Source organism: Azospirillum brasilense (assembly GCF_005222205.1).
Classification (GTDB): Bacteria; Pseudomonadota; Alphaproteobacteria; order Azospirillales; family Azospirillaceae; genus Azospirillum; species Azospirillum brasilense_G.
On sequence record NZ_CP032345.1, the window covers coordinates 2657593 to 2882192 of the forward strand.

Here is a 224600-nt window from a genome sequence, read left to right on the forward strand (position 1 = left end):
TCGTTGGCGGTCAGGCCGCGGCGGGGGCGGCGCCAGTCGCCCATGGTGCTGATCGGCTCGCGCAGGATGAACAGACCGCCGGGGGCGGTGACGCGGGCGAACTCGGCCAGCAGGGCGCCGGCGTTCGGGATGTGATGCAGCGTGTGCAGGCAGACGGTCAGGTCGTTGGCCCCGTCCGCGCAGTCGATCCGCCCGCCCAGCGTGGGCCGGCGGTACTCGACGGGCGTGCCGGCGATGTCGCTCTTCCAGAAGCGCTCGATGGGCTCCACGGCCAGGAATCGCTCCACCTGCCCGGCGATCGGCGCCACGTCGTCCCCGGCGGCGCAGCCGAAGGCCAGCGCCTGCCGGAAGCGCCGCCCGGCCAGGAAGCGGAAGGCGTGGCGGTGATTCAGCGCGTGGTATTCGTAGCGGTAGCCGGGCCGGTCGGGCGCGGTGCGCGCGAATTCCTCTTCCAGGTTCCGCGCCGCGACGCCGTACCAGCCGGCGATCCGGGCCGCGTCGAAGTCGTCGCCGTAGAGGGCGGCGCCGGAGAAATACCGATCCTCGAAACTGGTCGTCTCGAGGCTGGCGGACTCGAAGGTGGCGGATTCGGAACTTGCGGTCATGGGGGCTGACGCTCCGCTGGATGGTCCGCGCGACGATAGCGCGCCGGTTCCGGCGGAAACATTCAGCTTGCCCGCCTAGGACGGAGGGGGAGTCCTATGGCGGAGCGCGATCGCTGGGCGTGAAGGGAGGGCCTCCGGTTGGTGGGTCCCTATCCTTATGAGGGCGCTACAGCCGGATGTCGCTCTGGAACAGGCCGAGGTCGAGATGCTCCATCGGCACGCGGCGGGCGCGGCGGCGGCTGAAGCGCTGGACGGCGTGGCGGGCGCGACCGATGAGGGCGGCGTAGCTCTTCAACGTCTTGGGCATGTCCGTTCTTCCCAATCTGTGTAAGGGGTGAACGGATCACAGCTATGACGGGTCCATGTGACAAATTCTATCGCACCGCACACCGGTCCGAGGAACGCCGCGCCGCGCCACCTGTTCGAGAAGGAATACCCCAAAAACACGCGCGTAGCATGGTGAGGAGGCGGCGATGAGCGGCGTTCTGAAGGCCGTCATTTTCGATGTGGACGGCACCCTGGTCGACTCGGTGGACCTTCACGCCCACGCCTGGGTGGAGGCGATCCGGCATTTCGGCTACCACGCGGAGTTCGACGCGGTGCGCTCCCAGATCGGCAAGGGCGGCGACCAGCTCATGCCGGTCTTCGTGCCGGAGAAGGATCTGGCCCGCATCGAGGACGAGCTGGACCATTTCCGGCACGAGCTGTTCGCGCGCAAATACATGCCGAAGGTCCGCGGCTTCCGCAGGGTGCGCGGCCTGTTCCAGCACCTCCACGCCGAAGGGCTGCGCATCGCGCTCGCCTCCTCCGCCAAGGGGGACGAGCTGGAACGCTACAAGAGCGCCGCGGACATCACGGACCTGGTGGACGTGGAAACCTCGTCCGACGACGCGGAGCGCTCGAAGCCGCACCCGGACATCTTCGAGGCGGCTCTGGAGAGGCTGGGCCTGCCGGCGGAGGAGGCGGTGGTGGTCGGCGACAGCCCCTGGGACGCCAAGGCGGCGGGGCGGGCCGGGCTGACCGTGGTGGGGGTTCTGTGCGGCGGCTTCGCGGAGCAGGATCTGCGCAAAGCCGGCTGCGCGGAGATCTTCCGCGATCCGGAAGACCTCCAGCGCCGCTTCGCCACCAGCCTCATCGGGAAACGCAGCCCACGCGCGATGGGTCTTCTTCAGCCCGGTGGGGCTCAGCCGGGCCGGCCGTCGGCCCGCGGGGCGAGCAGGATGGGCGCGTAGACGTACAGGTAACAGGCGAAGGCCGCGATCCAGGCCGCACCGGCGCCCTCCAGGGCGGTCCAGTAGAGGCCGCCCGGCAGCTCGGGCGCCAGCACCCGCAGCAGGGCGGCGGCGGTCAGCAGGATGTAGGCGGCCACGGTCGGGCGGGTCACCACCAGCATCCGCCCGGTGTGGCCGAGCGAGGCCCGCGTCATTACCGCCACGATCATCGTGGCGAAGGCCCCCGCGGTCAGGGCATGGATCCAGGCGGAGCTTTCCACGCCGGCCCCCAGCAGATGCGCGGCCTTCAGCGCCAGCGCCGCCGGCACCCAGGCGTAGCCGAGATGCAGCACCCACAGGATCGGCTGGTCGAGCGTCTTCGCCGGCTGCCAACCGGCCAGCCGCAGGGCGTGGGCGAGCGCCGCGACGAGCGCCAGCAGGCCGGCGACGGCGGTGCCCGGCAGGGCGAGATCGGCGGGGATCATCAGCAGGGTCGAGGCGAGCGTCGCCTTCTCCACCCAGGGGCGGGAGACGACGCTGCCGTCCAGCCCGCGCACCCGCAGGGCGTTGCGGGTGAAGGCCGGGACGATGCGCCCTCCGATCACCGCGATCATCATCAGCACGACACCGATGGCCAGCGTCTCGCCCTGCGCCGTGCCGCCCGGCAGCGCGCCCAGCCAGTCGAGATGGAACAGCAGGTTGGCGGCGGTCAGCAGGCCCAGCAGAACGAGGAAGGCGGTGTTGCGGATCTTGCCCGCCGCCACCAGCGGCCCGGCCAGCGCGACGCCGAGCGCCGGCAGGAAGGCGAGGTCGAGGACGGCGGCAACCGGTAGCGGCACGCCGATGAAGGGCAGCAGCGCCACCCGCCCGGCCAGCCACAGCGCCGTCAGCCCGGCGAGCGGCAGGCCGGACAGCGCCTTGGTCCCCGTCCAACTCGGCACCGCGGTCAGCAGGAAGCCGGCCACCGCGGCGACCACGAAGGCGAACAGCATCTCGTGCGCGTGCCAGGAGGCCGCCGGGACGGCGCCGTCCGGCCAGGTCCCGGTCGCCAGAACAGCGATCCAGGCGGCCAGCAGAACGGGCGCGGCGAGGCCGGAGAGCAGGAAGAAGGGCCGGAACCCATAGGCGAAGATCAGGGGCACCGGAGGGCGGTCCGGCTGGTCGGCAACGGAACTGGTCATGGCGTTCCCCGCGCGTTGGAGGCATCGGTCATGCCGTCACACTGCGCCGGGGGCGGTCACCCTTCTTTGACCGCCGTCAAACAGAATCCGTCAGGTGGGAGAAAAAGCGCCGTCAGAGCGTGATGCCGTTCTCGGCCATCAGGCGCTTCAGCGCGTCGCGGGCGGGCGCATCCAGCACGGGAAGCCCGTCGCGGGCGGTCAGGACGAAGGCGCCGGGATCGGCCAGGGTGCGCAGCGCGAAACCGGCTACGCGCGGCGGGCCGCTGCTCAGCGGCGCATCCTCGTAGATCGGCGAGAAGCTGCAGCCCAGGAGCATGGCGCGGGCGATCAGCGCCTCGTCCGACGACCCGCCCGACGCCGGGCTGTTGATGCCGAACAGCAGCCGCTCGGCCTCGCCGCTGGTGACGAGCCCGCGTTCCTGCAGGATGTCCACCATGGCGGAGGTGGTCATCACCGGGGCGGCGCGGCCCTTCCAGCAGAAGCGCCCGTCGTCCCACCCGATGTCCAGGCAGCGGTAGATCATGTGCGGATCGGCGCCGCCGGGCGACCCGGCGACGATGTAGTTGACCCGAAGCAACCCGTTCCACGCCCCGGCTGGAGCGACGATGCAGGAAACACCGCGCCGGGTCAGGCGCAGATAGGTGTCGTTGATGCCCGAAGGCTCGAAATCGAACAGCATGGCTGGCTCACCTTGATCGGGGACCCCGCTCCCCTCGAACGAAAAAGGTGAGCACGGGTTCCCGCAAGGCAACATGGCCATGCGTATGGTATTCCTCTCCGCACGCGCAAAAAGGGTATAGGCAAAAGCTCAGGACTTCGGGCGGAATGCCTTGCAGACCAATGGATCAGTGTCGATGCGCGCCGCGCCGATCAGATCGAGGCAGTACGGAATTGCCGGGAAGACCGCCATCAGGCAGTCGTGAATGGCCGAAGGCTTGCCCGGAAGGTTCACGATCAGGCTGCCGCCGCGGATTCCCGCGGTCTGGCGCGACAGGATGGCGGTCGGCACCACGGTCAGGCTGACCGTCCGCATCAGCTCCCCGAAGCCGGGCATCATCTTTTCGCAGACCTGCTCCGTCGCTTCCGGCGTCACGTCGCGCGGGGCGGGGCCGGTGCCGCCGGTGGTGACGATGAGGTTGCAACCCTCGCGGTCGGCCAGTTCGATCAGGGTGGCGGCGATGCCCTCGCGGTCGTCGGGGATGACGCGGGCCACCGGTTCCCAGGGGGAGGCGACGATGCGCTCAAGCTCCGCCCGGATGGCCGGGCCGCCCTTGTCCTCGTAGATGCCCGCGCTGGCCCGATCGGACACGGTGACGATGCCGATGCGGGCGGGCTTCGCGGAGGTCATGGGCGGCTCCCTGAGCAATGATCGGCGGGCTTACTTGCCGCCCGGCCCGAGGAACACGCTGTTGTAGCTGTCCCGGTCGCCGTTGTTGGTGTCGGTCAGCTGGAAGGTGACCGGGGTGGAGGCCTCCGGCACGGACTCGCGCGGCACCGTGACGTAGACGCGGTAGGTCGCCACGCTGTCCGGCGAGGCGGAGATGTGGCTGACCGCGCTGCCGCTGTCCTCGTCGCGCTCGCCCACCACCTTCACCTCGGCACCGGCGATGCCGGCGGCGGCCAGCGTGTAGGAACGGTCCTGGCGGGTCTTGTTGGAGACCTTGAAGGTGTAGGCGTTGCGGATGGTGCCGTCCTGGAGCGTGACGAACAGCGGGGCGCGGTCGCGCTGCACGGCGATGTCCAGCCGCGGGCGCAGCGCGTAGCTCCAGGCCATGGCGCCGGTGATCACCAGCATCAGCAGGCCGTAGACGATGGTGCGCGGGCGGATCAATCGCCACTGATAGGGCTTGCCCTGGGCGCGGGTGTCCTGGGCGGCCAGGCTGTCGAAGCGGATCAGGCCCTTCGGCAGGTCCTGCGACACCATGATGCTGTCGCAGGCGTCGGCGCACAGGCCGCAATTGATGCAGTCCGCCTGCTCGCCGGTGCGGATGTCCACGCCGACCGGGCAGACCTGAACGCACTGGCCGCAGTCGATGCAGTCGCCGAAGCCCTTCGAGCGACGCTCGTCCCAGCTCTGCGACTTGCGCTTCGGGCCGCGGGTGTCGCCGCGCAGCGTGTCGTATGTGACGACGAGGCTGTGCTCGTCCAGCATGGCGGTCTGGATGCGCGGCCACGGGCACATGTAGTAGCACATCTGCTCGCGCGTCCAGCCGGCCATCACGTAGGTCATGCCCGCGAACAGCGCGAAGAAGCCCGCCGCCTCGTAGGACGCGTTGAAGGTCAGCAGATCGACGGCGAGCCGCGGCGCGTCGGTGAAGTAGGCGACGAAGCCGAAGCCGGTCACCACGGAGAGCGCCAGCCAGCCGGCGTGCTTCCCGGTCTTGCGCAGAACCTTCCTCGCGGTCCAGGGGGCCTTGTCGAGGCGGATGCGCTCCGCCCGGTCGCCCTCGCAGGCGCGCTCGATCCAGACGAACAGGTCGGTCCACACCGTCTGCGGGCAGGTGAAGCCGCACCACACGCGCCCGGCCAGGGCGGTGGCCAGGAACAGGCCCAGCGCCGCCACGATCAGGACGCCGGTGAGGTAGTAGATCTCCTGCGGCCAGATCTCGATCCAGAAGACGAAGAAACGCGGCGTCGTCATGTCGAGCAACACCGCCTGGGCCGGCGCGTCGGGGCCGCGTTCCCAGCGAATCCACGGGGCGATGAAGAAGACCGCCAGAAGAACCCAGGTCAGGATGGTCTTCCAGCGCCGGTAGCGCCCGGAGACGGCCTTCGGGTGGATCTTCTTGTGGCTCTCGAAGAACTGGACTTTCGCCGGCGTGACAGCGCTTCCGTCTGGCATATCGTCTGCCTTGGCTCCGGATAGGGACGCAAGACCGGACAATAGCGGACAGGACCCGAGCGCCTCTTGATCAGGATCAAGACGAGAACGGATTTGAAAAATCCCTATAGATTATAAGGATTTTTCAGCGGCGCTGGTGACCGGCCGGGATTACGGGCTGTAATACGTCCATCGGCCGATCGGCTCAAGCTTCGTTTCGCAATGCGGAAACGTTTCCGCCCTCCGCCGCCACCCCGTCGGACGCCGCGTCTTGCGGCTCCGGCCGGGACGGCGCAGGGCGGGTGACGATGTAGACGGCCACCGCCGCCATGCAGGTGCCGGCCAGGACGGGAACCAGCGGACGGCTGGCGGTCAGCGCCACGATCGCCCAACTCACGCCCATGCCGATCAGCGCCGCCGCCTTGGCCTTGCGGGGGATCGCCCCTTCGGCCTGCCAGTCGCGCAGCAGCGGGCCGAAGCGCGGGTCGCGGTACAATCGGTCGCGGAGCGCCGGGCTGCTCTTGGCGAAGGCCCCGGCGGCCAGCAGCAGGAACGGGGTGGTCGGCAGGAGCGGCAGCACGGTGCCCGCGATGCCCAGCCCGACCGCGGCGTAGCCCAGCGCCAGCCACAGCCGGCGCCGCAGGGGAGAGGCGCAGACGGAGGCGTCCTCAGGAAGGGCGGTCGGGTCATCCATGGGGTGAAGATAGGACGCTCACACGGCCAGAACCAGCACCGCGTAGCGGGCGGCCTTGCCCGCCGTGACCAGAAGCAGGAACAGCCGGATGTCCACCCGCAGGATGCCGGCGACCAGCGTCAGCGGATCGCCGACGACGGGCATCCAGGCCAGCAGCAGCGACCACACCCCGAAGCGCTGGTACCAGCGGGTGGCCCGCGCCACCATCGTGGCGGGAACCGGGAACCAGCGGCGGTCCTGGAAATGCATCAGGTAGCGCCCCAGCGCCCAGTTGACCACGGACCCGAGCACGTTGCCCGCGGTGGCGAACAGCAGAAGCGCCAGATGGTCGTAGTTGCCGGTGGCGTGCATGCCGACCAGCAGGATCTCCGACTGGGCCGGAAAGATGGTCGCGGCCAGGAACGCGGTGAGGAACAGCCCGCCGTAAGCGGCAAACTCGGACATGCGGCGGTCGGTCCTTCCGGGCCTGGGGGTGGCGGAGGCTAGAACATGGGTGCGCATACAGGAATGCGGGAGGCGCCATGGTGCAGCTGCGATAAACTGGTGTAGATTCATTTTGTATGAATTCGCAGGGGATGGACTTGGAACGCCCGACCGGTCTCATCCGACGGGCGTCATCTTGTGGAATGAAGGGGAGTGTTCGCGGATGGCCGCTGCCGGCCTTGCCCGCTTCGATGCCGACGGGCGCCTGATCTGGGCCAACACCGTGTTCCGGACGTCGCTGGGCGGTTGTCCCGGGGACAGCCTCGACGCCCTTCTGGCCAGGGTTGCGGTGTGTGGGGGCGGTGCCGGGGCGGCGGAACGGCTGCGCGCCGGACAACCGGTGGCCCTCGCGCCCCCCGCCGGCGGCGGGCATCCGACGCTGATTCCCGCCGAGGGCGAGGGCGGCGAGCTGGTGCTGACGCTCACCGACGCGGCCGGCGCCCTGGCGGGGCCGCCGGACGAGACCGGTTTCGTCGGCCTGGAGGGTCTGCTGGGCGACCGGGCCGGGGAAGCGGAGCGGGCGATCATGCAGGCCATCGCCGTTCCCCTGGTGGTGACGCGGCTGTCCGACGGCCTGGTGATGGCGGTCAACCAGCCCGCCGGCCTGCTGTTCGGGGTCCCGCTCGACGATGTGGTCGGACGCAGCTTCGCCAAGGCCTACTACACCGATCCGGAGGAGCGGGAGCGGCTGCTCGCCGCGCTGCGCGACGGGGCCGGCGGCGTGGACGGCTTCGAGACTCGGTTGTGCCGGCCCGACGGCAGCGATCTCTGGGCGATGGTCTCCGCCCGGCGGTTCCGCTTCCGGGGCGAGGACGCCATGCTCGCCTGCGTCAGCGACATCTCCGCCCGCAAGCGCACCGAACAGGCACTCGAAGCCCAGTGGGACCAGACGCGGGCGGTCCTCAACGGGCTGGGCCAGGGGGTGATGGCCTTCGACCGGGGGCTCCGCCTGGTCGCCTGGAATGGGCGCGTCACGGAGCTGCTGGGGGTGGAACTGGAATTCCTGAGCTATCACAGGCCCTACGCCGCCATCGCCCGGCGGGTCGGGCAGGGGCTGGCCTTCGGGTCGGGGAGCGTGTGCCCCGACCCCCTGACCGGGACCGGGACCGGGACCGGCCCGTCCGCGGCCCTCGGGGCGCCGCTGCCCACCCGGCCCGCCCCGGACGAGCGGTCCTGGGAGTGCACCCGTTCCGACGGTCACGTGCTGGAATGCCTGATCCGGCCTCTGCCCGACGGCGGATTCGTCGTCACCTACACCGACGTGACCGAGCGGCGGAACGCCGAGCGCGAGATCATCGCCAGCCGGGAGCTGTTCGAGCTGGCGATCCGGGCGGCGCGCGAGGGGATCTGGCAATGGGACGTGCGCACGGGGGAGTTGTGGCTGTCGCCCTACTGGTGGGGAATGCTCGGCTACGGCGAGGACGAGATGGTCAACACCGCTGCCCGTTGGACCGAGCTGATCCTGCCCGAGGATCGCGAGCTGTCGGCCCGGATGGCCCGCGACCTTATCAACGGCGCGATGGGCGAATGCCAGTTCATCCTGCGCTTCCGCCACAAGCGCGGCACCGTGGTTCATATGCTGAGCCGCGCCATCCGCGTTCTTGGTCCGGACGGCGAGCTGTTCCGCATCGTCGGTTCGCACACCGACGTATCCGACCGCGTCCATGCGGAGGAGCGTGCCCACGCCGCGCGGGAGGAGGCCGAACGCGCGCTCCATGACCTGAAGGAGGCGCAGGCCCATCTGATCCAGTCCGAGAAGATGGCGGCGCTGGGGTCGCTGGTGGCGGGGGTGGCGCACGAAATCAACACGCCCATCGGCATCGCGCTGACCGGCGCCTCGCTGATGGCGGAGCGCATCCGCCTCATCCGGCGCGATTTCGAGGCGGGAACGCTGCGCCGGCCCGATTTCGCCGACTTCCTCGAGATGGCGGGGGAGGCGTCGCAGCTGATGCTGCTGAACATCGACCGCGCCGCCCAGCTGATCCAGAGCTTCAAGCAGATCGCCGTGGACCAGGCGAGCGAGGAGCGCCGCGTCTTCGATCTGCGCGACTACATCGACGAGGTTCTGCGCAGCCTGGGCGTCCGCATCAAGCGGGCCGCCCACGGCGTGGAGGTGGATTGCCCGGCGGATCTGCTGATCGACGGCTATCCGGGGGCGCTCAGCCAGGTTCTGACCAACTTCGTGATGAACTCGATCATCCACGGCTATGCGCCGGAGCAGCACGGCACCCTCCGGGTCACCGCGCGCGCGGTGGGCGTCGATGAGGTGGAACTGGTCTACGCCGACGACGGGCGTGGCATCCCGCCCGAACTGCACGGCAAGGTGTTCGAACCCTTCTTCACCACCAGCCGTGGCGCCGGGGGCAGCGGGTTGGGACTGAACATCGTCTACAACATCGCCACCCGCCGGCTGAGGGGCCGCATCGCGCTGGACAGCGCGCCGGGCCGCGGCACCGTCTTCACCCTGCGCTTCCCCCGCGTCGCGCCGAAGGAGCGTGCCCCGGCCTGAGGGCGCCTCGACTCTTTGTTTGAGCGACTCCTTACTGGGCGTCCACCCAGGCGATGCGCAGGATGTTGGTGTTGCCGGGGGTGCCGAAGGGCACGCCGGCGGTGATGACCAGCCGCTGCCCCTCCACCGCCACCCCATCCTCGTAGGCGCAGCGGGCGGCCTTCTGGACCATCTCGTTGAAGTCGGCCACATCGGCGGAATGCACGCTGTGCACCCCGTAGGCGAGTTGGAGCCGCCGCGCCGTCTCCAGGCTGGAGGTCAGGCACATGATCGGCACCTCCGGCCGTTCGCGGGCGGCGCGCAGCGTGGTCGAGCCGCTGGTGGTGTAGGTGACGATGGCCGCCGCCTGGATGGTGTGGGCGACCTGCCGCGCCGCCGCGGTCACGGCGTCGGTGGAGGTCTGCTGGGGGTCGGGATGCTGGGCGTCGGTGATGGTGCGGTAGAGCGGGTCCTGTTCGACCCGGCGGGCGATGCGGTCCATCATCGACACCGCCTCAATGGGGTAGGTGCCCGCCGCCGTCTCGGCCGAGAGCATCACGGCGTCCGCCCCGTCATAGACCGCGGTCGCCACGTCCGACGCCTCGGCGCGGGTCGGGGCGGGGGAGCCGATCATCGACTCGAGCATCTGCGTGGCGACGATCACCGGCTTTCCGGCCTTGCGCGATTCGCGGATGATGCGCTTCTGGATGCTCGGCACGTCCTCCGCCGGCATCTCGACGCCGAGGTCGCCGCGGGCGACCATGACGCCGTCCGACAGCTCGACGATGCGTTCCAGGTGTTGGATGGCCTGCGGCTTCTCCATCTTCGACAGCAGGGCGGCGCGCCCGGCGACCAGCTTGCGCGCCTCCGCCACATCCTCCGGCCGCTGCACGAAGGACAGGGCCACCCAGTCCACCCCCTGGTCGAGCGCGAAGGCCAGATCCTCGTGATCCTTCGGGGTCAGCGGCGTCAGCGGCAGGACGACGCCGGGAACGTTCACGCCCTTGCGGTCGGACAGGCGGCTGCCGGACAGCACGACGCAGTCGGCGTGGTCCGGGCTGCAATCGACGACGCGCAGGCGGACCTTCCCGTCATCCACCAGCAGCTCCGCCTCCGGCTCCAGAGCCGCGAAGATCTCCGGGTGGGGCAGGCCGACGCGGGTCGCGTCGCCCGGCTCGTCGGAGAGGTCGAGGCGGATGCGGTGCCCCGGCCCGACGGTGACCGGGCCGTCGGCGAAGGTGCCCAGCCGCAGCTTCGGCCCCTGCAGGTCGGCCATGACCGCGATGGGGTGGTCGAGTTCCGCCTCCAGCGCGCGCAGCGTGGCGAGGCGCTGGCCATGGTCCTCGTGCGTGCCGTGGCTGAAGTTCAGGCGGAAGACATCCACGCCCGCCTCGAACAGCGCGCGGATCTTCTCCGGCGTGGCGGTGGCCGGCCCCAGCGTGGCGACGATCTTGGTCAGGCGGAAGCGCCGGAAGGGGATGCCTTTGCGGGTCATGGGTCTGCCTTCTGATGTGCGCCGTTCGGGTTGTTCCGTTCGGGGCGGGCCGTTCATCTCAAGTTCTGCCGTCCGGCTTGTCAACCGCGGGCATCCTCCCCACAATGGTGGGGCACCGGGAAAAGCACGGTAACGCCGCAGAACGGCCTTGACAGATTTCCGGCTTTTTCTATAGTCGCACCCTCCCGCGGCCCAACCGGCCCGGCGGGAGACATTGTGCGTCCCGTATCCGTGTTTTGCCGTCCGGCCTTCGGGCCTCGGCGCCCGGATCGGGGATCAATCGGTGTGTAGGCGGCCCATGAGGGCTGCCGTTGAGATATCGAGGAGAGCAGGCGTGGCGCGTATCGCTGGCGTCAACATCCCCGCGCAGAAGCGCGTGGAGATCGCGTTGACCTACATTCATGGCATCGGCCCCTTCAAGGCCAAGGAAATCTGCACGAAGCTGGAGATCCCGGCGGAGCGCCGTGTGAATCAGCTCACGGACGACGAGATCCTCAAGATCCGCGAGACCATCGACGCCGACTACCGCGTCGAGGGCGACCTGCGCCGTTCGGTCGCCATGAACATCAAGCGTCTGATGGACATGGCCTGCTACCGTGGCCTGCGTCACCGCAAGGGCCTACCGGTCCGCGGCCAGCGCACCCACACGAACGCCCGCACCCGCAAGGGTCCGGCCAAGCCGATCGCCGGCAAGAAGAAGTAAGAGGACGCACGGACCATGGCCAAGCCCTCAGCCGCTTCGCAGCGTCTTCGTCGTCGCGAGCGCAAGAACATCACCGCCGGCGTCGCTCACGTGAACGCCTCCTTCAACAACACGATGATCACCATCACCGACGCGCAGGGCAACACCATCGCCTGGTCGTCGTCGGGCACGATGGGCTTCAAGGGCTCGCGCAAGTCGACCCCCTACGCCGCCCAGGTCGCCGCCGAGGACGCGGGCCGCAAGGCCCAGGAGCACGGCATGAAGACCCTCGAGGTCGAGGTGAAGGGTCCGGGTTCGGGGCGTGAGTCGGCGCTGCGCGCCCTGCAGTCGATCGGCTTCCAGATCACCTCGATCCGCGACGTCACGCCGATTCCGCACAACGGCGTCCGTCCGCCGAAGAAGCGTCGCGTCTAAGAAGCATCGCTACTCCGCACCCGCGGGGATCCGCCGTTCCGGGACAGGCGCCGCAGCCATCGCGGCGCCATCGGATGGGAATGGCCGGTCCCCGCGGACGTGTGTCCACTCCGATGGCATGAGGTAATACCGTGGCTCTTCAGAAGAACTGGCAGGAACTGATCAAGCCGAACAAGCTGGACATCCAGCCCGGTGACGACGCCGACCGCACGGCGACCGTCGTGGCCGAGCCGCTGGAGCGTGGCTTCGGTCTGACGCTCGGCAACGCGCTGCGCCGCGTGCTGCTCTCCTCGCTGCAGGGTGCGGCCGTCACGGCGATCCACATCGACGGCGTGCTGCACGAGTTCTCGTCGATCCCCGGCGTGCGCGAGGACGTGACCGACATCGTCCTCAACATCAAGTCGATGGGTCTGCGCATGGGCGGTGACGGCCCGAAGCGCATGCGCCTGCGCGCCGAAGGCCCCGGCGAGGTGAAGGCCGGCATGATCGAGACCGGCGCGGACATCCAGGTGATGGACCCGGACCTCGTGATCTGCACGCTGGACAACGGCGCCCGCCTGAACATGGAACTGACGGTCGAGACCGGCAAGGGCTACGTCCCGGCCAGCCAGAACCGTCCGGAAGACGCCCCGATCGGCCTGATCCCGGTCGACGCGCTGTTCTCGCCAGTCCGCAAGATCTCCTACAAGGTCGACAACGCCCGCGTCGGGCAGGTCACCGACTATGACCGCCTGTCGATGGTCGTCGAGACCAACGGCGCCGTGAAGCCGGACGACGCGGTGGCTCTGGCCGCCCGCATCCTCCAGGACCAGCTGCAGCTGTTCATCAACTTCGAGGAGCCGACCCACGCGGTCGCCGAGGAGAAGCACGAGGAGGTTCCGTTCAACAAGAACCTGCTCCGCAAGGTGGACGAGCTGGAACTGTCGGTCCGTTCGGCCAACTGCCTCAAGAACGACAACATCGTCTACATCGGCGATCTGGTGCAGAAGACGGAGGCGGAGATGCTCCGCACGCCGAACTTCGGCCGCAAGTCGCTGAACGAGATCAAGGAAGTGCTGGCCCAGATGGGTCTGCACCTCGGTATGGAAATCCCGAACTGGCCGCCCGAGAACATCGAAGAGCTGGCCAAGCGTCTGGAAGAGCCGTACTAAGTCTCGCAGGTTCCATTGCCCCCTCCCTGACCCTCCCCCGCTTCGCAAGGGAGGGGATGATCTCCCTCCCTCGCCGAAGGCGGGGGAGGGCGCCGGGGAGGGGCCAAGTTCCCAGGGCCACCAACCGGCCCGCCCCGCACCGTACCAGCCGAAAACTGGGCGGTCGGGTTCACCACCGGCTCCCCGAGGGGGGCCACGCCATGAAGGAGGACCGTCATGCGTCACGGCGTTTCCGGACGTAAGTTCAGCAAGACCACCAGCCACCGCAAGGCCATGTTCTCGAACATGGCGAATGCGCTGATCAAGCACGAGCAGATCAAGACGACCCTGCCGAAGGCCAAGGATCTGCGCCCGATCGTCGAGCGTCTGATCACGCTCGGCAAGAAGGGTGGCCTCGCCAACCGCCGTCTCGCCTTCGCGCAGCTGCGCGACGACGCGATGGTGACCAAGCTGTTCACCGTCCTGGCCGACCGCTACAAGGACCGCCAGGGTGGCTACAGCCGCGTCCTGAAGGCCGGCTTCCGCTACGGCGACGCCGCCGCCATGGGCGTGATCGAGCTGGTCGACCGCGACGTCGCCGCCAAGGGCCAGGATTCGGGCCCGGTGGAGATCAAGGACGAGGTCGAGGCCGAGGGCTGAGCCCACGGTTGAGCTTTCGTGAAATCTTGTCGCCGCCGTTGCCCACCGGGTTTCGGACGACGATATAGGTGACCGACCGGCCCTCCCTTCGGGTTCACCCCCGGAGGGAGGGTTTCCGGTTTTCGGGTTCCGCCACTTCGGGAGGGCGCCGCGCGCGCGGTATGCTGAAACCTCTCTACAACCGGATTCTCAAGCTCTCCGCCCGCAAGGACGCCGTCTGGTGGATGTCCGCCGTCTCCTTCGCGGAAAGCTCCTTCTTCCCCCTCCCGCCCGACGTCATGCTGGTGCCGATGTGTCTGGCGGAGCCCAAGAAGCTCTGGCGCTACACCAACATCTGCGCACTGGCCTCGCTGATCGGCGGGCTGTTCGGCTACGCGGTCGGGTTCTATCTGTTCGAGAGCATCGGACGGCTGATCATCGACCTCTACAACGCGCAGGAGTCGTTCCAGCGCTTCCAGGACATGTTCGCCGAATTCGGCCCCTGGTTCCTGATTCTCAAGGGCATCACGCCCATACCCTACAAATTGCTGACGATCACCGCGGGATTCGCGCACCTCGACCTGACGGTGTTCATCCTGTGCTCGATCGTCGCACGATTCTCGCGATTCTACATGATCGCGATCCTGCTGCATTTCTACGGGCCGCAGGTGCGCGACATCATCGAGAAGCGGCTGATGCTGGTGACGACCGTTCTGCTGGTCATCATCATCGGCGGACTGCTGAGCTTCAAGTTCGTGTGAGCGGCGCGGGGCTCGGCCCCGCGCGTCACCCGCATTCATCCGGTCAACATCAAATCCGGCCAGATCAATCCGGCCAGATCAATCCGGCATCCCGCGGTCCTGGCGGTTGCGCTCCGACGGGGGCAGGGCGTTGCGCTCGCGGCGGTCGCGCATGACCATCACGCCGATGGCCAGCGCCATGCCGATGCCGGCCAGCAGGGGCAGGACGATCTCGCCGGCGCTGACGGTGGGCATGGCGAGCATGCGCACGACGAGCAGCAGCAGGCCGCCGATCAGCAACGCCACGAAGACGGTGGTCGAGGTCCGGCGGCGCGGCGACGGGCCGGGGTTGTTGGGACTCATTTGAGGCATTCCCTTATCGCTTGCGTTCCCGGCATAGTGGGCGCCGAGCCCGCGGCATGGTCCATGCGGGGGACCATCCGCCAACGTCCGGGGTCACGCAAGAACAATGGGAGTCAAAGCCGAGATGTTCCGTCCGAAACTCATTCTGGGGCCGGTGCTGGCCCTCGCCATGGTTGCGCTCGCCGCCTGCGCGGACGCGCCGGGGCGTTCATCCGGCGCCGCCGTGGGCGGTGCTCCGGCGGCCTCCACCACGCCGTCCACCGGCGCGCCATCCACGCCGCGCCCGGCCCGTGGGGTCGAGGACCCGTCGCTCCGCCTCGACGGCGGCGTCGGCAGCGACGATTCCTGTCGCGCCCAGTGCGAGCGCAGCAACAACTCCTGCATGGACTCGGTGGCCGCGCGCACGCAGAGCGGGCTTGACCGTCCGGACCGTGGCGGCATCTTCTCGCCGACCGACAACTGCCAGCATTCGCTGCGCATGTGCTACCAGCGCTGCGGCGCGCCCACCAACCAGTGACCGGTCCGGTGCGATCGGTGGATCAACGATGAGCAAGCGCGGCGACTCCGGAGCCACCGGCGGCCTGTTCGAGGCGGGCGCGCCCCGCCCGCTGGCCGACCGGCTGCGCCCGCGCAGCCTGGGCGAGGTCGTCGGGCAGGAGCATCTGCTGAAGCCCGACGGCCCGCTGGGCCGCATGGTCGCTGCGCGTCGGCTGGCCTCCATGATCCTGTGGGGGCCGCCCGGCTGCGGCAAGACGACCATCGCGCGCCTGCTCGCCCTATCCACCGACCTGCATTTCGAGCCGCTGTCGGCGGTCTTCTCCGGCGTGGCCGACCTGCGCAAGGTGTTCGACGCCGCGCGGGCGCGGCGCGCGGCCGGGCAGGGCACGCTGCTGTTCATCGACGAGATCCACCGCTTTAACCGCTCCCAGCAGGACGGCTTCCTGCCCTACGTGGAGGACGGCACCGTCACGCTGGTCGGTGCCACCACCGAGAATCCGTCCTTCGAGCTGAACGCGGCGCTTCTGTCCCGGGCGCAGGTCTTCGTGCTGAATCGGCTCGACGACGCGGCCCTGGAAAAGCTGCTGTCGCGGGCGGAGGCGGAGATGGGCCGCCCGCTGCCGCTGACGCCGGACGCGCGGGCCGCGTTGAAGGCGATGGCCGACGGCGACGGGCGCTTCTGCCTGAATCTCTGCGAGGAGCTGTTCGCCCTGCCGGTGCCGGAGGACGGCGCGCTTCTCGACAACAACGCGCTCACCACCGCCATCCAGCGCCGCGCCCCGCTCTACGACAAGGCGCAGGAGGGCCACTACAACCTCATCAGCGCGCTGCACAAGTCGTTGCGCGGGTCGGACACCGACGCGGCGCTCTACTGGTACGCCCGGATGCTGGAGGGTGGGGAGGACCCGCGCTACATCGCCCGCCGGCTGACTCGCTTCGCGGTGGAGGACATCGGCATGGCCGATCCCAACGCGCTGGCGCAGGCCACCGCCGCCTGGGAGGCCTACGAACGGCTGGGCAGCCCGGAGGGCGAACTCGCCATCGCCCAGCTCGTCATCTATCTGGGGACGGCGCCGAAATCGAACGCCGGCTACACCGCCTACAAGAGCGCGGTGCGCGCCGCCAAGGAAACCGGCAGCCTGATGCCGCCCAAGCACATCCTGAACGCCCCGACCAAGCTGATGAAGCAGATCGGCTACGGCAAGGGCTACGAGTACGACCACGACACGGCGGACGGCTTCTCCGGCCAGAACTACTTCCCGGAGGGGATGGCGCGGCGCGCCTTCTACCAGCCGGTCGAAAGGGGCTTCGAGCGCGAGATCAAGAAGCGCCAGGACTACTGGGCGCGCCTGCGCGACCGCAAGGCGGCCGAGGGCGAGGAGTAGGAGCGTCTCACGGCTTCGGATAGGCGACCCCGAGGATCCACACGGGGGCTTCCGGCGGCCCGATCCGTTCGAACACGTAGGTCACGGTTTCACTGGTGAAGGGCCGCGCGCGAACGCAGCGCCCCGCCCCGTCGGTTTCTTCGCACCGCATCGAGGGGACATGAACGCTCAGCGTCTTGCCGTACTGGATGCTGCCGATCTCGTCGCCGCACAGCAGTTGTCCCGGATGGCTGGTCAAGGCCTGCCATGCCGCGTCCCAGGACCGGCGGTCGGCGAACATCGGCGTGCCGACGCTCTGCCCGGCTTTGGGCGGTGGCTCCGCGCCCAGGATGTGCCGCGCGAGACGCCCGCCCTCCGCCATGTTGCGTTCGGGATCGGCGGAAAGCTGGACGCTTTGGATTTCCAGGCAGGGAGCGCTCCATGCCGGGGCGGTGGACAAGAGCAAGCCGGCGATGAGCAGTCCGGCAATGCTGAGGGTGGGCATGGGGATACTCCGGTGCAATGATCCTGCGCTGACTGTCGGACGTTCCGTTTTCAGCATCGTGAAATTGGATTGGGGCGATCCGGAATGACGACGAGGGCCGCGATGCCGGACTTGGGGCGCTTCATCGCCATCGACTGGTCGGGCGCCGCGGGCAAGCGCTACGCCGGCATCGCCGTGGCCGAATGCGGTGCGGAGGGGCCGCCCCGGATTGTCGTGCCCACGGAGCGGCAATGGTCGCGCACCGCCGTGTTCGAGTGGCTGCTGGATGGGCTGGAGCGCGGTCCGGCGCTGGTCGGGATCGACTGCGCCTTCTCGCTGCCCTTCGACGTGGCCGGACGCTACTTCCCGGACCCCGACGCGGCGACGGCCTTCGACCTGTGGGACCGGGTGGAGGCGGTGGCCGGGGGTGAGCCGGACTTCGCCGGGGGCGGCTTCGCGGCGCACCCCGACTATGGCGCCGATTTCTGGCGGGCCGGGACCCAGCCGGACTGGTACCGCGACCCGCACCGGCTGACCGAGCGGGTGTGCCGCGCCGACGGCTATGGCAGCCCGCAGAGCCCCTACAAGCTCATCGGCGCCAAGCAGGTGGGCAAGGGCGGTCTGGCCGGGATGCGCATGCTGCGCGCGCTGAAGCAAGCGGCCCCGGAGCGGGTGGCGGTGTGGCCCTTCGATCCGTCGGGGCCGGGCCGCACGGTCTTCTGCGAGATCTACCCACGCCTGTTCCTCATCCGCGCCGGCTTCGGCCTGCGCAAGATCCGCGACGGGGCGGCGGTTGATGCCGCGCTGGCCGCCCTCGGCGCGCCGCCCGCCGGCCTGTCCGGGGCGCTCACCGACCACGACGCGGACGCGCTGGTCTCCGCGGCGGGGCTGCGCTGGCTGGCCGGGCGGGAGACGGTGTGGAGCCCGCCGGCGATGGACGCGCGGGCGCGGCGGCAGGAGGGCTGGATCTTCGGCGTGGGCGACCGGAATGCGGGGCTTCCTGCGCCCGGCGCGTGACAAGCCGCCGCAATTCTGGCTCTAATCCGCGCGGGATGTCCGTCGTCCCGTCCGTTCCGGAGGCTTCGTGATCGCATCACCGTCCACGCTCGCCGCGGTCGCCGTCGGTGGCGCCGTCGGCTCCATGGCGCGCTATCTGCTGATGACGGCGGTCGGCCAATGGCTGGGCACGCAGTTTCCCTACGGGACGCTGATCGTGAACGCCGTGGGCTGCTTCACCATGGGCGCGCTGGCGGAGCTGGCCGCGCTGGTGTGGTCGCCCTCGCCGGAGCTGCGCGCGTTGCTGATGGTCGGGGTGCTGGGGGGATTCACCACCTTCTCCTCCTTTACGCTCGATGTCGGGCTGCTGGTGGAGCGGAACGCCCTGCCGGCGGCGGCGGGTTACATCCTGGCCTCGATGGTGCTGACCATCGCGGGTTTCTTTGCCGGCCTCGCGGTCGTGCGTTCTCTTGTTTCGGTGCCCGTTTGATGAGTGAGAACAAGTCCCCCAGCGTTGAAACCCGGACCGTGACGTCCGACGAGGCCGATGTGCGCCTCGACCGCTGGTTCAAGCGCCATTTCCCCGACGTGGGGCACGGCTATCTGCAGAAGCTGCTGCGCACCGGCCAGATCCGCGTGGACGGCAAGCGGGCGGAGACCTCGACCCGGCTCGCCGCCGGCCAGTCCATCCGCATCCCGCCGCTGGCCGACTGGGCCAAGCCGGAGGGCGCCGCGCCGGCCCCGGCTCCGAAGAAGCCGGCCATGTCCGACAAGGACATTGCGGCGCTCCAGGCGCTGGTCCTCTTCAAGGACGGCGACGTCATCGCGCTGAACAAGCCGGCCGGGCTCGCCGTTCAGGGCGGCACCAACACCACCAAGCATCTCGACGCCATGCTGGACGCCCTGCGCTTCGACGCGAAGGAGCGGCCCAAGCTGGTCCACCGGCTGGACAAGGACACCTCGGGCGTCCTGCTGCTGGCGCGCAACACCTTCGCGGCGTCCAAGCTGACGGAGCAGTTCCGCGGCCGCGACGTGCGCAAGATCTACTGGGCCGCCACGGTCGGCGTGCCGAAGCCCTACCAGGGCAAGATCGACCTCGCGCTGGCCAAGGAGGGCGGGCCGCAGGGCGAGCGGGTGGCCGGCGACGAGGACGACGGCAAGCGCGCCGTCACCTACTACACGGTGCTGGAGAATCTGGGCAAGCAGGCGGCCTTCGTCGCCATGTGGCCGCGCACGGGGCGCACCCACCAGCTTCGCGTCCACATGAACGCCATCGGCACGCCGATCCTGGGCGACGGCAAGTACGCCGGGCAGGGGGCCTATCTTCCGGGCGCCGAGGTCCAGAAGAAGCTGCACCTGCACGCCCGGCGGCTGATCCTGCCGCACCCGCGCGGCGGCAACCGGATGATCGACGTGACGGCGCCGCTGCCGGACCACATGCTGACGACCTGGAAGTATCTGGGCTTCAGCGCCAGCCTGAAGGGCGATCCGTTCGAGGGGGTCGAGTAAGGCGGGGGCCTCACCCCGCCTCGCGGCCCTCCAGAAACGCCGTCAGCTGCTCCGACGCCTGCCCGACATGCTCGGTGACCAGCCGGCAGGCCGCGTCCGCATCCCCCGCGCGGCAGGCCGCCAGCAGCGCGCGGTGCTCGTCCTGCGACCGCGGTAGATAGCCCAGCGCCGCGAACTGGAAACGCAGATAGCGGTCGGCGGCCAGCAAATGCTGCTCCGTCAGCGCCAGCAGCCGGGGCCGCCCGGCCCGCGCGTAAAGCGTCATGTGGAAGCGCCGGTTCAGCTCCCCCATGCGGCCCGGATCGGCCTCCCCGTCCATCTCCGCGATCAGTTCCTCCGCCTGATCGAGGTCCGCCGCCGTCAGGGCGGGCAGCGACAGGCGCAGCGCCATCGGCTCCAACGCTATGCGGATCGCCCCGATGTCGGCGCCGTCCGCCGCCGAGATTTCCGCGACGACGGCACCGCGGTGTGGGTGGAACTCGGCCAGCGCCCGCGCCTCCAGCTGGCGCAGCGCCTCGCGCACCGGCATGCGGCTGACCCCGAAGGTTTCTGCCAACTCCTCCTGCCGCAGGGGCGTGCCCGGCGCGATGACCCCGCTCAGGATCGCCTCGCGCAGCGTCGCCTCCACGAACTCCGTGGTGGTGCGGTGGCGCGGCTGCGCCCGCGCCACGAGGCGCGACAGCCCGTCGTTGACCGCCATGCGTGATCTCCCCTTGCCAGGATATTGGATCCAATCTATCACCCTTCTCATCGTCCCGCATCCCCGATGGAGGGTTTCGCGCCATGTCCTCTTCCGACACCGTCCCGGCGACGGGCCTTTCGACGGGGCTTTCCCTGCGCGCGGTCGGCGCCGGCCTGCTGGCGGCCCTGGTCGGCTACGCCAGTTCGGTGGCGGTGGTCATCCATGGCCTGACCGCCGTGGGCGCCGGCACGGAGCAGGTGGTGTCGGGCCTCGTCCTCGTCGGCCTCGCCATGGGGGTGACGGCGATGGGGCTCAGCCTGCACCGGCGCAAGCCGATCAGCATCGCCTGGACGACGCCGGGCATGGCCCTGCTGGCCGCCACCGGGGCGGTGGAGGGCGGATTCGCGGCCGCGGTGGGTGCCTTCGTGGTGACCGGGGTGCTGATTGTCCTGGCCGGGCTGTGGGCGCCGCTCGGCCGCTGGATCGCCGCGATCCCCAAGCCGCTGGCCAACGGCATGCTGGCGGGCATCCTGCTGAAGCTGTGCCTCGCCCCCTTCCTGGCGGTGTCGCAGGCGCCGGGGATGGCGCTGCTGGTGCTGGCGACCTGGGCGCTGGTCGGGCGGGTGGCGCGGCTCTACGCCGTGCCCGCCGCGGTGGCGGTCGCGCTGGGGGCGATGGCGCTGGACTCTTCCGGCGGTTTGGCCGGCGGTTTGGCCGGCGGGGCGGCGCTGTCCGGCGCGCTGTGGCCGAGCGTGACCTTCGTCCAGCCGGTCTTCACCTGGGAGGCGATGGTCGGCATCGCCCTGCCGCTGTTCGTCGTCACCATGGCGTCGCAGAACATCCCCGGCCTCGCCGTGCTGGCGACCTACAACTACGCGCCGCCGACCCGTCCGATCTTCCTGGCGACGGGGGCGGCCTCCGCCCTGACGGCGCTGGGCGGTGCGCCGACCGTCAACCTCGCGGCGATCACCGCGGCGCTCTGCGCCAGCCCGGACGCCGACCCGAACCCGGCGCGGCGCTGGCAGGCCGCCTTCGTCGGCGGCATCGGCTACATCCTGTTCGCAGGGCTGGCCGGGGTGACGGCGGTGATGGTCACCCGCTCCCCGCCGATCCTGATCGAGGCGGTGGCCGGGCTGGCCCTGGTCGGCGCCTTCGGCTCCGCCCTGATGGGCGCGGTGCAGGTGGAGGCGAACCGCACCGCCGCCCTGGTCACCATGCTGGTCACCGCCTCCGGCCTGTCCTTCGCCGGGGTGGGTTCGGCCTTCTGGGGCCTGCTGCTGGGCGGGGCGGTCCATCTGCTTTACTGGCGTCCCTCGGTGTCGCAGCCGGCAAAGTGAGTTGCGCTTTCCCGACGCGGCCCGCATAAGTCCGGTACGACCCGCGTCCCGGAGGCGATGCCCGTGAGCAGTTCAGAGAATGCCCGTCCCCTGCGGCTGGCCCTGTTCGATTGCGACGGCACGCTGGTGGACAGCCAGTTCGCCATCATCGACGCCATGACCACCGCCTGGGCGGCCCACGGGCTGGGCGAGCCGGACCCGCTGGAGGTGCGCCGCATGGTCGGGCTGCCGCTGGTGCAGGCGGTGTCGCAACTGCTGCCGAACCTCGACACCGAGCGCCATGTGGCCGTCGCGGAAAGTTACAAGGACGCCTTCGCGGCGCTGCGCCACCGCGGCGACCTGCACGAGCCGCTGTTCCCCGGCCTGCGCGACACGCTGGACGCGCTGGAGGCGGAGGGCGTGCTGCTCGGCGTGGCGACCGGCAAGTCGCGGCGCGGGCTGGACGCCGTGCTCGCCCATCACGGGCTGACCGAGCGCTTCGTCACGCTCCAGACCAGCGACATCGGCCCCGGCAAGCCGCACCCCGACATGGTCTACCGCGCCCTGGCCGAAACCGGGGTGGAGGCGGCGCGGACGGTTGTGATCGGCGACACCACCTACGACATTCAGATGGCCCGCAACGCGCGGGTCGCGTCGGTCGGCGTCTCCTGGGGCTATCACGCGGTGGCCGAGCTGGAGGCCGCCGGGGCCGACCGCATCGTCCATCGCGGGCGTGCGGTGGCCGGCGCCGTGCTGGACCTGTTGCACCGTTAAGAGAGCATTCGAAGGACCCTGATGAAGCGCTTCTACAAGACCGCCTCCGTCGACGAGGCCGCCGGCGGCGGCTTCGAGGTGCGCCTGGACAACCGCCCGATCCGCAGCCCGGCCAAGGCGCCGCTGGTCTTCGCGAGCTGGCCGCTGGCCCAGGCCGTCGCCGCCGAATGGGACGCGCAGCCCGAGGACATCGCCCCGGACAGCATGCCGCTGATGCAGCTCGCCAGCACGGCGGTGGACCTGATCGGCAAGGGCCGCGCCGCCATCGTGGACGGCGTGGCCGCCTATGCGGAGACGGACCTGCTCTGCTACCGCGCGGAGCATCCCCGGAATCTGGTGGAGTTGCAGGCGCAGCGCTGGCAGCCGCTGCTCGACTGGGCGACGCTGCGCTACGACGCGCCGCTGCACGTCAACGCCGGGCTGATGCCCAAGCCGCAGCCGCCCGAGGCGCTGCGCGCCCTGCGCAACGCGGTCGAGGCCTACGACGACTGGACGCTGTCGGCGCTCCAGACCGCGACCGGCTCCTGCGGCTCGCTGATCGTCGCGCTGGCGCTGGTCGAGGGGCACATCGACGCGGAGGAGGCTTTCGCGGTGTCGCAGCTCGACGAGACCTTCCAGATCGAAGCCTGGGGCGAGGACCCCGAGACGACCAAGCGCCGTGCCGCCCTGCGCGTGGACATCGCCGCCTGCCGCCGCTTCGTCGATTTGCTGCGGGCCTGATCATCCGTCGGATGGCAACGGAATAAAGCGCCACGGCGGGCGTCCTGTCAGTGAGGGCCGGGTCCGATCGCCCGACCCATCACGACAGGGAGGTTCCGTCCATGCACCGCTTCACCCGTTTCACCGCCGCCGCGGCGATCGCGCTGGCGCTCGGCCTCGTGGCGCCGTCCGCCTTCGCGCCGTCCGCCTTCGCACAGGGCGCCATGCCCGCCAAGACCGGCCAGTCGGCCGGCGGCCCTGTGCTGACCGACAGCAAGGGCATGACGCTCTATGTCTTCGACCGCGATTCGGGCGGCAAGTCCGCCTGCAACGGGCAGTGCGCCACCAACTGGCCGCCGCTGATGGCCCCGGCGGGCGCCAAGGCGATGGGCGACTATACGGTCGTCACCCGCGACGACGGCACCATGCAGTGGGCCTACAAGGGCAAGCCGCTCTACGGCTGGGCGAAGGACGGCAAGCCGGGCGACACCACCGGTGACGGGGTGAACAACGTCTGGCACGTCGCCCGCCCGTAAAGGCAGCCCTGAACAGGGAAAAGCCCCCGCGGCGCTTGGCCGCGGGGGCTTTTCGTGTCCGGACCGGTGGTTACTGGCCGGTGCCCGACGGGGCGGCCGGCGGGGTGCCGGTGGCGCCGCCCGGGGCGGTCATGGTGCCGGAGGTGCCGGTGGAGGAGCGGCTCGCCGCGCCGTTCACCGTGTCGCCGGCCTTGTCCTTGTTGCGGTTCAGCGAGGTGGTGGTGTCGGAGTACTCGAACTCCGCCATCTCCTTCACCTGGTCGCGGGTCATGCCCGAAAGCTGGACGCGCTCCTGCTGGGCGTCCCAGGTGGCGTTGCCGATGTCCACGGCGATCTGCTTCTCGCCGATGCCGAGGAAGCCGCCCGAGGAGATCACGAGCTGGCGGGCCTGGCCGTTGCTGTCGAGGATCACGTCCTCGACCTCGCCGACCTTCTCGTTGTCGGAGCCGTAGACGTTCTTGCCCATCATGTTCTCGGCGCTGGCCATCTGGCCGCCGGTCAGGCCCGCGGCGCTGCCGGTCGCGGCGCTACCCGGGGTGCTGCCGCTCTTGTTCATCTCGGTCGCGGTCGGGGCGCCGGTGGTGGGGCTGCCGGTGGTCGGTGACGTGGTCTGCGCCATCGCCGTGCCGGTCATCAGCGCCAGGACGGACGCAGCCGCGATGATTTCCCTACGCATAACTCACTCCTCTCCGTGTTTCGGCGTTTCTGTCGAGTGCCTTGGTTTGTCTCGGTAAGGCAATTCGACAACAGGGCCTCGGCGGGAATGGTCACGCGGAAAATCGAAAAAATCTTTCGGCTAGTCCGTGCAAGTTTCGGGAATAAAAGTCACGAAGAACTCAAAAGCTTGCCCAGACTGGCTTTGTCGGCGTGACTGTGGCCTCTCCGGCTGTCAAGACCAGTCCGTCTTGCCCCGCTCGGGTGAGGTCTTCCAGTCGCAACAAGGCCAGGGCGGAGGAGCCCTGACCGCTGCGGATCTCGCCGACCTCCTTGCCCTCCAGCGTCACAGGCGTGCCGGGGGCGGGCAGGGGACCGTTCAGCGTCACCGGGAACAGCTTCTTCTTGATCAGGGCGCGGTACTTGGTGCGGGCGGTCAACTCCTGCCCCATGTAGCAGCCCTTGTCCCAGGAGATGGCGTTGAGGTCGTCCAGATCGTTCTCCAGCGGCAGCGCCTTGTCGGGCGTGAGGTCGCGGCTGCCCTCCGGAACGCCGAGCGACAGGCGCAGCCGGTCGTAGTCCTCCGCGCTGCGCGGAGCGAAGCCCGCGGCCTCCAGCGCCGCCGCGGCGCCGTCGCGCGGCAGGAAGGCCCGGGCGCCCAGCGCCGGCAGGCGGGGGTCGGTGAAGGCGACGCCGCCCGCGAAGGGAACCGCTGCACCGGCCTCCTCCGGCAGGCCCAGCCGGGCGAGCGTATCGCCGCCGAACAGGACGACGGCCAGCAGGGTGCCGGCGCGGTCCTCCAGCGTGATCTTGGAGCGCAGCTTGTACATCTTCAGGCGGCGCAGGAATTCCTCGCGCCGGTCCGTCTCGGGGTCGAGCAGAAGGGCGCCGTCCGATTCGGCGATGCGGAAGTCGTGCAGGAACTTGCCCTGGGGGGTCAGGAACAGGGCGTAGACGGCGCGGTCCGCTGCGACGCGGCGGACGTCGTTGGACACCAGCCCTTGCAGGAAGGCCGCCCGGTCCTCGCCCGCGACCGCGATGACGCCCCGATCCTCCAGGATCGCGTAGCCCGCCTGTTCCGCCGTCATGCCCGTGCTCCGATTGTCCCGTTCAAGTCCCCGATAGTTGGGCGAAGGGGGCAGGGGAGGCAAGGGTGGCGAGGTCTGTGCCCTTGCATGGCGCGTCCGCCTTTTCCGCGGACGCGCCACGGTGCAAGCCGTGGTCGATGGACCGTCAGACGGTCCTTCAGGCGGGCCGTCAGGCCGCCGGAGGTTCGATCCGCAGGACCTGCACCGATTTGGTGCGGCCGTCGAGCGTGCCGTAGGCGATGGATTGCCCCTCGGACAGGCCGAGCAGGGCGGCGCCCACCGGGGTCAGGATCGAGATGCCGTCCTGGCGCCGGGCCGCTTCGTCCGGTGTGATGAGTGTGGCGGTGTGCCGCGTGCCCCGGTCGTCCGCGAAGGTGACCCGGCTGCCGAGCCGGACGAAGGGCGTGCCGCCGCCGTCGGGGGAATCCGCGACATCGGCGCGGTCGACCTCGCGCTGGAGGAAGTCGATGACGCCGGCGGGCTGGCTGAGATGGGCGAGAAGGACGTCGAGACGCCCAAGGTCATGGGGGGTGATTCGGATCGGCGGCGGATCGCCGAGCATCGACTTGCGGTTCATTCCAAAAGCTCCATAAGCAAAGGCCGCCGGAAATGGCGGCCCTTTCCATAGCTGATGACGACGGCGGCCTCTTGTCAACCGTGCGGCGGCATGGCATCTGTCCGTGTGCGAAGCAACTGCTGATTTGTTGGGTCATCTGCCGCTTTGTTGGGCTGCGACAGGCGCCCGAAACGGGGCGAATGACCGCAGGCTGGGCAACCGCTTCCCCTGTTGACGGCGAACAGCCTTGACGGGCAAGACTCTCCGAAAGTGGCATGGCTTTGGCAATGCCCTGCCGACTTCACCCCTACCCGGTCCGCCTCCTTGGATTCCCCATCCGTGTCATCCCCTCCGCACCGGCTCGAACTGCGCGGCATCACCAAGCGCTTTCCGGGCTGCTTGGCGAACGATCAGGTCGATCTCGTCCTCCGGCCGGGCGAGATCCACGCGCTGCTGGGCGAGAACGGCGCCGGCAAGTCGACGCTGGTGAAAATCATCTACGGCGTCCTGCACGCCGACGCCGGCCGGATCCTGTGGAACGGGCAGGACACCCGCATTCCCGACCCGGCGGGCGCCCGCCGGCTGGGCATCGGCATGGTGTTCCAGCATTTCTCGCTGTTCGACACGCTGACCGTTGCCGAGAACATCTCGCTCGGCCTCGACCAGCCCGGCCCGATGGACGCGCTGTCGGCGCGCATCGCCGAGGTGTCGGAACGCTACGGCCTGTCGCTGGACCCGCGCCGCCACGTCCACAACCTGTCGGTCGGCGAGCGGCAGCGGGTGGAGATCGTGCGCTGCCTGCTCCAGGACCCCAAGCTGCTGATCATGGACGAGCCGACCTCGGTCCTGACGCCGCAGGAGGCGACCCGCCTGTTCGAGACCCTGCGCCGGCTGGCGGCGGAGGGCTGCACGATCCTCTACATCAGCCACAAGCTGGAGGAGATCCGCGCGCTCTGCGACACCGCCACGGTGCTGCGCGGCGGGCGCGTCGTGGGGAGCTGCGACCCGCGCAAGGAAACCGCGCGCAGCCTCGCCGAGATGATGATCGGCACCGAGCTGTCGACCCCGGAACGGCTGCCGCAGGGCGAGGCCGGGGCGGCGAAGCTGCAGGTCCGGCATCTCTCCACCACCTCGGACAACCCCTTCGCCACCAACCTGAAGGACGTGTCCTTCGAGGTGCGGGCCGGCGAGATCCTCGGCATTGCCGGGGTGGCCGGCAACGGGCAGGCGGAGCTGATGGCCGCGCTGAGCGGCGAGGCTCTGGTGCCGGACCCGGCGTCGGTCGCCATCGAGGGGCGACCCGCCGGCCATCTCGGCCCGCGCGAGCGGCGCCTGCTCGGCCTCGCCTTCGTGCCGGAGGAGCGGCTGGGCCGCGGCGCCGTGCCGGAGCTGAGCCTGTCGGAGAACGCGCTGCTCTCCGGCTACGCCCGCGAGCCGCTGGTGCGCAGCGGGCTGGTGCATTTCGGGCGGGCGCGCTCCTACGCCGAGCGGATCATCGGCGCCTTCAACGTGGTCACCCACGGCCACCGGGCGGAGGCGCGGTCGCTGTCGGGCGGCAACCTCCAGAAATTCATCATCGGCCGCGAAATCCTGCAGAAGCCGCGCCTGCTGGTGGTCGGCCAGCCGACCTGGGGCGTGGACGCGGGTGCCGCGGCGGCGATCCACCGGGCGCTGATCGACCTCGCGCGCTCCGGCGCCGCCGTCCTGGTGATCAGCCAGGATCTGGACGAGCTGTTCGTGCTGAGCGACCGCATCGCCGTGCTGTTCCACGGCCATTTGTCGGAAAGCCGCCCCACCCACCACACCAGCGTGGAGGAGATCGGCCTGCTGATGGGCGGCCTGTTCAACCACCCGCCCGACGAGGATGAGGTGGACCGTGCAGTTTGAACGCGACTTGCCCCCTCTCCCGCCCCGGGAGAGGGAAGGGGCCCGCGCCGCGCGCGGGAAGGGTGAGGGTCCAGCGTGGAAAAAGCGCCTGATCCTTGCGTCACCCTCACCCGGCCGCCTGCGGCGGCCACCCTCTCCCGGGGCGGGAGAGGGGACGACGTGCGCCGGAGCCTTTTCATGACCCTCCTCCGTCTCGAACCCCGCGGCGAGGCGTCGCGCGCGATGGTCTACGCGACGCCGCTGCTGGCGGTCGCGCTCACGCTCGTCAGCGGCTTCCTGCTGTTCTGGGCCATGGGCTTCGACCCGGTGAAGGCGCTGCACGCCTTCTTCATCGCGCCGCTGCTGTCGCTGCGCGGCCTGGGTGAACTGGCGGTCAAGGCGACCCCGCTGGTGCTCTGCGCGATCGGGCTGGCCATCGGATTCCGCGCCAACGTCTGGAACATCGGGGCCGAGGGGCAGCTCACCCTCGGCGCCATCACCGGCGGCGGGCTGGCGCTGGCCTTCTACGGCGAGGGCGGCTGGTGGCTGCTGCCGCTGATGATCGTCGCGGGCATGGCCGGCGGCGCCCTGTGGGCGGCGATCCCCGCCTTCCTGCGGGTGCGCTTCAACGCCAGCGAGATCCTGACCAGCCTGATGCTGAACTACGTGGCGCTGCATCTGCTGAACTACCTGATGCACGGCCCCTACCGCGACCCCGACGGCTTCGCCTTCCCGGAATCCCGCCTGTTCGAGGCCGACGCGGTGCTGCCGCTGCTCGTCGCCGGGACGCGCGTGCATCTGGGATCGCTGTTCGCCCTGCTGGCGGTGGCGGCGGGCTGGTTCCTGATGGCGCGGACCTTCATCGGCTTCCAGATCAAGGTCATCGGCCTGACTCCGACGGCGGCGGGCTACGCCGGCTTCAATCAGAAGAAGATCATCTGGCTGACGCTGCTGCTGTCCGGCGCGCTGGCCGGCTTGGCCGGGCTGGGCGAGGTCGCCGGGCCGATCGGCCAGATGAACCCGACCATCTCTCCCGGCTACGGCTACACCGCCATCATCGTCGCCTTCCTGGGGCGGCTGCACCCGGTGGGCATCCTGCTCGCCGGCTTCCTGATGGCGCTGTCCTTCATCGGCGGCGAGGCGGCGCAGATCGCGCTCGGCCTGCCCAAGGCCATCACCGGCGTGTTCCAGGGCATGCTGCTGTTCTTTCTGCTGGCGACCGACGTGTTGATCCGTTACCGCGTGCGCTTCGGCGCGAAAGGCGCTGCCGGGACTGGGGTGGGGAGGGCCGCGGCATGAGCGCCGAACTGGCCCTTCTCGGCCCGATCCTCGCGGCCATGCTGGCCGCCGCCACGCCGCTGCTGTTCGCAGCCCTCGGCGAGCTGGTGGTGGAGAAGTCCGGCGTCCTGAATCTGGGCGTCGAGGGCATGATGCTGGTGGGCGCCGTCTGCGGCTTCGCCGTGGCGGTGCAGACCGGCAGTTCCACCGCTGGATTCGTCGCGGGGGCCGCGGCGGGGGCGGGCATGGCGGCGCTGTTCGGGGTGCTGACCCTGCTCCTGCTCGCCAACCAGGTGGCGACCGGCCTCGCGCTGACGCTGTTCGGCGTCGGCCTGTCGGCGCTGATCGGGCAGGGATTCGTCGGCATCCCCATCGCCGACGTGCCGGAACTCTACATCCCCGGCTTGACCGACCTGCCGGTGATCGGCAAGGCGCTGTTCGGGCAAGACGCGCTGGTCTATCTGGCGCTGGCGGCGGTGCCGGCGGTGCACTGGTTCCTCTACGCCACGCGCAAGGGGCTGATCCTGCGCGCGGTGGGCGAGAACCACGCGGCGGCCCACGCGCTCGGCTACAAGGTCATCCGCATCCGCTTCCTCGCCGTTCTGTTCGGCGGCGCCATGAGCGGCATGGCCGGGGCCTACCTGTCGCTCGACTACACCCCGATGTGGGCGGAGGGCATCTCCGCCGGGCGCGGCTGGATCGCGCTGGCGCTGGTCGTCTTCGCCACCTGGAAGCCGGGCCGCGTGCTGCTCGGCGCCTGGCTGTTCGGCGGGGTGACCATCGCGCAGCTCCACGTCCAGGGGCTGGGAATCGACATTCCGTCACAACTCTTGTCGATGCTGCCTTATCTGGCTACCGTCATCGTCCTGGTGGTGATTTCACGCGATGTCGCCCGAATCCGGCTGAACGCGCCGGCCAGCCTCGGGAAGGTCTTCCATCCCGATGCCTGATGGGCCGATGCCTGACAGGCCCCGGGATGTTTGCAAGTCTTACGTTCGTGCTCAATCAATTGGATCAGGGAGCAAACACGTGAACAGAAGGACCATGGGCAAGGCCCTGATGGGTCTGGCCACCGGCGCCGCCATGCTGGCGCTGGGCGTCGGCGCGGCCGACGCGCAGGAGAAGATGAAGGTCGGCTTCGTCTATGTCGGTCCGATCAGCGACCACGGCTACAGCTACCAGCACGACCAGGGCCGTCTGGCCGTGGAGAAGGAGCTGGGCGACAAGGTCACCACCACCTTCGTCGAGAACGTGCCCGAGGGCGCCGACGCCGAGCGCGTGATCGAGCAGCTGGCCTCCTCCGGCCACAAGCTGATCTTCACGACCTCCTTCGGCTTCATGAACCCGACGCTGAAGGTCGCGCAGCGCCACCCCGACGTGAAGTTCGAGCACGCCACCGGCTACAAGCGCTCGGCCAACGTCGCCACCTACTCGGCGCGCTTCTACGAGGCCCGCACGGTCATCGGCCAGATCGCCGGCAAGATGACCAAGTCGAACATCATCGGCTACATCGGCTCCTTCCCGATCCCCGAGGTCGTCAGCGGCATCAACGCCTTCACCATCGCCATGCGCGAAGTGAACCCGAAGGCCGAGGTGCGCGTCGTCTGGGTGAACAGCTGGTACGACCCCGGCAAGGAAGCCGAGGCCGCCAAGGCGCTGATCGACCAGGGCGCCGACGTGATTTCCCTGCACACCGACAGCCCGGCGGCCATCCAGGTCGCGCAGGAGCGCGGCCTGTGGGTGTTCGGCCAGTCGTCGGACATGACCCGCTTCGGCCCGAAGGCGCACCTGACCGCCATCGTGGATGACTGGCGCGAGTATTACGTGAACCGCGTCAAGGCGGCTCTGGACGGCTCCTGGAAGTCGCAGGACACCTGGGGCGGCTTCAAGGACCACATGCTGTTCCTGGCCCCCTACAACCCGGCGCTCCCGGCGGACGTCGTCGCGGCGGCCGAGAAGACCCGCACCGACATCATGGAAGGCAAGCGCCACTCCTTCCAGGGCCCGGTGAAGGACCAGTCCGGCAAGGTCGTGATCGCCGAGGGCAAGCAGGCCACGGACGAGCAGATCCTGAAGATGGACTGGTACGTCGAGGGCGTGCAGGGCAAGGTTCCGAAGTAAGCCGGAACCGGTTGCCAAGAAGGAAAAGGGGAGGCTCCGGCCTCCCCTTTTTTGTTGCCCGCTTTTTTATGGGCCGCCGCTCAGCCCGGCTGGCGGCCCAGCGCGGCCCAGCCGGCGGGGGCGAGGCGCATCACCTCCGGCCCGCTGCCGGCTGGGTTGGGCTCCATCGTCACCAGCTCCCGGTTCTCGAACCAGACCCAGCGGGGAACCTCCGCCGCGGTGGGGACCCAGCCCCCGGCCATCCGCTCCAGCACCGCCAGATCGGCGGCGGCGATCGGGAATTTCGGCTTCGCCGGGGCACGGTTGGGCGCGGCGGGGGCGGGCGGGGGCGCCGACGGGGCGTCCTGCCCGGCGCGGGCGTGTATCCAGGCCGTCTGGAAGGCGGTCAGGGCCTCGTTCAGTTCCCCGCGCAGCGGCTCGGACGGGCAGCGCAGGTAGCGGTCGAGCAGGGCGTGCAGGGACTCGGCGGAGGGGGGCGGGGTCTCGGGCATGGGGCGGTTCCGTGGTCGGCGTGGTCCGGCACCGCAGCCATAAACGCAAGGGGCAGGAAAAGGAAGGCTCCGCCGCTTCAGGGAGCGCGGCGGAGCCTGTCGAGGAGGCACAATCCCCTGTGCTGCCTGACTCCAAACACACCCACCGGCCCGCCGGTTCCACCTTCCCTTCCGGGGTGACCCGCAAGGCTGCGGTCCGAACGCCGGGTCGACGCGTTGTCAGCCGCAGGACAGGCTCTCGCGTCGGAAAGGGAAGCGCATCGTGGGGAACGGATTTCAGAAGGCGTCGCGGGTCATGTATTTCCTGGCGACCGGCGTGTTGATGCTGTTCGCCCTGGTGTTCATCGGCGTGGCCGCCTATTCGGTGTTTCACAGCCTTCTGCTCCTCGACATCGAGGCGACGACCCACGGGCTGCTGAACGGCGTCGGCATGATCGTGCTGGCCATCGCCGTCTTCGAGATCGCCAAGTATCTCTATGAGGAGGAGTTGGAGCACGACCGCGAGCTGCGCCATGCGGACGAGGCGCGGCGCACCCTGACCAAGTTCCTGACCACCATCATCATCGCCGCCAGCCTGGAAGGGCTGGTGCTGGTGTTCGAGGCGCGGACCTCGGACATGAGCGACATGGTCTACCCGGCCATCCTCCTGATGGTCATCGTCTTCATGGTGCTCGGGCTGGGGCTCTACCAGCTGATCAGCCGACGGGCGGAGACCATCGACCCGAAGGAGGGGGATTCCTGACCGCCCCTCGCGTTCCAACATAGCTGGAAGGAGTTGTTGATCCCTCCCAGCCAGAGCGGAGCGCCCCCCATGTTCGATCCCGCCCAGATCGGCCGCATCTCTCCCGTGGAGCAGGCCGATGCCCTGCGCACCCTGATCGCCGTCTTCGCCACCGCGGTGGTGCGGCCCGGCGAGGCGGCGCCGCGCAACGCCGTCAGCGCCGAGATCGTCGACATCCTCGACGAGGTGCCGGCGGAGCGGGTGGAGGCGGTGGCCCAGCTCTTCACCATGATGGCTCTGCGCCTGCGGCGGAAGGGACGGCCGCGCCGCACCGCCTTCCGCCTGACCCTGGAGACGGCGCTGCTCGCCCGCTCCTACGTCGGGGAGCCGGCGCCGCGCAACGAGACCAGCTACCTGTCGTCCGACCGGCCCGGCCTGGGAGAGATCGACCACGCCTGCAACGCGATGCTGGAGCGCATGGCCGGGGTGCCGGACGAGGAGCAGCGGGCGTGGCTGACCGCGCAGGTGATCGCCACCGGCCTGATCGACGCCGACCGCCGCCACCGGCTGGGCGGCCCCGACCGCGACCTGGGCGACATGGCGGTGGCGGAGTTCCTGCTGCGCACGGCCGCCCAGTATCTCGCCGCCACCGCCGTCCGCACCCCGCCCGGCGAGAGCAAGGACTGAGGCTGGTGGGGCGGGCTCACTGCAGGGCGATGATCGCGGCCATGGTCGCGTAGCGCTCGATCGACTGGGAGGAGGGCGAGCGCATCGCCTGCCGGGTGATGGCGAGCTGGTTTTCGTGCGAGACCGGCTGCCGCACCCCCAGATGCGCGACCACCTTGGCGAGCGGCACGACATGGGCGGAGGACAGCTCCCAATTCACGATGGCGCCGCCCGCCGGGCGCCCGGGCGTGACGGCGGACGGCGCGACCCGCAGCGTGATCGAGGAGGCCAGCGACTCCAGTCCGGTCACCGGGACGAAATACAGCGTGAAGCTTCGTGAGGTCGGGCGCCAGGGTTCCGCCGCCCGCCCGTCGGGGAAGGCGAGGCCGGTCTGTTCGTGGAACAGGCGCTGGAGCGCTGCGAGCGGGCTGATGACGCTTTCGAAGCCGCCGCCGGGCAACGCCCATTGGCCCGCGGCGTCGACGACCCGCGGCTCCGCCGGGCCGCGCCCCCACCAAGTGCTGACCTCGCGCCGCCGGACGATCAGGACCTTCGTCCCCTCCAGAAACGCCACATGGACATGGCGCATCGCCTGTTCCCCCGCATCCCGTTGGCTTCGCTGCCGGAGACGGGTGGGCGGGGCAGTGTGTGAACGGTCTAGGGAGAGGGGACCACGCGGTTTCGCCCTTCGGCCTTCGCCCGATACAGCGCGGCGTCGGCCACCCGGAGCGCGTCGTCGAGGCCGCCTGGGGCGTCCGGTGCAACGGGCGCGACGCCGAAGCTGGCGGTCATGCGGAACGGATCGCCGTTCAGACCCATTTCCTGGGCGGCGACGCGCCGGCGCAAGCGCTCCGCCACGACCGAGGCATCCGCCAGAGCGGTGTTGGGGAGCAGAACCACGAATTCCTCTCCGCCGTAGCGCCCGATCAGGTCGCCGGGGCGCAGGGCGTCGCCCAGCGTCCGGACGAATCGCTGCAACGCCTCGTCCCCGGCGGCGTGGCCGCGGCTGTCGTTGATGCGCTTGAAATGATCGATGTCGGCGATCAGCAGGGACAGGGGCTGCCGCGACCGCAGCGATCGCCGGATCTCCTCGTCCGCACGGTCGAGAAGGGCGCGCCGGTTGGCGACTCCGGTCAGCGGATCGGTCCGCGCCTGCGCGACCAGCAGCCGGTGCATGTCGGTGATGCGGCCGCCCGCCTTCAGCCGCGCCTTGAGGTGGGCGCGGTTGACCGGCTTGTGGATGAAGTCGTCGGCTCCGGCGTCCAGCGCCTTCATCTCGTAGAAGGGCTCGTCGTGGGACGTCATCAGGATCAGGTAGCTGTAGGCGGTGCGCGGATCGGCCTTCAGAAGCCAGCACACCTCCAGCCCCGACAGCCGCGGCATCTCCCAATCGATGATGGCGATGTCGAAGGATTCGGCCTGGGCAAGGTTCAGCGCTTCCCGGCCATCCCTGGCCAGGATCACGTCATGGCCGTAGGACGCCACCTGCTCCGAGAGCATGGAGCGCATCAGGACCGTATCGTCGGCGATGAGCACGCGCATGGCGGGAAACTGCCTCATACCTTCGTCATCGGTCAATGAATGGAAGGCCGCTGCAGCATCATTTCTGGGCGTCCTCCCCTGCCGTCCTATCGCCTTCACGGTAACGTTGCGCCTAAGGTCATGGTCGCCGCGCCGCGCCCCTTGCGGCATAGTACGGGCCGTACGGGGCGCCCAAATCCGGGCGCGCAACGCGAGAGGGGACAGCATGGCCCGCTACACGGGCGTCTACGGATTTCCGGAATCGGCCGACGGCGCGCGGCGTCTGGCCGAAGCCCTGAAGGTTCCCTGCCACATCGCCGAGCTGCACCGCTTTCCGGACGGCGAAAGCCTCGTCCGCCTGCCCGAAGCCGTCGAGCGGGCGGTGGTCTACCGCTCGCTCGACCGGCCGAACGACAAGCTCGTGGAACTGACGCTGGCCGCCTCCGTGCTGCGCCGGCAGGGCGCCACGGAGCTGTGCCTCGTCGCGCCCTACATGGCCTACATGCGCCAGGACGCCGTGTTCCGCCCCGGCGAGCCGGTCAGTCAGACGGTGGTGGGGGACTGGCTGGGCCGGCTGTTCGACCGCTTCGTCTGCGTGGAGCCGCACCTGCACCGCACCCACACGCTGGACGAGGTGTTCGTCGGGCGGCCCTCCGTCTGCCTCAGCGGCGCCGGTGCCATCGCCGAGCGGCTGCGCAGCGACGGGGTCGCGCCCGACACCGTGATCGTCGGCCCGGACGAGGAGGCGGCCCCTCTGGTCGAGGCGGTGGCCGGGCCGCTCGGCCTCACCGCCCTGGTCGGGCGCAAGGAGCGGCGCGGCGACCGCGACGTGACGGTCTCCCTGCCCGACGGCGCGCCGCTGGCCGGGCGGCCGGTGGTGATCGTCGACGACGTCATCAGCTCCGGCGAGACCATCTTCTCCTGCGCGCGGGCCGCGCGGGCCGCGGGGGCGGCGTCGGTCCGGGTGTTCGGCGTCCATGCCCTGTTCGACGCCGCGGTGGCCGCCCGCTTCGAGACGGAAGGGCTGGGCACGCCGTTGTCCTGCGACGGGGTTCCGCACCCCAGCAACGCCCTGCCGCTCGCCCGGCTGATCGCCGACGCGCTGGCAATCCCCCGTTGACGGCTCCCCGTTGACGGGCCGGTAACCCTTCGTCGGGCAGGATAGGGGGACAGGGCACACCAAGGCGGGGTTTCGCCATGACACTGTCCCTCATCTTCCACGGCGCCGCCGGCACGGTCACCGGCTCCTGCTTCCGCATCCGGACCGGCGACGGCGACCTGCTGATCGACTGCGGCCTGTTCCAGGGCACCAAGACGGTCAGGGAGCTGAACTACCGGCCCTTCCCCTTCAAGCCGTCCGCCGTGAAGGCGGTGCTGCTGACCCACGCGCACATCGACCATTCGGGCCTGCTGCCCAAGCTGGTCCGCCAGGGCTTCAAGGGGCGGGTGCACGCCACCGCCGGCACTGCCGACCTGCTGGCCTACATGCTGCCCGACAGCGGCTACATCCAGGAGACGGAGGTGGAGCGGCTGAACCGCCGCAACCGCCAGCGCGGGCGCCCGGCGGTCGAGCCGATCTACACACAGGGGGACGCCCAGGCGGCCATCCGCCATCTGCACGCGGTCGATTACGGGGAATGGGTGACGGTGCTGCGCGGAATCCGCGCCCGCTTCTGGCCGGCCGGGCACATCCTCGGTTCGGCGTCGGTGGAACTGGAGGTGACGCGCGGCGGGACGGCCGAGACGATCCTGTTCTCCGGGGACCTCGGCCCCGGCGGCAAGTCCTTCCACGCCGACGCCGAGGGACCGCCGCGCCCCGACTGGATGGTGCTGGAGACCACCTACGGCAACCGCGAGCGGGTCGAGGTGGGCGAGGCCGAGCGGCAGGCCCTGCTGCGCGACGAGGTGCGGGCGGCGCTCGCCGCGGGCGGCCCGCTGCTGATCCCGGCCTTCGCGGTGGAGCGCACGCAGGAGCTGCTCTACGACCTGAGCCGCCTGTCCGACCGCGGCGAGATCCCGCTGGTCGATGTCTTTCTCGACTCGCCGCTCGCCGACTCCGTCACCGGGGTGTTCCGCCGCCATCTGGCTGATCTCGGCACCGGCGGCGATCCCTTCGCCCGGCCCAACCTGCACCGCGTGCGCTCCGCCGCGGAGAGCCAGAAGCTCAACGCCCTCAAGGGCGGCGCCATCATCATGGCGGCCAGCGGCATGTGCGACGCCGGCCGCATCCGCCATCACCTGAAGAACCATCTGTGGCGCCCGGAAGCCACCGTCCTGCTGGTCGGCTACCAGGCGCCGGGCACGCTGGGTCACCTGTTGCAGCAGGGGGCCGGGAACGTCCGCATCCATGGCGAGGAAATCGCGGTGCGCGCCCGCATCCGATCGCTGGACGTCTATTCCGGCCACGCCGACCGCAGCGGCCTGCTGGCCTGGGTGGCGGCGCGGCAGGGGGTGGGGCGCGGCCTGTTCCTAGTGCATGGCGAGGAGGATGCCCGCGCCGGCCTGCGCGACGCCCTGGTCCGCCGTGGCTGGGACCCGGCGCTGATCCGCCTGCCCGAACTGGACGAGGTGGCCGATCTGACCGCGGCCGCGCCGGCCCAGGCGCCGGCAGCCGAGGCCGGCCCGCCACGGTTGGAGCCGCAGGCCGTCTCCGCCGGGCGGGACTGGCACAACCGCTACGCCGCGTTCCTGCTGGATCTGCACCGGGCGCTGGACGCGGCACCCGACGACGCGGCGCGCGAGGAGCTGCTGCGCGGGATGGGCGACCGCCTGACGCAGGCGGCGGGGCGGACGGCGGAGTGAAGGTTCTGCCCTCGGCCGGGCGGTGCATGCTATAGATCGATGACAGCAGATCGATGACGGGCGCGAAACAAAGGGATGACGGTGCGATGGGGAAGGTGGCGAACATCGTGATCCAGATGGCGCGCAAGCTGACCGACGACAACGCCCGGCTGGGCCGTGTCCGCAACGCCGGCAAGCCCAAGACCTTTCCCCATTTCCGCGAGATCCGGAACGCCTATCTGGACATCCAGGGGCTGGTCTTCTCCATCCAGGAACGCCTGCCGGAGACCGGGAACGACCTGCCGCCGAACTTTCCGCAATGGGTGATCCGGCAGAAGCTGACGGCGATCGCCCATTTCACCGACATCAGCTACGCCTTCGTCAGCGACCCGCCCTTGGCGCTGACCAGCTCACTCGGCGCCTTCGACGTGCTCCAGGCGGAGCAGAAGGCCTTTTCGGAGACGCTGAACGCCTTCGACATGATGCTGATGGAGGCGGGGATCGACGACAAGACCGCCGACGAACTGGACGCCACCCGCACCAAGATCGAGCAGATCCTCGGCATGATCGAGACGCTTTTGCAGAACAGCCCCAAGGTGTTGCAGGAGTTTTGAGCACCGCCGCACGCTTTGGGCGACCCCGCCAATATTTATACGCTTCTCGCACGGGCACAATCTGGTTAAGGTCTACCGGTGCGCGTCGTCCCCCATGGAAGGAATCCGGGCGGGCGGCGTCACCGTCAGCTTCGGTGCGGCCCCATGCAGAGGTCTTCCAACCCCGATCCGATCGACCGTGCGCCGGGCGAGCCCTCGACCGATCCGATGGCTGATTCCATGAGCGATGCGACTGCGAGCGATTCGGCTGCCATTCCCAGACGCCTCCCTCTGTTGGCCCTGCTGGCCGCGCTTGTGTTGACGGTGCTGGTCTGGAACGACACCCGCCAGCGTGTCGCCGCGGATGCCGAGGGCCGGTTCGCCCTGCGGGTGGAGGAGCTGCACCGCCGTTTCGAGAGCCAGATCCAGGTCCATGTGCAGGTGACGCGCTCCGCCGCCGCCCTGTTCACCGCCTATCCCGAGGTGAAGCGTGCGGAATGGAACCGGTTCGTGGACGGGCTGCACCTTGCCGAGCGCTTTCCGGCGATCACCGCCGTCGTCTTCGCGCGGGTCGCCGATCAATGGACCGGCCCGGAACTGGTCACCGAAGCCCGGATGGACGGGCTGCGCGGCTTCCGGATCTGGCCGGAAGCGACCGGTCCGATGCGGCTCGTCACGCTGTACGCCGCCCCGGTCAACGAACGCACCCTGCGCACGCTCGGCTACGACCTGCTGGCGGAGCCGGTGCGCCGTGCCGCCGCGGAGCAGGCGCGGGACAGCGGTGAGCCGACGGTCATCCGCGCCGCCGTCCTGGGGCACGACGAGGGCGAGCCCTCGCCGCCGGCCGTCATGGTCTTTCAGGCTGTCTATCGCGACGGGCAGAGCCCCGCCACGCAGGAGCAGCGGCGGGTCGCCTTCGCCGGCCTGGTGATGACCCCCATACAGATCGCGCCCCTGGCCGAGTCCGTGTTCGGCCGGATGGGCGACGTCGCGGCGACGGTGTTCGAAGGGAGCCGAGAATTCCCGCTCTACCGCAGCCGCCCGGAGGCGTCGGACCGGCCGTTGCTGAGCGCGAGCCGGGACATCGTCCTGGGCAACCGCGTCCTGTCGATCCGGTACGAGAGCCGGTCGAGCTTCGAGGAGGGGGTCGACCGCTGGAAGCCGGCGCTGGTCTTGGTGACCGGGCTGTCGCTCAGCCTGCTTCTGTCGGTCCTGCTGTGGGCGCTGGCGGCGACGCGCCACCGGGCGCTGGTGATCGCCGGGCGCATCACCGCGTCGCTGCGCCGGCGCGAGACGGAGCTGGACCTGCTGTTCAACCAGGCGCCTCTCGGCATCGCCCTCATCGGGGCGGACGCCAGGATCACCGACTGCAATCCCGCCTTCGCCCGCGCCGTCGGGGTGGGGCGCGACGGCTTGGTCGGAAACGACGCCAGGCTGCGCGCGTCGGACCCGGCGGTGAGTGCCGCCATCGACTCCGCCATCGCTGGGGAGAGCGTGCGGCTGGAGGTCGACCATCTGCTGCTGGCCGGTGGGCGGCACAGCCACTTCTCCCTCCATCTCCAGCCGGTGTCCACCCCCGGCGACCCGCCCTTCGTCATGGCCTTCGTCGAGGACATCGGCGACAAACGGCGGGCCGAGCAGCACGTCCATTATCTGGCCCATTACGATCCGCTGACCGGCCTGCCCAACCGCGTCCTGCTGTTCGACCGCATCGCCCAGGCGGTCCGCGAAGCCCGGCGCGACGGCGCGCGGGTGGCCGTCCTGTTCATCGACCTCGACCGCTTCAAGGTCATCAACGACAGCCTTGGGCACTCCTTCGGCGACGAGGTGCTGCGGTCGGTGGCGCGGCGGCTGCACGGAGCGATGCGTCCGTCGGACACGGTGGGTCGGCTGGGCGGCGACGAATTCCTGATCGTCGTGCCGAACATCGGGACGCCGAGCGTGGCCGCCGCGGTGGCGGAACGGGTCATGGCGCAGCTCGCCACGCCCTTCGCCATCGGCGGGCGGAACTTCGTGGTGTCGCCCAGCATCGGCATCAGCCTGTTCCCCGATGACGCGGAGGACGCCGAAGGGCTGATCCGCTGCGCCGACATCGCCATGTACAACGCCAAGGACGCCGGGCGGAACGCCTACCGCTTCGTGACGCGCGAGATGGGCGCGCGGTCCCGCGAACGCCTCGATCTGGAGGCCGCGCTGCGCCGTGCCCTGCTGAACCGGGAACTGTTCCTCGTCTATCAGCCGCAGCTGCGCATTTCCGACGACCTCGTGGTCGGGGTTGAGGCCCTGCTGCGCTGGCGCCACCCGGACGCCGGTCTCATCATGCCCAACCGCTTCCTGCCCGTGGCCGAGGAAACCGGCCTGATCCAGGGCATCGGCGATTGGGTGCTGGACGAGGTGTGCGCCCAGATCCGCCGCTGGCGCGACCAGATCGGCCTGGCGGTGCCGGTCGCCGTCAACGTCTCCGCCCAGCAGTTCCGCGACGGGCAGCTTCCCGCCAAGGTGGCCGCCGCGTTGGATCGCAACGGCCTCCAGGGCTGGGAGCTGGAGATCGAGGTGACCGAGGGCACGCTGATCGACGACATTCCGTCGGCCATCGCGACGCTGCGCGCGCTGAAACAGCGCGGGTGCCTGATCGCGCTGGACGATTTCGGCACCGGTTACTCCTCGCTCAACTATCTGCACCGCTTCCCGATCGACAAGCTGAAGATCGACCGTTCCTTCATCCACGATCTGGAGCAGGATGGGACGGGCGATTCCATCCCGCGTGCCATCGTCGGGCTGGGCCGCAGCCTGGGCCTGTCGGTGGTCGCCGAAGGGGTGGAGACGGAGGCGCAGCTCCAGCTTCTGCGCAGCCTGAAATGCGAGAGTTTCCAGGGGTACCTGTTCAGCCGCCCGGTCCTGGCGGAGGAGCTGGAGCCGATCCTGGCGCTGCGTGCCGCCCGTGGCCACCGCGTTTCGACGGTGGAGCCGATGGCCAGGGAGCCGGTGTAGCGGCGGTCAGCGGGGAAAGGTCACCACGCCTTCCTCCGCGGCCTGCCAAGCGGGCTTGGCGTTGTGGCCGATGGTGCGCCGTTCCTCGTCCATCCGATCGCGATGCCGCTGCATTGACCGGCGGTGGCGGTTCAGCCCGGAGGCGCCGTGGTCGTCACGGACCCAGCCGCGCGCCATCGCCGCCCCGGCCAGTACGCCGAAGCCGGCGACCACCGCGGCGGTGATCCAGGGATGCATCCGGGCCTCGGTGTAGAGGCTGGTTTCACGCACGAAGCGGTGCCGGCCGGCGCGCTCCCGCCCGTCGTCGCCGTGGCTGTGCAGGGCGTCGTTGCGCGGGCGGAGCGGTCCGCCGGAGCGGATGATGCGCGGCAGGGTCCGCTCCATGATCCGGTCCGTGAGTCGCGGCGCGAAGGTCTCCGCCAGAGCGAACAGCTTGGCGCCGCCGCCGACATAGAGGTCGCGCATCGGCCGCCGGGCGCAATGCAGGATGGCCTTCGCCACGACCTCCGGCGCGTAGACCGGGGGCGGGTTGCTCGGCTCCGCGTCCAGCAGGTTCAGGGCGTGGTCCTCGTACAGGCTGTCGACGGCCGCCGGCTTGATCAGGCTGACGGAGATGGGCGCGCCCTCGGCCTCCAGCTCCATGCGCAGCGCGTCGGTGAAGCCCTTCACGGCGTGCTTGGTGGCGACATAGGCGCCCTGGAGCGGGATGGCGCGGTCCGACAGCACGCTGCCGATGTTGATCAGCGCCCCGCCGTTCTGCCGCAGGTGGGGAATGGCCGCCAGCGAGCCGTTGACCACGCCCCAGTAGTTCGTCTCGAACAGGCGGCGGTGGTCGTCCGGGGCGGTGTCCACGAGCTTGCCGATGATCGCCACGCCGGCGTTGTTCACCCAGCTGTCGATCCGGCCGTAGCTGCGGACCGCCGAGTCGGCCACCCGCCGCAGGGCGTCGGGGTCGGCCACGTCGGCGACGCAGTGGATCGCGTCCCCGCCGTCGGCCCGGATCGCCTCCGCCGCCTGGGCGAGCGCGTCGCGGTCGCGGGCGGCCAGGACGACCTTCGCGCCTTGCCGGGCGGCCATGCGGGCGGTGACCAGCCCGATGCCGCTCGACGCACCGGTGATGACGATCACCTGCTCGTCAATGGGTTTGAGCCGCGGTTGCATGGGTGCCGTTCCTCCATCGTTCGATCGTTGGAATCCGTGGGTCATCCGCTGTGAACAGGCGGTCCGGCGGAGCGTTGCCGCCGGGCGGTGCGTCCGGGCCACTCCGAAAGGAGGGTTGGCGGGCCAGCGAAGCGGCACAGCTTTACCGGGACCTGTCAGGCGGGGAGGACACAGCGCCCATGCTCAAAACAGCCGCCAAAGCCGGCGGACTCGCCGACCGATTCCGCCGGGTGCGCGCCACCTCGGCGGAACTGGCCGTCGGGCTGTCGCCGGAGGATCAGGTGGTGCAGTCCATGCCGGACGCCAGCCCGGTCAAATGGCATCTGGCCCACACGACGTGGTTCTTCGAAACCTTTCTGCTGATCCCGAATCTGCCGGGCTACCGGCCCTTTGATCCGGCCTTCGGCTATCTCTTCAACTCCTATTACGAGGCCGTCGGCGCCCGCCATCCGCGGCCCCGGCGCGGTCTGGTGACGCGGCCCGGCGTGGCCGAGGTGGCGGCCTACCGCGACCATGTGGATGCCGCCATGCTGACTTTGCTGGAGCGTGGCGACTCCGAGCGGCTGGCCCCGCTGGTGACGCTCGGCCTCGCCCACGAAGAGCAGCATCAGGAGCTGATCCTGATGGACCTGCTGCATCTGTTCTCCTGCAACCCGGTCGCGCCGGCCTACCGTCCCTATCGCCCCGCCTTGCGCGGCCCCGCCCATGAGGGGCGCTGGATCGCGGTGGATGGTGGGATCGTCGCGGTGGGGCACGATGGCGAGGGCTTCGCCTTCGACAACGAGGGACCGCGGCACGAGGTGCTGCTGCGCCCCTTCCGCCTGTTCTCCCGGGCGGTGACCAACGGGGAGTGGTTGGCCTTCGTCGAGGACGGCGGCTACCGCAACCCGGCGCTCTGGCTGTCCGACGGCTGGGCCACGGTCAATGCCGAGGGGTGGGAGGCGCCGGCCTACTGGCGGCGGGGCGAGGACGGCGGTTGGCGGGAATTCACCCTGCTCGGCGAGCATCCTCTGGACGAGGACGCCCCGGTCAGCCACGTCGGCTTCTACGAGGCGGATGCCTTCGCCCGCTGGGCCGGCAAGCGCCTTCCGACGGAGGCCGAGTGGGAAACCGCTGCCGCCGGGATGTCCGCCACCGGCAACACGCTGGGCAGCGGGCTGCTGCGCCCGGTCGCCGCCACGGAGGGCGAGGGGCTCGTCCAGATGTTCGGCGATGTCTGGGAATGGACGGCCAGCGCCTACAGCGGCTATCCGGGCTTCCGCCCCGCCGCCGGGGCGGTCGGCGAATACAACGGCAAGTTCATGGCCAACCAGTATGTGCTGCGCGGCGGATGCTGCGCCACGCCGGACGGCCATGTCCGCGCCACCTACCGGAATTTCTTCTATCCGCACCAACGCTGGATGTTCAGCGGCGTGCGCCTCGCGGAGGACGCCTGATGACCGCAATTTCCGCCGCCCGCGCCCATCCGGCGCGGGGACCGGCGCCGGACGACCTGTTCCTGTCCGACGTGCTGGAGGGCCTGTCCCGACCGGAGAAGAGCCTGCCCTGCAAGTACTTCTACGACGCCGAGGGCTCGGCCCTGTTCGACGCCATCTGCACGCTCGACGAATATTACCCGACGCGGACCGAGACCGCGCTGCTGCACGACCGCGCGGACGAGATCGCCGCTCTCGCCGGGCGCGGCGCCACGCTGGTGGAGCTGGGCAGCGGATCGAGCGTCAAGGTGCGAATCCTGCTCGACGCGCTGGACGCGCCGGCCATGTATGTGCCGGTGGACATCAGCCGCGACCATCTGATCGCCGCCGCGGCGCGGCTGGCCGGCGACTACCCGGCGGTGACGGTGGTGCCGGTGGCCGCCGACTATGTGCGGGGCTTCGCGCTGCCGCGGGGCGTTGCGCCGGAACGGACGATGGCCTTCTTCCCCGGCAGCACCATCGGCAATTTCCGGCCCGCCGAGGCGATGACCTTCCTGGACACGCTCGGACGGCGGCTCGGGGCCGGGGCGCGTCTGCTGATCGGCGTGGACCTGCGCAAGGACCCGGCGGTGCTGGAGGCCGCCTACGACGACGCGCGCGGCGTGACCGCCGCTTTCAACATGAACCTGCTCGCCCGCATCAACCGCGAGCTGGACGGCACCTTCGACCTGGAGCGCTTCGCCCATGTCGCCCGCTACGACACCGCGCGTGGGCGGATCGAGATGCATTTGCGCAGCCTGGACGACCAGACCGTCCGCATCGCCGGCCATCCCATCCGCTTCGCCCGCGGCGAGACGATCCACACCGAGAACTCCTACAAATACTCGGTGCCCGGCTTCCGCCGCCTTGCCGCCCGCGCCGGCTGGCGCACCGAGCGGAGCTGGACCGACGAGAACCAGCTGTTCAGCCTGCACTGGATGGTTCGGCATGGCTGACCCCGTTTGGCACCGGGAACACCATATCCGGGCCAGGGTTGAGTCCCGTCGAGACACCGCAACAACGGGACAGGACCCATGACCAGCATCTTCGACCGGATCAAGCAGGACCACGACACCATCCGCCGCCTGCTCGACGCGGCCGAGAAGTCGGACGGCGACGGGCGCGCCGCCTACGAGGATCTGCAGCGCGAGCTGTGGGCGCACGGAAAGATCGAGGAGGCCGTCTTCTACCAGTCGCTGTCCAAGGCGAAGAACACCAAGCAGGAGACCACCGAGGGCCTGAACGAGCACCACATCATCAACGGCTTTCTCGACGAGCTGAACGCCATGCCCGCCGACAGCACCGCCTGGAAGGCCAAGCTCCAGGTGCTGGGTGAAGTCACCCGCCACCACCTCGACGAGGAGGAGGAGGAACTGTTCGAGGAGGCCAAGAAGGCGCTCGACGACAAGCGCGCCGAGGAACTCGGCAACATCTACGGGGAGCGCAAGAAGCAGATGCTGGCCGCCCTGGCCCCTCTGCCCAAGAGCGCGTAACAAGCCCGCAACGCCAAGCGCGCTGTTTTTAAAGCGGAACGGAGGACCGCAGTCTCTTGCGCCGGGGCTTCCCGGCGTGACAGGCTGCGGTCTTCCGTTCCGCTGCACGAACCATCGCCATGCCCCCGATCGCCAAGACTCCGATCGCCAAGCCCGCCCCGAAGTCAGCCGCCGGCTCGCTCGCCTCCTTCGCGCCCTGGGCGGGGGAGGGCGGCATCCGCGTCTATCTGAGGCCGGTCGGGCTGCTGCCCATCGCCGCCTGGAGCGCCGGCGCGGCGGTGCCGCTCGCTGGCGGGCGCTTCTCCTTCGCCACCGCCCAGGTGATCGTCCGGCAGGGCGCGCGGATCGAGCGGGCCTTCGCGCCGCTGACCGAGATCATGGCCTGGGGGTGGGAGCGCGGCCCCGCCGTGGCGCAGAGCCTGGACAAGCGGCTGGGTGCGCTGACCCGCGGTCGGGCGCCGTTCGCCGGGCTTGACCTCGGGCGCCCGCGCATCATGGCCATCGTCAACGTGACGCCGGACAGCTTTTCCGACGGCGGCGACTTCTTCGACGCCGGGACGGCCATCGCCCATGGCGAGGCGATGCTGGAGGCCGGGGCCGACCTGCTGGACGTCGGCGGCGAATCCACCCGTCCCGGTTCCGCCCCGGTGTCGCCCGAGGAGGAGGAGGCCCGCGTCCTGCCGGTGGTCCGCCACTTCGCGGCCAAGGGCGCGGTGGTGTCGGTGGACACGCGGCACGCGCGGGTGATGCGCGCCGCGCTCGACGCCGGTGCGGCCCTGATCAACGACGTGGCCGGGCTGCGCGACCCCGGCGCGCTGCCGCTGGTGGCGGAGAAGGCGGCGCCCGTCGTGGTCATGCACATGCGGGGCGAGCCCGGCACCATGCAGCAGAACCCGACCTATGAGGACGCGGCGCTCGACGTCTTCGACTGGCTGGAGGAGCGGGTGGAAGCCTGCCTTGCCGCCGGGGTGCCGCTGGAGCGCATCGCCGTCGATCCCGGCATCGGCTTCGGCAAGACGGTGGAGCACAATCTCGACATCCTGCGCCACACCGCCCTGTACCATGGGCTCGGCTGTGCCCTGCTGATCGGGCTGTCGCGAAAGACCCTGATCGGCAAGCTGTCGCGGAGCGAGCCGCCGAAGGAGCGGCTGCCCGGATCGCTGGCCGGCGGCTTGGAAACGCTGAACCAGGGCGCGCATCTCCTGCGTGTCCACGACGTGCCCCAAACGGTCCAGGCGCGCGCCGTCTGGGAGGGGCTTCATCCCGCACGGGTGCCGTGATCGCATGGCGCATGTAACCCTTTGGCGTCTGCGCGGAAGGGTTCTTGACCCTGCCCCCCAGGGCAAGCGATGACATTTTCACACATCCGCGATTGCGGTACAGTGACTGGGCCATTCCCGAGGGTTTTCATGACGCGACACCTGTTCGGCACCGACGGCATCCGTGGCACCGCCAACATCGATCCGATGACGGCGGAAACCGCCCTGCGCGTCGCGATGGCGTCCGCTTTGCAGTTCCGCCGGGGCGACCACCGGCACCGCGTGGTGATCGGCAAGGACACCCGCCTGTCCGGCTATCTGCTGGAGCCGGCGCTGACCGCGGGCTTCATTTCCATGGGCATGGACGTGGTGCTGCTCGGCCCGCTGCCGACGCCCGCCGTCGCCATGCTGACGCGCTCGCTGCGCGCCGACCTCGGCGTGATGATCTCCGCCTCGCACAACCCGTACCAGGACAACGGCATCAAGCTGTTCGGGCCGGACGGCTACAAGCTGTCGGACGCAGTGGAGATCGCCATCGAGACGCGCATGGGCCAGCCCTTCGCACCGGACCTCGCCGGTTCCGCCGATCTCGGCCGCGCCTCCCGCCTGGAGGACTCGACGGGCCGCTACATCGAGTATGTGAAGAACACCTTCCCGCGCGGTCTGCGGCTGGACGGGCTGAGGATCGTCGTGGATTGCGCCAACGGCGCCGCCTACCGCGTCGCCCCGAAGGTGCTGTACGAGCTGGGGGCCGACGTGATCCCGGTCGGGGTCAGCCCGGACGGCCTGAACATCAACAAGGATTGCGGCGCCACCGCCACCCGGACCCTGCAGGAGCAGGTGGTGGCCCACGGCGCTCATCTGGGCATCGCGCTGGACGGCGACGCCGACCGCCTGATCATGGTCGACGAGGCCGGGCGCGTCGTCGACGGCGACCAGGTGATGGCGCTGATCGCCTCCTCCTGGGCGCAGGCGCAGACGCTGAAGGGCGGCGGCGTGGTCGCCACGGTGATGTCCAACCTGGGCATGGAGCGGCATCTCCAGGGGCTGGGCATCGCGCTGGTCCGCACGCCGGTCGGCGACCGCTATGTGGTGGAACATATGCGCGAGCACGGCTACAACGTCGGTGGGGAGCAGTCGGGGCACGTCGTGCTGTCCGACTATTCCACGACCGGCGACGGGCTGATCGCCGCACTCCAGGTTCTGGCGGTGCTGATCCAGTCCGGCGGCCGGGCGGCCAGCGAGGTCTGCCAGGTCTTCGCCCCGGTGCCGCAGAAGCTGACCAACGTCCGCTTCGCCGCCGGGTCGAAGCCGCTGGAGATGTCCTCCGTCCAGGCGGCGATCCGCGATGGCGAGGCGCGGCTGAACGGGTCGGGACGCATCCTGATCCGCAAGTCGGGGACCGAGCCGGTGATCCGCGTCATGGCGGAAGGCGACGACGAAGGGCTGGTGCACGCGGTGGTGGCCGATATTGCCGGCGCCATCACGGACGCCGCCCGGCTGGAGACCGCCTCCTAAGGCCAACCCTCCAACCAGACGACCAGACGAAAGCAATCCCGATGCAGGCCCACCCGATCAACGGCCGTGTTCTCATCGTCGCCGGATCCGATTCCGGCGGCGGTGCCGGCATCCAGGCGGACATCAAGGCGGTCAGCGCGCTGAACGCCTTCGCCATGACCGCCATCGCGGCGCTGACCGCGCAGAACACGACCGGGGTCTATGGCGTGCTGCCCGTGGATCCGGCCTTCGTCGCCCTGCAGATGAAGGTGGTGCTGGAGGACCTCGGGGCCGACAGCATCAAGATCGGCATGCTCGCCAACGCCGCCGTCATCGAGGCGGTGGCCGGCGAGTATGAGGCGCGGGCGATCAACGTTCCGCTGGTCGTCGATCCGGTGATGGTGTCGAAGAGCGGCCATTTCCTGCTGGAGCCGGACGCCGTGCAGACCCTGCGCAAGCGCCTGCTGCCCCATGCGGAGCTGGTCACTCCCAACCTGCCGGAGGCCGAGGCGCTGACCAACATCCCGGTGCGCAACCTGGACGACATGCGTCGCGCCGCCGAGATGATCCGCACCTTCGGGCCGAAGGCCGTTCTGCTGAAGGGCGGCCATCTGGAGGACGAGCGGCTGTGCGACCTGCTGCTCACCGAGGACGGCGAGGAGGTGTTCGAGGGGCGGCGCATCCACACCCCGCACACCCACGGCACCGGCTGCACCCTCGCCTCGGCCATCGCCGCCGGCATCGCCCAGGGGTTGGGCGTGCGCGATTCGGTGGCCCGCGCCCGCGCCTATGTGGACGAGGCCATCCGCTCCGCCCCCGGGTTCGGGCATGGCCACGGCCCGCTGAACCATCTGCACACGGTCCGGCCGTTCCCCTAAAGCGAACTTCCGTTCGCTTTAGACTCACATCGCCTCACTTGCCGGCGGGCTTCGGCCGCATGTGCGGCCGGGACCGCCGTCGCGGTCCAAAGCGGATTGCAATCCGCTTTAAGGGCGCGGCCGTTCCGCCTTCTCACACGATCGACAGCATCGCGGTCTGCGGGTTGTCCAGCAGGTCGGCCAGCGTGCGCAGGCCGCGCGCCAGTTCGTCCCGGCTGTGCGGGTGGCAGAGGCCAAGCCGCACGGCGTGGGGGGCGCTGGCCCGGCCCACGGCGAACACGTCGCCCCCGGTCACCTTCACGCCGCGGCGCAGCGCCTCGGCGATGAAGTCGTCGCGCCGCCAGGGCTCGGGCAGGACCATCCAGAGATGCTGCGCCGACGCGTGCCCGCAGACGGCGCTGGCAGGCAGGATGGAGCGGGCGATCTGCTGGCGCGCCATGGCTTCCCCGCGCTGGGCCTCGGCGATGCGGTCGGCGCTGCCGTCGGTGATCCAGCGCGTCGCGACCTCCGGCGGCAGGGGCGGGGAGGAGTATTGCAGGGCGCGGATGACCGCCTCCACCCGCGGCACCAGGGCCGGCGGCGCGACCACATAGCCGACGCGCAGCCCGGCCGACACGCTCTTGGACAGGCTGTTGACGTAGAGCGTGACGTCCGGGGCGATGGCCTGGATGGGCTTCGCATCATGGACCAGGAAGCCGAAGACGTCGTCCTCCACCAGCACCACCCCGTAGCGGCGGGCGATGGCCGCGATCTCGACCCGCCGGGCCTGCGGCATGACGGAGGCGGTGGGGTTGTGCAGGGTCGGCACCAGATAGAGTGCCTTGGGGGCCAGACGGCGGCAGGCGCTGTCGAAACTGTCCGGGACCACGCCATGCTCGTCGATGGCGATCCCCTCCAGATGGTAGCCCTCGACCGCGCTCAGGGTCTTCATGCCGTAGTTGGTCAGCCGCTCCGTCAGCACGACGTCGCCGGGGCGCGCCACCGCGGCCATCGCCACCGCCATGGCGTTCTGCGCGCCGGTGGTCAGCAGGGTCGTGTCCGGCGTCGCCGCCGCCCGGTGCTGGCGGGTGAGCCATTGCGCCCCGGCGGCGCGGTGCGCGGGCAGGCCGGCGTGCGGCGCATATTCCAGCAGCGCCCCGAGGTTCGGCGACGCGCCGATGGCGGCCAGGGTGGCGCCCATCATCGGCACCGACATCGGGTGCTCCGGCGTCACGACGGTCATGTTGACGACGGAGGGTTCGGGCCGGGGAGCCCAGGAGAAGGGGTCGGAAGGGGGCATGTGGCGCTGCCCCTGCACGAAGGTGCCGCGCCCGACCTCGCCGCCGATCAGCCCGCGCTTCTCCGCCTCCGTGTAGGCGCGGGTGATGGTGCCGACGGTGACGCCGAGGCGGTAGGCGAGGTCGCGGTGGGTGGGAAGGCGCGTGCCGGGAGCGAGCCGTCCGCCGGCGATGTCGTCGGACAGGGCGTCGGCGATGGCGCGGTAACGGGGGCCTTGCCGGCCCTCCAGATCAGGAACCCACTGTGTCATGGGGACAATGATGACATTGTACCGATCCTTCGGCAAGTGTCACCGCATTGTCGCGATTGTCCGTATCCGAACGCGCGGCGCGCTCGGGAACCCGGACGGCCGGGCGGGCGTTGCAGTCAGGAACGCCCGGCGCCGCTTCGGCATCCCCTTTGCGCCGGGCACAGCCGGGAGACTTCAGGCATGAGCGCCGAAAACGCCATCCGACACACCTACGACCGCTTCTTTGGAGGCGCGCGGAACCTCGGGCCGCTGGAACGCGCCGTGTCCACCGGCCTCGGCCTCGTCATGGCGGCGGGCGGCGTGCGCCGCGGCGCCGACGTGCGGGGCGCCATCATGGGGCTGGCCGGCGCCGCCCTGGTGGCCCGCGGCATGAGCGGCCATTGCCCGCTGAAGGCGATGGTGGCGGACGAGGACCACGACCGTCTGTCCGGTCCGCGCTCGGAGCGCTACAGCCCCGGCGAAGGGCCCCTGGAGCGCACGCCGGCCCGCACCGGGTCCTATTCCTGACGCAGCGGGACGGTCGGGAGGACGATGGTCACGAGGATGAGGAAGCGGCGCGGCGCCGCCGCTTCCACTCCTTCCAGCGCCGCTCGCCGCGCACCAGCGCGCGGTTGATCGGCGGGCGAAGGAACGGAACGTCGTAGGCGAGCAGAACGAGGCCGAGGGGCAGCATCCAGATGCCCAGAACGGGCAGGAAGCTGAACAGGCCGCCGAGAATCAGAAGCAGCCCGGCGGGGACGCGCACCCAGGTCGCCCGCGGCTCGCGGAGCCAAGCCAGCACCCGCGCCATGGAGTCGGGAAGCTTCTCCTGGATGCGATCCACCCGCCGTTCGAGGCGTCTGTGGTGCTGGTCGCTCAACGCGGCACTCTCCATCTTGTTGATCCGGCTCTGAAGGTTGTTGACGGAAAACGCGGCGCCCCGGCCTGTCGGAACGTGCGCTCCAGCCGCCATATGGGAACAGGCGCGCGTGTTCCAAGCTCCCGTTCGTGTGGAACCTGTGACCGGGCGGGCATCTTGAAAGGCGCCGGCCACACGGCCAACTATTAGGGCAATCAGGGTCCGGGCCCCTCTGGCAGCTGAGTCGTCGGCCGCGATGTCGGACCTCTTCATCTGCTTTTGCGCCGACGGGCGTGACCGCATCTGGAGGGTTTCTTCGATGGACAGCGCAGCCACACCGTCCCGCCGCCGCTTTGCCGCGGCCGATCCGCTGCCATGTGCCCGCCGCCGGTCCGAGGCTTGCCGGTCAAAGGCCCGCCGGTCAAAGGCTTGAACGAGGGAGTTTTCGCAATGTTCGACCAGTATCCCAACCAGAGTCGTTGGGGCGCCGGCGCCGCGGGCGTGGACCGTGCGGCGTTCGACGAGGGCCTGCGCAAGCACATGCTGCGGGTCTACAACTTCATGATGCTCGGCCTTGGCGTGACGGGGCTTGTGGCGCTGTTCGTGGCGAGCACGCCGGCGCTGTACGTTCCGATCTTCACGACCCCGCTGAAGTGGGTGGTGATGCTGGCGCCGCTGGCCTTCATCATGGTGCTGTCCTTCCGCTTCCACGCGATGTCGGCGAGCGCGCTGCAGGGGCTGTTCTGGGCCTTCTGCGCGGTGATGGGCGTCTCCATGGCGTCGATCTTCCTGGTCTTCACCGGGGCCAGCGTGGCGCGGGTGTTCTTCATCACCGCGGCAATGTTCGCGGCGATGAGCCTGTGGGGCTACACCACCAAGGCCGACCTGTCGAAGATGGGCTCGTTCCTGATGATGGGCCTGATCGGCATCGTCATCGCCAGCCTGGTCAACATCTTCATCGGCTCCAGCGCGCTGCAGTTCGCCGTCTCGGTCATCGGCGTGGTCATCTTCACCGGCCTGACCGCCTACGACACCCAGCGCATCAAGGAGGAGTACGCCGAGGGCTACGGGCACGAGGCCAACACCAAGCTCGCCGTCATGGGCGCCCTTTCCCTCTACCTCAACTTCATCAACCTCTTCCAGATGCTCCTCCAGCTCATGGGCAACCGCGAGTAACGGGACTGCATCCGGCGCCAGTCGAGGCGCTCTACCGGGCCGGCCGCATTCCGCGGCCGGCCTTTTTCATGCCCGGATGGTGAGGATCCTGGGGGCGGAACTCGTCCAAAGGACTGTGTGGCCAACGGGTGTTGCTGTCGGGATACATCCGATATCGGAAATGTAATGGTGACAATAACGACATTGACCGGCGCGATTGTGTCGACATAATTGCCATTGTCTCGATTGTTCGGGGCTGAATGTTTTGACGAAGGAGGCACATCATGCGCACCACAGAAGCGACCCGGTCGTCCGGATCGTCCTCGTTCACGACCGTCTTCAAGGTCATCGCGCGCGCCATCTCCGTCGGCATCCGCCCCGTCTGGTTCGTGATGGAGGCCGGCCTGAACGGCTACGAGCGGTGGCGGCAGCGGCAGGCGCTGATGCGGCTGGACGATCATTTGCTGAAGGACATCGGCGTGTCCCGCGCCGACGTGGACAGCGAGGTCAGCAAGCCCTTCTGGCGGGGGTGAGGCGATGAGCGCCGATGCGATCCTCTACGCCGTCGAGCCCGACCTGACCGTCGACGCCTTCATCGACGTGCTCCACCGCTCCGGGCTGGCCGAACGCCGGCCCGTGGCGGACCGCCCGCGGGTGGAGGCGATGCTGCGCAACGCCGGCCTGATCGTCACCGCCCGCGACGCGGACGGGGCGTTGGTCGGCGTCGCCCGGTCCATCACCGATTTCGCCTTCTGCTGCTATCTGTCCGACCTCGCCGTCGACCGCGCCTGTCAGGGGCGCGGCATCGGCAAGGAGTTGATGCGCCGCACCCGCGCCGCGATGGGGGAGGGCGTCACCTGCCTTCTTCTGTCCGCACCCAAGGCGGTCACCTTCTACGAGGCGGCGGGGATGGAGCGGCACGCCCAGGCGTTCCTGTTCACCGAGAAACCTTAAGGAGGCACCGTGCGCCTTCCCCTGTATCAGGTCGATGCCTTCGCGGACGCGGTGTTCGCGGGCAACCCGGCGGCGGTCGTGCCGCTGGAGGACTGGCTTCCCGACGCGACGCTCCAGGCCATCGCGGCGGAAAACAATCTGGCGGAGACCGCCTTCCTCGTCCGCCGCGGCGACGGTTACGAGATCCGCTGGTTCACCCCGACGGTGGAGGTGGATCTGTGCGGCCACGCCACGCTGGCCTCGGCCTTCGTCATCGCGACGATGCTGGAGTGGGGCTGCCCGCGCATCGACTTCACCACCCGGGAAGCCGGAACCCTCAGCGTCACCCGCAACGGCGACCTCTACACGCTGGATTTCCCCAGCCGCCCGCCGGAACCGCTGGCCGGGCCGCCGGCCGGCTTGCTCGACGCGCTGGGCGGACCGTCGCCGACGGCGGTGCTGAAGGCGCGCGACCTCGTGGTCGTCTATGACGACGAGGCGACGGTGCGCGGCCTGACTCCAGACATGAGCGCCCTGGCCCGGCTGGAGGATTTCTACGCGGTCATCGTGACGGCGCCGGGCAGCGGCGGCGTGGATTTCGTCTCCCGCTTCTTCGCGCCGGCCCAGGGGATTCCCGAAGACCCGGTGACCGGCTCCGCCCATTGCACGCTCATCCCCTACTGGGCGCGGCGGCTGGGCAAGGAGCGGCTGAAGGCCCGTCAGGTCTCGGCCCGCGGCGGTGCCCTGTCCTGCGATCTGGCGGGGGACCGCGTGAAGATCGCCGGGAAAGCGGTTCTCTATATGGATGGCGCCATCTACATTTAGCGCTGTCCATACGAGGACCAATGGAACGGGAGGGCAGCGGGCATGGCGGGGCGTTACTTCGAGGATTTCCGCGTCGGCGATGTGATCGAGACCGAAGGGGCGACGGTCACCGACAGCCAGATCATGGATTTCGCCCAGCGCTTCGACCCGCAGCCCTTCCATATCGACGCGGTTGCCGCCGCGGAAGGGCCGTTCGGCGGGCTGATCGCCAGCGGCTTCCACACCCTGTCCCTGACCTTCCGGCTGTTCCGCGACACCGGGGCTATCACCGGCACCAGCCTGGGCGGCTCGGGCGGCGACGAGCTGCGCTGGCTGCGCCCGGTGCGGCCCGGCGACACGTTGCGCGCCCGGGTGGAGGTGGTGGAGGCCATCCCGTCCCGCCGCGGCGACCGCGGCACGGTCCGGCTGGCCTACACCACGCTGAACCAGCATGGCGAGGCGGTGATGACCATCACCTTGAACCACATCGTGGCGACCCGCAGCCTTCCGGCGGAGTAGCAAACACGGACGGCCTGTCCCGTCGCGCGTCTTGATCCGCAGGCCCGGCCCCTGTATAGCCTCGCCCCTTCCATCACGGCGGGGGTTCCCATGACGGCTTGCGGCCTCGATTTCGGCACGTCCAACACGACGCTTGGCGTGCGGACGGCGTCCGCGGGCGCCGGCACGGGGGAGGGTGGGTACGGCCTGCTTCCCCTCGACGGCGCGAGGACGACCCTGCCCAGCGCCGTCTTCTTCGATTTCGAGGCTGATGCGGTGACGGTCGGGCAGGCGGCCGTCGATGCCTATGCGTCGGGCGTCGAGGGGCGCCTGATGCGCTCCATCAAGTCGATGCTGGGCACCGACCTGATCGACGCCGACACCGCGCTCCGCAAGGGCCGCATCACCTTCCGCGCGGTCATCGCCACCTTCCTGGCCGCGGTGAAGGAGCGCGCGGAGACGGCGCTGGGCGGCGAGCTGACCGACGTGGTCCTCGGCCGCCCGGTGCATTTCGTGGACGGCGACCCGGCGGGCGACGCCGCGGCGGAGGAGGTTCTGGGCGAGATCGCCCGCTCCGTCGGCTTCCGCGGCATCTCTTTTCAGTATGAGCCCATCGCCGCCGCGCTCGACTACGAACAGCAGGTGGAGCGGGAGGAGCTGGCCCTGATCGCCGACATCGGCGGCGGCACGTCGGACTTCTCCATCGTCCGCATTGGGCCGGAGCGGCGCGGGCGGGCCGACCGCAGCGCCGACATCCTGGCCAACGACGGCATCCGCGTCGGCGGCACCGACTTCGACCGCGACCTGTCCCTGGCGACGGCCATGCCGCTGCTCGGCCATGGCAGCGCCATGAAGCGCCCCGGCCTGCTCGCCCCCAAGCATCTGTTCTTCGATCTGGCGACCTGGTCGAAGATCAACTTCCTCTACACCGCCAAGGCGATGGCCGACCTGGAGCGCCTGAAGCGTGATTCCGCGACCCCGGACCGCATCGAGCGGCTGATCGGCGTGGTCGAGCACCGGCTGGGCCACGCGCTGGCCATGGCGGTGGAGCGCACCAAGATCGCCCTGTCCGACGGGCCGGAAGCGGGCCTCCTGCTGGATTGGGGCGGTGGCGGCATGACCCGCCCGGTGTCGGTGGAGGAGCTGAACCAGGCGACGGCGATCCTGGCCGGCCGCATCGGCGGGCGGGTGCGCGCCTGTCTGGCCGAGGCCGGCACGCTGCCGGCGGAGATCGACGCGGTGTTCCTGACCGGCGGCTCCACGCTGCTGCCGCAGGTGCGGGCGGCCATCCTGGCCGAACTGCCCGGCGCCCGCGTGGTGGAAGGCAACATCTTCGGCTCGGTCGGCACCGGCCTGACCATCGAGGCGGCGCGGCGTTTCGGCGGCACCGCCTGACGCCTGTTCAAAGTCCCGGAAACGAAAAAGCCCACCGACGCTGCCGCCGGTGGGCTTTTTCGTGCTCTGTTCCAGGGTTCGATCCGCCGGCGGTGCCCGCCGCGCCGCGAGGGCAGGGCGGACACCGGGAACCAGCGGACCGAGGTCCGTTGGATCAGACCGAGTAGTACATCTTGTACTCGATCGGGTGCGGCATGGTCTCGAAGGCCAGCAGCTCCTCGGTGCGCAGCTCGATGTAGGACTCGATCATGTCCTTGGTGAACACGTCGCCCTTCTGCAGGAAGGCGCTGTCGGCCTTCAGGCTGTCAAGGGCCTCGCGCAGCGAGCCGCAAACCGTCGGAACCTTGGCCAGCTCTTCGGCCGGCAGGTCGTACAGGTTCTTGTCCATCGCCTCGCCCGGATGGATCTTGTTCTGGATGCCGTCCAGGCCGGCCATCAGCATGGCGGCGAAGGCCAGGTACGGGTTGGCCGACGGATCCGGGAAGCGGACCTCGACGCGCTTGCCCTTCGGCGAGGCGACGTACGGGATGCGGCAGGAGGCCGAGCGGTTGCGGGCCGAGTAGGCCAGCAGCACCGGAGCCTCATAGCCCGGGACCAGACGCTTGTAGGAGTTGGTCGACGGGTTGGTGAAGGCGTTCAGCGCCTTGGCGTGCTTGATGATGCCGCCGATGTAGTACAGCGCCATCTCCGACAGGTCGGCGTACTGGTTGCCGGCGAACAGCGGCTGGCCTTCCTTCCAGATCGACTGGTGGCAGTGCATGCCCGAGCCGTTGTCGCCGAAGACCGGCTTCGGCATGAAGGTCGCGGTCTTGCCGTAGGCATGGGCGACGTTGTGCACGACGTACTTGTAGTACTGCATGTTGTCGCCGGTGCGGACCAGCGTGTCGAACTTGATGCCCAGCTCGTGCTGCGAGGCGGCCACCTCGTGGTGGTGCTTCTCGACCGGCACGCCCATCTCGGCGAGGACGCTCAGCATCTCGGCGCGCAGGTCCGAGCCGCTGTCGACCGGAGCGACCGGGAAGTAGCCGCCCTTGACGCCCGGACGGTGGGCGAGGTTGCCGTCCTCATAGTCCTTGTCGGAGGTGTACGGGCCTTCCTCCGAGTCGAACTCGTAGGACACCTTGTTCATCTCGACCTTGAACTTCACGTCGTCGAACACGAAGAACTCGGCTTCCGGACCGAAGAAGGCGGTGTCGCCGATGCCGGCCGACGCCATGTACTTCTCGGCGGCCTTCGCGATGCCGCGCGGGCAGCGGGCGTAGGGCTGGCCGGTCGACGGCTCGTAGACGTCGCAGAGGATGTTCAGCGTCGGCTGGGCCGAGAACGGGTCCATGACGGCGGTGGTCGGGTCGAGCTGGAGGATCATGTCCGACTCGTTGATCGCCTTCCAGCCGGCGATCGAGGAACCGTCGAACATGATGCCGTCCTCGAACACGTCCTCGTCGATGGTCGAGACGTGCTGGGCGGTGTGGTGCAGCTTGCCGCGCGGGTCGGTGAAGCGGAGGTCCACGTACTTGACGTCGTGTTCCTTGATCAGGTCGAAGACCTTGCTGATGTCGGACATATCTCTTTTTCCACGCTTAAGAGGTTTGGGTCCCGCTGCGTCAAACCGACCGTTCTTCGAGGGGCGGGTGACGGCGCTCGCGGCGGACGTTATGTCATGCCTTTCCCGTGCACACAATGTGGCAGCACAAAAAGACGCGCCCGGATGGGCACCCGCGCACGGATCGTTCCGCGCGCCGCGCGCCGGCCCGCGTTGGTCCGGTTTGCGTCAATCCGACCCGGGTCGGTTCGGTCTGCATCGGTTGTGGGCAGGGCTGGTTCATGGTGGCCGGTGGTCGGGTTCGTGGGACGCGATCAGATCGCGTCGCCTCCCTTCTCGCCGGTCCGGATGCGGACAACTTCTTCCACGGGGGTGACGAAGATCTTGCCGTCGCCGATGCGGCCGGTGTGGGCGGCCTGCTGGATCGCCTCGATCGCCCGCTCCACCAGGGAGTCCTCCATCACCACCTCGATCTTCACCTTCGGCAGGAAGTCGACCACATACTCCGCGCCGCGGTACAGCTCGGTGTGCCCCTTCTGACGGCCGAAGCCCTTGGCCTCGGTGACGGTGATGCCCTTGATGCCGACCTCGTGAAGGGCTTCCTTCACTTCGTCGAGTTTGAACGGCTTAATGATGGCTTCGATCTTCTTCATGGGTCTCTCGTGTACGAGGTGCCAACGCCGGCAGGCACCGTCCACGGCTCTGCCGACGGTCCGATGTAAAGCACGTTGCGTGCCAATCGGAGCGGTTGCGATCCGGCTGCGTGGGATGCCGGGCCGCCGCGGGACGATGCCACCGTGGGCGGCACGCGACTGCCAACGGATAGGGCGAAGTGAACAATATTTGTGCACAAGCTGCAAGCAATCCGCGCAGCCATACCCGTTCGGATGGGGTAACGCGGACTTTTCGCCCGGCTTTTCACATTGATGAACATGGTGGAAAATAGAGCTTGACCCAACCCGTCCCTTGGGGCAAATAGGCGGCCCCGGTGGCGGTGGTAGCTCAGTTGGTAGAGCTCTCGGTTGTGGTCCGAGCGGTCGTGGGTTCGAGTCCCATCCATCGCCCCAGTCCCCCTTGACGGTGGATGCGCCTTCCTCGTGAGGAGTTCACGCGGGCGTTGCATCGATCGAGGCGGCGGGTGGGGTGTTTGCGGACGGTTCATTCCGTCCCCCGGTGGCGGTGGTAGCTCAGTTGGTAGAGCTCTCGGTTGTGGTCCGAGCGGTCGTGGGTTCGAGTCCCATCCATCGCCCCAGTTCTTCCTTCCAATTCCTGTGCCAAACAGGCCATTCCTTTCATTCCTCCTGTGCCCGGCTATGCTGCGGCCGTCGCGGTGCTTATTGTGCCGGGTGACGGTGATGCGGGATTGCGGCGGGTGGAGGCGATGGACGAACTGCTTTCCGTGGCGGAGATGTACCGCGCCGACGCGCTGACCATGGCGGGCGGCGTGCCGGGGCCTGTGCTGATGGAGGCGGCGGGCGCCGCGGTGGTGCGCGCGGTCTGCGAGCGCTGGGCGCCGCACCCGACCGTGGTCCTGTGCGGGCCGGGCAACAACGGCGGCGACGGGTTCGTCATCGCCCGCCTTCTTCTTGAAGCGGGCTGGCCGGTGCGGCTGGCTCTGCTGGGGTCGCGCTCCGCCCTGCGCGGCGACGCGGCGGTGGCGGCCGGACGCTGGACCGGCCCGGTGGAGGCCGCCGATCCCTGGCTGCTGGACGGCAACCCCCTGGTCATCGACGCGCTGTTCGGGGCCGGGCTCGCCCGCCCGCTCGACGGCATGGCGAAGGAGGTCGTCGAGGCGATGGCGGGGCGCACCGTCGTCGCCGTGGACGTGCCGAGCGGCCTTCACGGCGACAGCGGCCAGGTGATGGGGGTGGCCCCGCGGGCGGCGCTGACCGTCACCTTCTTCCGCCGCAAGCCCGGCCATCTGCTGCTGCCGGGCCGCGCCCTGTGCGGCGAGGTGGTGGTCGCCGACATCGGCATCCCCGACACCGTGCTGGACGCCATTGCGCCGCAAACCCTGGTGAACGGCCCCGACCTGTGGCGCCAGCGCTATCCCTGGCCGCGGCTCGACGCCCACAAATACGCGCGGGGGCACGCGCTGGTGCTCGGCGGGGCGCGGATGACCGGCGCGGCGCGGCTGTCGGCGCGGGGGGCCCTGCGCGCCGGAGCGGGGCTGGTCACGGTGGCCTGTCCGCCCGACTCGGTGCCGATCTACGCCGCCGGTTCGCCCAGCCTGATCGTGACCGACGTGGCGGACGAGACCGCCTTTGCGGCCCTGCTGGCGGACCCACGCAGGAACGCGGTGCTGCTGGGGCCGGGCGCCGGCGTCGGGCAGGGCACGCGGAGCCATGTCCTCGCCGCGCTGGGTGCCGGAAAGGCCTGCGTGCTGGACGCCGACGCGCTGACCAGCTTCGCCGAGTCGCCCGCCGACCTGCTTGACCGGCTGAACGAACGCTGCCTGCTGACCCCGCACGAGGGCGAGTTCGCCCGGATCTTTCCGGACCTCGCGGCGACGGAGGGCGGCAAATTGACCCGCGCCCGCGCCGCGGCGGCGCGCTGCGGCGCGGTTGTCCTTTTGAAAGGCGCCGACACGGTGGTCGCGGCGCCGGACGGGCGGGCGGTCGTCAACGCCAACGCTCCGGCCGATCTTGCGACCGCCGGCTCGGGGGACGTGCTGGCGGGCATCGCGCTCGGGCTGATCGCCCAGGGGATGGACGCGTTCGACGCCGCCTGCGCCGCGGTCTGGCTGCACGGCGAGGCGGCGAACGCGTTCGGACCGGGTCTGATCGCCGAGGATCTGCCGGATGCGCTGCCGGGGGTGCTGAAGCGCTTGAAGGCGGGGGCGCGCTGATCCGGGAGCCCGCCGGGCATACATACGCCCGGGCAGGGGGCTTACCCTTAAGGCCGGGCTCAAGCTATGGCTTGCCGAGAGCCTGTCCGCACGCCAGACTCTGGGTATGAGCGAGACGCCCGAGATCAAATCCGCCGAGCCCGTTCCGTCCCAAGCCCCAACACCTGGGGTGGGAACACCGCCGGGCTTGCTCGACCGCACCCTGGACACGCTGCGCGCGGGCTGGCGCGAGATCGCCGCCTCCGCCCGCGGGGTGGTCGGCGCGGCGCCGCGCGCCAATCTGCCCAAGGAAGACGCGGAGCGGCTGAAGGAGCAGATCGAAGCCTGCCTGGAGGGCCGCGGCGGCGAGGTGTCGGCGCGGGCCCGGGCGGCGCAGCTTGGCCGCACCTATCTGGCGCTGGACGGGCAGGGGCGGCGCAATTTCCTGATGATGCTCGCGCGCGACTTCGATGTGGACCGCGCCGCCGTCGACCAGGCGATGGCCACCTTCCAGACGGCGGGCGATCCGGTGTCGCGCGGCCACGCCGAGCGCGCCCTGCGCCGCGCGCTGGAACCGCCGCGGCTGCGGCTGCTGACCCAATTCAACGGCCTGCCGGAAGGGGTGAAGTTCCTGGTCGACCTGCGCGCCGAACTGATGGAGATGGCCCGTGGGGAGCCGCTGCTCCAGGCGCTGGAGGACGATATCAAGAGCCTGCTGCGCAACTGGTTCGACGTCGGCTTCCTGGAGATGCGTCGGATCACCTGGGACAGCCCGGCCTCGCTCCTGGAGAAGCTCATCAAGTACGAGGCGGTGCACGAGATCAGCGGTTGGCGGGACCTGAAGGACCGCCTCGACTCCGACCGCCGCTGCTTCGCCTTCTTCCACCCGCGCATGCCGAACGAGCCGCTGATCTTCGTGGAGGTCGCCCTGGTCCAGGGCATGTCGGACAACGTGCAGGCGCTCCTCGACCCCTCCGCCCCGGTCTGCGACCCGAAGAGCGCCGACAGCGCCATCTTCTATTCCATCTCCAACGCCCAGGTCGGCTTGGCGGGAATCAGCTTCGGCAACTTCCTCATCAAGCGGGTGGTTGACGGGCTGACCGGCGAGTTCCCCAACATCAAATGCTTCGCCACCCTGTCGCCGATTCCCGGCTTCCGCCGCTGGCTGGACCGCGAGCTGGCCGAGCGCGGCGATTCGCTGCTCAGCCCGCCCGAGGCGGAGCGCATCGCCGAGGCCATGACCGCCCTGCAGGACGGCGACGAATCGGACGGGGAGGGCGACGCGGCGGAGCGTCCGGTGCTGGCCGGCGCCTTGGCTCTGCCCTCCTGGCACACCGACGACGAGCTTCAGAAGCAACTGCGCGGCCCGCTGATGCGGCTGTGCGCGCTTTACCTGACGACGGCGCGTGCGTCCGACCGCCGCAGCGAACGGTCGGGCACCGCGCCGGCGCGGGCGCTGGACCCGGTCGCGCATTTCCATCTCAGCAACGGTGCCCGCATGGAGCGGCTGAACTGGCTGGGCGACCGCTCGTCCAAGGGGTTGCGGCAGTCCTGCGGGATGATGATCAACTACCGCTACAAGCTGGGGGAAATCGACGCCAACCACGAAGCGTACCGGGGCGAGGGCAAGGTCAACGCCTCCTCCTCCATCCGGTCTCTGGGGAAGGGGGGCGGATGAGCCGGCTCGCCGCCCGCCGAGGCGCTTCCGTCGGCGCTTCCCGGAGCACCCACCAATGGCGTGCGGAACGGCGCCCATTTTGCCTGTTTGCGGCGCGAACCCTGTGCTATAGAGCGGACTTCGCCGGCAGTCCGTCGGGTGTTCCGCACCCGTCGCGGGCTGTCTATGCCATTGCGGGCGTGGCGGAACTGGTAGACGCGCCGGATTTAGGTTCCGGTGACTTCGGTCGTGGGGGTTCGAGTCCCTTCGCCCGCACCATGGCAACAGCTTGGACCGCATGGGAACACACGGTCTCGGGCCGCCCGGACGGGCGCCGCCGGGCCGGACAACGAGATAGGCTTTCGTTCCGATGAACATCACCGAGACCAGCGCCGACGGCCTGAAGCGCGAGTACAAGGTCGTCATTTCCGCCCAGGATATCGAACAGAAGGTGCAGGGCCGGCTCGAAGAGCTGCGCCGGACGGTGCAGCTCCCCGGCTTCCGTCCGGGCAAGGTGCCGGTTGCCGTGATCAAGCAGCGCTACGGCGGCAGCGTGCTGGCCGAGGCTCTGGAGGATGCGATCGCCGACAGCTCGCGCCAGGCGCTGAACGAGCGCGGCCTGCGCATCGCCATGCAGCCGAAGATCAACGTCGAGAAGTACGAGGACGGCGGCGACCTGTCCTACACCATGGGCGTCGAGCTTCTGCCGGACATCGAGCCGGGCGACCTCAGCGGCCTGGAGCTTGAGAAGCCGGTCGCCACGGTCGAGGACTCGGCCGTCGACGAGGCGCTGACCCGTCTGGCCTCCGCCCATTCGGTGCAGGCCCCGGTCACCGAGGACCGCGCGGCCGAGAAGGGCGACATCGCCGTGATCGACTTCGCCGGTTCGGTCGATGGCGAGGCCCTGCCGGGCATGGACGGCAAGGACTACCCGCTGGAGCTGGGCGCCAACCAGTTCGTTCCGGGCTTCGAGGACCAGCTGGTCGGCGCCAAGGCCGGCGAGCACCGCACGGTGAAGGTCACCTTCCCGGCCGACTACCCGCACGACCGCCTGAAGGGCGCGGACACCGTGTTCGAGGTGGACGTCAAGGAGCTCCGCAAGAACGTCCCGGCCGAGGTCAACGACGACCTCGCCAAGGAGTTCGGCATGGAGAGCCTGGAGAAGCTGCGCGAGGCCGTCGGCGACCGCATCAAGAGCGAGTACGCCAACGTGTCGCGCCTGCGCGTCAAGCGCCAGCTCCTCGACAAGCTGGCCGAGGCGCACTCCTTCGAGGTCCCGCCGGGCATGGTGGACGTCGAGTTCGAGGGCATCTGGCAGCGCCTCCAGCAGGAGCTGAAGAACGGCACCGCCGGTGAGGACGCCGGCAAGCCGGAGGATGAGCTGAAGACCGAGTACCGCGGCATCGCCGAGCGCCGCGTGCGCCTGGGCCTGCTGCTGTCGGAAATCGGCCGCCGCAACGACATCCAGGTGACCCAGGACGAGATCAACCGCGCCCTGATCGCGGAAGCCCGCCGCTTCCCCGGCCAGGAGCGTCAGGTGTTCGAGTTCTTCAAGCAGAACCGGGAAGCGCTGGAAAACCTCCGCGCCCCGATCTTCGAGGACAAGGTCGTCGACTACATCCTGGACCAGGCCAAGGTGAGCGAGAAGCCGGTGTCCGCCGAAGAGCTGATGAAGGACCCCGACGAGGAGGCCGAGGCGGCCTGACGTCAGAAAGGTTGAGGGGCGGCCTACCGGTCGCCCCTTTCCATTCCTATATGTAGACTGCTCAGACGACTAACCGAGCTGCGGGAGCAGGGAAGACCACCATGTACGACTTCGAACCGAAGATGAATGCTCTGGTCCCGATGGTCATCGAGCAGACCAACCGGGGCGAACGAGCGTACGATATTTACTCGCGCCTGCTGAAGGAACGGATCATTTTCTTGATCGGTGGCGTGAACGACGCCGTCGCCAGCCTGATCTGCTCGCAGCTGCTGTTCCTGGAATCGGAAAACCCGAGCAAGGACATCGCGCTCTACATCAATTCGCCGGGCGGCTATGTTTCGGCCGGCCTCGCCATCTACGACACCATGCAGTACATCCGTCCGCAGGTGTCGACGGTGTGCATGGGACAGGCGGCCTCGATGGGCTCGCTCCTGCTCGCCGCCGGCGCGCCGGGCAAGCGCTTCTCGCTGCCGAACAGCCGGATCATGATCCACCAGCCGTCGGGCGGCGCCCAGGGCCAGGCCTCGGACATCGAGATCCAGGCCCAGGAGATCCTGAAGCTGCGTTCGCGCCTCAACGACATCTATGTCAAGCACACCGGCCAGTCTCTCGACACCATCGAGGCGGCCATGGAGCGCGACAAGTTCATGTCGCCGGAGGAGGCCAAGGCCTTCGGGCTGATCGACGAGGTCGTGGAAAAGCGCCCCGGCTCGATCGGCGACGGCAACGCGGCCTGAGGGGGCGCGCGAACTAATGATTGATTGCGCCGGTTCCCTGTTGTTGAATGATGGGGAACCGGTCCGATGGATCGGGTTCGAAGGATGAGCGGATGCGTTAACCTTGTCACGGGCCTTGCCCGGGACAACCTTTGAAAGGACCGGCGTCGGGGGACGCCGCAGGCGGTTGACAGGTTATACGGATCAGTCCCCCGCGAGATGACGGAGTACCGATGAGCAAGTCCAGCAGCGGCGATTCGAAGAACACGCTCTACTGCTCCTTTTGCGGCAAGAGCCAGCACGAGGTCCGCAAGCTGATTGCCGGTCCGACGGTGTTCATCTGCGATGAATGCGTCGAGCTGTGCATGGACATCATTCGCGAGGAGAACAAGACGACCCTCGTGAAGTCCCGCGACGGCGTGCCGACCCCGCGCGACATCCATGCGGTACTGGACGATTACGTGATCGGCCAGCATCACGCGAAACGGGTCCTTTCTGTTGCAGTGCACAACCACTACAAGCGGTTGGCGCATGGCACGAAGCACAACGACGTCGAACTGGCGAAGTCCAACATCCTGCTGGTCGGCCCCACGGGCTGCGGCAAGACGCTGCTCGCCCAGACGCTCGCCCGGATCATCGACGTTCCCTTCACGATGGCCGACGCCACGACCCTGACCGAGGCGGGCTATGTCGGTGAGGACGTCGAGAACATCATCCTCAAGCTGCTCCAGGCCGCCGACTACAACGTCGAGCGGGCGCAGCGCGGCATCGTCTACATCGACGAGGTCGACAAGATCAGCCGCAAGTCCGACAACCCGTCGATCACGCGCGACGTGTCGGGCGAGGGCGTGCAGCAGGCCCTGCTGAAGATCATGGAGGGCACCGTCGCCTCCGTGCCTCCGCAGGGTGGCCGCAAGCACCCGCAGCAGGAGTTCCTGCAGGTCGACACCAGCAACATCCTGTTCATCTGCGGCGGCGCCTTCGCCGGGCTGGACAAGATCATCGCGCAGCGCGGCAAGGGCACGTCGATCGGTTTCGGCGCCGATGTGCGCGGGCCGGACGAGCGCTCGACCGGTGACATCCTGCGCGAGGTCGAGCCCGAGGATCTGCTGAAGTTCGGCCTGATCCCGGAATTCATCGGCCGTCTGCCGGTGGTCGCCACCCTGGCCGACCTCGACGAGTCGGCTCTGGTGGAGATCCTCACCAAGCCGAAGAACGCCCTGGTCAAGCAGTACCAGCGTCTGTTCGAGATGGAGGACGTCCGTCTGGAATTCTCCGACGATGCCCTGCGCAACATCGCCCACAAGGCGATCCAGCGGAAGACCGGCGCGCGCGGCCTGCGGTCGATCATGGAGTCGATCCTGCTCGACCCGATGTTCGATCTGCCCGGCCTGTCTGGGGTGGAGAGCATTCTGGTCAACAAGGAGGTGGTCGAGGGGCGCGCCAAGCCGCTCTACGTCCACGCCGAACGCCGCGGGGAGCAGCAGGCACCGGGTGCCTGAGTTCGTCACGGCCGATCAGTACCGGATACGGGGAAGGGCGCCTTCGGGCGCCCTTCGTCGTTTTCGGCTTTTGGAGACATCGAGGGTCTCAGCCGGGCGGCGGAACGGCCGGACCGGCATGCCGCACCGCCATACGGAATTGGGGTTCTGGCCCTTGAAGGGGGGCTATGGCTGTGCCACGTTAGAAAAAGTGCCGGTTTCCGATCCCTGTGCTCATCCCCCGAGGCGGGGGTCCTCCCAGGCCCATCCCGGGCTGACGGCGTCCCAATGAAAGAGGCCCAATCAATGTTCGAAATCCCTCGTGGTGCCCTCTATCCGGTCCTGCCGCTCCGCGACATCGTGGTTTTCCCCCACATGATCGTGCCTCTTTTCGTCGGCCGCGAGAAATCCGTGCGCGCCCTGGAAGACGTGATGAAGGACGACAAGCAGATCCTTCTCGTCACCCAGAAGAACGCCGCGCAGGACGATCCGACGCCGGCCGATATCTACAGCGTCGGCACCGTTGGGACCGTGTTGCAGCTGCTGAAGCTGCCCGACGGAACGGTGAAGGTGCTCGTGGAGGGCGGCCAGCGCGCGTCCATCACCAAGTTCGCCGAGAACGAGGATTTCTTCCAGGCCCACGCCGACCTCGTCGAGGAGAAGGTCGGGGAAAGCCAGGAGCTTGAGGCGCTGGGCCGGGCCGTCGTCTCGCAGTTCGAGCAGTACATCAAGCTCAACAAGAAGATCCCGCCGGAGGTTCTGGTCTCGATCAACCAGATCGAGGAGCCGGGCAAGCTGGCGGACACCGTCGCCTCCCACCTCGCGCTGAAGATTCCGGAGAAGCAGCAGCTCCTGGAATGCGCCACGGTGTCGGAGCGGCTGGAGCGGGTCTACGCCTTCATGGAAGGCGAGATCGGCGTCCTGCAGGTGGAGAAGCGCATCCGCAACCGCGTCAAGCGGCAGATGGAGAAGACCCAGCGCGAGTACTACCTCAACGAACAGCTCAAGGCGATCCAGAAGGAACTCGGCGAGACCGAGGACGGCCGCGACGAGTCGGCCGAGCTGGAAGAGAAGATCAACAAGACCCGCTTCTCCAAGGAAGCCCGCGACAAGGCCCTGGCCGAGCTGAAGAAGCTGCGCTCGATGAGCCCGATGTCGGCCGAAGCGACGGTGGTGCGCAACTACCTGGACTGGATGCTGTCCATTCCGTGGAAGAAGCGCACCAAGGTGAAGAAAGACCTGAAGCTCGCGCAGAAGATCCTCGACGCCGACCATTACGGCCTGGAGAAGGTCAAGGAACGCATCCTCGAGTATCTCGCGGTCCAGAACCGCATGAACAAGGTGAAGGGGCCGATCCTCTGCCTCGTTGGGCCGCCCGGCGTCGGCAAGACCTCGCTCGGCAAGTCGATCGCCAAGTCCACGGGGCGCAACTTCGTGCGCATGTCGCTGGGCGGCGTGCGGGACGAGGCCGAGGTCCGCGGCCACCGGCGCACCTACATCGGCTCGATGCCCGGCAAGGTCATCCAGGGCATGAAGAAGGCGAAGTCGTCCAACCCGCTCTTCCTGCTGGACGAGATCGACAAGCTCGGCGCCGACTGGCGCGGCGACCCGTCGTCCGCCCTGCTGGAGGTCCTCGACCCCGAGCAGAACGGCACCTTCAACGACCATTACCTGGAGGTCGACTACGACCTGTCGGACGTGATGTTCGTCTGTACGGCCAACACGATGCGCATGCCGCAGCCGCTGCTGGACCGCATGGAGATCATCCGCGTCGCCGGCTACACCGAGGATGAGAAGGTCGAGATCTCCAAGCGCCACCTCATCGAGAAGCAGGTGGAGGCCAACGGTCTGAAGAAGGGCGAGTTCGCCATCTCCGACGACGCGCTGCGCGACCTGATCCGCTACTACACGCGGGAGGCCGGCGTCCGCAGCTTGGAGCGCGAGATCGCCAACCTCTGCCGCAAGGCCGTGAAGGAGATCCTGATGAAGGGCTCCGCCGGCGCCAAGGTCTCGGTCACCCGCCGGAACCTCGACAAGTACGCCGGCGTCCGCCGCTTCCACTTTGGCGAGGCGGAACTGGAGGATCTGGTGGGCGTCACCACCGGGCTGGCCTGGACGGAAGTCGGCGGCGAACTGCTGTCGATCGAGGCGGTCAGCCTCCCCGGCAAGGGGCGGGTGACCACCACCGGCAAGCTGGGCGACGTCATGAAGGAGTCGGTCCAGGCGGCCGAAAGCTACGTCAAGTCGCGGGCCACCGCCTTCGGCATCAAGCCGACACTCTTCGAGAAGCGGGACATCCACGTCCACGTGCCCGAGGGCGCCACCCCGAAGGACGGCCCGTCGGCGGGTGTGGCGATGATCACGTCGATCGTGTCGGTCCTCACCGGCATCGCCGTCCGCAAGGACGTGGCGATGACCGGCGAGATCACCCTGCGCGGCCGGGTGCTGCCGATCGGCGGTCTGAAGGAGAAGCTGCTGGCCGCCCTGCGCGGTGGCCTCAAGCATGTGCTGATCCCCAAGGACAACGAGAAGGATCTCGCCGACATTCCGGACAACGTGAAGCGCGGCCTGGAGATCATCCCGGTCAGCACGGTCGACGATGTCCTGAAGCACGCCCTGGTCCGCGAGCTTGAGCCCATCGAATGGAAGGAGCCGGAAGCGGTCGAACCGGCGGTCGCCAAGCCGCAGCCCGACGGCGGCGGCGAGGTGCTGCGCCACTGATCGCGCCCGGCGTTTAAAGCGACGTTAAAGCGCTGCCCCGCCTCGCATCGCCCGCCCGTCTGCAATTGACGGGCGGGCGATGTCGTGTTTATCGTTTGAATGCGTGATGTTATTGGGCGGCTTTTCTTCCATTTTCTTTGCCTGACTGAGAAGGGGGGAAGTAAGTGAACAAGAACGATCTGGTGGCGCACGTCGCCGACGCCGTGGGGTTGTCCAAAACCGATGCGACCAAGGCGGTCGACGCTGTGTTCGACGGCATCGCCGACTCGCTGAAGAACGGCGAGGAGGTTCGTCTGGTCGGCTTCGGCACCTTCGCGGTCTCCGAACGCGCCGCCAGCGAGGGCCGCAACCCGCGCACCGGCGAGAAGATCGCCATTCCCGCGTCGAAACAGCCGAAGTTCAAGCCGGGCAAGACCTTGAAGGACGGGCTTAAGTGATGACGTCTTGAACGGATAAGGCATTCCGGGCATAGTGCGCGCCGGTCGGCTCAGGCTGGCCGGCTTTGCGTTGTCTGGAACGCCATCCCGGTCAACGACGCGGCGCGGGCGATTAGCTCAGCGGTTAGAGCATCTCGTTTACACCGAGAGGGTCGGGGGTTCGAAACCCTCATCGCCCACCATCGCGCCCGACTCTTCCGGCACCTCCCTTTCAAATTCGTGATTGACAGGTCAGGCGTCGGGCGGCTAGAAACCGCCCATCGGCGACGGGGCAGGGCCCTGGAAACTGCGCTGCGATCCTATGACACGGACGCCTGTTTTGCGCATTTCAAATCGCCGCGTTGCGCGGGTGTAGCTCAGTTGGTTAGAGCGCCGGCCTGTCACGCCGGAGGCCGCGGGTTCAAGTCCCGTCACTCGCGCCATTCTCTCCACCTCCCATTCTCTTTTTTGCAATGAAAACGAAGCCTTCACGGCTTTACCGGCAGGTTCGCGATCCCCATATCCGAATAGCTCGACCCGCATATCCGATAAGCCGGATAGAGAGAAGGGTCATTTAAAAAGTTTGGTAATACCAAGGACATCCGCTCATTTCCGCAGAGTGGATTCGTTGGCTGAAAGCGATTCAAAGCGCTTTCCTTGATCACGCTCTCGTCATATATTCCGCCCCGTCTGATGGGCTAATCCAAGGCATTCCAGCCACGACACCGCGCGTCGGCCGATTACGGGCCGTACCGGCGATCGTGGCGTGGGCTTATGGGAGGACCGCGGTGACCAACCCGCTGATCATTGAGTACCTTCCGATCCTGGTGTTCCTGCTGATCGGTATCGCGCTGGCCGTGGTGATGGTTGGCGCGTCTTACGTCATCAGCCCGAAGAATCCGGATTCGGAAAAGCTCTCCCCCTACGAGTGCGGCTTCGAGCCGTTCGAGGACGCCCGCACGAAGTTCGACGTGCGGTTTTACCTGGTCTCCATCCTGTTCATCATCTTCGACCTCGAGGTCGCCTTCCTGTTCCCGTGGGCCGTGGCGCTCGGGGACATCGGTCTCTTCGGTTTCTGGTCGATGATCGTGTTCCTTGGGATCCTGACCATCGGCTTCATCTATGAGTGGAAGAAAGGAGCTCTGGAATGGGAGTAGAGGCTGCCAAGCTGGCGCCGATTCCGCCCGGACCGGAACAGGACGCCTATCTCCGCGCGGTCACCGAGGAGATCCAGGAAAAGGGTTTCATCACGGCGAAGTACGAGGACGTGCTCGCCTGGGCCCGCACCGGTTCCCTGTGGCCGATGACCTTCGGTCTGGCCTGCTGCGCGGTGGAGATGATCCACGCCTACATGAGCCGGTATGACCTGGACCGTTTCGGCGTCATTCCGCGCCCCAGCCCGCGCCAGTCCGACTGCATGATCGTGGCCGGCACGCTGACCAACAAGATGGCCCCCGCGCTGCGCAAGGTCTATGACCAGATGCCGGAACCGCGCTGGGTGATCTCGATGGGCTCCTGCGCCAACGGCGGCGGGTACTATCACTATTCCTACTCGGTGGTGCGCGGCTGCGACCGGATCGTTCCGGTCGATATTTACGTGCCGGGCTGTCCTCCGACCGCGGAAGCGCTGGTCTACGGCATTCTGCAACTCCAGAAGAAGATCCGGCGCGGCAACCGCATCGCTCGCTGAATAAGAAAAAGGCAGGTCCTGGCCATGTCCGAACAGGCGTTGAAGGAACTTGGGGACCATATCGCCGCGACGCTCGGCGATGACGTCCTGAAGGTCGAGCTGAAGCTTGGCGAGCTGATGGTGACCGTTCGTCGGCCCTCGCTCATCAAGTCGCTCACCTTCCTGCGCGACGATCCGACCTGCTCGTTCGAGCAGCTGCTGGACGTCACCGCTGTGGATTGGCCGGAGCGGGAGGAACGCTTCGAAGTCGTCTACATCCTTTTGAGCTACAAGCACAATCGGCGCCTCCGCGTGAAGGTGACGACCGACGAGGATACGCCCGTGGCCTCCGCCGTGCCGGTCTACAGCGCGGCCAGCTGGTTCGAGCGTGAAACCTGGGACATGTTCGGGATCTTCTTCGCCGACCATCCGGACCTGCGCCGCATCCTGACCGACTACGGTTTCGAAGGTCACCCGTTGCGCAAAGACTTCCCGATGACGGGCTATGTCGAGTGCCGCTACGACGAGGACCAGAAGCGAGTCGTCTACGAACCCGTCCGCCTGACGCAGGATTTCCGCAGCTTCGACTTCCTGTCGCCCTGGGAAGGCATGACGAACGTGATGCTGCCCGGCGACGAGAAGGCCCAGGCCCCTGACACCGGGAGCAAGCCGTGACCATCGCCACGTCCGCACACCCCGCCGCCGGCCAGTCCGGCGGCAAGACCCAGATCAAGCCCTACACCATGAACTTCGGGCCGCAGCACCCTGCGGCCCACGGCGTGTTGCGTCTGGTGATGGAGCTGAACGGCGAAGTCGTCGAGCGCTGCGACCCGCACATCGGCCTGCTGCACCGCGGCACCGAGAAGCTGATCGAGTACAAGACCTACCTGCAGGCCGTTCCGTATTTTGATCGCCTGGACTACGTCAGCCCGATGTGCATGGAGCACGCCTATGTGCTCGGCATCGAGAACCTGCTGCAGATCAAGGCGCCGCTGCGCGCCCAGTACATCCGCGTTCTCTTCTCCGAGATCACGCGCATCCTGAACCACATCCTGTCGATCACCACCGGCGCGCTCGACGTCGGCGCGATCACCCCGGCGCTGTGGGGCTTCGAGGAACGCGAGATCCTCATGGAGTTCTACGAGCGGGTGTGCGGCGCGCGCCTGCATGCGAACTACTTCCGTCCCGGCGGCGTCGCCTGGGATCTGCCCGCTGGCCTGACCGACGACATCTGGGAGTTCACGGAGCGCTTCCCGAAGTTTGTTGACGACATTGACAATCTGCTGACGAACAATCGCATTTTCAAGCAGCGGACCGTCGACATCGGCGTCGTCACCAAGGAAGAGGCCTTCAACTGGGGCTTCACCGGCCCGATGCTGCGCGGTTCGGGCGTCGCCTGGGACCTGCGCAAGTCGCAGCCCTACGAAGTCTACGACCGCATGGACTTCGACGTGCCGGTCGGCCTGACCGGCGACTGCTGGGCGCGCTACCTCGTCCGCATGGAGGAGATGCGCCAGTCCAACCGCATGATCCGTCAGTGCCTGAAGGAGCTTCCCGACGGCCCGGTGCGCGCGGAGGAGCGCAAGGTCTCCCCGCCGCCGCGCGGCGAGATGAAGCGGTCGATGGAAGCGCTGATCCATCACTTCAAGCTCTTCACCGAGGGCTTCCACGTCCCGGCGGGCGAAACCTACACCGCCATCGAGGCGCCGAAGGGCGAGTTCGGCGTGTATCTGGTGTCGGACGGCACGAACAAGCCGTACCGCTGCAAGATCCGCGCGCCGGGCTTCGCCCACCTGCAGGGCCTCGACTTCATGTCGAAGGGCCACATGCTGGCCGACGCGGTGGCCAACATCGCGTCCATGGACATCGTGTTCGGAGAAATTGACCGATGAGCGCCCCGGCTCACGACCCGGCCAAGGAGCCGGCCTCCTTCGCCTTCACTCCGGAAAATCTGGAACGGGCGAAGGCCATCATCGCGAAGTACCCGGCGGGCAAGCAGGCCAGCGCCTGCATGCCGCTGCTCGATCTGGCCCAGCGCCAGAGCGACGGCTGGCTGCCGCGCGTCGCCATGGACGCTATCGCCGACCTGCTCGGCATGCCGCGCATCCGCGTGTACGAGGTCGCGACCTTCTACACGATGTACAACAAGACCCCGGTCGGGAAGCACGTCATCCAGGTCTGCACGACCACGCCGTGCTGGCTGCGCGGGTCCGACGACATCGTCCACACCTGCGAGCGCAAGCTGGGCATCGGCGTTGGCGAGACCACCGCGGACGGCCAGTTCACGCTGCGCGAGGTCGAGTGTTCGGGCGCCTGCGTCAACGCGCCGGTGGTCCAGATCGGCGACGACTACTATGAAGACGTCAGCCCGGAACACATGGAAAAGATCATCGACGCCCTCAAGGGCGGCGAGATCCCCAAGCACGGCTCGCAGATCGGCCGGCAGTCCTCCGAACCGGTGGGCGGCCCGACGACTCTGAAGGCCTTCACCACCACGGCCGATTGAGGGGGATGCGATGCTTCGCGACGAGGACCGCATTTTCACCAACCTGTACGGCTACCAGAGCTTCGGCCTGGACGCCGCCCGGAAGCGTGGTGACTGGGACAACACCAAGGCCCTGATCGCCCAGGGCAAGGAATGGATCATCGAGCAGGTCAAGGAATCCGGCCTGCGCGGGCGCGGTGGCGCCGGCTTCTCCACCGGCATGAAGTGGTCCTTCATGCCGAAGAACGTCACGGACAAGCCGGTCTACCTCGTCATCAACGCCGACGAGGGCGAGCCGGGCACCTGCAAGGACCGCGACATCCTGCGCCACGATCCGCACAAGCTGATCGAAGGCTGCCTGCTCGCCGGTTTCGCCATCGGCGCGTCGGCCTGCTACATCTACATCCGCGGCGAGTTCTACAACGAGGGCTCCAACGTCCAGCGCGCCATCGACGAGGCGTACGAGGCGGGGCTGATCGGCAAGAACGCCTGCGGCACCGGCTACGACTACGACATCTACATCCACCGCGGCGCGGGTGCGTACATCTGCGGCGAGGAGACGGCGCTCATCGAGTCCATCGAGGGCAAGAAGGGCCAGCCGCGCAACAAGCCGCCGTTCCCCGCCCAGGCCGGTCTCTATTCCTGCCCGACCACGGTGAACAACGTCGAATCCATCGCGGTGGTTCCGACCATCCTGCGCCGCGGCGCGGCGTGGTTCGCCGGTCTCGGCCGTCCGAAGAACACCGGCACCAAGCTCTTCTGCATCTCCGGGCACGTCAACAAGCCGTGCAACGTGGAAGAGGAGATGGGCATCCCGCTGAAGGAGCTGATCGAGAAGCACGCCGGCGGCGTGCGCGGCGGGTGGGACAACCTGCTGGCGATCATCCCCGGCGGCTCGTCGGTGCCGCTGCTGCCGAAGTCGATCTGCGACACGGTCCTGATGGACTTCGACAGCCTGCGCGACGTGCGATCGGGCCTGGGCACCGCGGCGGTGATCGTGATGGACAAGTCCACCGACGTGGTGAAGGCCATCGCCCGCCTGTCCCAGTTCTACGCCCATGAGAGCTGCGGCCAGTGCACGCCGTGCCGCGAGGGCACCGGCTGGATGAACCGCATCATGCAGCGCATGGTGACCGGCAACGCGCGCGTCGAGGAAATCGACATGCTGCTGGAGGTCACCAAGCAGATCGAGGGGCACACCATCTGCGCGCTCGGCGATGCCGCGGCCTGGCCGATCCAGGGCCTGTTCCGGCATTTCCGGCCGGAGGTCGAGCGCCGCATCCTCGACTACCGCAACGCCGCCAAGTCCTTGGCGGCCGAGTAAGGAGCCCGGTTTCCAATGCCGAAACTCACCATCGACGGGATCGAGATCGAAGTCGAGCCGGGCACCTCGATCCTGCAGGCCTGCGAACAGCTGGGCATCGAGATCCCGCGCTTCTGCTACCACGAGCGTCTGAGCGTGCCGGCGAACTGCCGCATGTGCCTCGTGGAGATGGAGCGCGCACCGAAGCCGGTGGCCGCCTGCGCCATGCCCTGCGGCGACGGGATGGTCGTCAAGACCAACACCGAGCTCGTGCACAAGGCCCGCAAGGGCGTCATGGAATTCCTGCTGATCAACCACCCGCTGGACTGTCCGATCTGCGACCAGGGCGGCGAGTGTGATCTCCAGGACCAGGCGATGGCCTACGGTTTCGACCGTGGCCGCTACGGCGAGAACAAGCGCGCCGTCCAGGACAAGTACATGGGGCCGCTGATCCGGACCGAGATGACGCGCTGCATCCACTGCACGCGCTGCATCCGCTTCGTGAACGAGATCGCCGGCGTTCCCGACCTCGGCGCGGTGAACCGCGGCGAGCATATGGAGATCACCACCTTCGTCGAGAAGGCCATCGGGTCGGAGCTGTCGGGCAACCTCGCCGACGTCTGTCCGGTGGGCGCTCTGCTGTCCAAGCCCTACGCCTTCACGGCCCGTCCGTGGGAGCTGCGCAAGACCGAGACGGTCGACGTGCTGGACGCGGTCGGTTCGAACATCCGCGTCGACACCCGCGGCCCCGAGGTGATGCGCGTCCTGCCGCGCGTCAACGAGGACGTCAACGAGGAGTGGATCGCCGACAAGACCCGCTTCGCCTATGACGGGCTGAAGCGCCAGCGTCTCGACCGCCCCTACGTCCGCAAGGACGGCAAGCTCCAGCCGGCGACCTGGGCCGAGGCCTTCCAGGCCATCGCCGCCAAGGTCAAGGGCGTTCCGGGCAACCGCATCGCCGCCATCGCGGGCGATCTGGCCGACACCGAGTCCATGCTGGCGCTCAAGGAGCTGATGGCCGGCCTCGGCTCGGCCAACATCGACTGCCGCCAGGACGGCGCCCTGTTCGACACGTCGTCGCGCGCGGGCTACCTGTTCAACAGCGGCATCGCCGGGATCGAACGGGCCGACGTCATCCTGCTGGTCGGCACCAACCCGCGTTGGGAAGCCACCATCGTCAACGCCCGCATCCGCAAGCGCTACCTGATGGGTGGCCTGAAGGTCGCGGTGATCGGCGAGGCCCGCGAGCTGACCTATCCGTACAGCCATCTCGGCACGGGAGCCGGCGCCCTGCAGCAGCTCGTCGACGGCACGCACGCCTTCGCCGACGTGCTGCGCGGCGCCAAGAACCCGATGATCATCCTCGGCGCCGGCGCCTTCCGCCGCAAGGACGGCGCTGCCGTCCAGGCCGCGGTGCGCAAGCTGGCCGAGACCTTCAACGTGGTTCAGGACGGCTGGAACGGCTTCAACGTGCTGCACACGGCGGCGTCCCGCGTCGGCGGCCTCGACATCGGCTTCCTGCCGGGCGAGGGCGGTCGCGGCACCGCCGGCATCGTCGAGGGGGCAGGGAAGGGCGAGATCGACGTGGTGTACCTGCTGGGCGCCGACGAGATCGACACCGCCGCCCTCGGCAACGCCTTCGTGGTCTACCAGGGCCATCACGGGGACAAGGGCGCCCATCGCGCCGACGTCATCCTGCCGGGCGCCGCCTACACCGAGAAGAACGCCCTCTACGTCAACACCGAGGGCCGTCCGCAGCAGGCGCGTCTCGCCACCTTCCCGCCCGGCGAGGCGCGGGAGGACTGGAAGATCCTGCGCGCCCTGTCGGAACAGCTCGGCCACAAGCTGCCCTACGACAGCCTGACGCAGATCCGTCGCCGTCTGGCCGAGGTCAACCCGGTCTTCGCGGCGGTCGGCACGGTCACGCCGGCCCCCTGGGCGCCGTTCGGCGTGGAAGGGCTGGTCGATGACTCCCCCTTCTTCTCGTCGGTCGCGAACTACTACATGACCGACCCGATCAGCCGCGCCTCGGTGACCATGGCTCGTTGCGCCGAGACGTTCGTGAAGCCCGCCGAGAGCGCTCAGGAGAGGACCGGTACCCATGGCTGAGTTCTGGAGCGGCTTCCTGCTGCCGCTGATCATCATCGTCCTCAAGATCCTGGCGATCGTCGTGCCGCTCCTGGTGGCCGTGGCCTTCATGACCTACGCCGAGCGTAAGATCATGGGCGCCATGCAGCTCCGCCAGGGTCCGAACATCGTCGGCCCGTTCGGGCTTCTGCAACCTTTCGCGGACGGCCTGAAGCTGTTCGCGAAGGAGCAGATCCTGCCGGTCGGGGCGAACCGCTTCGTCTTCTATCTGGCGCCGATGCTGACCTTCTTCCTGGCGCTGGTCGCCTGGGCGGTCATTCCCTTCGACTACGGCATGGTGCTGGCCGACATCAACGTCGGCATCCTGTACCTGTTCGCGATCTCGTCGCTGGGCGTGTACGGCATCGTGATGGCCGGCTGGGCGTCGAACTCGCGCTACGCCTTCCTCGGCGCGCTGCGCTCGGCGGCGCAGATGGTGTCCTACGAGGTCTCGATGGGCCTCGTGATCATCTCCGTGCTGCTCTGCGTCGGCTCGCTGAACCTGACGAAGATCGTCGAGGCGCAGGAGACGATCTGGTTCGCCATCCCGCTGCTGCCGATGTTCGTCATCTTCTTCATCTCGGCGCTGGCGGAAACCAACCGGTCGCCCTTCGACCTGCCGGAAGGCGAGTCGGAGCTGGTGGCCGGCTTCATGGTGGAATACAGCTCGGCCCCCTTCGCGCTCTTCTTCCTTGGCGAATACGCCAACATGATCCTGATGAGCGCGATGACCAGCATCCTGTTCCTGGGAGGCTGGCTGCCGCCGCTGCCGTTCGCGCCCTTCACCTGGATCCCCGGCCCGATCTGGTTCGCCCTGAAGATCGCCTTCTGCCTGTTCGTCTACGTGTGGGTCCGCGCGACCATGCCGCGCTACCGCTACGACCAGCTGATGCGTCTGGGGTGGAAGGTGTTCCTGCCGTTCTCGCTGCTGTGGGTCGTGCTGACGGCCGGCGTGCTGGTGACGTTCGGCTGGCTGCCGAAGTGACCGGCGCCTGAACGGACCATCGGATCGAGTTTCAAAGAGAAAGCGCGGGCGTCACCCGGAACGGGGCGCCCGCTAGGAAGGAGACGAAGAGGCCATGGCGTTCCTCGATCGTGCGGCGCGCAGCCTGTTCCTGACCGAACTGTTGGGCGGCCTCGGGCTCACCCTGCGCTACATGTTCAAGCCCAAGGTGACCCTGAACTACCCGTTCGAAAAGGGCCCCATCAGCCCCCGCTTCCGCGGCGAGCACGTCCTGCGCCGGTATCCCGGCGGCGAGGAGCGCTGCATCGCCTGCAAGCTGTGCGAGGCGGTGTGTCCGGCCCTGGCCATCACCATCGAGGCCGAACCGCGTGAGGACGGCAGCCGCCGCACCACGCGCTACGACATCGACATGACGAAGTGTATCTACTGCGGCTATTGCCAGGAGGCTTGCCCGGTGGACGCCATCGTCATGGGTCCGAACTTCGAGTTCTCCACCGAGAACCGTGAAGAGCTTTTCTACAACAAGCAGAAGCTGCTGGCGAACGGCGACCGCTGGGAAGCGGAAATCGCCCAGAACCTCGCGGCCGAGGCGCCGTACCGGTAAGTCGTTGCAGTGCGGTAAGCGGAAACGGGGATAACGATGATTGTTCAAGGCATCGCCTTCTACGTCTTTGCCGCGCTGCTGGTGGCCTCCGGTGTGATGGTCATCTCGGCGCGGAATCCGGTTCATTCGGTCCTTTATCTGGTCCTGGCCTTTTTCCAGGCCGCCGGCCTGTGCGTGCTGCTCGGGGCCGAGTTCATCGCGATGATCCTGGTGATCGTCTATGTGGGCGCGGTCGCGGTCCTGTTCCTGTTCGTGGTGATGATGCTCGACATCAACTTCCGCGAGCTGCGGGCGGGCGCGCTCCAGTATCTGCCGATCGGCGGGCTGATTGGTCTCATCCTGCTGGCCGAACTGGCCGCCGTGCTCGGCGGCTGGATCATCGCGCCGGCTGCGGAGAAGGCCGCTTCGGCGCCGGTCGCGGCGATGCCCGGTGCGACCAACACCGAGCAGCTCGGCCAGCTGATCTACACCCACTACGTCTATCTGTTCCAGGCGTCGGGCCTCGTGCTGCTGATCGCCATGATCGGCGCCATCGTCCTGACCCTGCGTCAGCGCGAGGGTGTCCGGAAGCAGAACATCGGCTCCCAGCTCGCCCGTCGGCGCGAGGACGTGGTCGCCATCCGCAAGGTGCCGACCGGGGAGGGCGTGTGATCATGGAAATCGGTCTCGGGCATTATCTGACGGTCTCGGCCATCATCTTCACGCTCGGCGTCCTCGGCATCTTCCTCAACCGGAAGAACGTCATCATCATCCTGATGTCGATCGAGATGATGCTGCTCGCCGTGAACCTGAATCTGGTGTCGTTCTCGGTCTTCCTGAACGATCTGGTCGGGCAGGTCTTCTCCATGATCATCCTGACCGTCGCCGCCGCCGAGGCGGCCATCGGTCTCGCCATCCTGGTGGTGTACTTCCGCAACCGCGGCTCCATCCGGGTCGAAGACATCAATCTGATGAGGGGCTAAGGCAGCGCCATGGAAGTCCTTGTCGTATTCCTCCCGCTCCTGGCGTTCCTCGTCGCGGGTTCCATCGCCCTGTTCGGCGGACCGAAGGCGGAGCCGGCGCACGCCGGCCACCACGATCATCATGGGCATGACCACGGTCATGGCCATGACGCCCATGCTCATGATGCCCATGGGCACGACGCGCACGCTCACGACGAGCATCACGATGACGGCCATGACGACCATCACGTCGTCGCCGGCCCGCCCACCGTGGGCGACCGCGCCGCGCAGTTCGTCACCACCGGTGCCGTCCTGCTCTCCGCGATCCTGTCCTGGGTGCTGTTCTTCGACGTCGCCGTCGGCGGCCATCCCCGCACCATCGAGCTGATGAGCTGGATGCGCAGCGGTGGCCTCGATGTGACCTGGGCGCTGCGCGTCGACCAGCTCACCGCGGTCATGCTGGTGGTGGTCAACACCGTGTCGTCGATGGTCCACCTCTACTCCATCGGCTACATGGCCGAGGACCCGCAAAAGCCGCGCTTCATGGGCTATCTGTCGCTGTTCACCTTCGCCATGCTGATGCTGGTGACGGCCGACAACCTCGTGCAGCTCTTCTTCGGCTGGGAAGGCGTGGGTCTCGCCTCCTATCTGCTCATCAACTTCTGGTACGAGAAGCCCTCGGCCAACAACGCGGCGATCAAGGCCTTCCTGGTCAACCGCGTCGGCGACTTCGGCTTCGTGCTCGGCATCTTCGCGATCTTCGTGCTGACGGGCTCCGTCCAGTTCGACGCGATCTTCGCCAAGGCGCCGGAGCTGGCCGGCCAGACGCTGCATTTCCTCAGCTGGAACTTCGACGCGCTGACCGTCACCTGCCTGCTGCTGTTCATCGGCGCCATGGGCAAGTCGGCGCAGCTCGGCCTGCACACCTGGCTGCCGGACGCCATGGAAGGCCCGACCCCGGTGTCGGCGCTCATCCACGCGGCCACCATGGTGACCGCCGGCGTGTTCATGGTCTGCCGCCTGTCCCCGGTCTTCGAATACGCCCCGACGGCGCTGGAGATCGTGGCCGTGGTCGGCGCCCTGACGGCCTTCGTCGCGGCGACCATCGGTTTCACCCAGTTCGACATCAAGCGCGTCATCGCCTATTCGACCATGAGCCAGCTCGGCTACATGTTCTTCGCCGCGGGCGTCTCCGCCTACGGCGCCGCGATGTTCCACCTGTTCACGCACGCCTTCTTCAAGGCCCTGCTGTTCCTCGGCGCCGGTTCGGTGATCCATGCCCTGCACCATGAGCAGGACATGCGCAACATGGGCGGCGTCTGGCGGAAGATCCCCTTCACCTACGCGGTGATGTGGATCGGCAACCTCGCGCTGGCTGGTCTGCCCTTCTTCGCCGGCTACTACTCCAAGGACATGATCCTGGAGGCGGCCTTCGCCTCTGCCAGCCCGGTCGGCAAGTTCGCCTTCGCGCTCGGCATCGCCGCGGCCCTGCTGACCGCTTTCTACTCCTGGCGCCTGCTGTTCATGACCTTCCACGGCAAGCCGCGGATGGAGAAGTCGGTCTTCGACCATGCCCATGAATCGCCGATCGTCATGCTGATCCCGCTGGCCGTCCTGGCGGTGGGCGCCCTGTTCGCGGGCTTCGGCTTCCACGAGCTGTTCATCGGCCACAGCATGGAGCATTTCTGGGGCAAGACCATCCTGGTGCTGGCGGACAACAACAGCATCGAGGCGGCCCACCACCACACCCCGGGCTGGGTCAAGCTGGCTCCGCTGGTCGTCGGCCTGATCGGCATCGCGCTCGCCTACATCATGTACATGGCGATCCCGGGCCTGCCCGAGAAGGTCGCCACCACGTTCCGTGGCGTGCACCAGTTCCTGTACAACAAGTGGTACTTCGACGAGCTGTACGACCGTCTGTTCGTGCGCTCGGCCAAGTATCTGGGCTACGGCCTGTGGAAATCCGGCGACGGCGCCGTGATCGACGGTGTCGGTCCGGACGGTATCGCCGCCGCCACCCGCGACGTCGCGGCGCGCGCCAGCCGCCTCCAGTCCGGCTACGTCTATCACTACGCCTTTGCGATGGTGATCGGCGTGGTGCTGCTGGTCGCCTGGCTCTCGGTGTTCGGTTGAGCGGTTTGAAGGGGAACAAGAACAATGGCTAGCTGGCCGCTCCTGTCGTTCACGACCTTCCTGCCGCTGGCCGGTGTGGCGCTGATCCTGCTCTTCTGCAGGGGCAACACGCCGGATGTGGTTCGGAACGTCCGTTACGTCGCGCTCTGGACGACGGTCATCACCTTCGTCCTGTCGCTGTTCATCTGGTTCAACTTCGACCCGCGCAACCCGGGCTACCAGCTCGTGGAGAAGGCGGCGTGGATCCCCGAGTTCGGGATCTCCTACCACATGGGTGTGGACGGCATTTCGATGCTGTTCGTCATCCTCTCCACCTTCCTGATGCCGCTCTGCATCCTCTCCTCCTGGGAGGCGGTGCAGAACCGGGTGAAGGAGTACATGATCGCCTTCCTCGTGCTGGAAACCCTCATGGTGGGGATGTTCTGCGCGCTGGATTTCGTCCTCTTCTACATGTTCTTCGAGGGCGTGCTGATCCCGATGTTCCTGATCATCGGTGTCTGGGGCGGCGCGCGGCGCGTCTACGCGGCGTTCAAGTTCTTCCTCTACACGCTGCTCGGCTCGGTCCTGATGCTGCTGGCCATCCTGGCCATGTACTTCGCGGCCGGCACGACGGACATCCCGACGATCACGGCGACCCATTTCCCGCGCAACATGCAGCTCTGGCTGTGGCTGGCCTTCTTCGCCTCCTTCGCGGTGAAGGTGCCGATGTGGCCGGTGCACACCTGGCTCCCCGACGCCCACGTCGAGGCGCCGACCGCCGGGTCGGTCATCCTGGCCGGCGTGCTGCTGAAGATGGGCGGTTACGGCTTCCTGCGCTTCAACATCCCGATGCTGCCCGAGGCGACCGAGTATTTCGCCCCGATGGTCTACGCGCTGTCGATCGTCGCGGTGATCTACACCTCCCTCGTCGCCCTGGCGCAGGAGGACATGAAGAAGCTGATCGCCTACTCCTCCGTCGCCCACATGGGCTTCGTCACCATCGGCATGTTCGCGCTGAACCAGCAGGGCATCGAGGGCTCGATCTTCACGATGCTGTCGCACGGCATCGTCTCGGGCGCGCTCTTCCTCTGCGTCGGCGTCGTCTATGACCGGCTGCACACCCGCGAGATCGCCCGCTACGGCGGCCTCGTGAAGAACATGCCGAAATACGCGGTGATCTTCCTGTTCATGACCATGGCCTCGGTCGGCCTGCCGGGCACCTCCGGCTTTGTCGGCGAGTTCCTGGTCCTGCTCGGCGCCTTCCGCGACAACACCTGGGTCGCCTTCCTGGCCGCCACCGGCCTGATCCTGGGCCCGGCCTACGCGCTGTGGCTGTTCCGCCGCGTCGTGTACGGCAAGCTGGTCAAGGCGGACGTCCGTGCGATGTTCGACCTGAACACCCGCGAGGTTGCCATCTTCCTGCCGCTGATCGCCGTGGTGCTGTGGATGGGCGTCTATCCGAACACCTTCCTGAACGTCACTTCGGCGTCGGTCGGGCAGCTGATCCAGACCTACCAGACCAAGCTGGCCGCCGCTCAGGGCGGGGCCGACGTCTCCGTCGCCGCGCGCTAGAGGTTCCGACATGACCGCTGTGTTTCCCGACATCTGGCCGGCCCTGCCGGAAATCTTCCTCGCCTGCGCCGGCATGGCCCTGCTGCTGATCGGCGTGTTCCGCGGCGACGGCTTCACGCGCCCCATCGGCTACATGACGATGGTGGCGCTGCTGCTGGCCGCCATATTGACCATGGGCTACGGCACCGGCCGGGTCGTCACCTTCAACGGCCTGTTCGTCATGGACGCCTTCGGCGTCTTCATGAAGGTGCTGATCCTCGTTGCCGCCTCGCTGTCGGTCCTCCTCGCGCTCGGCTTCAACGAGCGCGAGAAGATGGCCCGCTTCGAGTTCCCGGTGCTGATGCTCTTCGCCACGCTCGGCATGCTGATGATGGTGTCGGCCAACGACCTCATCTCGCTCTATGTCGGGCTGGAGACGCAGAGCCTCGCGCTCTACGTCATCGCCGCCTTCCGCCGCGACAGCGCCAAGTCCTCGGAAGCGGGCCTGAAGTACTTCGTGCTCGGCTCGCTCTCCTCGGGCATGCTGCTGTACGGCGCCTCGATGGTCTACGGCTTCGCCGGCACGACCTCCTTCGACAAGATCGCCGCCCTGTTCGCCGGCGGCGCGCACCCGTCGGTGGGCGTCATCATCGGTCTGGTCTTCGTGGCCGCCGGCCTGGCCTTCAAGATTTCCGCCGTTCCGTTCCACATGTGGACGCCGGACGTCTACGAGGGCGCGCCGACCCCGGTCACGGCCTTCTTCGCCGCCGCCCCGAAGGTCGCCGCCATCGCGCTGTTCACCCGCCTGCTGATCGAGCCGTTCGGTCATCTGGCCCACCAGTGGCAGCAGATCATCATCGTCAGCTCGATCCTCTCGATGTCGCTCGGCGCCTTCGCGGCGATCACCCAGAGCAACATCAAGCGGCTGATGGCCTACAGCTCCATCGGCCACGTCGGCTACGCCCTGGTCGGTCTCGCCTCCGGCACCCAGGAAGGCGTGCGCGGCGTGCTGATCTACATGGCGGTCTACATCGTCATGAACATCGGCACCTTCGCGGTCATCCTGTGCATGAAGCAGCAGGGCCGCATGGTCGAGGAGATCAAGGACCTCGCCGGCCTGTCGCGCACCAACCCGCTGCTGGCGGGCGCGATGGCGGTGTTCATGTTCTCCATGGCGGGCATCCCGCCGATGGCCGGCTTCTTCAGCAAGCTCTACGTCTTCCTCGCCGCCATCGAGGCGCAGCTCTACACGCTGGCCGTGATCGGCGTGCTGACCAGCGTCGTGGGCGCCTACTACTACCTGCGCATCATCAAGATCATGTACTTCGATGAGCCGGTGGAGGCGTTCGACAAGATCGGCGACGACGGGATGACCGGCATCCTGATCGCGACCGGCCTGTTCACGCTGCTGTTCTTCGTGGTTCCGGCCCCGATCCTGAACTACGCGGCGGCGGCGGCGGCCTCGCTGTTCGCCGGATGACGGCAGGCAACGAAGCGGAGGCGGCGCGCTTGCGCCTGCCTCCGGGCTTCCGGGTGATGGCCTTCGACTCCGTCGGCAGCACGAACGACGAGGCGAAGGCCTTCGCGCGTTCGGGGGCTGCCGAGGGCACCATCGTCTGGGCGAAGCGGCAGGAGTCGGGCCGCGGCCGCCGCGGCCGGGCCTGGACGTCGCCGGAAGGCAATCTCTACAGTTCGACCATTCTGCGTCCCTCGCGCCCGCCGGCCGAGGCGGCGCAGATTTCGTTCGTGGCGGCGCTCGCCATCGCCGACACCGCCGCCGCCGTCCTCCCCGATCCCGACGGCGTGCGTTGCAAATGGCCGAACGACGTGCTGGTGCATGGCCGCAAGCTGTCCGGCATCCTGCTCGAGTCGGAGGCCGCGGCCGGGGGAGGGATCTCCTGGCTGGTCCTCGGCGTCGGCATCAACCTGCGGCATTTTCCCGAGGGCACGGATTACGCGGCGACCTCGCTGGCGGCGGAAGGTGCGCCGGCGCTCCAGCCCGCGGCTCTGCTGGAAATCTATGCGGAGCAGTTGGCGCGCTGGTATGGGCTGTGGACGGAGCATGGCTTCGGCCCGGTGCGCGCCGCTTGGTTGAAGCGGGCGCGGGGTCTGGGCGAGCCCATTGTCGTCCGTCTGCCGGACCGCACGCTGACCGGCACCTTCGCCGATCTGGACAGCGACGGCGTTCTGTTGCTTGATCGGGATGACGGGGCGGGGCGCCAGCGCATCGCCGCCGGAGACGTGTTTTTCCCACCCGCGGTGGAGACCTGAGAGATGCTGCTCGCCATCGACGCCGGAAACACCAACGTGGTGTTCGCGATCTATGAGGGCGACCAACAGCGCGGCCTGTGGCGCACGGCGACCGACAAGAAGCGCACCGCCGACGAATACATGGTGTGGGTGACCCACCTGATGGCGCTGAAGGGGCTGGGCCCGGCGGACATCGACAGCGCCATCATCGCCAGCGTGGTGCCCGGCGCCACCTTCAACCTGAAGCGCCTGTGCAAGGATCATTTCGGCTGCGAGCCGCTGGTGGTCGGCCAGCCCGGGGTCGATCTCGGCACCCGCGCGCTGGTGGACCGGCCCGACGAGGTCGGCGCCGACCGGCTGGTCAACACGGTGGCGGCGGCCGCCACCTACAAGACGCCGCTGATCGTCATCGACTTCGGCACGGCGACGACCTTCGACGTGGTCGACCGCGACGGCAACTACCGCGGCGGCGTCATCGCGCCGGGCCTGAACCTGTCGCTGGAGGCGCTGCAGATGGCGGCGAGCAAGCTGCCCCGCGTCGAGATCCAGCAACCGGGCCACGTCATCGGCACAAACACCGTCGAATGCATGCAGTCCGGCGTCTTCTGGGGCTATGTCGGCCTGATCGAAGGGCTGGTCAACCGCATCCGGGCGGAGTACGGCGAGCCGATGACGGTCGTCGCGACCGGAGGGCTGGGTGTGCTTTTCGCCAAGGCAACCCATGTAATCGAACACACCGACGGCGAACTCACGCTGCGCGGCCTCCTCCTGATCCACAAGCGCAACACGGCCCAATGACCCATCCCGACTCCGCTCCCTCCGTCCACCCGGTCGAGGGAGACGGCGACCTGTTCGCTCCCGAGGACGACGCGCTCTACTTCCTGCCGCTGGGCGGTTCGGGCGAGATCGGCATGAACCTCAACCTCTACGGCCATCGCGGCAAGTGGTTGATGGTGGATCTCGGCATCTCCTTCGCGGACGACACGATGCCGGGGCTGGACGTCATCATGCCGGACCCCGCCTTCATCGCGGAGCGTCGGCACGACCTTGTGGGCATCGTGGTGACGCACGCGCACGAGGATCACCTGGGGGCCATCCAGTATCTGTGGCCGCAACTCCGCGTGCCCGTCTACTGCACGCCTTTCACCGCCGCCGTCCTGCGCGCCAAGCTGCACGAGCGCGGGCTGGCCGGGGTGGTGCCGGTGCACGAGGTGGCGCTGGGCAGCACCATCGAGGTCGGCCCCTTCTCCGTCGAGTATGTGACGGTCACCCATTCCATTCCCGAGCCGAACGCCCTGGCGATCCGCACCGCCGCCGGCACTGTGCTGCACACCGGCGACTGGAAGCTCGATCCCGAACCGCTGGTGGGGGAGGCGGCCGACGAGGAGCGGCTGCGCGCCATCGGCGACGAGGGCGTGCTGGCACTGATCGGGGACAGCACGAACGCTCTGGTGCCAGGCAGTTCCGGGTCGGAAGGGAGCGTGCGCAAGACGCTGACTGAGCTGATCGGGCAGTTTCCCGATGTGCGCGTCGCGGTGAGCTGCTTCGCCACCAACGTCGCGCGGCTGGAGAGCATCGCCCACGCCGCGGCGGCGCACGGGCGCCACGTCGCTCTGGTCGGGCGGTCGATGTGGCGGATCAACGAGGCCGCGCGCTCCAACGGCTACCTCGCCGACCTGCCGGCCTTTCTGACCGAGCATGACGCCAACTACGTGCCGCGCGACAAGCTGGTGCTGGTGTGCACCGGCAGCCAGGGGGAGCCGCGCTCCGCGCTCGCCCGCATCGCGTCGGACGACCATCCCCAGGTGTCGCTGCAGCGCGGCGATGTGGTGGTCTTCTCCTCCCGCGAGATCCCAGGCAACGAGCGGGCCATCGGCCGCATGCAGAACCTGCTGGTCAGTCAGGGCATCCGCATCGTCACCGCCGACGAGGCGCCGGTCCACGTCTCCGGCCACCCGGCGCAGGATGAGCTGGTCCGCATGTACCAGTGGGTGCGCCCGCGCATCGCCATGCCGGTCCACGGCGAGCAGCGCCACCAGCTGGAGCACGCCAAGCTGGCCCGCGCCTGCCAAGTGCCCGAGGCGCTGGTCCCCTGCAACGGCGACCTGATCCGGCTGGCGCCCGACGCGCCGCCGCGGGTGGTGGCCCAGGTCCGGGCGGGCCGCATGGCGCTGGACGGAAAGCGGCTGATCCCGCTCGACACCGGGCTGATGCGGGCGCGCCACCGGATGGTCCACAATGGCGCCGCCGTGGTCACGCTGGTGATGAACGGGAAGGGCGAGCTGGTGACCGCGCCACAGATCGCGGTGATGGGGCTGCTCGACGACTCGGCTGACCGCGACATGCTGCTCGACGTGGTGGACGCGGTGCGCGAGGCCGTCGCCGAGATGCCGAAATCGGCCCGCGCCGACGACGAGCAGGTGCGCGCCGCCGCCCGCATCGCCGTCCGCCGCTGCTTCAACGCGACGCACGGCAAGAAGCCGGTGACGGACGTTCATCTGGTCCGTGTATAAGCGAATCCGACTTTACGCCTTTCGGGAGGACCCATGATCGGGAAGCTGAACCACGTCGCCATCGTGGTGCCGGATCTGACGGCGGCGACGGCGCTCTACCGCGACACGCTGGGCGCGGCGGTGTCCCAACCGATGGACCTGCCGCCGCACGGCGTCACCGTCGTCTTCGTCACGCTGCCCAACACGAAGATCGAGTTGCTCCACCCCTTCGGCGAAAAGTCGCCGATCGCCGGCTTCCTGGAAAAGAACCCGTCGGGCGGCATCCACCACATCTGCTACGAGGTGGACGACATCCTGGCCGCCCGCGACCGGATGAAGGCGCAGGGCGCCCGCGTTCTGGGCGACGGCGAGCCGAAGATCGGCGCCCACGACAAGCCGGTTCTGTTCCTGCATCCCAAGGACTTCTGCGGAACCTTGGTCGAGCTGGAGCAGGCCTGAGACGGAGGGAGGCTGCGATGGGCTGGGTGACGGGCATCAGCGTCTATGTGGTCGTCTGGTGGGTGGTGCTGTTCGCGGTGCTGCCCTGGGGCGTGCGCACCCCGGCCCAGCCCGAGCCGGGCATGGCGAGCAGCGCCCCGGAACGCCCGCGCATCCTCCTGAAATTCGCCGCCACGACCCTGGTCGCGGCGGTGGTGTGGCTGGTCATCTTCGGCATCGTGCAGTCGGACCTGATTTCCTTCCGCGAGATGGCCAAGCCGCACTGATCCCCCTCCTGGATGGAGCCTTCGCGTGAGCCTGACCTATTGCGACGCGGCACCCGGCCACGCGCATCACGGCCCCTACCATGACACCGAGTACGGATTCCCCAGCGCCGACGACCGGGTGTTGTTCGAGCGGCTGATTCTGGAAATCAATCAGGCGGGCCTGTCCTGGTTGACCATTCTGAAGAAGCGCGAGGCCTTTCGCGCCGCTTTCGACGGTTTCGACATCGACCGCGTCGCCGCCTACGGCGAGGCGGAGCGGGAACGGCTCCTCGCCGATCCGGGGATCATCCGCAACCGGCTGAAGATCGACGCCGCCATCGAGAACGCCCGGCGGATCGTGGCCTTGCGAGTCTCGCACGGGTCCTTCGACGGCTGGCTGCGCGCCCATCACCCCCTGGGCAAGGCGGATTGGGTCCGGCTGTTCAAGCGCAGCTTCCGCTTCACCGGCGGCGAAATCACCGGCGAATTCCTGATGAGTCTCGGCTACCTGCCGGGCGCGCATCAGCCCCATTGCCCGGTCTGGTCCCAAATCGCCACGCTCGATCCGCCTTGGATGGCCGCCGTTCGGCAGGGGTTCACAGGATACGACGCTCAAAGAACGGGCGTAACGCAGCCCACGACGTAATCAACCGCCCATGTCTTGGGCGAAATCCGCGAATTCTTCGCCGACGACTTGGAATGGTCAAAAATCAGTCTTGTCATCAGGTGGGGTCGGGTTCAATGTACTTGGTGTGACGAGAGGGGTTCTTCCCTCTTTTCCGACGCCTGGTGGCGATTCCTCCCTAAACCTCGGGCCGCGCCGCGATCGCCGCGCGGTCCTTTTTTCGTCCGGGGCCGCTCACGATGCCCGCGCCGGCGTTCGTCCGTAGGCAGACGGAACGTTGTGCTTCGGTACAGAATGAATTAACCCTTTGCGGGTATAGCTCATCCAACTGTGCAGGAGGCGGGCGAGCGTCCGTTCCGGCTTTGGATTCACATGCGGCGGCGTTCGCAGCCGGAATTTGCGGCCGTCAGCGGGGAGAACGATGCCGAGGCGCCGATGACCGCGGGTGATAACGAGAAGTTCGAGCAGTTCGCGGCCATTCTGACCACCGAGCTGCTTGACCGCACCCGCAAAAGTCTTGAATTGCTGACCCCCGAAGAGCAGCCGGCGGCCAAGCTCCCCTTTGCCCTGACCCCGTCCTTTCAAGAAATCTACGCCGAGCTGGTGCGCGTCGGGATCTTCCCGGTCCTGCTCAGCCGCCGTCCTGTGCGGGCCATCGTCGGCGACGTGGATTGGCCGCGGGACGGGCGCGACTATCTGCTCACTGTGCTCGACGACCGCTCCAACGCCGTCTTCACCGCCTGGGACTACGCCTGGGACGCGTTGTGGGACGAGCGGAAGGTGGGGGCCGACAGCGGCTCGTCGGCGCCGGCCAAGAAGAAGGGATTCTTCGCCTCGCTGTTCGGTCGCAAGGCGGACAAGCCGGAACGGAAGGCCAGCGAGCAGGGCGCGGAGGGCGATGTCATGGCCGGCCTTTACACCATGCTGAACGAGCAGGCCGAGCGTCGCGGCTACCTGCCGCTGTTCCACGACGACATCAAGGTGTTGAAGGGGCTGATCCGCGTCAAGCCGGCGCGCATCTTCCAGGCTTGGAAGGAGATCAACCAGTACCATCACCAGGAATTCTATCTGTCGGGCCAGGACCAAGCCAAGCCGGGGGTGACCTCGGACTGCCTGCAGAAATGGCATTACAACCTGCCGGACCGGATCGGCGAGTTCCTGGTGCTGAAGGCGGCCGTCGACATGGAATTCGTGAACAAGCCCTTCCTCGGCAAGTACATCCGCCAGTCGGCCCGCACCCAGGAGGAGGCCGAGAAGGGCATGCCCTATCTCGCCACCTACTGGAAGTCCATGAAGCAATCCGCCGCCGCCCAAGGCTGAGGTCCGCCATGATCCGCCGTTCCGCCTTGTCCCTCGCCGCTCTGCTGGCGCTGTCCGGTGAGGCGGCGGCGCAGCCGGTCGACCTGTCCGCCTGCCAGTTCCTGACCGCCCACCGGCCGGCGGCCGGGGTGGAGTACACCCCGGGCGTGGACGTGACCGGCAAGGCGGTGGCCCCCGCCGATCTGCCGGGCTCCGCCGGCGCCGCGCCGCCGCTGGAGCGCTTCGACATCCCTGTGACCGTGGATTTCGCCCGCCGCATGGGCTTCCCGGTGCCGCAGGGAGCGGCGGCGCCGGGCGTCGAGGTCGGCTATCTGACCTGGTACGCCAACCGGCTCTACTTCAACGGCCAGCCGATCGGCGCGCCGAGCGAGGCCGAGGTCTACGCCTATTGCCGCACCGTCCGATAGGGCGGTCCGCCCGTCGATGCACGCCGTGACGATGGACAAGCGCGCGGTGGCTTCCTAAAGTCCCTGTCCCTGTTGCGGCCCGGCGCACCGCCGGACGAATCCCCTCGAAACCGAGAGCAGAGCCATGCGGCTGTCCACCTTCTTCCTGCCGACCCTCAAGGAGACCCCGACCGAGGCGCAGATCGTCTCGCACCGCCTGATGCTGCGGGCCGGGATGATCCGCCAGACCAGCGCCGGCATCTACGCCTGGCTGCCGCTGGGCCACCGGGTCCTGAAGAAGATCGAGCAGATCGTCCGCGAGGAGCAGGACGCCGCCGGCGCCCAGGAGCTGCTGATGCCGACCATCCAGTCGGCGGAGCTGTGGAAGGAAAGCGGTCGCTACGACGACTACGGCAAGGAGATGCTGCGCATCACCGACCGTCACGACCGCGAGATGCTGTTCGGTCCCACGAACGAGGAGATGATCACCGACATCTTCCGCGCCTTCGTGAAGAGCTACCGCCAGCTTCCGCTGAACCTCTACCACATCCAGTGGAAGTTCCGGGACGAGATCCGTCCGCGCTTCGGCGTGATGCGCGGGCGCGAGTTCCTGATGAAGGACGCCTACAGCTTCGACATCGACGCGGCCAGCGCCCGGCGCTCCTACCAGAAGATGTTCCTGGCCTATCTGCGCACCTTCGCCCGCATGGGGCTCAAGGCGATCCCGATGCGCGCCGACACCGGCCCCATCGGCGGCGACCTCAGCCACGAGTTCATCATCCTGGCCGAGACCGGCGAGAGCGGCGTCTTCTGCCACAAGGATTGGCTGACCCTGGACGTGCTGCAGAACGCCCCGGGCTTCGACGAGGACCTGCAGCCCTTCTTCGACACCTACACCTCGATCTACGCGGCGACCGACGAAAAGCACGAGCCCGGCAACTGCCCGGTCGCGGAGTCGGATCTGGTGTCGGCCCGCGGCATCGAGGTCGGCCACATCTTCAACTTCGGCACCAAATACTCCAAGCCGATGAACGCCGTCGTCGCCGGTCCGGGCGGCGAGCCGGTCCCGGTGGAGATGGGTTCCTACGGCATCGGCGTGTCGCGCCTGATGGGCGCCATCATCGAGGCCAGCCACGACGACAACGGCATCATCTGGCCGGACGCCGTGGCGCCCTTCAACGTCGGGCTCGTCAACCTGAAGGTCGGCGACGCCGAGACCGACCGCGTCTGCCAGGAACTGTACTACAAGCTCCGCGCCAACGGGCTGGACGTGCTGTACGACGACCGCGACGAGCGTCCGGGCGTGAAGTTCGCTGACATGGACCTGATCGGCCTGCCGTGGCAGCTCGTCGTCGGACCGCGCGGCCTGAAGAACGGCGTGGTCGAGCTGAAGCGCCGCGCCACCGGCGAGAAGCAGGAGCTGTCGGTGGACAGCGCTCTGGAGAAGCTCTCGGCGTAACACCGTGGGGCGGGGGAGCGGGCGCCTTGGAAGGTCGCTGGAAGGTCGCCCTTTTCCTGCCACGGTTAAGCACTTATGTTGCGGGGCGGCGGACTGGTTGCGGTCCGCCGCCTTTTGCTTTTGCCGGGCCTTTGTCGCCCGCCCTTCGCTCATCGGGAGCCGCATGATCTTCTCCGCCTTCGAACGCATGGTCGCGATGCGCTATCTGCGGGCGCGCCGCCAGGAAGGGTTCATCTCGGTCATCGCGGGATTCTCGCTGCTGGGCATCGCGCTCGGCGTGGCGACGCTGATCATCGTGATGTCGGTGATGAACGGCTTCCGGGCGGAGCTTCTGGGCCGCGTGCTCGGCTTGAACGGCCACCTCAACGTCTACAGCAGCCGCGGCGGCCCGCTGCCCGATTACGACCCGCTGGTGCAGCGCCTCCAGGGCGTGCCCGGCGTCGTCGGCGTGACCCCGACGGTCGAGGGGCAGGCGCTGGTGTCGGTGCGCGGCGTCGCCTCCGGCGCGGTGGTGCGCGGCGTGCGGCCGGAGGATTTCCGGGTGCGCCCGACGCTGTCGCGCAACATCGTGCGCGGCACGGCGGAGGCCTTCGGCGAGGACAACATCGCCATCGGCATCCGCATGGCGCAGCGGCTGGGTCTGGCGGTCGGCGACCAGCTCACCCTGATCGCGCCGCAGGGCAACGTCACCGCCTTCGGCACCGTGCCGCGGATGCGCAGCTTCACCATCGGCGCCGTGTTCGACGTCGGCATGTTCGAGTACGACAACAGCTTCATCTTCCTGCCCCTGCCGGAGGCGCAGGCCTTCTTCCGCACGGGCGAGGCGGTGACCTCGCTGGAGGTCTTCGTCAGCGACCCGACCCAGATCCGGGCGGCGCGCGACGCCATCCAGTCGGCGGTGGCCGGGGTGGGGCGCGTGGTCGACTGGCAGCAGTCGAACGCCAGCTTCTTCACCGCGCTCCAGGTCGAGCGCAACGTGATGTTCCTGATCCTCTCGCTGATCATCACGGTGGCCGCCTTCAACATCATCTCCAGCCTGATCATGCTGGTGAAGGACAAGGGGCGGGACATCGCCATCCTGCGCACCATGGGCGCCACCCGCGGCATGATCATGCGCATCTTCTTCCTGTCCGGCGCCTCGGTGGGGGTGGCTGGGACGCTGGTGGGGGTGGCGCTGGGCGTGTCCTTCGCGCTGAACATCGAGACGATCCGCCAGGGCATCCAGGCGCTGACCGGCACCAACCTGTTCAACGCCGAGATCTATTTCCTGTCGCAACTGCCGGCAAAGATCGACTGGTCGGAGGTGGTCCAGGTCACCCTGATGGCGCTGGGCCTGTCCTTCGCCGCGACCATCTACCCGTCCTGGCGGGCGGCGCGTCTCGATCCGGTGGAGGCCCTGCGCTATGAGTGAGCCGATGCTGGAACTGTCGGGGATCGTCCGCACCTTTGAGCAGGCGGGGACCGAGCTTCAGGTGCTGCGCGGGGCGGAATTGACCGTCCACGCCGGCGAACTGGTCGCCCTGGTCGGCCCGTCGGGCGCCGGCAAATCGACCTTGCTGCACATCGCCGGCCTGCTGGAGCGGCCGACTGCCGGCACCGTGCGGATCGCCGGGACCGACGTGTCCGCCCTGGACGACGGCAAGCGGACGGAGGTGCGCCGCCGCTCGGTCGGCTTCGTCTACCAGTTCCACCACCTGCTGCCGGAATTCTCCGCGCTGGAGAACATCGTGCTGCCGCAGATGATCAACGGCGTTCCGAAGCGCACCGCCCGCGAGCGCGCCCTGGAACTGCTGTGCATGGTCGGGCTGGAGCCGCGCGCCGGCCACCGCCCGGCCCGCCTGTCGGGCGGCGAGCAGCAGCGGGTCGCCATCGCCCGCGCGCTGGCCAACGGGCCGGGCCTGCTGATCGCCGACGAGCCGACGGGCAACCTCGACCCGCACACGGCGGAGGGGGTCTTCGCCATGCTGACCACCATCGTCCGGCAGGCGAGGGTCGGCGCCCTGATCGCCACCCACAACCTGGAACTGGCGAACCGCATGGACCGGGTGTTCGAGATGAGCGACGGTCTTCTCGTGGAGCACGCCAGGGTTTGATCGGCGTCACGTCCCGCGCCGCGTGATCGGCCAAACCGCGTAAGAGTGGCATCGCCGTTCGGTGGATTGGTGATCGGTGCGTCCTGGGGCAGACTTCGCGCAACCCAACAAGGAGGGACCGGAGTCCATGGATCAGAAGATCATCGATCTGTACGACGAGTACACCCACCGGCCGCTGCCGCGCCGCGTCTTCCTGGAGCGGCTGGCGGTTCTGGCGGGCAGCGCGGCGGCCATTCCGGCGATCCTCTCCCAGATCGAGCCGAACTACGCCCTCGCCGCCGAGATTCCGGAGGACGACAGCCGGATCGCCACGGACCGGGTCACCTTCCAGGGCGCGACCGGCGACGTTCAGGCCTACCGGGCCCGGCCGAAGCTGGCGGAGCAGGCGCCGTCTGTGGTGGTGGTCCACGAGAACCGTGGCCTGAACCCCTACATCGAGGACGTGACGCGGCGGCTGGCGGTGGCCGGCTTCGTCGCCATGGCCCCGGATCTGCTGTCCCCGCTCGGCGGCACCCCGCAGGACCCCGACCGTGCCCGCGAGATGATCGGCCAGCTCGACCCCGACAAGACGGTGAACAACCTGATCGCGTCGATGAGCGACCTGATGGCCTACCGCTACTCCAACGCCAAGGTGGGGGCCATCGGCTTCTGCTGGGGCGGCGGCATGACCAACCGGCTGGCCATCAAGGCGCCGGACCTCAAGGCGGGCGTCGTCTTCTACGGCCCGTCGCCCGATCCGGCGCTCGTCACCACGATCAAGGCGCCGCTCCAGCTCCACTACGCCGGGCTGGACAACAATGTGAACGCCAAGGTCCCGGCCTATGAGGAGGCCCTGAAGAAGGGCGGCAAGTCCTACGAACTCTTCATGTACGACAACGTCAACCACGCCTTCCACAACGACACGTCGGCGGAGCGCTTCAACAAGGAGGCGGCGGACCTCGCCTGGGGCCGGTCCGTGGAGTTCCTGAAGAAGAAACTGACCTGAGCGGTCATGAGCGGTGGGTGGCGGGCCGTGCGGAGGGCAGCTTCAGCACGGCCACCGCCAGCCCGGCGAGGACGAGAAGCGCGCCCCCCATTTTCAGCGGGGTGAAGCTCTCCCCCAGGAACAGCGCGCTGGAGCTCATGCCGAAGACCGGCACCAGCAGCGAGAAGGGCGCCACGAGGCTCGCCGGGTAATGGCGCAGCAGGAAGCCCCAGGCGGCGAATCCGAACAGCGTCGCCCCGAAGGCGATGTAGGCCACCGCCCCGACGCCCAGCGGAGTCAGATGGGTCAGGGCCTGCCACGCCCGGTCCGGCCCCTCCATCCCGAGCGACAGCAGCAGCAGCGGGATCGGCGGCACCACGCTGACCCACAGCATCATGCGGAACAGGTCCGGCGCCTTGGCCTGCTTCATCAGCAGGTTCGCCACGCCCCAGGTGGCCGCAGCGGCCATGACCAGCCCCAGACCGAGCAGCGAATCGCCCGCCGGCATCTCCAGCGCGATCAGGCCGATCCCGGTGAAAGCCACCGCCATGCCCAGCACTTGTTTCGGGCCGGGCCGCTCCCCCAGCACCAGGGCGGCGAACAGGGCGGTGAAGAAGGCCTGAGATTGCAGCACCAGCGACGACAGCCCCGCCGGCATGCCGATGTCCATCCCGACGAACAGCAGCGAGAACTTCACCACGCCCAGCACCATCCCGATGCCCAGGATGAAGCGCCAGGGCACCGGCGGACCACCGCGAACCCCCAGCACGAGAAGCGGCAGCGCCGCCAGCGCGAAGCGCAGGGCGCAGAACAGGATCGGCGGAAAGTCGGCGAGGCCGACCTTGATGGCGACGAAGTTGAAGCCCCAGATCGCCGCGACGGCGACGGCAAGGCCGATGTGGGCGGTGCGCATGGGGCGGAGGCTAGAGGCGGGCAACCCGTCGGTCAATGTGGTGTCCGATGCACCCACTGCGGGTCAGACCCCCGAATCTCCTCACTTATCCGTATGCAGGATGCGGCACTCGTCCAGGGCGGCCAGCGCCCAGGAGGAACCGCCCAAATTGACGTCGCCGATCTCCGTCCCGCCGCCGTCCCGTTGCAGGGTCACCGCGCGCGACCGCATGAAGGGTTCGAACAGGTCCTCGTATTTCGGCAGCTCGACCGGGACGACCACGCCGCCGTCGGGCAGGGGGCTGGCCTCCAGCGCCATGGTCTCGCCGTCGGGGAAGATGGCGGTCAGGCGGCTTTCCGTGTCCTTGCCGGCCTGGGCGTGCTGGTCGGCGTTGACCAGCATGGCCGCTCCCTTCGCCGTCGCCCGGAAGGAGAGGGGGGAGGAGTCGTCGGTCCGCGTGGCGTAGCAATAGGCCGAGCCGGTCTTGGTGGCCGGATGCGCCCGCACGACCCAGCCCTTGTTCTGCGCGACGACGCGCCCCGGCGCGTCGGACAGGGGGGAGGCGGGCGTAACGGTCGGCGGCGGCCGGTGGGTCTGCTCCGCGGACGGCGCGGGGGCGCCGGTGGTCTGGCAAGCCGTGAGGAGCGTGGCCGCCAGCACCGCCAGGACGGCGCTGGAGCGGATGCGGCGCATGGAACGGGTCATTCTCGGGTCGTGGCTCTGCCTCTTTCGATAGCACGAACACGCATGATCGGGGAATCTTCCCTTGCCCCCGATCGGGTTGGCGCATCGCCGCATGGCCGGGCCCGCGCTTGGTCCCTTGCAGTGCGGGACGGGATGCGCGACGACTAAGGGGAGACGTCCCCCTTCGCTGGAACCGGTGCCCATCCCCGCCATGCCCCACGCCGACTTCATCCACCTGCGCGTCCATTCCGCCTATTCCCTGTCCGAGGGCGCCATCAAGGTGAAGGAGCTGGTCAAGCTCTGCCAGAAGAAGGAGATGCCGGCGGTCGCCGTGACCGACACCGGCAACCTGTTCGGCGCGCTGGAGTTCGCGCTGGCCGCCGCGGATTCGGGCGTGCAGCCGATCATCGGCACGGTCCTGGGCATCACCCGAGTCGGTCCCGCCAACGGCAAGCCGGGCCTGCCGGGCAAGGCGGCGTCGGCCCCCGACCAGCTCGTCCTGCTCTGCCAGACCGACGAGGGCTACCGGAACCTGATGAAGCTGGTCTCCAAGGCCTTCCTGGAATCCGACCCGATGGCCGGGCCGCAGATCCCGCTGGACGCGCTGGAGGGCCATTCCGCCGGGCTGATCGCGCTGACCGGCGGCCCCGCCGGCTCGGTCGGGCGGCTGCTGGGCGAGGGGCAGAAGGATTTGGCGCTCGACGTTCTGGAGCGGCTGAAGCGGCTGTTCCCCGGCCGCCTCTACGTCGAGCTTCAGCGCCACCGCGACCATTTCGCGGTGATCGAGGACGCCATCGAGCCGGCGCTGATCGACCTCGCCTATGCTCACGATCTGCCGCTGGTCGCCACCAACGACTGCTATTTCGCGACCGAGGACATGTACGAGGCGCACGACGCGCTGCTCTGCATCGCCGAGGGCGCCTACATCAGCCAGACCGAGCGCCGCCGCCTCACCCCCGACCACCGCTTCAAGTCGGCCGAGGAGATGCGGGAGCTGTTCAAGGACCTGCCGGAGGCGGTGGACAACACGGTCGCCATCGCCAAACGCTGCTCCTTCCTGCTGAAGCCGATCAAGCCCATCCTGCCGCCCTTCCCCTGCGAGGGCGGCCGCGACGAGGGGGAGGAGTTGCGCGCCCAGTCCCGCGAGGGTCTGGAGATGCGGCTGAACAGCGTCGTCTACACCCCGGACATGACGCCGGAGCAGCGCGAAGAGACCCGCAAGACCTACTTCGAGCGGCTGGAGTTCGAGCTGGACGTCATCGTGTCGATGAAGTTCCCCGGCTACTTCCTGATCGTGTCGGACTTCATCAAGTGGGCCAAGTCGCACGACATCCCGGTGGGGCCGGGCCGTGGTTCGGGCGCCGGCTCGGTCGTCGCCTGGGCGCTGACCATCACCGACCTGGACCCGCTGCGTTTCGGCCTGCTGTTCGAGCGATTCCTGAATCCCGAACGCGTGTCGATGCCCGACTTCGACGTGGACTTCTGCCAGGACCGCCGCGAAGAGGTGATCCGCTACGTCCAGGACAAGTACGGCTACGACCGCGTCGCCCAGATCATCACCTTCGGTAAGCTGCAGGCCCGCGCCGTGCTGCGCGACGTCGGGCGCGTGCTCCAGATGCCCTACGGGCAGGTGGACAAGATCTGCAAGCTGGTGCCGAACAACCCGGCCAACCCGGTGACGCTCCAGCAGGCGCTCGACAGCGAGGAGATGCTGCGCCAGGCCCGCGACGGCGACGAGACGGTGGCGCGCCTCGTCAACATCGCGCTGAAGCTGGAGGGTCTGTACCGCCACGCCTCGACCCACGCGGCGGGCGTGGTGATCGGCGACCGGCCGCTGCACGATCTGGTGCCGCTGTACCGAGACCCGCGCTCGGACATGCCGGTCACCCAGTTCAACATGAAGTTCGTCGAGCAGGCCGGGCTGGTGAAGTTCGACTTCCTCGGCCTGAAGACGCTGACCGTGCTGAAGACGGCGGTGGACCTGATCCCCGAAAAGCCGGACCTGACCACCGTCACGCTGGACGACGTGAAGAGCTACGAGCTTCTGGGCCGCGCCGAATCGACCGGCGTGTTCCAGCTGGAAAGCTCGGGCATGCGCGACGTGCTGCGCCGGCTGAAGCCGAACCGGCTGGAGGACATCATCGCGCTGGTGTCGCTCTACCGCCCCGGCCCGATGGACAACATCCCCAAATACATCAAGGTGAAGAACGGCGAGGAGCCCGCCGACTACATGAATCCCACCCTGGAGCCGATTCTGAAGGAGACCTTCGGGATCATGATCTACCAGGAGCAGGTCATGCAGATCGCCCAGGTGCTGTCCGGCTATTCGCTGGGCGGCGCCGACCTTCTGCGCCGCGCCATGGGCAAGAAGATCAAGGAGGAGATGGACGCCCAGCGGAAGATCTTCTGCGACGGCGCCGCCGGCCGCGGGGTGGACCCCGACCAAGCCAGCATGATCTTCGACCAAGTGATGAAGTTCGCCGGCTACGGCTTCAACAAGAGCCACGCCGCCGCCTACGCCCTGGTCGCCTACCACACCGCCTATCTGAAGGCGAACCACCCAGTGGAGTTCATGGCGGCGTCGATGACGCTCGACCTCGGCAACACCGACAAGCTGAACGTCTTCCGGCAGGAACTGGTGCGGCTGAAGATCAAGCTGCTGACTCCGGACATCAACAAATCCGACAGCATCTTCGGGGTGGAGGCGCTGCCCGACGGCACTAAGGCGGTGCGCTACGCGCTGGCCGCGGTCAAGGGCGTCGGCCTCCCCGCCATGAGGGCGGTGGTGGAGGAGCGGCGCAGGAACGGTCCCTACAAGAGCCTGTTCGACTTCGCCCGCCGCCTCGACCTGAAGACCATCAACAAGCGCCAGTTGGAGAACCTGACCTGCGCCGGGGCCTTCGACGGCATCAACCCGAACCGCGCCCAAGTCCACGCGGCGCTGGAGACTCTGATCCGCTACGCCCAGGCCGAGGCGGCGGAGCGCGACAGCGGCATCGGCAACCTGTTCGGCGGCGCCGGGGGCGGGCTGAAGGAGCCGGACCTGCCCAAGGTGAAGGAATGGGAGCCGCTGGAGAAGCTGAAGCACGAGTTCGGCGCCATCGGCTTCTACCTGTCCGCCCACCCGCTGGACGCCTTTGCCGGCCCGCTGGCCCGCATGAGGGTGGTGCGGTCGGCGGACCTCGCCACGGCGGTGACCGGCGGCGGCTCGACCCGGCGCAGCGTTGCCGGCATCGTGGTCAGCCGCAAGGAGAAGACCGCGAAGTCGGGCAACCGCTTCGCCTTCGTGGAGCTGTCCGACAGCAGCGGCGGCTATGAGGTGACGGTCTTCTCCGAGGTGCTGGCGACCAACCGCGACCTGCTGGAGGCCGGGCGCCCGGTGCTGATGACCGTGGACGTCCAGATGAACGGCGAGGACATCCGCCTGACCTGCCAGGAAGTCAAGCCGCTGGAGGACGCCGTCGCCCAGGTCTCGGACGGCTTGAAGGTGGTGGTGCGCGACGGTGGGCCAGTGGAGAGCATCCGCGGCATGCTGGAGCGGCTGGCCCGCGGCAAGGGCAAGATCCACCTGCTGGTCGAGATCGACCCGCTGAAGGAGGTGGAGATCCAGCTTCCCGGTTCCTTCAACATCACCAACCAGAGCCGCGCCGCGCTGAAGGCCGTGCCCGGCGTCGTCGAGGTGGTGGAGCTGTAGCAGAAAAGAAATATTTCAGAATTTCAATAAGACTGCGCCCGCGATTTCGTGGTGTTGCGCAGCGATCCCGGTTGGCGCAATGAATTTGCGATGACGGGGTGCGGTTGTCGTGCTATTTTTTGTTTGGGAAGGTGGGTGGTTTCGGGGATTTGGTGACCGTTTTTCTCAGGCAAATGTAAATACATACTGCCGTATGCGGGGCGAGGTCTGGTGCGGAGGCATGGCATGACTGAGCAATGCGTCATCAATGTCGATCTTGCGGACGTGTTTCTGAATCCGGATCGCCGTAAGCGTCTGCACACGCTGGCCTGGGGCGACTATGTCGAGGTGGTGGAGCGCAAGCCGGACCACCTCCGCATCAAGACGGTCACCTATCAAGAGCGGGGCGACGGCAGCATCCTGCCAATCGAAACCGAAGCATTCATTTGCCCAAAGGCGTCGTCGCGGATCGCCGCGGCCGACGTCGTGGCGCCCCGCGCTTCGAGCAAAGTGTTGAAGGTCAATTTCGTCGATGTCCAGCAGGGCGACGGGGCCGTCATCGAATCACCGGACGGCAAGATCATCCTGGTGGACGGCGGCGACAACCAGATGTTCGCCCGTTATCTGGCGGCGCGTTACCGGGGGTCGAGCCGGGACCAACCCAAGCGCATCGACTGCATCCTGGTCACGCACGGCGACGCCGATCACTTCGCCGGTCTTACCGAAATCCACAAGTCGGAAGGCAATCCGGAACCCAGAAAGCGCCTCTTCATCGCGCCGCAGCGGGTCTATCACAACGGTCTGGTCAAGCGCCCCAGCAAGGACGCCGGGGGCGGACCATTCCGGAAAGGGACATGCTGGGGCGCACCGAGGAGGTTGACGGCGTGACGATCGTCACCGGCCTCCAAGAGAATCTGCTGGAGGTTTCCGACGCGGACATGAACAAACCGTTTCGGGCTTGGAAAGCGGCGCTTTCGGCGTGGGCGGCCCGTTCCCCCATCGCGTTCCGCAGGCTGCGCTCCGGTCACGACGACGCCTTCGCATTCTTCGAAGGCGAGGATCTCAAAATTTCCGTCCTCGGGCCGGTTCCGACGATGGCGAGGGGCGTCGAAGGATTGGCGTTCCTCGGCAACCCTCCGAAAGGGCCACGGGTCGGGCACGAGTCCCTCGATCTCGGCGATCATGGGTTCAAGGGACTCTCCGCGTCGCACACCATCAATGGCCATTCCATCGTCTTTCGCCTGCGATACGGCGGATTCAGCTACCTGTTCACCGGCGACCTGAACGACGAGGCCAGTCGCCTGTTGGCCCGCCGACAGGAGAGCGGCGAGATCGATCTGCGGTCCGAGGTGTTCAAGGCGCCCCACCATGGTTCCGCCGACTTTTCCGGTGCCTTTCTCAAGCAGGTGTCCCCCGTGGTGAGCGTCGTCTCCAGCGGGGACGAATCGGAGAGGAAGGAATACATCCATCCGCGCGCCACGTTGCTGGGCGCCTTGGGGCGCCATTCGCGGGTGGAGGAGCCCTTGATCTTCGTCACCGAACTGGTGGCCTTTTTCAACCGTGAGGGCTGGTCGCGCCTGAGCGACGAGACGGACCACGCGAAGCGGGGTGAGTTTTACGGGTTCAGCCGCAAAGCCTATGGGATCGTCAAGACCCGCACCGACGGGCGGAGGCTGCTGGTCTACACCGACAGCGGCAAGGCCGAGATGAAGGAGGCCTACTGCTACCGGCTCGGCGCGGATCGGGTGCCGGAGCCGGCGCCCGTCGTTCGGGTGTAGCGGCCCGGGTGTGGCGGCCCCATCCACAATCGCCGCCTTTCCAGTTTCCGTCATTCATGTCAGGAGGGGAGGGAAGCAAATGGCGAATTATGGCGTCTTGAAGGGCAAAGCCGTCGCATTCAAACGCGACGACGACGACGATCCCCATTCGGAAGTCCTGATGAACGTTGACGGCGCGAGCTTTCGGATCGCCATCAACGTGCGGTCAAGCCGGGGGCCCACCCATCAGAGGCTGGTCGAGTACCTCATCAAGCACGACCTCAAGCATCCCATCGTGGATCATGCGCGCAAACTCGGCACCGGGTGGCATGATTTGACGGACGGGCGTGAGGACGGGGCGGCCATCGACTACATCCGCAGCAACCTCTTTCGCGCGACCGAGATGAAGCCGATGCCGCATTTCGTGAGCGGTCCGGACAACGACCTGTTCGAGTATGTCGAGGACCTCCTGCAGCGTGCGATCGACGACAGCGACGCCATCATCTACGCCTTCGGCGAGCGTTGGGGGCCGGAGCCTGGAAAAAGGGATCAGTATTTCGACTTTACCCCCGGTGCCGGCGTCCACCTGATCCACATGAACCAAGGCGGCCGGGGGGATCAGAAGAAGCCTTATCGCGACGGCGCCCTCCTGTTCGAGTTTCCCCGCTCCGGCACGGTATCCGGCTTGTTCATCAAGTTCCAGAACCAGGTCTGGCACACCGACGAACGCGACGCGACGCCGCTCGAAGGGGCGCCCGCGGTGCCGGTTCAGCCCATCCCACCGGCGGGAACGGCCAAGCCCTGGCCGGTGGTCGCCGCGGACTCCCCGTATTTCATGGCGCGCATCGTCGCCGCGATGGTGAGCCCCAACGCGGGGGCTCCCGAATTCGTGACGATCCTCAACAGTTCAGGCGATCGTCTGGAATTCGATGACTGGCAGATCCTCGACCGGCAGGATCGTTCGGACCGCATCGCCGGCGCCATCGATCCGGGACACGCGGCGACCTTCCCTCTCAGCGGCCAGGGGGCGATGATGTCGGGAAAGGGTGGAACGATCACGTTGCTCGATTCCCGCGGCCTCAAGGTCGACGGCGTCGCTTACACGGAAAGGGATGCCAAGACGAAAGGTCGGCCGGTCGTGTTCCTGTAATTCACGGGATCAGCTATGTCCTTCGGCCCGGTGAGCGATCCGAACGCTCACCGGCTGCTGCATGCCTGTTGCCAAAGCGGTTGCGGCGGGCTATGTAAGCGCCGTCGTCAAAACCTCACGCGGGCTGGCGGTCCCTCGGCTTTACCCCGATGGCCCGATCCGGTGTCCTGTCAAACGGACAGTGCCCGCGGCGGAGCAACCGGAAAAGGACTTTTCCAAATGGCTATTCCGTCTTTCACCATGCGCCAGCTGCTCGAAGCCGGCGTCCACTTCGGTCACCACACCCGCCGCTGGAACCCGAAGATGGGTCCGTACATCTTCGGCGTGCGCAACGGCGTGCACATCATCGACCTGGAGCAGACCGTCCCGGCGCTGCACCGCGCCCTGCAGGCCGTGCGTGACGTCGTCGCCGGCGGCGGCCGCGTCCTGTTCGTCGGCACCAAGCGCCAGGCCCAGGAGAAGGTGGCCGAGGCCGCGTCGAAGTGCGGCCAGTACTACGTCAACCACCGCTGGCTCGGCGGCATGCTGACCAACTGGAAGACCATCTCCCAGTCGATCAAGCGCCTGCGCGAGATGGAAGAGCGTCTGGCCGGCGACACCTCGGGCCTGACCAAGCGCGAAATCCTCGAGCTGACCCGCGAGCGCGACAAGCTGGAGCGCGCGCTGGGCGGCATCAAGGAGATGGGCGGCCTGCCGGACGTCCTCTTCATCATCGACACCAACAAGGAGTCGATCGCCGTCAAGGAAGCCAACAAGCTGGGCATTCCGGTCATCGCGGTGATCGACAGCAACTCCGATCCGGACGGCGTGGCCTTCCCGATCCCCGGCAACGACGACGCCCTGCGCGCCATCGACCTGTACTGCGAGCTGGTGAACGGCGCCGTGCTCGACGGTCTGCAGGCTGAGATGAGCGCCGCCGGCATCGACGTCGGTTCCTCCGAGGAGGCTCCGGCCGAGCAGCTGCCGGAAGAGGAAGGGGCCGAGGCCGAACAGGCCCAGGCCTGATCCCGGTGATACGGGGCAGCCGGGCCTTATGACCTATGGCCCGGCTGCCTTTTTTATGAGTTGTTTGGATCAACCCGATCCGCTTGGATCTGTTCGGAAGGAAGAGGGCGAAACCATGGCCGAGATTACCGCCGCGCTCGTCAAGGAACTGCGCGAGAAGACCGGCGCGGGCATGATGGACTGCAAGAAGGCGCTGGCCGAGACCCAGGGCGACCTCGAGGGCGCCGTTGACTGGCTGCGCAAGAAGGGCCTTGCCGCCGCCGCCAAGAAGTCCGGCCGCGTCGCCGCCGAGGGTCTGGTCGCCGTCGCCACCGCCGGCACCGCGGGCGCCGTCGTCGAGGTGAACGCCGAGACCGACTTCGTCGCGCGCAACGACAGGTTCCAGGCTTTCTCCCTGAAGGCGGCCGAACTGGCTCTGACCGGTTCGGGCGACGTCGAGGGCCTGAAGGCCGCCGCCTATCCCGACGCCGGCCGCACGGTCCAGGAAGAGCTGACCAACCTGATCGCCACCATCGGCGAGAACATGAACATCCGCCGCTCGGCCAAGCTGTCGGTTCCGGCGGGCGTCGTCGTGTCCTACGTCCACTCGGCCATCGCGCCGGGCCTCGGCAAGATCGGCGTTCTGGTCGCCCTGGAGTCGACCGGCGACGCCGCCAAGCTGAACGATCTGGGCAAGCAGATCGCCATGCACATCGCCGCCGCCCGTCCGGACGCCCTGGACATCGCCGACGTCGACACCTCCGCCCTGGAGCGTGAGCGCAACGTGCTCGCCGAGCAGGCCCGCGCCTCGGGCAAGCCGGAGAACATCGTCGAGAAGATGCTCGAAGGCCGCATCCGCAAGTACTACGAGGAAGTGGTGCTGCTGGAGCAGACCTACGTGATCGACGGCGAGACCAAGGTCCGCAAGGTGGTCGAGAACGCCGCCAAGGACGTCGGCGCCCCGGTCAAGGTGACGGGCTTCGTCCGCTTCGCGCTGGGCGAGGGCATCGAAAAGGCGGAGAGCGATTTCGCCGCCGAAGTCGCCGCCGCCGCCGGCCAGAAGTAAGGACCCGGCGACCCGCCGCACGCACTCTTCACACCAACCGGGAGAAAGCCCCCCATGGCCCAGACCACCGGGACCACCGAGCCGGCTGACGGCATCCGCTTCAAACGAGTCCTGCTGAAGGTGTCGGGCGAGGCGTTGATGGGTCAGCGCGACTACGGCCTCGACCCGGAGGTGGTCAACCGCGTCGCCAACGAGGTGAAGGCGGTGATCCAGCTGGGCGTCCAGGTGAGCCTGGTCATCGGCGGGGGCAACATCTTCCGCGGCGTGAAGGGTGCGGCGAGCGGCATGGAGCGCGCCTCGGCCGACTACATCGGGATGCTCGCCACCGTCATGAACGCCCTGTCGATGCAGAGCGCTCTGGAGCGGATGGGTGTGGCGACCCGCGTGCAGTCGGCCATTCCCATGTCCTCGGTGTGCGAGCCGTACATCCGGCGCCGCGCCATTCGGCACATGGAAAAGGGCCGCGTGGTGATCTTCGCCGCCGGCACCGGCAACCCCTTCTTCACCACCGACACCGCCGCCGCTCTGCGCGCGTCGGAGATGGGCTGCGACGCTCTGCTGAAGGGCACGCAGGTGGACGGCGTCTACACCGCCGACCCGAAGAAGGTGAAGGACGCGGAGCGTTACGAGCGCCTGGGCTATCTCGAAGTCCTGGCGAACGATCTGCAGGTGATGGACGCCTCCGCGATCTCCTTGGCGCGCGAGAGCCACATCCCCATACTTGTGTTCTCGATCCACACCCCCGGCGCCTTCGCCGAGGTGATGCAGGGCCGGGGCAAGTTTACGATCATCAACGAAGAAACGGAGTGAGCCCGTGGCTGCGCCCGACGCATCGGATCTCAAGCGCCGCATGGAAGGAGCGCTTGAGGCGTTTCGCAAGGAGTTGAGCGGTCTGCGCACCGGCCGCGCCTCCGCCAGCCTGCTTGAGCCCGTGACCGTCGAGGCCTACGGCGCCAAGATGCACCTCAAGGAGGTCGGCACCGTCAGCGTGCCGGAGCCGCGCCTGATCGTCGTGCAGGTGTGGGACCGCGGCATGGTCAAGGCCGTGGAGAAGGGCATCCGCGATTCGGGTCTCGGCCTGAACCCGCAGACGGAAGGCCAGTCGATCCGCGTGCCGCTGCCCGACCTGACGCAGGAGCGCCGCAAGGAACTCGCCAAGGTCGCCCACAAATACGCCGAGCAGGCCCGCGTCGCCGTGCGCAACGTGCGCCGCGACGGCATGGACGGCCTGAAGAAGGCCGAGAAGGCCGGCGACATCTCGCAGGACGAGCACAAGGGGCTCGGCGAGAAGGTCCAGGCGCTCACCGACCAGTACATCAAGCTGGTCGACGATGCGCTTGCGGCGAAAGAAAAGGACATCATGCAGGTCTGACGGCATGCGCGACGCGGAAGACAGCCGCCCCCTGCGCCCGCCCGCGCACGTGGCCGTGATCATGGACGGCAACGGGCGCTGGGCGAAGTCCAGAGGGCTGCCCCGCACCGCCGGCCATAAAAAGGGCGTGGACGCCGTCCGCCGGACGGTCGAGGCCGCGGGCGAGCTGGGGATCGGCTATCTGACGATCTTCAGCTTCTCGTCCGAGAACTGGCGTCGGCCGGAGGAGGAGGTGTCCGACCTCATGCAGCTCCTGCGCTTCTACCTGCGCAGCGAGATTGCCGACCTCCACCGCAACGGCGTGCGACTGCGCGTCATCGGCGACCGGGCCCGCCTGTCCAAGGACATCGTCGGCCTGATCGACAACGCCGAGAACCTGACCCGCGACAACCGCAAGCTGACCCTCGTGGTGGCGTTGAGCTACGGCTCCCGCCAGGAGATCACGCTGGCGGCGCGGCGTCTGGCTGAGGAGGTGAAGGCGGGGACGCTCGATCCCGCGGACATCACCGAGGACCGGCTGTCCGAACGCCTGTTCACCGCCGACATCCCGGACCCCGACCTGATCGTCCGCACCAGCGGCGAGAAGCGCATCAGCAATTTCCTGCTCTGGCAGGCGGCGTATGCCGAGCTGGTCTTCGTGGACACGCTCTGGCCTGACTTTTCCAAGCGTGACCTGGAGGCGGCGATTGAAGAGTTCCACCGACGGGAACGTCGCTTCGGCGCAACCACCGGCACCCGCTAAATCCGGCGACCTGAAGACGCGCGCCATCTCGGCGCTCGTTCTGGCTCCGCTCGTTCTGGCGGCCGTCTGGGCCGGCGGCTGGGTGTTCCACCTCCTGATCGCGCTCGGCGCCGTGGCCTCCGCCGTGGAGTGGGGCAACCTCGTTCCCTGCCACCGCAAGGCTGCCGCCATCGCGTTATCGGTGGCCGGCGTCCTGCTGGCGCTGGCGGCGCAGATCGCCGCTGGCCCGTGGGCGGCCGTCGTCGTCGCCATCCTGGCCTCCGCCGGCGTCGCGCTGGCGTCGGGCGGACCGGACCGCGGACTGTCCGGTGGCGGAGTCCTCTACATCGTCGCCGGCCTGGCCGGTCTGATGTGGCTGCGCGACGATCCGGAGTCCGGCCTCGCGCTGTTCCTTTTCACCATGCTGGGCGTCTGGGCGACCGACATCGGCGCCTACGCCGCCGGACGGACCATCGGCGGACCGAAGCTGGCCCCGCGCATCAGCCCGAAGAAGACCTGGGCCGGCCTGATCGGCGGCATGGCTTCCTCCGCCCTGGTGGGGTGGGGGGTGGCTCTGGCGGCCGGCGCGCAACGGCCGCTGCTGGCTCTTGCGGTGGGCGCCGTTCTGGCCGTGGTGGCGCAAGCGGGCGACCTCTTCGAATCCGCGGTCAAGCGCCGTTACAACGTGAAGGACAGCGGCCATCTCATTCCTGGTCACGGGGGAATCCTGGACCGCATCGACGGGCTGCTCGCCGCCGCCCCGGTGCTGGCCCTGTTCCACGCGACCATCGGCACGGCAATCGCATGGTGGTGACGAGGTCATGGTTTTGAAGGCTGAAGGGGCGGGGGACGCGCCGCGCCGCGTGACGATCTTCGGGTCGACCGGATCGGTCGGCACGCAGACGGTGGACCTCGTCGCCCGCGATCCGGAGCGTTTCGCGGTGGAGGCGCTGACCGCCAACCGCAATGTCGCCCTCCTCGCCGAGCAGGCGCGGCAGCTCCGCCCGAGGTTGGCCGTGGTCGCCGACCCTGCCGCCTACGCCGATCTCAAGGAGGCGCTGGCCGGAACCGGCGTGGAGGCCGCCGCCGGTCCGCAGGCGGTGGCCGAGGCCGCGGAGCGTCCCGCCGACTGGGTGATGGCCGCCATCGTCGGCGCCGCCGGGCTGGAGCCCACGCTGGCCGCCGTGCGCCGCGGCGCCTGCGTCGCCTTCGCCAACAAGGAGGTGCTGGTCTGCGCCGGCGCCCTGATGATGGAGGAGGTGCGCCGCCACGGCGCGAACCTGCTGCCGGTCGACAGCGAGCATTCGGCGATCTACCAGGTCTTCGACTTCGACCGGCTGGACAGCGTCCAGCGCCTGATCCTGACGGCTTCCGGCGGCCCCTTCCGGACGAAGGACCGCGCCTTCATGGCCGCGGCGACGCGCGAGCAGGCGGTCGCCCACCCGACCTGGGAGATGGGCGCCAAGATCTCCATCGACAGCGCCACCATGATGAACAAGGGGCTGGAGATCATCGAGGCGCATTTCCTCTTCGGTGTTCCCGAGGAGAAGATCGACGTGCTGGTCCACCCGCAATCGGTCGTGCATTCGCTGGTCGAGTATGTGGACGGCTCGGTCCTGGCGCAGCTCGGCACGCCGGACATGCGCACGCCGATCGCCTACGCGCTCGGCTGGCCGGCGCGCATCCCGACGCCCGCCGAGCGGCTCGACCTCGTCAAGGCCGCAACCTTGACCTTCGAGGCGCCGGACCCCGAGCGTTTCCCGGCCCTGAGGCTCGCCCGGGCCGCCTTGCAAAGCGGTGGGGGCGCTCCTACTATTCTCAGTGCCGCCAACGAGGTGGCCGTGCAGGCGTTTCTCGACCGCCGGATCGGCTTTCTCGACATCGAACGGATCGTCGAGGGGGTGTTGGGCACGCTGCCGCACCGGCCGCTCCGCGACCTGGGTGCGGTCCGCAACACCGACGCCGAGGCGCGCCGCGTGGCGGCGGACCGGGTCGCGGCCCTGGCACGCTGAGTCTTTTTCCGGGCGCGGACCGCGAAGGAGCCGCTCCGGGATGCAAAGGATGTGATGGACGTCATGGGCGGCTTCGGGACCACGCTTCTGTCTTTTCTGCTGGTCCTCACCGTGCTCGTGTTTGTGCACGAACTCGGCCATTACCTCGTGGCGCGCCGCAACGGCGTGCGGATCGAGGTCTTCTCCATCGGCTTCGGCCCTGAGCTGTTCGGCTGGACCGACCGCTCCGGAACCCGCTGGAAGTTCAGCGCCATCCCGCTCGGCGGCTATGTGAAGATGTTCGGCGACGCCGACCCGGCGAGCACGCCCGGCGCCCACACGCAGAGCATGAGCGCCGAGGAGCGGGCGGTGTCCTTCCACCACAAGCGGCTCGGCCAGCGGGCGGCCATCGTGGCGGCGGGGCCGATCGCGAATTTCCTGTTCGCCATCGTCGTCCTGACCGTCCTCTTCGCCACCGCCGGCCAGTCCTTCACCCCGCCGGACGTCGGCGGCGTGCAGCCGGGCAGCGCCGCGGAGCGCGCCGGGCTGCAGCCGGGCGATCTGATCGTCTCGATCAATGGCAGCGGCATCCAGCGATTCGAGGAGATCCGGCAGATCGTCTCCATGCAGCCGGGGGCGCCGCTGGAGATGGTGGTGCAGCGCGACGGGCGTTCGGTGAATCTGACGGCGACTCCGGACGTGCGCGAGGTCACCGACCGACTCGGCAACACCCACCGGATCGGCCAGCTCGGCATCATGCGCGGCGGGGCGGAGACGAAGCGTCACGACCCACTCACCGCCCTGTGGCAGGCGGGCAGGGAGGTCGTCGGTATGGTGTCCGGCACCTTCGTGGCGCTCGGTCAAATGATCGAGGGGTCGCGCGGCACCGAGGAGCTCGGCGGGCCGCTGCGCATCGCCCAGATGTCCGGCGAGGTCGCCCAATCCGGCTGGTATCCGCTGATCTGGTTCATGACCTTCCTGTCCGTGAACCTCGGCATGATCAATTTGTTTCCGGTTCCGCTGCTTGACGGCGGCCATCTGATGTTTTACGCCCTTGAAGGACTCCGTGGGCGTCCTCTCGGACCTAAAGCGCAAGAATACGGTTTCCGCATCGGGCTTGCTTTGGTATTAACGCTCATGGTTTTCGCCACGTGGAACGATCTCGTTCAGCTTCGCGTGGTGGATTTCTTTAGGGGGCTCATTTCCTGAGGGATGCCCCCAAAGCCAGGGAGCGAGCTTTGCGGGTGTCGAGCAGGGTTCTGGCGTTCGGCCTGATGGCCGGTTGCGCCATGACGACGGTTTCTCTTGCCCTTTCCCACGCAGCCTGGGCCCAGGCGGGCGCGCCCAATCCGGGAGCGGCGAAATCCGCCGCCTTCGGTGACGGGACGCTGGTGGCGCAGATGTTCTCGGGCGGCACCATCCGGGACATCCGGGTGGAGGGCGTCCAGCGCATCGAGCCGACGACCGTCCGCTCCTACCTCGCTGTGGCGCCCGGCGACCCCTTCGATCCCGACCGCATCGACCAGTCGCTGAAGGCCCTGTTCAACACGGGCCTGTTCGCCGACGTCGTGCTGAAGCGCGACGGCGACGCGCTGGTGGTCCAGGTGGCGGAAAACCCGATCATCAACCGCATCGCCTTCGAGGGGAATCGGCGCATCGAGAAGGAGAATCTGGAAAAGGAAATCCAGCTTCGTCCCCGCGTCGTCTACACCCGCACCCGCGTCCAGAGCGACGTGCAGCGCATCCTGGACATCTACCGCCGCCAGGGTCGCTTCGCCGCGACCGTCGAGCCGAAGATCATCCAGCTTGACCAGAACCGCGTCGATCTGGTGTTCGAGATCAACGAGGGTGTGCGCACCGGCGTGCGCAGCATCACCTTCATCGGCAACGAGAAGTTCTCCGACGGGACGCTGCGCGAGGCGATCCAGACGCGGGAGAGCGCCTGGTGGCGCTTCATGACGTCGGACGACAACTACGATCCGGACCGCCTGAACTACGACCGCGACCTGCTGCGCCGCTACTACCTCAAGGAAGGCTACGCCGACTTCCGCGTGGTGTCCGCCGTGGCGGAGCTGACGCCGGACCGCGAGGACTTCGTCATCACCTTCACGGTGGACGAGGGCGAGCGCTACAAGTTCGGCAAGATGGATATCAGCACCTCGCTGAAGGCGTTGGACCCGGAGCAGCTGCGCAGCGTGCTGACCACGCGCGAGGGCGACTGGTACAACGCGCAGGAGGTGGAGAACACCATCACCAGGCTGTCCAACGCGGTCGGCGACCTGCAATACGCCTTCGTGGACGTCCGGCCGCGCATCTCGCGCAACCGCGAAAACCAGACCATCGACATCGTCTATGACATCGTCGAGGGGCCGCGCGTCTTCGTGGAGCGCATCGACGTGACCGGCAACGTCCGCACGCTGGACAAGGTGGTCCGGCGCGAGATGCTGCTGTCCGAAGGCGACCCGTTCAGCACGACCAAGCTGCGCCGCTCCGAGCAGCGCATCAAGGATCTGGGCTATTTCGAGCGCGTCAACATCACCACCGCGGAAGGCACGGCGCCCGACCGCACGGTGATGAACGTCGAGGTGACTGAGCAGTCGACCGGTGAAATCTCCATCGGCGCCGGCTACTCGACCTCGGACGGTCCGCTGGCCGACTTCTCGATCCGCGAGCGCAACCTGCTGGGCCGCGGCCAGGACCTGCGCTTCGGCGCCACCGTGTCGGGCAGCCGCCAGGAATACGACGTCTCCTTCACGGAGCCTTATTTCCTCGACCGCGACCTGTCCGCCGGTTTCGACCTGTTCCGCATCACCCGCGACTACCAGGACGAAAGCTCCTTCGACGAGAAGAGCACCGGCATGGCCCTGCGCATGGGCTATCCGCTGACGGAGAACCTGCGCCAGCGCGTCTACTACCAGCTTCAGAACACCGACATCACCAGCGTTCCCAGCTCGGCCTCCCGGTACATTCAGGACCAGAAGGGCTCGCGCCTGACTTCGCTGATCGGGCAGGAGTTGACGTACGACCGCCGCAACAGCCGCCTGAACCCGACCGAAGGCTATTACATCCGGTTGACGAACGATCTCGCGGGTCTGGGTGGCGACGCCCGCTTCCTGCGCAATCGTCTCGGCGCCGGCTATTACCTGCCGCTGTTCGACGACAACTGGGTCGTCAGCGCCACCGGCGAGATCGGCTACATTGTCGGCATCGGTGACGACGGCATTGCCCTGTCCGATCGCTTCTTCATCGGCGGTGACACGCTGCGTGGTTTCAACACCGCCGGCATCGGCCCGCGCGACCTGCGCACCGGCGACGCCCTGGGCGGCACCCGCTATTACCGCGGGTCTGTCGAGATGACCTTCCCGGTCGGCCTGCCCGAGGAATTCGGCCTGAAGGGTCATGCCTTCACCGACGTCGGCACGCTGGGCAAGGTCGACATCAACGATCCGCTCGTCCCCGACGACGAATCGGTCCGCCTGTCGGTCGGCACCGGCTTGTCCTGGCGCTCGCCCTTCGGGCCGATCCGCCTTGACTTTGCGGTCCCGATTCTCAAGGAAGATTACGACAAGAAAGAGATCTTCCGCTTCAGCTTTGGAACCAGGTTCTAACATGCAGTTCAGCAAGCTCAGGGCGCTGGTCGCCGCCGGTGCGGTGATGGCGGGCGTCGCGATGGCGACGCCGTCCTTCGCCCAGGACAAGCCGACCGACAACCTCAAGGCGCCGGTCATCGCGGTGGTCGACGTCCAGAAGATCATGCAGGAGTCGAACGCCTCCAAGGGCGTCTCGAAGTCCTTCGAATCGCTGCGCGAGACCTACCAGAAGGAAATCGCCTCGCTGGAGGACAAGCTGCGCAAGTCCGAGGAGGAACTGCGCAAGCAGCAGACCGTGCTGGCGCCGGACGCGCTGGCCAACAAGCGCCGCGACTTCGAGAAGCAGGTCGGCGAGGTCCAGAAGACGGTGCAGAGCCGTAAGCGCGCCCTGGAAAACGCGCTGAACGAGGCGATGGCCGTGGTCCACAAGAACATGGTGGAGATCGTGGCCGACGTCGCGCGCGAGCGCGGCGCCAACCTGGTCCTCGCCCGCCAGCAGTTCGTCCTGGTCGACACCCAGCTCGACGTCACCGACGTGGTGCTGGAGCGGGTGAACAAGAAGCTGCCCCAGGTTGCGCTGACCGTTCCCAAGCAGTAAGGCGCACCAAAAAGAGCCGCCACGCTTCCGCAGGGAGGCGTGGCGGCTTTTTCTTTGCGCAAAGAGCGGCGCCGGAAAGCGGGCGGCGTCGGCATTGCCAAATTCCCGGAAATGGGGCACAAGGGGCTGCGTCCCGTGCCGCCGCAGGCGCGGCGCGGGGCGTTTTCGTGGATTTTGAAAGGCGGGCGGCCGGACCATGGATGTGACGGCGGACAACAAGAAGATAGCCGACCTCGACATCATGCGGATCATGGAAATGATCCCGCATCGCTATCCGATTCTGATGATCGACCGGGTGATCGACATCACCCTGGGCGAAAGCGCCACCGGCGTGAAGAACGTCACCATCAACGAGCCGTTCTTCCAGGGGCACTTCCCGTCGCGGCCGGTGATGCCGGGCGTGATGATCATCGAGGCGATGGCGCAGACCTCCGCCGTGCTGGTGGTCGCCACGCTGGGCAAGGAGTCCGAGGGCAAGCTGGTCTATTTCATGACCGTGGACGAGGCGCGCTTCCGCCGCCCGGTCACGCCCGGCGACACCATCCACATCCATGTGAGCAAGCAGCGCCAGCGCGCCAACGTGTGGAAGTTCAAGGGCGAGGCCAAGGTCAACGGTGTCCTGGTCGCCGAAGCCGTCTATTCCGCCATGATCCTGGACGAGAAATGAGCGTTTCCATTCACCCGACGGCGGTCGTCGATCCGGCCGCCAGGCTGGGCGAAGACGTTTCCATCGGTCCCTTCTGTGTGGTCGGGCCGGATGTCCAACTCGGCGACCGCGTGCGGCTGACCTCCCACGTGGTGGTCGAGGGCCGCACGCGCATCGGCGAGGACTCGGTCATCTACCCCTTTGCGTCCATCGGCCATCGCCCGCAGGATCTGAAGTTCAAGGGCGAGCCGTCCGAACTGATCATCGGACGCAACAACCAGATCCGCGAGCACGTCACCATGAGCCCCGGCACCGAGGGCGGCGGCATGGTCACGCGGGTCGGCGACAACGGCCTGTTCATGGTCGGCGTCCACGTCGCCCACGACTGCATCGTCGGCAACAACGCGGTTCTGGCGAACAACGCCACGTTGGCCGGCCATGTGGAACTCGGCGATTTCGTGACCATCGGTGGTCTGTCGGCGGTCCGCCAGTTCGTCCGCATCGGCTCGCACGCCATGATCGGCGGCATGTCCGGCGTGGAGAAGGACGTGATCCCCTACGGCCTCGTCATGGGCGACCGCGCCCGTCTGGCCGGCCTGAACCTCGTCGGGCTGGAGCGCCGCGGCTTCCAGAAGGACGAGATCCACGCCCTGCGCGCCGCCTACCGCCTGCTGTTCGGCAACGAGGGCACCTTCGCCGAGCGCATGGACGAGGTCGGGCGCGACATGGGGCAGCAGACGCTGGTCGCCGACGTGCTGACCTTCGCGCGCGCCTCGCGGTCGCTCTGCCAGCCGCGCGAGGGCTGAGGAGCGGTCGCGCTCCGTCTTCTTTACGTTCTGTCTCTGGGAGAGTCCCGGCCATGTCGCAGCCTCTTCCCAAGCTCGGCATCCTGGCGGGCGGCGGCACCTTGCCGGCCCGCATCGCCGCCGCGGTGCGCGGCCAGGGGCGCGAGGTCTTCGTCGTCGCCTTCGACGGCCATACCGACCCCGCCACCGTCGACGGCCTTCCCCATCTGTGGAGCCGCTTCGGCGCCGCCGGCAGCATCATCGACCGGCTGAAGAAGGAAAAGGTCGCGGAGCTGGTCTTTGCCGGACCGGTGCGGCGGCCATCCTTCACCGAGCTTCTTCCCGACTGGTACACCACCAAGTTCCTCGCCAAGGTCGGCACCCGCGCGCTCGGCGACGATGGGCTGCTGCGCTCGGTCGCGCGCGAACTCGAAGGGGAGGGGTTCCGCGTCGTCGGTCTGCACGACCTGCTGGGCGAGCTTCTGACCCCGGCCGGGCCGGTGGGCCGCTTGCGGCCGGACGGCGAGGCGGAGCGCGACATCGCCCGCGCCGTCGAGGTCGCCCGCACGCTCGGCGCCCTGGACGTCGGGCAGGGCGCGGTGGTGCAGCAGGGGATCGTGCTCGCCGTCGAGGCCATCGAGGGCACCGATGCCATGCTGGCCCGCTGCGCCGGGCTGGCGCGCCCCGGTTCGGGCGGCGTGCTGGTCAAGGTGAAGAAGCCGCAGCAGGACCGCCGCCTCGACCTGCCCACCATGGGCGTGACGACGGTGGAGAACGCCGCCCGTGCCGGTCTGCGCGGCATCGCCGTCGAGGCCGGCGGCAGCCTGCTGGTGGACCGCGCCGCGGTGGCCGAAGCCGCCGACCGGCTGGGCCTCTTCGTCGTCGGCATCACCGTTTCGTCGGAGCGTCAGCCTTGAGCGATCCGTTGATTTTCCTGATCGCCGGGGAACCCTCCGGCGACGCGCTGGGCGCGCGGCTGATGGCCGCCTGCAAGCGGCTGACCGGCGGGCGGGTGCGCTTCGCCGGCATCGGCGGCGAGAAGATGATCGCCGAAGGGTTGGACAGCCTGTTCCCGATGGGCGAGCTGACCCTGTTCGGGGTGTTCGAACTGCTGCCCCATCTGCCGAACCTGCTGCGTCGCATCGACCAGACGGTTGCGGAGATCCTGCGGCTGCGGCCCGACGCGGTGGTGGGCATCGATTCGCCGGGCTTCACGGTGCGGGTGTCCAAGCGGGTCAAGGCTCAGGCGCCGGACATCCCGCTGATCCATTACGTGGCGCCCACCGTCTGGGCGTGGAAGCCGAAGCGCGCCGCCAAATACGCCGCGGTCTACGATCATCTGCTGGCCATCCTGCCCTTCGAGCCGCCCTATTTCGAGAAGGAAGGGCTTCCCTGCACCTTCGTCGGCCATTCGGTGGTGGAGAGCGGCGCCGGGCATGGCGACGCGCAGCGCTTCCGGGAGACTCATGGGCTGGCAGCGGATGCGCGGATCGTCGCCGTCCTGCCGGGCAGCCGGAAGGGCGAGGTGTCGCGCCTGCTCCCCGACTTCCGCGCCACGCTCGAACGCCTGCTGCCGGCCCATCCGGGGCTGGTCGCCGTGGTGCCGACCGTGGCGACGGTGCGCGACCGCGTCGCGGCGGAGGTCGCGGGTTGGCCGATGCCCACCATCCTCGTCGAGGGCGACGGCCCGAAATACGACGCCTTCGCGGCGGCGGAGGCCGCGCTGGCGGCGTCCGGGACGGTGGCGCTGGAACTGGCGTTGGCCCGTCTGCCGACGGTGATCGCCTACCGCCTAAACCCGGTGACGGTGGCCTTGTACCGGCGGCTGATCCGGGTCAAATACGTCAATCTGGTCAATCTGATGCTCGACCGCATGCTGGTGCCGGAACTGCTTCAGGAGGACTGCCGGCCCGACCGGCTGGCCACCGAACTGGGCCGGCTGCTCGACGATCCCGCCGCCCGCGCCACGCAGATCGACGGGGTGGCCGAGGTGGCGCGCTGGCTGGGGCAGGGCGGAACGCCGCCCAGCGAACGCGCCGCCCAGGTCGTGCTGGAGGTTGCCGCCGGCCAGCCAGATAGGACGAGGCCGGATAAGACGAGAGCGCAAGAATCCGCTTGGGAGAAGAGACCATGAGCCAATTCCGCCTGCTGCACACGATGCTCCGGGTCTATGATCTGGAGAAGTCGCTGGACTTCTACACCCGCCTGCTCGGCATGAAGCTGCTGCGCCGCAACGATTATGAAGGCGGGCGCTTCACGCTGGCCTTCGTCGGCTACGGCGACGAGAAGGACACCGCCGTCCTGGAACTGACCCACAACTGGGATCAGGCGGAGCCCTATGAGATTGGCACCGCCTACGGCCACATCGCGCTGGGCGTGCCGGACATCTACGCCACCTGCGAGCAGCTCGCCAAGGAAGGCGTCAAGATTCCGCGTCCGCCCGGCCCGATGAAGCATGGCACCACCGTGATCGCCTTCATCGAGGACCCGGACGGCTACAAGGTCGAGCTGATCGAGACGAAGTAAGCGTCGTCACAGCGTTTTGTAGAAGAGGACGGTGTCGTGAAAGGCGCCGTCCGCTTCCACCGTGTAGCCGGGGATCAGCCCGGCCCTCCGCCAGCCCGTCGCCTCGTAGAAGGGCTCGCCGCGGTCGCCCTTCAGCGTGTCGAGCACCAGCAGTGACCGCCCCAGACCGCGGGCCGTGTCCTCCACAGCCGCCATCAGCCGTCGCGCGATGCCGTTCCGGCGATGGCGGGTGAAGACGAGCAGCTTCTGCACCTCGGCGCGGTGCGCGCCGTTGGGCTTGGTGCAGAGCGCCAACTGCACGCTTCCCAGCAACTCTCCCTCCGGCCCGCGGGCGATCAGCAGCCGGTGGGCGCCACCCGACAGCAGCCCGGCCACGCCGTCCCAGAAGGCCCGCTTCCAGTGAGGGGCCAGCGGGGCGTGATAGCCGACCGAAGCGCCGCTGTTCACGGCGTCCTCCAGAAGGGCTTCCAGTTCCACGCGCAGGCGGCCGTCATCGAGAGTGGAAATGTCGGTGATGGACAAGGTCATCGTCATGGGAGGTGCCGGGATGGTTCGGTTTCTGCGCCCAAGCCTGCCCGCCGCTCCCCCGGTCCACAATTGACTTCGCAGGGCAGGGGTGTGAGGAATCCTCACATCGTCCTTCAGACACGCCGCCGATGCCACGCCTTCCCTTCACCGCCCTGGCTGCTTTCGAAGCGGCGTCCCGCCACGGCAGCATGACGCGCGCCGCCGACGAGCTTGGCCTGACCCATGGGGCGGTCAGCCGTCAGGTGGGCGATTTGGAGAAGCGGCTGAAGGTCCGCCTGTTCGATCGCACCCCGCAGGGGCTTCACCTGACCGACGCCGGGCGCGACCTCGCGCAGGCCTGCACCGCCGGGCTTGGGCGCGTTCAGGAAAGCTGGGACCGCATCGCTGGCAGCGGGCCGGAACGGCTGCGCATCGCCGCGCCGCGCACCTGGGCGGCCCTGTGGCTGGTGCCGCGGCTGGGGCGTTTCCTGGACGGTCGGCCGGGCCTGCGGCTGGACATTGAGGGGGGCAACACCGATCGCGTGTCGGAGGCCGAGGCGGGCTGGGCGGTCATCCGCTACGTGCGCGGCGGCGATCCTGGCCCCGCGGGGGCGCTTCTGTCGGATGAGCCGCTGCTTCCGGTCTGCGCGCCGGCGCTGGCCGAACGGCTGTCCGGCCCGGCTGACCTGTCCCGCCAGACGCTGCTGCATTATCAGGCATCCCCGGACTGGAGCCTGTGGCGCGCGGGCAGCGGGGTGGAACTGGATGGGGCGGGCAGCCTGAGCTTCTCGGAATCGGTGATGGTGGTCCAGGCGGCCATGGCCGGGCAGGGGATCGCGCTCGGGCGCCCGTCGCTGGTGCTGGAGGCGCTGGAAGCGGGACGGCTCGTCTGCCCCTTCGGACCGGCGGTGGCCTGCGGCGATCGCTACGTGCTGACCGCCCCGGCCGAAGGGCGCGGGCGCGGCGTGCTCCGCGCCTTCCGGCACTGGCTGCTGGCGGAGGCCGCGGCTGATCGGGCGCGGCTGGAGCGGCTCGGCATACCGCTTCCGCAGGGCCGCGCTGGCGCCTGACTCCGTTTCGTGGTTATATCCGCCATCGGATGGATTTGGAGCGGAGACACGCCCCCATGCTGCGCCTTTACGACAACCTGTCTTCCGGAAACGGCTACAAGTGCCGGCTGCTGCTGCACAAGCTCGGCATCCCCTACGAGCGGATCGAACTGGACATCGACCGGGCGGAAACCCGCACCCCGGAGTTTCTTGCCAGGAACCCGAACGGGCGTATCCCGACGCTGCAGCTGGAGGACGGCAGCCATCTGCCGGAATCCAACGCGATCCTCTGGTATCTGGCGGAAGGCACGCCCTATCTGCCCGACGATCGGGAGGGACGCGCGCGGGTCCTGCAATGGATGTTCTTCGAGCAGTACAGCCACGAACCGAACGTCGCGACCGTTCGCTTCTGGATCACCCACCATGTGGAGATGACGGAGGAGCGCAAGCTGGGGCTGGTGACCAAGCGCCGGCTCGGCTACGACGCGCTGGGCGTCATGGATGGGCATTTGGCGGAGCGTCGCTTCTTCGTGGGCGACCGCTTCAGCATCGCCGACATCGCGCTCTACGCCTACACGCATGTGGCGGAGGAGGGTGGTTTCGACCTGTCCGGCTATCCGGCGGTCCGCGCATGGATGGAGCGTGTGGCGGCGGAAGGGCCGCACATCCCGATCACCCAGGGCTGAGAGGTCAGATCAGCACCACCGCGGCGATCATCGCCACGATCACCGCATAGAAGACGATGCGGCGAAGCCGCCGCGAGAGCGGCGGCTTGTTGTCGTTCGCGGCCGGCTGGCCCTGACGGACCCGCCGTGCCGGAACGATGAACGCAGCCGGGCTGCGGGTGGCCCCGTCGGAGCCACCCGTCCCGATGTGTGCTGTCGGCCGGTTAGCCACGCTCGGCCAGCGGGATGAAGTCCCGCTTGGTCGCGCCGGTGTAGAGCTGACGCGGACGGCCGATCTTCTGGACCGGATCCTCGATCATCTCCTTCCACTGGGAGATCCAGCCGACGGTGCGCGCCACGGCGAACAGCACGGTGAACATGCTGGTCGGGAAGCCCATCGCCTTCAGGATGATGCCCGAGTAGAAATCGACGTTCGGGTACAGCTTCTTCTCGACGAAGTACGGGTCCTCGAGGGCGATCTTCTCCAGCTCCATCGCGATGTCGAGGAGCGGCTCGTCCTTGATGCCCAGCTCGGCCAGGACCTCATGGCAGGTCTTGCGCATGACCTGGGCGCGCGGATCGTAGTTCTTGTAGACCCGGTGGCCGAAGCCCATCAGGCGGAAGTTGTCGTTCTTGTCCTTGGCGCGGCGGACGATCTCCGGGATGCGATCGACGGAGCCGATCTCCTCCAGCATCTTCAGCACGGCCTCGTTGGCGCCGCCATGGGCCGGACCCCACAGCGAGGCGATGCCGGCGGCGATGCAGGCGAACGGGTTGGCGCCCGACGAGCCGGCCAGACGGACGGTCGAGGTCGAGGCGTTCTGCTCGTGGTCGGCGTGCAGGATGAAGATCTTGTCCATCGCCTTGGACAGGACCGGGTTGACCTTGTACGGCTCGCACGGCGTGCCGAAGGTCATGTAGAGGAAGTTCTCGGCATACGACAGGTCGTTGCGCGGGTACATGAACGGCTGGCCGACCGAGTACTTGTAGGCCATCGCGGCGATCGCCGGGATCTTGGCGATCAGGCGGTGCGCGGCGATCTTGCGCTGCACCGGGTCCTCGATGTCGGTCGAGTCGTGGTAGAAGGCCGAGAGGGCGCCGGTCACGCCGCAGAGAACCGCCATCGGGTGGGCGTCGCGGCGGAAGCCGCTGTAGAAGCGGGTCAGCTGCTCATGCACCATCGAGTGGCTGCGCAGGATGCCCTCGAACTCTTCCTTCTCGGCGGCGTTCGGCAGGTGGTTGTTGAGGAGGAGGAAGCAGACCTCCGGGAAGGTCGCGTGCTCGGCAAGGTCGTCGATGGCGTAACCGCGGTGCAGCAGAACACCCTCATCACCGTCGATGTAGGTGATCTTGGACTCGCAGCTGCCCGTCGAAGTGAAACCCGGATCGTAGGTGAAACAACCGGTCTCGGCGTAGAGCTTGCGGATGTCGATCACGTCCGGACCCGTGCTTCCCTTCATCACGGGCAGGCTGACCTGCTTTCCAGTCCGGTTGTCGATCAGGGTGAAGGTATCGGCCTTGTCCGCGGTTTGGGTCATCTCGGCACGTCCTTATCTTTAGGGTTGGGGCTTAACGCCCTTTTCGAATGCGCGCAGCATAGTTCTATGCCGGGCGGATATCAACGCACGGAAGTTATCCCCGTGCTGCAGTTGCGGCATCCTTCATCCGGGCCAGCGTTTCCGCCCGGCCGAGAAGCTCCGCCACCTCGAAGATCGGCGGCGACACGGTGGAACCGGTGAGCGCGGCGCGCAGCGGCTGGGCGATCTTGCCCAGCTTCTCGCCCCGTTCCTCGGCGAAGGCGCGCACCAGCGCCTCAAGCGCGGCGGCGGTGAAATCCGCCTCCGCCTCGAAACGGGCGGCGAGGTCGGTCAGGACGCCGCGGCCCTTCTCGTCCAACAGCGCGGCGGCCTTCTCGTCCATCGCCAGCGGACGGGCGGCGAGGTAGAAGCGGGCGCTCTGGGCGAGATCGACGACGGTGCGGGCGCGCTGCTTCAGCCCGTTCATGGCGCGGGTCAGCAGATCGCGCTCCGACTCGGTCAGCGCGCGGCCAAGCTCGGCTTCAAGCCGCGGCGCGGCCAGACCCACGAGGCGGGCGTCGTCGGCCTGCCGCATGTAGTGGGCGTTCAGGTTCTCCAGCTTGGCGAAGTCGAAGCGCGAGGGGGAGCGCCCGATGCCCTCCAGGTTGAACCACTCCACGGCCTGTTCGGTCGAGATGATCTCGTCGTCGCCGTGCGCCCAGCCGAGCCGCAGCAGGTAGTTGCGGATCGCCTCCGGCAGGTAGCCCATGTCGCGGTAGGCGTCGACGCCCAGCGCGCCGTGGCGCTTCGACAGCTTGGCGCCGTCCGGACCGTGGATCAGCGGGATGTGGCCGAACTCCGGCAGGTCCCAGCCCATGGCGTTGTAGATCTGGATCTGGCGGAAGGTGTTGGTCAGATGGTCGTCGCCGCGGATGACGTGGGTGACGCCCATGTCGTGGTCGTCCACCACCACCGCCAGCAGATAGGTCGGGGTGCCGTCGGCGCGCAGCAGGATCAGGTCGTCGAGCTGGGCGTTCTGCACCGTCACCTCGCCCTGGACGCGGTCCTTCAGAACCGTCTCGCCCTCCTGCGGCGCCTTCAGGCGGATCACCGGCTTCACGCCGGCCGGCGCCTCCGACGGGTCGCGGTCGCGCCAGCGCCCGTCGTAGCGCACCGGCTGGCCGGCGGCCTTCTGGGCGGCGCGCATCTCCTCCAACTCCTCGGGGCTCGCGTAGCAGTAATAGGCGCGGCCGGCGGCCAGCATCTGCTGCGCCACCTCGGCGTGGCGGTCCTTGCGGGCGAACTGGCTGACCGCGTCGCCGTCCCAGTCGAGGCCGAGCCAGGTCAGGCCGTCGAGAATGGCGTCCACCGCGGCGTCCGTCGAGCGCTGGCGGTCGGTGTCCTCGATGCGCAACAGGTACGTGCCACCGTTGCGGCGGGCGTACAGCCAGTTGAACAGCGCGGTGCGGGCACCGCCGATGTGGAGAAAGCCGGTGGGCGACGGGGCGAAACGGGTGACGACGGTCATGGGTGGCTCAATTCCGGGTTCGGCGCTGCTACAGTGCTGCGGCGGCCGCGCTGTGGCTGCTGCGGTGCGACTGCGGTGGTGCGGTGGTGTAACACATTAACGGCGCCGGAGGCATTTGCCTTGCGCGCATAGGCGACAGTATGGCCCACGGGGTTGAAGAGGGCATAGCCGGGGGTATGGCGGCGGAGGAGGGCGATGCCGCTCCGGTCCGTCGCGGCGTCGCCACGCGCCTTGCCGCGGCGGCTCTGGGATGCCTCGCCGCGGAGCGGGAGCGCTGGGCGCTTTGGCTGCCGGTGGGAACCGGGGCGGGCGTGGCGCTGTATTTCGGCCTGTCCGCCGAGCCGCCGCCCTGGCTGGGGCCGGGCGCTGCGGCTGGCTGTCTGGTTCTGCTGTGGCTGGCGCGGCGGCGTCTGGCGCCGGTCGTCCTGCTGTTGGGGTTGTTGAGCGTCGCTCTGGGCTTCGCCGCGGCGCAACTGCACAGCCTGGCGGCGGCGGCGCCGATGCTGACGCGCGAGCTTGGCCCGGTGCAGGTCACCGGGCGGGTGCTGGCGGTCGAACGGCAGCCCACCGGCGCGCGGCTGATGATCGGGGAGCCGACGGTGGAGCGGCTGGCCCCGGAAGCGACGCCGGAGCGGGTGCGCCTGCATCTGCCGGCCAAGGTGACCCCGCCGGAGGCCGGGACGGTGGTCCGGCTGCGCGCCATGCTCCACCCGCCGGCCGCCCCGGCGGAGCCGGGGGCGTTCGACCTGCAGCGGCGCGCCTATTTCGAAGGCTTTGGCGCGGTCGGCTTCGTCATGGGGGCCCCCGTCGTGCAGGAGGCGCCGCCGCCCGGCGGCTGGCGCCGGGTGACCGTGGCCTTCGAGCGGGCGCGCGCCGCCATCGCCGAGCGGGTGCGCGCCGCCGTGACCGACCCCGCGGAGGCCAGCGTCACCGCCGCCCTGCTGAACGGCGACGCGGCGGCGATTCCCGAGCCGATGATGGACGCCTTCCGCGACAGCGGTCTGGCGCACCTCCTGTCCATTTCCGGCCTGCATGTCGGCATCGCCGCCGGGATCGTCTTCTGGGTGGTGCGGGCGCTGCTGGCGCTGGCTCCCTGGATCGCGCTGCGCTGGCCGATCAAGAAGATCGCGGCGCTGGCCGGCATCCTGTCGGCGATCCTTTACACGCTGCTGGTGGGGGCGCCCTTGCCGACGCTGCGGTCGGTGCTGATGACCGGCCTCGTCATGGGTGCGGTCATCGCCGACCGGTCGCCGATCAGCATGCGGCTGGTCGCCTTCGCCGGCATCGTCACCGTCCTCTACGACCCGGAGGGGATGCTGGGGCCGAGCTTCCAGATGTCCTTCGCGGCGGTCGTCGCCCTGATCGCCGCCTTCGAGCGTTTCACGCCCTGGGCGGTGAGCCGGCGGCGCGAGATGGGCTGGCTCGGCAAGGGCGCCATGACGCTGGGCGGCATCGCCTTTTCCAGCGTGGTGGCGACGGTCGCAACGACGCCCTACGGGCTCTATCATTTCCAGCAGGTCGCCTTTTACGGCGTGCTGTCCAACATGGTGGCGATCCCCATCACGACGGTGTGGATCATGCCCTTGAGCCTGCTCTCCTACCTGCTGTTGCCCTTCGGGCTGGAGGGGCCGGCGGTGACGGCGATGAGTTGGGGCGTCCGGCTGGTCATCGAAACGGCGGAGCGGACCGCGGCGCTGCCCGGAGCGACGGCGTTCCTGCCGGCCATGCCGGACGCCGCCATCGCGGCGGTCACGCTGGGCGGGCTGTGGCTGGCCATCTGGACGGGGCGCTGGCGCTGGCTGGGGCTGGTGGCCTTGGCTGGCGGTATGGTCGCCCCGGCCTTTGCGCCGCGGCCCGACATTCTGGTGTCGGAGGACGGAAAATTGATGGCCGTGCGCAGCGCGGAGGGGATTCTCAGCCTCTCCACCGCCAGCGACGGGCGGGTCGCCAACAGCTGGAGGCGGCGCGACGGCATGGAGAAGCCGGAGGACAAGGCCGGTCAGGATGTCTGGCCGCTCGCCGGTGTCAGCCTCGACGGGCGGCTGCGCTGCGACGCCCTGGGCTGCCTCTACCGCGCGCAGGGAAAGACCGTGGCGCTGCTGCGCCAGCCGGACGCCTTGCCGGAGGATTGCGCGGTGGCCGATGCGGTGGTGACCGCGGTTCCGTCGCGCGGGTGCCGGGCGCCGCTGGTCATCGACCATTGGCGCTTGCGGCGGGAGGGCGCACACGCGCTCACCCTGTCGGACCAGGGTATCGGGGTGGAAAGCGTGCGTGGGCGGCGCGGCGACCGCCCCTGGACGATGGGCGGGATGCGGCCCGACAGAAAGACCGGGGCGCGCTGAAGCGCCGCCCCGGATCGTCCTGCCGTCAGTACTTCCGCACCAGACCGACGAGGCGGCCCTGCACCCGGACGCGGTCGGCGCCGAAGATGCGGGTCTCGTAGGCGGCGTTGGCCGGTTCGAGCGCCACGGTGTTGCCCTTGCGGCGCAGGCGCTTCAGCGTGACCTCGGCGTCATCGACCAGGGCGACGACGATCGAGCCGTTCTCCGCGCTGTCGCAGCGCTGGATGACCACCGTGTCATGGTCGAGGATGCCGGCCTCCACCATGGAATCGCCGGCGACCTCCAGCGCGTAGTGGTCGCCCATGCCGAGCATGGCGGCCGGAATGTCCACGAAGGCGGAGCTGTCGCGCAGCGCCTCGATGGGCGTGCCGGCGGCGATCCGGCCGTAGAGCGGAAGCTGAACCGATTCGGACGCCGGATTCGCTTCCCGCCCTGCGAAGCTGAAGTCGCCCTTGATGACGTTGGGCTGGAACTTGGCGCGCGGCGGCCGGGGGCGGGCGGTCTCCAGCCCCTCCGGCAGGCGCAGCACCTCCAGCGCGCGGGCGCGGTGGGGCAGGCGGCGGATGAAGCCGCGCTCCTCCAGCCCGGTGATCAGGCGGTGGATGCCCGACTTGGACTTCAGGTTGAGAGCGTCCTTCATTTCGTCGAAGGAAGGGGACACACCGCCCTGCCCGAGCCGCTCGTTGATGAAAAGCAGCAATTCATGCTGCTTGCGCGTGAGCATTTGTGCCTCCCGGCCGGTTCCGCACTAGATATGGAACAAAAGCAAAACGTTCCATCTTGTTCTAGTTTGGTTCTTAACCCCCGTCAAGCCCTACGGATGAAATCAATCGCAAATCGACGGACAGGACTCCCAAAGCGATTGCCAAAGGGATCGGGGGTGCAGAACGGATTAAAGCGACAGGACACCGCCGCTCAACGGGATCACCGTCACGCGGTCGCCCACGGCGGCGGCGGTTGCCTGCGGCTCGCGGACGATCAGGGCGTCGGCCCGGGCCAGCCGGGACATCATCGCGCTGTCCTGGCGCGGGAAGGGGGTGGCGACGGGCTCGCCGTCCGCTCCGGTGGACAGGGTGGCGCGCAGGAAATCCGTGCGGTCGTCGTTGGCCTTCAGCGGCGCGCCGAGCCGGGCCGCGAGCGTGGCGTTCTCGGCGGGCAGCCCCTGGAGACGGCGGAGGACGGGCACCAGGAACAGCACGGCGGCGACCCCGGTGGAGACCGGGTTGCCGGGCAGGCCGAGCAGCGGCACGCCGTTCGCCGTGCCGAAGATCAACGGTTTGCCGGGCTTCATGGCGACCCGGTAGAAGTCCAGCGACAGCCCGCCCAGCACGTCGCGCACATGGTCGTGTTCGCCTTGCGAGGCGCCGCCCGTGGTCACCAGCACGTCGCAGCCGGCCGCCCCGGCGGCCATGGCGGCGAGATGCTCCGGATCGTCCCTGGCCACGCCGAGGTTGTGGGCGAGCCCGCCCTGGCTGGTGACCAGCGCGCACAGGCCGAGCGCGTTGGAGCTGACGATCTGGCTCGGACCCAGCGGATCGCCGGGCAGGGCGATCTCGTCCCCGGTGGCGAGCACGGCGACCCGCGGGCGACGGTGGACGCGCAGCCAGGGCAGGTTGGCCGCGGCGGCCAGGGCGACGTCACGGGCGGTGAGCAGCCGTCCCTTGGGAAGCAACTCCTCTCCCGCGGTGAAGTCCAGACCGGCGGGGCGGATGAAGCGGCCCGCGGGCACGGCGCGCCCGACGCGCACGCGATCCCCGGCGTCCTCGCAATCCTCCTGCATCACCACGGCGTCGGCCCCGGCGGGCAGGGGGGCGCCGGTGAAGATGCGCACGGCCTCGCCCGCGCCGAGCGATCCGGCGAAGGCGTGGCCGGCCGCCGACTCGCCGATCCGGCGCAGGGTGACGGGCGCAGTCTCCGACGCCTGGACGATGTCGGCGGCGCGGACGGCCCAGCCGTCCATGGCGGCGGCGGCGAAGGGCGGCTGGGTCAGCCGGGCGACGGCGGGCTCCGCCAGGACGCGCCCCAGCGCGTCGGGCAGCGGCACCGTCTCCGCCGGCAGGGCGGTGAAGGCGGCGAGGATGCGGGCGCGGGCTTCACCGACCTGCAGCATCAGGCCGCGCTCCCCCATTCGCCGCTCTTGCCGCCGGCCTTGTGGAGCAGCGTCACCTCGGTGATGGTCATGCCGCGGTCCACCGCCTTGCACATGTCGTAGACGGTGAGTGCGGCGATCGACACGGCGGTCAGCGCCTCCATCTCCACCCCGGTCTGCCCCCTCAGCTTGCAGGTGGCGGTGATGTCCACGGCGTTGCGCTCGGGGTCGCAGGTCAGGTCCACCTTGACCGAGGTCAGCATCAGCGGGTGGCACAGCGGGATCAGGTCCGGCGTGCGCTTGGCCCCCATGATGCCGGCCAGCCGGGCCACCGACAGGACGTCGCCCTTCTTGACGCCGCCTTGCAGGATGAGCGCCAGCGTTTCCGGCTGCATCAGGACGGAGCCGCGGGCGGTCGCCGTTCGTTCCGTGTCGGCCTTGCCGGACACGTCCACCATCACCGCGCGGCCCTCGGCGTCGAAATGGGTGAAGCCGCTCGCGGGCTGGTCGGTCATAGGGGTTTCTCCATGAACAGGCTCAGCGGGTCCGGGCCGTAGGGGCCGAAGGGGCCGCGGTCGGCGAAGCCCTGCTTGCGGTATAGCGCGATGGCCTCGTCCTGATAGACGCCGGTTTCCAGCCGCAGCAGCGACAGGCCGGCGCCGCGCGCCTCGTCCTCGATGCGTTCCAGAAGGCGGCGTCCGATCTGGCCGCCGCGTGCGGTCGGCTGGACGAACATCCGCTTGACCTCGCCATAGCCGCCCTCGGTGTCGATGCGCACGGCCCCGCAGCCGACCACGGTTCCCGACCGCCGGGCGACCAGGAAGCGGATGTCCGGCTTGGCCAGCGACTGCAGGTCGAGCAGATGGTTGCTCTCGGCCGGGTAAAGGTCGCCCAGATAGCGGTCCAGCTCCTCGATGAGCTGAACCACCTCGTCCTGGAGCGGACTTTCAAGGGCAATGCTCACGTTCGGCACGTCGTCGCTCCTCCCCATTGCTTTATTCTTTGGTGTCAGGCGAGCAGGGCGCGGGTGGCCGCGGTCACATCCTTCTGCCGCATCAGCGATTCACCGACCAGGAAGCAGCGCGCGCCGACCGCCGCCATGCGCGACAGGTCCGCCGGGCTGTAGAGGCCGCTTTCGGCGACCAGCATCCGGTCGGCGGGCACGTGGGCCGCCAGTTCCTCCGTCGTGGCGATGTCCACCGCCAGAGTCTTCAGGTTCCGGTTGTTCACCCCCAGAAGCGGAGTCTTCAGCGCCAGCGCGCGGTCCAGCTCCTCGCGGTTGTGCACCTCGACCAGCACGTCGAGGCCCCAGGCGAGGGCGGCGTCCTCGATCTCGGCGGCCTGCGCGTCGCTCAGCGCCGCCATGATGATCAGGATGCAGTCAGCGCCCAGCGCGCGGGATTCGGCGATCTGGTAGGGATCGACCATGAAGTCCTTGCGCAGCACCGGCAGGTCCACCGCGGCGCGGGCGGACAGCAGATAGTCGTCGCAGCCCTGGAAATAGGGCTCGTCGGTCAGCACCGACAGGCAGGTGGCGCCGCCCTCGCGGTAGGCGCGGGCCAGCGACGGCGGGTCGAAGTCCGGACGGATCAGGCCCTTCGACGGGCTGGCCTTCTTGATCTCGGCGATCAGGCCGTAGCGGCCCCCGTCCACCGTGCGGCGCAGGGCGCGGATGAAGCCGCGCGCCGGGTCGGCGGCGCGGGCGGCGTCCTCCACCGCGGACAGCGGGCGGGCGGACTTGCGGGCTTGGACCAGCGCGCGCTTGTCGTCGCAGATGCGGGTCAGGACGTCGCTCATGGCGCGGCAACCGGTTCGTTGGTGGCGGACGAGTTGGTGATGGAAACAAGGTGCTGGAGCACGGCGCGGGCCGCCCCGCTGTCGATGGCGTCGCGGGCCCGCTCGACGCCCTCCTTCAGGTCGCCGGCCTTGCCCGCGACGTGCAGCGCGGCGGCGGCGTTCAGCAGAACGATGTCGCGGTAGGCGCCCTGGGCGCCGTCGAACAGCGCGCGGATGGCCTCGGCGTTCACATGGGCGTCGCCGCCCTTCAGAAGCTCTGGCCGGGCGCGGAAGATGCCGGCCTGCTCCGGCTCGATCTCGAAGACCGTGACCTCGCCGTCCTTCAACTGGGCGACGGTGGTCGGGCCGGTGGTGGTGATCTCGTCCAGCCCGTCGGAGCCATGGACGACCCAGGCGGCCTCCGACCCCAGCCGCTTCAGCACATGGGCCAGAGGCTCCACCCATTGCCTGGCGTAGACGCCGAGAAGCTGGCGCTTGGCGCTGGCCGGGTTGGACAGCGGTCCCAGCAGGTTGAAGATGGTGCGGGTGCCCAGCTCGACGCGGGTCGGGCCGACGTTGCGCATGGCGAGGTGGTGGCGCGGCGCCATCAGGAAGCCGATGCGCGCGTCCCACAGAGCCTTGCGCACCAGACCCATGTCGCAGTCGAGGTTGACGCCCAGGGCACCCAGCACGTCGGCGGCGCCCGACTTGGACGACATGGCGCGGTTGCCGTGCTTGGCCACCGGCACGCCGCAGGCGGCGATGACGACCGCGGCGGCGGTGGAGATGTTGTAGGTGCCCGAGCCGTCGCCGCCGGTGCCGCAGGTGTCGATGGTGCCGTCCGGGGCCTCCACCGGGATCGCCTTGGCGCGCATGACGCGGGCGGCCCCGGTGATCTCGTCCACCGTCTCGCCGCGCACCCGCAGCGCCATCAGGAAGCCGCCCATCTGCGACGGGGTGGCGTTGCCCGACATGATGATGTCGAAGGCCAGCGCGGCCTCCGGCTCGTTCAGGGCGTTGCCGGCGGCGACCTTGGCGAGGATCGCCTTCATGTCGGTCAGGTCGCCGTGCGGCGCGGACGGCGTGCTCATGCGGCGGTCTCCAGCCGGCGGGTCGTGTTCAGGAAGTTCTCCAGGATCTTGTGCCCGTGCTCGCTCTCGATGCTTTCCGGGTGGAACTGCACACCGTGGATCGGCAGCTCGCGGTGGGACAGCGCCATGATCAGGCCGTCCTCCGTCTCGCCGGTCACCTCCAGGCAGGCGGGCAGGGTGGCGCGCTCGACGATCAGCGAATGGTAGCGGGTGGCCCGGAAGGGCGAGGGCAGGTCCTTCAGGACGCCGCGCCCCTGGTGGAACATGCGGTCGACCTTGCCGTGCATCGGCACCGGCGCGCGCAGCACCGTGCCGCCGAAGGCCTGCCCGATGGCCTGATGGCCCAGGCACACGCCCATCAGCGGAACGCCCGCCTTGGCGGCGGCGTCGATCAGCGGCAGGCAGATGCCCGCCTTGTCCGGGTCGCAGGGGCCGGGCGACAGCACGATCCCCTCGGGGCGGAGCGCCATGGCCTCCTCCACCGTCAGGCTGTCGTTGCGGCGGACGTCCAGTTCGGCGCCCAGTTCGCCCAGGTAATGGACGAGGTTGTAGGTGAAGCTGTCGTAATTATCGATGAGCAGCAGCATGGGGCGCCCCGGCATCCTTCCGGCCTGTCTTTTCCGGTCCGTCGGTCACGGCCCGATCGTCCCGGAATAGCGTTCCGGCCTTGTTCCAAGGCGGGTACCCTAGCGGCTGGAGCGGTGGATTTCCAGCCCGTCCGAACCTCGACTTGGCGGAGAATCAGTGGCAGAGGAACTGCGGCGCTGTCGCCGGCTTGTCGAGGACCATGCCGCGCGCGTCGGTCTCCTCGGTGATCTGGCAGCGCCGCACGGTGCGCGGCAGGTCGATGGCCAGCGTGGCCTGCGTTCCGTTGTAACGGCAGATCAGGAAGACGCTGTCGCGCCGGGCGGCGGGGAAGTCCCATTGCCGGACCTCCGAGCGGCCCCGCCGCAGGCTGCGGTCCGGCTCCAGCGCCGCCGGGGAGGGAGACGTCATCTGCGCCGTCCGGTCGCCCTCCACCAGCGCGACGCCCGCAAAGGCGTGCTGGTCCTTCGCCGGGTAGGGCGACCAGCCGCCGGGCGCCTCCGGCTGAGCCTGCACGGTCAGGCTGGGCGGGCAGCGGACCTCGTTGGCGACGGCGGGGCCGGTGGTGGCGACGGCGAGGACCGCCAGGAGGGGGAGGGTGCGGAGCATGGCGGTCACAGCATAGTCCCAGCCGGCGGAGGCCTCCACCCCGCTCCGCTGTTGCAGGGACGGTGCGGGGGTGCCACCTTGCGCGCAAACCGGAAACCAGGGTTCGAGATTTCTTCCCATGGTCAGAAAATCGCCGCGCAAACCCCAGAAGGCCGCGGCACGGAAGCCATCGCCGAAAGTGCCGGCCGCCGCGTCCGGACGGGCGGTGCCGGGGCGCGCCGTATCGCCGGTTCTGCTGGCGCTGGCCGGTGTGATCGCGGTCTTCGCTGTGGCGCTCGGCGCCCGTTTCATCCTCGGGCGCGGCGCGCCGGAGACGGAGACCGTCGTGGAGCGGGAGGCGCCGGTCATCGCTCCCGCGGCTCCGATCAAGGCTCCGCCGCCCAAGGTCGCCGAGGCACCGCCCCCACCGCCGCCGCCGCCGGTTCGCGAGGCCGAACCCGCTCCGGCGCCCGTTCCCGCGCCACCGCCCCAGGTGACCGAGGCCCCGTCGCCCGTTCCGGTGCCCGCACCGCCCCCGCCGCCGGCACTGACGCCGAAGCCGGTGGTGGCGATGCTGCCGCCCCCCGTCGCCCCGCTGGAACCGCCCAAGGTGGCGCCAGGATCGCCGCTGTGGAAGAAGAACGCGCTGCCCTTCCGCGCCCCGCCGGGCAAGCCGGCCATCGCCATTGTCATCGACGACATGGGCGTGGACCGCAAACGTTCGAACCGCACGGTGTCGTTGCCGGCGCCGCTGACGCTGGCCTGGCTGCCCTACGCCCACGAATTGCCCGCCCAGGCCCGCGCCGCCCGCGCCGCCGGGCACGAGCTGATGCTGCATCTTCCCATGGAGCCCAGCGGCTCGGCCGATCCGGGGCCGCAGGCGCTGCGCGTGTCGCTCGACAAGGGGGAGATCCTGCGCCGGACCAAGGCGGCGCTCGACAGCTTCGACGGCTATGTCGGGGTGAACAACCACATGGGCAGCCGCTTCACCGCCGATTCCGCGGCCATGGCGCCCGTGCTGGGAGAGATCGCGCGGCGCGGCCTGTTGTGGCTGGACAGCCGGACCACCGCGAAGAGCGCCGGCCTGACCCTCGCGCGGGAGCTTCAGATGCCCTTCGCCGGGCGCGACATCTTCCTCGACAACGAGATGACCGTGCCGGCGGTGCGCGCCCAGCTCGCCAAGACGGAGCAGGTGGCGCGCCGCCAAGGCTACGCCATCGCCATCGGCCACCCGCACGATGCGACAATCGACGCACTGGCCTCCTGGATGCCGGAGGTGCAGAAACGCGGCTTCGTCCTGGTTCCGGTCAGCGCCGTCGTGCGCGCCCATCACGCCGGCGGGTGACCGCCGGTCCCGCTTGAGGAGAGTTCCATGGCTGACACCTACAAGGTCGGCGGCATGACCTGCGGCGGCTGCGCCCGCTCCGTCACCAACGCCATCGGCAAGCTGGCGCCGGGCGCCGCCGTGACGGTGGACCTGGAGGCCGGCACCGTGGCCGTCGAGGGCGGAGTCGCGCCGGAGACGGTGAGGAAGGCCGTGGAAGGCGCCGGCTTCGACTTCGGCGGCCAAGCCTGAGAAGGGCTTCAGGCCTGAGAAAGCCCTAAAGCGGATTGCAATCCGCTTTGGACCGCGACGGCGGCCCCGGCCGCACATGCGGCCGAAGCCCGCCGGCAAGTGAGGCGATGTGAGTCTAAAGCGAACGGAAGTTCGTTTTAAGCCGCCTGAGGACGGCGCAGCCGCCACACCAGCAGGCCGCCGGCCCAGGACAGCGAGACCGCCAGCGCGGCGCCGAGCGCCACGAACCGTCCGGCGGGCTCGGCCAGCAGATGGGCGGTGGTCAGCGCCAGGGCGAGGCCGGGGTTGGTCAGCAGCGCGCTGCGCATCGCCGCGGCGACCACGCCGCCGCCCAGGCGGCCGTGCAGGATCGCCGTCAGGCTGGTCAGAGCGATGGGGAACACGGCGGCGATCCCGGTGGCTGCCGGCCCGATGCTGTGGCTGAGCGTGGTCACGGTGGCGACCAGCAGGCCGACGAGTCCGGCGCGGGCCGGGATGTCGTACCAGCGCGACCGCGCGGTCCGGACCAGCTTGTCCGCCGGAATCGGCGCCGACACCGCCCAGGCGGCGATCCCATAGCAGGCCAGCGTGAGCAGAAGCGCCAGCGGCAGAGTCCATTCGACGGCGGAGCGCAGGCTGGCCGCCGTGGCGATCCAGAAGACGGAGCTGGTGATGACCGTCGCCGGCATGCTCCAGCGCGGGGCGATCCGCACCAGAAGCGCCAGATAGAGGACGATCGTCGCGTTCCCGACCATCCCTGACAGGGCGGCATCGGCGACGAAGCCGTCGCCATGCTCCATCGCGAGCAGCACGAAGGCCGGGCCGGTCGAGACGGGCAGGGCGGTGATCATGCCGCCATAGAAGGGGCCGGCCTTCTCCGCCGCCAGCGAGGCGGCGACGACGACCAGGGCCGCCGCCACGATCTTGACGATCAGCGGCAGCAGCAGCGCATCGAGGGGCATACGGTCCCTACCGGGCGGAGGTCTCGCGGACGGTTTCCTCCGCGGCGCGGATCAGGGCCATCGACTTGTTGACGGTCTCCTGATACTCGGCCTCCGGATCGCTGTCGGCGACCACGCCGCCGCCGGCCTGCACGTACATCATGCCGTCCTTCAGCACGGCGGTGCGCAGCGCGATGCAGGTGTCCATGGCGCCCGACGCGCCGAAATAACCGACACAGCCGGCGTAGACGCCGCGGCGGGCCTTCTCCAGCTCGTCGATGATCTGCATGGCGCGGACCTTCGGCGCTCCCGAGACGGTGCCGGCCGGGAAGCCGGCGATCAGGGCATCCAGCGCGTCGTGCTTGGGGTCGAGGTCGCCTTCGACGTTGGACACGATGTGCATGACGTGGCTGTACAGCTCCACGATCATCTTCTGCGTCACCTTGACGGTGCCGGTGCGCGCCACGCGGCCCACGTCGTTGCGGCCGAGGTCGAGCAGCATCAGATGCTCGGCCAGCTCCTTCGGATCGCTCAGCAGGTCCTCGGCCAGCGCCTGGTCCTCCTCCGCCGTGGCGCCGCGCTTGCGGGTGCCGGCGATGGGGCGGACGGTCACCTTGCCGTCGCGCACGCGCACCAGGATCTCCGGGCTGGAGCCGACGACCGACAGCTCGCCGAAGTCGCAGTGGAACAGGAAGGGCGACGGGTTCAGGCGGCGCAGCGTGCGGTACAGCGCCAGCGGCGACGGCTTGAAAGGGAAGCGGATGCGCTGGGACGGCACGACCTGGAAGATGTCGCCGGCGCGGATGTACTCCTTCGCCCGCTCGACGATCGCATGATACTCCTCGCGCGTCGTGTTGGAGGTCCAGGCGAGCGGCAGCCCGTCCTTGGTCCGCGGCTCCCGCCGGTAGGGCAGGGGGCGCTCCAGATCGGCCACCGCGTCCATCAGCCGCTCGCGGGCGTCGCCGTAGGCGGCGGCGCCGTCGACCCCCGGCTTCGGCCAGACGGGGGTGACCAGAGTCACCGAATCGGTGTGGCTGTCGAAGATGGCGACGATGCTCGGCCGCGACAGGATGGCGTCGGGGATGCCCAGCTCGTCCGGGTTGTCGTCCGGCAGCCGCTCCATCAGCCGGACCATGTCGTAGGTCAGGTAGCCGAACAGGCCGGCGGCCATCGGCGGCAGCGCGTCCGGCAGGTCGATGCGGCTCTCGTTGATGAGGGCGCGCAGCGACTCCAGCGGAGCGGCGTCGACGGGCTCGTAGGCGTCGCGGTCGTGCAGGGCGTTGCGGTTCACCTCCGCCCGGTCGCGGCGGCAGCGCCAGACCAGATCGGGCTTGAAGCCGATCACCGAGTAGCGGTCGCGCCGCGACCCCGCCCCGCGCTCCGCCGATTCGAAGAGGAAGCCGAAGGGGCGCCCGTCGGCCAGCTTCATGTAGGCGGAGACGGGAGTCTCCAGATCGCTGACCAGCGTGGTCCACACCACCTGCGGCGTGCCGGCCTCATAAGCGGTGTGGAAGGCGGCGGATTCCGGCTGAACCTTCACGGGACGGGCCTCGATTGAGTGTGGTTAGTTGCCGCTGGCGAAGAACTGGTCGATGCGGTTGCGGTGAACCTCGACCGGGTAGCTGTTGCGCAGCGCGTTGCCGAACTGGGCCATGATGTCGCTTTCCAGCCCCTGGGCGACGGTGCTCTCCACGGTCGCCAGCGTGGCGTCGGCCGCCGCCGGGTCCGCCGGGATGATCTCCTTCAGGCGGGCGACGACCTGGCTGTCGGCGGTGGCGCCGGTCACCGTCTCGCCGGGCTTCACCTCGAACAGCTTGCGCACCAGCTCGCCCGGCAGCCCCTCGACCGAACGGGCGTCGCGGGTGAAGGGCGTGGTCATGGCGAAGCTGGCGCCGGACTGGCCGGCGACGTCCTGCGCCGCGGCCTCCGAGCCCTGCTTCAGCTTGGCGGCAATGTCCTGGGCCTTCTCGGCGGCCAGCTTGGCGCGCTTGTCGTCCTGCCAGCCGGCGACGGCCTGATCGCGCACCTCGGCCAGCGGCTTGGGCGCGGCCGGCGTCACGCCGTCGACGCGCACCGCGTAGAAGACGTTGTTGGGCGCTTCGGTCAGGTTCGAGGTGGCGCCGGAGGCGAGCTGGAAGGCGGTCTGCACCATGGCGGCGAAGTTCGCGCGGCCGGGAGCGGCGTCCTGGCCGTCCGGCGCCTTGCCGCTGCTGTCCACCGCGGCGATCTTGGCGATGGGCAGCGACTGGGCCTGGGCGACCTCCTCCAGCGGGGCGCCGCTGGCGAGCTGGTCCTCGACCCGGTTGGCGATGGAGTAGAGCGAATCCATCGCCTTCTCCTTGCGCAGCTCGGCCAGGAGCTGGTCGCGGGCCTCCTCGAAGCTCTTGGTGGCGCCCGGCTGGACGGCGGTGACCGTCAGGACGTGCCAGCCCAGCCCGCTGCGCACGGCGTCGCTGACCGCACCCTGGGCCAGCGCGAAGGCGGCGTCGCCGATCTCCGGCAGCTCGTTGCGGGTGACGTTGTCGAGCGTGATGACGTCGGTCCCGGCGTCCTTGGCGGCGGCGGTCAGGCCCTTGGTCTTGGCGGCCTCGGCGATCTGCCTGGCCTTCGCCTCGTCGTCGGCCAGCACCATCTCCACCGTGCGGCGCTCCGGCGTGCCGAGTTCGTCGGCGCGCTCGTCATAGGCGGCGCGCAGCTCGGCGTCGGGGATCTGGATGTCCTTGGCGATCTCGTCGGCGGAGAGCTGGGCGATGCTCAGCGCGCGGTATTCCGGCGCGGTGAAGCGGACCTGATGGTCCTCGTAATAACGGGTCAGCTCCGCCTCGTCGGGCACGCCGACGTCGCCGATGGCGGCGTTGGGCAGGGTGACCACCTCGGCCACGCGGCGCTCCCCGCGGAAGCGGTAGAGGTCCTGGACCAGCGGCTTCGGCGGGGTCACCCCGGCGCCGACCGCCCCGGCGACCAGCTCGCGCGCGGTCTCGCGGCGCAGCAGGGCGACGTAGCCGTCCTCGGTGAGCTGGTTGTTGCGCAGCACGCTGCGGAACTGGTTCGGGTCGAACTGGTTCTGCGCGTTGCGGAAGGCCGGTTCCTCGGCGATGCGCCGGCGCACCACGTCCGGACCGACCGAGATCCCGGCGTCGCGCGCCGCCTGATCGTAGAGCGCGCGCTGCACGAGCGCCGACAGAGACTGGTCGAGCAGGCCGAACTGGCGCGCCTGCTCCGTCGTCAGGTTGCCGCCCAGCATCGGGCGCAGCCGCTCCATCTGGCGGCGGAACTCCTGGTCCAGCTCCGCCCGGTCGATATCCACCTTGCCGACGGACGCGACGGTGCTGGAGATCCCGCCTGTGCGGATCATGTCGCCGATGCCCCAGGCCGCGAAGCTGACGATGAGGAGCACGAACAGGATCTTGACGACCCACGAACCGGCGTAAGTGCGGATGAACTGAAGCATGGGACCCGAAGTGAGTGCGCAAAGGGCGGCCCTGCGGCCGGGGCGGCATCATAGGCACCCCGCGAAAGCCCGGCAACACCCCATTTCCCCCGCGATTCCCCATCGGAAAGAACCCGTTGGGCGGGTGGAAATGCCCCGCACTCCTTGCTAGACAGGGGGCGCACTTTGCCAACGAACACCCGCACCAACAAACGAGAGCCGGAGGACGTAAACGCCATGGCCGCACGCCGCAAACTGATTGCCGGGAACTGGAAGATGAACGGGCTGAAGGCCGACGGGCTCGACCTCGCCTCTGACCTCGCCGGACGCCTGACGGGGGCCGGGACGGTCGCCTTCGACATGCTGGTGTGCCCGCCCTTCCCGCTGCTGTTCCCGGTGGGCGACGCCATTTCCGGCAGCCCGCTGGCGCTCGGCGCGCAGGACTGCCACGCCAAGACCTCCGGCGCGCACACCGGCGACGTCAGCCCGGCCATGCTGACCGATGCCGGCTGCCGCTACGTCATCCTCGGCCATTCGGAGCGCCGCGCCGACCACGCCGAATCCGACGCCCAGGTCGCCGCCAAGGCCGCCGCCGCCCACAAGGCGGGCCTGATCGCCATCATCTGCGTCGGCGAGACGGAGGCCCAGCGCGACGCCGGGCAGGCGAACAGCGTCGTCGCCAGCCAGCTCAAGGGCTCGATTCCGGAGGGCGCCACCGCGGCGAACACCGTCATCGCCTACGAGCCGGTCTGGGCCATCGGCACCGGCAAGACCGCCACGCCCGACGACGTCAAGGCGATGCACGCCCACATCCGGGCGGAGCTGGCCGGCAAGACCGCCGATCCCGACGCGGTGCGCGTCCTCTACGGCGGTTCGGTGAAGCCGGGCAACGCGGCGGAACTGATGGCGGTGGAGAATGTGGACGGCGCGCTGGTCGGCGGGGCCGCGCTGAAGGCGGACGATTTCTGGGCGATCGCCACCAGTTGCCGCTAGCATATCGCGCAGGACCGCGTTAAAAACAGTGGGCGCGCGCCACGGGCCCTTGCCAAGGTCCGTGGCGCGCTGTTGGTTTGGGCGGTCCCTGCGGATCGCTCCGGGAAGGGATCAAGGGAACGGGTTGCATGGAATCGGTGCTTCTGGTCATTCACCTGCTGATCGCCCTGGCGCTCGTCGGGGTCATCCTGATCCAGCGGTCGGAAGGCGGCGGTCTCGGCATCGGCGGCGGCAATATGGGCGGCATGATGTCCACCCGCGGCACCGCCAATCTGCTGACGCGGACCACCGGCATCCTGGCGGGCTGCTTCATGGCGACCAGCCTGGTCCTGGCGGTCCTGGCGGGCGCGCACAAGGCGCCGACCTCGATCATCGACACGATGCCGGCCCAGCCCGTGGCCCCGGCGGCACCCGCCCAGCCGGCCGCGCCGGCGCAGCCCGCCCCGCCGGTCGCCCAGTAACAGCGGCCCGGCAAACGCGACCCGGCTCCGGCCGGGTCCGACGCGAGGCGGCCTCCCCCGAAGCCGCCTCTTTCTTTTGAGGATCGTCGATCCGGGCAGAGCCCGGGGGACGGTCCGAACTCGGGGAACGGATCAGGCTCTGAAGGTCTTCGGACGGACATGACTCGCTACATCTTCATCACCGGTGGCGTCGTTTCCTCGCTGGGCAAAGGTCTGGCGTCGGCGGCGCTTGGGGCGCTTCTCCAGGCGCGCGGCTACAAGGTGCGGCTTCGCAAGCTGGACCCGTACCTGAACGTGGACCCCGGCACGATGAGCCCGTACCAGCACGGCGAGGTCTATGTGACCGACGACGGCGCTGAGACCGACCTCGACCTCGGCCATTACGAGCGCTTCACCGGCGTGGCCGCGCGCCGTGGCGACAACATCACCACGGGCCGCATCTATTCGACGGTGATCGCCAAGGAGCGCCGCGGCGACTATCTGGGCGCCACCGTGCAGGTGATTCCGCACGTCACCGACCAGATCAAGGACTTCATCCGCGCCGACACGACCGACGAGGATTTCATCCTCTGCGAGATCGGCGGCACGGTGGGCGACATCGAGTCGACCCCCTTCCTGGAGGCCATCCGCCAGTTCGGCAACGAGGTCGGTCCGGAGAACGCGCTGTTCATCCACCTGACCCTGCTGCCCTACATCCCGACGGCGGGCGAGCTGAAGACCAAGCCGACCCAGCATTCCGTGAAGGAACTGCTGGGCATGGGCATCCAGGCGAACATCCTGCTCTGCCGCGCCGACCGTCCGATTCCGGACAACGAGCGCCGCAAGATCGCGCTGTTCTGCAACATCCGTCCGGAACGCGTGATCGCCGCCCTGGACGTCGATTCGATCTATCAGGTGCCGGTCAGCTACCACGAGGAAGGTTTCGACACCCAGGTGCTGGCCTATTTCGGCCTGCCGACCGAGGGCAAGCCGGACCTGTCGCGCTGGACCAGCATCATGGAGCGCGTGCGCAAGCCGCAGGGCGAGGTGACCATCGCCGTCGTCGGCAAGTACACCAGCCTGCTCGACAGCTACAAGTCGCTGGCCGAGGCTCTGACCCACGGCGGCATCGCCAACAACGTGAAGGTCAAGCTGGACTGGATCGACTCGGAGATCTTCGAGGACGACACCGCCGTCCAGAGGCTGGAGAACGTCCACGGCATCCTGGTGCCGGGCGGCTTCGGCTCGCGCGGCACGGAGGGCAAGATCCGCGCCGCCCAGTTCGCCCGCGAGCGCAAGGTGCCGTACTTCGGCATCTGCTTCGGCATGCAGATGGCGGTGATCGAATCGGCCCGCAACATGGCCGGGATCGTCGACGCCGGCTCGACCGAGCTGGGCAAGCCCGGCAACCCGGTGGTCGGCCTGATGACCGAGTGGATGCGCGGCAACAGCCTGGAGAAGCGCACGGAAGGCACCGATCTCGGCGGCACCATGCGGCTCGGCACCTACCCGGCGAAGCTGGTCCCCGGCAGCAAGGTCGCGGAGGTCTACGGCACCACCGACATCACCGAGCGGCACCGCCACCGCTACGAGGTGAACGTCTACTACAAGGAGCGTCTGGAGAAGGTCGGCCTGCTGTTCTCCGGCCTGTCGCCGGACGGCGAACTGCCCGAGATCGTCGAGATCCCGGACCATCCCTGGTTCATCGGCGTGCAGTTCCACCCGGAGCTGAAGTCCAAGCCCTTCGACCCGCACCCGCTCTTCACCTCCTTCATCAAGGCGGCGATCGAGCAGAGCCGGCTGGTCTGATGTGACCATACGGGGGAGGGCATTCCTCCCCCGCGTGTTCCGGTTCCGGGTTTCCCGTGGGTATAGTGACAGCGGCGGCCGAGCCAACGGTCGCCGCTTTTGCGTTATGGGCCAGGGAAAAACCAAGGGAAGGGACACAACCATGACCGACATCAGCATTCCCGCCGGCGACGGCGGCAGCTTTTCCGCCTATGTGGCCAAGCCGACGGGCGGCGGACCGGCGCCGGGACTCGTCGTCATCCAGGAAATCTTCGGGGTCAATCAGGTCATGCGCGACCTGTGCGACGGCTTCGCCGCCCAAGGCTGGCTGGCCGTCTGCCCGGACCTGTTCTGGCGGCAGGAGCCGGGTGTCCAGATCACGGACAAGACCCAGGAGGAATGGAACCGCGCCTTCGCCCTGATGAACGGCATGGATCAGGACAAGGCGGTGGACGATCTCAAGGCCACGCTCGCGTGGCTGCGCCAGAATCCGGATTGCACGGGCAAGGCGGGGTCGGTCGGCTACTGCCTGGGCGGGCGGCTGGCCTTCATGATGGCGGCGCGCTCCGATTCCGACGCCAACGTCAGCTATTACGGCGTCGGCCTCGACGGTCTGGCCGGCGAGGCGGCGAGCATCACCAAGCCGCTGCTGATGCACATCGCCGAGAAGGACCAGTTCGTCCCGGCGGAGGCGCGGGAGAAGATCCTGGCCGCGGTGAAGGGCAACCCGCATGTCACCGCCCATGTCTATCCCGGCGTCGACCACGCCTTCGCCCGTGCGGGCGGCGCCCATTTCGACGCCGAGGCGGCGGAGCTGGCCAACGGACGCACGGCAGCCTTCTTCAAGCAGCATCTGGGTTGACGCCATTCCGGTTGACCGGGATCGCCGATATCTGGGAAGGAATGGGCAGCGCGAGGGGGCCTTCGGCATGCGCCCCCTCGCTTTGCTTTTTGGAGAGCACGGGATGACCACCGCCAAGACCGTCCAGATCGGCAACCTGACCATCGCCAACGACCGGCCCTTCACCCTGATCGCCGGACCGTGCCAGATGGAAAGCCGCGACCACGCGCTGGAGACGGCCGCGGCGTTGGTGGAGATGACCGGCGCGCTGGGCATCGGGCTGATCTACAAGTCGTCCTTCGACAAGGCCAACCGCACCTCCATCAGCACGGCGCGCGGTCTCGGCATGGACAAGGCGCTGCCGATCTTCGCCGAGATCAAGGAGCGGTTCGGCTGCCCGGTGATCACCGACGTGCACGAGGCCGACCAGTGCGCCCCGGTGGCCGAGGTGATGGACGTCCTGCAGATCCCGGCCTTCCTGTGCCGCCAGACCGATCTGCTGATCGCCGCCGCCAAGACGGGCCGGGCGGTCAACGTCAAGAAGGGCCAGTTCCTCGCCCCCTGGGACATGAAGAACGTCGCGGCGAAGCTGGTGGCGTCGGGCAACGACAAGGTCCTGCTGTGCGAGCGCGGCGCCAGCTTTGGCTACAACACGCTGGTGTCGGACATGCGGTCCCTGCCGATCATGGCGGAGACCGGGTTCCCGGTGGTGTTCGACGCCACCCATTCCGTTCAGCAGCCGGGCGGGCAGGGCACCACCTCCGGCGGCCAGCGCGAGTTTGTTCCGGTGCTGGCGCGCGCCGCCATCGCGGTGGGCGTCGCCGCCGTCTTCATGGAGACCCACGAGAATCCGGACTGCGCGCCCAGCGACGGCCCGAACATGGTCCCGCTGAAGGAAATGCCGGCCCTGCTGGCGCGGCTCCAGGCCTTCGATCGGCTCGCAAAAGGCTGACGAAAGGACAGGTTTGGGAACGGCGTGGCGGTCGCGGCGTTGCCTTGGCACCGCGGGCGCCGCGCTTATGGTGGAGCGCCCGCGGAATGAGCCATGGAGCAACGCCATGAAGCCGATCCGCCTGTGCGCCATCGCCGCCATCGCCAGTGTGGGCGCGATGATCGCCGTTCCCGCTTTCGCGCAATCGACCGCGCCGTCCGCAACGCCTTCCACCACGCCGATGCCGCAGGCCAAGCCGGCCATGCCGCCGGGCCACAGCGGCACCACCACCGCGCCGCCGATGGGCAGCGGATCGTCGTCGACGACGGCGAAGGCCAAGGTCATCGACCTCAACACAGCCGGCAAGGACGAGCTTCAGACCCTGCCGGGAATCGGCGAGGCGCGGTCCGAGGCCATCGTGAAGAACCGCCCCTACCGGTCCAAGGACGAGCTGGTCAGCAAGAAGATCGTCCCGCAGAACGTCTACGACGACATCAAGGGCCGGATCGCCGCGGTCGGCGGCTCCAAGACCAGCGCCTCGGCGGCGACCGCCCCGAAGAAGTGAGAGGGAAGCGGCCCTCTTTCCTAAACTGTGGAATGGGGGCCGCCCTTACAGGCTGAAGCTCCGGTAGGTGATCGGCGCCTCAGCCGTGCCGCCGTCCTCCGCGGCGATCTCGGCGAGCAGACCATGATGCTCCGAGAGGTCGCACACCGGGTCGGTGTTGTCGGCGCTTCCGGTCAGCGCCAGCGCCTGGCAGCGGCAGCCGCCCCAGTCGATTTCCTTCTGGTCGCAGCTCCGGCAGGGCTGGGGCATCCAGTCGGTGCCGCGGTAGCGCTGGAAGGCCGCGGAGTTGGCCCAGATGTCGGCCAGCGGACGCTCCGTCACCCGGTCGAAACTCATGCCGGGGATCGTCTCGGCGGCGTGGCAGGGCAGGACCGAGCCGCTGGGCGTCACGTTCAGGAACTTGCGCCCCCAGCCGCCCATGCAGGCCTTGGGGCGCTTGGCGTAATAATCCGGCACCACGTAGTCGACGACCAGCCGGCCCTTCAGCTCCGGCAGGCGGGCGCGCACCCGCTCGTCCATGCGGACCAGCTGCTCGCGGGTCGGCATCAGGGCGGCGCGGTTCTTCAGCGCCCAGCCGTAATACTGGACGTTGGCGATCTCGATGCGGCCGGCCTTCAGCTCCAGCGCCATGTCGATGAAATCGTCGACCCGGTCGATGTTGTGGCGCTGCACGATGGCGTTGACGGTCAGCGCCATGCCAACGTCGGTGACCGCGCGCGCCACCTCCAGCTTCTTCGGCTGGCCGCCGGGAAAGCCGCTGATCAGTTCGGCCTTGGCGGGCACCGTGTCCTGAAAGCCGATCTGCACATGCTGGAGCCCGGCGTCGCGCAGCCGCTCCAGCCGCGCCCGGTCGAGCAGCACCGCCGAGGTGATGAGGTTGGCGTAGAGCCCGGCCGCGGTGGCGTGGGCGATCAGCGCCTCCAGGTCCTTGCGCGCCGTCGGCTCCCCGCCGGAGAAATGGACCTGGATGATGCCGAGGTCGGCCGCCTCGTCGAGCACGCGGCACCAGGCGGCGGTGTCCAGCTCGCGGCTGGCCGGGTCGAGGGCCAACGGGTTGGAGCAGTAGGCGCAGCGCAGCGGGCAGCGGTGCGTCAGTTCCGCCAGCAGGGCCAGCGGCGGTTCGAGTCCGGTCGTGGCGCCACAGAAGGTCATCGGGTCAGGAACCCCTTCGTGATCATGTCGCCCAACAGTTCCAACACATCCGCGGCGATCTCCTCCCGCGGCGCGTCGAATTGCGCGGCCAGCGCGGCGATGGCCGTGCCCACCGTTGCCGGAGGCTGGTCCGCCTGAGGCCGTGCAGTGACGGCCCGCACCACCTCCAGCGCCACCTCGTCCAGGATCAGCACGCGCTCCGGCCCCAGAAGCTGCCAGTGTCCGCGCACCCGGTCCTGGCGGAGCATGACGCCGGGGGCCAGCCGGACCCGGTCCTCCTCGGTCACGCCGTCCGTCATCGCCGGTAGACCGTCGGTTCCATGTCGTCCGGCACGAAGGCGCCGGGCGGGATCAGGCCGGGCGACACATAGGCGTGGTGGAGCGCGTCCAGCTGCGCCCACAGCAGCTCCGCCTTGTGGCGCAGTGCGGCGATCACCTGCTGCTGCTGCTCCGGTGTGCGGGCGTTGTCGAGCACATAGTCGAGCCCGAACTCGACGTCGCGCGGCGCCTCGTCCAGCCGCTTGCGGAAGTAGGACAGGGTGGCGTCGTTGGCGAAGGCGTAATAGGCCTCGAACCCGGCGATGCGCTCGCGGTGGATGGCCGGGGCGAACAGCTCGGTCAGGGACGAGGCAACGGCCTCCAGCGTCGATTTGCTCGACACGAAGTTGACGTAGGAATCCACGGCGTAGCGGGTCGCCGGCAGGATGCCCCTCAGTGAGGTGACATAGTCGCGGTCCAGACCCAGCCCGTCGGTCAGGCGCAGCCAGCGCTCGATTCCGCCGACCTTGCCCTCCTCGCGCTCCCGGCTCTCGCCGAAGCCGTCATGGTCGAGCACGCGCTGAATCCAGATGCGGCGCAGCGCCGGATCGTCCATCCGCGCCATCAGGGCCAGATCCTTCTTCGGAATGCAGACCTGATAGTAGAAGCGGTTCAGCGCCCAGGCCTGGACCTGCCCGCGCTTCAGCTTCCCGCCGTGCAGCAGTTTGTGGAAGGGGTGGAGGTCGTGGTACTGGCGCTCGCCGATGGCGCGCAGCTCGCGTTCCAGACCTTCGCGCGACAGCGGTGACGTCATAGGGTGAACTCCATCCCGTCGTGGGCGATCTCCCAACCTTCGGCGGCGGCGGCGGCCCGTTCGGGCGAGTCGTCCAGCAGCGCCGGGTTGGTGTTGTTGATGTGGACGAAGACCTTGCGCCGCACGCCCAGGTCCGCGAAGGCGGCGATCGAGCCGTCCGGGCCGGACATCGCCATGTGGCCCATGCGCTGGCCGGTCTTGCTGCCGGTGCCGGCACGGATCATCTCGTCGTCGGTCCAGGTAGTGCCGTCGAACAGCACCAGTGGCGCACCGCGCAGCCGGTCGGCCAGCCAGCCCGGCATGGCCGAGCAGCCGGGGATGTAGAAGAACTCCCCATCGCCGTTGCGGTCGCGGATGCGCAGCGCCACCGTGTCCTCCGCCACCGAGCCGAAGCCGGCGGCCGACGGGTCCTCCAGATAGAGCGCGACCTTGCCGGGCACGGCGAAGGCTTCAATCTCGAAGGGGAAGGGGGTTCCGGCGGCGTCGGCGGGAACCCAGGGCCGATCCAGCGCCATGGCGCGGCGCGGCGCCAACTCCGGGTTGACCACCCGGAAGACGGCGTTCGCCTCCAGCACGCCGTGCACCCGGTCGGTGGCGTAGACGGCCAGCGGCTGGGATTCGCGCAGCGTCAGCAACCCCGCCACATGGTCGATGTCGGCGTTGGTCAGCACCGCCGCGGCGATGGGGCTGTGGCGCACGCCGGTCTGCGGGTGCAGCGCCGGGTTGGCGAGGATCTGCCGGCCGATGTCCGGCGAGGCGTTCAGCAGCAGCCAGCGCCCGTCGCCGCCACTGACGGCGAGCGACGACTGGGTGCGCGGCCGGGCCGCCGGATCGCCGGTGCGGGCGCGGCGGCAGCCCGCGCAGTTGCAGTTCCACTGGGGAAAACCGCCGCCCGCGGCGGAGCCAAGGACGAGAATCGTCAGCATGGGATGCCTTTCCGAATCAGGCGGCCCGAATCAGGCGGCGGTCGTCACGCATGGGAACCGGCCGGCGCTCAGAGACGGGCGCAGGCGTAGGCGTTGATCTCGGTGCCGACGGCGATTTCGACGATCTGGGGCTTGCGCCAGGTCTTCATGGTTGGGTCCTCCGCGCTTGGATTGGCCTTGGGGTGATTCCCAGGGGCTGTTGCCGCCCGCCGCGGGCGGCCCCGCTAGCGAACGTTAGAACGCTACGGGTACGGGACAAGGTGGTCTATGCGACTTTGGAAGCAGGTGCGCTGCACAACCGGATAGGGTGCTCCACCGTCCGGGCGTCCTTCCCTGCGAGTTTGCGCCCCAGCGGCCTTGCATCCCCCCGCACGCGAGGCTATCAAGCCCGCGCGCTTCTTTTTCGCCTGGAAAGATCATCCGCCTGGAAAGATCACCCAGCGGACGCGCGCAACGCGGAGGAAGGACAAACATGAGCGCCATTACCGAAATCCACGCCCGCGAGATCCTCGACAGCCGCGGGAACCCGACCGTCGAGGTGGACGTCCTGCTCGAATCCGGCGCCTTCGGCCGCGCCGCCGTCCCGTCGGGCGCCTCGACCGGCGCGCACGAGGCGGTGGAACTGCGCGACGGCGACAAGTCCCGCTACGGCGGCAAGGGCGTGCTGAAGGCCGTGGAGTCGGTCAACGGCGAGATCTTCGACGCCATCGCCGGCCTCGACGCCTCCAACCAGCGCGCCCTCGACCTCGCCATGATCGAGCTGGACGGCACCCCCAACAAGGGCCGGCTCGGCGCCAACGCCATCCTCGGCGTCTCGCTCGCCGTCGCCAAGGCCTCGGCGGAAGAGGCGGCCCTGCCGCTGTTCCGCTACGTCGGTGGCGCCTTTGCCAACCTGCTGCCGGTGCCGATGATGAACATCATCAACGGCGGCGCCCACGCCGACAACCCGATCGACATCCAGGAGTTCATGGTCATGCCGGTCGGCGCCGAGAACGGCGCCGAGGCCATCCGCATGGGCTCGGAGATCTTCCAGGCGCTCAAGAAGAAGCTCAAGGACGCCGGGCACAACACCAACGTCGGCGACGAGGGCGGCTTCGCCCCCAACCTCGCCTCGACCGAGGACGCGCTGGGCTTCGTGATGAAGGCGATCGAGGCCGCCGGCTACAAGCCGGGCGACGACGTCATGCTGGCCATCGACGCCGCCTCGACCGAGTTCTTCAAGAACGGCAAGTACGAGCTGGCCGGCGAGGGCAAGTCGCTGGCGCCGGAGCAGATGGTCTCCTACTGGGCCGATCTGGTCGGCCGCTACCCGATCATCTCGATCGAGGACGGCATGGCCGAGGACGACTGGGAAGGCTGGAAGGCGCTGACCGACGCCATCGGCGGCAAGGTGCAGCTGGTCGGCGACGACCTGTTCGTGACCAACCCGGCGCGTCTGGCGGACGGCATCAAGAAGGGCGTGGGCAACTCGATCCTGGTCAAGGTCAACCAGATCGGCACCCTGTCGGAGACGCTGGAGGCCGTGGACATGGCGCACAAGGCCGGCTACACGGCGGTCCTGTCGCACCGCTCGGGCGAGACCGAGGACAGCACCATCGCCGATCTGGCGGTCGCCACCAACTGCGGCCAGATCAAGACCGGCTCGCTGTCGCGCTCCGACCGTCTGGCCAAGTACAACCAGCTGATCCGCATCGAGGAGATGCTCGGCACCGCCGCCCGCTTCGCCGGCCGCGGCATCCTCAAGGCGTAACACGCTCTTAAGGATTTCCTTCGGAGAAGGCCCCTTTCCGGGACACCGGGAAGGGGCTTTTTTCTGTGGTCTCTTCCGGGTGTGCGCCCGGTGCGCGGGAGATTTCCAAATCACCACCGTGCAAGGGGCGCGCGCTTCTGGTAAACAGCCGCCATAGTTTCGCCCGCTTGGGCCGGCACCCTCTCAACGACGGCTTTTCCCGCCCGGACAGGACCCTCGACGCATGACCAAGACCACTTCTTTCGCCGCCCTTCTGCTCGGCGGCCTGCTGTGCAGCGGTTCCGTCCTCGCGCAGACGGTTTCGCTGCAGGACCGTCTGGACCGGCTGGAGTCGGGGGTGGAGGCGCTGGGCGGGCGCATCGAGGTGGCCCAGGCCTACCCGGGCAATTCCTACACGCGGGGGCAGACCGCCGAGATCCAGCCTTCGCTGGCCGCCGATTTCGAGGTGCGGCTGCAGAAGCTGGAGCGCGCCCTGTCGGAGCTGACCGGGCGCTACGAAGAGGCGACCTATCAGATCTCGCAGATGAAGGATCGGCTGGAGCGGGTCAACAGCGACATCGACTTTCGCCTGAAGGAGCTGGAGAGCAAGGGCGGCGGGGCGGCCAGCGACCCGTTCGGCGCCCCGGCCAAGCCCAGCGCGGCGGCTCCGGCCGCGGCCCCCAGCGCCGCCAAGGCGCCCGAGAAGGCCCCTGAAAGGACAGCCGACAAGCCGGCGGAGAAGCAGACCGCCGCCCTGGCGCCGCTTCCCGCCAACTCGACCCCGGAGAAGCAGTACGAGCACGCCTTCGAGCTGCTGCGCCAGTCCGACTACGACAAGGCGGAGAAGGCATTCAGCGATTTCCTGGCGAAGAACAAGGGCCACCAGCTTGCCGGCAACGCCCAGTACTGGCTGGGTGAGACCTACTACGTCCGCAACAAGTTCCAGGACGCCGCCGTGGCCTTCGCCGAGGGCGTGCAGAAGTACCCGAAGAACAACAAGGCGGCGGACAATCTGCTGAAGCTCGGCATGTCGCTGCAGCAGCTCAACCAGAAGAAGGACGCTTGCACGGCGTTCAACCAGTTGATCACCAAGTTCCCGGAGGCGTCGGCCAGCGTGAAGCGTCGCGCCGACACCGAGCGCCGCCGCCTGAACTGCGCCTGACGGGTGCGGTGAACGCGTCCGACCCGTCCGGGCCGATTTCCGCGGGTGAGTTTGCCACCCGCATGGACCGGCTGGGCGGCTTTGAGACGCGGCCGCGTGTGGCGGTTGGCGTGTCCGGTGGGGCGGACAGCCTCGGGCTGGCTTTGCTCGCCCAACGATGGGCGGCGGAACGGGGCGGGGATGTCCTCGCGCTGATCGTTGATCATGGCCTGCGCGCGGAGTCGGCGGCGGAGGCCGCCCGGGTGGGCGGCTGGCTCCAGGCGCGCGGCATCGCCCACGCTGTTCTGCGCTGGGACGGAGAGAAGCCGGCGACCGGCATCCAGGAGGCGGCCCGCGCCGCGCGCCACCGCTTGCTGGCCGAACACTGCCGGCAGGAGGGCATCCTCCATCTGGCGCTCGCCCACCATCGCGACGACCAGGCAGAGACGGTGCTGCTGCGCTTCGCCCGCGGCTCCGGCATTGATGGGCTGGCCGGTATGGCGGCGGTGCGCGCCGCGGGGGCGGTGCGGGTGATCCGGCCGCTGCTGGACCTGTCCCACGGGCGGATGGTGGCGACCTGCCGCGCCTTTGGCCAGGAGTGGATCGAGGACCCGTCCAACCGCAACCCGCGCTTTGCTCGCGCCCGCCTGCGTGCGGCGGGGGAGGCGCTGGTCGCCGAGGGATTGGACACGCCGCGTCTGGCCGACCTCGCCCGCCGGGCCGCCCGCGCCCGCAACGCGCTGGAAGCGGGGACCGCCGCCCTGCTGGCCGAGGCCGTGGAGATGTACCCCGAGGGTTGGTTGCGGCTGGACCCGAAGCCATTGCTGGAGGCAGCGGAGGAACTTGGCCTGCGCGCGCTGGCACGCTGCATCGCTGCGACGGGGGGCGGCGCCTACCCACCGAAGGACGAGGCGGTGGAGCGTCTGTTCGCCGAGATCGCCGACAGCGGCTTCCGCGGGCGCACGCTGGGCGGCTGCCGCATCGTCCCGCGGAGGGGGCGTTTGGTGATCGCGCGGGAGCCGGTCGGGGTCACCGAACGGCTGGACCTTACCCCAGGCGGAGAGGTCTGGTGGGATCGCCGATTCGCCGTTCGGCTGGGGGTAGGGGCGGGCGGTTCGCTCACCGTGGGAAAATTGGGGCAGGAGGGGTGGCAAAGGGTGCGGTCCGCAAGCCCGGATTCGGGCCGCATCGGCCTGCCCGAACCGGTCCGCGAGACGCTGCCGGCGCTGTGGGACGGAAATGGGCTGGTGGCGGCGCCGCATCTGGGCTTTTCGCGGCCCGGATTCCCCCTTTCGGCGGTCGCTTTGCACGCGCCCGGGGTGGTGTTGGCCGGTCCAGCTTTTCCGGTTGTTTCGGACCGTGTCGGCATTATTTAATCTGGGAACGTGCCCGTAAGCCCGGGAGGGGTGGCTCCGCATCAGCCTACCTTTCCGCGCAGGGTTCGCAGAAAGGCTTTTGACGTGAACAATTTCGGCAAGAATCTCGCGCTCTGGATCATCATAGGGCTGCTGTTGGTGGCCCTGTTCAACCTCTTCCAGAGCTCCTCCACGCGCAGCCCGCAGACGACGGTTCCGTTCAGCGAGCTTCTCGCCGAAGTGGACCGCGGCCAAGTGGCCGACGTCACCATCAAAGGAAACCAGGTCTCCGGCCACTTCACCGACGGCCGGTCCTTCAGCACCTACGTCCCGCCCGAAGCCGGGCTGGTCGAGCGGCTGACGCAGAAGAACGTGCGCATCAGCGCCGTTCCGGACGACAGCAACGTGCCGTCGCTGTTCTCCGTCCTGCTGTCCTGGTTCCCGATGCTGCTGCTGATCGGCGTCTGGATCTTCTTCATGCGTCAGATGCAGTCGGGCGGCGGCAAGGCCATGGGCTTTGGCAAGTCCCGCGCGCGCCTGCTGACGGAGAAGGTCGGCCGGGTCACCTTCGACGACGTCGCCGGCATCGACGAGGCCAAGCAGGAGCTGGCCGAAATCGTCGAGTTCCTGAAGGACCCGCAGAAGTTCCAGCGTCTGGGCGGCAAGATCCCGAAGGGCGTGCTGCTCGTCGGCCCGCCGGGCACCGGTAAGACCCTGACCGCGCGCGCCGTGGCGGGTGAGGCCAACGTGCCGTTCTTCACCATCTCCGGCTCCGACTTCGTCGAGATGTTCGTGGGCGTCGGCGCCAGCCGCGTCCGCGACATGTTCGAGCAGGGCAAGAAGAACGCCCCCTGCATCATCTTCATCGACGAAATCGACGCCGTCGGCCGCCATCGTGGCGCCGGCCTGGGCGGCGGCAACGACGAGCGCGAGCAGACCCTGAACCAGCTGCTGGTCGAGATGGACGGCTTCGAGGCGAACGAGGGCGTCATCCTCATCGCCGCGACCAACCGTCCGGACGTGCTCGACCCCGCGCTGCTGCGTCCGGGCCGCTTCGACCGTCAGGTCGTCGTTCCGAACCCGGACGTGCTGGGCCGCGAGAAGATCCTCAAGGTCCACATGCGCAAGGTGCCGCTGTCCCCGGACGTCGACGCCAAGGTCATCGCGCGCGGCACCCCGGGCTTCTCGGGCGCCGACCTCGCCAACCTCGTCAACGAGGCCGCGCTGCTCGCCGCCCGCATCGGCAAGCGCGTCGTCGGCATGGCCGAGTTCGAGGCCGCCAAGGACAAGGTCATGATGGGCGCGGAGCGCCGCTCCATGGTCATGACCGAGGACGAGAAGAAGCTGACCGCCTACCACGAGGCCGGTCACGCCATCGTCGCCATCCACCAGCCGGACAGCGATCCGGTGCACAAGGCCACCATCATCCCGCGCGGCCGCGCCCTGGGCATGGTGATGCGCCTGCCGGAAGGCGACCGCATCTCGCTGTCCCAGGCCAAGCTGCACGCCGACCTGCGCGTCGCCATGGGCGGCCGCATCGCGGAAGAGCTGATCTTCGGCAAGGACCGCGTGACCACCGGCGCGTCGGGCGACATCAAGATGGCCACCGACATGTCGCGCCGCATGGTCACCGAATGGGGCATGAGCGACAAGCTGGGCCCGCTGCTCTACGGCGAGCCGACGCAGGAGGTCTTCCTCGGCCACTCCGTCACCCAGCACAAGAACATGTCCGACGCCACGGCCCGCACGGTGGACGAGGAAATTCGCCGGATCGTGGACGAGGCGTACGGCGAGGCCCGCCGCATCCTGACGGAGAACATCGACCAGCTCCACACGATCGCCAAGGGTCTGCTGGAGTACGAGACCCTGAGCGGTGAGGACATCGCCCGCCTGCTGCGCGGCGAGCCGCTGATCCGCAACGACGAGCGCGAAGGCTTCTCCCCGGCCCCGCCGAAGCAGCCGACCCCGACCTCGGGCCGCCGCCCGTCGGTGCCGACCACCAAGGAAAGCGGCGGGATGGACCCGGAGCCCCAGGGCACCTGATGGCGTGCGCTTGATCCACACCGCAGCTTAAGTCAGCGAAACCGGCGCTCCGCAAGGGGCGCCGGTTTTTCTTTGCCGCCTTCCGCCTGTACGCGTCTCCCGTACGTCTTGGCGGAACCAAGGAGCGGGACCATCGTACTGAACAGGGTTGTCTCAACCGAAAGCGCCGCCGATGCTGTTCCTGCCCATCTACGACGACAACCCGACGCGGCGGACGCCGGTCGTCACCATGGCGCTGATCGCGCTGTGCGTGATGGTGTTCCTGTGGCAGCTCTCATTGGGGGCGCGGGCCGGAAATCTCGCGGTCTATTCCTTCGGCCTCGTTCCGGCGGTGCTGTTCGGCCACGCCGAGTTGCCGGAGCCGTTGCGGGTGGTTCCGCCCTGGATGTCCGTCATCACCTCCATGTTCATGCATGGCGGCTTCCTGCACATCGCCGGCAACATGCTGTACCTCTGGATCTTCGGCAACAATGTCGAGGACAGCATGGGGCGGGGCCGCTTCGTGGTCTTCTACCTGCTGTGCGGGACGGCGGCGGCGCTGGCTCAGAGCTTCGCCGCTCCAACGTCCGAAGTGCCGATGGTGGGGGCGAGCGGGGCCATCGGCGGGGTGCTCGGCGCCTACCTCGTGCTGCACCCGCGGGCGAATGTCGGCGTCTTCTTCTGGTTCATCATCATCGTGCGCGTCATCAGCGTCCCGGCGGTGCTGGTGCTGGGCTTCTGGTTTGTCGGGCAGATCCTGAGCGGGGTCACCACCCCGACCTCCGACGACAGCGGCGGGGTGGCCTTCTGGGCGCATGTCGGCGGGTTCGTCATGGGGGCGGCGCTGATCCCCTTCTTCAAGCGGCCCGAGGTGCGGTTGCTGGAGCCGCCGCACAGCCGCCCCTTCGCGGTCGTTCCGCCGGGCACCCGGTTGCGCCGCGGGAGCGTGCCGGAAGCGGGCGACCGTCGCCGTCCCTTTCGATAAATGATAGGCTGCGTCTATTGATGGGTTTTTATCATTCGATTGGACCTGTTGTCGGGCAGCGCTCATGCTGAGGCTGAACAAGAACGGCGGTGTTCGGGAGCCTCGCGATGACCAAGACCTTCAGCTTTGCCTGCATCCACTTCTCGGTGGCCTTCACGGTCGGCTATTTGATGACCGGCAGCATCGCGGTGGGCGGCGCGTTGGCGCTGGTGGAGCCGCTGTGCAACACGGTGGCCTATCACCTGCACGAGCGGGCCTGGGCGGCCCATGAACGCCGCAAGGCGCAGGCGGCCAAGGCGGAGCCGGCGGAGGGGACCGCGGTTCCGGCCTGAAAAGACCGGTGCTTATAATCCCCTCTCCCCTCTGGGGAGAGGGTCAGGGTGAGGGGGATGCGCTTGTGCCGAACTTACCGCTATGCGCAACCCCCCTCACCGGCCCTCGGGGCCACCCTCTCCCCAGAGGGGAGAGGGCCAAAGAACCGGGATACCAGTTCAGCGCGAACGCAGGTAGGCGAGCACCGTTTCCGGAGCGGATTCGCCGTAGGGGTCGCCGCCTTCGCCGGCGTCGTTGATGCCCGGCTCCTCGAACAGCTTCTCGATCACGCCGTCGGTCACCACCATGGCGTAGCGCCAGCTCCGCATGCCGAAGCCGACATGATCCTTGTTGATCAGCATACCCATGCGGCGGGTGAAGTGGCCCGAGCCGTCGGGGATCAGCTTGACGTTCTTCACGCCGAGATGCTTGCCCCACTGGAACATCACGAACGCGTCGTTGACGCTGAGGCAATAGACCTCATCCACGCCCAAGTCGCGGAACTCCGGGTAAAGCGCGTCGTAGGTCGGCACCTGCTGGTTGGAGCAGGTCGGGGTGAAGGCGCCGGGCAGGGAAAAGACGACGACGCGCTTGCCGGCGAACAGATCGTCGCTGCTGACGTCCTGCCAGCGGAACGGGTTGGGGCCGCCGACGCTCTCGTCGCGCACGCGGGTCTTGAACACGACCGAGGGGACTTTGCGTCCTTCCATGATGGTCTCCGGATCGAGGTGAAGCGGTTGGTTTGGGATGCCTGAGCTTAGCCCTTCAACGGATTGACGAATACCGGCCGGAGCCGCCTGCGCGGTCTTGTCTCAGCCGGTCGTCGGATCAGGGCAGGAGCGCCTCCGCGAAGGGACGGAAAGCGCCCTCCGTCACCAACCGTTTCGCCGCCGCGATGTCCGGGGCCATCGCGCGGTCCTCCGTCCACACCGCCACGCGGGCGCGCAGCAGCCCCCGCGCGCGCTCCAGCGCGGGGGAGGAGGACAGCGGAGCCCGCAGGTCGATCCCCTGGGCTGCCGCCAACAGTTCCACCGCGACGATGCCCGCCAGATTGTCGGCCATGTCCGTAAGGCGGCGGGCGGCGTGGGTCGCCATGCTCACATGGTCTTCCTGGTTGGCGGAGGTGGGCAGGCTGTCCACGCTGGCCGGGTGGGCCATCTGCTTGTTCTCGCTGGCCAGCGCCGCCGCGGTGACCTGGGCGATCATGAAGCCGCTGTTCAGCCCGCCGTCGGCCACCAGGAAGGGCGGCAGGCCCGACAGGTGGGTGTCCATCAGCAGCGCGATCCGCCGTTCCGACAGCGCCCCCGTCTCGGCGATGGACAGGGCCAGCACGTCGGCGGCCATCGCCACCGGCTCGGCGTGGAAGTTGCCGCCGGACAGGATGTCGCCGCTGTCCGGGAAGACCAGCGGGTTGTCGGACACCGCGTTGGCCTCGCGCTCCAGCACGCCCGCGGCGAAGCGCAGATGGTCGAGCACCGCGCCCATCACCTGCGGCTGGCAGCGCAGGCTGTAGGGGTCCTGCACCGTCTCGTGCCCCTCGCGGTGGGAATCGCGGATGCCGCTGCCCTGGAGCAGGGAGCGGTAGACGGCGGCCACGTCGCGCTGGCCGGGCTGGCCGCGCAGGTCGTGGATGCGCGCGTCGAAGGGGCCGTCGCTGCCCAGCGCGGCATCGACGCTGAGCGCCCCGGCGACCAGGGCGGCGGCGAAGCCGTCCTCGGCCGCGACCAGCCCGGCCAGACCCAGCGCGGTGGACACCTGCGTGCCGTTCAGCAGGGCCAACCCCTCCTTGGCCTCCAGCGCCAGCGGCGCCAGCCCGGCGCGGGCCAGCGCGTCGGCGGCGGGCAGCCGTTCGCCGTCCACGTCGGCCTCGCCCTCGCCGATCAGGACGCCGGTCAAATGGGCCAACGGCGCCAGATCGCCGGACGCCCCGACCGAGCCCTTGGCCGGCACCACCGGCAGGACGCCACGGTTGTAGAGCGCCAGCAGCGCCTCGATCACCGCCATGCGCACGCCGGAATGGCCGCGCGCCAGCGCATTGACCTTCAGCGCCAGGATCAGCCGCACCACGCCCGGCGGCAGGTCCGGCCCGGTGCCGGCGCTGTGCGACAGGACGAGCCTCCGCTGAAGCTCCCGCACCTGATCCGGGGGGATGCGCTTCTTCGCCAGCAGGCCGAAGCCCGTGTTCACGCCATAGACCGCGCGCTCCCCGCCCGCCGCGTCCGCCACCGTGCGGGCCGAAGCGTCGATGGCGGCGCGGCAGCCGGGCGCCAGGGCCAGGACGGGCGGGTCGCGCAGGATGCGCCGCAGGTCGGGCAGGGCGAGATGGCCGGGGTCGATGGTCAGCGTGTCGGTCATGCGGCGTTCCTTGAAACGGGGGGAACAGGGACGTCCTTCACATGAGGCGCCGTTGTCGTCTGCGCAAAGGGGGTGGTTTTCAGTGGCATTCCTGTGATGTCCCTCAATCTTCAGATTTCATTTACCAAAAACGCGCCAACTGACCTCGCCTGCATCCAGTGGGCACTGCCGCAAACGGTGACAATTGGAGGGCTGTAAATGCCTCGCCTGTTTTCTCGCGGGTCTGAAAAGACCAATAAAGACATGGCTCACGGGGGACGTTATTTCACCCGGGTACTCGTTGGTGCATTTGTCTTCAGCGCCACCATCAATCTCCTGATGTTGGCGATGCCACTTTATTCGCTTCAGGTCTTCAGCCGGGCCATTCCGTCCGGCAACATCGATACGCTGGTCATGCTGACCGTCATCGTCGTCATGGCCCTGACGCTGAGCGCCGCCATGGAAACGGTGCGGGCGCGCATCCTGGCCCGCGCGGGCAACGCGCTGGAGGTCACCTGGCGCCGCCGGCTGACCGCCGACGTGCTGGACGCCTCGGGCCGCGGCCGTCCGGACACCGCTCCGGTCAGCGACCTCATGGAGGTCAAGGGCGCGATGAGCCGCCCGTCGCTGCCGGCCCTGATGGACCTGCCCTGGGTGCCCCTGTACGTCATCGGCATCTACCTGATCCACCCGCTGCTCGCCGTGATCCTGGTCGCCGCGATGGTCATCATGACGGCGCTGGGTTATCTGAGCAACTGGGCGGTGCGCCACTTCGCCGAGGACAGCAAGGCCCCGGCCAGCCGTTCGCAGCGCCTGTTCGACTCCCTGCTGTCGCGGTCGGAGACGGTGCGCGGCCTGCGCATGGGGCCGAGCGCGCTGGACGCCGTGGCCCGCGACGCCATGACCACCTCCGCCCTGCAGGGCCGCTCGACCGAGCGCGCCGCCGCCATCGGCGCCTTCACCAAGTGGGTCCGCATGGTCATCCAGATCGCGGTGACCGGCGTCGGCGCCCTGCTGGTGATCGAGCAGCACCTGTCCTTCGGCGGCATGATCGCCACCTCCATGCTGGTCGGCCGCGCCCTCGCCCCGGTCGAGCAGACCGCTGGCGCCTGGGGCCAGATCCAGAAGTCCTACCAGGCCTTCCGCCGCCTGTTCCCGCTGCTGAAGCGCCTGTCGCTCGAGCCGGAGCGTCCGATCATCCCGGTGGAGCGCGAGCGTCTGACCGTCGAGAACCTGCTGTTCGTCTCCCCCCGCGACCAGAAGCCGATCCTGCGCAGCGTCACGCTGGCGGTCGAGCCGGGCCAGACGGTGTGCATCGCCGGTCCCAACCGCTCCGGCAAGTCGGTCCTCGCCCGTCTGCTGGCCGGTGTGGCAATGCCGTCGGCGGGCACCGTGCGGCTGGGCGGTCTGGCCGTCGCCTCGCTGAACCCGGAAACCCCGGAGCAGGGCATCGGCTACATGGCCCAGGGCGCCGACCTGCTGCCCGGCACCATCGCCGAGAACATCGCCCGCTTCACCGAGACGACGCGGGAGAAGGTCGAGGACGCCGCCAAGCGCGCCGGCATCCATGCCTGGATCGAGAGCCTGCCCGGCGGCTATGAGACCGAGGTGACCGACCCGCTGTTCCCGATCACCGGCGCCTCGGCCCGCCTGATCGCCCTGGCCCGCGCCGGTTACGGCCGTCCCTCGCTGCTCGTTCTCGACGAGCCGTCGGCCGGCATGGACGAGATCGGCCACAAGGCGGTGCGCGAGTTCATCGTCGAGGCCAAGAACAGCGGTGTCACCACCATCGTGCTGACCCATTCCCCGGCCTTCGTCGACATCTCCGACAAGACCTTCGTTCTGAAGAACGGCATGGCGGTCGAACTGCCGCAACGCCAGCAGGAGCAGCAGGGTCCGAACTGGAGCCGCCTGCGCAACATCGGCCCGGCGCCGGTGCAGAGCGCCGCCGGCTGACGCCGGAACCTCCAGATCAGTACCCCAGCATAAGTTCCGGGCGACTTCCGGCGATTAAGGACCTTCTGTGATGACCGACACCACCATGAACACCTACAAGACGAAGACCATGACGTCGATCGGCGCGCTGCGCGCGCTGGTTCCCGACACCCGGGTCAGCGGGCTTCTGGCCGGCGGCTTCATGGTGCTGGCGGTGGGCTTCGGCGGGATGACCGCCTGGGCCGCGCTCGCCCCGCTTCACAGCGCCGTCATGGCCTCCGGCGCGCTGGCCCCGGAGACCGGCCGCAAGATCGTGAAGCACACCGAGACCGCCCAGATCGAGGAGATCCTCGTCAAGGAAGGTGACACGGTGAAGGCCGGCCAGGTCCTGATGCGGCTGGACAGCACGGAGGCGGCGACCCGGCTCCAGGTGCTCAGCACCTCCTGGCTGGAAACCCAGGCGCTGGAAGCGCGGCTGACCGCCGAGCTGTTCGAGCAGCCCGCCATCGAATGGCCGGAGGAGCTGCTGCGCCGCCGCGGCAACGACCGCACGGTGGAAAAGCTGATGGGGAACCAGGAGACCCTGTTCCAGGTCCGCCGCAACCAGCTCGACACCGAGGCCAAGCTGACCAAGGAGCGCGTCGCCACGCTGCGCGAGGAGGGCAAGAGCCTTCAGGAGCAGCGCAAGTTCCTGGCCCGCGAGATCCAGCTCATCGAGGACGATCTGCGCATCACCCAGGGTCTGCTGTCCCGCGGCAACGCCACCCGCACCAAGCTGGTCGAGCAGCAGAAGGAGGAGGCGCAGCTCAAGGGCCGCGACCGCGAGCTTGAGGCCCGCATCGCCCAGGCCAACCAGGCCGCGGTGGACGCCGAGGGCGAGCTTCTGCGCCGTCGCAACGACTTCCGTGAAAAGGTCCTGGTCGACCTGGAGAAGTCCCGCGGCGACGTCATCCGCCTCGCCGAGCAGATCCGCGACGCCGCCAACCGGCTGGAGACCCGCGCGATCAAGGCTCCGGACGCCGGGACCGTCGTGATGCACAGCCATTGGGCCGCCGGAGGCACGATCACCGCGAACGAGCCGATCCTGGACATCATCCCGGACGGCCGCGCCCTGCTGGCCGAGGTGAAGGTCCAGCCGAAGGACATCAAGTCGCTGACCGTCGATCTGCCGGTGAAGGTGCAGCTGACCGCCTATGACAGCCGCGTCGTCGGCTCGCTGGACGGCACGGTGACCTACGTCTCGGCCGACCGCGTGATGGACCCGATCACCCGGCAGGAATCCTACATCGCGCGGATCAAGCTGAAGGACAGCGACTCCCATCAGGTCCACAACCTGACGATCAAGCCGGGCATGCCGGTGGAGGCGCGCATCCTGCTGTCCGCCCGCACCCCGCTCGACTATCTGGTGCAGCCGCTGTCGCACTCCTACGTGAAGGCGTTCATCCAGGAGTAAGGGCAGGGGGCGGGGGCGTCCCGCTCCGCGATGGTTCGGAAAAGGAAAGGGCGGCTTCCCACGGGGGAGGCCGCCCTTCCTTGTTGGGCAAGCGGGATGCGATCAGCCGCGCGGGCCGTGCAGGCGCCGCGCCGCAAGGTCCAGCGCCAGCTTTAATTGAGCCAGCGAATAGGGTTTGTTGACCACGCCCAGCGGGTAGGTTTCGGTGATGCGGGCCATGATCGCGTGGTTGGCGTAGCCGGAGAGGAAGATCGAGCGGATGCCGTAGTTGGCGCGCAGGCGCCGCGCCGCCTCGATCCCGTCGCCGCCGGCCAGCCGCACGTCCATCAGCGCCACGTCGGGGCGTTCACGGCCGGCGATGGCCACCGCCTCCTCCTCGGTGCGGGCGGTGCCGCAGACGATGTGGCCGAGGTCCACGGCGGCCATGCCCACCGCCTCGGCGGCGAGGGTCTCGTCTTCCACGATCAGCAACCGCAGCGGACGGACCGCCGCCTGGGTGCCGCACCTGGGTGACTCCGTCCGCTCGGCCTGGGCGGCTGGGCGGCAGCGGTGCCGCCAGTCCAGGTTGGACGCCGGTCGTGCCAGCGTGTCCACATCGTCCCGTGTCATGAGCACCACCCCCATGCGTCGCCGCAGGTGTTATTGGTAAAGATTCATTTACCAAATAAAGTGGTAGTCGCACCCATTTCGGAGTTCAAGGAAAATCGGTGTGACGTGGGTCCGTTCGGACGAGGTGCGACCTTCCCGCAACAATGTGGCGAAGGGGGAGGGTCAGCGCTTGGGGCGGCTCAGCCAGTCCACGTTGCCGCTGCGGGGAGCGCTGCCGGTGGCTCCGGGACCGCCCTTGCGCCCGGACAATGGCGAGAGCCAGGAGGGAGCCGGCGGGGCGTCGGGAGTGGCCTCCGGTGCCGTCGGGCGCAGTGGCGCCGGGGCCGGCGCGCGCGGCACGAAGGGCGATAGAACGGGCGCCGGCGGTGGCGGTGGTGGCGACTCCTCGCGTGCCGGTTCGGAGGCGAAGGACGGGACCGGCTCGTCGGACGGCGGCGGCGCGTAGGTTTGGGGTGCGGTCGGCGGCGCGGTCTGTGGCGCGGATGGCGGTGCTGCCGGAGCCCCGGTGGAAGGCTGGGGGCGCGGTTCGGCGACGGCCCGCGTGGGGCGGTCGTCATCGTCGACCGGGCCGGTCTGGGTGTTGATGCGCCGCGCCTCGTCGCGGATGGACAGGAGAGTGGAGACGGCGAACTGGAGCAGCGGCGCCATCGTCTCGGAGTTCGCCAATTCTTCCGCCGTCAGGGCGGCGAAGCGCTGGCGCACCTGCTCCACCGCGTCCTCGATGCTGTCGCGCAGGGCGCCGGTGTCCTGGAGGACGCGTTCCAGATCCTCGCGAAGGGCCGAGATCTCGCAGGCCTGGCGCAGCTCGTGGAAGCCGATGGCCGTCCCCGGCGTCCGGCCGGAGTCGGCGGTCCGCTGATCCTGCGATCTGAAATCATAGGGCATCTTCGCCAAACGCCGGGCCCTATCCTGCAATCCTGACGGAGACCAAGGAAGGTTGCCGTGTCACAGGTTTAATGCGGTTGAACATGGTTGGAAACCGTTTGCGCACCCCAATCGCTTGTACTATTTTTTCCGCACCGGGGGGAACGGAATCCTGCGGTATCACAAATCCTACCCACCCCTCCCCAGAACCACGCATGCCGGGTACTCACGGTGTCGATTGATCGCGCGGAACTGGAACGGCTCCTTGCCGATCGTCCGACTGGAAACCGCTCGGCCATGCAGGCCGTCCGCGAAAGCTACGCCGACATCGGCCTGATGCGCGAGCGCGGCCTGTCCTGGGCGGAAATCTCCGATGTGCTGGCCAAGCTGGGCGTCACCGCCCGCGACAACCAGCCGATCTCGCCGGTCACCCTGCGCTCCGCCTTCTTCCTCGTGGGGAACGAAGGGCGCGACGGCGACGCGGACGGGGAGGATGCGGGTGGCACGACCCCGCGCGAAACGCTGGACGCGGTGCACCGCGCCGCACTCGCCGCGGGACAGCCGGCGGACGGCGAGGATATGGCCGCTGATCCGGAAGCGGCCGAGGAGGGAAGCGGCCATTCGCCGGACGTCGCCGCGCCGGAAGCGGAGCCCGTCCCCGTTGCCGAGCCCGAACCGACCGCCGTTCCGGAACCGGTCCCTGAACCGGAACTCCCGCCGGACCCTTCACCGGCCGCTCCGGTGCTTTCAGCGACCCTCCCCGTGGAGCCTCCCGGTGCGCCGGATGAGCCGTCTCTGCTCCCGGAGTCCCGATACACTCAGGCTCCGACTCTCCAGGAGCCGGTCCTTCACGTTTCAACACCTCAAGATTCGACAACGAACAGACTCTGGAAAGGCGATCGCATGCTGGGCACCATCTTCGTTCTCAACGACCGCGGTGGCGTCGGCAAGACGCTGCTGTCCCATCACCTGATGGCGACCGCCATGCTCGAAGGCCTTCAGCTCAAGGTCGTGGAGTATGAAGTCAACGAGCGCCTGAACCGCCTGTTCGGTCCGGAAGTGGTGGAGCACCGCCGCATCACCCAGGACTTCATGAACATGATGGGCTCGGGCGACGGCTTTTACGAGTTCTGGGACCAGATCGGCCCGGAGTTGCAGCGCGGCGGCCGTCTCTACGACTTCGGCGGCAACATCTCCCAGTGGTTCTTCAACTGGGCCGAAGTGTCGGGCTTCGACTACTATGTCGGCGAGGGCGAGCGGCTGACCTTCATGGTGCCGGTCACCGTCGATCTGGCCTCGCTGTCCACCGGCATGAACACGCTGGAGCGCATCGCCACCATCGCCCCGAAGGCCAAGCGCGTCCTGGTCGAGAACGGCTTCTCCGGCCCGTTCTCGCAGCTCGACGACAGCCAGTACGCCCGCCGCAAGGCGGAGATGGTGGAGCGCGAGGGCGTGGAGGTCATCTCCATGGCGCCCTGCACGGCCCCGGCTTGGGCGCGCCTAACCGGCCACCGCATCGACGAGGTGGCCCAGATGACCCGCGAGGATCTGGTGAAGCTGGGCATGACCCCGCCGGTCGCCTCCCGCTCGCTGATCATCATCCACGAGTGGCTGCGCACGATGCGGCAGGCGCTGTCGCCCTACCTGCGCGACGCCTTCAACCAGTCCGCCGGCCCGGCCGCCAAGACCGGCGCCCGTCAGGGCGCGCTCTGACAAGACCGCCGTCAGGGCGCGCTCTGACAGAATCGCGCATCGCCAGCATGCGGAAACGGGGGCCTTCGCGGCCCCCGTTTCTTTTTGCCCGACGAAGACGTTACGCGAAGGCTTCGACCAGCGCGGCGAACTCCTGCGGGCGTTCGGCGTGCAGCCAGTGGCCGGCACCCTCGATCATTTCGATGGCGGCCTTGGGGAAGTGGCGGCGGATGGCGGCGTGGTTTTCCGGCACGATGTAGTCGGAGCGGGTTCCGCCAATGAACAGGGTGGGGCCGTCGTACCGGGCGTCGCCCAGATCCGGGAAGCCGATCAGGTCGCTCATGCGGGCGCCAATGGCGTCGAGGTTGATCCGCCAGTGAAACGACCCCTGCTCCAGAACGAGATTCTGCAGCAGGAAGGAACGCAGGGGGGCTTCCGGCACCGCGTCCACGAGCTGCGCCTCGACCTCCGAGCGGCGGGTGCAGCCCTCCAGCCTGGCCTGTTTCATGGCCGCCACGAAGGGGGCGTGGGTGTGGGTGTAGGCGACCGGCGCGATGTCGGCCACGGCGAGACGCTCCACCCGGTCGGGGTGGGTCAGCGCCAGGGTCATCGCCACCTTGCCGCCCATGGAATGGCCGACCACCGACGCCCGCGCGAAGCCGCGGTCGTCGAGGAAGCGCAGCACGTCCGCGGCCATCGCCGGGTAGGTCATCTCGTCCGACCAGGGGGCGCCGCCGTGGTTGCGCAGGTCCAGCGCGTAGACCCGGTGCCGCTCCGCAAAGCGCTTCGCCAGGGTCTGCCAGTTGCGCGCCGACCCGAACAGGCCGTGCAGGACCAGCAGGGGGGTGCCGCCGTTCGCTTCGCCGGCTTCCAGATAGGTGAGGGGAAGACCCTGGGCCATGGACGTTCCGCTTGTCTGAAGGTGGGGGATGGGACAATGGGTGGGCGGCGATCCTAGCAGACCGTTTCCGCCCGCCGCCTTCAAATTCCACATGGGCCGGCATGCCGAAAGGCGTGACGCGGGCGGGGAAAACGCTAGGATGGCGCCGCCCATCAGAGGACCCGTACCCACCGTGCTCCGCAACATCCTCTCCGTCGGCGGGCTGACGCTGGTCAGCCGCGTCCTTGGCTTCCTGCGCGACGTCCTGACCGCAGCACTGCTCGGCGCCGGGCCGGTGGCCGACGCCTTCTTCGTGGCGTTCCGGCTGCCCAACCATTTCCGCGCCCTGTTCGCCGAGGGGGCCTTCAACTCGGCCTTCGTGCCGCTGTTCTCCGCCAAGCTGGTGCAGGACGGGCAGGCCGCCGCGAAGCGCTTCGCCGAGGAGGTGATGAGCCTGCTGCTGGCGGTGCAATTGCTGTTCCTGGCCGGCATCCTGGCGATCATGCCGCAGTTCATGACGGTCTTTGCGCCGGGCTTCTCCGACGAGCCGGAGAAGTTCCGGCTGGCCGTCCTCTTCACCAGCATCACCTTTCCGTACCTGCTGTTCATCTCGCTGGAATCGCTGCTGGCCGGGGTTCTGAACAGCATGGGGCGGTTCGGGGCGGCGGCGGCGGCGCCGATCCTGCTCAACCTGTGCCTGATCGCGGCGATGGTGCTGGCGGCACCGCTGATGCCCACGGTGGGCCACGCCCTGTCCTGGGGCGTCTTCGCCGCCGGGCTGGCGCAGTTCCTCTATCTCTATTGGGAGGCCAGCCGCGCCGGGATGGGGCTGCGGTTGCCCCTGCCGCGCCTGACGCCGGACGTGAAGCGGTTCCTGACCGTGCTGGGGCCGGCGGCGCTGGGGTCCGGCCTGACGCAGATCAACCTGTTCGTCGACACGCTGATCGCATCGCTGCTGCCCACCGGGGCGGTGTCCTACCTCTACTACGCGGACCGGCTGAACCAGTTGCCGCTGGGCGTCATCGGGATCGCGGTGGGAACCGTTCTGCTTCCGGAAATGGCCCGGCGCATCAAGGGCGGCGACGAGCCCGGCGCGGTGGAGAGCCAGAACCGGGCGGTGGAACTGTCGCTGGTGCTGACCCTGCCGGCCGCGGCCGCCTTCCTGGTCGCCGGCCTGCCCATCGTGTCGGTGCTGTTCCAGCACGGCGCCTTCGGCCCGACCGACGCGGCGCAGTCCGCCGCCACCCTGCAAGCCTACGCGCTGGGCCTGCCGGCCTTCGTGGTGATCCGCAGCCTCGTCAACGGCTTCTACGCCCGGCACGACACGGCGACCCCGGTGCGGGTGGCGCTGGCCGCGACGGTGGTCAACGTGGCGCTGAAACTGGCGCTGATGGGGCCGCTGGCCCAGGTCGGGCTGGCGGTGGCGACCTCGGTCGCCGCCTGGGTCAACGCCGGGCTGCTGGCGTGGCTGCTGACCCGGCGCGGGCTGTTCAAGGCCGACGCCCGGCTGCTGCGCAACCTGCCGCGCATGGCCATCGCGGCGCTCGCCATGGGCGGCACGCTGTGGCTGGTGCAGACCCAGCTGTCGTCCTGGCTGACCGCTCATGGGCTGTTCGAACGGCTGGGCGGGCTGGTGCTGCTGGGCCTTGCCGGCCTGCTGGTCTACGCCGTGCTGGCGGTGGCGCTGGGCCTGCTGCGCCGGTCGGACCTCGGGCGGTTCCGCCGGCGCCGCAAGAGCGCTTGATGGTTACGCCGCCGGCCCGTTCTTGACTGGGCGGGCCGGGTCGGCGGTCCATTCCGACATCGACCCGTCATAGAGCCGGACCCCGTCGATCCCCGCCACCTCGCTCAGCGCGAACCAGGACACCGAGGCGAGGTGGCCGGTGTTGCAGAAGGTGATCGTGGCATCGCCCGTCCCGGCCCGATCGGCCAGCGCCTTCACCGCGTCGGCGGGGAGGAAGCGCTTCTCGGCGGCGGAGTAGAAGGCGCCATTCTCGATCAGCACCGCCCCCGGCAGCGTGCCCGGAACGCGGGCCTGTGGGCTCTTGGCCTTGCCCTCGAACTGCTCGGCGGAGCGGGAATCCAGAAGCGGGACGGAGCCGCCGGCCACCGCCGCCGCGACCACGGGCAGGGGCGCGCGCAGGTCCTCGCGGGGGCCGCGGTGAAGGTTGCGGCGGGGCGGGTGGCGGCGGCCGTGACGACGGGATGTCCGGCGTCGCTCCAGGCGGCGAAGCCGCCGTCCAGCACCGACACGCGGTCATGGCCGAGCGTCTTGAAGGTCCAATAGACGCGCGTCGCGTTCCCCATGTCGGCGGCGCTCAGGCCGCTGGCGACCAGCACGACGTGGTCACCGTTGCCGATCCCCAGCCCGCCGATCAGCCCTTCCAGAACGGCCGTTTCGGGCAGCAGGCCCGGAACGCCGTCCACCGTCGCCCGCCAGCCGGCCTTCGCGTAGTCGGAATGGATCGAGCCGGGGATGAAGCCGCCCGACGGCGGCGTGCGCACGTCGAGGATCACGAGGTCCGGGCGGTTGAGGGCGCCCTTCAGCCAGGCGCTGTCGACCAGCGGGCGTTGGGATTCGGTCGTCATGGCTCTGCCTTCGCGGCTGGTTTCACGTCGGACGGGCAGGGTATCAACACAAGGCGGCGCAGGAAAACCAAATCTGCGCTGTTGTTTCCCATCCTTGTCGCAGGGCGTTGCGACGGTCGCCGTTGCCCCGGCGCGCCCGGTGCGGTAACTCTAGTCGGTTGACGGGTCCGATGACCCGGGGTGTAAGGAGTGCGGCATGGCCAACATCGACGATCTGCTGGGCGCCGGCTCGTCCGACGACATGAGCAGCGACGCCTTCGCCATCGGCGACGCGCCGGTCGAGATCAAGGTGGTCATCGGCACCGCCATGCTGCGCGTCCGCGACCTTCTGAAGCTGGGCCGCGGCGCCGTTGTGGAACTGGACCGGCACCTGAAGGACCCGACCGACGTCTATGTGGAGGGTGTGCTCGTCGCCCGCGGCGAGGTCGTCATCGTGGACGACAAGATCGGCGTCACGCTGACCGACTTCGTGAAATCCAGCCGCGAGTGGAAGCGCTAAGGTTTCGGCGCTTTGACGCGCTTGCGCAATGACATGTTCCGGGAGCGAAACGTCATGTTGCGCTCCCGGAACATTCATGTTGCGGCTTCGCAACGATCCTTACGGCGTCACTCGGCCGGTTCGGGGACCACGATGTCCAGCGGCGTGCCGGTGGCGTGGGCATAGAGCATCAGGTCGTTCAGCAGCTCGGCCTCCTGCTCGCCGGCGTCCTTGCGGCGGATGGCGACCAGCTTGTCGAGCGCCTTGATGTTGAAGCCGGCGGATTTGACCTCGCTGCGCAGGTCCTTCAGGTCGGCCTTCAGGCCGTCGATCTCGTCCATCAACCGCTCCATGCGGTCGGCGAACTGCTTCAACTGGTCGGCGGCGGTGGTGTTGAAACCGGTCGTCACGACGGTACCATCTCCTTCAGGAACGGGGACCCCGCGGCCTCCGGCGCCATGGCCGGGCCGCGGGGGGAGGCGCTGTTAGCACAGCTCGCGGCGCTTTGTCCGGGGACAACGCGCGTGGCTTGACGCGGCGTGGCCGGCAATGCTTTCGTGGCTGCGGCCGTCCCTGCGGCGCTGGAGAGCGAACACGATGTCCGACCTGCCGCCGCTTGGCACCCCGCGTCTCTTCTCGAATCCGCGCGTCGACACGGACCAGCCCTACGGCTCCGCCGAGCGGGCGATCCTGAGCCGCGCCGCTTTCCAAGACGCGATGAGCGAGATCGGCGCCTGGCCGGGCTACGCCCCGACCCCGCTGCGCTCCTTGAGCGGGCTGGCCCGCGCCGCCGGCATCGACCGCATCTGGTACAAGGACGAAAGCAGCCGCTTCAACCTGCACAGCTTCAAGGCGCTGGGCGGCGCCTACGCCGTGCTGCGCCTGCTGGTGCGCGAGGTGCAGGCCCGCGTGCCCGGCGTGCCGGTGACCGCGCTGGATCTGGTGGTCGGGCGCTACGCCAAGGTGACCCGCGGCATCACGGTGACCACGGCGACCGACGGCAACCACGGCCGCTCCGTCGCCTGGGGCGCCCAGGTGTTCGGCTGCGGCTGCGTCATCTACATTCCCGGCAACTGCTCGCAGGGGCGGCAGCAGGCGATCGAGTCCTTCGACGCCCGCGTCGTCCGCGTGGCCGGCAACTACGACGACGCGGTGCGGCAGGCCGCGGCGGACGCGCGGGAGCATGGCCGGCACGTCGTCTCCGACACCTCCTACACCGGCTACATGGACATTCCCCGCGACGTCATGCAGGGCTACACCGTGATGGTGGAGGAGGCGATCAGCCAGCTTCCGGCCAGCGAGCGCCCGACCCACGTCTTCGTGCAGGGCGGGGTGGGGGCCTTGCCCGCCGCCGTCTGCGGCCATCTGTGGGAAAGCTGGGGCCGCCAGCGCCCGCGCTTCGTGGTGGTGGAGCCGCACGCCGCCGACTGCCTGTACCAGAGCGCCGTCAACGGTCGCCCGACGCCGTCCAAGGGCGATCTGGAGACGCTGATGGCCGGGCTCGCCTGTGGCGAGGTATCCCTCCTGGCCTGGGCGATCCTGGAGCGCGGCGCCGACGATTTCCTGACCATCCCCGACGACGCGGCGGTGGCGACGATGCGCCTGTTGGCCGAGGGACGCCACGGCGGGCGGCCCATCGTGGGCGGGGAATCCGGTGTGGCCGGTCTGGCGGGCCTGCTCTGCGCCGCGGCGGACCCGGCGACCCGCGCCAGCCTGGGTCTTGCTCCGGACGCCCGCGTGCTGGTCTTCGGATCGGAAGGGGCGACCGACCCGGAGGTCTACGAGTCCCTGGTGGGCCGCAAGCCGGACGCGGTGCTGGGCGGCGCCTGACCCCTGCTTTGTCTCCGCATGGCCTGCCATGCGCGTTCCCCTGTTCTGGTCCCTTGCGTGAGCCCGGCGGGGCGTCCACCATGGCGTCCCATAAAAATCGGACCCCGCAGACTGGACATCAGGGAATGGACCGCAGAGACGTCAACCCGCTCGTCGCCGCCACGGAGGCCCCGCCCATCGCCGAGGCGTGGCGCTGGGTGGAAGGCCGCAGCTTTCCGGCGGACAAGCCGCTGATCGACCTCTGTCAGGCGGTGCCCGGCTACCCGCCCGCCGACGCGCTGACCGCCCATCTGGCCGAGCAGGTGCGGGCGCCGGACACCGCACGCTACACCGCCATCGACGGCATCCCGCCGCTGACCGCCGCGCTGGCCCGGCGCACCGGCTCGCTCTACGGCGCGGACGTCGCGGCGAGCGAGGTGCTGATCACCGCCGGCTGCAACCAGGCCTTCGCGGTGGCGGTGATGGGGCTGGCGCGGGCCGGCGACAACGTGATCCTGCCCGCCCCCTGGTACTTCAACCACAAGATGACGCTGGACATGCTGGGCATCGAGGCCCGGCCGCTGGCACTGCGCGAGGAGAACGGGCTGATCCCCGACCCGGCGGAGGCCGAGCGGCTGATCGACGCCGGCACCCGCGCGCTGGTGCTGATCTCCCCCAACAACCCGACCGGCGCCATCGCCCCGCCCGAGGCCATCGCGGCGCTGTACGAGCTGTGCGAGCGGCGCGGTGTCAAGCTGCTGCTCGACGAGACCTACCGCGACTTTCCGGATTGGGAGGGGCGGGCGCCGCATGGGCTGTTCCAGCGGCCGGGCTGGCGGCGCACGCTGGTCCAGCTCTACAGCTTCTCCAAGGTCTACAGTCTCGCCGGCTACCGGGTCGGCGCGGTGATCGCCGACGCCGGCCTGCTGTCCCAGGCGCGCAAGGTGATGGATTGCCTGGCCATCTGCGCCCCGCATGTCGGGCAGAAGGCGGCGCTGTTCGGGCTGGAGAATCTCGACGGCTGGGTGGCGGAGAAGCGCGGCGACATCCTGGCCCGCGTCCACGCCTTCCAATCGGCAATGGAGGCCAGCGGCACCGGCTACCGCATCGCCAGCATCGGGGCCTATTTCGCCTATGTCCGGCATCCCTTCGCCGGCAGGCGCGCCCACGACGTGGCCGAGGGGCTGGCCCGCGATCACAACATCCTGTGCCTGCCCGGTTCCATGTTCGGTCCCGGCCAGGACGATTACCTGCGCTTCGCCTTCGCCAACGTCGACGCGGCGGTCATGCCGGAGATCGCCCGGCGCCTCAAGGAAAGCGAAGCGTAAGGACGCTCAGCGGATCAGGTGGGTGACGATGTTGGCGCCCACCGCCGCCAGATGGTCGGCGTTGTCGCGGTAGTCGAGGCTGCCGGAGAAACCGCCGGCGGCCCGCACCCGCTCGATCCAGGCGGGGGCGGCCCCCAGCGCGACCAGACGCTTCACCATCTGGTCGGTGGAGCGCAGCGTCATGCGGCCGTTCTCGGCCAGACGCGGGGCGTGCACCATGAACTCCGCGGTCGGGGCGGCGTAGCGCGGGTAGCCGGCCAGATAAAGGCCGACGCACATGCTCTCGCAGGACTGTCCGCCGGCCACGCGGGTGGCAACGGCACGCCCGGCCTGCCGTTCCGCCAGCATCAGGTCGATCATGCGGTAGCCCGCGGTCGTGAAGCCGCCGGGGCTGGACAGTTCGACCACCACCGGCTGGCCGGCCGGCACGCTGCGCAGCGCGTCGGAGAAGCGCTGCTCCACGGCCGGGGTGATGATGCCGTCCAGCCGCAGCGTGGTGGAGTCCACCTGATCGACGCGGACCAGCGTGGCGTCGGGGAAGTCGGAGGCGACGGGCGGCGGCGCCGGGTTCGGACGGTTCACCGACAGGCTGTCGGCGGTCGCGGCCCCAGACGAGCCGACGGCCAGCAGCAGCCCCAGAACCATCATGCGTGCAGTCGCGCGAACCGGCATCGAAACCTCCTTGCTCTGCGAAGGAAGGTGCCGGGAAATGCTTGCGTGATGGTTAACGCCAGGCCTGCCCAAAGGTGCAACGTCCCTCGCCGCAGGCTGTTTATGGAGGAAGGCGATCGTTCGGGCTGTGAATGGTGAAACAATTTTGCGCATTTTGCGCTGCGACCATGCTGATTCTGTGGGCCGCTCAGGGCTTAGCGGCGGAATTGGTTAATAATGTGGCACCGCAACAATTATCGAGCGGCTGCGGAACGCCGGCCCCGGCAACGGTGCCCGACCATGTGACGTTGGACGGGGCGGCACGCGGCGTGATCGTGGCCGTGCCGGAGGGCTACCGCCCCGACCGTCCTTTCAGCCTCGTCGTCGCCTTCCACGGGCGGACCAACAGCAACGCCGAGGTGCGGCGCTACTTCGGCCTGGAAGGGCAGGCGGAGGAGCCGGCGATCGTCGTCTATCCCGCCAGCCTGAAGGACTCCCGTGGCTTGAACGTCTGGTCCGACCCCGGCGACCCGCCGGACCGGCTGCGCGATTTCCGGCTGTTCGACGCCGTTCTGGAAAGCATGGCGGCGAGCTATTGCATCGACATGGGCCGGGTGTTCGTCGTCGGCCATTCCCTGGGCGGGTCCTTCGCCAACAGCCTCGCCTGCGCGCGGGGCGGGGTGATCCGCGGGCTGGCCAGCCTCGGCGGAGGGGCTGCGCGGCCCAAGGACTGCGGCGGACCGGTCGCCGCCATGGTCCTGCACAACCCGCGCGACGAGCAGGTGCCGCTGTCCGAAGCCCTGCGCCTGCGCCGCGCGCTGCTGGCCCAGGACGGGTTGCCGACGGGCAGCGAGCCCGACGAGCCGCGCCGCTTCAATTGCCGCCGCTACGGCGCCGAGGGCGAGGCCAACCCGGTGCTGTGGTGCCCGCTGGCCGACGACCGGACGCGCAACGGTCGCTTTTACCCGCATCAATGGCCGCAAGGGGTGGGGTCGGCGATCATGGCCTTCTTCGCGCGGCTGGACTGAGCTTCATCGTCCGCAAAAACGATTGTTGGCGGTGCCCATTGCCGAGGCCGCCTCATTCCGCCAAGATGCCGTGAAAACGACCATCAGGGAAGAAACGCATTGATGTCAGACAGCGCCGCCGTGGCGGCCGCCCTGCGGACGGAGGGGGCGGACAAGGCCGCGCTCCGCCTGGACGGCGTGACCTGCACCTTTCCATCGCCCGACGGGCGCGGGCAGACCTACACGGCGGTCCAGGGCGTGACCCTGTCGGTCGCCGCGGGGGAGTTCGTGTCCATCGTCGGGCCGACCGGCAGCGGCAAATCGACGATCCTGAACGTCGCGGCGGGGCTGCTCGCCCCCAGTTCCGGGCGTGCCTTGACCTTCGGGGAGCCGGTCGACGGCATCAATCCGCACGCCGGTTACATGTTCCAGGCGGACGCGCTGATGCCCTGGAAGTCGGCGCTGGAGAATGTCGCCGCCGGGCTGGAGTTCCGTGGCGTGCCGCGGCGCGAGGCGGAGGAGCGGGCGCGCCCCTGGCTGGCCCGCGTCGGGCTGGACCGCTTCGGCGACCGCTACCCCCACCAGCTCTCCGGCGGGATGCGCAAGCGGGTGGCGCTGGCCCAGACGCTGATCGTCGATCCGAAGATCGTGCTGATGGACGAGCCCTTCTCGGCGCTCGACATCCAGACGCGGCAGCTGATGGAGAACGAGCTGCTCGACCTGTGGTCGGCGGACCGCAAGTCGGTGGTCTTCATCACCCACGACCTGGAGGAGGCCATCTCCATGTCCGACCGGGTGCTGGTGCTGTCGGCCGGCCCCGGCGCGCGGCTGATCGGCGAGTACCGGGTGGATCTGGAGCGCCCGCGCGACGTGGCGGAGATCCGCATGACGCCGCGCTTCCTCGACCTGCACCGGGAGATCTGGGGGCAGCTGCGCGAGGAAGTGCTGAAGGGCTACGCCCAAACCAAACTGAAATGACGTCCAAGCCGACGTGAGGACCCCATGGCCGTGGCCCGTGTGAAACGCCTGCCGAGCCGCCCGGTGATCCTGCTGCTGCAGGTCGCCGTGCTGATCGGTTTCTTCCTGATCTGGCACGTCCTGACCGCGACGAAGATCCTGAGCCCCTTCTTCTTCGGCACGCCGCTGGCGGTGCTGGAGCGCACCTGGAGCGACTTCGCATCCGGGGTGATCTGGTACCATCTGGGAATCACGCTTCTGGAGACCGCGCTGGCCTTCGTCATCGGGACGGTGGCGGGAATCGCCTTCGGATTCTGGTTCGCCCGCGCGCCGTTGGTCTCCATCGTCTTCGACCCCTACATCAAGGCGGTCAACGCGCTGCCCCGCGTGGTGCTGGCGCCGATCTTCGCGCTGTGGCTCGGCCTCGGCATCTGGTCGAAGGTGGCGCTGGGGGTGACGCTGGTCTTCTTCATCGTCTTCTTCAACGTCTACCAGGGCGTGAAGGAGGTCAGCCCGGTGGTGCTGGCCAACGCCAGGATGCTGGGGGCGAGCAACCGGCACCTGTTCCGGCACGTCTATCTGCCGTCCGCCCTGTCCTGGGTCTTTTCCAGCCTGCACACCGCGGTCGGCTTCGCCATGGTCGGCGCGGTGGTGGGCGAGTATCTCGGCTCCGCCGCCGGCCTCGGCTACCGCATCCATCAGGCGGAGGGGGTGTTCGACACGGTCGGCGTCTTCTCCGGCATGCTGGTGCTGACGATCTTCGTCGTGGTGATCGACGCCGTGGTGACCGTCATCGAGAAACGCCTTCTGCACTGGCGCCCGCAGGAGGCGCAGACGACCAACGCGCAGGGATGACTGCGCCATACAGAAAGAAACTTGGGAGGGAAGCCATGCGTATGAAAAGCGTGATCGCCGCCGCGGCGGTGGTCCTGGCCTTCGGCATCGGCGGGGCGAACGCCCAGCAGGTGGAGAAGAAGGACCTGAAGCTGGCGGTCGGCGGCAAGCCGCTGCTCTATTACCTGCCGCTGACGGTGGCGGAGCGGCTCGGCTACTTCAAGGAGGCCGGGCTGAACGTCGAGATCAACGACTTCGGCGGCGGCGCCAAGAGCCTCCAGGCGCTGGTCGGCGGCTCGGCGGACATCGTGACGGGCGCCTTCGACCACACGGTGCAGATGCAGGCCAAGGGTCAGCCGATCACCGCCGTCGCCCTGCTGGGCCGCTATCCGGGCATCGTTCTGGCCGCGGTCAACAAGGCCGGCACGATCACGTCGATCAAGGAGCTGAAGGGCAAGAAGATCGGCGTGACCGCCCCCGGCTCCTCGACCAACTTCATGGTCAACTACCTGCTGACCCAGCACGGCATGACGCCGGAGGATGTGTCCTTCATCGGCGTCGGCGGCGGCCCCAGCGCGGTGGCCGCGGTGAAGCGCGGCGAAATCGACGCCATCGCCAACCTCGACCCGGTGATCAGCCAGCTGGAGGCCGACGGCGACGTCACCACCATCGCCGACACCCGGACGGAGAAGGGCACGCTGGACACCTACGGCGGGCCGTACCCGGCGGCGGTGCTCTACACCACGCCGGCCTTCATCAAGGAGAATCCGAAGACCACCCAGGCGCTGGTCGACGTCTTCGTGCGGACACTGAAGTGGCTGGATCAGGCCAAGACCGAGGACGTCCTGAAGGTCCTGCCGCCGGAATACTTCCTCGGCAACCAGACGCTCTACGCCCAGGCCTTCGAGCATTCGAAGCCGACCTATTCGCCCGACGGCCGGTTTTCCCAGGAGGGGGCGGAGGCCGCCTACAAGGTGCTGAAGGCCTTCGACAAGGCGGTCGCCGCGACGGACATCGACCTGTCCAAGACCTACACCAACACCTACGTCGAGGACTCGCTGAAGCGCATCAAGTGATTTGTTCCCTCTCCCGCCCCGGGAGAGGGTGCCCGCGACAGCGGGCGGGTGAGGGTCGTCCAAGGATGGAGCCGGTGATCCTTGGCGATACCCTCACCCTCCCACCGCTTCGCGGCGGGTCCCTCCCTCTCCCGGGGCAGGAGAGGGGAGACGGGTGCGACATTCCGTCACCGGCACCCCCGGTCTCCGCGCCGGTAGACTGGACCTAATTCGTCCTGTTTCGATGCGGAGCACCAACCCTATGACGGAAGTGATCTTTTACGGTCTGTCCGGCTGCACGGCGAACGCCAAGCAGAAGCTTCAACTCCAGGCCGCCGGCCACACGCTGGTGGAGCGCGATCTGGCCGCCGAACCCCTCACCGCCGAAACCCTGCGCCCCTTCTTCGAGGACCGTCCGGTCGAGGACTGGTTCAACCGCCGCGCCGCCGCCGTGAAGACCGGCGCCGTGAAGCCCGACGAGCTGGACGAGGAGTCGGCGCTGGCCGCCCTGCTGGCCGACCGCGACCTGATCCGCCGCCCGCTGCTCCAGGTCGGGGCGGACCGCAAGGCCGGATTCGACCCCAACACGCTGCACGCCTGGATCGGCCTGACCGCGTCTGGCGAAAGCTGCGACGACAAGCATTCGCGCGGCGTCTGCGACCACGGCCATCACCATTTCCCGAAGCAGGGCTGAGCGCGGAATCAACTGGCGGGGGGACCGGGGGGAGTGGTTGAATGCCGGGCTATGGACCGGCCCGACCAAGAGCTTGCGGAACTCCTCACCAGCCTGGGCGCGCGGCTCTCCGCCGCGCCGCCCGGCGTACTGAACGATTTTCGGGAGCCGTTGCGGGCGTTGCGCGACCAGCTGACGGCCGCCCTGGACGACCCGGTTCCGAGCCATCTCCTGGAGGCAGGCGAGGCGCATTTCCGCGCGCTGCTGTCCGATGCCATCGGCTGCGTCTCCGAAGGCTTTGTGCTGTTCGGCGCCGACGGGCGGCTGGTGCTGTGCAACGACCGCTACCGCGCCGCCTACCCGCTGCTGTCCGACCATCTGGTTCCCGGCGTCCGTTTCGCCGACCTGCTGCGGGTCGCGGTGGAGCGGGGTGCGGCCGGCGACGATCTCGGCGACCCGTCCGACTGGATCGCCGAGCGGCTGAACCGCCACATCCGCAGCGGGCCGCCGACCGACCACCGGCTCGGCGACGGGCGCTGGTACCGCATCAGCGAGCACGCCACACGCTTCGGCGGCGTGGTCAAGATCCTCACCGACATCACCGAACTGAAGCGCCACGAGGAGGCGCTGGCCGACAGCGAGGCGCGCTACCGCCGGCTGGTCGAGATGGCCCCCTACGGCATCCTGATCTGGGACGGGCTGCGGCTGCGTTTCGCCAACCGCTCCGCCGCGCTGATTCTGGGCAATGGCGATCCCGATGCGATGCTGCGCATCCCGCTGGTCGAGGCGACGGAGTTCGACGGGGTGCAGCGCCTGTTCGACTGGCTGCCCCCGCCCGGCAGCGGTCCGGAGGCCCCGCCGCCGGTCGAGGCCCGCTTCCTCACCGCGCAGGGCGCCCTGCGGGAGCTGGAGGTCGGCATCCACCCCTTCGCGGTCGAGGGCGACGCGGCGTGGTTCCTCGTGCTCACCGACATCACCGGGCGCAAGCAGGCGGAGCGGGCCATCCAGCAGGCCCAGAAGATGCAGGCCATCGGCCAACTGGCCGGCGGCATCGCGCACGAGTTCAACAACATGCTGACCGCCATCGGCGGCTTCGCCCAGATGGCCCGCCGCGCCCCGCAGGACCGCCCGCGGGTCGAGCAATGCCTGACCGAGATCGTCAAGGCAACCGACCGCGCCTCCGGCCTGACCGCCCAGCTTCTCAGCTTCGGGCGGCCCGGCCAGACCGACGCGGCGCGTCCCGTGCGCGTCGGCGCGGTGATCGACGATTTGCGCCGCTTCCTCGGCCCCACGCTGGGCGAACGCCACCCGCTGCGGATCGAGGGCGCGGGCGGCGGGGCGGTGGTGACCATCGACCCGGCCCTGCTGCACCAGTCGCTGCTCAACCTCGTGCTCAACGCGCGCGACGCCATGCCGGAGGGCGGGCCGATCACCATCGCGGTGGAGCGGACGGACGATCTCGGAGTCACCATCACCGTTGCCGACACCGGTTGCGGCATCGACCCGGCGGTGATCGACCGCATCTTCGAGCCCTTCTTCACCACCAAGGAGCCGGGGGCCGGAACCGGGCTGGGGCTGGCGCTGGTCTATTCCACGGTCGCGCGGGCGGGCGGCACGGTGGAGGTGGACAGCGAGCCGGGGCGCGGCACCATCTTCACGCTCCGCTTCCCGGTGGAGGACCTCGCAGAGCCGCAGCAGGCGGACGCTCCCGGCCTGGACGCCTTCGGTCTGGACGCCTTCGGTCTTGACAGCGCCGTGTTCCTCGACGCGGAGGACGACGAGATGGAGGGGCTGTCGATGGCCGCCACCGTCCTGCTGGTCGAGGACGAGGCGCAGGTGCGCGACTTCATCCGCCTGACGCTGGAGGACCTGGGCATGCGGGTGGTCTGCGCCGCCGACGGCACCGAGGCCCTGCGCGCCTACGCCGACCATGGCGGAGCCTTCGACCTGCTGGTGACCGACCTCGTGATGCCGCAGGTCGGCGGCGCGTCGGTGGCCCGTGCCCTGCGCCGGGAGAATCCGGACCTTCCCACCGTCCTGATGTCCGGCTACCCGCCGGAGACGGAACGCCTGGACGACCTGCTGGCGGATGGATGCCGCACCGTCTTCCTGCGCAAGCCGATCAACCCGGACGAGCTGGCCGACGCGATCCACGCGTTGCTGATCTGATGGCGGGGCATCGATGAACGCCGCTCCGCCGTCCTCCACCCTTTCGACCGACGGCATTCCCATCGGAGCCTACGACGTCGACGCGCTCCTGGGCGAACTGAGCGGCGACGCGCCGGAGGAGTCGCCGGAGTCCGCCGTCTGCGTCCGGGTCGAGGAGATCTTCGCCCCCGCCGCGCGATTCCTGATCGCGGAGGAGCTGGCGGAGTTCCTGGAGACGCGAGGCATCACCCCCACCGAATTCTTGCACAAGGTGGAGCCGCAGCGCTCCTTCCTCGACTGGCCGCGCCGCGCCCAGGTTCTGGAGCGGGTCGCGCAGCGGCAGGCCCGCCCCGGCCGCCGGTCGCCCGCCATGCGGCTGGAGGAGCTGAAGCGGCTGGAGCAGGAGGTGCTGGCCGTCACCGCCCGGCGCGCCCACAGCGGCACCGCCCTGTCCATCGACGCCAAGCAGTTCGCTGCCACGGTGGCCCAGACCATGGCGCGGACGCCGGGCTTCGCCGGACGCCACACCATCGATTGCTGGCTGTCCGCCTGGTTGGGGGAAGGGCGCAACCACGAGCTTCGGCTGGTGCGCATCCTGTCGCTCGACGGCGACGGGCTGTCCGGCGAGGGCATCGCCATCCTCGACCAGATCGTCGGGGAGATGCTGGCCAACGGGCTGGTGGTCGAGGCGCTGTTCGGCTGGGCGGACGGGCTGCGTGGCGTGCTGGACGCCATGGCGATGGTCTGGCGGGGCGAGGCGCCGTCGCACCCCGACGCCCCGGCGGTCCTGCACCGTCTGTCCGCCTTCGTCGCCCGCCATCAGGCGCGCGCCGCCCGGCTGGGGCTGGAAGCGGGGGTTCACCACGCCCTGCTGGGGGACGCGCCGCTGTCCGGCACCAAGGCGGAGCCGAACAGCGTCGCGGCGGTGCTGGACGAGCTGTCGGCGATCAGCCTCCTCGCCGCGCGCCTGACGGTGAAGGGCGGGGTGATCGGCGGCGAGCGCACGACGCGGCTGATCGACCGGCGGGTGGCGCTGCTGCTGTCCGGCGCGCGGCTGGAGGCGGTGCTGCACGCCAAGAGCCATTACGCCCGCATCGTCGATCTGCTGGCCTTCGAAGGGGCGGTGTCGGGGGAGCGCAGCCGACGCATGATCGTCGCCCATCTGCGCCGCCATCTCGAGGCCCGCGACTTCACCCAGCGCCTGTTCGAGACGGCGCGCACGCCGCGCGCCCGCATCAAGGCGCTGGCCGACCTGCAACGGCGCGTGGCGCGCTCCACCCTGCCGGACGGGCTGCGCGAGCGCTACGTTCGCATGCTCGACGAGATCCAGAACACCTTCCTGCGCACCAACAAGGTCTTCGCCCGCATCGCCAAGGACCGTCCGCCCAACGTCGACGAGGTCATGGAGTTCGCCAGCCTGCTCGCCGAGGGGGCCTTCACCGAGGGGAAATGCGTGGCGGCGGCGCGCGAGCTGGTCGGGCACCATGTCCGCTCCACCGCCTTCCTGCGCGGCTACCTCGCCCGCTGCAAGGACGCGACGGAGCAGCGGGCCGACCGCTTCGCGCAGTTCTTCGCCACGCTGGCCGGCGCCGGTCTGCCGATGCGCGCCATGAACACGCTGCGCGTCCTGCTGGCCGACGACGAGCCGGCCGCCCGCGGCTATGTCGAGATGATCCTGCGCGACCTCGGCATCACCGACCTGACCATCGCCCAGGACGGGCGCGAGGCGCTGACCCGGTTCGAGGAGCGGCAGGGCGCCTTCGACCTCATCGTCTGCGACTGGAAGATGCCGCGCCTGTCGGGGTTGGAGTTCCTGAAGCTCGTCCGCGCGGTGCGTCCCGACATGCCCTTCCTGATGGTCACCGCGCTCGCCACCATCATCGCGGTCGAGGAGGCCATGGCCCACGACGTCACAGCCTACATCGCCAAGCCCTTTTCTCCCGAACAGCTCGAAGAGAAGATCCTGGTTCTGGTGAACCGGCGCTGAGCGGTGGAAATCGTATGCTCACGGTAGAATCCGATCGTACGAAGGCGAACAGCGAAACGGGCTGTTAACGGCTCCCCTCCTATTACGGGTCTATGCGGATCGCGCCTTGCGCGGCGGTACACCCATGACGATGGAGCGGGGCTCCGTGGATCTTTCCGGCCGGGGCGGGCTGCCCCCACCGACACCGACCTTGATGTCCGTGCCGTCCGGCCGGCCGGGGACGCGGCGCCGCGCCGCGGGCCGGGCGGGCTGACCGACCTGCTGTTCCTCATGCTCGGCGCCGCCGGCCTGCTGGCCGTGATGATGCCGGAGGAGGGGCGCGACCGGCTGATGCTGCCGCTTGGCGTGATGACGCTGGCGATGGCCGCGCTGGCCGTGCTGTCGGTGCGCCGCGCCCGCGCCGCGGCGGCCGCCCTGGACCGCTCCGCCCGCCTGCTGCGCGCCGCCAACGAGGAGCTGGCGGCCAGCCGCCAGCGCTTCCGCGACTTCGCCGAGGCCGCGTCCGACTGGTTCTGGGAAAGCGCCCCCGACCACCGCTACACCTATGTGTCCGAACGGCTGCCGGAGATCCTCGGCGGCGACCCGGCCCCGGTGTTCGGCGAATCGCTGCTCGACCTCGGCGCGCTGGTCGAGGACACCGACACCTGGCTGGACCATCTGGCCGACATCGAGGCCGGGCGGGCCTTCCGCGACCTGGAGGTGACGCTGCGCGACGGGGCGGGCGACACCCGCGTCTTCCGCATCAGCGCCCAGCCCTTCACCGACGCGGACGGGCGGTTCGCCGGCTACCGCGGCACCGGCATCGAGACGACCGCCGAGACGCTGGCCCTGGTCGAGGCGCGCTTCATGCAGTCGGTGGTGCACGATGCGCTGTCCAGCATCTCCGAGGGCTTCGTGCTGTTCAGCCCGGACGACCGGCTGATCTTCTGCAACGAGCGTTACCGCAGCGCCTATCCGAATCTGGCTGACGTGCTGGTGCCCGGCACCGCCTTCAAGGACATCCTGCGTGCCGCGGCCGAGCGCGGCGGGTACGAGGGCGACGACCGCGAGATGGCCGACTGGATCGCCGAGCGGATGAAGCGCCACCTGCTGCACACCGATCCGGTGGACGGCCGCCTGTCCGACGGGCGCTGGTACCGCATCAGCGAGCACGCCACCGGCTCCGGCGGCATCGTGAAGATCCTGATGGACATCACCGAGCTGAAGCGGCGCGAGGAGCAGCTCGCCGGCCAGACGGAGCGGCTGGAGGCCACCGTCAGCGCGCTCAGCGAGAGCGAGAAGCGCTACCGCCAGCTGGTCGAACTGGCGCCCTACGGCATCGTCCTCTGGGACCGCCGGGCCATCCGCTTCGGCAACGCCGCGGCGGCGTCCATCCTGGGGGTGGACGGCAGCGGCGGGCTGGAGGGGCTGGACCTCAACCGCTTCATCGTCGAGGCGGAGACGGTGACCTCGCGGCTGGGGCTCGGGGCGGACGGCGACCACCAGCGGGTGGAATGCGCGATCGCCCGCCCGTCGGGCGAGCAGCGTCATGTCGAGATCGGCGCTTTCCCCGCGGTCTACCAGCGGGAGGCGGCGGTTCTCCTGGTGCTGAACGACGTGACCGAGCGCCGCCGCGCCGAGGCGGAGCTGCAGAAATCGCAGAAGATGGAGGCGGTGGGCCGCATGGCCGGCGGCATCGCCCACGAGTTCAACAACATGCTGACCGCCATCGGCGGCTTCGCCCGGCTGGCCGAGCGGGCGCCGGACGATCCGGCGCGCGTCACCACCTGCGTGCGGGAGATCGCCAAGGCGTCCGACCGGGCCGCCGCGCTGACCGCCCAACTTCTCGACTTCTCGCGCCGCCGTCCGTCCGACGAGACGGAGGTGGTGGCGCTGGCGCCGCTGGTGCGCGACCTGAAGGTCTTCCTGAAGCCGCTGATGAGCGCCGGCATCGACCTGGACATCCGGATCGGCGACGGGGACGCCCACGCCGTCGCCAACCCGGTGATGCTGAACCAGGCCATCCTGAACCTCGCCCTCAACGCCCGCGACGCCATGCCCGACGGTGGGCGCCTGACCATCGCGCTGGACAGCGTCCTGCCGGACGTCGGCTTCTTCGGTCGGCACGGCGCGCTGGCGCACGGGCGCTACGCCGTGATCCGGGTGATCGACGAGGGCTGCGGCGTGCCGGAGGCGGTGCGCGACCGCATCTGGGAGCCCTTCTTCACCACCAAGGAGCCGGGCAAGGGGACCGGCCTCGGCCTGTGGATGGTCTACGGCACCGCCCGGCAGGCCGGCGGGGCGGTCGAGATGGAGGCCGGAGCGGATGGGCGCGGCAGCGTCTTCTCCATCCATCTGCCCGCCGTCCCCGCTCCCGTTCCGGCCGGTTCGCTGGTGGACGGGCTGGGGCTGGGCGAGGACGAGGGGGCCGCCATCCTGCTGGTGGACGACGAGGATTCCGTGCGTACCTATGTCCGTCTGGCGCTGGAGGAGGCCGGCTGCACGGTGACCGAGGCGGTGGACGGGCTGGACGCGCTGGAGCGCTGGGACGAATGCGGCGGGCTGTTCGACGCCGTGGTGTCCGACATGTCCATGCCCCGCATGAACGGGCTGGAACTGAGCCGCGCCCTGACGGAGCGCAATCCCAACCTGCGCATCCTCTTCCTGACCGGCTACGCGTCCCATGAAACGGCGGCGGACATGACGGCACAGCCGGGCCGCCGGATCGTCATGAAGCCAGTGGCCCCGGACCGCCTGATCGAGGCGGTGCGTGAATTGCTGGCCGAATGAGACGGGGTTAGCGCATGGCATCGGACCAGAGCATCGCGGACGGCCGGGACAGCGGCCGTGACCCGGACACGGACGGTGGGGGCGACGCCGCCGTCTGCCGGACCCCGGACGACTTCTACACCCCGCAGGGCCGCGACGGCATCGGCCGGCACTGCCAGCGCTATTTCGATGAGAACGCGCTGACCCCGACCGAGCTTCTGCATTCCCCCCGTCACCAGCAGAGCCTGTCGAACATCCCGACCTTCGTCGCCATCCTGCAGCAGGCGGAACGGGCAATGGACCGCAAGGGCGCGCTGACCGCCCTGGTCAACGAAGTGGCGCGGCTGACCCGCGAGCGGCTGAAGGACGCCCAGCCGCCGGACCTGACGCCGGCCAGCTACGCGGCCACGGCCGAACGGCTGATCGCCGCCCGCGACGCCTTCACCGGGCGCTTCATGCTCGACGCGGCGCTGACCACCCACCTGTACCAGGGCCGCAGCTTCGCCGAGAAGGCGCGGCTCCTGCTGGAACTGGCGGACGGCCTGGAGGACGCCGACGCGCTGGCGCCGCTCGACCGGCTGCTCGGCGAGATCCTGCGCAGCGACACCGGCACCGCCTCCTGCGCCATGGATGCGCCCTTCGTCGACCGGGTGGACATGATCGTGTCGCTGATCGCCGGGGACAAGCCGCTGTCCGACGAGGCGCCGCCGGTCTTCCGTGGGCTTGAGGCTCTGCTGCGCCGCACCGCCATGCCGGTGCTGAGCGACAGCCTGATCGTCGCGCTGCGCCGCGAATTGTCGAAGCCCGACCGGTTCACCATCACCAGCGCCGGCGACCTGTTCGGGGTGGAGGCGGTTCAGCGGGAGATCATGGCGCTGAGCCAGGTGTCGCAGCGGCTGCGCACCGGGGAGGGCTATTTCGGCGGCGCCCGGACGGAGGCGGCGCTCCAGCGGCGCAGCGCCCTGCTGGTCAACGAAGACACGCTGCCCGAGATCACCAAGGGGCGGACGCTGATGCAGAAGCTCCGCATCCTGTTCGTCCTCCAGAGGATGCCCCTGTCGCCGAGCGCCGAGCGGGCGGTGAACGGCTATCTGACCCAGTTCTTCGATGGACGCGATTTCGCCGGGCGCCTGCTCGACTGCTGGAAGGAGAAGACCGAGAAGCTGAAGGGGCTGGCCGAGGTCCAGAAGCTCGTGCTCGACAGCGCCTTTGCCGAGGACGCCCGCGAGCATATGGCCGGGCAGATCGACGAAATCCAGAACGCCTTCATCCGCACCCAGCGCCTGCTGAGCCCCCTCCAGGGCAAGGACGAGCCGAACCCCGACACGGTGCTGGAAATGGTGCGGATGGCCGGCGACGGCGCCTTTTGCCGCGGCAAGAGCCGGGCGGCGGTCGCCAAGGCGCTGTACCGGCAGGTGCACCGGCCGCGCTTCGTGCGCTCCTTCCTGCTGGGCGCCACCGGCGGCAAGGAGCGCTCGGCCCGCGCCTCCTGGATGCGCGGGGCGCTGGGGGTGATCGGCGTGCCCTTCATCGACCTCGGCGCCATCCGCGTCCTGGTCGTCGACGACGAGGACGGGCCGCGGCACTTCGTCGAATCGGTGCTGCGCGACCTCGGCATCGGCCACATCGACACGGCGGCGGATGGCCAGGAGGCGCTGCTCCGGCTGGCCGGGGACGGGAGCTACGACCTGATCGTCTGCGACTGGATGATGCCGAAGGCGAGCGGTCTCGACGTGCTGCGCCGCGTGCGCGAGGTGCGGCGCGATCTGCCCTTCCTGATGGTGACCGCGCTCGCCACGCTGAAGGCCGTGGAGCGGGCGCTGGCCCACAACGTCAGCGCCTACATCGCCAAGCCCTTCACCCCGGAGCAGCTCGAGGAAAAGGTCTTTCTCGTCCTGACGCAGAAATCGGCGCCCGGCGCCTGAGCGGAGCAATCAAAGCTGGCTGCGGCATTCTTTTGTGTCTCCTTTGAGTTATCTATTTTCGGGCTGCGACACCAAAACAATCTCGATGGTTGCTCTGAAATTGTTTGAATTTCTTTGAGGGAGATTAAATAAAACTATTAATAAATGAGTCACGATTGCTTCGATAGCATTCCGGCAAAGGAACGGCCCGCGCGCCACCGCCCGTCGGCGCGGATTTGTCGGAAGGGTTGTCATGTTCGATAATTTGTCCATCCGCTCGAAGCTCTGGGGATTGGTGGCTCTGGCGAGCATCGCGTCGGCGGCCATCGTCGGTGCCGGCCTCTGGCTGAATTACCAGCGCATGCACGCCGACCGCGTCCAGTCCCTGCGCTTCATGGTCGAGGCCGCCCACAGCATGGCCGCCGCTTACGAGGCGGAGGCCGCCGCCGGTCGGATCACGCGGGAGGAGGCGCAGGCCCGCTTCAAACGGTCGCTCCTGGGCATGCGCTATGGCGGACAGGAGTATCTGTTCGCGATCACCCTGGACGGCTTCGGCTTCGCCCATCCCAGCCCGAAGATGATGGGGCAGGATGTGTCCGGCGTGAAGGACACCAAGGGGGCGCCGATCCTGATGGACATGGCGCGGATCGCCAAGGGTTCGGGTGAAGGCACCTACGGCTATTTCTGGAACGTCGCCCCGAACAGCGACGAGACGGCGGCGAAGCTGTCCTACATCAAGACCTTCCAGCCCTGGGGCATCTACATCGGGACGGGCGTCTTCATCGACGACATCCGCGGCGCCTTCCTGGGCACGCTGTGGACGGTTCTGGCGGTGGCCGGTCTTCTGGCGGTGCCGGCGGTTGGACTGATCGCGCTGGTCGGGGTGCGGCTCAGCGCCACGATCCGCAGCCTCAGCGTCCGCATGCACGCCCTGGCGGACGGCGACCTTTCCGTCGCCTTTCCCGAGGCGACCCGCCGCGACGAGATCGGCGCCATGGCCAGCGCCGCCCGCGTGTTCCTGAGCAACGCCGAGGAGAAGAAGCGCCTGGAAGCCGATCAGGCCGCCGCGCTGCGCCGCTCGGAGGAGGACAAGCGCCGCACCCTCGCCGGCCTCGCCGAACGGTTCGAGCGGAGCGTCGGCGAGGTGATGAAGTCGGTGTCGCACGAAACCGAGGCGATGGAGCGCGAGGCCCAGGAGATGACCCGCGCCGCCGGTCAGACCGACCGGCTGGCCGGTGCCGTGGCGTCGGCGACGGAGCAGACCTCGGCCAACGTGCAGACGGTCGCGGTGGCCACGGAGCAGTTGTCCGGCTCGGTGGGGGAGATCAGCCGCCGGGTCGCCGACGCCTCGCGGATCGCACGCGACGCCGCCACCGCGTCGGAACGCGCCACCGGCAAGGTGACCGGGCTGGCCGAGGCGGTCGGGCGGATCGGCACCGTGGTCAGCCTGATCAACGACATCGCCGCCCAGACCAACCTGCTGGCGCTGAACGCGACCATCGAGGCGGCCCGCGCGGGCGAGGCCGGCAAGGGCTTCGCGGTGGTCGCCGGCGAGGTGAAGAGCCTCGCCAGCCAGACCGCCCGCGCCACCGAGGAGATCGCCACCCAAGTCGCCGGCGTCCAGTCCGCGACCGGCGAGGCGGTGGCGGAGATCGGCGGGGTGGCGCGCGTGATCGAGCAGGTGAACGGCATCGCCACGATCATCGCCTCGGCGGTGGAGGAGCAGGGCGCGGCGACCCAGGCGATCAGCCGCAACGTGCAGCAGGCCGCCGACGTCACGCGCGACGTGGCGCGCGACATTTCCGGCGTCACGGCCGCCGCCGGGCAGTGCGGGAAGATGGCCTACGCCGTGCTGGAGGCATCCCGGCAGCTGGCCCAGCAGTCGGAGACCCTGAACGGCGAGATCGGCGGCTTCCTGCGGACCCTGCGCACGCAGTGACCGGAGGCGCGCCGCGCCCTCAGTCGGCGGCGGCGCGCACCTCGGGGTCCGGACCCGCCGGCGCCGTTGTCTTCGGCCCCGGCTTCTCCTGCCCCGGCTTTTCCAGAACAGTCGTCTCCACCCAGTCAGCCACGTGGCGGGCGACCGCTTCCCAGCCGGGTTCGAGCATCATGCTGTGCCCCATCTCCGGGAAGAACACCGGCTCCGTCCGGAAGGCGCGGGCGGTGGCCTCGACCTGGTCCCTGGGGATCAGCCGATCCTCCTCCGCGCCCAGCACGGCGACGCGGGCGCCGCGGGCCGGCAGGAGCGGGAAGGGGATCCAGCCGCCGATGTCGAGCAGCACGCGCTGCGACTCCTCCTGCATCAGCGGCTCGTAGCGCTTGGCCAGTTCCAGCGGCACCCGGTCGGAGAACATGGCGCGGCGCACCGCCTCCGCCTCGATGCCGTTGGAGAAGGTCATCAGCCTGCCCATCTGCTGGAACACGTAGGGGTCGCTCCAGGCCAGCCGCATCGAGGACTCCAGCAGGCCGTGCGGCGGGGCGGAGGCCATCAGGACCGCCCCCGGGAAGCGGCGGCGGATCAAGGCGCGTTGCACCACCATGCCGCCCATGGAATGGCCGATCAGCACCGGCATCGCCGAACAGGCGTCCACCGCGCTCAAAACATCATCCACATAGTCGGCGATGCCAAAGCTGTTCAGCCGCTCCCGCCCCTCGCTGGCGCCATGGCCGCGCAGGGACACGGCGTGCGCCTCCCACCCCTGCTCGGCGAACCAGGGCAGGAAATGCTCGTCCCAGATCCAGCCGCCACAGAAGGCGCCGTGGACGAACAGCAGGGGCACGGGCTTCACCGGTCCCGCAGGGCGACGGCTGAGGATTTCGAGTTGGGGCATGGGCGGTCCGATCCGGATGCTGCGGTGCGGTGGGAAACCAGAGGTAGCCCGCATCGCTCCCGCTGTCGACCCGCGCTCAGCCGTTGGCAGCCTTGAGCAGATGCGTGGCGAACCAGGACCGCGCGGAATCGGCCACCTGATCGAGCTTCCCCGTCTCTTCGAACAGGCGGCCGGCCCCCGGCACGACCTCCAGCGCCTTGGTGCAATGCAGCCGGGTGAAGGCGTCGTTGTTCAGGTCCAGCGCCGGGGCGTCCTTGCCGCCGACCACCAGCAGGGTGGGGGCGGCGACGGCGTTCAGCCACTCCCCCGCCAGATCGGGCCGCCCGCCGCGGCAGACCACGGCGCCGATTCCATCATGCTCCGCGGCACGCCCGGCCGCGATCAGGGCCGATGCCGCCCCGGACCCGGCGCCGAAGAAGCCGACGGGCTTGCGCTCCACCGCGGTGGTCGCGCGCAGGTGGCGGACGGCCAGCAGCAGGCGCTCGGACTGGCGGTGGACGTCGAACTGGTTGGCCGGGTCGGCTTTCTCCGCCTCGGTCAGCAGGTCCATCAGCAACGTGGCGAATCCGGCTTCGCGCAATCGCGCGGCGACGCGGACGTTGCGCGGGCTCATCCGTCCGCTGGAGGTGCCATGGGCGAAGATCACCGCCGCCGCGAAACCGGTGGACTCAAACTTGGCGGGCACGCCGAGTTGCCCCGCAAGGCCGAGCGGTGGAATGTAGAGCGTCGTCTCCATGCGCCTTTCCCCCTTTCGTTGGGCCTTGCCCCGGTGAGGTGCCCGGCCGGTGGCTTAACAGGCCGGATGGTCGGTCTGTGCCCGATGGCCTACAGTGATGATCCCGGACCGAATCCACAGATCGGTATCGTTCCCCGGTGAAGGGAGACCCACCTTTGTCAGACGAAGCCCCGACCAACGCGCCGCTCACCGTTCCAGTCCTCGACCCCGCCGCCGTCGGGGCGAAGCTCGGCGCCACCGACTACCCGGAGCCGTTCCGCGCGGCGGTCGCCGGGCGCCTGCGCAAGCGGCTGGGCAACCCGCTGGGAATCACCAACTTCGGCGTCAACCTGACCCGGCTGGAGCCGGGCGCCGCCTCCGCCCTGCGGCACTGGCACACCCGCCAGGATGAGTTCGTCTATGTGCTGGAGGGCGAGCTGACCCTGGTCACCGACGCCGGCGAGACGGTCCTGCGCCCCGGCATGTGCGCCGGTTTCCCGGCCGGAAGGCCCGACGGGCACCAGCTCGTCAACCGCACCGACGAGCCGGCGACCTATCTGGAGGTCGGCGACCGCACCGCCGGGGACGAGGCGCATTACCCGGACGAGGACCTGCGCTACGACAGCGTGACGGACCTCTTCACGCACCGGGACGGCACACCCTGGTGAGCGGGGGTCTCCCATCCGCTCAGGGCACCGCCCGCGCGCTGAGAAACGCCGGCTCCGCCAGTGGATAGACGGACCGCCGCAACCGGGTGATGTGCCGGGCGGCCTGGGCGCATTGGCTGCGCAGTTCGGGCACCGCGGTCATCTCCCAGAAGGGCGGCCGGCTGACCGGGCCGAGCGCGAACAGCCGGTCCGACACCCGACCATCCTCGCCGATCAGGGCGCCGTCCATGGTGACGTCGAGCCCCAGCCGCAGCGGGTCGGGCCGCGCCAGACCGCGGGTCAGCAGAGCCTTCACCAGCGGATGGCCGATCCGGCCAAAGTCGCACTCGGTGCCGGTGGCGTTGATGATGGTGCCCACGGTGCGGGTCCAGACGGTTCCCTCCGCCCCGCGGGCGCGGACGGTCGCCTCCACCCCGTTCGGCACGAGGTTCAGCGTCTGAAGGCGGCCGGCGCGGATGGTCAGCCGCCCATTCGCGCAGAGGGCGGCGATGCGGGCCGCCACCTCCGGCGCGATGCGGTGGCGATGGACCTCCCAATAGGGGCGGACATGGCGCAGGAAGCGCCGTCGCTCCTCCAGCGGCAGGTGACTCCAGATCAAATGATGGTAGGGGCGCAGCGCGTCGAAGGCCGACCGCCAGTCGAATCCCGTCTCCCGCGCGCGGCGGACGTCGGCCTTCAGGGCGATCATGACGTCGAGCACGGTGCGCGGCATCACCTGGGGATGGATGAAGCTCTTGAAGGGCCGCGTTTCCTGATGCGTCTGCGGCAGCAGGCCGCGGCGCGACAGGGCGAGGATGGGGCCGCGGTGCCCCTGGTCCTCCAGCGACAGGACGGTGTCCACCATGGTCAGCCCGGTGCCCAGGATCAGCACGGGCGCGTCGGGGGCGATCGTGGCCAGCGCCGGCCAGTCCCAGGGGGAGGCCACGTAGCGGCTGGAGGCGTAGACCTCCGGCGCCGGGACCGGCGGCGGCGAGGGGGCGAAGTTGCCGACGCAGAGAACCGCCGTGTCCACCGACAGGCTGGTCCCGCTGCCCAGCCGCAGCCGGGTGCCCCGCGCGTCGGACGCGATGTCCACCGCCTCCGCCTGCGACACGGTGAGCGAGACGTGGGGCGGGGCGGCGGCCACGGCCTCCCGCAGGACGTCCTGGATGTAGGCGCCGTAGCGGGCGCGGGAGACGAAGGCATGGCCGCTGGGCGGCACCGCCCCGGCACCCTCCTCTTGTGCCTCTTCGTCCTGCGCCCACAGCCAGCGCAGGAAATGCCGCGGGTCGTCCGGATAGGCGCTCATGTTGTAGGCGCGCACGTTCAGCAGATGCGCGGCGTTGGGCGTGGAGTAGGCGAGCCCGGCGCCGACGCTGGGCGTGCGTTCGATCAGGTGCAGGCTGGTCGGCTCATCGGCGCAGCGCATCAGGTGCGCGGCGAGGACGCTGCCGGTGAAGCCGGCCCCGATGATGGCGATGCGGCGTTTCGAAGGGCGTGCTGACAACGTCGTCGCTCCTCTGCTCTGGCCGTGCGAAGGGGGCGGTGATCCGGTGCCGGGGGGATGATCCTGCGCCGGATGCTCCAGCCGGCCACTCTTCGGTGCAGTGTTGCACAGGTCAACCGCTATTCCGGCGTAGAATAAACCCCTGGTACCGCTTGGGTATTTATGGTTAACAAGAAATTAACTATAACCGGGGATGGTTTCGCACCTTCGAACCATGTACGGCAGGACCGATGCGCGACCACCCCCTCCGACCCGCCCACACCATCCCGTGCAACGCCAACCCGGCGCCGTCGGACCGCCGCGAGCCCGACGTTCAGCTGGCCGCCATGGTGCCGCAGAGCGTCAAGCGCGCCGTCCGCCGTCGCGCCGAGGAGGAGGGAACGACGGTCCGCAGCGTCCTCCTGCGCGCTCTGAAGCACGCCGGGATCGCCGAGGTGGAGGAAGCGGAGATCGCCGACCGCCGCATCGCCGCCGGCGCCGAACGCTCCGGCGCCTGGAAGGCCGCGCGCACCCGTTGACGGAACGGTCGGGCCACGCGCACCGTCACACGGCACCATTTTCTGAAAGCCGCCTTGCATGAGCCTTCTTCACCGCCTGTTGCTGCTCGTCCTCGTGGCGATGATTCCAGCGGCCGTCATCGAGGTGAAGAACGAACTGGCCCTGCGCGCCGCGCGGGAGGCGGAGGTTGGGCGGGACGCCCTGCACCTCGCCGCCCTGTTCGAGGCGGAGCAGCACCGCATGATCGACGGGCTGCGGCAGGTGCTGACCACGCTGGTGAAGGCCGACCCGGCGCGCGCGCCCGGCTCCCCCGCGTGCCAGGCGCTGATGGACGACCTGCGCGCGTCCTACCCCGGCCATCTGGGCATCGTGATCGCCGGGCTGGACGGGGTGGTGCGCTGCGCGACCGATCGCGCCAGGTTGGGGATTTCCATCGCCGACCACGACTATTTCCGCGACGCGCTGGACAGCGGCCGGATGACGCTGGGCGAGCATGTCTTCGGGCGGACCGACGGCCGCTCCGTCATGCCCGTCGCGCTGGCCTTCCGGGACGCGGAAGGCCGGGCGGCCGGCGTGGTGACGGCGATGACCGACATCTCCTGGATCGCCGATTTCCTGTCGAAGCGGCCACTGCCCGCCGACGCGCGGATCACCCTGGTGGACCGACGCGGCCGGGTGGTCGCCCAGATGCCGCCGCTGCCGAGTCAGACGGCGCCAAATCAGACGGCACCGAACCACCTGGATGGCGGCGGGATGCTGTCCCCGTCCGTCATCGCGCTGCTCTCCCGTGACGCTCCCGGCGTTGCCGAGGTGACCGGGCTGGACGGGCGGCCGCGCATCGTCGCCTATCAGCCGACCGGCCAGAGCATGGACGGCATCGGGGTCGTCGTCTGCCTGGACAAGGGCGAGGCGCTGGGGCCGATCCGCGGCGCGATGATTCAGGCGATGACGGGCATCGCCACCGTGCTGCTGCTGACGCTGTTCACCGTCTGGTGGGGCGCCAGCCGGTTCCTGCGGCGGCCGGTGGCGGCGCTGGTCGCGACGGCGGAGCGCTGGAAGGGCGGCGACCTCACGGCGCGCAGCGGCGTGGCCGACCAGTCGTCCGAACTCGGCACGCTGGCCCGCGCCTTCGACGGCATGGCCGAGGAGCTGTCCCGCCAGCAGCAGATCCGCGAGCAGGCCAACGCGCTGGCCCACAAGACGGCCGCCGTGCTGGGCAGCATCACCGACGGCGTGTTCGAGGTGGACCGCCAGTGGCGCATCACCTTCGTGAACGAGCGCGCCCGGACGCTGATCGCCGGGGGGCGTGAGCTGGTCGGCCAGGAACTGTGGGACGTCTTTCCGGAGGTGTCCGCCAGCGCCTTCGGCGAGAACTACCGCCGCGCCATGCGGGACCAGACGCCCGTCGAGTTCGAGGAGTACTGCACGGCTTTCGAGGCTTGGTTCGCCGTGCGCGCCTTTCCGTCGCCGGACGGGCTGGCCGTCTTCTTCCAGGACACCACCGCCCGCAAGTGGGGGGAGGCGGCGCTGAATTCCGCCAACCGGGAAAAGAACGCTCTGCTGGCGCAATTGAACAGCCTGCTGCAGAACGCGCCGGTCGGCTTCGCCTTCTTCGACCGCGCGCGGCGCTACATCCGCATCAACGAGCAGTTGGCGGATTGCAACGGCATCCTGGCCGAAGCCCACATGGGGCGTACGCTGGCGGACCTGATTCCCGTCGTGGGCGCCAGCGTCGAACCGCTGATCGACCGGGTGTTCGACACCGGGGAGCCGATCCCCTACCGGGAGATCGTCGGCGAGACGCCCAGGGAACCCGGCGTGACGCGCCACTGGCTGACCGCCCTGTTCCCGGTCCATGAGGGGATGGAGGTCGCGGCGGTCGGCGCCGTGGTGATGGAGGTCACCGACCTGCGGCGGGCCGAAACCGCGCGCCGCCAGAGCGACGAACGCTTCCGGTCGGTCTTCGAACTGGCCGCGGTGGGCATCGAGCGGGTGGGATTGGATGGCCGCCTCCTCGACGTCAACGCCAAGATCTGCGACATCGTCGGCTACCCGCGGGAGGAGTTGCTGCGGCGGACCTACCGCGACATCACCGACCCGGCGGATCTGCCGGCGGAGGAGCAGCAGATCGAGCGGCTGCTGTCCGGTGAACTGGCCAGCTACGCCATGGAGAAGCGCTACCGCCGCAAGGACGGCGGAGCGGTGTGGGTGCGGGTGACCTCGTCGCTCGCCCGCATCACCGGCACGGAGCCGGCCTATCGCATCACCGTCGCCGAGGACATCACCGAGCGCAAGGCGATGGAGGCCGAACTGCGCGCCGCCCGCGACGAGGCGGAGCGCGCCAACCTCGCCAAGTCAAAGTTCCTGGCGGCGGCCAGCCACGACCTGCGCCAGCCGCTCCAGTCGCTGTTCTTCTTCACCGCCGCCCTGTCGGCCCATGTCGGAACTCCCGCGGGCACCAAGATCCTGACTCATCTGGAGCAGGGGCTGGACGCGCTGAAGGGTCTGCTGGACAGCCTGCTCGACGTGTCGCGCCTCGACGCCGGGGTGGTGACGCCGGTGTTCGAGGATTTCGACGTGGGGGAGGTGCTGGACCCGATCCGGGCCGCCTACGCGCCGGTCGCCGCCGGCAAGGGCATCGGCTGGCAGGTCGAGGTCGCCGCCGGGCGGGTGCGCAGCGACCGCACGCTGCTCGGCCGGCTGCTGCGCAACCTGGTCGAGAACGCCATCCGCTACACCGACAGCGGTCTGGTGCGGGTGCAGTGCCGGCCGGACGGGCGCTTCCTGTCGATTGTCATCCAGGACACCGGCATGGGCATCCCCGACGACCATATGGAGCGGATCTTCGAGGAGTTTCATCAGGTCGGCAACCCGGAGCGGGACCGCAACCAGGGCCTTGGCCTCGGCCTTGCCATCGTGCGGCGCCTGTCGCGGCTGCTCGACCATCCGGTGGAGGTGCGTTCCGCGGTGGGCAAGGGCTCGGCCTTCCGGGTGCTGGTGCCGATGGGCGAAACGGCGGTGGTTGCCGCCGCGGGCGCGGCGAGCACTGCGCCGGGGATGGGGCAGGGCCGCCTCGCCGTTCTGGTCGACGACGACGCCATCGTGCTGATGGGCCTTCAGCTGATCCTGACGGAATGGGGGTATGCCGTGCTGGCGGCGGGCAGCGCCGACCAGGCCATGGAACGGCTGTCGGCCCAGACCCGCGTTCCCGACATCGTCATCGCCGATTACCGGCTGCGCGAGGGGCGGATCGGGACCGAGGTCATCCTGCGCGTGCGGGAGCGTTACGGCGCCGGGGTTCCGGGGGTGATCCTGACCGGAGAGACGGGGCCCGACTGCCTGCTGGACGCCACCGCCCACGGCTTGACGGTGATCCACAAGCCGGTCACGCCCCGTGAACTGGCCGCGGCGGTGGACCAGCAGTTGAAGGCCATGCCGGCGTGAGGCCCGCGCTGCGGCCTTATCGCGTGAGGCCCCAGCGGCGATACCAGGCGTTCAGGTCGCGTGCGGAGCCGATCCGTATCTTCGGAAGGTCGGCCTGATCGAAGGTGCTCAGGTTGCGCGCCCGGTTTCTCGGGGTGGCGACGGCGATATGGCGGATCATCTCCCACTTGATGCTGTCCCGGCGGCCCTCCAGCGCGCCGCGCCGTTCCCGTTCGAACAGGGTTCGGCGGAAGTAGCGCAGCAGGCTGAGTGGCATGGGCACGTCCAGGTAGATCAGCCCCGTCGCCCGCTGGAAGCGCTGGGGGATGCAGCGCGAGTAGTTGCCTTCCATGATCCAGCGTTCGCCGGCGATGGCCGCGTCGTGCAGGGCGACGAATTCCTCGGTCGGCCGCGGCTGCCAATCCGTGTTGGGGGCGTGGTACAGCCGGTCGAGATGGACGACGGGAAAGCCGCTTTGCCGCGCGATCGCTTCGGCAAGCGTGGATTTTCCGCTGTTGGACGGCCCGAGGATGCAAATGCGGTGGCCGAGGTCGGAGAGCTGCATGGATTGGTACCGTTACGAAACAAGGCCCGGTCGGGCCGCGAAAAGCGCGGCGATCCTAGCGGGCGTCGGCGCGCCGCGACACCCCACCCATGCGGTACGCCGTCGGTGCCGTCCGGCGGTCAGTCCGCCTGGGCGAGTTCCTTCGCGGCGGGGCGGGTGGCGAGGGCGGCGCGGCCGGTGTCCGTCAGGCGGCAGACCAGCCAGTCCGGCTTCAGCGGGTTGTGGAACCAGCGCTCCGCCCAGCCGGATTTCAGGCAGCTTTCGATGGTCTGGCGCTTGACGCGCTGGCCGTCGCCGTCGAACAGGGGCAGCTTGCCGCCGGGCTGGTCCAGGCCGTTGCGCAGCCACGCCGCCTGCGCCTCGGTGGGGCGGCGTCGGGACGTGGTGCGTCGGGGTGCGGCCATGGTTCGTCGCCTCGGAAGATGTTGCGGCCCGGCGGCCTGTGGCAAGATTCGGGCATCCTACATCGAAAGGGTTCGGTCATGGAATTCGTCTTCGCCTACATCACCGCCGGATCGCGGGACGAGGCCCGGCGCATCGGCCGCGCGCTGGTCGAGGAGCGGCTGGCCGCCTGCGCCAACATCCTGGACGGCATGACCTCCATCTACCGCTGGCAGGGCGCCATCGAGGAAGCCACGGAAACGGTGCTGATCGCCAAGACGCGGGCGGAGCTGTTCGAGCCGCTGGCCGCGCGGGTGCGGGAGCTGCACGGCTACGAGGTGCCGTGCGTGGTCGAGCTGAGGGTGGGGCGCGGCAACCCGGCCTATCTGGATTGGCTGCGCGACGAGACCGCCTGAGCCCCGGTGGCCGCCGCATGCCTGCCGCCGCATGTCGGCCATGACGGCGGCGCATTGGACCGCCTCCGACCCGCGTGCCAGTTTCGCAAGGGTTGCTTTCAAGCGCAAATCATCCGGATGCGGAGAATTTCCATGACCGACACATCGGCGCGGCTGTCGATCGGCTTTTCCTGGATCGGCCACGCGCTGATGCACATCGTGTCGGCCCTGTTCCTGACCGTCGTCCTGGCGCTGGAACGGGAATGGAAGCTGCCCTACGACGAGCTGATCCGGCTGTGGACGCTCGGCGCGCTGATGATCGGCGTCGGTGCGCCGTTGGCTGGCTGGCTGGGCGACCGCTGGAGCGAATGCCGGATGATGGCGGTCTTCTTCCTGCTGACCGGGGCGGGGACCATCGCCTGCGGCCTGACCGACGGTCCGGAGGCGCTGCTGTGGGCGCTGGCGGTTCTCGGGCTCGGCTCCTCCATCTACCACCCGGTGGGCATGGCCTGGATGGTCAAGAACGCCACCAACCGCGGCAAGGCGCTGGGCTACCAGGGCATCTTCGGCACCATCGGCATCGCCTCGGCGGCGGTGGTGGCCGGCGGCCTGACGGAATGGCTGGGCTGGCGCTCCGCCTTCCTGATTCCGGGCGCGGTCTGCCTTGGGCTGGGCGTCGCGCTGGCGCTGCTGATCGCGATGGGCAAGGTCGAGGATCGCCAGGGCGACGTGAAGCCGATCCCCAAGGCGTCGCGCGGCGACGTCATCCGCGCTTTCTTCGTTCTGTCGGTGACGATGGTCTGCGCCGGGCTGATGTTCAACGCCATGCAGGTGGTGCTGCCCAAGCTGTTCGAGGCGCGGCTGAGCGACCTGCTGGGCGGCAGCACGCTGGGCGTCGGCGGCGTGGTAACGGCGGTCTATCTGTTCGCCGCCCTGCCGCAGCTCATCGGCGGGCATCTGGCGGACAAGTACCCGCTGAAGCGCATCTACACCCTGTGCCTGCTGGTCCAGGTGCCGATGATGGCGGCGGTGGCGGTCCTGGCCGACCTGCCGCTGGTCGGTGCGGCGGCGCTGGTCGTCGTCGCCTCGCAGGTGCAGATTCCGGCGGAAAACCTGCTGCTCGCCCGCTACACGCCGGAGAAGCACCGCGGGCTGGCCTACGGCGCCAAGTTCATCCTGTCCTTCGGCGCCGGCCCTCTGGCCGTGCAGCTCGTCGCCCTGGTCTATGAGCGGACGGGCGAGTTCGTCATGCTCTACATCACGCTGTCGGTGCTGGCGCTGGTCGCCTTCGCGGCGGCGCTGCTGCTTCCGCGCGACCGCGACGTTCCGGCCAAGCCCGCCGCGGCGCCGATGGCGGCGGCGGAGTAACGGCTCACATCCGGTCCGGCAGGCTGGGGTAGGGCGCGTCGCCGGGCAGATCGGCGACCACCGTCCACCCAGTCCAGGTCAGGAGCCACGCGTCGCCGACCCCGGCGGCGCGGATCTCGGCCAAGCGGCGCAGGGCGGTCGGGCGGTCCTCCGGCGGCAGGACGAGGCGATGGATGCGCCGGCCCCGCACGTCGGCGGTCACGATGTCGGCCTCCGGACGGCCCAGCCGCGCGCGCTGGGCTTCGGCCTGTCCACGTTTGGAAAAGCTGCCCGCCACCACGAGGAAACGCCGTTCGGTAGGGCGCGGCATCGGCGGCAGCGCGGCGATCTCCACCTCCGCCGTCACGGGAAGCGGCGCGGGGGATGGCGGGGCGGGGGCGGGCGACGGTTCCGTTTCCGGAAGGGGGACCGGCACGCTCTCGGCGCTGCGGACCACCGGCACGATCACCGGCTTGCAGACATAGCCCTGGCTCAGGACACGGAAGGTCGCGCAATCCTGCTGCAGCATCGCCGAGAGCATGTGGTCGGTGCTGCTCTTGTTGGTTCCGACATAGAGCATCCCATCCACCGCGAAGGACGCGGCGGTCATCGCCACCGGCGCCCCTGCGCAGCCGCCCAGCCCCACCAGCGCGACCGCCGCCACTCCCCGCTTGAGCCGTCCGCTCATGCCCTGCTTCCCCGCCCTGTTCGCGTCCCCACCCTGCTTGTGTCAGGGTCGGTGCTATGACCTGCGGAGGTCAATGGAACGGCCAGCGCTCAGCCTTTCGCGTCATGCCTACCTCTTGCGAGGCATCCCTCCGCCCGCCGGGCCGGACGCCGCGGCGGACGGAGGGAAGCCGGCATCAGGCGGACAGCGCGCGGTCGAGGTCGGCGATGATGTCCTCCACGCTCTCCAGCCCGATGGACAGGCGCAGCACGTCCGGACCGGCGCCCGCCTGGGCCTGACCTTCCGGCGAGAGCTGGCGGTGCGTGGTCGAGGAGGGGTGGATGATCAGCGAGCGGCTGTCGCCGATGTTGGCGAGATGGCTGAGGAGCTGGACGTTCTCCACCACCTTCACGCCGGCGTCGAAGCCGCCCTTGACGCCGAAGGTCAGCACGGCGCCGGCCCCCTTGGGCAGGTACTTCCTGGCGAGCGCGTGATACTTGGAGGATTCCAGCCCGGCGTAGCTGACCCAGCCCACCGCCGGATGCCTCTCCAGGAACTGCGCGACCTTCAGGGCGCTGTCGCTGTGGCGCTGCATGCGCAGCGGCAGCGTCTCGATGCCGTTCAGCGTCAGGAAGGCGTTCAGCGGCGCCTGGCTCGGCCCGAGGTCGCGCAGACCGACGGCGTGGCCGTGGATGGTGAAGGCCAGATGACCGAAGGTCTCCTGGAACTTCAGCCCGTGATAGCCGGCGTCCGGTTCCGACAGGGCGGGGAATTTGCCGGACTTGCCCCAGTCGAAGGTGCCGCTGTCGACGACCACGCCGCCGACTGAGGTGCCATTCCCCGACAGGAACTTCGTCGTGGAGTGCACGACCAGCGTGGCGCCCCACTGGATCGGGTTGATCAGGTACGGCGTTGCCAGCGTGTTGTCGACGATCAGCGGGATGCCGGCCTCGTCGGCGATCTTGGCGATGGCCTCCAGGTCGGTGACCACGCCGCCGGGATTGGCGAGGCTTTCCACGAAGATCGCCTTGGTCTTCGCGGTGATGGCGGCGCGGACGTTCTCCGGCTGGTCGGTGTCCACGAAGACGGACTTCCAGCCGAAGGCGCGCGGGAAGCTGGTGCCGAGCTGGTTGAGCGTGCCGCCGTAGAGCTTGCGCGAGGCGACGATCTCGTCCCCCGGCTCCATCAGCGGGAACAGGGCGAGCAGCTGCGCGGCGTGGCCGGAGGAGGTGGCCGTGGCCCCCGCGCCGCCTTCCAGATTGGCGAGCCGCTCCTCCAGCACCGACACGGTCGGGTTGGTCAGGCGGGAGTAGATGAAGCCGACCTTCTGGAGGTTGAACAGCGAGGCCGCGTCGTCCACGTCGTCGAAGACGAAGCTGGTCGTCTGGTAGATCGGCGTCTGGCGCGCCCCGGTGGCGGGGTCGGGGGCGGCGCCGGCGTGGATGGCGCGGGTCTCGAAACCGAAGGACTTCTGCTCGCTCATGATGGCTTCCTCTGCTTTTTACATCAGTTTTTTGAAGGATTTGGCCGGTGCGGCCTTCTTGGACGTCAGGATGTTGGAGTTGACGCCGATGCGCCCGATTTCATGGAACAGGCGCTGAAGCTCGATCTTGGGACAGCGGTTCATGACCACGGTCAGCCCCGCCGCCTCGGCCCGCGCCGCCGCCTCGTCGTTGCGCACGCCGAGCTGCATCCACACCACCTTGGCGCCGATGGCGATGGCCTCGTCGGTCACGCCTCCGGCGGCGGCGGCGTTGCGGAAGACGTCCACCATGTCCGGCGGCTCCGGCAGCTCCGACAGGCTGCCGTAGACCCGCTCGCCGAGGATGGTCTGGCCGGCCAGCTTCGGGTTGATGGGGATGACGCGGTAGCCCTTGTCGCGCAGGTATTTCAGCACGATGAAGCTGGCCTTCACCGGGTCGTTCGACGCGCCGACCAGGGCGATGGTCTTCACCCGGTCCAGGACTTGGCGGATGAATTCATCGCTGTAGCCGTCGTGCGAAGGGGAGGGGCCGCTCATTGGCCGCACCACACCGGAGGGCGCTTCTGCAGGAAGGCGTCGATGCCCTCCTCGGCGTCGCGGGCCAGCATGTTCTCGGTCATCACGCGGGCGGCGTAGGCGTAGGCCTCCTCCACGTCCAGCTCGATCTGGCGGTAGAAGGCTTCCTTGCCGATGGCGAGCGTCAGCGGCGACTTCGCGGCGATCTTGCCGGCGGCCTCCGCCACCACGGCGTCGAGCCGGTCGGCCGGCACCGCGCGGTTGACGAGGCCGATGCGCGCCGCCTCGTCGGCGCCGATCAGGTCGCCGAGCAGAAGCATCTCCATGGCCGCCTTGCGCCCCACGGCGCGGCTCAGCGCCACCATCGGGGTGGAGCAGAACAGGCCGATGTTCACGCCCGGCGTGGCGAATCGCGCCGTGTCGGCGCAATAGGCGAGGTCACAGGTGGCGACGAGCTGGCAACCCGCCGCCGTGGCGATGCCGTGGACCTTGGCGATCACCGGCTGGCGGAGCCGGCTGACCGTCAGCATCAGTTTGGAGCACTGGACGAACAGCGACTCATAGGCCGCGCGGTCCGGGTTGGCGCGCATCTCCTTCAGGTCGTGCCCGGCGCAGAAAGCCGGCCCGGCTCCGGCCAGCACCACGGCGCGGACCGCGGGGTCCTGGTGGATGGCGTCCAGCTCCGCCTGCAGCGCGCCCATCAGCCCGACGGACAGGGCGTTGCGCGCCTGCGGGCGGTTCAGCGTCAGGGTGGCGACCCCGTCGCGGTCCTCGCGGAGAACCAGCGGCGCGGAGTCGCCGATGAGGGGCGGGGTGTCGTTCATCGCTGTCCAATCCTCCCGGATGTTTTGATCGTTGGCGGGAACAGTACCCCGACCGCCCCCGCCACGGAACCGGGCGTGTGGTCCGCCCATCTAACGGTGCCGCCACGGACAACTCAACCAATTTGTTGATTGAAATAGTAGATTTAATTCCGGCTGGCTCCGGGTGATTGTGTGAAATTGGCGGCGGTGCGAGGCGCTTGGCGGGGCGGACGATGTTCGCCATGATCGGATGACCACAAGAAAAAACCATGGGTGAGGGAATGAGCGCGCCGGTCGTGTCCGCCGAGGAACTGGAAGCCCTGATTCGCGAGGGTGTGCCGCTGGTCGGCAATTATGGAATCAGCATCGAGCAGCTCGGCGCCGGGACCGTGCGCATGAAGCTGCCCTACAACGACAGCTTCGTCCGTCCCGGCGGCACGGTGACCGGGCCGGCGATGTTCGGTCTGGCCGACGTGGCGCTCTACGCCGCCGTGCTCAGTCTGATCGGGCGGGTGGAACTGGCGGTGACCACCAGCATGACCATCAACTTCCTGCGCCGTCCGGCGCCGGTCGCCATCACCGCGGATTGCCGGATTCTGAAGATGGGCAAGCGGCTGGCCTACGGCGAGGTCCTGCTGTTCTCCGAGGGCGATCCGGAGCCCGTCGCCCACGCCACAGGCACCTACTCGATTCCGCCGCACGACCCGGTGACGCTTGCGGTATCAGGATACCATGATCCGGAGAACGCCTGAAAAATCCAATGATATCAATAACTTTGCTTTCGCGGTAAAATGATACCGCGACCGTAGGCCGTTGATGTAAAAGAGATATTTTTCCGTTGACAGAGTCCCCGTGCGCTGCGTACAACACCGGCCGCTTCGGCGCCCCGGGGATTGAACGTCCAGTTTCGGTGGCCCGCCGATCCACGTTTAGTCAACGAGTGTGGCGATGAAGACCTTCAATCTGAAGCCGACCGACATCGAGAAGAAGTGGTACGTCGTCGATGCCGACGGCCTCGTTCTCGGCCGGCTTGCCAGCATCCTGGCGAACATCCTGCGCGGCAAGAACAAGCCGACCTTCACCCCGCACATGGATTGCGGCGACCATGTCGTCGTGATCAACGCGGAGAAGGTCAAGCTGACCGGCAACAAGCGCCAGGACGACATCTTCTACTGGCACACCGGTTATCCGGGCGGCATCAAGGGCCGTTCCAAGGGCCAGATCCTGGACGGCAAGTACCCGGAGCGCGTGATCGAGAAGGCCGTGGAGCGCATGGTTCCGCGCGGTCCGCTCGGCCGCAAGGTGATGACCCACCTGAAGGTCTACAAGGGCGCCGCCCACCCGCACGAGGCGCAGCAGCCGGTCGCTCTCGACGTTGCGGCCATGAACCCGAAGAATAAGCGGAGCGCGTAATCCAATGGCTCAGGTTACCACCACCCTTTCCGGCCTGAAGGACATCGCTGCCGCTCCGGCCGCCGCCTCCGCCGAAGTGGTCGCCCCGAAGCTGGACGCCCAGGGCCGCGCCTACGCCACCGGCAAGCGCAAGGACGCCGTCGCCCGCGTGTGGATCAAGCCGGGCTCCGGCAAGATCGTCATCAACGGCCGCGACCAGGAAGTCTACTTCGCCCGCCCCGTGCTGCGCATGATGATCGCCCAGCCGTTCGGCATCACCGACCGCGCCGACCAGTTCGACGTGATGGTCACGGTGGCCGGCGGTGGTCTGTCCGGCCAGGCCGGCGCGGTCCGTCACGGCATCTCCAAGGCGCTGACCTACTTCGAGCCGGCGCTCCGTCCGCCGCTGAAGGCCGCCGGCTTCCTGACCCGCGACGCCCGCGTCGTCGAGCGTAAGAAGTACGGCAAGGCCAAGGCCCGCCGCAGCTTCCAGTTCTCGAAGCGCTAAAGCCTACCGCGGACCCGCGTTACTGCTGTACAAGCGAGGGGCGTCCCGACGGGACGCCCCTTTCTTGTTTCAGGTCTGTTTCACTTCTCTTCACCGTTCCGTGCCCATCCCCGTGCGTCAAAAGGAACAGCGTCCATGGCCAACAGCACTTCCCCCATCCGCGTCGGCATTCTCGGTGCGTCCGGTTACACCGGCGCCGAGCTGGTGCGCATGCTTCTCCGCCATCCCGGCGTGGAGATCTGCGCGCTGACGGCCGAGCGACAGGCGGGGAAGCCCATGGCGGAGGTGTTCCCGCATCTGGGCCAGTTCAACCTGCCCGGCCTCGTGAAGATCGAGGAGGTCGCCTGGGACAAGCTGGACGCCGTCTTCTGCGCCCTGCCGCACGGCACCACGCAGGAGGTCATCGCCGGCCTGCCGCGCCACATCAAGGTGGTGGACCTGTCCGCCGACTTCCGCCTGTCCGACCCCGCCGAATACGCCACCTGGTACGGGCATGAGCACCGCGCCGTGGAGCTTCAGAAGGAGGTCGCCTACGGGCTGACCGAGTTCAACCGTCAGGGCGTGCGCAAGGCGCGCGTGGTCGCCAATCCCGGCTGCTACCCGACCTGCTCGCTGCTGGCCCTGCTGCCGCTGCTGATGGACGAGATGATCGAGCCGGGCGGGATCGTGATCGACGCCAAGTCGGGCGTTTCCGGCGCCGGGCGCGACGCCAAGCAGCAGAACCTCTTCACCGAGGTATCGGAGGGCTTCAACGCCTACGGCGTCGGCCACCACCGCCACATGCCGGAGATCGAGCAGGAGCTGCGGCTGGCCGCCGGGCGTCCGGTGACGGTCAGCTTCACGCCGCACCTCGTCCCGATGAACCGCGGCATGATGGCGACGATCTACGTCCGCATGGCCGACGGGGTCACCGCCGACGACCTGCGCGCCACGCTGACCGCGCGTTACGAATCGGAGCCTTTCGTGAACGTCACGGCGGCGGGCATCGCCCCGGCGACGCGCCACGTCCGCGCCTCCAACCAGGCGCTGATCGGCGTCTTCCCCGACCGCACCCCGCGCGGCGCCATCATCGTTTCGGTCATCGACAATCTGGTGAAGGGCGCCTCCGGCCAAGCCATCCAGAACATGAACGTCATGTTCGGCCTGGGCGAGACGACCGGCCTGGAACAGGCCCCGCTGTTCCCGTGACCGAAGAGAAACAGCCCGAGGAAAAGTTCCCTGCGATGTCCGGCCTGATCTTGCCCTTCCAGGGCGCGCATCCGAAGATCGACCCCAGCGTCTATGTGGCGCCGACGGCCTCGGTCATCGGCGACGTGGAGATCGGGCCGGGCAGCAGCGTCTGGTTCGGCTGCACCATCCGCGGCGACGTGAACGAGATCCGAATCGGTGCGCGCACCAACATCCAGGACGGTACCGTGATTCACGTCGCTTCGGCGGGGCAGGGGACCTACATCGGCGACGACGTGTCGATCGGCCACATGGCCCTGTTGCACGCCTGCACGCTGGAGAGCGGCTGCTTCATCGGCATGCAGGCCTGCGTCATGGACGGGGCTTACGTCGAGTCGGGGGCCATGGTGGCCGCCGGGGCCCTGGTGACCCCTGGGAAGCGTGTTGCCGCCGGGCAACTTTGGGCCGGAAGTCCCGCAAGACCCGTGCGTGCACTTACGGAAAAGGACACATCTTTCTTCCCGGTAAACATCCGGAACTACGTGCGGCTTGCTCAAATCTACAGAGAGGGCTAATACCTCTTTAGTGCGTCGCAGCACTGTGGCATACTAGCAACAGTGACACCGGCACGAAACGTGTAGGACTTCCGGAGGGTATGTTTGTACGTGGACAAACCCCACATGTTTCGCGTTTTGTCACGTTACATGCACGCGATATGTCCTATCGTTTGTGCGATTCGTCCTCCGCGAACCAAGCGGTAGGGAGTGTGTCTCTAAGGGAGTGGAGAAATGAACAGCTTCTTCCGCGCTACCATGGCCGTCGTGCCGGCCGCCGTCGTCGCTTTCGGCCTGACCGCCGGGGCTCAGGCCCAGAGCGCTGACACCGCCGAGTGGTGCAACCCGGTCATCGGCTGGAACGACACCCCGGTCCGCACGGCGGATGGCGGCTACGCCACCCACCAGGGCAGCTACAAGTGCCCGCCGGCCGCCGCTCCGGCGGTTGCCCCGGCCCCGGCCGCCCGCGCCCAGACCGAATACCTCGTGTTCTTCGACTGGGATAAGGCCAACGTCACCCCGGCCGCCGATCGCGTGATCGGCGATGCGGCCGCCGCCATCGGCAAGGGCGCCAACGCCCGCGTCCATGTCGTCGGCCACACCGACACCTCGGGTTCGCCGGCCTACAACCAGCGTCTGTCGGTGCGTCGCGCCGAGGCGGTGAAGCAGGCCCTCGTCTCCAAGGGCATCGCCGCCGGCGCCATCACCACCGAGGGCAAGGGCGAGAGCCAGCTCCTGGTGCAGACCGGCCCGAACGTCCGCGAGCCGTCCAACCGTCGTGCGCAGATCCTGCCGCGCGGTGCGAACGCCCCGTCGTCGTAAGGCGCAGGTTCCCTTTCGGGACACGGAACCCCGGACCTCGGTCCGGGGTTTTCGCTGACAAAAGAAAAGGCCCCGGACTTCGGTCCGGGGCCTTTTCTTTTTGGCCGTCCCTTTCGGTCCGGGCATCCGGAGGGCGGCGGACCGCCCTCCGGATTCGGGGCATCAGACGATGCGCACCTTGGCGTAGGAGCCGGGGGCGTCTTCCAGGACGGGCAGGCCGCCCTTTTCCGGATTGCGCGCCGGAACCTTGCCTTCGGAGAAGGTGGAGACCCAGTTGTTCCACTCCGGCCACCAGGAGCCGGGGGTCTGCTCCGACGACGCCAGCCAGTCGTCCGAGGCCTTCGGCAGCTTGGCGTTGGTCCAGTAGCAGTACTTGCCGGCGGCCGGCGGGTTCACCACGCCGGCGATGTGGCCGGAGGCCGCCAGCACGAACTTCACCGGGCCGGAGAACAGGTGGGCGCCCATGTAGGTGGACTTCCACGGCGCGATGTGGTCCTCGCGGGCCGACAGGAAGAAGGACGGGGTCTTCACGTTGCGCAGGTCGATCGGCACGCCGCCCAGCGACACCCCGCCCGGCTGGGCCAGCAGGTTCTTCTGGTACATGTTGCGCAGATAGAAGCTGTGCATCGCCGCCGGCATGCGGGTCGAATCGCTGTTCCAGTAGAGCAGGTCGAACGGGAACGGGTCCTTGCCGAGCAGGTAGTTGTTCACCACGAACGACCAGATCAGGTCGTTGGCGCGCAGCATGTTGAAGGTGGTCGCCATCTTCGAGCCGTCCAGGTAGCCCTGCTGGGCCATCTGGCTCTCGATCATGGTGAGCTGCTCCTCGTCGATGAAGACCGACAGCTCGCCGGCTTCGGTGAAGTCGAGCATGGTGGTGAAGAAGGTGGCCGACTTGATGCGGTCGTCCTTCTTGGCCGCCATGTAGGACAGGGTGGAGGCCAGCAGCGTGCCGCCCAGGCAATAGCCGATGGCGTTCACGTCCTTCTCGCCGGTCACCTTCTCGATGGCGTCCAGCGCGGCCAGCACGCCCTCGAACATGTAGTCTTCGAAGCCCTTCTGGGCCAGCTTCTCATCCGGGTTCACCCAGGACAGGACGAAGACGCTGTGGCCCTGGTCGACCGCCCACTTGATGAAGCTGTTCTTCTCGCGCAGATCCAGGATGTAGTACTTGTTGATCCAGGGCGGCACGATCATCAGCGGCCGCTTGTTCACCTCCGGCGTGGTCGGGGTGTACTGGATGAGCTGCATCAGGTCGGTCTGGAAGACGACCTTGCCCGGGGTGACGGCGATGTTCTTGCCGACCTGGAAGGCGTCGTAGTCGGTCATGGAGATGCGCAGCTCGCCCTTGCCGCGCTCCAGATCCTTCAGCAGGTGCTCCAGGCCCTTGACGAGGTTCTCGCCGCCCGTCTCGATGGTCGTGCGCAGCACCTCCGGGTTCGTCATGACGAAGTTGGAGGGCGCCATCGCGTCGACGAACTGGCGGGTGTAGAAGTCGACCTTCTTGGCCGTGTGGTCGTCGAGCCCGTCGACCTCGTTGACCGTCGACTGCATCCACCGGGCCGACAGCAGGTAGGACTGCTTGATGAAGTCGAACAGGGTGTTCTCGTCCCAGGCCGAATCCTTGAAGCGGCGGTCGTCCTTCGCCGGGGCGATGACCGGCTGGGCCTCCTGGCCGAAGAAGCGCTGGGTGGTGCGCTGCCACAGGGTCAGGTAGTCCTGCCACAGCGTCATCTGCGCCTTCATCAGCTTGGCCGGGTCGGCCATCATGCGCGTGGTCATCTCCAGGAACGCATGGCCGACGCCCATCGGGTCGGGGTTCTTCGCGCCGACGCCGTCCGAGGCCTGACGGGACAGGAATTCGGTGACCAGCCGCTGGCTCTGCTCGGCGATGCGGGTCATCGCCCGCGACATCTCCACCGGATCGGGAAGCTTGACGTCAGGGGCCTGGTTTTCGGCCATTGGTGCGGTCCTTCTTCTTTAGGCGAGTTTTAGGCTTCAGGAGGGACGTTGTGCGGTTTATACAGTGCCTGCCGGAAGTCTGTTCGGTCGGAGTGCGGTCCGGTCCTGGCATCCCGGACAGCTTATGCCATGTCCGTTCGAGCCGGGGTCCGTCATACACCTCTCGTATGAAGATTTCATTTCGCCCACCACCGTTCAAGCGGCCGGATGGGTTCGGATGTGGGGTTCGCAGAATGGAAACGGGTATCCGACGCGGCATGGTTGCGAAGACGGGACGGCTGGGGCCGGCGCTGTCCGTCCTGGTTGTTCTCGCCTTGCCGGCCTGCAGCGACCGCGTGCTCGACACCGGTCTGGTCGGCGCCGTGATCGGGCGCGACGTGCCCAGCCAGGAGGCCCCGGTGCGCGGCATGTCCGGCGAGAACCGCGAATACCCCAATCTCGGCAGCGTTCCGCCGCGCCCCACCGACCTGCGGACGGACGCGCAGCGCCAGCAGGACCTGGACCGTCTGGCCCAGGACCGCGAGGCCGCCAAGAACCTGCTGCCGACCCCCATGGACGTTCCCCCGCCGCCGGACATCACGCCTGGACAGCCAAGCGCCGGGAATCCCGCCCCCGGAAAGCCCAAGTGAGGGCAGGGGTGTAGCAAAAGGCAGGGGACGCCAGTAATCCGTAAGTATACCTATGCGGAGCGTCCTGCGGCCTCTGGTGGCGCCCCTTTGACAGAAAGGGATGCACCGGTCTTCGTCCGGTCGATGCGCAGTTACGAAGGCGGTGGCGCGGACCACGGAGCACCCATTGCTGCTGCCAATTCGGCAAAACCTACGTCCTGCGGTGGCGGGTCCGCAACAGATTTTCAAACTGCGACTATTTGGCGCGTCGGCGTCGCTTCACGTTGCGCAAACGGGTGTGGCGCGGCCATGGCGCCGCGGCATGACCGCCCTGCGCCGCCCGCGGTTGCTGGAAATTATAAGGCGCCCTTACAATAAGGGATGCTTGATGAATCCCCCTTCGGAATGATCCTGATCGACTGCGCGCGGCTTCTGCGCGCGCGGTTCGACCGTGCCCTGGACGACGCGCGCCTCGGCCTTACGGCGGGGGAGGCGCGGGCGCTGGTTTATGTCTGCCGCCACCCCGGCTCGCGCCAGTCGGTGCTGGCGACCCACATGTGGGTGGAACCGATGACCCTGGTCGGCTTCCTCGACCGGCTGGAGGCGCGCGGGCTGGTGGTCCGCGAGCCGGACCCGGCCGATCGCCGCGCCAAGATCGTCCGGCCGACCCCGCAGGCCGAGCCGCTGGCGCTCCAGGTTCTGGAGGCCTTCCGCACCGAGCGCGAGTCGGCCATGGCCGACCTCTCGGCGGAGGAGGTCGTGCTGCTCAAGGACATGCTCGCCCGCCTGCGCAACCGCATGATCGCCGACGACATGATCGCCAACGACCGCGGCGGGGCCGGCCAATGAGCCACACCCCCGTTCAGACCGACGCGCCCGCCATGACGGAGACGCGGACGGCCGTCATCGGAACGCTGATCGTCACGCTGGGTCCGCTCAGCCTCGCGCTCTACACGCCGGCCCTGCCGATGCTGGTGGAGGCGTTCCAGACCACCCCGGCGGCGCTGAAGCTGACGCTCTCCGTCTATTTCTTCGGCTTTGCTTTCTCCCAGCTCGCCTGCGGACCGCTGTCCGACGCCTACGGTCGGCGGCCGGTCGCCCTGGCCTTCTTCGTCACCTACGTCCTGGGCAGCGTGGTGGCGGCCCTGTCGGGCACCATCGAGTGGCTGCTGGTCGGGCGGGCGTTGCAGGGCATCGGCGCGGCGGCGGGCATCGCCATTTCCCGCGCCATCGTGCGCGACCAGTTCACCGGGCAGCGATCGGCACGCATCCTCAACCTGATCGGGCTGATGCTGGCCATCGTGCCGGCGGTGGCGCCGACGCTGGGCGGGGTGATCCTGGGCACGGTGGGCTGGCACGCCATCTTCGTGGTGATGACGCTCTACGGCCTCGCCGTGCTGACCGTTTTCGCGGTGGGCACGGCGGAGACCAACCGGACGCGCGACCGCTCGGCGGCCCGTCCCGGCCCGGTGCTCCGCAACTACCGGACCCTGCTGACCGACCGGCGCTTCATGCGGGCGGGACTGGTGCTCGGCACGACGCTGGGCGGCCTCTACACCATGGCGGCCCTGCTGCCCTTCGTGATGATCGAGCGGGTGGGGCTGAGCCCGACCGTCTTCGGCTTCGCCATGCTGCTGCAGACCGGTTCCTACACGCTGGGGGCGACCCTGGCCGGGCGGCTGCTGCGCCGGGTCGACGCGATGCGGCTGATCCCCTACGGGCTGGCCTGCGTGGCCGTCGGCGGGCTCGGCTTCGCCCTGGCGCCCCTGACGGGCGAACCGACCGTGACGAGCGTGATGGCGCCGACCGCGATCTGGGCCTTCGGCATCGCCCTGGTCATGCCCGGGGCGACCAGCGACGCCCTGGCCGGCTTCCCCCGCATGGCCGGAGCGGCCTCGGCGCTGATCGGCTTCATGCAGATCGGCGGCGGGCTGGCCGGCACGGCGGTGGCCGCGCTGTTCGCCGATCCCTACACCGCGACGACGGCCATCATGCCGGGCCTCGCTTCGCTGTCGCTGCTGTCCTACGCGCTGCTGCGCGTGCCGGCATCCCGGCGCGGCCACCCGGCCAAGCCCGCCCGGCCGGAGGATCTGGAGGTTGCCGTGGACCCCGTCGCCCTGGTCGGCGCCGGCGGCGAGGAGATCGAGGAGGCGCTGCACCAGCGCCGGGCCTCCGGCCGCAAGGGAGGCTGAAGACGGGCTTCGGCGTCCGGTATGCCTCAGGCAGCGCAGGAATGCGGCCGGACGCGAATTTTACCTCGCTTCTGAAGATGCGGGGCGGTAGATAAGTGGTCCCGGTCCGCAAATATGGGTTCGTGGCGTGGCCGGACAAGGCTTCGGAGCGTCCATGAGCGATTCAGAATTCCACCGGATCAAGCGGCTTCCGCCCTACGTCTTCGCTGAAGTGAACGCCATGAAGGCGCGAGCCCGAGCTGCCGGCGAGGACATCATCGACCTCGGCATGGGCAACCCGGACCAGCCGACGCCCCAGCACATCGTCGACAAGCTGATCGAGGCCGTGCGCGATCCCAAGACGCACCGCTACTCGAACTCCCGCGGCATCCCCGGCCTGCGCAAGGCGCACGCGGCCTATTACAAGCGCCGCTTCAACGTGGACGTCGATCCGGAGTCGGAGTGCATCGTCACCATCGGCTCGAAGGAAGGCTTGGCCAACCTCGCCCAGGCGATCACCAGCCCCGGCGACATCATCCTGGTGCCGAACCCCAGCTACCCGATCCATCCGTTCGGCTTCATCCTGGCCGGCGCCTCGGTGCGCCATCTGCCGGTGGGGCAGGCCAACGGCACCTCCACCGACATCGACAGCTTCATGATCATGCTGGAGCGCGCCGTGCGCCACAGCGTGCCGAAGCCGCTGGCGCTGGTGCTGAACTACCCGTCCAACCCGACGGCGGAGGTGGTCGGCCTCGACTTCTACCGCCCGATCGTCGAGTTCTGCCGCAAGCACGGCATCTACATCCTGTCGGACCTGGCCTACGCCGAGGTCTTCTTCGACGGTGAGCCGCCGCCCTCGATCCTGGAGATCCCGGAGGCGCGCGAGGTGGCCGTCGAGTTCACCTCGATGTCGAAGACCTATTCGATGGCCGGCTGGCGCATCGGCTTCGCCACCGGCAACAAGAAGCTCATCACCGCGCTGGCCCGCATCAAGTCGTATCTGGACTACGGCGCCTTCACGCCGATCCAGGTCGCCGCGACCGCCGCGCTGAACGGCCCGCAGGATTGCGTGGAGCAGGTGCGCACCATGTACCGCCAGCGCCGCGACGTGATGATCGAAGGGCTGGCCTCGGCCGGCTGGACGGTGCCGAGCCCGTCGGCCTCGATGTTCGCCTGGGCGCCGATCCCGGAGCCCTTCGCCCATCTCGGCTCGCTGGAATTCTCCAAGTTGCTGCTGCAGGAGGCCAAGGTGGCCGTGGCGCCGGGCATCGGCTTCGGCGAGTACGGCGACGGCCATGTCCGTCTGGCGCTGGTGGAGAACGTCCACCGCATCCGTCAGGCGACCCGCAACATCAAGGAGTTCTTCCGCTCCAACGCCGCCGGTGCGGCGGCGAGCAAGGACCCGGCGGCGCGCGCCGCCCTCCTCGACCCCGAGAAAGCGAAAGCCTAATGTCCGACTCCCACAAAGCAGGCCCCCTGAACATCGCCGTCGCGGGCCTGGGCACGGTCGGCGCGGGCGTTCTGAAGCTTCTGGAGCGGCAGGCCGACCTGATCGAGCAGCGCTGCGGCCGCCGCATCGAGGTGGTGGCGGTCAGCGCCCGCTCGCGCGGCAAGGACCGTGGCGTCGACCTGTCGACGGTCGAATGGTACGACGATCCGGTGGCGCTCGCCGCCCATCCCGGCGTGGATGTGGTGGTCGAGCTGATCGGCGGGTCCGAGGGGCCGGCGAAGGAGACCGTCGAGCTGGCGCTGGAGCGGGGACGCCACGTCGTCACCGCCAACAAGGCGCTGCTCGCCCATCACGGCACCGCGCTCGCGGCCAAGGCGGAGGCCGCCGGCCTCGCCATCGGCTTCGAGGCGGCGGTGGCCGGCGGCATCCCGATCATCAAGGGGCTGCGCGAGGGGCTGGCGGGCAACCGGGTGTCGGAGGTGCACGGCATCCTCAACGGCACCTGCAACTACATCCTGACCGAGATGCGCACCACCGGCCGCGATTTCGCGGACGTGCTGGCCGACGCGCAGAAGCTGGGCTACGCGGAAGCCGACCCGAGCTTCGACATCGACGGCGTGGACGCGGCTCACAAGCTGGCGATCCTGACCTCGGTGGCCTTCGGCACGCCGGTGGACTTCCAGAGCGTCCATGTCGAGGGCATCCGCCACGTCGCGGCGGTGGACTTCGACTACGCCGACGCGCTCGGCTACCGGATCAAGCTGCTGGGCATCGCCCGGCGCACCGACCACGGGATCGAGCAGCGCGTGCACCCCTGCATGGTGCCGAAGGCAGCACCCATCGCGGCGGTGGACGGCGTGTTCAACGCCGTGATCGCCCAGGGCGATTTCGTGGACCGCGTGCTGTTCGTCGGCCGCGGCGCCGGCGAGGGACCGACGGCCTCGGCCGTGGTCGCCGACCTGATCGACATCGCCCGCGGGCGCTCCACCCCCACCTTCGGCGTGCCGGCGGCCCAGCTTTCCGAGGCCCAGCCGTCCCCGATGGAGGCCCGCCGGGGGTCGTACTACGTACGCCTGATGGTCGTGGACCGCCCCGGCGTGATAGCGGATGTTGCGGCGGCCATGCGCGACCAGAACGTCTCCATGGAGCAGTTCCTGCAGCGCGGGCGCGCCCCCGGCGAAGCGGTGCCGGTGGTCCTGACCACCCATGACACCGACGAGGCGGCCATGCAGCGCGCGCTTGCCACCATCGCCGCCAAGGAGTCGGTGGTCGAGCCGCCGCGCATGATCCGCATCGAACAGTTTTGACCGAACCATAGAAGAACCGAGCATCGATTCGGGGGAGAACAACATGTCCGTTCATGTCGACCTGTCCGGTATGGACCGGAACCTGGCTCTGGAAGCCGTACGCGTCACCGAGGCCGCCGCGCTGTCCGCGTCGCTGCTGATGGGCCGCGGTGACGAGAAGCTTGCCGACCAGGCCGCGGTCGACGCCATGCGCCAGGCGCTCAACACCCTCTACATCGACGGCACCGTCGTGATCGGAGAGGGCGAGCGCGACGAGGCGCCCATGCTCTACATCGGCGAGAAGGTCGGCGCCGGCATCGGCCGCGGGCCGAAGGTCGACATCGCGCTCGACCCGCTGGAAGGCACCACCATCTGCGCCACCGGCGGCCCGAACTCGCTGGCCGTCATCGCCATGGCGGACGAGGGCGGCTTCCTGAACGCGCCCGACGTCTACATGGACAAGATCGCCGTCGGCTCCGGCCTGCCGGAAGGCGTGGTCGATCTCGACGAGACCCCGGCCAACAACCTCAAGGCCCTGGCCAAGGCCAAGGGCACCGAGGTGCAGGAGCTGCTGGTCTGCATCCTGAACCGTCCGCGCCACGCCGAGCTGATCGCCCGCGTCCGCGAGGCCGGCGCGCGCATCATGCTGATCAATGACGGCGACGTCTCGGGCGTGATCGCCACCAGCCAGGTCGGCACCGGCGTGGACATGTATGTCGGCTCCGGCGGCGCGCCGGAAGGCGTTCTGGCCGCGGCGGCGCTGCGCTGCATCGGCGGTCAGTTCCAGGGCCGTCTGCTGTTCCGCAACGACGACGAGAAGGCCCGCGCCGCCCGCTGGGGCGTCAAGGACCTGAACAAGAAGTACAGCCTGACCGAGCTGGCCAGCGGCAACGTCATGTTCGCCGCGACCGGCGTGACCGACGGCGCCATGCTGCGCGGCGTGCGCCGCTTCCCCGGCGGCGCGACCACCCATTCGGTGATCATGCGCTCCAAGTCGGGCACCGTGCGCTACGTCGAGGCGCACCACAACCTGCAGCGCAAGCCGGCCATGGCCTGAGGCTGCGCAAGAAAAAGGGGCGCGCGGTGGTCTGCCGCGCGCCCCTTTCTTATTTGATGAAGCCTATAGGCTCTTCCGCCGCCGCCCTTCGGCGTCGGCGGCCTTCATGGCGGCCAGAACGCGCTGCGGTGTGATCTCGTGCGGCTCGTTGTGGATGGTCTCGCCCTCGGCGCAGGCCCGTTCCGCCGCCAGAAGGAGCCGCTCGTCCGACACGTCGCCAAGACCGATCTCGGCCAGCGTCGTCGGCAGCCCCACCACCTTGCAGAATCCGTAGACCTCGTCCAGCACCGCCGGCGGCCGGTCGGTCAGGATCAGCAGCGTCAGCGTGCCGAAGGCGACCTTCTCGCCGTGCCAGTAGTGGTGCGTTTCCTCCAACGCGGTCAGGCCGTTGTGGACGGCGTGCGCCGCCGCCAGCCCGCCGCTCTCGAAGCCCAGCCCGCTCAGCAGCGTGTTGGCCTCGACGATGCGCTCCAGCGCCGGGGTGACCACGCCCTGCTCGCAGGCCGACTTGGCGAGCACGCCATACTCCAGCAGCGTGTCGTAGCACAGCCGGGCCAGCGCGAAGGCGGTCATCGGGCCGACGCGCCCGGTCATGTTGCCGCCGCGCTTGATGCGGCAGTCCTCCGCCTCGAACCAGGTGGACAGGGCGTCGCCCATGCCGGAGACGAGGAAGCGCACCGGGGCACCCGCCACCACGCCGGTGTCGACCAGCACGAGGTCGGGGTTGCGCGGCAGCACGAGGTAGCGCTTGAAGGCGCCTTCCAGCGTGTAGATCACCGACAGCGCGCTGCACGGCGCGTCGGTGGAGGCGAGCGTCGGGACGATGGCGGTGCGCGCGTCCAGCGCGTGGGCGACCGCCTTGGCGGTGTCGAGCGCCTTGCCGCCGCCGATGCCGGCCACGACGTCGGCGCCCATGGCGCGGGCGATGCCGACCAGCCGCTCGATCTCCTCGTCGGAGCATTCGCCGCGGAATTCCTGGATGTCCATCGTGACGCGCCCGGCGGCGGCATCGACCAGCCGGCCTTTCAGCGTCTTCAGGACGAAGCCGTCGGTGACGGCCAGAACCGTCTTGCCCAGCCGCGCCAGATCCTCGCCCAGACTGTCGAGCGCGCCGTTGCCCTGGACGTAGCGGGCCGGAAAGATCGCCGTGGTGATCATGGTTCCCTCCTCCGCGTGGTGTTGACCGCAGTGGAGCAGGACGGCTCTCCACCCGCAATGACCTGCCTCAAGTTGCGGTGCGGCAAGGGCGCCTGCCACCTTTGCGTACAGGCGCGGCGGCACCGGACCCGCTGGAAACCCACCGGGAGAGCCCCATCCGCTGGCCCGCCCGTCCCCCATCTGCTATGGCTTCGGCCTTTCCGATCCGTGGCATCCTGGGCAGCATGACCGACACCGTTCCCCCCTTCCTGAACGTCGCCCATTCCCTGTCCGGCAAGCGCTGGCAGGCGCGGCCCTACGACGAGCGGCTGGCCTGGGGGCTGGCGCAGGGGCGGGGGCTGCCGGAGATCGTCGGGCGGGTGCTCGCCGCCCGCGGGGTGACGGAGGAGGCCTGCGACGGCTTTCTGAACCCGACGCTGAAGGCGCTGCTTCCCGACCCCTCCCGCTTCAAGGACATGGACATCGCGGCGGAGCGCATCGCCCGCGCCCTCATGGACGGCGAGCCGGTGGCCGTCTTCGGCGACTACGACGTGGACGGCGCCACCTCCTCCGCGCTGCTGCGGCGCTTTTTCCGGGCGGTGGGGGCGGACCTGCGCATCTACGTGCCCGACCGCATGAAGGAAGGCTACGGCCCCAACGGCCCGGCGCTGCTGCGGCTGAAGGCCGAGGGCGTGCGGCTGGTGGTGACGGTGGATTGCGGGATCTCCGCCTTCGCGGCGCTGGAGGCGGCGGCGGAGGCCGGGCTGGAGGTGGTGGTGCTCGACCATCACGCGGCGGAACCGCGCCTGCCGCCGGCCGTTGCCCTGGTCAACCCGAACCGGCTGGACGAGGACGGCGCCTATCGCACGCTGTGCGCGGCGGGGGTCACCTTCCTGGCCGTGGTGGCGGTGAACCGGGCGCTGCGCAGCGCCGGATTCTACGCGGGCCGCAACGAGCCGAACCTGATGGAGTGGCTCGACCTCGTGGCTCTGGGCACGGTGTGCGATGTGGTTCCCCTGACCGGGTTGAACCGGGCGCTGGTGGCGCAGGGGCTGAAGGTGATGGCGCGGCGCGCCAACCCCGGCCTGTCCGCCCTGTCCGACGTCGCCGGGGTGAAGGAGAAGCCGGACGCCTACCACGCCGGCTTCGTGCTCGGCCCGCGGGTCAACGCGGGCGGGCGCGTCGGCGCGTCGGACCTTGGGGCGCGGCTGCTCTCCACCGACGACCCCATGGAGGCGATGGAACTGGCCCAGAAGCTGGAGGCTCACAACGCCGAGCGCCGCGCGGTGGAGCAGGGCGTGCTCGCTGACGCCATGGCCCGGCTGGAGGAGCACGCCGAGGAGCTGGCCGAGCTGGTCTTCGTGGCGGGGGAGGGTTGGCATCCCGGCGTGATCGGCATCGTCGCCAGCCGCCTGAAGGAGCGCTACAGCCGCCCCGCCTGCGTCATCGCCCTGGAGGAGGGGGCGGACGGCACGGTGATCGGCAAGGCCTCGGGCCGTTCGGTGCGCGGGGTCGATCTCGGGGCGGCGGTGATCGCGGCGCGGCAGGAGGGGTTGCTGATGGCCGGCGGCGGGCACCGCATGGCGGCGGGCTTCACTGTGGCCGGGAGCAGGCTGGCCGACCTGCAGGCCTTCCTGACCGGCCGCGTCGCCGAACAGGTGGCCGCGGCCCCGCTGGTGCCGACGCTGGAACTGGACGGCGCGCTGTCCGTGGGGGCGGCGAACACGTCCCTGGTGGACCGCCTGAACCAGCTCGGCCCGTTCGGCACCGGCAACGCCGAGCCGCGCTTCGCCGTCACCGACGCCCGCGTGGTGCGGGCCGACGTGGTCGGGGCGAATCACGTCCGCTGCATCCTGCAGGGCAGCGACGGCGCCCGGCTGAAGGCCATCGCCTTCCGCGCGCTGGAGAGCGAGATGGGAAAAGCCCTGCTGATGGGCCGCGGATCGCCCTTCCACATCGCCGGTGTCCTGCGCATCGACCGCTGGAACGGGGCGGAGGGAGTCCAGCTCCTGATCGACGACGCCGCACCCGCGCAAACCATGTGAATGCAAACAAATTCGGCTCGGGAGCGCTGCATGGGGGGCATACGCGAACGGGGTAGAAAGGAGTTGGAAAAAACGCTTGCGCTCGGCCCGTCATCCCATTAGTAATCCCGCCACGCCAACGACGTCCCCATCGTCTAGAGGCCTAGGACACCGCCCTTTCACGGCGGCGACAGGGGTTCGAATCCCCTTGGGGACGCCACCACCGCTCCGACGCGGTGATGCGCAAGAAGTCTTGCGAGATCAGGTACTTCCAGCCCTGCGCAGTGCTACGAACTGTGCTACGATGGGGGCATGGAAGGCATGGCGAAACTACCCTATCTGCAAAAGCACCCGCGTACGGGTATGTACTGGTTCCGGGGTCTCGTGCCCAAGGAGCTTCAAGGCGTCCTGGGACGGAAAGAGATCATCGAGAGTCTGCGGACCAAGGATGCATCCGAAGTGCCCGCCCGTTACGCGGATGCACGCAAGCGATTCGAAGATAAGCTCGCGCTTGCTCGTTCGGGTGATTGGCCGGGCGTTTCTTTGGATGCGATAGAGATTGTTGCACACCATTGGGCACGCTGGCATTGGGAGACGAATCCTGAAGTCGATCCCCTAGGGAGCAATCGCGGTCTTGGGCTTGGTAGCGAGTGCGAACTCGTAGAATCCCTCAAGACCTACCTTGCTTCTCGCGACATCCGCCTTGGAGACCAAGCATTCCAGATACTTGTCGGCTGTGCGACCGCAGAGCACCATGAGATGTACGGTGGTTGGGCGCCTGACGTTGACCAACTGGTTCGTAGACGCCTGAGAGACACGTGCGTGGCAGTCGCGCCGAATGCCGGGCAGCAGCAGTCCGCTACTGAGGTAAGTCCTCAACGCCTACAGTCCTTTAAGGAGAAGGCCGCGCGCCCCTTTACGTCGTTCTTGGATGAATTTCTTCGCGCACGTGGTCATCTCGACGCGGACGGCAACTACACGAGTAGTGGAAAGGGATATAAGAAGACGTTTGAACGTTTGGCAAAGCTGGTCGGCGAGAAGCCTATTGCGGATATTGATACGTACGATATTGAATCATTCTATCAGAAGCTTCTTGTTACCTCCAGCGATAAAGGGAATGGCGCACTTGCTTATGACTCTGTCAATCGGTCCATTAGCAACATTCGCGTGTTTTTTACATGGGCATATGCGCGTCATCTAATCGATGAGAACCCGGCCCGGAAGGTCACCGTGGAGCGGACGGCGTTTGCTACTGCTAATCAGAAGGGCGACCGGGTATATTCGATAGACGACCTCAAGCGTATCTTCAACGTGCCTCTCTATACCGGATGCCTAGACGAACATCGTATCTACGAACCCGGCTCGCGCATCCTACGCGGTGACCACCGCTACTGGTTTCCGCTCGTGGGTCTTTACACTGGGATGCGCTTGTCAGAGATCGCTCAGTTAGAGTTTGATGATTTGATCGTTCTGAATGGGCGAGTGCACTTTTCTGTGAACCCCGTGTCAAAGAACGGGAACAAGAAGAATCTGAAAACTGCCTCAGCGGTGAGGCAAGTGCCGATGCACAACGACCTGGAGGACTTGGGGTTCTTGGATTGGGTAGAAGGGCGGAAGCTGCTTTCGAAAGATGGGCGAATATTTCTTGGATTTAACTATTCAAAGTGGTGGAATGCCGTCTTTCTGGTTAATATCAAGATGAAGACGCGAACGAAGGTGTTCCATTCGTTCCGGCACACGTTCGCCGATGCGCTCCGTGCGGCTACCGACAACGCGGAGACACGAGATCGCTTAATGGGGCATTTTCGGCAGGGCACTGGGGCGCTTTACGGGTCACGCGACCTGCTCCCGCACGAGAGCGACGTCATTGATTCGGTCGCGTTCCCCGGCCTCGACCTAAAACACCTACGATAGATCGTATAGACTGGAGGGGAGCGTGGTAGTCGCGCCTTGAGTGGTACAGAGGGTACCCTTCCGTTCATCGCGATCAGGGGCATTCGGACGCGCTGGGCGGTCTCCAATAGGCGCCGGTTGGTCGCCATCGGGACTGCTGCCTCAGAAGACCGCCAGAGGCGCCCGGAAGGGCGGGGTGGTTGTTGCCCCTCCTTCCGGTAGCCAGACCCGGTTCAGCGGGCTTCCTAGGGGCTTGCCGATGGGTACTGACGGGGGCGCCCGCCCGCCTTTATGATCTCCTTGACCATTACCGGTCCCAGGTGAACGCCAGCGTGTTCGAGCACTGCCGTGTACACCACGTTGCCGACGGTCGTCCCCTTGAGGACGGCCAGCACCCCGGCAAGCTCACGCAACTCGGCCATGGCTTGGGGGTCGGAGAGGCGCAAGCTCCAACGAGCGTCCGTGTCCAAGGCTTCAACGGTCATGGCGAGAGACCTCCCGGCTGATCTGTTCGAGTGCACGGGCGATCCGGTCGAGCAGGGGGCCATTCCGCTGGTTCGCCTGCACGAACGACAATGCGTAGCGACGCAGCACTTCTACGTCCGTCTTGGTGATCTCCTCGATCAACCGCCGCGCAACCCCGTGGTACACGTTGTCGATCCCTGCGCGCCGGATCAATTCAGCGAGATCGGCGTCCAGTTCATCGCCTTCTGGGTTGTCGGGTGGCACAAATCGCCTCGACTTTAAGTCGGCGATTTCGTCCTCGCTCTTCTTGATCTCGTATTCATGCTCCTGGCGGCGCTTGGTTCGCTCCCAAGTGTCCAATCCTTCTTCAAGAAGCTGAGTACCGGCTTGACTGATTGGTTTGCCAATGGCGTCCGCGTACTCTTCAAGAAGCTCTGCTACTTTCCATGTTTGCACATGAACAATCGTGTTACTGGACACATTGTTACCCTCCATTGCAGTTGTCGGACTTGTCGTCCATTGACTATTTACGCCGCCATGCTGAATGGAAGGTCGTGTGGGTGGGGAGTGCCGTTCTTGCCGTCCGGCTGCAAGAGCGCCGCCAGCCCGTCCGGCGTGGTCTCTTCGTCCCACCCGGCCCGGAGCCGCTGTCGGAAGCCCAGAGAGTGGCTGACCCCGGCCCGCTTGGTCCGTATGACCCCCTGCATCCCACGGTGCTGGATGCCGAGATGGGCGGCGAAGTTCTCTGGGCCGGACGGACCGTAGAAGGTCAACGTGTGATCGACCCCTTTGAGGCGGTACAGAATCCCACCGAGCCGTTGATTAGGGTGGAAGTAGAACTTGGGCGTGTCGTCGCCCTGGTCGCGCTCGAAGTAGGTAATGTGCTGATTCCCAGTATGACCCGGTACGAAGGAGTTGAAGTTAATAATGAACTCCGCGAACAACTTCTTCGGCACATGCACGGCCAGATGCATGTGGACCCGGTGCTTTGTCAACAGGTCAGTGACCGAACGCTTGCGAACTGCTTCGAGCGTCCAGATGTACGTGGGTACAATATTGTTTCTGCGCAGCCAGCGGTTCATCTTGGCGATGAAACGGCTCTGACGCTCCTGGTGGTTGACTTCACTCCATCCATCAGTGAGGGACCAGTCAATAGTTACGAAGGCAGTCAGTGGGGTACGCTTGTACTCACTGAAACGGAATGCATTGGTGAGGTTTGTTACGGCCTCGCGTGACAACGATGTGGATGACTTCCTCGGCATGATCTTAAAGCGGATTGTCGCTGAGTATAGACGGAATTTTGGCTGGCCTGAGCGGTTGGAGGAAGACACCGCTGAAGGACCGCGCGCCATGGGCCAGCCATATTCCGCCGATCTGCGCGAACGGGTTCTGCTGGCTTATGAGCGCCACGAGGGCGGCCCCGAGTTGCTGGCGCGGCGCTTCCAGATCAGCCGAGCCTGCGCGTACAACTGGGTGCGGGCCGCGCGCCTTGAGGGGCGGCGGGTCGCCAAGCCCCATGCCGGCGGCGTACCAGCCAAACTGGACGCGGAGGGCGTGAGCGTGCTGCGGGCCTTGGTGCGGGAGGATAATGACGCGACACTGGCACAGTACCGCGACCGGTTGGCCGCACGCACCGGCATCGCGCTGAGCCCGGCGGTGGTGTGCCGCACCTTGAAGCGGCTGGGGTTGGCGCGCAAAAAAAGACGCTGAGGGCCAGCGAGCAAGAGCGCATGGATATCGCCGCGGAACGCGCGGCCTACCGGGACGATGCGGTGGTCCACGAACCGGCGCGTTTGGTTTTCCTCGATGAAACCGGCATCAACACCCAGATGACGCCCACCCAGGCCCGGGCGCCGCGCGGCCAGCGGGCGCTCGGGTCCGTGCCCTGTGGGTCGTGGCACCGCGTCACGGTGCTCGGGGCGTTGAGCGCCGAAGGCATGCTGGCCGCCATGAGCATCGAGGCGTCTACCTCCTCGGCCGTGTTTCTCGCCTTTGTCGAGCAGGTGCTCTTGCCCGTGCTCCGGCGCGACAAACCCGGCGCCGTGGTCGTGATGGACAACCTTTCCGCTCACAAGCGGGCCGATATCCTCGCCGCCTTTGAGACCGCAGGGATCCGTGTCCGCTTCCTCCCGCGCTACTCGCCCGACCTGTCGCCCATCGAGCCCGGCTGGGCCAAGCTCAAAGGAATCCTGCGCGCCAAGGAAGCCCGCACCGTCGAGGCCCTCAACGAGGAACTCGGCCCAGCCCTCAATGCGATCACCGCCACCGACGCCAAAGCGTGGTTCAAGCTATGCGGCTACCCGAATCTAAACTGAGCCGAAATCCGCTTTAGTTGTTCTCGTAGATGTTGGTGTTCTTCAGGGCGATGTTCTCCATGCTTAATACCAGCGCCCCATATGCGGCTGGGCAATAGCTAGGCGCCGTATGGCTTTGATCGTCAGCAGAAGTTCTGAGTTTTGAACTTCTTGACGGTTCAGAACCGTATTTTGAACACCATCCTCCAACTACCCTGTATGTCCCAAGCGCCCAAGTTTCAAGATAATAGGCAATTTACGTAAAATACAAGGTATGTAGTGAATTGTCTCGCCATCGAGGGTGGCTCTTGTCGGTAGGGCGCTGGTGCCGCCTGTGCTTTGATGCTGATCTCGATCTTGTCGATGTTCGTCGTTCTCTTCCAACATCGTGAGGAAGCTGCGTTGAGGATGTCGGGGAGGCGGCGCTGGTCATCGGCGCGCGCTCGTCACCGTTCTCCTCGTCTGGCGTTGGGACGGAATAGGTTGGACATCACCGCCGAACACATCGATGTCAGTGTATCTGGGGCGTGTAGCTTACGTGCCTAACTGTGCGGGAGTATTCCAAGCTGCCGCGCAATCTGGAATGTGCGACATGGTGCGCTGGGGGTAACGCGTTGGCACCTTCCACCACTTTTTCGCTTGAAAATTCGTGAGCCTGTGACAAACTTGTGATCGTTCACGTCTCCCGGACTCATCCGCCGGGCAACGTCCACTGATTGAGCGTCGGTGGTGCGAGTACGGTTGCAATCCGTCCACGGTGTCACGATGGCGCCGATCGGTCGCGGATCAAGACCGGCAGCGAGCATCGCAGGCAGCGACAGGTGAACAGCCGGAACCACGTTCCGTGCTCGAAGCCTCGAAGCGCACGCGAGTGCTGGCAGGCACCTTCCGGATGGCCCCTGCACCCAAGCAGAGAAGAGGGGGCTAGAATGCTTGATCGGAAGGGCGGGGCTGCTGGCGCGGCTCCTGGGGAAGCGCAAGGGTTGCGTGTCCGTCGGGCGGTTTCGCTTGCGGCGGCGGTCGCGGTGTGCTATAGTATACTGGGGCTGAGTGAACTGGCTGCGGGTGCCAACATCTCGTTCGGGGCGCAGGTCTCGGTCGCGTTGGGGGCGAAGCGGTCAGCCGATGGTGCGAGTGCGGTTGCAATCCGTCCACGGTGTCACGATGGCGCCGATCGGTCGCGGATCAAGACCGGCAGCGAGCATCGCAGGCAGCGACAGGTGAACAGCCGGAACCACGTTCCGTGCTCGAAGCCTCGAAGCGCACGTGCTGATACCTAGTGTGGGTGCCTAATTCGGAAACACTGGGAGGACGCTTGGCAGTACCCGCGCTTCAAAGACTTGCCCGCATCAGCAATCTCAAAGCCGTGTGGGATGCGTCTGGTGACGCCAAAGGGGGCAAGAAGGCCGCCGGACCTGATGGTAGGCGCCCTGAAGCGTTTGCCTTGAAGCTAATTGACAACCTATCTGAGGTGCGCGTCCAGTTGCTGGACGGCAGCTTTCGATTCGACCCGCTGCGGGCTGTGGCCTTCCAGAAGCCGAACTCATCCAAGTACCGGATCATCTGCATTCCCAATGTGCGTGATCGTCTCGTCCAGAGAGCGTTGGTTGCGTTCCTGACCAAGGAGACTGACCGGCTGAAGCTTGAGAACAACGCAAGCTTTGGATTCATTAGTGGTCGAGATCGCGGAGTGGCGGGGGCCGTCAAGACTGCTTGTAGACGGCGAGGTCAACTGCCTTGGGCCTTCAAGTCCGACATCTTGTCGTTCTTCGACGAGATCGATCGTCAGATCTTGGTGGATCGCCTGAGGCGGTGTGTTCGGAGCGTATCGGTTCTTAAGTTGCTTGAGCAAGCTGTCAACTGTGAGATCGGTGAAGTAGACCCGGATACCAGGAAGAAGATTGCCACCACGAGTATTAGGAACGGTAAGGGGTTGAGGCAGGGTATGCCCCTCTCGCCTGTACTATCGAACTTCTTTCTTGCTCCATTTGACAGGCATTTTAACGACCGTCGAGAAAACCTCGTCCGGTACGCTGATGACTTTATCGTGTTTGCAGAATCTCGGGAGGAATGCGAGGCGTACCACACTGTCTGTTGTGATTTGCTTTCTGAACTGAACCTTGGCATTCCAGCTATTGCAGCAGAGAGCAAGACGAAGATCTACGCGCCCGATGAACCTGCGGAGTTCCTAGGGTATGAAATCTCACCGATTTCTTCTCGCAGATATCGTCCCAGGATTCCTGAGGTTGCTTTTCGGGAATTGACAGATAAGGTAAGGAGCTTTCAGTCGTACTCGACAGTCCCTAAGAAGGCAAAGTCTATTGAGTCTGCCTTGGCGCAGCTTGGCCGGATTGTGGATGGCTATGTCCATGCATACCATCTCGGGGATAACATCAAGGATCTCGAATCCCACCTAATCAATCTTCAGGCGCAGTGCCGTCAAAGACTGTTCGAGAGCCTGTTCGGCAATGCTGCGGTTGCTGCGTTGACCGTCGAGCAGAGGAAGTTCCTTTCACTAACCTAATGCTCAGGGCGTGGGCATGGTGCGCTACGCGACCCCGGCAGTTGATACTGTTCAAGCTGGTAGATCTCCAGGTGCTTCGAGGAGGAGGCGTGCTCGGCGCAGCTACCTCGTAGCACCATACCTACCCCTGACAGGCGTGGTGCTTGCTTCGGTGCAGACACTGGTGTACCTTTTTCTCAGGAAACAGGTACGACAATGCGCACGTAAGCCGCTACGCCGCTCAGGTTCTTCCATGGAGAACGACATGAAGCCCGTCCAGGCAATCGCGTACCTTCGGACCAGTTCTGCGGCGAACGTCGGTGGTGACAGCGACCAGCGCCAGCGCGCCGCCGTGGACAGCTACGCGAGCCGCGCCGGGTTCGAGGTCGTGAAGGAGTTCTACGACGCGGCGGTGAGCGGGGCGGACCCTATCGACCAGCGGGACGGCTTCACGTCCTTGCTGGCGTGGGCGACCGAGACCAACGTCACGACGATCATCGTGGAGAACGCCAGCCGCTTCGCCCGCGACCTGATCGTGCAGGAGGTCGGCTACGCCTCGCTGAAGGCCCAGGGCTTCACGCTGATCGCCGCCGACGATCCCGACGCCTTCACTGCCGACACCCCCACCGCGCGCATGGTCCGGCAGATTCTGGGCGCCGTGAGCGAGTTTGAAAAGGCCAACCTCGTTGCCAAGCTGAAGGGCGCGCGCGACCGGAAGTCGGCAGCAGCGGGGAAGCGCATCGAAGGTCGGAAGGGGTACGACGACACCAACCCGGACGTGGTGCGCGAGGCCAAGCGCCTCGCCAGAAAGAACCCGAAGACAGGCAAGACCCGGTCTCTTCGGGAGATCGCGGCTGAACTGGCCCGGCTCGGGCATGTTACCCGCGCCGGGAAGCCGTTCAGCGCCTCCCAGGTGTCCCGACTGCTGGCCTACTAAGCGGGTGCCGAACCTCAGCCCTGCCAGCGGCGGGAGGTCAACACGATCAGACTTCGAAGGAAGGTTCGGTAACGTGTGCGCATCACCTATGTGGCGCTCCCATCATGGACGCCTTGCTCAAGTGATACGAGCGGTGCTACGATGTGGAAGATGTTCAGGGTTCTAAGTTGTTGATTTCTCGGGGCTTGCCTTTCGCGTCATCGCCTCCCCTTGGGGACGCCACCTTCTCACAGGTTGGCACCGGTTTCGAAAGCTCAGCCCTTGGCTGAGCTTTTGTCGTTTCAGGCGTCATTTGTCTGCCGCCTTTGCCGGTCTGGCAAGCGACCTGTTTGCCGCGCCGCGTTCGCCGGCTTCTCCCACCCGCCGAAATAGCGCCAAGGGGCGGTTTCCAGGGGTGGCTTGGTGGACTAACGTTCCTCACGCCCCTTCGATGCTTCGACGGGGCCAAGGGAACGGGAGACATCCATGACCATTCCGACGACACGCCTTCCTTCGGGAACCGCCGTGCCGGTGCTCGGCCAGGGCACCTGGTACATGGGCGAGGACAGCCGCGACCGCGCGCGGGAGGCGGCGGCGCTGCGGCTCGGCCTCGACCTCGGCATGACGCTGATCGACACGGCGGAGATGTATGCCGACGGCGGAGCGGAGGAGGTGGTCGGCGAGGCCATCGCCGGGCGCCGCGACGAGGTGTTCCTGGTCAGCAAGGTGCTGCCGATGAACGCCAGCCGCCGCGGCACCATCGCGGCCTGCGAACGCAGCCTGAAGCGCCTGCGCACCGATCGCATCGACCTCTATCTGCTGCACTGGCGCGGCAGCCACGATTTTTCCGAAACCATCGAGGCTTTCGACACGCTGATGCGCGACGGCAAGATCGGCCGATGGGGCGTCAGCAACCTGGATCTCCAGGACATGGAGGAGTTGGTCGGCACGCCGGGCGGGGAGGGGGTGCAGACCAACCAGCTCCTCTACAACCTGACCCGCCGCGGCATCGAATACGACCTGCTGCCCTGGTGCCGTGGGCGGGGCATTCCGATCATGGCCTATTCGCCCATTGAGCAGGGGCGCATGCTGCGCCATCCGGAGCTTCGCCGCGTCGCCGACCGGCACGGCGCGACGCCGGCCCAGGTCGGGCTGGCTTGGCTGCTCC

The 224600-nt window shown here is 68.5% G+C and carries 217 protein-coding genes and 6 tRNA genes (2 of these 223 only partly in view); 155 read left to right on the forward strand and 68 right to left on the reverse strand.

The window, feature by feature from the left end; genetic code table 11:
* Positions 1 to 605, reverse strand: the 5' portion of a protein-coding gene (locus D3869_RS12645) for a class I SAM-dependent methyltransferase (RefSeq protein ID WP_137140322.1). Its footprint begins 283 nt before the window's first position; the window shows 605 of its 888 coding nt (coding positions 1–605); it begins with the start codon at positions 603 to 605; its stop codon lies off the left edge, out of view.
* A gap of 166 nt (positions 606 to 771) precedes the next feature.
* The gene (locus D3869_RS33085) at positions 772 to 912 is read right to left on the reverse strand and encodes a hypothetical protein (protein ID WP_160174807.1); all 141 of its coding nucleotides are present in this window, start codon (positions 910 to 912) and stop codon (positions 772 to 774) included.
* A gap of 166 nt (positions 913 to 1078) precedes the next feature.
* On the opposite strand from D3869_RS33085, the gene D3869_RS12650 reads away from it, so the two are divergent.
* Positions 1079 to 1837, forward strand: coding sequence for an HAD family hydrolase (locus D3869_RS12650; RefSeq protein ID WP_137140323.1), 759 nt, complete (start codon positions 1079 to 1081; stop codon positions 1835 to 1837).
* Here the strand turns inward: D3869_RS12650 and D3869_RS12655 are convergent.
* The 6 genes from D3869_RS12655 to D3869_RS12680 all read right to left on the reverse strand — a co-directional run bounded on the left by D3869_RS12655 (position 1789) and on the right by D3869_RS12680 (position 6956).
* Positions 1789 to 2997, reverse strand: coding sequence for an NnrS family protein (locus D3869_RS12655; RefSeq protein ID WP_137140324.1), 1209 nt, complete (start codon positions 2995 to 2997; stop codon positions 1789 to 1791). The genes D3869_RS12650 and D3869_RS12655 overlap by 49 nt on opposite strands.
* 112 nt (positions 2998 to 3109) lie before the next feature.
* On the reverse strand, positions 3110 to 3676 hold the full coding sequence (locus tag D3869_RS12660; protein WP_137140325.1) for a hypothetical protein: 567 nt from the start codon (positions 3674 to 3676) through the stop codon (positions 3110 to 3112).
* A gap of 129 nt (positions 3677 to 3805) precedes the next feature.
* Complete coding sequence (gene mog / locus D3869_RS12665) at positions 3806 to 4345, reverse strand: molybdopterin adenylyltransferase (protein WP_137140326.1); 540 nt, start codon at positions 4343 to 4345, stop codon at positions 3806 to 3808.
* 30 nt (positions 4346 to 4375) lie between these two features.
* On the reverse strand, positions 4376 to 5839 hold the full coding sequence (ccoG, locus tag D3869_RS12670; protein WP_137140327.1) for a cytochrome c oxidase accessory protein CcoG: 1464 nt from the start codon (positions 5837 to 5839) through the stop codon (positions 4376 to 4378).
* Positions 5840 to 6023: 184 nt separating this feature from the next.
* Positions 6024 to 6512 (reverse strand): YbaN family protein, encoded by a 489-nt coding sequence (locus tag D3869_RS12675; protein WP_137140328.1) that lies wholly within the window; start codon positions 6510 to 6512, stop codon positions 6024 to 6026.
* Positions 6513 to 6530: 18 nt separating this feature from the next.
* Positions 6531 to 6956, reverse strand: a complete 426-nt coding sequence (locus D3869_RS12680; protein ID WP_137140329.1) for a YqaA family protein — start codon at positions 6954 to 6956, stop codon at positions 6531 to 6533.
* Positions 6957 to 7158: 202 nt separating this feature from the next.
* Here D3869_RS12680 and D3869_RS12685 point away from each other — a divergent pair, with 202 nt between their 5' ends.
* Complete coding sequence (locus D3869_RS12685; RefSeq protein WP_175426458.1) at positions 7159 to 9504, forward strand: ATP-binding protein; 2346 nt, start codon at positions 7159 to 7161, stop codon at positions 9502 to 9504.
* 31 nt (positions 9505 to 9535) lie between these two features.
* Here D3869_RS12685 and pyk read toward each other — a convergent pair whose 3' ends face one another.
* A complete protein-coding gene (gene pyk / locus D3869_RS12690) occupies positions 9536 to 10978 on the reverse strand; it encodes a pyruvate kinase (protein WP_137140331.1) in 1443 nt (480 codons plus the stop codon).
* A 334-nt stretch (positions 10979 to 11312) separates the two neighbouring features.
* On the opposite strand from pyk, the gene rpsM reads away from it, so the two are divergent.
* From rpsM to D3869_RS12715, 5 genes are all read left to right on the forward strand, one after another.
* Positions 11313 to 11681, forward strand: a complete 369-nt coding sequence (gene rpsM, locus D3869_RS12695; protein WP_014240054.1) for a 30S ribosomal protein S13 — start codon at positions 11313 to 11315, stop codon at positions 11679 to 11681.
* A 15-nt stretch (positions 11682 to 11696) separates the two neighbouring features.
* Positions 11697 to 12095, forward strand: a complete 399-nt coding sequence (gene rpsK / locus D3869_RS12700; protein WP_012974490.1) for a 30S ribosomal protein S11 — start codon at positions 11697 to 11699, stop codon at positions 12093 to 12095.
* 131 nt (positions 12096 to 12226) lie between these two features.
* Positions 12227 to 13246 (forward strand): DNA-directed RNA polymerase subunit alpha, encoded by a 1020-nt coding sequence (locus D3869_RS12705; RefSeq protein WP_014240055.1) that lies wholly within the window; start codon positions 12227 to 12229, stop codon positions 13244 to 13246.
* A 216-nt stretch (positions 13247 to 13462) separates the two neighbouring features.
* On the forward strand, positions 13463 to 13885 hold the full coding sequence (gene rplQ, locus D3869_RS12710) for a 50S ribosomal protein L17 (protein ID WP_094304321.1): 423 nt from the start codon (positions 13463 to 13465) through the stop codon (positions 13883 to 13885).
* A 161-nt stretch (positions 13886 to 14046) separates the two neighbouring features.
* Entirely contained in the window at positions 14047 to 14625 is a 579-nt protein-coding gene (locus D3869_RS12715) for a YqaA family protein (RefSeq protein ID WP_014240057.1), read from the forward strand.
* Between the two features lie 78 nt (positions 14626 to 14703).
* Here the strand turns inward: D3869_RS12715 and D3869_RS12720 are convergent, their stop codons facing one another.
* Positions 14704 to 14967 carry a hypothetical protein gene (locus D3869_RS12720; RefSeq protein ID WP_137140332.1) on the reverse strand — a complete coding sequence of 88 codons (264 nt, stop codon included), beginning with the start codon at positions 14965 to 14967 and terminating at the stop codon, positions 14704 to 14706.
* A gap of 124 nt (positions 14968 to 15091) precedes the next feature.
* Here D3869_RS12720 and D3869_RS12725 point away from each other — a divergent pair, with 124 nt between their 5' ends.
* The gene (locus D3869_RS12725) at positions 15092 to 15484 is read left to right on the forward strand and encodes a hypothetical protein (protein WP_137140333.1); all 393 of its coding nucleotides are present in this window, start codon (positions 15092 to 15094) and stop codon (positions 15482 to 15484) included.
* Positions 15485 to 15512: 28 nt separating this feature from the next.
* Positions 15513 to 16850, forward strand: coding sequence for a replication-associated recombination protein A (locus tag D3869_RS12730; protein WP_137140334.1), 1338 nt, complete (start codon positions 15513 to 15515; stop codon positions 16848 to 16850).
* Positions 16851 to 16857: 7 nt separating this feature from the next.
* On the opposite strand, the gene D3869_RS12735 is transcribed toward D3869_RS12730, so the two are convergent.
* The gene (locus tag D3869_RS12735; RefSeq protein WP_137140335.1) at positions 16858 to 17334 is read right to left on the reverse strand and encodes a hypothetical protein; all 477 of its coding nucleotides are present in this window, start codon (positions 17332 to 17334) and stop codon (positions 16858 to 16860) included.
* Between the two features lie 84 nt (positions 17335 to 17418).
* Here D3869_RS12735 and D3869_RS12740 point away from each other — a divergent pair, with 84 nt between their 5' ends.
* The 3 genes from D3869_RS12740 (at position 17419) to D3869_RS12750 (ending at position 19818) form a co-directional block, all read left to right on the forward strand.
* Positions 17419 to 18330 carry a hypothetical protein gene (locus tag D3869_RS12740; protein WP_137140336.1) on the forward strand — a complete coding sequence of 304 codons (912 nt, stop codon included), beginning with the start codon at positions 17419 to 17421 and terminating at the stop codon, positions 18328 to 18330.
* A gap of 67 nt (positions 18331 to 18397) precedes the next feature.
* A complete protein-coding gene (gene crcB / locus D3869_RS12745) occupies positions 18398 to 18799 on the forward strand; it encodes a fluoride efflux transporter CrcB (protein ID WP_038528485.1) in 402 nt (133 codons plus the stop codon).
* Positions 18799 to 19818, forward strand: a complete 1020-nt coding sequence (locus D3869_RS12750) for an RluA family pseudouridine synthase (protein WP_137140337.1) — start codon at positions 18799 to 18801, stop codon at positions 19816 to 19818. Before crcB ends, D3869_RS12750 begins: the two co-directional genes overlap by 1 nt.
* 10 nt (positions 19819 to 19828) lie before the next feature.
* Here the strand turns inward: D3869_RS12750 and D3869_RS12755 are convergent, their stop codons facing one another.
* Complete coding sequence (locus tag D3869_RS12755; protein WP_137140338.1) at positions 19829 to 20518, reverse strand: GntR family transcriptional regulator; 690 nt, start codon at positions 20516 to 20518, stop codon at positions 19829 to 19831.
* A gap of 83 nt (positions 20519 to 20601) precedes the next feature.
* Between D3869_RS12755 and D3869_RS12760 the strand changes: the two genes are divergently transcribed.
* From D3869_RS12760 to D3869_RS12775, 4 genes are all read left to right on the forward strand, one after another.
* On the forward strand, positions 20602 to 21837 hold the full coding sequence (locus D3869_RS12760) for a benzoate/H(+) symporter BenE family transporter (RefSeq protein WP_137140339.1): 1236 nt from the start codon (positions 20602 to 20604) through the stop codon (positions 21835 to 21837).
* Positions 21838 to 21894: 57 nt separating this feature from the next.
* On the forward strand, positions 21895 to 22590 hold the full coding sequence (locus D3869_RS12765; protein WP_137140340.1) for an HAD-IA family hydrolase: 696 nt from the start codon (positions 21895 to 21897) through the stop codon (positions 22588 to 22590).
* Positions 22591 to 22611: 21 nt separating this feature from the next.
* Complete coding sequence (locus tag D3869_RS12770; RefSeq protein ID WP_035672877.1) at positions 22612 to 23310, forward strand: ATP12 family chaperone protein; 699 nt, start codon at positions 22612 to 22614, stop codon at positions 23308 to 23310.
* A gap of 101 nt (positions 23311 to 23411) precedes the next feature.
* Positions 23412 to 23825, forward strand: coding sequence for a COG4315 family predicted lipoprotein (locus tag D3869_RS12775; RefSeq protein ID WP_175426459.1), 414 nt, complete (start codon positions 23412 to 23414; stop codon positions 23823 to 23825).
* A gap of 70 nt (positions 23826 to 23895) precedes the next feature.
* On the opposite strand, the gene D3869_RS12780 is transcribed toward D3869_RS12775, so the two are convergent.
* The 3 genes from D3869_RS12780 to D3869_RS12790 all read right to left on the reverse strand — a co-directional run bounded on the left by D3869_RS12780 (position 23896) and on the right by D3869_RS12790 (position 26144).
* Positions 23896 to 24501, reverse strand: a complete 606-nt coding sequence (locus D3869_RS12780) for a PRC-barrel domain-containing protein (protein ID WP_137140341.1) — start codon at positions 24499 to 24501, stop codon at positions 23896 to 23898.
* 160 nt (positions 24502 to 24661) lie between these two features.
* On the reverse strand, positions 24662 to 25567 hold the full coding sequence (locus D3869_RS12785) for a YgfZ/GcvT domain-containing protein (protein WP_137140342.1): 906 nt from the start codon (positions 25565 to 25567) through the stop codon (positions 24662 to 24664).
* A 169-nt stretch (positions 25568 to 25736) separates the two neighbouring features.
* The gene (locus D3869_RS12790) at positions 25737 to 26144 is read right to left on the reverse strand and encodes a GreA/GreB family elongation factor (protein ID WP_137140343.1); all 408 of its coding nucleotides are present in this window, start codon (positions 26142 to 26144) and stop codon (positions 25737 to 25739) included.
* 318 nt (positions 26145 to 26462) lie between these two features.
* Here D3869_RS12790 and D3869_RS12795 point away from each other — a divergent pair, with 318 nt between their 5' ends.
* The 4 genes from D3869_RS12795 (at position 26463) to D3869_RS12810 (ending at position 31388) form a co-directional block, all read left to right on the forward strand.
* Positions 26463 to 28010 carry an ABC transporter ATP-binding protein gene (locus D3869_RS12795; protein ID WP_137140344.1) on the forward strand — a complete coding sequence of 516 codons (1548 nt, stop codon included), beginning with the start codon at positions 26463 to 26465 and terminating at the stop codon, positions 28008 to 28010.
* A gap of 177 nt (positions 28011 to 28187) precedes the next feature.
* Positions 28188 to 29288 carry an ABC transporter permease gene (locus D3869_RS12800; protein WP_137140345.1) on the forward strand — a complete coding sequence of 367 codons (1101 nt, stop codon included), beginning with the start codon at positions 28188 to 28190 and terminating at the stop codon, positions 29286 to 29288.
* A complete protein-coding gene (locus D3869_RS12805) occupies positions 29285 to 30217 on the forward strand; it encodes an ABC transporter permease (RefSeq protein WP_094304269.1) in 933 nt (310 codons plus the stop codon). Before D3869_RS12800 ends, D3869_RS12805 begins: the two co-directional genes overlap by 4 nt.
* Positions 30218 to 30311: 94 nt before the next feature.
* Positions 30312 to 31388 carry a BMP family ABC transporter substrate-binding protein gene (locus D3869_RS12810; protein ID WP_014240078.1) on the forward strand — a complete coding sequence of 359 codons (1077 nt, stop codon included), beginning with the start codon at positions 30312 to 30314 and terminating at the stop codon, positions 31386 to 31388.
* 80 nt (positions 31389 to 31468) lie between these two features.
* On the opposite strand, the gene D3869_RS12815 is transcribed toward D3869_RS12810, so the two are convergent.
* Positions 31469 to 31879, reverse strand: a complete 411-nt coding sequence (locus tag D3869_RS12815; protein WP_137140346.1) for a hypothetical protein — start codon at positions 31877 to 31879, stop codon at positions 31469 to 31471.
* Positions 31880 to 32141: 262 nt separating this feature from the next.
* Here D3869_RS12815 and D3869_RS12820 point away from each other — a divergent pair, with 262 nt between their 5' ends.
* The gene (locus D3869_RS12820; protein WP_109072737.1) at positions 32142 to 32621 is read left to right on the forward strand and encodes a hypothetical protein; all 480 of its coding nucleotides are present in this window, start codon (positions 32142 to 32144) and stop codon (positions 32619 to 32621) included.
* Between the two features lie 69 nt (positions 32622 to 32690).
* Positions 32691 to 33287: a hypothetical protein gene (locus tag D3869_RS12825; RefSeq protein WP_137140347.1), complete on the forward strand. Its 597-nt coding sequence runs from the start codon at positions 32691 to 32693 to the stop codon at positions 33285 to 33287.
* Positions 33288 to 33303: 16 nt separating this feature from the next.
* Here the strand turns inward: D3869_RS12825 and D3869_RS12830 are convergent, their stop codons facing one another.
* Entirely contained in the window at positions 33304 to 33855 is a 552-nt protein-coding gene (locus tag D3869_RS12830) for an NUDIX domain-containing protein (protein ID WP_137140348.1), read from the reverse strand.
* 68 nt (positions 33856 to 33923) lie between these two features.
* Positions 33924 to 34826, reverse strand: coding sequence for a GGDEF domain-containing protein (locus tag D3869_RS12835; protein ID WP_175426460.1), 903 nt, complete (start codon positions 34824 to 34826; stop codon positions 33924 to 33926).
* A 187-nt stretch (positions 34827 to 35013) separates the two neighbouring features.
* On the opposite strand from D3869_RS12835, the gene D3869_RS12840 reads away from it, so the two are divergent.
* From D3869_RS12840 to D3869_RS12855, 4 genes are all read left to right on the forward strand, one after another.
* Positions 35014 to 35907 (forward strand): ribose-phosphate diphosphokinase, encoded by an 894-nt coding sequence (locus D3869_RS12840; protein WP_137140350.1) that lies wholly within the window; start codon positions 35014 to 35016, stop codon positions 35905 to 35907.
* A 77-nt stretch (positions 35908 to 35984) separates the two neighbouring features.
* Positions 35985 to 37589, forward strand: coding sequence for an MBL fold metallo-hydrolase (locus D3869_RS12845; protein WP_137140351.1), 1605 nt, complete (start codon positions 35985 to 35987; stop codon positions 37587 to 37589).
* Between the two features lie 86 nt (positions 37590 to 37675).
* Positions 37676 to 38182 carry a hypothetical protein gene (locus D3869_RS12850; protein ID WP_137140352.1) on the forward strand — a complete coding sequence of 169 codons (507 nt, stop codon included), beginning with the start codon at positions 37676 to 37678 and terminating at the stop codon, positions 38180 to 38182.
* Between the two features lie 219 nt (positions 38183 to 38401).
* Positions 38402 to 41152, forward strand: a complete 2751-nt coding sequence (locus D3869_RS12855) for a bifunctional diguanylate cyclase/phosphodiesterase (protein ID WP_137140353.1) — start codon at positions 38402 to 38404, stop codon at positions 41150 to 41152.
* A gap of 6 nt (positions 41153 to 41158) precedes the next feature.
* Here D3869_RS12855 and D3869_RS12860 read toward each other — a convergent pair whose 3' ends face one another.
* Positions 41159 to 42313 carry an SDR family oxidoreductase gene (locus tag D3869_RS12860; protein ID WP_137140354.1) on the reverse strand — a complete coding sequence of 385 codons (1155 nt, stop codon included), beginning with the start codon at positions 42311 to 42313 and terminating at the stop codon, positions 41159 to 41161.
* Between the two features lie 179 nt (positions 42314 to 42492).
* Here D3869_RS12860 and egtB point away from each other — a divergent pair, with 179 nt between their 5' ends.
* The 6 genes from egtB to thiD all read left to right on the forward strand — a co-directional run bounded on the left by egtB (position 42493) and on the right by thiD (position 48894).
* The gene (egtB, locus tag D3869_RS12865; protein WP_137140355.1) at positions 42493 to 43749 is read left to right on the forward strand and encodes an ergothioneine biosynthesis protein EgtB; all 1257 of its coding nucleotides are present in this window, start codon (positions 42493 to 42495) and stop codon (positions 43747 to 43749) included.
* Positions 43749 to 44723, forward strand: a complete 975-nt coding sequence (egtD, locus tag D3869_RS12870; RefSeq protein ID WP_137140356.1) for an L-histidine N(alpha)-methyltransferase — start codon at positions 43749 to 43751, stop codon at positions 44721 to 44723. The genes egtB and egtD overlap by 1 nt, the downstream gene beginning before the upstream one ends.
* A gap of 78 nt (positions 44724 to 44801) precedes the next feature.
* Positions 44802 to 45260 carry a hemerythrin domain-containing protein gene (locus tag D3869_RS12875; RefSeq protein WP_137140357.1) on the forward strand — a complete coding sequence of 153 codons (459 nt, stop codon included), beginning with the start codon at positions 44802 to 44804 and terminating at the stop codon, positions 45258 to 45260.
* A 119-nt stretch (positions 45261 to 45379) separates the two neighbouring features.
* Positions 45380 to 46540 (forward strand): dihydropteroate synthase, encoded by a 1161-nt coding sequence (gene folP, locus D3869_RS12880; protein WP_137140358.1) that lies wholly within the window; start codon positions 45380 to 45382, stop codon positions 46538 to 46540.
* A gap of 129 nt (positions 46541 to 46669) precedes the next feature.
* Positions 46670 to 48037 (forward strand): phosphoglucosamine mutase, encoded by a 1368-nt coding sequence (gene glmM, locus D3869_RS12885; protein WP_137140359.1) that lies wholly within the window; start codon positions 46670 to 46672, stop codon positions 48035 to 48037.
* A gap of 41 nt (positions 48038 to 48078) precedes the next feature.
* Positions 48079 to 48894 (forward strand): bifunctional hydroxymethylpyrimidine kinase/phosphomethylpyrimidine kinase, encoded by an 816-nt coding sequence (thiD, locus tag D3869_RS12890; protein WP_175426461.1) that lies wholly within the window; start codon positions 48079 to 48081, stop codon positions 48892 to 48894.
* A gap of 133 nt (positions 48895 to 49027) precedes the next feature.
* On the opposite strand, the gene D3869_RS12895 is transcribed toward thiD, so the two are convergent.
* Positions 49028 to 50422 carry a PLP-dependent aminotransferase family protein gene (locus D3869_RS12895; RefSeq protein ID WP_137140360.1) on the reverse strand — a complete coding sequence of 465 codons (1395 nt, stop codon included), beginning with the start codon at positions 50420 to 50422 and terminating at the stop codon, positions 49028 to 49030.
* A 180-nt stretch (positions 50423 to 50602) separates the two neighbouring features.
* On the opposite strand from D3869_RS12895, the gene D3869_RS12900 reads away from it, so the two are divergent.
* Entirely contained in the window at positions 50603 to 50929 is a 327-nt protein-coding gene (locus tag D3869_RS12900; protein ID WP_137140361.1) for a YgaP family membrane protein, read from the forward strand.
* 28 nt (positions 50930 to 50957) lie between these two features.
* Here the strand turns inward: D3869_RS12900 and D3869_RS12905 are convergent, their stop codons facing one another.
* Complete coding sequence (locus tag D3869_RS12905) at positions 50958 to 51281, reverse strand: hypothetical protein (RefSeq protein ID WP_035673054.1); 324 nt, start codon at positions 51279 to 51281, stop codon at positions 50958 to 50960.
* Between the two features lie 429 nt (positions 51282 to 51710).
* Here D3869_RS12905 and D3869_RS12910 point away from each other — a divergent pair, with 429 nt between their 5' ends.
* From D3869_RS12910 to D3869_RS12935, 6 genes are all read left to right on the forward strand, one after another.
* On the forward strand, positions 51711 to 52436 hold the full coding sequence (locus tag D3869_RS12910; protein ID WP_109469166.1) for a Bax inhibitor-1/YccA family protein: 726 nt from the start codon (positions 51711 to 51713) through the stop codon (positions 52434 to 52436).
* A gap of 263 nt (positions 52437 to 52699) precedes the next feature.
* Positions 52700 to 52948 (forward strand): DUF1127 domain-containing protein, encoded by a 249-nt coding sequence (locus tag D3869_RS12915; protein ID WP_137140362.1) that lies wholly within the window; start codon positions 52700 to 52702, stop codon positions 52946 to 52948.
* Positions 52949 to 52952: 4 nt separating this feature from the next.
* Complete coding sequence (locus tag D3869_RS12920) at positions 52953 to 53369, forward strand: GNAT family N-acetyltransferase (RefSeq protein WP_137140363.1); 417 nt, start codon at positions 52953 to 52955, stop codon at positions 53367 to 53369.
* Positions 53370 to 53378: 9 nt separating this feature from the next.
* Complete coding sequence (locus D3869_RS12925; RefSeq protein WP_137140364.1) at positions 53379 to 54173, forward strand: PhzF family phenazine biosynthesis protein; 795 nt, start codon at positions 53379 to 53381, stop codon at positions 54171 to 54173.
* A gap of 42 nt (positions 54174 to 54215) precedes the next feature.
* On the forward strand, positions 54216 to 54671 hold the full coding sequence (locus D3869_RS12930) for a MaoC family dehydratase (protein ID WP_137140365.1): 456 nt from the start codon (positions 54216 to 54218) through the stop codon (positions 54669 to 54671).
* Positions 54672 to 54761: 90 nt separating this feature from the next.
* The gene (locus tag D3869_RS12935) at positions 54762 to 56045 is read left to right on the forward strand and encodes an Hsp70 family protein (RefSeq protein WP_137140366.1); all 1284 of its coding nucleotides are present in this window, start codon (positions 54762 to 54764) and stop codon (positions 56043 to 56045) included.
* A 154-nt stretch (positions 56046 to 56199) separates the two neighbouring features.
* On the opposite strand, the gene glnA is transcribed toward D3869_RS12935, so the two are convergent.
* Together glnA and D3869_RS12945 are read right to left on the reverse strand one after the other, a co-directional pair.
* Positions 56200 to 57609 carry a type I glutamate--ammonia ligase gene (glnA, locus tag D3869_RS12940; RefSeq protein ID WP_137140367.1) on the reverse strand — a complete coding sequence of 470 codons (1410 nt, stop codon included), beginning with the start codon at positions 57607 to 57609 and terminating at the stop codon, positions 56200 to 56202.
* A 293-nt stretch (positions 57610 to 57902) separates the two neighbouring features.
* Positions 57903 to 58241, reverse strand: coding sequence for a P-II family nitrogen regulator (locus tag D3869_RS12945; RefSeq protein ID WP_014240107.1), 339 nt, complete (start codon positions 58239 to 58241; stop codon positions 57903 to 57905).
* A gap of 338 nt (positions 58242 to 58579) precedes the next feature.
* Between D3869_RS12945 and D3869_RS12950 the strand changes: the two genes are divergently transcribed.
* From D3869_RS12950 to D3869_RS13135, 38 genes are all read left to right on the forward strand, one after another.
* Positions 58580 to 58655, forward strand: a tRNA-His gene (locus D3869_RS12950).
* 109 nt (positions 58656 to 58764) lie between these two features.
* Positions 58765 to 58840 (forward strand) — tRNA-His (locus D3869_RS12955).
* A 129-nt stretch (positions 58841 to 58969) separates the two neighbouring features.
* Positions 58970 to 60436, forward strand: a complete 1467-nt coding sequence (locus D3869_RS12960; RefSeq protein ID WP_137140368.1) for an NAD(P)H-hydrate dehydratase — start codon at positions 58970 to 58972, stop codon at positions 60434 to 60436.
* Between the two features lie 106 nt (positions 60437 to 60542).
* Positions 60543 to 62093, forward strand: a complete 1551-nt coding sequence (locus D3869_RS12965) for a malonyl-CoA decarboxylase (protein WP_137140369.1) — start codon at positions 60543 to 60545, stop codon at positions 62091 to 62093.
* A gap of 173 nt (positions 62094 to 62266) precedes the next feature.
* A tRNA-Leu gene (locus D3869_RS12970) sits at positions 62267 to 62351 on the forward strand.
* Between the two features lie 91 nt (positions 62352 to 62442).
* Positions 62443 to 63777, forward strand: a complete 1335-nt coding sequence (tig, locus tag D3869_RS12975; protein ID WP_137140370.1) for a trigger factor — start codon at positions 62443 to 62445, stop codon at positions 63775 to 63777.
* A 101-nt stretch (positions 63778 to 63878) separates the two neighbouring features.
* Positions 63879 to 64514, forward strand: a complete 636-nt coding sequence (gene clpP, locus D3869_RS12980) for an ATP-dependent Clp endopeptidase proteolytic subunit ClpP (protein ID WP_038528407.1) — start codon at positions 63879 to 63881, stop codon at positions 64512 to 64514.
* Between the two features lie 212 nt (positions 64515 to 64726).
* Positions 64727 to 65995: an ATP-dependent Clp protease ATP-binding subunit ClpX gene (gene clpX / locus D3869_RS12985; RefSeq protein ID WP_137140371.1), complete on the forward strand. Its 1269-nt coding sequence runs from the start codon at positions 64727 to 64729 to the stop codon at positions 65993 to 65995.
* Positions 65996 to 66280: 285 nt separating this feature from the next.
* Positions 66281 to 68695 carry an endopeptidase La gene (gene lon, locus D3869_RS12990; protein ID WP_137140372.1) on the forward strand — a complete coding sequence of 805 codons (2415 nt, stop codon included), beginning with the start codon at positions 66281 to 66283 and terminating at the stop codon, positions 68693 to 68695.
* A gap of 164 nt (positions 68696 to 68859) precedes the next feature.
* Positions 68860 to 69132: an HU family DNA-binding protein gene (locus D3869_RS12995; protein WP_038528397.1), complete on the forward strand. Its 273-nt coding sequence runs from the start codon at positions 68860 to 68862 to the stop codon at positions 69130 to 69132.
* A gap of 106 nt (positions 69133 to 69238) precedes the next feature.
* Positions 69239 to 69314 (forward strand) — tRNA-Val (locus D3869_RS13000).
* Positions 69315 to 69477: 163 nt separating this feature from the next.
* Positions 69478 to 69554 (forward strand) — tRNA-Asp (locus D3869_RS13005).
* 345 nt (positions 69555 to 69899) lie between these two features.
* The gene (locus D3869_RS13010; protein WP_014240120.1) at positions 69900 to 70268 is read left to right on the forward strand and encodes an NADH-quinone oxidoreductase subunit A; all 369 of its coding nucleotides are present in this window, start codon (positions 69900 to 69902) and stop codon (positions 70266 to 70268) included.
* The gene (locus tag D3869_RS13015) at positions 70259 to 70801 is read left to right on the forward strand and encodes a NuoB/complex I 20 kDa subunit family protein (protein ID WP_014240121.1); all 543 of its coding nucleotides are present in this window, start codon (positions 70259 to 70261) and stop codon (positions 70799 to 70801) included. Before D3869_RS13010 ends, D3869_RS13015 begins: the two co-directional genes overlap by 10 nt.
* A gap of 24 nt (positions 70802 to 70825) precedes the next feature.
* Positions 70826 to 71455, forward strand: coding sequence for an NADH-quinone oxidoreductase subunit C (locus D3869_RS13020; RefSeq protein ID WP_137140373.1), 630 nt, complete (start codon positions 70826 to 70828; stop codon positions 71453 to 71455).
* Positions 71456 to 71523: 68 nt separating this feature from the next.
* Positions 71524 to 72672, forward strand: coding sequence for an NADH-quinone oxidoreductase subunit D (locus tag D3869_RS13025; protein WP_038531004.1), 1149 nt, complete (start codon positions 71524 to 71526; stop codon positions 72670 to 72672).
* Positions 72669 to 73286, forward strand: coding sequence for an NADH-quinone oxidoreductase subunit NuoE (gene nuoE, locus D3869_RS13030; RefSeq protein ID WP_137140374.1), 618 nt, complete (start codon positions 72669 to 72671; stop codon positions 73284 to 73286). Before D3869_RS13025 ends, nuoE begins: the two co-directional genes overlap by 4 nt.
* 10 nt (positions 73287 to 73296) lie before the next feature.
* Positions 73297 to 74589 carry an NADH-quinone oxidoreductase subunit NuoF gene (nuoF, locus tag D3869_RS13035; protein WP_137140375.1) on the forward strand — a complete coding sequence of 431 codons (1293 nt, stop codon included), beginning with the start codon at positions 73297 to 73299 and terminating at the stop codon, positions 74587 to 74589.
* Positions 74590 to 74604: 15 nt separating this feature from the next.
* Positions 74605 to 76677 carry an NADH-quinone oxidoreductase subunit NuoG gene (gene nuoG / locus D3869_RS13040; protein ID WP_137140376.1) on the forward strand — a complete coding sequence of 691 codons (2073 nt, stop codon included), beginning with the start codon at positions 74605 to 74607 and terminating at the stop codon, positions 76675 to 76677.
* Positions 76670 to 77680 (forward strand): NADH-quinone oxidoreductase subunit NuoH, encoded by a 1011-nt coding sequence (gene nuoH, locus D3869_RS13045; protein ID WP_014240127.1) that lies wholly within the window; start codon positions 76670 to 76672, stop codon positions 77678 to 77680. Before nuoG ends, nuoH begins: the two co-directional genes overlap by 8 nt.
* A 94-nt stretch (positions 77681 to 77774) precedes the next feature.
* Entirely contained in the window at positions 77775 to 78263 is a 489-nt protein-coding gene (gene nuoI / locus D3869_RS13050; protein WP_014240128.1) for an NADH-quinone oxidoreductase subunit NuoI, read from the forward strand.
* A 36-nt stretch (positions 78264 to 78299) separates the two neighbouring features.
* Positions 78300 to 78914 (forward strand): NADH-quinone oxidoreductase subunit J, encoded by a 615-nt coding sequence (locus tag D3869_RS13055; protein WP_137140377.1) that lies wholly within the window; start codon positions 78300 to 78302, stop codon positions 78912 to 78914.
* 2 nt (positions 78915 to 78916) lie between these two features.
* Positions 78917 to 79225 carry an NADH-quinone oxidoreductase subunit NuoK gene (gene nuoK, locus D3869_RS13060; RefSeq protein ID WP_014240130.1) on the forward strand — a complete coding sequence of 103 codons (309 nt, stop codon included), beginning with the start codon at positions 78917 to 78919 and terminating at the stop codon, positions 79223 to 79225.
* A 9-nt stretch (positions 79226 to 79234) separates the two neighbouring features.
* Entirely contained in the window at positions 79235 to 81337 is a 2103-nt protein-coding gene (gene nuoL / locus D3869_RS13065) for an NADH-quinone oxidoreductase subunit L (protein WP_137140378.1), read from the forward strand.
* Between the two features lie 24 nt (positions 81338 to 81361).
* Positions 81362 to 82888 carry an NADH-quinone oxidoreductase subunit M gene (locus D3869_RS13070; protein ID WP_137140379.1) on the forward strand — a complete coding sequence of 509 codons (1527 nt, stop codon included), beginning with the start codon at positions 81362 to 81364 and terminating at the stop codon, positions 82886 to 82888.
* 10 nt (positions 82889 to 82898) lie between these two features.
* The gene (nuoN, locus tag D3869_RS13075; RefSeq protein ID WP_094306017.1) at positions 82899 to 84347 is read left to right on the forward strand and encodes an NADH-quinone oxidoreductase subunit NuoN; all 1449 of its coding nucleotides are present in this window, start codon (positions 82899 to 82901) and stop codon (positions 84345 to 84347) included.
* Positions 84344 to 85138 carry a biotin--[acetyl-CoA-carboxylase] ligase gene (locus D3869_RS13080; RefSeq protein WP_137140380.1) on the forward strand — a complete coding sequence of 265 codons (795 nt, stop codon included), beginning with the start codon at positions 84344 to 84346 and terminating at the stop codon, positions 85136 to 85138. The genes nuoN and D3869_RS13080 overlap by 4 nt, the downstream gene beginning before the upstream one ends.
* A gap of 3 nt (positions 85139 to 85141) precedes the next feature.
* A complete protein-coding gene (locus D3869_RS13085) occupies positions 85142 to 85915 on the forward strand; it encodes a type III pantothenate kinase (RefSeq protein ID WP_137140381.1) in 774 nt (257 codons plus the stop codon).
* Positions 85912 to 87630, forward strand: a complete 1719-nt coding sequence (locus D3869_RS13090) for a ribonuclease J (RefSeq protein ID WP_175426462.1) — start codon at positions 85912 to 85914, stop codon at positions 87628 to 87630. Before D3869_RS13085 ends, D3869_RS13090 begins: the two co-directional genes overlap by 4 nt.
* Positions 87631 to 87663: 33 nt before the next feature.
* On the forward strand, positions 87664 to 88068 hold the full coding sequence (gene mce, locus D3869_RS13095; protein ID WP_137140382.1) for a methylmalonyl-CoA epimerase: 405 nt from the start codon (positions 87664 to 87666) through the stop codon (positions 88066 to 88068).
* A 17-nt stretch (positions 88069 to 88085) separates the two neighbouring features.
* A complete protein-coding gene (locus tag D3869_RS13100; RefSeq protein WP_014240138.1) occupies positions 88086 to 88334 on the forward strand; it encodes a DUF1467 family protein in 249 nt (82 codons plus the stop codon).
* 25 nt (positions 88335 to 88359) lie between these two features.
* Positions 88360 to 88959, forward strand: coding sequence for a DNA-3-methyladenine glycosylase I (locus tag D3869_RS13105; RefSeq protein WP_137140383.1), 600 nt, complete (start codon positions 88360 to 88362; stop codon positions 88957 to 88959).
* A gap of 414 nt (positions 88960 to 89373) precedes the next feature.
* The gene (locus D3869_RS13110) at positions 89374 to 90258 is read left to right on the forward strand and encodes a hypothetical protein (protein WP_137140384.1); all 885 of its coding nucleotides are present in this window, start codon (positions 89374 to 89376) and stop codon (positions 90256 to 90258) included.
* An 8-nt stretch (positions 90259 to 90266) separates the two neighbouring features.
* Complete coding sequence (locus D3869_RS13115; RefSeq protein WP_137140385.1) at positions 90267 to 90665, forward strand: hypothetical protein; 399 nt, start codon at positions 90267 to 90269, stop codon at positions 90663 to 90665.
* Between the two features lie 124 nt (positions 90666 to 90789).
* The gene (proS, locus tag D3869_RS13120; RefSeq protein WP_038528368.1) at positions 90790 to 92103 is read left to right on the forward strand and encodes a proline--tRNA ligase; all 1314 of its coding nucleotides are present in this window, start codon (positions 90790 to 90792) and stop codon (positions 92101 to 92103) included.
* A 163-nt stretch (positions 92104 to 92266) separates the two neighbouring features.
* On the forward strand, positions 92267 to 93514 hold the full coding sequence (locus D3869_RS13125) for a lipoprotein-releasing ABC transporter permease subunit (RefSeq protein ID WP_137140386.1): 1248 nt from the start codon (positions 92267 to 92269) through the stop codon (positions 93512 to 93514).
* Entirely contained in the window at positions 93507 to 94196 is a 690-nt protein-coding gene (locus D3869_RS13130; protein ID WP_175426463.1) for an ABC transporter ATP-binding protein, read from the forward strand. Before D3869_RS13125 ends, D3869_RS13130 begins: the two co-directional genes overlap by 8 nt.
* 127 nt (positions 94197 to 94323) lie before the next feature.
* Positions 94324 to 95181 carry a dienelactone hydrolase family protein gene (locus D3869_RS13135; RefSeq protein ID WP_137140387.1) on the forward strand — a complete coding sequence of 286 codons (858 nt, stop codon included), beginning with the start codon at positions 94324 to 94326 and terminating at the stop codon, positions 95179 to 95181.
* A gap of 4 nt (positions 95182 to 95185) precedes the next feature.
* On the opposite strand, the gene D3869_RS13140 is transcribed toward D3869_RS13135, so the two are convergent.
* Positions 95186 to 96073, reverse strand: coding sequence for an EamA family transporter (locus D3869_RS13140; RefSeq protein WP_137140388.1), 888 nt, complete (start codon positions 96071 to 96073; stop codon positions 95186 to 95188).
* A gap of 81 nt (positions 96074 to 96154) precedes the next feature.
* Positions 96155 to 96757 (reverse strand): hypothetical protein, encoded by a 603-nt coding sequence (locus tag D3869_RS13145; protein ID WP_137140389.1) that lies wholly within the window; start codon positions 96755 to 96757, stop codon positions 96155 to 96157.
* Between the two features lie 190 nt (positions 96758 to 96947).
* On the opposite strand from D3869_RS13145, the gene dnaE reads away from it, so the two are divergent.
* The 19 genes from dnaE to gloA all read left to right on the forward strand — a co-directional run bounded on the left by dnaE (position 96948) and on the right by gloA (position 117595).
* Positions 96948 to 100430: a DNA polymerase III subunit alpha gene (gene dnaE, locus D3869_RS13150; RefSeq protein ID WP_137140390.1), complete on the forward strand. Its 3483-nt coding sequence runs from the start codon at positions 96948 to 96950 to the stop codon at positions 100428 to 100430.
* A 225-nt stretch (positions 100431 to 100655) separates the two neighbouring features.
* Positions 100656 to 101297: an MBL fold metallo-hydrolase gene (locus D3869_RS33445; RefSeq protein WP_211114943.1), complete on the forward strand. Its 642-nt coding sequence runs from the start codon at positions 100656 to 100658 to the stop codon at positions 101295 to 101297.
* Positions 101264 to 102187, forward strand: coding sequence for a hypothetical protein (locus D3869_RS33450; protein WP_211114944.1), 924 nt, complete (start codon positions 101264 to 101266; stop codon positions 102185 to 102187). The genes D3869_RS33445 and D3869_RS33450 overlap by 34 nt, the downstream gene beginning before the upstream one ends.
* A gap of 79 nt (positions 102188 to 102266) precedes the next feature.
* Entirely contained in the window at positions 102267 to 103316 is a 1050-nt protein-coding gene (locus tag D3869_RS13160; protein ID WP_137140391.1) for a DUF2278 family protein, read from the forward strand.
* 219 nt (positions 103317 to 103535) lie between these two features.
* The gene (gene rpsB, locus D3869_RS13165) at positions 103536 to 104321 is read left to right on the forward strand and encodes a 30S ribosomal protein S2 (RefSeq protein ID WP_137140392.1); all 786 of its coding nucleotides are present in this window, start codon (positions 103536 to 103538) and stop codon (positions 104319 to 104321) included.
* A gap of 115 nt (positions 104322 to 104436) precedes the next feature.
* Complete coding sequence (tsf, locus tag D3869_RS13170; RefSeq protein WP_137140393.1) at positions 104437 to 105366, forward strand: translation elongation factor Ts; 930 nt, start codon at positions 104437 to 104439, stop codon at positions 105364 to 105366.
* Between the two features lie 54 nt (positions 105367 to 105420).
* Positions 105421 to 106176: a UMP kinase gene (gene pyrH / locus D3869_RS13175; RefSeq protein ID WP_035673100.1), complete on the forward strand. Its 756-nt coding sequence runs from the start codon at positions 105421 to 105423 to the stop codon at positions 106174 to 106176.
* A 4-nt stretch (positions 106177 to 106180) separates the two neighbouring features.
* Entirely contained in the window at positions 106181 to 106738 is a 558-nt protein-coding gene (frr, locus tag D3869_RS13180; protein WP_137140394.1) for a ribosome recycling factor, read from the forward strand.
* 4 nt (positions 106739 to 106742) lie between these two features.
* Positions 106743 to 107480 carry an isoprenyl transferase gene (locus tag D3869_RS13185; RefSeq protein WP_137140395.1) on the forward strand — a complete coding sequence of 246 codons (738 nt, stop codon included), beginning with the start codon at positions 106743 to 106745 and terminating at the stop codon, positions 107478 to 107480.
* Positions 107425 to 108273: a phosphatidate cytidylyltransferase gene (locus tag D3869_RS13190; protein WP_137140396.1), complete on the forward strand. Its 849-nt coding sequence runs from the start codon at positions 107425 to 107427 to the stop codon at positions 108271 to 108273. The genes D3869_RS13185 and D3869_RS13190 overlap by 56 nt, the downstream gene beginning before the upstream one ends.
* A gap of 7 nt (positions 108274 to 108280) precedes the next feature.
* Positions 108281 to 109471 (forward strand): 1-deoxy-D-xylulose-5-phosphate reductoisomerase, encoded by a 1191-nt coding sequence (locus D3869_RS13195; protein ID WP_137140397.1) that lies wholly within the window; start codon positions 108281 to 108283, stop codon positions 109469 to 109471.
* Between the two features lie 54 nt (positions 109472 to 109525).
* Positions 109526 to 110659 (forward strand): RIP metalloprotease RseP, encoded by a 1134-nt coding sequence (rseP, locus tag D3869_RS13200; protein ID WP_137140647.1) that lies wholly within the window; start codon positions 109526 to 109528, stop codon positions 110657 to 110659.
* 29 nt (positions 110660 to 110688) lie between these two features.
* A complete protein-coding gene (gene bamA / locus D3869_RS13205) occupies positions 110689 to 113058 on the forward strand; it encodes an outer membrane protein assembly factor BamA (protein ID WP_137140398.1) in 2370 nt (789 codons plus the stop codon).
* Position 113059: 1 nt separating this feature from the next.
* On the forward strand, positions 113060 to 113638 hold the full coding sequence (locus D3869_RS13210; protein ID WP_094305994.1) for an OmpH family outer membrane protein: 579 nt from the start codon (positions 113060 to 113062) through the stop codon (positions 113636 to 113638).
* A gap of 196 nt (positions 113639 to 113834) precedes the next feature.
* Positions 113835 to 114305, forward strand: coding sequence for a 3-hydroxyacyl-ACP dehydratase FabZ (gene fabZ, locus D3869_RS13215; protein ID WP_014240160.1), 471 nt, complete (start codon positions 113835 to 113837; stop codon positions 114303 to 114305).
* A complete protein-coding gene (gene lpxA / locus D3869_RS13220; protein WP_137140399.1) occupies positions 114302 to 115090 on the forward strand; it encodes an acyl-ACP--UDP-N-acetylglucosamine O-acyltransferase in 789 nt (262 codons plus the stop codon). The genes fabZ and lpxA overlap by 4 nt, the downstream gene beginning before the upstream one ends.
* 53 nt (positions 115091 to 115143) lie before the next feature.
* Positions 115144 to 115986, forward strand: a complete 843-nt coding sequence (locus D3869_RS13225) for an LpxI family protein (RefSeq protein ID WP_137140400.1) — start codon at positions 115144 to 115146, stop codon at positions 115984 to 115986.
* Positions 115983 to 117203 carry a lipid-A-disaccharide synthase gene (gene lpxB / locus D3869_RS13230; protein WP_137140401.1) on the forward strand — a complete coding sequence of 407 codons (1221 nt, stop codon included), beginning with the start codon at positions 115983 to 115985 and terminating at the stop codon, positions 117201 to 117203. Before D3869_RS13225 ends, lpxB begins: the two co-directional genes overlap by 4 nt.
* On the forward strand, positions 117200 to 117595 hold the full coding sequence (gloA, locus tag D3869_RS13235; protein WP_094305990.1) for a lactoylglutathione lyase: 396 nt from the start codon (positions 117200 to 117202) through the stop codon (positions 117593 to 117595). The genes lpxB and gloA overlap by 4 nt, the downstream gene beginning before the upstream one ends.
* A gap of 6 nt (positions 117596 to 117601) precedes the next feature.
* On the opposite strand, the gene D3869_RS13240 is transcribed toward gloA, so the two are convergent.
* Positions 117602 to 118129 (reverse strand): GNAT family N-acetyltransferase, encoded by a 528-nt coding sequence (locus tag D3869_RS13240; RefSeq protein WP_137140402.1) that lies wholly within the window; start codon positions 118127 to 118129, stop codon positions 117602 to 117604.
* A gap of 122 nt (positions 118130 to 118251) precedes the next feature.
* Here D3869_RS13240 and D3869_RS13245 point away from each other — a divergent pair, with 122 nt between their 5' ends.
* Together D3869_RS13245 and D3869_RS13250 are read left to right on the forward strand one after the other, a co-directional pair.
* On the forward strand, positions 118252 to 119172 hold the full coding sequence (locus D3869_RS13245; RefSeq protein ID WP_137140403.1) for a LysR substrate-binding domain-containing protein: 921 nt from the start codon (positions 118252 to 118254) through the stop codon (positions 119170 to 119172).
* A 56-nt stretch (positions 119173 to 119228) separates the two neighbouring features.
* Positions 119229 to 119837, forward strand: a complete 609-nt coding sequence (locus D3869_RS13250) for a glutathione S-transferase family protein (RefSeq protein WP_137140404.1) — start codon at positions 119229 to 119231, stop codon at positions 119835 to 119837.
* 4 nt (positions 119838 to 119841) lie between these two features.
* Here the strand turns inward: D3869_RS13250 and D3869_RS13255 are convergent, their stop codons facing one another.
* The 3 genes from D3869_RS13255 to gltX form a co-directional block, all read right to left on the reverse strand.
* Positions 119842 to 120048: a hypothetical protein gene (locus D3869_RS13255; protein ID WP_137140405.1), complete on the reverse strand. Its 207-nt coding sequence runs from the start codon at positions 120046 to 120048 to the stop codon at positions 119842 to 119844.
* Positions 120041 to 121354 (reverse strand): citrate synthase, encoded by a 1314-nt coding sequence (gene gltA, locus D3869_RS13260; protein ID WP_094305986.1) that lies wholly within the window; start codon positions 121352 to 121354, stop codon positions 120041 to 120043. The genes D3869_RS13255 and gltA overlap by 8 nt, the downstream gene beginning before the upstream one ends.
* A 94-nt stretch (positions 121355 to 121448) precedes the next feature.
* On the reverse strand, positions 121449 to 122861 hold the full coding sequence (gene gltX / locus D3869_RS13265; RefSeq protein ID WP_137140406.1) for a glutamate--tRNA ligase: 1413 nt from the start codon (positions 122859 to 122861) through the stop codon (positions 121449 to 121451).
* 140 nt (positions 122862 to 123001) lie between these two features.
* Between gltX and D3869_RS13270 the strand changes: the two genes are divergently transcribed.
* A complete protein-coding gene (locus D3869_RS13270; RefSeq protein ID WP_247895638.1) occupies positions 123002 to 125203 on the forward strand; it encodes a ComEC/Rec2 family competence protein in 2202 nt (733 codons plus the stop codon).
* 25 nt (positions 125204 to 125228) lie between these two features.
* Here D3869_RS13270 and lexA read toward each other — a convergent pair whose 3' ends face one another.
* The 8 genes from lexA to D3869_RS13310 form a co-directional block, all read right to left on the reverse strand.
* On the reverse strand, positions 125229 to 125927 hold the full coding sequence (gene lexA / locus D3869_RS13275; RefSeq protein WP_137140407.1) for a transcriptional repressor LexA: 699 nt from the start codon (positions 125925 to 125927) through the stop codon (positions 125229 to 125231).
* A gap of 168 nt (positions 125928 to 126095) precedes the next feature.
* A complete protein-coding gene (locus D3869_RS13280; protein WP_137140408.1) occupies positions 126096 to 127313 on the reverse strand; it encodes a molybdopterin molybdotransferase MoeA in 1218 nt (405 codons plus the stop codon).
* The gene (gene moaC / locus D3869_RS13285) at positions 127313 to 127807 is read right to left on the reverse strand and encodes a cyclic pyranopterin monophosphate synthase MoaC (RefSeq protein WP_137140409.1); all 495 of its coding nucleotides are present in this window, start codon (positions 127805 to 127807) and stop codon (positions 127313 to 127315) included. Before moaC ends, D3869_RS13280 begins: the two co-directional genes overlap by 1 nt.
* Positions 127804 to 128256 carry a GNAT family N-acetyltransferase gene (locus tag D3869_RS13290; RefSeq protein WP_247895639.1) on the reverse strand — a complete coding sequence of 151 codons (453 nt, stop codon included), beginning with the start codon at positions 128254 to 128256 and terminating at the stop codon, positions 127804 to 127806. The genes moaC and D3869_RS13290 overlap by 4 nt, the downstream gene beginning before the upstream one ends.
* Before the next feature lie 44 nt (positions 128257 to 128300).
* On the reverse strand, positions 128301 to 129089 hold the full coding sequence (trpC, locus tag D3869_RS13295) for an indole-3-glycerol phosphate synthase TrpC (protein ID WP_137140411.1): 789 nt from the start codon (positions 129087 to 129089) through the stop codon (positions 128301 to 128303).
* Positions 129086 to 130159: an anthranilate phosphoribosyltransferase gene (gene trpD, locus D3869_RS13300; protein WP_137140412.1), complete on the reverse strand. Its 1074-nt coding sequence runs from the start codon at positions 130157 to 130159 to the stop codon at positions 129086 to 129088. The genes trpC and trpD overlap by 4 nt, the downstream gene beginning before the upstream one ends.
* Positions 130156 to 130746: an anthranilate synthase component II gene (locus D3869_RS13305; RefSeq protein ID WP_035673146.1), complete on the reverse strand. Its 591-nt coding sequence runs from the start codon at positions 130744 to 130746 to the stop codon at positions 130156 to 130158. Before D3869_RS13305 ends, trpD begins: the two co-directional genes overlap by 4 nt.
* Before the next feature lie 154 nt (positions 130747 to 130900).
* Complete coding sequence (locus tag D3869_RS13310) at positions 130901 to 131353, reverse strand: STY0301 family protein (protein WP_137140413.1); 453 nt, start codon at positions 131351 to 131353, stop codon at positions 130901 to 130903.
* Positions 131354 to 131531: 178 nt separating this feature from the next.
* Here D3869_RS13310 and D3869_RS13315 point away from each other — a divergent pair, with 178 nt between their 5' ends.
* Complete coding sequence (locus tag D3869_RS13315; protein ID WP_247895640.1) at positions 131532 to 132677, forward strand: divergent polysaccharide deacetylase family protein; 1146 nt, start codon at positions 131532 to 131534, stop codon at positions 132675 to 132677.
* A 27-nt stretch (positions 132678 to 132704) separates the two neighbouring features.
* Positions 132705 to 132908 carry a heavy-metal-associated domain-containing protein gene (locus D3869_RS13320; protein ID WP_137140414.1) on the forward strand — a complete coding sequence of 68 codons (204 nt, stop codon included), beginning with the start codon at positions 132705 to 132707 and terminating at the stop codon, positions 132906 to 132908.
* Positions 132909 to 133045: 137 nt separating this feature from the next.
* Here the strand turns inward: D3869_RS13320 and D3869_RS13325 are convergent, their stop codons facing one another.
* The 3 genes from D3869_RS13325 to D3869_RS13335 are packed head-to-tail and all read right to left on the reverse strand — an operon-like array spanning position 133046 to position 137279.
* The gene (locus D3869_RS13325; protein ID WP_137140415.1) at positions 133046 to 133849 is read right to left on the reverse strand and encodes a hypothetical protein; all 804 of its coding nucleotides are present in this window, start codon (positions 133847 to 133849) and stop codon (positions 133046 to 133048) included.
* A 7-nt stretch (positions 133850 to 133856) separates the two neighbouring features.
* Complete coding sequence (gene trpE, locus D3869_RS13330) at positions 133857 to 135368, reverse strand: anthranilate synthase component I (RefSeq protein ID WP_137140416.1); 1512 nt, start codon at positions 135366 to 135368, stop codon at positions 133857 to 133859.
* Positions 135369 to 135392: 24 nt separating this feature from the next.
* Positions 135393 to 137279 carry a SurA N-terminal domain-containing protein gene (locus D3869_RS13335; protein ID WP_137140417.1) on the reverse strand — a complete coding sequence of 629 codons (1887 nt, stop codon included), beginning with the start codon at positions 137277 to 137279 and terminating at the stop codon, positions 135393 to 135395.
* 216 nt (positions 137280 to 137495) lie between these two features.
* Between D3869_RS13335 and tpiA the strand changes: the two genes are divergently transcribed.
* From tpiA to D3869_RS13365, 6 genes are all read left to right on the forward strand, one after another.
* Positions 137496 to 138251: a triose-phosphate isomerase gene (tpiA, locus tag D3869_RS13340; protein ID WP_109138483.1), complete on the forward strand. Its 756-nt coding sequence runs from the start codon at positions 137496 to 137498 to the stop codon at positions 138249 to 138251.
* A gap of 128 nt (positions 138252 to 138379) precedes the next feature.
* Positions 138380 to 138712, forward strand: coding sequence for a preprotein translocase subunit SecG (gene secG, locus D3869_RS13345; RefSeq protein ID WP_137140418.1), 333 nt, complete (start codon positions 138380 to 138382; stop codon positions 138710 to 138712).
* A 159-nt stretch (positions 138713 to 138871) separates the two neighbouring features.
* Positions 138872 to 140500, forward strand: coding sequence for a CTP synthase (locus D3869_RS13350; RefSeq protein WP_137140419.1), 1629 nt, complete (start codon positions 138872 to 138874; stop codon positions 140498 to 140500).
* Between the two features lie 142 nt (positions 140501 to 140642).
* Entirely contained in the window at positions 140643 to 141341 is a 699-nt protein-coding gene (locus tag D3869_RS13355) for a dienelactone hydrolase family protein (protein ID WP_137140420.1), read from the forward strand.
* 103 nt (positions 141342 to 141444) lie between these two features.
* Positions 141445 to 142272, forward strand: a complete 828-nt coding sequence (gene kdsA / locus D3869_RS13360) for a 3-deoxy-8-phosphooctulonate synthase (RefSeq protein ID WP_094305970.1) — start codon at positions 141445 to 141447, stop codon at positions 142270 to 142272.
* Positions 142273 to 142378: 106 nt separating this feature from the next.
* Positions 142379 to 142816: a ComEA family DNA-binding protein gene (locus tag D3869_RS13365; protein WP_137140421.1), complete on the forward strand. Its 438-nt coding sequence runs from the start codon at positions 142379 to 142381 to the stop codon at positions 142814 to 142816.
* A gap of 45 nt (positions 142817 to 142861) precedes the next feature.
* On the opposite strand, the gene pqqE is transcribed toward D3869_RS13365, so the two are convergent.
* The 5 genes from pqqE to pqqA all read right to left on the reverse strand — a co-directional run bounded on the left by pqqE (position 142862) and on the right by pqqA (position 146115).
* Positions 142862 to 143968 carry a pyrroloquinoline quinone biosynthesis protein PqqE gene (gene pqqE / locus D3869_RS13370; RefSeq protein ID WP_137140422.1) on the reverse strand — a complete coding sequence of 369 codons (1107 nt, stop codon included), beginning with the start codon at positions 143966 to 143968 and terminating at the stop codon, positions 142862 to 142864.
* Positions 143965 to 144267 (reverse strand): PqqD family peptide modification chaperone, encoded by a 303-nt coding sequence (locus D3869_RS13375; protein WP_137140423.1) that lies wholly within the window; start codon positions 144265 to 144267, stop codon positions 143965 to 143967. The genes pqqE and D3869_RS13375 overlap by 4 nt, the downstream gene beginning before the upstream one ends.
* Positions 144264 to 145040, reverse strand: a complete 777-nt coding sequence (gene pqqC, locus D3869_RS13380) for a pyrroloquinoline-quinone synthase PqqC (RefSeq protein ID WP_137140424.1) — start codon at positions 145038 to 145040, stop codon at positions 144264 to 144266. The genes D3869_RS13375 and pqqC overlap by 4 nt, the downstream gene beginning before the upstream one ends.
* Entirely contained in the window at positions 145037 to 145966 is a 930-nt protein-coding gene (pqqB, locus tag D3869_RS13385) for a pyrroloquinoline quinone biosynthesis protein PqqB (RefSeq protein WP_137140425.1), read from the reverse strand. The genes pqqC and pqqB overlap by 4 nt, the downstream gene beginning before the upstream one ends.
* A gap of 68 nt (positions 145967 to 146034) precedes the next feature.
* A complete protein-coding gene (gene pqqA, locus D3869_RS34625) occupies positions 146035 to 146115 on the reverse strand; it encodes a pyrroloquinoline quinone precursor peptide PqqA (RefSeq protein WP_014240199.1) in 81 nt (26 codons plus the stop codon).
* A 323-nt stretch (positions 146116 to 146438) separates the two neighbouring features.
* Between pqqA and eno the strand changes: the two genes are divergently transcribed.
* From eno to D3869_RS13420, 6 genes are all read left to right on the forward strand, one after another.
* The gene (eno, locus tag D3869_RS13395; RefSeq protein WP_137140426.1) at positions 146439 to 147716 is read left to right on the forward strand and encodes a phosphopyruvate hydratase; all 1278 of its coding nucleotides are present in this window, start codon (positions 146439 to 146441) and stop codon (positions 147714 to 147716) included.
* A gap of 223 nt (positions 147717 to 147939) precedes the next feature.
* Positions 147940 to 148857 carry a tol-pal system protein YbgF gene (ybgF, locus tag D3869_RS13400; protein WP_137140427.1) on the forward strand — a complete coding sequence of 306 codons (918 nt, stop codon included), beginning with the start codon at positions 147940 to 147942 and terminating at the stop codon, positions 148855 to 148857.
* An 8-nt stretch (positions 148858 to 148865) separates the two neighbouring features.
* Positions 148866 to 150212, forward strand: a complete 1347-nt coding sequence (gene tilS / locus D3869_RS13405; RefSeq protein WP_247895641.1) for a tRNA lysidine(34) synthetase TilS — start codon at positions 148866 to 148868, stop codon at positions 150210 to 150212.
* An 84-nt stretch (positions 150213 to 150296) separates the two neighbouring features.
* Positions 150297 to 152234 carry an ATP-dependent zinc metalloprotease FtsH gene (gene ftsH, locus D3869_RS13410; protein ID WP_014240204.1) on the forward strand — a complete coding sequence of 646 codons (1938 nt, stop codon included), beginning with the start codon at positions 150297 to 150299 and terminating at the stop codon, positions 152232 to 152234.
* Between the two features lie 172 nt (positions 152235 to 152406).
* A complete protein-coding gene (locus tag D3869_RS13415) occupies positions 152407 to 153198 on the forward strand; it encodes a rhomboid family intramembrane serine protease (protein ID WP_247895642.1) in 792 nt (263 codons plus the stop codon).
* Positions 153199 to 153305: 107 nt separating this feature from the next.
* Positions 153306 to 153530, forward strand: coding sequence for a DUF2061 domain-containing protein (locus tag D3869_RS13420; RefSeq protein ID WP_137140428.1), 225 nt, complete (start codon positions 153306 to 153308; stop codon positions 153528 to 153530).
* A 159-nt stretch (positions 153531 to 153689) separates the two neighbouring features.
* Here D3869_RS13420 and D3869_RS13425 read toward each other — a convergent pair whose 3' ends face one another.
* Together D3869_RS13425 and hutH are read right to left on the reverse strand one after the other, a co-directional pair.
* Positions 153690 to 154220, reverse strand: coding sequence for a peroxiredoxin (locus tag D3869_RS13425; protein WP_137140429.1), 531 nt, complete (start codon positions 154218 to 154220; stop codon positions 153690 to 153692).
* A 118-nt stretch (positions 154221 to 154338) separates the two neighbouring features.
* Positions 154339 to 155865 (reverse strand): histidine ammonia-lyase, encoded by a 1527-nt coding sequence (gene hutH / locus D3869_RS13430; protein ID WP_137140430.1) that lies wholly within the window; start codon positions 155863 to 155865, stop codon positions 154339 to 154341.
* Positions 155866 to 156108: 243 nt separating this feature from the next.
* Between hutH and D3869_RS13435 the strand changes: the two genes are divergently transcribed.
* The gene (locus tag D3869_RS13435; RefSeq protein ID WP_137140431.1) at positions 156109 to 157800 is read left to right on the forward strand and encodes a type I secretion system permease/ATPase; all 1692 of its coding nucleotides are present in this window, start codon (positions 156109 to 156111) and stop codon (positions 157798 to 157800) included.
* Between the two features lie 70 nt (positions 157801 to 157870).
* Entirely contained in the window at positions 157871 to 159232 is a 1362-nt protein-coding gene (locus D3869_RS13440) for an HlyD family type I secretion periplasmic adaptor subunit (RefSeq protein ID WP_137140432.1), read from the forward strand.
* A gap of 102 nt (positions 159233 to 159334) precedes the next feature.
* On the opposite strand, the gene D3869_RS13445 is transcribed toward D3869_RS13440, so the two are convergent.
* Together D3869_RS13445 and D3869_RS13450 are read right to left on the reverse strand one after the other, a co-directional pair.
* Positions 159335 to 159841 carry a response regulator gene (locus tag D3869_RS13445; RefSeq protein WP_137140433.1) on the reverse strand — a complete coding sequence of 169 codons (507 nt, stop codon included), beginning with the start codon at positions 159839 to 159841 and terminating at the stop codon, positions 159335 to 159337.
* 162 nt (positions 159842 to 160003) lie between these two features.
* Complete coding sequence (locus D3869_RS13450) at positions 160004 to 160735, reverse strand: hypothetical protein (protein WP_137140434.1); 732 nt, start codon at positions 160733 to 160735, stop codon at positions 160004 to 160006.
* Between the two features lie 267 nt (positions 160736 to 161002).
* Here D3869_RS13450 and D3869_RS13455 point away from each other — a divergent pair, with 267 nt between their 5' ends.
* On the forward strand, positions 161003 to 162418 hold the full coding sequence (locus D3869_RS13455) for a hypothetical protein (protein WP_247895644.1): 1416 nt from the start codon (positions 161003 to 161005) through the stop codon (positions 162416 to 162418).
* 100 nt (positions 162419 to 162518) lie between these two features.
* On the opposite strand, the gene D3869_RS13460 is transcribed toward D3869_RS13455, so the two are convergent.
* Positions 162519 to 163298 carry an alpha/beta fold hydrolase gene (locus D3869_RS13460; RefSeq protein WP_119506969.1) on the reverse strand — a complete coding sequence of 260 codons (780 nt, stop codon included), beginning with the start codon at positions 163296 to 163298 and terminating at the stop codon, positions 162519 to 162521.
* Positions 163299 to 163470: 172 nt separating this feature from the next.
* On the opposite strand from D3869_RS13460, the gene murJ reads away from it, so the two are divergent.
* A complete protein-coding gene (gene murJ / locus D3869_RS13465) occupies positions 163471 to 165021 on the forward strand; it encodes a murein biosynthesis integral membrane protein MurJ (protein WP_137140436.1) in 1551 nt (516 codons plus the stop codon).
* A 3-nt stretch (positions 165022 to 165024) separates the two neighbouring features.
* Here murJ and D3869_RS33730 read toward each other — a convergent pair whose 3' ends face one another.
* Together D3869_RS33730 and D3869_RS13470 are read right to left on the reverse strand one after the other, a co-directional pair.
* Positions 165025 to 165387, reverse strand: coding sequence for a sulfurtransferase (locus D3869_RS33730; RefSeq protein WP_247895645.1), 363 nt, complete (start codon positions 165385 to 165387; stop codon positions 165025 to 165027).
* On the reverse strand, positions 165276 to 165866 hold the full coding sequence (locus tag D3869_RS13470) for a rhodanese-like domain-containing protein (RefSeq protein WP_247895646.1): 591 nt from the start codon (positions 165864 to 165866) through the stop codon (positions 165276 to 165278). Before D3869_RS13470 ends, D3869_RS33730 begins: the two co-directional genes overlap by 112 nt.
* A 196-nt stretch (positions 165867 to 166062) precedes the next feature.
* On the opposite strand from D3869_RS13470, the gene fliN reads away from it, so the two are divergent.
* Complete coding sequence (gene fliN, locus D3869_RS13475) at positions 166063 to 166365, forward strand: flagellar motor switch protein FliN (protein WP_014240218.1); 303 nt, start codon at positions 166063 to 166065, stop codon at positions 166363 to 166365.
* Positions 166366 to 166472: 107 nt separating this feature from the next.
* Here the strand turns inward: fliN and D3869_RS13480 are convergent, their stop codons facing one another.
* Positions 166473 to 166754, reverse strand: a complete 282-nt coding sequence (locus tag D3869_RS13480) for a DUF2312 domain-containing protein (protein WP_014240219.1) — start codon at positions 166752 to 166754, stop codon at positions 166473 to 166475.
* Between the two features lie 187 nt (positions 166755 to 166941).
* Here D3869_RS13480 and D3869_RS13485 point away from each other — a divergent pair, with 187 nt between their 5' ends.
* Complete coding sequence (locus D3869_RS13485; protein WP_137140437.1) at positions 166942 to 168174, forward strand: diaminopropionate ammonia-lyase; 1233 nt, start codon at positions 166942 to 166944, stop codon at positions 168172 to 168174.
* 125 nt (positions 168175 to 168299) lie between these two features.
* Positions 168300 to 169481 carry an aminotransferase gene (locus tag D3869_RS13490; RefSeq protein WP_137140438.1) on the forward strand — a complete coding sequence of 394 codons (1182 nt, stop codon included), beginning with the start codon at positions 168300 to 168302 and terminating at the stop codon, positions 169479 to 169481.
* 6 nt (positions 169482 to 169487) lie between these two features.
* On the opposite strand, the gene D3869_RS13495 is transcribed toward D3869_RS13490, so the two are convergent.
* Positions 169488 to 170153 carry an ATP-dependent Clp protease proteolytic subunit gene (locus tag D3869_RS13495; RefSeq protein WP_137140439.1) on the reverse strand — a complete coding sequence of 222 codons (666 nt, stop codon included), beginning with the start codon at positions 170151 to 170153 and terminating at the stop codon, positions 169488 to 169490.
* A gap of 269 nt (positions 170154 to 170422) precedes the next feature.
* Between D3869_RS13495 and D3869_RS13500 the strand changes: the two genes are divergently transcribed.
* The 10 genes from D3869_RS13500 (at position 170423) to D3869_RS13545 (ending at position 185384) form a co-directional block, all read left to right on the forward strand.
* Positions 170423 to 171160: an alpha/beta hydrolase family esterase gene (locus tag D3869_RS13500; protein ID WP_175426464.1), complete on the forward strand. Its 738-nt coding sequence runs from the start codon at positions 170423 to 170425 to the stop codon at positions 171158 to 171160.
* A gap of 102 nt (positions 171161 to 171262) precedes the next feature.
* Positions 171263 to 172117, forward strand: a complete 855-nt coding sequence (locus D3869_RS13505; RefSeq protein ID WP_137140441.1) for an ABC transporter ATP-binding protein — start codon at positions 171263 to 171265, stop codon at positions 172115 to 172117.
* A gap of 24 nt (positions 172118 to 172141) precedes the next feature.
* The gene (locus D3869_RS13510; protein WP_137114389.1) at positions 172142 to 172951 is read left to right on the forward strand and encodes an ABC transporter permease; all 810 of its coding nucleotides are present in this window, start codon (positions 172142 to 172144) and stop codon (positions 172949 to 172951) included.
* A gap of 35 nt (positions 172952 to 172986) precedes the next feature.
* Positions 172987 to 174006, forward strand: coding sequence for an ABC transporter substrate-binding protein (locus D3869_RS13515; protein ID WP_137140442.1), 1020 nt, complete (start codon positions 172987 to 172989; stop codon positions 174004 to 174006).
* 241 nt (positions 174007 to 174247) lie between these two features.
* Positions 174248 to 174679, forward strand: coding sequence for an ArsC/Spx/MgsR family protein (locus D3869_RS13520; protein ID WP_035673230.1), 432 nt, complete (start codon positions 174248 to 174250; stop codon positions 174677 to 174679).
* A 51-nt stretch (positions 174680 to 174730) separates the two neighbouring features.
* Positions 174731 to 176827: an ATP-binding protein gene (locus tag D3869_RS13525; RefSeq protein WP_137140443.1), complete on the forward strand. Its 2097-nt coding sequence runs from the start codon at positions 174731 to 174733 to the stop codon at positions 176825 to 176827.
* Between the two features lie 13 nt (positions 176828 to 176840).
* Positions 176841 to 178793, forward strand: a complete 1953-nt coding sequence (locus D3869_RS13530; RefSeq protein WP_137140444.1) for a response regulator — start codon at positions 176841 to 176843, stop codon at positions 178791 to 178793.
* Between the two features lie 270 nt (positions 178794 to 179063).
* Complete coding sequence (locus tag D3869_RS13535) at positions 179064 to 181562, forward strand: hybrid sensor histidine kinase/response regulator (RefSeq protein WP_247895647.1); 2499 nt, start codon at positions 179064 to 179066, stop codon at positions 181560 to 181562.
* Between the two features lie 14 nt (positions 181563 to 181576).
* The gene (locus D3869_RS13540) at positions 181577 to 183466 is read left to right on the forward strand and encodes a response regulator (protein WP_137140445.1); all 1890 of its coding nucleotides are present in this window, start codon (positions 181577 to 181579) and stop codon (positions 183464 to 183466) included.
* Between the two features lie 232 nt (positions 183467 to 183698).
* Complete coding sequence (locus D3869_RS13545) at positions 183699 to 185384, forward strand: methyl-accepting chemotaxis protein (protein ID WP_137140446.1); 1686 nt, start codon at positions 183699 to 183701, stop codon at positions 185382 to 185384.
* Positions 185385 to 185403: 19 nt separating this feature from the next.
* Here D3869_RS13545 and D3869_RS13550 read toward each other — a convergent pair whose 3' ends face one another.
* Together D3869_RS13550 and D3869_RS13555 are read right to left on the reverse strand one after the other, a co-directional pair.
* The gene (locus tag D3869_RS13550; RefSeq protein ID WP_137140447.1) at positions 185404 to 186276 is read right to left on the reverse strand and encodes an alpha/beta hydrolase; all 873 of its coding nucleotides are present in this window, start codon (positions 186274 to 186276) and stop codon (positions 185404 to 185406) included.
* A 76-nt stretch (positions 186277 to 186352) separates the two neighbouring features.
* The gene (locus D3869_RS13555; RefSeq protein WP_137140448.1) at positions 186353 to 187012 is read right to left on the reverse strand and encodes a dienelactone hydrolase family protein; all 660 of its coding nucleotides are present in this window, start codon (positions 187010 to 187012) and stop codon (positions 186353 to 186355) included.
* Between the two features lie 155 nt (positions 187013 to 187167).
* Here D3869_RS13555 and D3869_RS13560 point away from each other — a divergent pair, with 155 nt between their 5' ends.
* Entirely contained in the window at positions 187168 to 187659 is a 492-nt protein-coding gene (locus D3869_RS13560; RefSeq protein WP_137140449.1) for a cupin domain-containing protein, read from the forward strand.
* A 19-nt stretch (positions 187660 to 187678) separates the two neighbouring features.
* Here D3869_RS13560 and D3869_RS13565 read toward each other — a convergent pair whose 3' ends face one another.
* A complete protein-coding gene (locus D3869_RS13565; RefSeq protein WP_137140450.1) occupies positions 187679 to 189145 on the reverse strand; it encodes an FAD/NAD(P)-binding protein in 1467 nt (488 codons plus the stop codon).
* Between the two features lie 230 nt (positions 189146 to 189375).
* Here D3869_RS13565 and D3869_RS13570 point away from each other — a divergent pair, with 230 nt between their 5' ends.
* Positions 189376 to 189663, forward strand: coding sequence for a hypothetical protein (locus tag D3869_RS13570; protein ID WP_137140451.1), 288 nt, complete (start codon positions 189376 to 189378; stop codon positions 189661 to 189663).
* A gap of 58 nt (positions 189664 to 189721) precedes the next feature.
* Positions 189722 to 193087 (forward strand): PAS domain-containing protein, encoded by a 3366-nt coding sequence (locus D3869_RS13575; protein ID WP_137140452.1) that lies wholly within the window; start codon positions 189722 to 189724, stop codon positions 193085 to 193087.
* Between the two features lie 16 nt (positions 193088 to 193103).
* Here the strand turns inward: D3869_RS13575 and D3869_RS13580 are convergent, their stop codons facing one another.
* Together D3869_RS13580 and D3869_RS13585 are read right to left on the reverse strand one after the other, a co-directional pair.
* Positions 193104 to 193631 (reverse strand): isopentenyl transferase family protein, encoded by a 528-nt coding sequence (locus D3869_RS13580; protein WP_137140453.1) that lies wholly within the window; start codon positions 193629 to 193631, stop codon positions 193104 to 193106.
* Between the two features lie 119 nt (positions 193632 to 193750).
* Entirely contained in the window at positions 193751 to 194035 is a 285-nt protein-coding gene (locus D3869_RS13585) for a hypothetical protein (RefSeq protein WP_137140454.1), read from the reverse strand.
* A gap of 78 nt (positions 194036 to 194113) precedes the next feature.
* Here D3869_RS13585 and cutA point away from each other — a divergent pair, with 78 nt between their 5' ends.
* Together cutA and D3869_RS13595 are read left to right on the forward strand one after the other, a co-directional pair.
* Positions 194114 to 194428 carry a divalent-cation tolerance protein CutA gene (gene cutA / locus D3869_RS13590; RefSeq protein WP_137140455.1) on the forward strand — a complete coding sequence of 105 codons (315 nt, stop codon included), beginning with the start codon at positions 194114 to 194116 and terminating at the stop codon, positions 194426 to 194428.
* Positions 194429 to 194560: 132 nt separating this feature from the next.
* Entirely contained in the window at positions 194561 to 195775 is a 1215-nt protein-coding gene (locus tag D3869_RS13595; RefSeq protein WP_137140456.1) for an MFS transporter, read from the forward strand.
* 4 nt (positions 195776 to 195779) lie between these two features.
* On the opposite strand, the gene D3869_RS13600 is transcribed toward D3869_RS13595, so the two are convergent.
* The 4 genes from D3869_RS13600 to D3869_RS13610 form a co-directional block, all read right to left on the reverse strand.
* Entirely contained in the window at positions 195780 to 196442 is a 663-nt protein-coding gene (locus D3869_RS13600) for an SPOR domain-containing protein (RefSeq protein ID WP_137140457.1), read from the reverse strand.
* A gap of 175 nt (positions 196443 to 196617) precedes the next feature.
* Positions 196618 to 197904 (reverse strand): O-acetylhomoserine aminocarboxypropyltransferase, encoded by a 1287-nt coding sequence (locus D3869_RS13605; RefSeq protein WP_247895648.1) that lies wholly within the window; start codon positions 197902 to 197904, stop codon positions 196618 to 196620.
* An 18-nt stretch (positions 197905 to 197922) separates the two neighbouring features.
* Positions 197923 to 198441 carry a CoA-binding protein gene (locus tag D3869_RS33735; RefSeq protein WP_247895649.1) on the reverse strand — a complete coding sequence of 173 codons (519 nt, stop codon included), beginning with the start codon at positions 198439 to 198441 and terminating at the stop codon, positions 197923 to 197925.
* Positions 198438 to 199244 carry an enoyl-CoA hydratase gene (locus D3869_RS13610; RefSeq protein WP_137140458.1) on the reverse strand — a complete coding sequence of 269 codons (807 nt, stop codon included), beginning with the start codon at positions 199242 to 199244 and terminating at the stop codon, positions 198438 to 198440. Before D3869_RS13610 ends, D3869_RS33735 begins: the two co-directional genes overlap by 4 nt.
* A 260-nt stretch (positions 199245 to 199504) precedes the next feature.
* On the opposite strand from D3869_RS13610, the gene D3869_RS13615 reads away from it, so the two are divergent.
* The 6 genes from D3869_RS13615 (at position 199505) to D3869_RS13640 (ending at position 203666) form a co-directional block, all read left to right on the forward strand.
* On the forward strand, positions 199505 to 199975 hold the full coding sequence (locus D3869_RS13615; RefSeq protein ID WP_137140459.1) for a PaaI family thioesterase: 471 nt from the start codon (positions 199505 to 199507) through the stop codon (positions 199973 to 199975).
* A gap of 196 nt (positions 199976 to 200171) precedes the next feature.
* Positions 200172 to 200636 (forward strand): 50S ribosomal protein L13, encoded by a 465-nt coding sequence (gene rplM / locus D3869_RS13620; protein ID WP_014240247.1) that lies wholly within the window; start codon positions 200172 to 200174, stop codon positions 200634 to 200636.
* A gap of 4 nt (positions 200637 to 200640) precedes the next feature.
* Entirely contained in the window at positions 200641 to 201123 is a 483-nt protein-coding gene (gene rpsI / locus D3869_RS13625) for a 30S ribosomal protein S9 (protein WP_014240248.1), read from the forward strand.
* 135 nt (positions 201124 to 201258) lie between these two features.
* Positions 201259 to 202311: an N-acetyl-gamma-glutamyl-phosphate reductase gene (argC, locus tag D3869_RS13630; RefSeq protein ID WP_014240249.1), complete on the forward strand. Its 1053-nt coding sequence runs from the start codon at positions 201259 to 201261 to the stop codon at positions 202309 to 202311.
* Between the two features lie 35 nt (positions 202312 to 202346).
* The gene (locus D3869_RS13635; protein ID WP_137140460.1) at positions 202347 to 202865 is read left to right on the forward strand and encodes a gamma carbonic anhydrase family protein; all 519 of its coding nucleotides are present in this window, start codon (positions 202347 to 202349) and stop codon (positions 202863 to 202865) included.
* A gap of 213 nt (positions 202866 to 203078) precedes the next feature.
* A complete protein-coding gene (locus D3869_RS13640; RefSeq protein WP_035673278.1) occupies positions 203079 to 203666 on the forward strand; it encodes an OmpA family protein in 588 nt (195 codons plus the stop codon).
* 162 nt (positions 203667 to 203828) lie between these two features.
* On the opposite strand, the gene D3869_RS13645 is transcribed toward D3869_RS13640, so the two are convergent.
* A complete protein-coding gene (locus tag D3869_RS13645) occupies positions 203829 to 205628 on the reverse strand; it encodes a PHA/PHB synthase family protein (RefSeq protein WP_137140461.1) in 1800 nt (599 codons plus the stop codon).
* Positions 205629 to 205885: 257 nt separating this feature from the next.
* Here D3869_RS13645 and D3869_RS13650 point away from each other — a divergent pair, with 257 nt between their 5' ends.
* The 6 genes from D3869_RS13650 to glpX all read left to right on the forward strand — a co-directional run bounded on the left by D3869_RS13650 (position 205886) and on the right by glpX (position 212200).
* Positions 205886 to 206257 (forward strand): hypothetical protein, encoded by a 372-nt coding sequence (locus tag D3869_RS13650; RefSeq protein ID WP_247895650.1) that lies wholly within the window; start codon positions 205886 to 205888, stop codon positions 206255 to 206257.
* 360 nt (positions 206258 to 206617) lie between these two features.
* Entirely contained in the window at positions 206618 to 207085 is a 468-nt protein-coding gene (locus D3869_RS13655) for a MarR family winged helix-turn-helix transcriptional regulator (protein WP_247895651.1), read from the forward strand.
* Positions 207082 to 208428 carry a multidrug effflux MFS transporter gene (locus D3869_RS13660; protein ID WP_137140464.1) on the forward strand — a complete coding sequence of 449 codons (1347 nt, stop codon included), beginning with the start codon at positions 207082 to 207084 and terminating at the stop codon, positions 208426 to 208428. The genes D3869_RS13655 and D3869_RS13660 overlap by 4 nt, the downstream gene beginning before the upstream one ends.
* A 154-nt stretch (positions 208429 to 208582) precedes the next feature.
* On the forward strand, positions 208583 to 209857 hold the full coding sequence (locus D3869_RS13665; RefSeq protein WP_137140465.1) for an LL-diaminopimelate aminotransferase: 1275 nt from the start codon (positions 208583 to 208585) through the stop codon (positions 209855 to 209857).
* Entirely contained in the window at positions 209857 to 211164 is a 1308-nt protein-coding gene (locus D3869_RS13670) for a homoserine dehydrogenase (protein ID WP_137140466.1), read from the forward strand. The genes D3869_RS13665 and D3869_RS13670 overlap by 1 nt, the downstream gene beginning before the upstream one ends.
* 43 nt (positions 211165 to 211207) lie before the next feature.
* Positions 211208 to 212200: a class II fructose-bisphosphatase gene (glpX, locus tag D3869_RS13675; RefSeq protein ID WP_175426465.1), complete on the forward strand. Its 993-nt coding sequence runs from the start codon at positions 211208 to 211210 to the stop codon at positions 212198 to 212200.
* A gap of 63 nt (positions 212201 to 212263) precedes the next feature.
* On the opposite strand, the gene D3869_RS13680 is transcribed toward glpX, so the two are convergent.
* On the reverse strand, positions 212264 to 213358 hold the full coding sequence (locus tag D3869_RS13680; RefSeq protein ID WP_137140467.1) for a glycerol dehydrogenase: 1095 nt from the start codon (positions 213356 to 213358) through the stop codon (positions 212264 to 212266).
* Positions 213359 to 213582: 224 nt separating this feature from the next.
* Here D3869_RS13680 and recJ point away from each other — a divergent pair, with 224 nt between their 5' ends.
* The 3 genes from recJ to D3869_RS13695 all read left to right on the forward strand — a co-directional run bounded on the left by recJ (position 213583) and on the right by D3869_RS13695 (position 217275).
* A complete protein-coding gene (recJ, locus tag D3869_RS13685; protein ID WP_137140468.1) occupies positions 213583 to 215382 on the forward strand; it encodes a single-stranded-DNA-specific exonuclease RecJ in 1800 nt (599 codons plus the stop codon).
* Positions 215383 to 215505: 123 nt separating this feature from the next.
* Positions 215506 to 215581: transfer RNA gene (locus tag D3869_RS13690), tRNA-Glu, on the forward strand.
* Between the two features lie 92 nt (positions 215582 to 215673).
* On the forward strand, positions 215674 to 217275 hold the full coding sequence (locus D3869_RS13695; protein WP_137140469.1) for a site-specific integrase: 1602 nt from the start codon (positions 215674 to 215676) through the stop codon (positions 217273 to 217275).
* A gap of 224 nt (positions 217276 to 217499) precedes the next feature.
* On the opposite strand, the gene D3869_RS13700 is transcribed toward D3869_RS13695, so the two are convergent.
* From D3869_RS13700 to D3869_RS13710, 3 genes are read right to left on the reverse strand one after another with little or no spacing between them, the layout of a single operon-like run.
* Positions 217500 to 217739 carry a hypothetical protein gene (locus tag D3869_RS13700; protein ID WP_137140470.1) on the reverse strand — a complete coding sequence of 80 codons (240 nt, stop codon included), beginning with the start codon at positions 217737 to 217739 and terminating at the stop codon, positions 217500 to 217502.
* On the reverse strand, positions 217729 to 218199 hold the full coding sequence (locus D3869_RS13705) for a hypothetical protein (protein ID WP_137140471.1): 471 nt from the start codon (positions 218197 to 218199) through the stop codon (positions 217729 to 217731). Before D3869_RS13705 ends, D3869_RS13700 begins: the two co-directional genes overlap by 11 nt.
* Positions 218200 to 218246: 47 nt before the next feature.
* The gene (locus D3869_RS13710; RefSeq protein WP_137140472.1) at positions 218247 to 218957 is read right to left on the reverse strand and encodes a hypothetical protein; all 711 of its coding nucleotides are present in this window, start codon (positions 218955 to 218957) and stop codon (positions 218247 to 218249) included.
* A 112-nt stretch (positions 218958 to 219069) separates the two neighbouring features.
* On the opposite strand from D3869_RS13710, the gene D3869_RS13715 reads away from it, so the two are divergent.
* From D3869_RS13715 to D3869_RS13735, 5 genes are all read left to right on the forward strand, one after another.
* Complete coding sequence (locus D3869_RS13715; RefSeq protein ID WP_137140950.1) at positions 219070 to 219429, forward strand: IS630 transposase-related protein; 360 nt, start codon at positions 219070 to 219072, stop codon at positions 219427 to 219429.
* Between the two features lie 20 nt (positions 219430 to 219449).
* A complete protein-coding gene (locus tag D3869_RS13720; protein ID WP_247895652.1) occupies positions 219450 to 220034 on the forward strand; it encodes an IS630 family transposase in 585 nt (194 codons plus the stop codon).
* A gap of 1294 nt (positions 220035 to 221328) precedes the next feature.
* Positions 221329 to 222537 (forward strand): reverse transcriptase domain-containing protein, encoded by a 1209-nt coding sequence (locus D3869_RS13725; RefSeq protein ID WP_175426466.1) that lies wholly within the window; start codon positions 221329 to 221331, stop codon positions 222535 to 222537.
* 244 nt (positions 222538 to 222781) lie between these two features.
* Positions 222782 to 223453 (forward strand): recombinase family protein, encoded by a 672-nt coding sequence (locus D3869_RS13730; RefSeq protein ID WP_247895653.1) that lies wholly within the window; start codon positions 222782 to 222784, stop codon positions 223451 to 223453.
* A gap of 465 nt (positions 223454 to 223918) precedes the next feature.
* Positions 223919 to 224600: the 5' portion of an aldo/keto reductase gene (locus D3869_RS13735; protein ID WP_137140477.1), read on the forward strand. The gene runs 158 nt beyond the window's last position; the window shows 682 of its 840 coding nt (coding positions 1–682); it begins with the start codon at positions 223919 to 223921; its stop codon lies beyond the right edge, outside the window.

Bases quoted from the DNA above. Each gene is read 5' to 3' on its own strand.
- D3869_RS33085 (WP_160174807.1), bottom strand. From the start codon at position 912: ATGCCCAAGACGTTGAAGAGCTACGCCGCCCTCATCGGTCGCGCCCGC.
- D3869_RS12650 (WP_137140323.1), top strand. From the start codon at position 1,079: ATGAGCGGCGTTCTGAAGGCCGTCATTTTCGATGTGGACGGCACCCTG.
- D3869_RS12655 (WP_137140324.1), bottom strand. From the start codon at position 2,997: ATGACCAGTTCCGTTGCCGACCAGCCGGACCGCCCTCCGGTGCCCCTG.
- D3869_RS12660 (WP_137140325.1), bottom strand. From the start codon at position 3,676: ATGCTGTTCGATTTCGAGCCTTCGGGCATCAACGACACCTATCTGCGC.
- mog (WP_137140326.1), bottom strand. From the start codon at position 4,345: ATGACCTCCGCGAAGCCCGCCCGCATCGGCATCGTCACCGTGTCCGAT.
- ccoG (WP_137140327.1), bottom strand. From the start codon at position 5,839: ATGCCAGACGGAAGCGCTGTCACGCCGGCGAAAGTCCAGTTCTTCGAG.
- D3869_RS12675 (WP_137140328.1), bottom strand. From the start codon at position 6,512: ATGGATGACCCGACCGCCCTTCCTGAGGACGCCTCCGTCTGCGCCTCT.
- D3869_RS12680 (WP_137140329.1), bottom strand. From the start codon at position 6,956: ATGTCCGAGTTTGCCGCTTACGGCGGGCTGTTCCTCACCGCGTTCCTG.
- D3869_RS12685 (WP_175426458.1), top strand. From the start codon at position 7,159: ATGGCCGCTGCCGGCCTTGCCCGCTTCGATGCCGACGGGCGCCTGATC.
- pyk (WP_137140331.1), bottom strand. From the start codon at position 10,978: ATGACCCGCAAAGGCATCCCCTTCCGGCGCTTCCGCCTGACCAAGATC.
- rpsK (WP_012974490.1), top strand. From the start codon at position 11,697: ATGGCCAAGCCCTCAGCCGCTTCGCAGCGTCTTCGTCGTCGCGAGCGC.
- rplQ (WP_094304321.1), top strand. From the start codon at position 13,463: ATGCGTCACGGCGTTTCCGGACGTAAGTTCAGCAAGACCACCAGCCAC.
- D3869_RS12715 (WP_014240057.1), top strand. From the start codon at position 14,047: ATGCTGAAACCTCTCTACAACCGGATTCTCAAGCTCTCCGCCCGCAAG.
- D3869_RS12720 (WP_137140332.1), bottom strand. From the start codon at position 14,967: ATGAGTCCCAACAACCCCGGCCCGTCGCCGCGCCGCCGGACCTCGACC.
- D3869_RS12725 (WP_137140333.1), top strand. From the start codon at position 15,092: ATGTTCCGTCCGAAACTCATTCTGGGGCCGGTGCTGGCCCTCGCCATG.
- D3869_RS12730 (WP_137140334.1), top strand. From the start codon at position 15,513: ATGAGCAAGCGCGGCGACTCCGGAGCCACCGGCGGCCTGTTCGAGGCG.
- D3869_RS12735 (WP_137140335.1), bottom strand. From the start codon at position 17,334: ATGCCCACCCTCAGCATTGCCGGACTGCTCATCGCCGGCTTGCTCTTG.
- D3869_RS12740 (WP_137140336.1), top strand. From the start codon at position 17,419: ATGACGACGAGGGCCGCGATGCCGGACTTGGGGCGCTTCATCGCCATC.
- D3869_RS12750 (WP_137140337.1), top strand. From the start codon at position 18,799: ATGAGTGAGAACAAGTCCCCCAGCGTTGAAACCCGGACCGTGACGTCC.
- D3869_RS12755 (WP_137140338.1), bottom strand. From the start codon at position 20,518: ATGGCGGTCAACGACGGGCTGTCGCGCCTCGTGGCGCGGGCGCAGCCG.
- D3869_RS12760 (WP_137140339.1), top strand. From the start codon at position 20,602: ATGTCCTCTTCCGACACCGTCCCGGCGACGGGCCTTTCGACGGGGCTT.
- D3869_RS12765 (WP_137140340.1), top strand. From the start codon at position 21,895: ATGCCCGTGAGCAGTTCAGAGAATGCCCGTCCCCTGCGGCTGGCCCTG.
- D3869_RS12770 (WP_035672877.1), top strand. From the start codon at position 22,612: ATGAAGCGCTTCTACAAGACCGCCTCCGTCGACGAGGCCGCCGGCGGC.
- D3869_RS12775 (WP_175426459.1), top strand. From the start codon at position 23,412: ATGCACCGCTTCACCCGTTTCACCGCCGCCGCGGCGATCGCGCTGGCG.
- D3869_RS12780 (WP_137140341.1), bottom strand. From the start codon at position 24,501: ATGCGTAGGGAAATCATCGCGGCTGCGTCCGTCCTGGCGCTGATGACC.
- D3869_RS12785 (WP_137140342.1), bottom strand. From the start codon at position 25,567: ATGACGGCGGAACAGGCGGGCTACGCGATCCTGGAGGATCGGGGCGTC.
- D3869_RS12790 (WP_137140343.1), bottom strand. From the start codon at position 26,144: ATGAACCGCAAGTCGATGCTCGGCGATCCGCCGCCGATCCGAATCACC.
- D3869_RS12800 (WP_137140345.1), top strand. From the start codon at position 28,188: ATGACCCTCCTCCGTCTCGAACCCCGCGGCGAGGCGTCGCGCGCGATG.
- D3869_RS12805 (WP_094304269.1), top strand. From the start codon at position 29,285: ATGAGCGCCGAACTGGCCCTTCTCGGCCCGATCCTCGCGGCCATGCTG.
- D3869_RS12810 (WP_014240078.1), top strand. From the start codon at position 30,312: ATGGGCAAGGCCCTGATGGGTCTGGCCACCGGCGCCGCCATGCTGGCG.
- D3869_RS12815 (WP_137140346.1), bottom strand. From the start codon at position 31,879: ATGCCCGAGACCCCGCCCCCCTCCGCCGAGTCCCTGCACGCCCTGCTC.
- D3869_RS12825 (WP_137140347.1), top strand. From the start codon at position 32,691: ATGTTCGATCCCGCCCAGATCGGCCGCATCTCTCCCGTGGAGCAGGCC.
- D3869_RS12830 (WP_137140348.1), bottom strand. From the start codon at position 33,855: ATGCGCCATGTCCATGTGGCGTTTCTGGAGGGGACGAAGGTCCTGATC.
- D3869_RS12835 (WP_175426460.1), bottom strand. From the start codon at position 34,826: ATGAGGCAGTTTCCCGCCATGCGCGTGCTCATCGCCGACGATACGGTC.
- D3869_RS12840 (WP_137140350.1), top strand. From the start codon at position 35,014: ATGGCCCGCTACACGGGCGTCTACGGATTTCCGGAATCGGCCGACGGC.
- D3869_RS12845 (WP_137140351.1), top strand. From the start codon at position 35,985: ATGACACTGTCCCTCATCTTCCACGGCGCCGCCGGCACGGTCACCGGC.
- D3869_RS12850 (WP_137140352.1), top strand. From the start codon at position 37,676: ATGGGGAAGGTGGCGAACATCGTGATCCAGATGGCGCGCAAGCTGACC.
- D3869_RS12855 (WP_137140353.1), top strand. From the start codon at position 38,402: ATGAGCGATGCGACTGCGAGCGATTCGGCTGCCATTCCCAGACGCCTC.
- D3869_RS12860 (WP_137140354.1), bottom strand. From the start codon at position 42,313: ATGCAACCGCGGCTCAAACCCATTGACGAGCAGGTGATCGTCATCACC.
- egtB (WP_137140355.1), top strand. From the start codon at position 42,493: ATGCTCAAAACAGCCGCCAAAGCCGGCGGACTCGCCGACCGATTCCGC.
- egtD (WP_137140356.1), top strand. From the start codon at position 43,749: ATGACCGCAATTTCCGCCGCCCGCGCCCATCCGGCGCGGGGACCGGCG.
- D3869_RS12875 (WP_137140357.1), top strand. From the start codon at position 44,802: ATGACCAGCATCTTCGACCGGATCAAGCAGGACCACGACACCATCCGC.
- folP (WP_137140358.1), top strand. From the start codon at position 45,380: ATGCCCCCGATCGCCAAGACTCCGATCGCCAAGCCCGCCCCGAAGTCA.
- glmM (WP_137140359.1), top strand. From the start codon at position 46,670: ATGACGCGACACCTGTTCGGCACCGACGGCATCCGTGGCACCGCCAAC.
- thiD (WP_175426461.1), top strand. From the start codon at position 48,079: ATGCAGGCCCACCCGATCAACGGCCGTGTTCTCATCGTCGCCGGATCC.
- D3869_RS12895 (WP_137140360.1), bottom strand. From the start codon at position 50,422: ATGACACAGTGGGTTCCTGATCTGGAGGGCCGGCAAGGCCCCCGTTAC.
- D3869_RS12900 (WP_137140361.1), top strand. From the start codon at position 50,603: ATGAGCGCCGAAAACGCCATCCGACACACCTACGACCGCTTCTTTGGA.
- D3869_RS12910 (WP_109469166.1), top strand. From the start codon at position 51,711: ATGTTCGACCAGTATCCCAACCAGAGTCGTTGGGGCGCCGGCGCCGCG.
- D3869_RS12915 (WP_137140362.1), top strand. From the start codon at position 52,700: ATGCGCACCACAGAAGCGACCCGGTCGTCCGGATCGTCCTCGTTCACG.
- D3869_RS12920 (WP_137140363.1), top strand. From the start codon at position 52,953: ATGAGCGCCGATGCGATCCTCTACGCCGTCGAGCCCGACCTGACCGTC.
- D3869_RS12930 (WP_137140365.1), top strand. From the start codon at position 54,216: ATGGCGGGGCGTTACTTCGAGGATTTCCGCGTCGGCGATGTGATCGAG.
- D3869_RS12935 (WP_137140366.1), top strand. From the start codon at position 54,762: ATGACGGCTTGCGGCCTCGATTTCGGCACGTCCAACACGACGCTTGGC.
- glnA (WP_137140367.1), bottom strand. From the start codon at position 57,609: ATGTCCGACATCAGCAAGGTCTTCGACCTGATCAAGGAACACGACGTC.
- D3869_RS12945 (WP_014240107.1), bottom strand. From the start codon at position 58,241: ATGAAGAAGATCGAAGCCATCATTAAGCCGTTCAAACTCGACGAAGTG.
- D3869_RS12960 (WP_137140368.1), top strand. From the start codon at position 58,970: ATGGACGAACTGCTTTCCGTGGCGGAGATGTACCGCGCCGACGCGCTG.
- D3869_RS12965 (WP_137140369.1), top strand. From the start codon at position 60,543: ATGAGCGAGACGCCCGAGATCAAATCCGCCGAGCCCGTTCCGTCCCAA.
- tig (WP_137140370.1), top strand. From the start codon at position 62,443: ATGAACATCACCGAGACCAGCGCCGACGGCCTGAAGCGCGAGTACAAG.
- clpP (WP_038528407.1), top strand. From the start codon at position 63,879: ATGTACGACTTCGAACCGAAGATGAATGCTCTGGTCCCGATGGTCATC.
- clpX (WP_137140371.1), top strand. From the start codon at position 64,727: ATGAGCAAGTCCAGCAGCGGCGATTCGAAGAACACGCTCTACTGCTCC.
- lon (WP_137140372.1), top strand. From the start codon at position 66,281: ATGTTCGAAATCCCTCGTGGTGCCCTCTATCCGGTCCTGCCGCTCCGC.
- D3869_RS13015 (WP_014240121.1), top strand. From the start codon at position 70,259: ATGGGAGTAGAGGCTGCCAAGCTGGCGCCGATTCCGCCCGGACCGGAA.
- D3869_RS13020 (WP_137140373.1), top strand. From the start codon at position 70,826: ATGTCCGAACAGGCGTTGAAGGAACTTGGGGACCATATCGCCGCGACG.
- D3869_RS13025 (WP_038531004.1), top strand. From the start codon at position 71,524: ATGAACTTCGGGCCGCAGCACCCTGCGGCCCACGGCGTGTTGCGTCTG.
- nuoE (WP_137140374.1), top strand. From the start codon at position 72,669: ATGAGCGCCCCGGCTCACGACCCGGCCAAGGAGCCGGCCTCCTTCGCC.
- nuoF (WP_137140375.1), top strand. From the start codon at position 73,297: ATGCTTCGCGACGAGGACCGCATTTTCACCAACCTGTACGGCTACCAG.
- nuoG (WP_137140376.1), top strand. From the start codon at position 74,605: ATGCCGAAACTCACCATCGACGGGATCGAGATCGAAGTCGAGCCGGGC.
- nuoH (WP_014240127.1), top strand. From the start codon at position 76,670: ATGGCTGAGTTCTGGAGCGGCTTCCTGCTGCCGCTGATCATCATCGTC.
- nuoI (WP_014240128.1), top strand. From the start codon at position 77,775: ATGGCGTTCCTCGATCGTGCGGCGCGCAGCCTGTTCCTGACCGAACTG.
- D3869_RS13055 (WP_137140377.1), top strand. From the start codon at position 78,300: ATGATTGTTCAAGGCATCGCCTTCTACGTCTTTGCCGCGCTGCTGGTG.
- nuoK (WP_014240130.1), top strand. From the start codon at position 78,917: ATGGAAATCGGTCTCGGGCATTATCTGACGGTCTCGGCCATCATCTTC.
- nuoL (WP_137140378.1), top strand. From the start codon at position 79,235: ATGGAAGTCCTTGTCGTATTCCTCCCGCTCCTGGCGTTCCTCGTCGCG.
- D3869_RS13070 (WP_137140379.1), top strand. From the start codon at position 81,362: ATGGCTAGCTGGCCGCTCCTGTCGTTCACGACCTTCCTGCCGCTGGCC.
- nuoN (WP_094306017.1), top strand. From the start codon at position 82,899: ATGACCGCTGTGTTTCCCGACATCTGGCCGGCCCTGCCGGAAATCTTC.
- D3869_RS13080 (WP_137140380.1), top strand. From the start codon at position 84,344: ATGACGGCAGGCAACGAAGCGGAGGCGGCGCGCTTGCGCCTGCCTCCG.
- D3869_RS13085 (WP_137140381.1), top strand. From the start codon at position 85,142: ATGCTGCTCGCCATCGACGCCGGAAACACCAACGTGGTGTTCGCGATC.
- D3869_RS13090 (WP_175426462.1), top strand. From the start codon at position 85,912: ATGACCCATCCCGACTCCGCTCCCTCCGTCCACCCGGTCGAGGGAGAC.
- mce (WP_137140382.1), top strand. From the start codon at position 87,664: ATGATCGGGAAGCTGAACCACGTCGCCATCGTGGTGCCGGATCTGACG.
- D3869_RS13100 (WP_014240138.1), top strand. From the start codon at position 88,086: ATGGGCTGGGTGACGGGCATCAGCGTCTATGTGGTCGTCTGGTGGGTG.
- D3869_RS13110 (WP_137140384.1), top strand. From the start codon at position 89,374: ATGACCGCGGGTGATAACGAGAAGTTCGAGCAGTTCGCGGCCATTCTG.
- D3869_RS13115 (WP_137140385.1), top strand. From the start codon at position 90,267: ATGATCCGCCGTTCCGCCTTGTCCCTCGCCGCTCTGCTGGCGCTGTCC.
- proS (WP_038528368.1), top strand. From the start codon at position 90,790: ATGCGGCTGTCCACCTTCTTCCTGCCGACCCTCAAGGAGACCCCGACC.
- D3869_RS13125 (WP_137140386.1), top strand. From the start codon at position 92,267: ATGATCTTCTCCGCCTTCGAACGCATGGTCGCGATGCGCTATCTGCGG.
- D3869_RS13130 (WP_175426463.1), top strand. From the start codon at position 93,507: ATGAGTGAGCCGATGCTGGAACTGTCGGGGATCGTCCGCACCTTTGAG.
- D3869_RS13135 (WP_137140387.1), top strand. From the start codon at position 94,324: ATGGATCAGAAGATCATCGATCTGTACGACGAGTACACCCACCGGCCG.
- D3869_RS13140 (WP_137140388.1), bottom strand. From the start codon at position 96,073: ATGCGCACCGCCCACATCGGCCTTGCCGTCGCCGTCGCGGCGATCTGG.
- D3869_RS13145 (WP_137140389.1), bottom strand. From the start codon at position 96,757: ATGACCCGTTCCATGCGCCGCATCCGCTCCAGCGCCGTCCTGGCGGTG.
- dnaE (WP_137140390.1), top strand. From the start codon at position 96,948: ATGCCCCACGCCGACTTCATCCACCTGCGCGTCCATTCCGCCTATTCC.
- D3869_RS33445 (WP_211114943.1), top strand. From the start codon at position 100,656: ATGACTGAGCAATGCGTCATCAATGTCGATCTTGCGGACGTGTTTCTG.
- D3869_RS33450 (WP_211114944.1), top strand. From the start codon at position 101,264: ATGCTGGGGCGCACCGAGGAGGTTGACGGCGTGACGATCGTCACCGGC.
- D3869_RS13160 (WP_137140391.1), top strand. From the start codon at position 102,267: ATGGCGAATTATGGCGTCTTGAAGGGCAAAGCCGTCGCATTCAAACGC.
- rpsB (WP_137140392.1), top strand. From the start codon at position 103,536: ATGGCTATTCCGTCTTTCACCATGCGCCAGCTGCTCGAAGCCGGCGTC.
- tsf (WP_137140393.1), top strand. From the start codon at position 104,437: ATGGCCGAGATTACCGCCGCGCTCGTCAAGGAACTGCGCGAGAAGACC.
- pyrH (WP_035673100.1), top strand. From the start codon at position 105,421: ATGGCCCAGACCACCGGGACCACCGAGCCGGCTGACGGCATCCGCTTC.
- D3869_RS13185 (WP_137140395.1), top strand. From the start codon at position 106,743: ATGCGCGACGCGGAAGACAGCCGCCCCCTGCGCCCGCCCGCGCACGTG.
- D3869_RS13195 (WP_137140397.1), top strand. From the start codon at position 108,281: ATGGTTTTGAAGGCTGAAGGGGCGGGGGACGCGCCGCGCCGCGTGACG.
- rseP (WP_137140647.1), top strand. From the start codon at position 109,526: ATGGACGTCATGGGCGGCTTCGGGACCACGCTTCTGTCTTTTCTGCTG.
- D3869_RS13210 (WP_094305994.1), top strand. From the start codon at position 113,060: ATGCAGTTCAGCAAGCTCAGGGCGCTGGTCGCCGCCGGTGCGGTGATG.
- fabZ (WP_014240160.1), top strand. From the start codon at position 113,835: ATGGATGTGACGGCGGACAACAAGAAGATAGCCGACCTCGACATCATG.
- lpxA (WP_137140399.1), top strand. From the start codon at position 114,302: ATGAGCGTTTCCATTCACCCGACGGCGGTCGTCGATCCGGCCGCCAGG.
- D3869_RS13225 (WP_137140400.1), top strand. From the start codon at position 115,144: ATGTCGCAGCCTCTTCCCAAGCTCGGCATCCTGGCGGGCGGCGGCACC.
- gloA (WP_094305990.1), top strand. From the start codon at position 117,200: ATGAGCCAATTCCGCCTGCTGCACACGATGCTCCGGGTCTATGATCTG.
- D3869_RS13240 (WP_137140402.1), bottom strand. From the start codon at position 118,129: ATGACGATGACCTTGTCCATCACCGACATTTCCACTCTCGATGACGGC.
- D3869_RS13245 (WP_137140403.1), top strand. From the start codon at position 118,252: ATGCCACGCCTTCCCTTCACCGCCCTGGCTGCTTTCGAAGCGGCGTCC.
- D3869_RS13250 (WP_137140404.1), top strand. From the start codon at position 119,229: ATGCTGCGCCTTTACGACAACCTGTCTTCCGGAAACGGCTACAAGTGC.
- gltA (WP_094305986.1), bottom strand. From the start codon at position 121,354: ATGACCCAAACCGCGGACAAGGCCGATACCTTCACCCTGATCGACAAC.
- gltX (WP_137140406.1), bottom strand. From the start codon at position 122,861: ATGACCGTCGTCACCCGTTTCGCCCCGTCGCCCACCGGCTTTCTCCAC.
- D3869_RS13270 (WP_247895638.1), top strand. From the start codon at position 123,002: ATGGCCCACGGGGTTGAAGAGGGCATAGCCGGGGGTATGGCGGCGGAG.
- lexA (WP_137140407.1), bottom strand. From the start codon at position 125,927: ATGCTCACGCGCAAGCAGCATGAATTGCTGCTTTTCATCAACGAGCGG.
- D3869_RS13280 (WP_137140408.1), bottom strand. From the start codon at position 127,313: ATGCTGCAGGTCGGTGAAGCCCGCGCCCGCATCCTCGCCGCCTTCACC.
- moaC (WP_137140409.1), bottom strand. From the start codon at position 127,807: ATGACCGACCAGCCCGCGAGCGGCTTCACCCATTTCGACGCCGAGGGC.
- trpC (WP_137140411.1), bottom strand. From the start codon at position 129,089: ATGAGCGACGTCCTGACCCGCATCTGCGACGACAAGCGCGCGCTGGTC.
- trpD (WP_137140412.1), bottom strand. From the start codon at position 130,159: ATGAGCACGCCGTCCGCGCCGCACGGCGACCTGACCGACATGAAGGCG.
- D3869_RS13305 (WP_035673146.1), bottom strand. From the start codon at position 130,746: ATGCTGCTGCTCATCGATAATTACGACAGCTTCACCTACAACCTCGTC.
- D3869_RS13310 (WP_137140413.1), bottom strand. From the start codon at position 131,353: ATGCTCCGCACCCTCCCCCTCCTGGCGGTCCTCGCCGTCGCCACCACC.
- D3869_RS13320 (WP_137140414.1), top strand. From the start codon at position 132,705: ATGGCTGACACCTACAAGGTCGGCGGCATGACCTGCGGCGGCTGCGCC.
- D3869_RS13325 (WP_137140415.1), bottom strand. From the start codon at position 133,849: ATGCCCCTCGATGCGCTGCTGCTGCCGCTGATCGTCAAGATCGTGGCG.
- D3869_RS13335 (WP_137140417.1), bottom strand. From the start codon at position 137,279: ATGCTTCAGTTCATCCGCACTTACGCCGGTTCGTGGGTCGTCAAGATC.
- tpiA (WP_109138483.1), top strand. From the start codon at position 137,496: ATGGCCGCACGCCGCAAACTGATTGCCGGGAACTGGAAGATGAACGGG.
- secG (WP_137140418.1), top strand. From the start codon at position 138,380: ATGGAATCGGTGCTTCTGGTCATTCACCTGCTGATCGCCCTGGCGCTC.
- D3869_RS13350 (WP_137140419.1), top strand. From the start codon at position 138,872: ATGACTCGCTACATCTTCATCACCGGTGGCGTCGTTTCCTCGCTGGGC.
- D3869_RS13355 (WP_137140420.1), top strand. From the start codon at position 140,643: ATGACCGACATCAGCATTCCCGCCGGCGACGGCGGCAGCTTTTCCGCC.
- kdsA (WP_094305970.1), top strand. From the start codon at position 141,445: ATGACCACCGCCAAGACCGTCCAGATCGGCAACCTGACCATCGCCAAC.
- D3869_RS13365 (WP_137140421.1), top strand. From the start codon at position 142,379: ATGAAGCCGATCCGCCTGTGCGCCATCGCCGCCATCGCCAGTGTGGGC.
- pqqE (WP_137140422.1), bottom strand. From the start codon at position 143,968: ATGACCTTCTGTGGCGCCACGACCGGACTCGAACCGCCGCTGGCCCTG.
- D3869_RS13375 (WP_137140423.1), bottom strand. From the start codon at position 144,267: ATGACGGACGGCGTGACCGAGGAGGACCGGGTCCGGCTGGCCCCCGGC.
- pqqC (WP_137140424.1), bottom strand. From the start codon at position 145,040: ATGACGTCACCGCTGTCGCGCGAAGGTCTGGAACGCGAGCTGCGCGCC.
- pqqB (WP_137140425.1), bottom strand. From the start codon at position 145,966: ATGCTGACGATTCTCGTCCTTGGCTCCGCCGCGGGCGGCGGTTTTCCC.
- pqqA (WP_014240199.1), bottom strand. From the start codon at position 146,115: ATGAAGACCTGGCGCAAGCCCCAGATCGTCGAAATCGCCGTCGGCACC.
- eno (WP_137140426.1), top strand. From the start codon at position 146,439: ATGAGCGCCATTACCGAAATCCACGCCCGCGAGATCCTCGACAGCCGC.
- ybgF (WP_137140427.1), top strand. From the start codon at position 147,940: ATGACCAAGACCACTTCTTTCGCCGCCCTTCTGCTCGGCGGCCTGCTG.
- D3869_RS13415 (WP_247895642.1), top strand. From the start codon at position 152,407: ATGCTGTTCCTGCCCATCTACGACGACAACCCGACGCGGCGGACGCCG.
- D3869_RS13420 (WP_137140428.1), top strand. From the start codon at position 153,306: ATGACCAAGACCTTCAGCTTTGCCTGCATCCACTTCTCGGTGGCCTTC.
- D3869_RS13425 (WP_137140429.1), bottom strand. From the start codon at position 154,220: ATGGAAGGACGCAAAGTCCCCTCGGTCGTGTTCAAGACCCGCGTGCGC.
- hutH (WP_137140430.1), bottom strand. From the start codon at position 155,865: ATGACCGACACGCTGACCATCGACCCCGGCCATCTCGCCCTGCCCGAC.
- D3869_RS13435 (WP_137140431.1), top strand. From the start codon at position 156,109: ATGGCTCACGGGGGACGTTATTTCACCCGGGTACTCGTTGGTGCATTT.
- D3869_RS13440 (WP_137140432.1), top strand. From the start codon at position 157,871: ATGACCGACACCACCATGAACACCTACAAGACGAAGACCATGACGTCG.
- D3869_RS13445 (WP_137140433.1), bottom strand. From the start codon at position 159,841: ATGACACGGGACGATGTGGACACGCTGGCACGACCGGCGTCCAACCTG.
- D3869_RS13455 (WP_247895644.1), top strand. From the start codon at position 161,003: ATGCAGGCCGTCCGCGAAAGCTACGCCGACATCGGCCTGATGCGCGAG.
- D3869_RS13460 (WP_119506969.1), bottom strand. From the start codon at position 163,298: ATGGCCCAGGGTCTTCCCCTCACCTATCTGGAAGCCGGCGAAGCGAAC.
- D3869_RS13470 (WP_247895646.1), bottom strand. From the start codon at position 165,866: ATGACGACCGAATCCCAACGCCCGCTGGTCGACAGCGCCTGGCTGAAG.
- fliN (WP_014240218.1), top strand. From the start codon at position 166,063: ATGGCCAACATCGACGATCTGCTGGGCGCCGGCTCGTCCGACGACATG.
- D3869_RS13485 (WP_137140437.1), top strand. From the start codon at position 166,942: ATGTCCGACCTGCCGCCGCTTGGCACCCCGCGTCTCTTCTCGAATCCG.
- D3869_RS13490 (WP_137140438.1), top strand. From the start codon at position 168,300: ATGGACCGCAGAGACGTCAACCCGCTCGTCGCCGCCACGGAGGCCCCG.
- D3869_RS13495 (WP_137140439.1), bottom strand. From the start codon at position 170,153: ATGCCGGTTCGCGCGACTGCACGCATGATGGTTCTGGGGCTGCTGCTG.
- D3869_RS13505 (WP_137140441.1), top strand. From the start codon at position 171,263: ATGTCAGACAGCGCCGCCGTGGCGGCCGCCCTGCGGACGGAGGGGGCG.
- D3869_RS13510 (WP_137114389.1), top strand. From the start codon at position 172,142: ATGGCCGTGGCCCGTGTGAAACGCCTGCCGAGCCGCCCGGTGATCCTG.
- D3869_RS13515 (WP_137140442.1), top strand. From the start codon at position 172,987: ATGCGTATGAAAAGCGTGATCGCCGCCGCGGCGGTGGTCCTGGCCTTC.
- D3869_RS13520 (WP_035673230.1), top strand. From the start codon at position 174,248: ATGACGGAAGTGATCTTTTACGGTCTGTCCGGCTGCACGGCGAACGCC.
- D3869_RS13525 (WP_137140443.1), top strand. From the start codon at position 174,731: ATGGACCGGCCCGACCAAGAGCTTGCGGAACTCCTCACCAGCCTGGGC.
- D3869_RS13530 (WP_137140444.1), top strand. From the start codon at position 176,841: ATGAACGCCGCTCCGCCGTCCTCCACCCTTTCGACCGACGGCATTCCC.
- D3869_RS13535 (WP_247895647.1), top strand. From the start codon at position 179,064: ATGCTCGGCGCCGCCGGCCTGCTGGCCGTGATGATGCCGGAGGAGGGG.
- D3869_RS13540 (WP_137140445.1), top strand. From the start codon at position 181,577: ATGGCATCGGACCAGAGCATCGCGGACGGCCGGGACAGCGGCCGTGAC.
- D3869_RS13545 (WP_137140446.1), top strand. From the start codon at position 183,699: ATGTTCGATAATTTGTCCATCCGCTCGAAGCTCTGGGGATTGGTGGCT.
- D3869_RS13550 (WP_137140447.1), bottom strand. From the start codon at position 186,276: ATGCCCCAACTCGAAATCCTCAGCCGTCGCCCTGCGGGACCGGTGAAG.
- D3869_RS13555 (WP_137140448.1), bottom strand. From the start codon at position 187,012: ATGGAGACGACGCTCTACATTCCACCGCTCGGCCTTGCGGGGCAACTC.
- D3869_RS13570 (WP_137140451.1), top strand. From the start codon at position 189,376: ATGCGCGACCACCCCCTCCGACCCGCCCACACCATCCCGTGCAACGCC.
- D3869_RS13575 (WP_137140452.1), top strand. From the start codon at position 189,722: ATGAGCCTTCTTCACCGCCTGTTGCTGCTCGTCCTCGTGGCGATGATT.
- D3869_RS13580 (WP_137140453.1), bottom strand. From the start codon at position 193,631: ATGCAGCTCTCCGACCTCGGCCACCGCATTTGCATCCTCGGGCCGTCC.
- D3869_RS13585 (WP_137140454.1), bottom strand. From the start codon at position 194,035: ATGGCCGCACCCCGACGCACCACGTCCCGACGCCGCCCCACCGAGGCG.
- cutA (WP_137140455.1), top strand. From the start codon at position 194,114: ATGGAATTCGTCTTCGCCTACATCACCGCCGGATCGCGGGACGAGGCC.
- D3869_RS13595 (WP_137140456.1), top strand. From the start codon at position 194,561: ATGACCGACACATCGGCGCGGCTGTCGATCGGCTTTTCCTGGATCGGC.
- D3869_RS13600 (WP_137140457.1), bottom strand. From the start codon at position 196,442: ATGAGCGGACGGCTCAAGCGGGGAGTGGCGGCGGTCGCGCTGGTGGGG.
- D3869_RS13605 (WP_247895648.1), bottom strand. From the start codon at position 197,904: ATGAGCGAGCAGAAGTCCTTCGGTTTCGAGACCCGCGCCATCCACGCC.
- D3869_RS33735 (WP_247895649.1), bottom strand. From the start codon at position 198,441: ATGAGCGGCCCCTCCCCTTCGCACGACGGCTACAGCGATGAATTCATC.
- D3869_RS13610 (WP_137140458.1), bottom strand. From the start codon at position 199,244: ATGAACGACACCCCGCCCCTCATCGGCGACTCCGCGCCGCTGGTTCTC.
- D3869_RS13615 (WP_137140459.1), top strand. From the start codon at position 199,505: ATGAGCGCGCCGGTCGTGTCCGCCGAGGAACTGGAAGCCCTGATTCGC.
- rplM (WP_014240247.1), top strand. From the start codon at position 200,172: ATGAAGACCTTCAATCTGAAGCCGACCGACATCGAGAAGAAGTGGTAC.
- rpsI (WP_014240248.1), top strand. From the start codon at position 200,641: ATGGCTCAGGTTACCACCACCCTTTCCGGCCTGAAGGACATCGCTGCC.
- argC (WP_014240249.1), top strand. From the start codon at position 201,259: ATGGCCAACAGCACTTCCCCCATCCGCGTCGGCATTCTCGGTGCGTCC.
- D3869_RS13635 (WP_137140460.1), top strand. From the start codon at position 202,347: ATGTCCGGCCTGATCTTGCCCTTCCAGGGCGCGCATCCGAAGATCGAC.
- D3869_RS13640 (WP_035673278.1), top strand. From the start codon at position 203,079: ATGAACAGCTTCTTCCGCGCTACCATGGCCGTCGTGCCGGCCGCCGTC.
- D3869_RS13645 (WP_137140461.1), bottom strand. From the start codon at position 205,628: ATGGCCGAAAACCAGGCCCCTGACGTCAAGCTTCCCGATCCGGTGGAG.
- D3869_RS13650 (WP_247895650.1), top strand. From the start codon at position 205,886: ATGGTTGCGAAGACGGGACGGCTGGGGCCGGCGCTGTCCGTCCTGGTT.
- D3869_RS13655 (WP_247895651.1), top strand. From the start codon at position 206,618: ATGCTTGATGAATCCCCCTTCGGAATGATCCTGATCGACTGCGCGCGG.
- D3869_RS13660 (WP_137140464.1), top strand. From the start codon at position 207,082: ATGAGCCACACCCCCGTTCAGACCGACGCGCCCGCCATGACGGAGACG.
- D3869_RS13665 (WP_137140465.1), top strand. From the start codon at position 208,583: ATGAGCGATTCAGAATTCCACCGGATCAAGCGGCTTCCGCCCTACGTC.
- D3869_RS13670 (WP_137140466.1), top strand. From the start codon at position 209,857: ATGTCCGACTCCCACAAAGCAGGCCCCCTGAACATCGCCGTCGCGGGC.
- glpX (WP_175426465.1), top strand. From the start codon at position 211,208: ATGTCCGTTCATGTCGACCTGTCCGGTATGGACCGGAACCTGGCTCTG.
- D3869_RS13680 (WP_137140467.1), bottom strand. From the start codon at position 213,358: ATGATCACCACGGCGATCTTTCCGGCCCGCTACGTCCAGGGCAACGGC.
- recJ (WP_137140468.1), top strand. From the start codon at position 213,583: ATGACCGACACCGTTCCCCCCTTCCTGAACGTCGCCCATTCCCTGTCC.
- D3869_RS13695 (WP_137140469.1), top strand. From the start codon at position 215,674: ATGGAAGGCATGGCGAAACTACCCTATCTGCAAAAGCACCCGCGTACG.
- D3869_RS13700 (WP_137140470.1), bottom strand. From the start codon at position 217,739: ATGACCGTTGAAGCCTTGGACACGGACGCTCGTTGGAGCTTGCGCCTC.
- D3869_RS13715 (WP_137140950.1), top strand. From the start codon at position 219,070: ATGGGCCAGCCATATTCCGCCGATCTGCGCGAACGGGTTCTGCTGGCT.
- D3869_RS13720 (WP_247895652.1), top strand. From the start codon at position 219,450: ATGGATATCGCCGCGGAACGCGCGGCCTACCGGGACGATGCGGTGGTC.
- D3869_RS13730 (WP_247895653.1), top strand. From the start codon at position 222,782: ATGAAGCCCGTCCAGGCAATCGCGTACCTTCGGACCAGTTCTGCGGCG.